This window comes from Acinetobacter sp. YH12155 (assembly GCF_013418255.1).
Lineage (GTDB): Bacteria > Pseudomonadota > Gammaproteobacteria > Pseudomonadales > Moraxellaceae > Acinetobacter > Acinetobacter indicus.
Map to the genome: position 1 here is coordinate 1 of NZ_VPCK01000004.1, position 185,839 is coordinate 185,839.

The window sequence follows — 185,839 nt, forward strand, 5'->3', positions numbered from 1 at the left end:
GTCGACTGTTTGGGGTTGTATAGTCAAGTAATTAAGTGCATGTGGTGGATGCCTTGGCAGTCAGAGGCGAAGAAAGACGTGATAGCCTGCGAAAAGCTCCGGGGAGGCGGCAAATATCCTTTGATCCGGAGATGTCTGAATGGGGAAACCCACTTACCATAAGGTAGGTATCAATACATGAATACATAGTGTATTGAGGCGAACGAGGGGAAGTGAAACATCTCAGTACCCTTAGGAAAAGAAATCAATTGAGATTCCCTCAGTAGCGGCGAGCGAAAGGGGAACAGCCCATTAAGTTATGTGTGTTTTAGTGGAATGCTCTGGGAAGTGCAACCATAGTGGGTGATAGTCCTGTACACGAAAGGGCACACATAATGATGACGAGTAGGGCGAGGCACGTGAAACCTTGTCTGAATATGGGGGGACCATCCTCCAAGGCTAAATACTCCTGACTGACCGATAGTGAACCAGTACCGTGAGGGAAAGGCGAAAAGAACCCCTGTGAGGGGAGTGAAATAGATCCTGAAACCGCATGCATACAAGCAGTGGGAGCCGACTTGTTCGGTGACTGCGTACCTTTTGTATAATGGGTCAGCGACTTACATTCAGTAGCAAGGTTAACCGCATAGGGGAGCCGTAGGGAAACCGAGTCTTAATAGGGCGTATAGTTGCTGGGTGTAGACCCGAAACCAGGCGATCTATCCATGAGCAGGTTGAAGGTTGGGTAACACTAACTGGAGGACCGAACCCACTGTCGTTGAAAAGCCAGGGGATGACTTGTGGATAGGGGTGAAAGGCTAATCAAGCCTGGTGATAGCTGGTTCTCCCCGAAAGCTATTTAGGTAGCGCCTCGGACGAATACCATTGGGGGTAGAGCACTGTTTCGGCTAGGGGGTCATCCCGACTTACCAAACCGATGCAAACTCCGAATACCGATGAGTACTATCCGGGAGACAGACTGCGGGTGCTAACGTCCGTAGTCAAGAGGAAAACAATCCAGACCGCCAGCTAAGGCCCCAAAATCATAGTTAAGTGGGAAACGATGTGGGAAGGCATAGACAGCTAGGAGGTTGGCTTAGAAGCAGCCACCCTTTAAAGAAAGCGTAATAGCTCACTAGTCGAGTCGGCCTGCGCGGAAGATGTAACGGGGCTAAAACTATGTGCCGAAGCTGCGGATGTATACATTGTATACGTGGTAGGGGAGCGTTCTGTAAGCCGATGAAGGTGGATTGAGAAGTCTGCTGGAGGTATCAGAAGTGCGAATGCTGACGTGAGTAACGACAAAACGGGTGAAAAACCCGTTCGCTGAAAGACCAAGGGTTCCAGTCCAACGTTAATCGGGGCTGGGTGAGTCGACCCCTAAGGCGAGGCCGAGAGGCGTAGTCGATGGGAAATTGGTTAATATTCCAATACTTCAGTGTAATGCGATGAGAGGACGGAGAAGGTTAAGTCAGCCTGGCGTTGGTTGTCCAGGTGGAAGGCTGTAGGCATGCATCTTAGGCAAATCCGGGGTGCTCTATGCTGAGAGCTGATAGCAAGCTAGTTTACTAGCGAAGTGGCTGATACCATGCTTCCAGGAAAAGTCTCTAAGCTTCAGTTACACTGGAATCGTACCCGAAACCGACACAGGTGGTCAGGTCGAGTAGACCAAAGCGCTTGAGAGAACTCTGCTGAAGGAACTAGGCAAAATGGTACCGTAACTTCGGGAGAAGGTACGCTGTTGACGGTGATGGGACTTGCTCCCTGAGCGGTTGACAGCCGCAGAAACCAGGCCGCTGCAACTGTTTATTAAAAACATAGCACTCTGCAAACACGAAAGTGGACGTATAGGGTGTGATGCCTGCCCGGTGCTGGAAGGTTAATTGATGGGGTTAGCGTAAGCGAAGCTCTTGATCGAAGCCCCAGTAAACGGCGGCCGTAACTATAACGGTCCTAAGGTAGCGAAATTCCTTGTCGGGTAAGTTCCGACCTGCACGAATGGCATAATGATGGCGGCGCTGTCTCCAGCAGAGGCTCAGTGAAATCGAAATCGCTGTGAAGATGCAGTGTACCCGCGGCTAGACGGAAAGACCCCGTGAACCTTTACTGCAGCTTGACATTGAACTTTGACCTTACTTGTGTAGGATAGGTGGGAGGCTTTGAAGTTGGAACGCCAGTTCCAATGGAGCCGTCCTTGAAATACCACCCTGGTAATGTTGAGGTTCTAACTCTGTCCCGTGATCCGGGACGAGGACCATGTCTGGTGGGTAGTTTGACTGGGGCGGTCTCCTCCTAAAGAGTAACGGAGGAGTACGAAGGTGCGCTCAGCGTGGTCGGAAATCACGCGTAGAGTATAAAGGCAAAAGCGCGCTTAACTGCGAGACCCACAAGTCGAGCAGGTACGAAAGTAGGTCTTAGTGATCCGGTGGTTCTGTATGGAAGGGCCATCGCTCAACGGATAAAAGGTACTCTGGGGATAACAGGCTGATACCGCCCAAGAGTTCATATCGACGGCGGTGTTTGGCACCTCGATGTCGGCTCATCTCATCCTGGGGCTGAAGCAGGTCCCAAGGGTATGGCTGTTCGCCATTTAAAGAGGTACGCGAGCTGGGTTTAGAACGTCGTGAGACAGTTCGGTCCCTATCTACCGTGGGCGCTGGAAATTTGAGAGGATCTGCTCCTAGTACGAGAGGACCAGAGTGGACGAACCTCTGGTGTACCGGTTGTGACGCCAGTCGCATCGCCGGGTAGCTATGTTCGGAAGGGATAACCGCTGAAAGCATCTAAGCGGGAAGCCTACCTCAAGATAAGATTTCCCTAGGAATTTATTCCTCTAAAGAGCCGTTCGAGACTAGGACGTTGATAGGTTGGGTGTGGAAGCATAGCGATATGTGAAGCTGACCAATACTAATTGCTCGTGAGGCTTGACTATACAACACCCAAACAGTTGTTGTATCAAGCTAGATTCTAAACTAATCCTTGATTTAGTTAATGCGACACAATAAAATTCAGACCCAATGGCCAATCCGTTAATAACTCATTTGGAACAAAGTAAGGCATTACATGCAAAAGCATCAAGCTTAAGCAAAGTAACTAAGACCCGAACAAGTCCATAACAGTTGTGCTGGCGACAATAGCAAGAGTGAACCACCTGATCCCTTCCCGAACTCAGAAGTGAAACCTCTTAGCGCTGATGGTAGTGTGGGGTTACCCATGTGAGAGTAAGTCATCGCCAGCTCATTATTCAAAATCCCCCAAGCAAAAGCTAGGGGGATTTTTTTTATGCAGAAAATTTGTGTGCTTAATAAAGCAAAATAAAACTTATGTCTAATGAGAATAATATATAAAACTTTAATTATTAATAGGATTTTAGACTAATGTTCAATTCTTATTTTCTGTAAATTGTGTGAAAGTTGCACCATCTACTCCACTAGCAAAGTGTGGATGAAGAAGGCTCGAAATGAGGGTCTTCATTATGGGTTGCTATGGAAGTTCACTGAAACACAGACTCACAGGAGGTGAGGAATGACACATCAAACTATTAACGTAAATGATGTCATTGATCACGCAAAATTTAAACCATTTCATTTTAATGTAGTGGCATGGTGTCTACTGATCATTTTATTTGATGGTTATGATTTAGCCATTAATGGTGTGGTATTGCCTTTATTAATGGACGAGTGGGGCTTAAGTGCGGTGCAAGCCGGTATGCTGGCCAGTACTGCATTGGCAGGGATGATGTTCGGTGCCATGATTTTCGGCTCGCTGGCCGACAAAATTGGCCGTAAAAAAGTCATCATGATCTGTATTGTGTTATTCAGTGGTCTAACCTTCGCAGGTGGCTTTGCTTCTAATCCGACAGAATTCGGTATTTTGCGCTTCCTGGCCGGTTTAGGGATTGGTGGGGTGATGCCTAACCTGGTGGCTTTAACCTCTGAATACGCGCCAAAGAACATGCGTAGTACGCTGGTGACCACCATGTTTAGTGGTTATGCAGTGGGTGGTGTGATGGCAGCATTATTGGGTGCCTGGTTAACCCCAAGCTTTGGCTGGGAAATCATGTTCTTTATTGCCGGTATTCCACTGTTGCTGTTGCCAATTATCTGGAAATTCCTGCCTGAATCGCTGATGTTTATTGTGAAAGAGAATAAGCAGGAACAGGCGCGTCCAATCATGGCCCGCTTGGCCCCAGAAGTGCAGATTAGCAATGAAACCAAATTTGAACTGCATCAGGTCGATGTGCCGGAAGCAGCCAACGTGGTAAGCCTGTTCAAACGTGGCCGTGCGTTAAACACCTTATTGTTCTGGTTAGCGTTCTTTACCTGCTTGCTGACCATGTACGCCTTAAGCAGCTGGTTGCCTAAACTGATGATGGCGGCAGGCTATTCAATGGACAATAGTCTGATGTTCATGATGGTGATGAACGTGGGTGCCGTGGTTGGTATTGTCGGCGGTGGTATTCTGGCTGACCGTTTCCATCTGAAACCGGTGTTGATGTTCCTGGGGATTATGGGCGCGATTGTGATGAGTCTGATGGGCTTCCAGTCAAACCAGTTCTTGCTGTACATCCTGGTATTCCTGGCGGGTGCGGCGTCAATCGGTTCACAAATGTTGCTGTATAGTTATGTGGCGCAATACTATCCACTGGCAGTACGTTCAACCGGAATTGGCTGGTCATCTGCAATTGGCCGTATGGGTGCGATTGTTGGACCAATCCTGATTGGTGGCTTACTCGGTATGAACCTGCCAGCACACTTCAACTTTATTGCTGTCGGTTTACCGGTATTGATTACCGCAATTGCCGTGGCGCTGATCATGAGTGAAGATGAAGCAGAACAGATTAAAGCAGGCAAAGCGGCGATTGCCAAAGCCTAATTGGTATTAAATGAAAAAAGCCTCCATAGATTGGGGGCTTTTTTTATGGCATTAAGAAAACAAAAATCACAGATAAAAAGAAACCCCATCATCCTGACGGGGTTTCTTCGTATTTCGTGCTTTAGGTATAACTCCTGTCGTACCTCACGATCCTGGTGCGCAAACTAATTATTGTTGTTTTCCGTTTGGGAAACGTCCTGTTTCCTGATGAATTTAGAATACGAAAATTCTGGGTTTGCTCCTAGCCTCAATTGTCTTCATTCGGTGTAAGCCAAAACGGACAAAGTCCGGCAGGTTACGCAAGTGTTCTTGGTCAAAACTGGCTTTGGGCTACAATCAAAGTATTGTCTGTTCTGTTTTAGGAAATGTCATGGCAAAACTACAACAATATTTGACCTGGCCTGCGGCATTGCTCATCGCAGGATTAACCACCGGATGTAATGCCCAGACCGAGCCTGCCAATTCAGCGAAAGCCGCCCAAAGCAGTGAAACTAGCAAGACCAGCCAGTCTTATCAGCTGGAACGGGTGGCGCGCTTACAGGAACCGTGGGCGATGGCTGAGCTGCCCGATGGCCGCTTGTTAATTACTGAAAAGCGTGGACGACTCAAATTGTTTAACCCGAGCAATAAACTGCTGCTTGAGGTTAAAGGTGTCCCCAAAGTTGCCTATGGCGGGCAGGGCGGTTTGGGTGATGTCGCGCTGCATCCACAGTTTGCCCAGAATCGCTGGGTCTATTTAAGTTATGTGGAAGCCGGCACAGGCGGTTATGGCGCGGTGGTGGCGCGTGCCGAGCTGGATTTAAAAGATGCGGCTCAGCCACAATTGAAAAATGTACAGCAGATCTGGGTCCAAGTGCCGAAAGTTCCAGGGCAGGGGCATTATGCCCACCGGCTGTTATTTGATCAGGCCGGCTATTTGTGGGTCAGTTCGGGAGAGCGACAAAAGTTTGACCCGGCACAGGACCTGAATTCCAATTTAGGGAAAATCTTACGTTTAAATGCAGATGGTAGCGCTGCGCCAGATAATCCGTTCCGTGCTCAGGGCCAGATTGCGGCACAGGTATGGAGCCTGGGGCATCGGAATCCCTTAGGTATGGCATTTGACCCGGCGGGGCAGCTGTGGGTAATTGAGATGGGACCCAAAGGCGGAGATGAGCTGAACCGGATTGAAAAAGGCGCCAATTATGGCTATCCGATCGTGTCCAATGGCGATCATTATAGTGGTCAGCCAATTCCGGATCATGCGACCCGGCCAGAATTTAAAGCGCCAGAACTGGACTGGACCCCGGTTATTTCACCTTCGAGTTTAATCTTTTACCGTGGCGATCAGTTTCCACAGTGGAAAAATAAGGCCATTGCCGGAGGATTGTCGTCGCAGGCGATTATTGTGATTGATACCCAGGCTCAACCGGTACGTGAAGTACAACGGCTGGACATGAAACAGCGTATTCGCGGGGTGATTGAAGCGCGTGACGGTCATTTATGGGTCATTGAAGATGGCAAAGGCGCCAGCTTGCTGAAAATGACAGCCAAATAATGAATTCGTAGATAATAAAAAGCCCCGACGTCCTGTCGGGGCTTTTTAGATTCAGTTCTCAGATATCACTCCTGTTATATCTGTGCGTGCATCCTGCATGCGGCTTATGATTATTGTTTTATGCAACGAGACCTCCTGTCCCGGTATGGTTTTAATATACGTCAGGCGATCAGAACCAACCAGCCGCAAAACCCGACAAGTACTGTACGCTCAGGCGTACAACAGCGATTGATTTAAAATAGCGCATCATCTACAAGAACCAGAACATAAAGGACTGAAATAAAAGAAGCCCGAACATCCTGTCCGGGCTTCTCTGGATTCATTATTCCGGTATAACTCCTGTCGTACCGATCAGCATCCTGCTGTTGTTGCTTTTATTGTTATTGTTTTGATTTAAGAGACCTCCTGTCTCTGTATGTGGGTACTATAAAATGAAAGCGCTCTGCGCCCTAGTCGCAGTTCACCACAGCTGCTGTAAGAAAATGCTTACAGGGCTGCTGGCATTATGAGCTGACATATTGAATCAGCTTGTCGACTACCTGTTTCAGGGTCTTGTCATCAAATTCATTCGGTTCAAAGCTTTCGCTACGGTTACGGCTAAAAATATCGCGGATTTCCACCACTGCATTGCTGTCAATCAGTCCCAGCTGGGTGCCGACCTGACGGATCTGGTCAATCGAGCGTGATCCATTGGTGGCACCATAGCCGATATAAGCCGCCGGTTTGCCTTGCCACTCTTTGCCCAGATAATCCAGCGCATTTTTCAAGGCCGGGCTATAGCCATGGTTATATTCGGGGCTGATAAAAATAAAGGCATCGCCCTGGGCAATTTTGTCGGCCCATTCCTGTTGACGCGGCTGGTCATAAATACCGCTTAGCGGCGGATTCGGACCGGCAAACAGGGGTAAATTCCATTCTTTTAAATCGACCAGCTCGGTCTGCACGGTACTAAAGTTATAGCTTTTAATGGCCTGCTGTACCCAGTGTGCGACTTTAATGGCGGTACGTCCCTCGCGTACACTGCCAACAATAATCTGAATATTCATGTTTTATCCTGTGTTGTTTTTGCTGTAGGGATCAAATTAACGTGAATTGCGTTAGCCTGAATAGAGTCAGTTTGTATCTGCCTCATGAAAATGGCATAAAAAAAAGCTCCCGAAGGAGCTTTTCAAAAATGTGGAACTTTTATTTCAGTTGAATGCCTTGCTGGCCCGCTGGGGTGACTTTAAAGATTTCCACTTCAAAGGTAATGTCTTTACCGGCCAGTGGATGGTTAAAGTCGACTTCGGTGATGTCATCATTGACCGATTTGACCACGCCATACAGGCTTTGTTTGGCCTTATCTTCAAACTCGATCATGTGGCCTTCAACCGGACGCTGTTCAAACTTGACGGTGTCAAAGGTTTGGACATTTTCCGGGTTCCATGGACCAAAAGCCTCTTCTGGTGGCAGGCTCACGGTACGACGGTCACCAGCACGCAAGCCAAACAGGGCTTTTTCAAAACCCGGTAACAGGCTGCCATCGCCCATCACCAGACTGACCGGTTCGGCACGGCTACGGGTATTGTCAATTTCCGGGCCGCTTTCAATGGCCACAGAAAAATGAAGTTCAACTTTAGAACCCGCTTCAATACGGGTGTCTTCGTTCGGATTGATAAATTCAGTCATGTTGCGCCTGCGCACGTTGAATACGGTGTTTTTCCAGGAAAAACGTATCAATAAGAAGCAAGATGGTGCCTAAGGTAATGGCACTATCTGCAATATTAAAGGCAGGGAAGTGGCTGTTGTTGTAGTAAACATGAATAAAGTCGACCACATAGCCCAAAGCGACCCGATCAATCAGGTTGCCAATGGCCCCGCCCAGAATCAGGGCAATGGCCAGCGGTAATACCAGCATGTTCTTTGGCATACGCATCAGCCAGAACACAAAGATCACGGACACCAAACCTGCCAGTGAGGAGAAGAAATAGCGTTGCCAGCCACCCGCATCGGACAAGAAACTAAAGGCTGCGCCATAGTTATGCAGTAATGTCCAATTTAAAAAGGGCAGCACAGGCACCGGATCTGCATAATTCAGATGGGTGACTGCAATCCATTTGGTCCATTGATCCAGAATAATCGCCACAATAGACAGTCCGATCCACCACAAATTGTGCGGATAGAACTGGAATAAGCCCTTTTTCGGTTGTGGATTAGGCATATTTTCTCTCTTCGCCTTGGCCTGTCGGGAGGTTAATAATACAACGACCACATAAACCTGGATGTGCAGGATGTGTATTCACATCTGGCAGGACGTGCCAGCAGCGTACACATTTCTCGCCATCTGCCGCAGACACTTTCACGTTCAGACCGTCAAGATCAGAAGCTTCGCCTTGTGCGGCATCAAACTCATTCACAATCACCTGAGAGGTAATCAGGACAAAACGCAGTTCATCGCCCAGTTTATCCAGCACTGCTTTCAGCTCGGCATTGGCCCACAGCTCCACTTTGGCAGACAGGTTCGAACCGACGGTTTTTGCAGTACGCGCCGCTTCAATAAACTTGTTCACGGCAGATTTTACTGCAATTAAAGTCTGCCATTCGCTTTCAGCCAGCACGTTGGCTTCAGAGGCCACCGGCAGCTCATACCATTCAGCGGTGAATACATATTTTTCTGACTGCTCAGGAATCAGTGGCCACGCTTCTTGTGCAGTGAAGCTCAGGATTGGCGCCATCCAGCGTACAAAGGCCTGTACCAGGTGATACAACGCAGTTTGCGCGGAATGACGCGCTTGCGAGTCTGCTTTGGTGGTGTACTGACGGTCTTTGATGATGTCGAGATAGAAACCACCTAAGTCATTAATACAGAAGTTGGTCAAGGCGCTGGTGACGATATGGAAGTTCATATCTTCATAGGCTTTCTTGATGGTTTCTTGTACTTCAGACGCACGTTGCAGGATGTATTGATCCAGCGCAATCAGCTGATCCACCGGCAGGGCATCAGTCGATGGTTTAAAGCCGTTTAAGTTGGCCAGCAAGAAACGCAGCGTGTTACGAATACGGCGGTAACCGTCTGAGGCACGGCTAAAGATTTCTTTACCGGCGGTCATTTCATAACGGTAATCCGCAGAGGCAATCCAGAAACGTAAGCCGTCTGCACCCATGTCTTTAATGATGTCTTGCGGGGTAATGATATTCCCGAGTGACTTCGACATTTTGCGGCCTTTTTCATCGACCACGAAACCATGCGTTAACAAGCCTTTGTATGGCGCACGTTCATTGATCGCAATCGAGGTCAGCAGTGAAGACTGGAACCAGCCACGGTGCTGATCCGAACCTTCAAGGTACAGATCGGCCGGATCTTGCAGCTCTTCACGTTCACGCAGCACGGCATAGTGGGTTGTACCCGAGTCAAACCAGACGTCTAAGGTGTCACGTACGGCGTTGTAGTGTTCAGCATCATCACCAATGAAGTCTTTGGCTTCACGGTTATACCAGCCATCAATACCTTCCTGTTCGATCAGTTTAGCCACTTCTTCGATCAGTTCAGGGGTACGTGGATGCAGTTCGTTGGTGTCTTTATGCACGAAGAACGGGATTGGTACGCCCCAGGTACGCTGACGCGAAATACACCAGTCCGGACGGCCTTCGATCATTGCCTGAATCCGGTTTTTACCCCAATCTGGCACGAAGCTGATCTCGTTTTCAATTGCATTCAGGGCGCCTTGGCGTAAACCTTTGGCATCCATGCTGATAAACCATTGTGGTGTGGCACGGAAGATAATCGGGGTTTTATGACGCCAGCAGTGCGGATAGCTATGCTTGATTGGATGATGTGCCCACAATTTGTTGGCTTCGCCCAGCGCGGCAATAATTTGCGGATTGGCTTTATAAATATGTTCACCAGCAAAAATTGGCGCAGTCGGTAAATAGACACCGTTGCCGCCCACCGGGTTGTCGACTTTCAGGTTATATTGCAGGCCGACTTTATAGTCGTCTACACCGTGGCCTGGTGCAGTATGCACGGCACCTGTACCGCTGGCATCGGTGACGTGTTCACCCAGAATCACCGGCACTTGACGCTCAGTAATTAACGGATGTTGCAGCACCAGATTTTCCAGTTTGCTACCGGCAAACTCGGCCAGCACTTCAACCGAGCTGAAGCCATAACGCTGGGTCGCAGATTCTACCAGTGTTTTTGCCAGAATAAAGTTTTGCTCGGCCTGTTCTTCACCACGCGCCTTGACCAGTTGATATTCAAGTTCGGCATGTAATGCCACGGCTTGGTTGGCTGGCAGGGTCCATGGGGTGGTGGTCCAGATCACGATATCGGTTGAGTCTTTAACGTCAACACCCAAACGTGCAGACAAATCAGCTAAGTCAACCACTGTAAAACCGACGTCAATTGCATCGGATTTTTTATCTTCATATTCAACTTCAGCTTCTGCCAGCGCTGAACCACAGTCCAGACACCAGTTCACTGGCTTCAGGCCTGGCTCGATATGACCGGCTTTGGCAATGGCACCCAGAGAACGGACAATATCTGCTTCCTGCTTGAAGTTCATGGTCAGGTATGGGTTGTTCCAGTCGCCGAACACGCCCATACGGATAAAGTCTTTCTTTTGTAGTTCGACCTGGGTGTAGGCATATTCACGGCAGGCTTTACGGAAGGTCGAAGCATCAACTTTGACGCCGACTTTGCCAACTTTTTCTTCAACTTTCAGTTCAATTGGAAGACCGTGACAGTCCCAGCCTGGCACATATGGCGCGTCAAAACCGTCCATGACACGACTTTTAATGATGATGTCTTTCAGGACCTTGTTGACCGCGTGACCAAGGTGGATTTGACCATTGGCATACGGAGGGCCGTCATGAAGCACATATTTTTTCTTGCCGATACGCGATGCACGAATCTGCTGATAAATGTCATCGGCATACCACTCTTCTAACCATTTCGCTTCACGTACTGCGAGGTTTGCTTTCATTGCAAAGTCAGTACCTGGGAGGTTCAGTGTGGCTTTATAGTCCACTGCATTTTCAGGAGTTTGCTTATCGCTCATGCAAGTTGTCTTCCAATTTAATCAGCCATTTGACTGACACGTTTTACAGTAAAAATGTGAGTTATTCAAAAGGGAATTTTGGGGTGCTGCGGCGAAACTCAAGCAGTTTCTCCACATCATCATCAATTCCAGCTTTTAAGGCTTCAAGCGAAGGATAGTCCTTTTCGCCATGTAAATAGTTTAAGAACGTCACCCGCATTAACAGGCCATACAGATTAGCAGAAACCTCGGGGAAATGTACTTCTAATCGCCATTCCGGATGGTCCTGTTTGATGGCTGGTCGGGTGCCGACATGACCGGCGCCAAACAGCGCGGTCGGGTCATAGCCGGCAATTCCCGGCTGGTTCGGATTCTCTGCCTGAACTTTGGCTTGTAAGGATTCAGTTTCACAGAGCACTTCCACGCCATAAATCCCGTTCAGGCAGGGTTTATGCCGGTTCAGACGGACATTAATGGTTGGAAAATCAATGGTCCGGCCAATCTGGTCGCCGTATTGTACCCGGCCAGTAATGCTATACGGGCGCCCCAGCAATTTGGCTGCCAGCGCTAAATTGCCGGCCTGCAAGGTCTGACGGATCCGGGTCGAGCTGACCCGTTCACCATCGGCCAGAATAGTGTTTAAGTTGGTGACCTGAAAGCCGTATTGCTGCAAAAACTCGCTATTGCCCTGACGGTTTTTGCCAAAATGGAAGTCATCACCCAGCACCAGACTGTGGGCATTGAGTTTATATTTGAGTATGTCGGCAAAGGCTTCGGCGCTTAAGCTGCGGAAATAATTATCAAATTTGGCGACTGCAATATAGTCTACACCCAGCTCGGTTAAGTATTCGACTTTTTCTCTTAAGGAGCTGATGCGTGGCGGCGCTTCATAGCCTTTAAAAAATTCCAGCGGCTGTGGCTCGAAAATCATCACCAGGGTTTTCAGCTGCTGGGCTGCTGCCAGCTGTTTTAGCTGGGCAATCATGGCCTGATGTCCCAAATGCACGCCGTCAAAATTACCAATGGTAACGGCAGTTTTTTCCAGTTGAAAATCAGGCGCTAAAGCATTCAGACGGAGGAGCTGCATGGGCAAAGAATGACGTTATACATTAAGAAAGGCTATATATTGCCATATTCTCACACATTCGTCTTGTTGTTCTGTTTTTATGCAAAATTTTTCTTGCTCATTTTTGACCGGTGCCACAGCACTGGCGGGTTTTTATCAAATGGAGCGTAAAACTCTGTCTTTCAGGTCAGAGATATAAGCGACACGACATGAAATGTCGTTTAATTACTAAAAACCAATATTTTAAGCCTGATATGAGCTAATATAAGCCCATGAAAACACTTAAATTACGCATAAAAGACAGTCACACAAAGGTGCTAGACCAATTGGCATCTGAAGTTAATTTTGTCTGGAACTATGTCAATGATTTGTGTTTCAAACACCTACAGCGCAAACAACAATTCTTTTCAGCATACGATATTGCTAAATACACGAAAGGCGCATCAAAGGAATGTAATCTTCATAGCCAAACCATTCAGGCTGTAACAGAAGAATTGGTCACTCGCAGAAAACAGTTCAAAAAATCAAAATTGAGATGGCGTGTCAGTAATAAGAAATCAGCAAGAAGATCACTAGGTTGGATACCCTTTAAAAAGGTCGCTATTAAATATGCCGATGGATACGTTCAGTATGGCAAGCATCAATTCAAGCTATGGGATAGTTACGGACTATCGAAATACAGCATTAAAACAGGCTCATTTGTAGAGGATAGTCGTGGACGTTGGTATGTCTGCTTAGTGGTTGATTCACCCAAACAAGACAAACCTACCGCCACAAAAGCCGTGGGCATTGATCTAGGCTTAAAAGATATTGCTACTTGTTCAGATGGTACGATCATTTCCAATCCCAAGTTCTACCATCAATATGAAGAGAAATTAGGGATTGCTCAGAGAGCGAGAAATAAAAAGCGTGTCCGTGCATTACACGCCAAGATTGCAAACTGTCGTAAAGACCATTTGCACAAGGCTAGCACCCAGCTGGTGAAAGACAATGCACTGATTGTCGTTGGTGATCTAAGTGCGAACAAACTTGTAAAAACTAAAATGGCGAAATCTGTTTTAGATACAGGCTTTTCAGCACTCAAAACCATGCTCAAGTATAAATGCGAGAACGCAGGGGTCATGTTTGAGGAAGTCAACGAGAGATTCACAACCCAAACCTGTTCGAGCTGCGGTGCAATCACCGCAAGCAGTCCGAGAGGTAGAGCAGATTTGCGAATAAGAGTATGGGAATGTGAATGCGGAAGTGTAAATCAACGCGATTTAAACTCCGCCAAGAACATACTTGCGCTTGGGCATAAGCGTCTAGCAGTAGGAATCTCCCTCCTTTCAGGTGGGTGAGGATGTCAACAGGAGCGAATGAAAATTGAAACGCGCGGCCAGCACTGAAAAGCTGCATAGATATGAAAAAAGTGGAGTCGTTGGAAGACCTGTCATTTCAGGGATGGCTTTTATTTTTCTGTCTTTTGCTTTCTAATGTGGCTCCCTGCAACTGTGGTAGAGAAGCAATAATGTCGGATCTGGCCTTAATTATGGCATTGCCGAGTGAATCCAAAGGTCTGTTTGAGCAGGCCGGCATCGAGGTGCATTACAGTGGTATTGGCAAGATTAATGCTGCCTTTAAAGCCTTTGAGGTAATTCAGAAAACTGGCTGTAAAACCCTGTTAAATTTAGGTACGGCCGGCAGCTCCTATTTTAATGCACATGAGCTGGTAGAAGTGACCCAGTTTGTGCAGCGTGATATGGATGTATCACCGTTGGGTTTTCAGGTCGGAGTGACGCCCATGGATGACGATCATCCGGCGGAAATTCATTTGCCGCAGCATTTTTCCCATTTACCGGCTGGTATTTGTGGCACCGGTGACAGCTTTGAAACTGGTACACCGAAAGTGGCCTGTAATCTGGTGGATATGGAAGGCTATGCGCTGGCCAAAGTCTGTAAAAAACTGGATGTACGGCTGATTTCCGTCAAATATATTACCGATGGCGCCAACGATACGGCACATCTGGACTGGGAAGAAAATCTGTTGCTGGGGGCGAAAAAATTATTGTCGTTATATCAGCAGAGTGGTTTTTAGTTCGGCGACCATAGCAAACTATGGTCGTATGCCAAAATCATGCTCAATCGTCGATTGATTCTGAGGGAGGTGCAGTATTCAGTTCTGGACGCGGCACAATACCATAAAGCATCAGATGCACGGTATGTTGGATAATGCGCTGCTGCATGCTGCGGTTGCGCAGGGTTTTGCCGGTGACCATTTCCATTTGCGTCGCGAAGTCTGCATAGTTCTGGGTCAGGGCCCAAATATTCAGAATCAGCAGTTCAGGGTCAATATCTTTGGAGATTTTGCCTTGTTCCTGCCAGTTGCTGATGACTTTGGCTTTACGCTTGACCAGTTTTTTCAGCGGACCTTTCAGGATGTCCAGAATATGCGGGGCACCCTGAATCACTTCCAGCGCAAACAGGCGTGAAGCTTTTGGCTGGGTGCGAGACACTTCAATCTTTTGCAATAAGTAGTTGGTGATCGCTTCTTCAGGTTCAAGCTCGGCTTCCAGCATTTGCAGTGGCGCCAGCCATTTCTGTAATACAGTGGTCAGCACTTCTACATATAACGCTTCTTTATTTTCATAGTAATAGAAAATATTCGACTTATGCATTTCTGCAATCTGAGCGATTTCATCTAAGCTCGCCCCATTAAAACCGTATAAGGAAAATACGTCGAGTGCTGCGTTCAGCAACTGATGTCGTTTTTGAGTACTCTTTTTTTGTTCCATTAGCAATTAAAAAACAATGAAAAGGGGGAATCACGAATTGTACGTCAAATCATCAGTTTTGTGCATCCTCGTCTATTGCAAATTATGATAAATGCAGCAGAATTTTGTAGATTAACTAATAATTTCCCCAGGATTGTTAAATTTAAGCCCTATAAAGCACACTTTTTGAGTCTGTTAAAAAATATAACTGAAGGCTTGATTTCAAAGATTTTTTATTCTTTTATTTTAAATCAAAATATAAGACATAGTTTATAGAAATAATCCTGCATCTATTCGGGCCTATGTCACAAAAGTTTCATAAACCGAGATGAAGTTTTACCCTTAAATTGAGCCGGAATTTAAGGGTAAAGCTGCGGGGGCAGGCTCAGACCAAAATTAATCCTCATGTGGCCAAGACTGCATCTAGCACCTGCTGCTCCAGTTCGGCAAAGGCAATACTTTTTTGCCGCGGGCGCGGTAAATTGACCTGAAAGGTTTTGGCAATATGACCACGATCGAGCAGAATAATCCGGTCGGCCAGCTGTACCGCTTCACTGACATCATGGGTGACTAAAATGGCAGTAAAGCCCTGTTCGGTCCAGAGCCGTTCAATCAGCTTCTGCATTTCCAGACGGGTCAGGGCATCCAGTGCGCCCAAGGGTTCATCCAGCAATAAAATCCGCGGTTGATGCGACAGGGCACGTACCAACGCGGTACGTTGTCGCTGACCGCCAGACAGTTGCGAGGGCCACAGTCCGGCTTTGTCTTTCAGGCCAACTTTTTCCAGCAATGCACTGGTATGTGCGTACTGGTCTTTGCCCAGACCGAGCTGCACATTCTGCTCGATGCTGCGCCACGGCAGCAGACGTGGGTCCTGAAACATCACCCGGATATCATCCGAGGTAATGCCTTCGCGGATATGCCGTGCCGACTTAAATTTGATTTCGCCGTAGCTTGGTTTTTCCAGATCGGCAATTAAACGCAGCAGGGTGCTTTTGCCACAGCCACTGCGTCCGACAATGGCCAGAAATTCGCCCGGCTGAATATGCAGATCCAGGTCTTGCAGCACCTTCACCGAACCATAAAACTTGTGTAACTGTTCAATCAGGATTTCCGCACCTGCCACCGCCTGCGGCTGAATATCCGGATTGCTGCGCAGTTTCGGGCTGCTGTGCTCGGCATGCAAGCCAGCAATTAAATTACTCATCTTCGCTCACTCCTTATTTCTGGTAGCCGGCATGCCAGCGCAGTAAATAGCGTTCCAAAGCCACGGCCAGTACGTCGGCCAGTTTACCCAGCAGGGCATACAGCAGGATGCCAACCAGCACGATATCGGTCTGTAAAAACTCACGCGCGTTCATAGTCATATAGCCAATCCCGGACTGGGCGGAGATGGTTTCGGCCACAATCAGCAGTACCCAGACCAGACCTAAAGAAAAGCGCAGTCCAACCAGAATTGAAGGCATTGCACCCGGCAAGATAATTTCCTTATACAGTTGCCAGCGGCTCAGGCCGTAGCTTTTGCCCATTTCAATCAGCTGTGGATCGACCGAGCGAATGCCATGATAGGTATTAATGTAAATGGGAAAGAACACGCCAATCGCAACCAGAAATAATTTGGCTGTTTCATCAATCCCGAACCAGAGAATCACCAGCGGAATCAGCGCCAAAGCCGGAATATTACGAATCATCTGCAAGGTGGTATCCAGCAGGGTCGAGGCGGTTTTGGAGGAGCCATTTAACAGGCCAAGCAGCAGGCCCAAACCACCGCCAATCAACAAGCCGAGGAGGGCACGTCCGGCACTGACCTGAACGTGCTGCCACAGCTCGCCACTGACCAGTAAGCCCCAGAAGGCACTAACCACTGCCGTTGGTGCCGGTAAAATCCGGCTTTCCAGCAGGCCGGTACTTGAGGCCAGTTGCCAGAAAGCAATCAGTAATAATGGCACCAGCCAGGGCAGCATCCGCTGCCCAAATGATGTTCCACGTGAAACTTTGGCCTCTGCCAGCTGCTCCAGGGAAATGGTTTTACTCATCAGGCCGGCTCCTTCAGCTGTTTGCTCGCCTGGCTGTCTGCGGCGACATAGTTATTCGCAACAATTTCCCCAAAAGGACCGGTCAAATTCGGTTGTGCCAGTTTCTTGCGGGTTTCCAGCGGCAACAGCGGGAACACCAGTTCGGCAAAACGGATGGATTCTTCCAGATGCGGATAGCCGGAGAAAATAAAGGTGCTAATACCCAGGTCGGCATATTCCTGAATACGGGCCGCCACTGTTTCAGGGTCACCGACCAGTGCCGTACCGGCTCCACCACGTACCAGGCCTACGCCTGCCCAAAGATTTGGGGAGACTTCCAGTTTGCTGCGATCGCCATTGTGCAGTTCAGCCATACGGCGCTGACCGACGGAATCCATCGCTTTAAACTTGGCCTGTGCTGCGGCAATGGTGGCATCATCGACATACTGGATCAGCGCGTTGGCTGCTTGCCAGGCTTCTTTATTGGTTTCACGTACAATCACATGCAGACGGATGCCATAGTTTAGACTGCGGCCTTTGGCCGCGGCTTTGGCACGTACCGTTTCAATTTTTTCTTTTACTGCTGCCGGCGGTTCGCCCCAGGTTAAATAGGTGTCGACCTGATCGGTGGCCAGCTCAATGGCTGCATCGGAAGAGCCACCAAACCAGAGCGGTGGATATGGTTGCTGGACTGGTGGATAGAGCAGCTTGGCTTCATCGACCTGTAAGCGTTCGCCGTGGAAGCTGAACGATTCACCTGTATGCGAGCGGGTTAAAATTTCACGCCAGATGGTGGTGTATTCCGCAGCCGTTTGATAACGCGTGGCATGATCTTCATAGACACCATCACCTTTCAGTTCCTGTTCATCACCGCCCGTGACCAGATTCAGTAACACCCGGCCGCCAGATAAACGGTCAAACGTCGCCGCCATACGCGCTGCTAAGGCTGGTGTGGTCACGCCTGGACGCAAGGCCACCAGAAATTTCAGGTTCTGGGTCGCATCAATTAAACTGGCTGCAGTAATCCACGGATCTTCGCAAGAACGGCCGGTTGGAATCAGCACACCTTCATAACCTAAATTGTCCACTGCCACTGCAATCTGTTTCATATAGGCATGATCGACCTGACGGCCACCTTTGCTGGTACCTAAATAGCGGCTGTCACCATGGGTGGGAATAAACCAGAAAATTTTCATATTATCGTCCTTTATTTCAATGGGATTACTCGGTCATCAATCTGCAGTTGGAGCCGTCCAGACAATGGGCTGGACCTCAATCGGTTTTGGAATCAGCTTGAGCTGATAGAACTGGTCAGCAATTTTCTGCTGAGCCTGAATGACCGTCGGATTTAAGCTTTGAATCGGTGATGGTTTCAGGCGGCGGTCAAAGGCGTTTTTGGCGACCGCCGGGTCCAGGCCGGTATTTTTCTGATAAATTTCTAGGGCCTGAGACTGGTGTTTAACAATCCACTGATCCGCGGCATTCAGGGCCGTCAGAAAGCCGGTGGTGGCCTGTGGATGTGCGGCAATAAATTTGGGATTGGCCACATAAAACGAATAGGTCTGGTCAAACTCACCGGTCTTGATCAGCGGGCGGGCCTGTCCATGCAGTTCAGCCGCAGACAGGAACGGGTCCCAGATGGCCCAGGCATCAATCGACTGCTTGTCAAAGGCAGCACGTGCATCGGCCGGTGGCAGCCAGATTGGCTGAATATCTGACCAGTTCAAGTTGGCTTTGGCCAGCACTTTGGCCAGAAATTCATGGGCATTGGAGCCTTTTTGCAGGGCAATACGTTTGCCTTTTAAATCCTGCAGGGTCTGTATGGCACTTTGCTGCGGCACCACTAAGGCCAGCGAATGGTCGGCATAGACTTCATAGCCGACATAGTTCAGCTCCTTGCCAGCCGCCTGGGCAAAAATGGGCGGGGTATTCCCCACTGAACCATAATCGACTGCGCCAACGGCCAGGGCTTCCAGCATTTGGGGTCCGGCCGGAAATTCTTTCCATTCAATTTTGGCTCGTGGGAACTGCTGTTCCAGCAGTTTTTCATCACGTGCCACCAGTAAATTTAAGGAAGATTTCTGGTAGCCAATAGAAATGGTTTTCACCGCCTGTTCAGTTGAGTTGTTGTCTGTTACCGCCTTGTGGGCTTCCGGTTTCTGGCAGCCGCTGAGACCCAGTCCCAGCGTGGAAATGCCCAGCAGCGCCCAGGTTGTTAATTTACGCATCTTTTATTCCTCATTCTTGTTGTGTCGACTGCGTATTCAGCAGGGCCGCCTGAATCTGAATTTGCTGTGGAATCAGCTTTTGCTGATAAAAGGCATCAGCTACATATTGCTGTTCTTTGGCCACGTCACTAGAGATGGCCTGTACGCCAAAGCCCATACGGGAAATTGAAGTTTTTAAGACCTCGACATCCAGGCCGGTCGGTTTTTGCAGCAGTTGAGCCGCTTCATCCTGATGCTGGGCCACCCATTGCGTGGTGCTGTTCAAGCTTTGCACCACGGTGTCTAGAACCTGCGGATGCTGTTCGGCAAACTGACGATCCGCCAGATAGAACTGATGGTTGCTGACCAGATTTTCGCCGGTGGCAATGACCCGTGCGCCAATCTGGTGTTCGGCTGCGGCAAAGAACGGATCCCAGATCACCCAGGCATCCACCGAACCACGTTCAAAGGCTGCGCGGGCATCGGATGGGGGTAAATACACCACTTGAATATCGTGCAGGCTAAGCTGGTTGGCTGCTAACAGCTTCAGCAGCAGATAATGCACATTGGAGCCTTTGTTCAGAGCAATGCGTTTGCCTTTTAGATCCTGCACCGACTGAATGGCCGAATCTTTAGGCACAATTAAGGCCTCAGCTAGCGGCGCTTTAGGCTGGTTGGCCACATAGACCAGTTTGGAATTGGCTGCCTGCGCAAAAATGGGCGGTGCTTCGCCGGCTTCACCAAAGGCCACACTGCCGACATTTAAACCTTCCAATAATTGCGGACCGGCTGGAAATTCTACCCATTTCACCTGTACACCCTGGGCTTTTAGGGCCTGCTCCAGTTCACCGCGCTCTTTGACAATCGGTAAAATGCCGTATTTCTGGAAGCCGATATTCAGGGTAATATTCTCGGCGTCTTTGGGGCTGCTACAGGCGGTCATGAACATGGCACCCGCCACCACGGCAGATAAAATAGCGCTTTGGGTTGAAAAAATACGGCGTAGGCTGCTCATGAAAATACCTGCTCTCGGAAATTAAAAAATTCAAAAGTGGAGAATGAGAGCTACCTTAAAGATTTTTCTTTTTCGAAAAAAATAACAAATCAGGAATTTCTAATCAGGAAAAAAGATAAATAAAGATGTGCAAATCTTATACATAAATCTGATTTATAAAATGGATAATCTATTAAAATCTTAAGTGTTAAATTGTTGTATTTAAAATATTTTTATGGAATTGAAGGCGCAGGAATAAGCTTATGCCCATTCCTGCTAATGTAAGATGCAGCAGAATTGGGCCGGCTGCAGATAAGCATATGTCAAATTGAGCTAAAGCCGGCCTTGAACAGACTAGGTGAGTGACTTTTTACAGACCAGTGAATTACGCTGGTAGTTGTATAAGGCTTGGCGGGCATTGGGTAAGTCATCGACACTGGCCGGCTCAAAGCCCTGTTCCAGAAACCAGTGCGCAGTACGGGTGGTCAGAATAAACAGCTGCTGAATACCAAGGCTACGGGCTTTATCTTCCAGATAATGCAGAATCTGGCTGCCACGATTGGATTTACGATAGGCCGGATGTACCGCCACGCAGGCAATTTCCGCCGAGCGCAGTTCATTGTCGCTGACCGGTAGCGGATACAGCGCCGCACAGGCCAGAATGGTGCCATCACGTTCAATCACCGCAAACTGTTCAATTTCATTTTCCAGCCGTTCCCGCGAACGGTAGACCAGCACACCTTCTTCTTCCAGCGGGCGCAGCAGGCTGATGAGACCGCCGACATCCTGAATATTGGCGGTGCGCACTTCTTCATAATGGGCATCGGTAATCATGGTACCGGCACCATCGCGGGTAAACAGCTCTTCCAGTAGTGCGCCATCAGAGGCATAGGAAATCAGATGTACGCGATTGACGCCCTGAGTGGCAGCATCCTGTGCACCGCGTAAATGCAGGGCCATTTCCGGCTGGCTGGCCTGATACCGACCAATATAATGATTGAGCTGGGATGGGCGGATTTCACGTTGCAGCTGACCCTGTTCATTCAGTAAACCCTGCTGTTTGCCCAAGAAAATCAGCTTGTCGGCTTGCAGGCGAATCGCGGTTTTGGTGGCGACTTCTTCAGCCAGTAAATTAAACACTTCGCCCGTCGTGGAATAGCCGGTCGGGCCGAGTACGACAATATTATGATTGTCCAGATGACGCTGAATGGCATCGGTATCGACACTGCGCACTTCGCCGGTCAGCTGGAAATCAACCCCATCACGAATACCATAGGGTTTGGCGGTAATAAAATTACCCGAGACCACATCAATGCGGGCGCCGTACATAGGCGAGTTGGCCAGTCCCATCGACAGCAGGGCTTCAATCTGCAGGCGAATTGAACCGACCGCATTCATGACACAGCTTAACGATTCGCGGGTGGTAATGCGGCGCTGCTGATGAAACGGGGTGTCGATCTGGCTGGCCTGTAAATTCTGGTTAATCTGCGGGCGGGCACCATGCACCAGCACCAGCCGGATACCCAGTGAATGCAGCAGGGCAATATCGTGAATAATATGCTGGAAATTGTCATGCAGGACCGCTTCACCATCAAACATCAGCACAAAGGTTTTGTTGCGATGGGCATTGATATAAGGCGCAGAATGTCGAAACCAGTGCACATATTGCAAAGTTGTGCTGTGTGATGTTTCGGTAGAATTCAGGTGCATGCCGGTCTCAATCAAGCAAAAGTCTTATAGCGGATTCTAATCAAAAAATACCGGGGCGTAAGCTGAAAAAATAAAAAAACACCTGAACGGGGTGGTTCAGGTGTAAAGAGGGAAGGGAAAATGAGACGAAACCCTTAGCCCATAATGCGAATAATCCGGTTGGTACGTTCGTTGATCATCACGTAATCGCCATTAATTTTGTACCACTGCTGATAACGGCCGGTGTTTGGTAAACGACGCGCTTCGCGGTCACTGACTTTATAACGGGACTGGTCATAGGCACGCGGTAAGGTCTGGCCCACACGCCAGTCACGGCTCGGATTTACGCGCACAACCGGACGTTTATGATCACGGTCCCAACGGCTATCCTGATGTTTGTAGTGGGTTGCCGCACGACGGTCATGATCACGATGATCAGGCGCAGCCATGGCTGTAGTAGCCATAAACGCACTTAAAGACAGGGCAATGGTGGTTAATACTTTTTTCATGACGCTCACCTTTGAGTCAAACTGTATATCTCTGGAATACGTCCAAATTAACCAGAAAGTTGAGATAAAGGATGAGAGCAATTGAGATGAATTGTGAAAATCATGAAGAAAAAGCGGAGAGCCTGAAAGCCGGCTAGCATCTGCCCTACAGCCAAAATAGCAGCTTAAAGAATTGCCGATATAAAAAAGCCCAAACCGATGTTTGGGCAACCGAGGAGTGGGACTGAAACTGTCGGAGTGCAGCTTAGAAAGACAGGATTTTAAGAATACTGTGGGTATCGGCATTGACCAGAATATAGTCATTATTGACCTTATACCATTGCTGCTTACGGTCCGGTTTAGGCAGGTTATGCTCTTTATATTCGACTTTGTAGCCATTGCCACGATAATGCTGCGGCATCACATAACCGGTTTGCCATTTATGCTGCTGTAAACGCTGATAGCCACGTTCTTCACGCTGGCGGCGTTTTTCATAAACCTCTTTCGATTCACGATATTCACGATGTTTTTTGCCCTGACCGTGCTGACGTGACTGTTCATAGCCGCGTCCCGGATTGTCAAACTGAGGTGCAGCCGCAGTGATCCCGCTGGCCAGCAACGCACTGAAAGAGATCGCCATAACTGTCACTATCTTTTTCATGTGAAAAAACCTCGTTTATCGTCTTTTATTTCACTGTGTCTTACTGTACGAAAAAAATGCAGAGAAACTGTGAAGAAAGATCGTTAATTCTTTATCGAAAGCAGAGATATTTTGGATATTATGCTGGAAAAGTAACAGATGATGAAAGACTTGTCTGTTGTCACGTGAACTGGTTATACAACATTGGGCGCAAAAAGCCTAGCCCGTATTTCCGGGATTCTGCCCGCAGTCAGTTCCATTGCTGGCTTAAGTCCTGCAAGGAGTCGATGGCATGGGCCAGACATTCGGCCTGCTGGCCATCTTCAAGTACGGCCAATAAGCTGGCGGGCAGTTGTAAGTGTTCAATGGAACGGATAATGTCATTTTTACGTTGCTGGTCGGCCATGTGCTGCTCCTTTCATTGATTCATTGCGGTTGAGTAGCAGTATAGGCCGGATGTTTTAATTTGAAAAACCGAATAATTTTATAAAAATGATTTAAAAATACGATTTATGGTCTGGTAGTGTATAAAATTTAGCAGCGCATAAAAAAGGACCCGCAGGTCCTGGATTCAAGCATGTGCTTAGTAGGCATATTTCAGGTCGGTATAGTCGGTCAGTGACTTCTGGATATGCGCCTGAATAAATTCGCGTACATCTTCGGCGCTCATTGGCTGGCCCTGTTTGGTAATCACATGCTCGACCGGGGCTTGGCCATCGACCAGAATCCGGTAGACAAAGTTTTTATAGACGGCATAGTCCTCGGCCTGTTTATAAATACCGGTGACATAGCTGTAGTGATGTTCAAAGTTCAGATCGGTATGCGAAAAGATAAACTGGTCAAACAGTTTCAGGTTTTGCCCGGCCTCGAGTGCCTGCAGTTCATCGAGAATACTGGCTTCAAATTTCATGCCGTATTTTTCAGAAATGGCTTGACCATTAATCAATAAAGACACCATGCCATCTTCATGGGTCGTTACTGTGATATTGCTAAAGTCAGACATGGGTATCTCGGGATAATCAGAAACAGGGCTTTAGTATCGGCAAATTTTGCTGAAATTCAAGCCGACTTAAGCCCAAACCGATATATTTACGTAAAGGGGAGCAATTACAGCTTTATGGACGCGCATAAAAAAGGAAGCACAGGGCTTCCTTCATGGATACAGCAAGGGCATTAGTCCTGCGCATCAATACTCTGGCCGTTCATGTGCAGGCTGTCATCGCCCATTAAATATAAATAGGCCGGCATGATTAATTCTGGTGTCGGCAAGGTTTTCGGATCTTCATCCGGATAGGCCTTGGCACGCATGGCGGTGCGGGTCGCGCCCGGATTAATACAGTTATAACGGATATTCGGATGCACATTTTCCTGGGCAAACAGTTTGCTGACCGCTTCAATGGCAATTTTAGACACCGAATAAGCGCCCCAGCGCTTACGCACTTCACGACCGACGCCCGAGCTGGCAAACACCACCGAAGCATGTGCCGATTTTTCCAGTAAAGGCAGCAGTTCCTGGGTCATAACAAAGGGCGCACGCAGGTTGACGGCCATCACATCATCCCAGACATCGGCCGGATAATGCACCAGTTCGGTCCGCTCACCCAGAATGCCGGCATTGTGCAAAATGCCATCCAGACGGCCAAACTGCTTGTCGAGCGTATCGACCAGCAATTCATAATCACGCGATGACGCACTGGACAGCTGTAGCGGAAGAATGGCTGGCTGCGGTGCGCCTAAACCTTCAATTTCATCATAGATGACTTCCAGTTTATTCAGGGTGCGACCATGCAGGACAACGGTTGCGCCGTGCAGTGCAAAGCTGATCGCGGCTGCACGTCCAATACCGTCGCCCGCACCTGTAATCAGGATCACGCGATCTTTGAGCAGATCAGGGCGAGGTTGATATTCTGAATATTTCATGATCGACCTCCGTTTTTTTGCTGTAATTATGAAGTGATTGAATGTTGTTGTTGCTGTGACAGCATCTGGTGTAAGACCTGATGTAATTCTGTGACATTATTCACTATACAGTCTGCCTGCCAGGCTGTTAAGTCATCTTTGTGTTGTAAGGGTAAATAGCCATAGGCGGCTAAAATGGTGTACATGCTGGCATTGCGTCCGGCATCAATATCACGTGGATGATCGCCGACATAAATACACTGCTGTGGTTCCAGTCCCAGCTGTGCTGCGGCCAGATACATCGGTTCCGGATCGGGCTTGGTCTTGCTGACATCTTCCGGGCAGACCAGTACCGCACAGCGTTCGGTCAGGTTCAGGGCTTTTAACAGCGCTTCACTGAGCCAGCGTGGCTTGTTGGTGACAATGCCCCAAGGAATCTGCTGCTGTTCCAGCTGTTCCAGCAGCGGATACATGCCTTCAAACAGGTCGGTTTCTACCGCAATATCGGCGCCGTAAAGGTCTAAAAAGCGCTGGCGATGGCCTAAAAAGACCGGGTCTTCCACTTCCAGTTCCGGATACACCAGCTTGACCATGGCGCGTGCGCCTTCAGAGACCTGGGTGCGAATCTGCTCGGCAGCGACAATGTCACAGCCTTTATCGCGGCACATGTCCTGAATAATGCGGATAAAGTCAGCCGCGGTATCAATTAAGGTGCCGTCGAGGTCAAATAAAACCGCTTTCATTGGCCACCTTCATTCAGGGTATGCACCATATAGTTAACATCAACATTGGGCGCCAGCCAGTAGCGTTTGGTCAGTGGGTTATAGTGCAAACCGGTCATATCTTTCAGTTTCAGGCCGGCATTGCGAATATCGTGTGCCAGTTCGGACGGCTTGATAAATTTATGATAGTCATGCGTGCCTTTGGCCAGCATGCGCAGCACATATTCCGCGCCAATAATTGCAAATAAATAGGCTTTCGGATTACGGTTAATGGTCGAGAAGAACACATGGCCGCCCGGTTTGACCAGCTTCTGGCAGGCCTGAATAATTGAGGCTGGATCGGGTACATGCTCCAGCATTTCCATACAGGTCACCACATCGTACTGGCCAGCCTGTTCTTCTGCCAGTTGCTCGACCGGAATCTGGCGATATTCAATATTTTCGACGCCTTCCTGCTGGGCATGTAAACGCGCGACATTTAGTGGCGCCTCACCCATATCAATCCCGAGTACATCGGCACCACGGCGCGCCATGCTTTCCGAAAGAATGCCGCCGCCACAACCGACATCCAGCACTTTTTTGCCAGCCAGTCCGCCTGAATGTTCATCAATCCAGTTTAAACGGAGCGGGTTAATTTGATGCAAAGGGCGGAACTCAGAATGCTGATCCCACCATATAGCTGCGAATGCTTCAAATTTGGCAATTTCTTGCGGATCAACATTCAGTTGCGACATTGGTGTCACCTCAATCAAGTTATTATGATTTCAAAAAGTCTATGCTGTTTAGTGTAGCGTTTATTCTGGAAAAAGCGATAAAAGCCGTAAAAAAGTTCACAGAAGCAAAACGAAAACGGCATAATTGATTTATAGTGTTCGCATAAGCTAATCATAACGATTTATGAGGACAATAAGTTCAATGAAAAAGTTTCTTTTGGGTAGCCTTGCAACCGCAATGTTTGCAATTTCAGGTGGCGCATGGGCGGCCAATTTTGTTGAAGGCCAAGACTATCGCGTACTGGCCAATCCGGGCAAAGTCGATGTGCCGGGTAAAATTGAAGTCCGTGAATTCTTCTGGTATGGCTGTGGCCACTGCTTTACCTTGGAGCCGCATATGCAAGCCTGGCTGCGTAAGCTGCCAAAAGATGTGAACTTCGTGCGTACTCCGGCTGCCATGAACCAGGTCTGGGAAATGAATGCGCGCGGCTATTATGTGTCGGAAGCACTGGGCGTCCGTAAACGTACCCACTTGCCGTTATTCCATGCCATTCATGACAAAGGCCAGCAGATTTTTGACCAGAAATCCCAGGCCAAATTCTTTGTCAAATACGGTATTCCTGAAGCCAAGTTCAACAGCATGTTTAACTCTTTTGCGATTACCTCTAAAGTGGCACAGGCCAATAAACTGGCGCGCCAATACCAGCTGACCGGTGTGCCGGCAGTGGTGGTTAATGGTAAATATGTGGTGTCGGGCGATAACGGCAAAGTGATTCAGGTGGTGAACTACCTGGTCGATAAAGAACGTAAAGCCAAATAAAAGCCCAACATGATGTTAAAAACCCGCTGTTTAAAGCGGGTTTTTTAGTGCTGCGGTTTCATGCATTGTGATGTTTGGTCGCTCCCAATGGCTGATACCACGAAACAGCAATTGCACCTGGATAATGGTCTGCTCGGTAAACTGGTGCTGCTGCTGACTTAAAGCCTCGCCTTCAAACTGGCGACTGAGGCCGATCCAGCTCATGGCCCAGTTAAAGGACAGGTTAATTAAAATATTGGCCAGTACTTTAAAATCTTCCGGATGTTCAAAATGCTGCACGCTTTCTACCCGTTTCAGATCATTGGCAAAATCATCAATTAAAAACTCGATTTCCCGGGCAATGGCCTGACGCACCGTGGCCGAGCCGCCCCAACGCTCGGCAATTAAAAAAATCCATTGCTGCGGATGCTGATCCACCGCCTGAAAAAACAGTTCAACGCTGGTGCGGGTTTTGGCATTGGGCAGATATAAATAGGCCTGACCCAGCTGATGCAGAATACTTTTTAAATGCAGCGCCACCTGATCGACCAGTTCTGCGCCGAGTTCATCCATATCCTGAAAATGCCGGTAGAACGCCGTCGGCACCAGCCCGACATGGCGGGAAATTTCCCTTAAGCTGATGCTGCTAAAAGAGCGCTCGGCAGTACTTAAGGTCAGGGCCGCATCTAAAATGGCCTGACGACTTTGCTGCTTACGTTCTTCCCGAATCGACATGTCACATCCCTGATACTGTTTAAAAATTCATCTGTATAGCTATTATAGAGCAGAATCGGTCCGGGCAGCAGCCATGCTGCCGTATTGACTGTGCAGGGCCCGCTTTTCTGTGGCAAGATTGTGTAAAGCCGACCCGGGGACAAAACCTGTGCGCTTGCATCTGCTATACTGGCCGACAATTTATTTGAGTCAAAATAAGGACAACTTATGCGTATCGACCAACGTACCCTAGATCAATTGCGTGATGTCAAAATTACCCGTAATTACACACGTTATGCGGAAGGTTCTGTCTTGGTTGAATTTGGTCATACCAAAGTGCTGTGTACTGCCAGTATTGATAACTCGGTACCGCGCTTTTTAAAAGGCAAAGGCCAAGGCTGGGTAACTGCAGAATATGGCATGTTGCCACGTTCTACCCATACGCGTAGTGACCGTGAAGCGGCACGGGGTAAACAGAGCGGCCGTACTCAGGAAATCCAGCGTTTAATTGGCCGCAGCCTGCGTGCCATGGTCGATCTGAAAAAACTTGGTGAAAATACCATTACCATTGACTGTGATGTAATTCAGGCCGATGGTGGTACCCGTACTGCCGCGATCACCGGTGCAGCGGTGGCGCTGGTCGATGCCATGAATGTGCTGCTAGAAAGCAAAAAAATTAAACAGGACCCGTTAAAAGGTCTGGTCGCTGCTATTTCTGTCGGTATGTATCAGGACGAAGTATTGCTGGACCTGTGCTATGAAGAAGATTCAAACTGCCAGACCGACCTGAATGTGGTCATGACCCAGGCTGGTGAATTTATTGAAATTCAGGGCACTGCTGAAGATAAACCGTTTACCCGTTTGCAATGTAATGCCATGCTGGAAATGGCCGAGCAGGGCATTCAGGAACTGATCAAAAAGCAGCAACAGGCCTTAGGCTGGTAAGCACTGCAAGATCAGAACCATATATTTATAAAACGCATCTCCGGATGCGTTTTTTGTGATTAAAGCAAACGTAACCAGCGCCTGTGCGCAGATTCATCTTCATAACAAAAACCAACATGCTGAAACCGAGCTTCATGGCTTACTAAAACTCGCAGTGATTTTTTTAAAACAGCAAAAAAGAGGGATGTACCATGAAATACTTGATGATCTTACTGGCGATGGGCGCCTTTGGTTTAAGCGCGTGTGATACGGCCAATGACCGTGATGGTGATGGCACCATGCTGAATCAGGACCGTGATGGCGACGGCCGTGCAGATGATTAAAGTCTTGCGGCCATCGACTCACCCTAAATGAATAAAAAAGGTGCCTCATGAGGCACCTTTTTTCGTTATCGACAAATATCGAATTGCGATTAAGCATTAAAACGCATGGATAAATCGACCGCTTTGACATCTTTGGTCAGAGCGCCCATAGAAATATAATCGACACCAGTGCTGGCCACTTCACGCAGGTTGGCAATGGTGATATTGCCCGATGCTTCCAGTTTGCAGCGACCGGCAACATGCTTGACTGCATCAATCATCTGTTGCTGGCTAAAGTTATCCAGCATCACGATATCGGCCTGAGCGTCCAGAGCCTGATTCAGCTCATCCCAGGTTTCAACTTCTACTTCCACCGGTTTGCCCGGTGCAATTTGATGGGCTTTGGCAATGGCCTGGGCAATACCGCCAGCAGCCATAATATGGTTTTCTTTAATCAGGAAGGCATCAAACAGCCCCAGACGATGGTTTTGACCGCCGCCTACAGTGACCGCATATTTTTGTGCAATCCGCAGACCCGGCAAGGTTTTACGGGTATCCAGCAGTTTGGTGTGCAGGCCCTCGAGCTGTTTCACATATTCGGCGGTTTTGGTGGCCACGGCCGATAGGGTCTGGACAAAGTTAAGGGCAGGGCGCTCCACGGTCAATAAACTGCGCGCAGAACCGGCCAGCTTTAAAAAGGCTTCATTGGCCGCCACGCGATCACCATCCTGTTTCAGCCATTCAATCTGAACGCTTGGATCGTACTGCTGGATTAAGGCATTCACCCAAGGCTGACCGGCCAGCACCATGTCTTCACGGCTGATAATGGTGGCGGTGGCCTGTTCATCTTCCGGGGTAAGTAAAGCGGTAATATCTGCCTCGCCAATATCTTCCTGCAGGGCCTGCTGAATATTGATCTGGATAGATTGCTCCAATAAAGATTGTGGTATGCTCATTGCCTGTCCTTATCTCTTTACCCATGAAAATTGCGCGATATATTAGCACTGTTCGGCTGGCCCGATGCGCTTTTTCGCGGCTTTTTTGTCTGATTTGAGATTTTCAGCTGAAAGTTTTAGGATGGGCTAAATTTTTATACTGAAAAAAATATCAGGATCATTCTATGCAGCAGGCGGCTTCTTTTCAGGTCATCCAGGGACAGTTAAAAGGTGCGCGGCAGGTGCCTTCACCGAATTTTAACCAGCGTCCGCAGCAGACCGAAATTCAGCTGGTGGTGATTCACAATATCAGTTTGCCGCCATCACAGTTTGGCGGCGGTTATATCGAACAGTTTTTTCAAAACCGGCTGGACTGGTCGGCGCATCCTTACTTTCAGACCATTGAAGGGATGCAGGTCTCGGCGCATCTGCTGATTTTGCGTAGCGGCGAAGTGCTGCAATGTGTCAATTTCAATGACCGCGCCTGGCATGCCGGACGTTCCAGTTATCTGGCCAAGCCGGAATGTAATGATTATTCCATTGGCATTGAACTGGAAGGCAGTGATGATCTGCCCTTTGAAGCGATCCAGTATCAGGTACTGGCGGAAGTGGTGTCGGCCTTGCAGCAGGCCTATCCGAAAATCCAGCGTCATCTGGCTGGACATTCCGATATTGCCCCGGGGCGCAAGACCGATCCGGGACCTTATTTTGACTGGAGCCGGTTCCGGTCTTTACTGCGTGACTGCAACAGCAGGATAGAAGCAGCATCTTCATCAATTCATAACGAAACTTGTGCTTAGGTTTCTTTACAATAGCGGCTAAATTTTTATTTGGGTGGTTCCGATGGCGCTTTGGCGATCGACCTTTATTGTCAGTGCGATGACCATGCTGTCCCGGGTGTTGGGACTGGTGCGGGATATTGTGTTATTAAATGTGTTTGGTGCGGGAAAGGATTTCGATACCTTTGTGGTGGCCTTTCGTATCCCGAACTTTTTCAGGCGACTGTTTGCTGAAGGGGCATTTTCCCAGGCCTTTATTCCGGTTCTGACCGAATATAAAACCAGCCGCACCCATGCCGAAGTGCAGATTCTGATTAGCCGGGTGTTTGGCTGTCTGGCCTCGGTGATGAGCCTGCTGACACTGGCTGCTATGGTGGCGGCGCCGGCGGTGATGTACGTTTATGCGCCGGGTTTCCATAGTGATCCGGAAAAATTTGCGCTGGCCACGGACATGTTCCGCCTGACCATTCCCTATTTGCTGTTTATGTCGCTGACCGCTTTTGCCAGCAGCATCTTAAACAGTTATGGCTCCTTTACCACGCCGGCCTTTGCACCGGTGTTGCTGAATCTGGCCATGATTGCCGGAGCCCTGTGGCTAACGCCGTATATGGCCGAGCCGATTATGGCCTTGGGCTGGGCGGTGATTATTGCCGGAGCCTTGCAGCTGGCGATCCAGATTCCGGAATTGTGGCGTAAAAAGCTGCTGATTCCGCCAAAAATCGACTTCAAGCATGAAGGCGTTGAGCGCATCATGAAGCTGATGCTGCCGGCCCTGTTTGGGGTGTCGGTGACCCAGATTAACCTGTTGCTGAACACCATCTGGGCGTCATTTATGCAGGATGGTTCGGTATCGTGGCTGTACAGTGCCGAACGGATGACCGAGTTGCCGCTGGGCCTGATTGGGGTGGCAATTGGTACGGTGATTTTACCATCCTTGTCGGCGCGCCATGCCGAGCAGAATCAGGAAAAATTCCGTGGCATGATGGACTGGGCGGCGAAAATTATTGTGCTGGCTGGTGTGCCTGCCAGTATTGCACTGTTTATGCTGTCGACCCCAATTATTCAGGCCCTGTTCCAGCGCGGCCAGTTCACCTGGGAAGATACCCAGATGACGGCCTTGGCCCTGCAATGTATGAGTGCCGGGGTCATTGCCTTTATGCTGATTAAAGTTTTTGCTCCGGGCTTTTATGCCCAGCAGGATACCCGCACCCCGGTTCGGGTCGGTTTAATGGCGGTGGCAGCCAATGCCATTTTAAACGTGGTGTTTATTGGGCTGTTTAAACTGATTGACTGGGAAGCCGAGCACATGGCGCTGGCACTGGCATCTTCAGGTTCCGCGCTGGTCAATGCCGGTATGCTGTATTTCTATTTGCATAAACGCGATATTTTCCGTTTTGGCGGGCACTGGAAAAAACTGCTGTTCCAGTTTGGCACGGCCAATGCGGTGATGGTGGCTGCCTTATGGTACGCCTTGAGCTGGTATAACGGTGATGTATCGCAATGGATGCGTGTGCTGGAAGTACTACTGCTGTGTGTGGTGGGTGTGGCAGCTTATGCTCTTGGTCTGCTGGCCACTGGTTTTAGACCGCGTCATTTAAAACCTTAATTACTGAGAGCTGAACGCGAAAGATGTTCAGCTCCTATAAAAGAACCCTTTGAGCCGTTGAGTCTCAAAGGGTTTTTTTATGGGCTTTTATTGAACAAAACTAAGAGCGCATTCTCGCTCTTTTAAGGGCGAGTTAGCTCTTTTTTAATGACATGGACTTTTTAGCATTTTTTTCTGACGTTGGTATTCTTTGTTCTTCAATGTATTTTTTCACTACATCCAAACTTGCGCCACCACAGGATACAACGCAATAACTAGGCGACCAAAAGTGATTGCCCCATAGTTTTTCCTTAACTTCATCCCAAAATGAACGCCTTAAAACATAAGAACTTTTCCCTTTCAGTTTTCCAACTAGGTTGGAAACTGAGTGCTTTGGATGAACACTTACAAGCAGGTGGATGTGATCATCTTCACCATTAAACTCAATAAGCTCACAATCCATTTGCAAACAGGTTTCTTCCATAATCTCTTTTAGGGAGGAAAGCATGTCTTTTGTTAATACATCTCTTCTGTATTTTGTAACAAATACTAAATGAACAATATTTTTATAAATGCATGATCTACCTGTTCTCCACTCGTACATCTTATCCTCATACTAGATTTACTTTAACCTTATTTTAAGCTAAAATAACCTCAACACCTAGAGGTTTTTCAATTGCTAACAGGCATCCAATTAAGAGCATACACAACACAACATCAAAAGCTGATTTTAAGTCAGTGGATGGGTTGTGCTCGTTTCGTTTGGAATGCCAAATGCGATGAGGATAAATACTTTCGAGGATTTGCCCGTAAGTTTGCAACTTTTGATAGATGAGGCTGCATGAGCAGCACAAGCATCTTTATTTATTGATCACTTCCAGCAGTTCGACATCAAAAATCAGGATGCTGTTCGGTTCAATCGCATCGCCAGAACCAATCTGGCCATAGCCCAGATTCGCTGGAATAAAGAAGCGGTATTTGGCTCCTTCACGCATCAGTTGCAGCCCTTCGGTCCAGCCCTGAATGACTTGTGTGACCTGAAATTCAGCCGGTTGCTGACGCGCCATCGAGCTATCAAACACGGTGCCATCAATCAGGCGGCCTTCATAATGCACGCGTACTTTGGAGCTGGCCTTCGGTTTTTTTCCGGAACCGGATTGCAAGACCAGATATTGCAGCCCCGATGAAGTGACTTTCACCCCATCCTTACGCGAGTTTTCTGCCAGAAAGGCCTTGCCAATCATGTCATTGGCTTCAGCGCGCTGTTTCAGCTCAATCAGCTGTTTGGCTTCGGCCTGCTTTTTGAACTGGGTCAGAATACGGGCCATGTCTTCATCGCTTAGGCTGGCTTGCTGGCCCAGTGAGGCGGCTTTTAAACCCGCCACAAAGGCATCCAGATCCATACCTTTTAAGGTGTCGACATTGCTGCGCCCCATTAAATAACCAAAGCTGTAGCCCACCTGCTGTTCAGTGGAGCTTTTGGTGGTCACCGGTTGAGCCAGTGTGGCCGCGCTACACAGGGCGAGGCCGAGCAGGGTGATCGTTTTTTTCATATTATGCGTCCCTAAACAACGAAGGAGAGCCAGGCTCTCCTTGTTTTTTATTTTACTTCAATCAGCTCAACATCAAAGATCAAGGTGCTGTTTGGTGGAATCATGCCCGGCACGCCCTGTTCGCCATAACCCAGTTGTGACGGGATATACAGCGTGGCTTTCGAGCCTTCTTTCATCAGTTGCAGACCTTCGGTCCAGCCTGGAATCACCTGGTTTAACGGGAACTCGATTGGTTCACCACGCTCAACCGAGCTGTCAAATACTTTGCCATCGACCAGTTTACCGGTGTAGTGTACTTTTACCACAGAGCTGGCCGTTGGCTGTTTGCCATTGCCTTGCTGGGTAATTTTATATTGCAGACCTGACGCGGTGGTTTGTACCCCTGCCTGTTTGGCATTTTCAGTCAGGAAGGCATCGCTGGCCGTTTGTGCCTGCTGGGCCTGATCAGCCTGTTTTTGTTGCAGTTCCTGCTGGAACTGTTCATAGGCCTTTTGTAATTCTTCTTCAGTATAGGCTGGCTGCTGACGCGCATGACCTTCACGGACACCAGTCACAAAGCTGTTAATGTCCAGCTCTGGTGGAGTTTGATGGGCAACTTCATAGCCTAATGCATAGCTGATTTTTTCAACCGCAGACGCATTTGCAGATGCTTTTGAGGATACAGTGGCAGGGTGTTGAGTTGCATAATAAACAGGAACAAGTGCAGCACCGCCTAAAATTACAGCAACAGCAATGGGTAAGGCTTTACTCATAGGTTTTCTCAAATCATTTTATCGTGTCAAAGCTGCTTTCATGTTAGCAGACTTTTTGAATCAAACCGCTGACATCAATCATTCGGTTTGGCTAATTAATATATGCGCATCGTTAAGCATATGCCATAACAGACTGAATATCTAACACATTTTTTATACAATCGAGGCCAGCCGCAGAGGCGGCCCAATTTATTCGTGAGTAATTGTATCTATTATAGATTTGGCTTCAAAGCAGATTAAAAATCTGCTTTCAGCACCACCCGGTAACGCGCCCGGCCCGCATGTAAATGTTCAATTGCCTCGTTAATCTGCGACATCGGGAACACTTCAACCTGCGGCGCCAGCTGTTTGCGGGCGGCAAATCTCAGTAACTGGCGCAAGGTCGATGGTGAACCGGTCGATGAACCTGTCACCGCTTTGCCACCACCAATTAACGCACCAGCCGAGACCTGTAACGGCTCTAAGGTCAGGCCCAGCATATGCAGCGTACCATTTGGTGCCAGGGCAGACAGATATACCGGCCAGTCCAGGCTGACATTCACCGTACTTAAAATCAGGTCAAACTTGCCGCGCTGGGCTTTCAGGGCAGCGCTGTCACGGCTATTCACCACATGATCGGCGCCCATGGCTTTTAACTCTGCGGTTTTCTCCAGGTTGGAACTGAAGGCCGTAATTTCACAGCCCCAAGCTTTGAGCAGTTTAATGGCAATATGCCCAAGGCCGCCAATTCCAATCACCCCGACATGATGCACCGCCTGAATCTGGTGCTTAATGATCGGATCAAATACGGTAATACCACCACAGAGCAGCGGGCCGGCACTTTCCGCATCCAGATCATCCGGTAAGGGAATGACCCATTGCCAGCCGGCGCGGACCTTATCGGCAAAACCGCCGGCATGTCCGACAATGGTGGCGACACTATCGCCGGTACATTGCACCTGCCGGCCGGACAGGCATGGATCGCAGTGCTGGCAGCTTTCTGCCGTCCAGCCAATGCCGACACGCTGGCCCACAGATAATCCTTTGGCTTCACTTCCTAACTGGACAATGGTGCCAATAATTTCATGCCCGGCCACCACCGGATAGACCGAAGAGCGCCAGTCATTGTTAATCACCGACAAATCGGAATGGCACAGGCCACAATATTCCACCTGAACTTCGACCTGATGCGGCAACAGTTCGCCAGCATCAAACTGATATGGCACCAGCGCTTCGCCGGGTTGCATGGCGGCATAGGCACGAATGGTAGTGTTGCTCATGATGAGTGCTCCTCGGCTAAAGGGGGAAGAGATTTAAAGGCGCAGTGATCTTCATGGTCGTTGACCATGCCGACGGCCTGCATAAAGGCATAACAGATGGTGGGGCCAACAAATTGAAAGCCCTGCTTTTTTAAAGCTTTAGACAGTGCCACACTGGCTGCAGTATAGGTCGGGGCGCTGCGATAATCGGGCACGGTATGCTGCTCGGGCTGATGATCGACAAATTGCCACAGCCAGTCGACCAGATTGATACCTTGCTGCTGCAGCTGGAGCCAGGCCTGAGCATTGGTGCGGATGGCTGCGAGTTTGGCCGGATGCCGGATTAATCCGCGATCCTGTAATTTGTCCTGCAAGGCCTGATCAGACAACGCGGCAATATCGGCAATGGAATATTGAAAAAAATGCTGACGGTAACATTCGCGTTTTTTGAGCACGGTAATCCAGGCCAGACCGGCCTGCTGGCCTTCCAGACATAGCATTTCAAACAGCTGCGCTTCATCGTGAAGCGGGCGGCCCCATTCCTGGTCGTGGTAGGCGATATAGAGCGGATCTTCGGAGCACCAGCCGCAGCGTGTTCGATCCATAGATGATGCTCCTGTACGGGTTTAAAGCTGGAAATGAACCCATTGATCCTGACGGTTATCCCAGTAAGACAATTCCGCCTGAGGCAGATCGGCAAAGGCAATCCAGACATCCTTGCCGGATTTATCGGCATAGCCGGTGCTGATCAGAAGTGCATCTTCAGTAATTTCCATGATCCAGCCCTGATGACTCTGGCCGTTCAACATAATTTTCTGTTGATTCCCGGATTCGGCAAATTCGACCAGTCGATTGATCAATGCTTCTGACATGTACACTTCCTAAAGCAAACTAACGTAAATAGGGATAGGGATTGACTGCACCGCGACCTTTGCCATTTAAATACAGGCCATAATGCAGATGCGGCGCGGTATGGCGGGCGTTGCCGCTATTGCCGACATAGCCAATGAGATCGCCTTTCTTGACATAATCTCCGACCTTCAGGCCACGTTTATGCCGGTCCAGATGGGCATAATAATGCCAGCTGCCGCCCGGTCCCAGAATCCATACCACTTTACCACCCAAATTGTTATTGCGTAAGTCGGCAATGAGGCCTTCGGTGGCGCTGTACACCTTGCTGCCGCGTGGTGCCAGAATATCAATGCCTTCATGCAGGCGGCCGCGACTGCGTGACGCGCCCCAGGTATCTTGCAAGTGCTGACGTTTGACGCCCTGTACCGGCACTGGCAAGCGGGTTTTAAGCGGCATGTGCTGCAGTTTTTTGACCATGGCCGGCGGTAGGGGGGCCGCAGGTTTTTTCGGTGCCGAGGTACAGGCTGCTAGCAGAATCAGACTGAAGAAAACACAGCAGAGTGAAATCGAGCGAAGCACAGCATCTCCCTGATGATTATTATGTCGATGGTATTCGAATTCCAGTCTTTGACTATGTCATAAATCGGCGGCCGAGATCAATTTTTTCATGGCGGTCGGCAGTCCACGTGCAGTAGCCTGTGCCGGCGTCATCCATTCGGCGTCCAGCTCAATCGCCAGATGTTCCTGCTGGTCCGGCTCGACCGGAATTACACTGGCATCCAGCAGCCAGGTAAAGTGGGTAAAGCTGTGTGAAATCTGCAGCTGCTGTTGTTGCTGTTTCAGACCCAGACGCTGACAGAGCGCCTGAAACTGCGCTGGATCATCAATAATCGGCAGGCACCATAATCCGCCCCAGAGGCCGCTATTCGGCCGCTGCTGCCACAGCCACTGGCCATCACTGTGTAAGAGCAATACCTGGGCCTGTCTTACGGGTACGGCTTTTTTCGGTTTTTTAAATGGTAATTCGGCTTCTAGGCCCTGCTGATGGGCCTTGCAGTGCTGTTGCATTGGGCAGTACAGACATAAGGGTTTTTTCGGGGTACAGATGGTGGCACCGAGGTCCATAATCGCCTGGGTGTAGTCATGATTACGCTCGGTCGGACACAGCTGTTCTGCCAGCTGCCACAAGGCCCGTTCATGTACCGGTTTGGACAGATCATCTTCAATGGCAAAAAAGCGCGCCAGCACCCGTTTGACGTTGCCATCCATAATTACGCCGTATTGTCTGAGACCCAAAGACATCAGTGCGCCTGCGGTCGAGCGGCCAATGCCGGGCAGGGCCATCCACTGTTCCAGATTTTCCGGAAAATGTCCTTGCTGGGCCACTATGCCAGCTGCTTTATGCAGATTGCGTGCCCGCGCATAGTAACCGAGTCCGGCCCAGTATGGCGCTACCTCATCCCAGGAGGCACGGCCTAAGCTTTCCACATCGGGAAAACGCTGAATAAAACGTTCGAAATATTGCAGCACGGTTTTGACCTGGGTCTGCTGCAGCATGATTTCCGATACCCAGACTTTATACGGATCATCGGCCACCTGCCAGGGCAGGTCATGGCGACCGTGTACATCAAACCAGGAAAGCAGGGCGTGGGAAAAAGAAAAGGCAGACATGAGAACCGGAACTGTTAAGCAGGCGCCTAGTATACCCAAATCTTGCCGGTGCAGCAGGCAATAAAAAAGGTGATGCCGCGGCATCACCTTCTGTTTTGGTCGCGGCAAGGCTTAGATGCTGCCGCTCATCCCCCAGCGTTGGTCCAGTTTGAGGATTTGACCTTCATAGCGTGGAATAATATGGATATGCAAATGCTGCGATGGGCTGCCAAACACATCGCCATCGTTAAAGCCGACATGAAAGCCCGCCGGTTGATGGCGCAGCTGTAATTCATTCCGCGCCAGTTCCAGCAGCGACATCAGGCTTTTACGTTCTTTGTCGGTGACATCAAAAAAAGAACTGACATGACGTAGAGGGATAATGACACAGTGGCCTTTAGACAATGCGTTCGGTTCGGGTAGAATCACGCCATAATCATTTTTGGCAATGACATCATATTCATCAAAGTTGCAATATGGGCAGTCTTGTTCGGTCATTCTTCTATCCTCTATTCAAATTCATTAATCTTTTTCAATATATATGGCCTCATGCCAGAATCAGGCCAAACGGCGTTGTAATAATTGGTACATGGCATCCAGGCTTTGCTGTTCTGCTACCGGGCTATAGCCGAGGTCGACGCCATTGGCTTTGGCACGTTCATCGGCCAGCGGGTTACTAAAGCCGTGCTTGGCATCTTCAAACACAATCACGTCATGTTCTACCTGGGCAGCGTGCATTTCTTCACGGAAGCTGGCCACATCATCCAGCGTTACCATGCTGTCCAGTTCACCATGCAGCACCAGAATTTCTGCCTGTACCTTGCCTTCCTGCGCTGGTTCTCTGGCCGCCAGAATGGCATGGAAAGTCGCAACAGCTTGTAGGTTGGCGCCTGAACGGGCCAAATCCAGCACCACTTTGCCGCCATAACAGAAGCCAATGGCTGCCAGTTTAGCCTGATTTACTTCCGGTTGGGCAGCTAAAGTGTCCAAAGCCGCAGACGCACGAGTCACAATGGTATTCGGGTCTTCAAAGGTCTGGCTCATCCACGCATTGGCCTGGGCAGCCGTAGTGGTATTTTTCTTGTCGCCATACATATCAATGGCCAAGGCGGCATAACCGTGTTCTGCCAGTTCGCGGGTACGCTGTTCAATATATTCATTTCGGCCCCACCATTCCGGTGCCACAATCACACCCGCGACTGGTGCATCGGTTTCGGGTGCAGCAAAATAACCAACCAACTGGCTACCATCTGCCGCCGTATACTGAATTTCGCGAGTTTTGATTGCTAAAGTCATGCGTCCAATCCTTGTGTTTTTTGAAATAATTCGATTAAAACATAAAAATGAGACAGCGGTTTGAAAAACATTTCAATGGGCCTAAACAAATGTGAGAAAATATTTTTAAGTTATTTTTCAAAGAATAATCTGTCTGTATCTGCTGTCGGTCTAAACACAGGCATAAAAAAGAAGGATTTGCATCCTTCTTTTTTGTGAGGGTCAGGGTATAAGAAACTATACCTTGCCGCGGGACAGGAAGCCGACAATTGCCAGAATAACAGCAATAACCAGCAGAATGACCGCGAAATCTTTAGATAAACCAGCGACACCACCGAAACCGAGTAGACTGGCAATAAGTGCGATTACAGCGAAGATAATGGCCCAACGAAACATAATTTTTCTCCATGTGTTTTTATACTTCTTGATCAAGTATAGGGGCAAGTCGCTGATTTGATTGTTTTGCTTTTGTTTATTAAGTGTTCAACTATTTATTTAAGTCTATGATTCTATTGTATCTATGACATAGCACATGCTTTTGTAGAAGACTGTTATAATAGACCGGTTATTTTGTAGTGTTGTGCATCATGTCTGATCAGCTTCGTCCCCAATTCTGGAAAAACTATCCGTTAACAGCCTTAACCCAGGCAGAATGGGAAGCGCTGTGTGATGGCTGCGGCTTATGTTGCCTGGTCAAGCTGGAAGATGAAGACAGTCATGAAGTCGCTTACACCAAAGTGGCCTGCAAGCTGCTGGATTGTACGACTGCCCGCTGTTCGGACTATCCGAACCGGCAGCAACAGGTACCGGACTGTATTCAGCTGACGCCGGAAAAGCTGGACAGTATTCACTGGCTACCGCCAAGCTGTGCCTATCGCCGTTTAAAAGAAGGTAAAAACCTGCCGTCCTGGCATTATTTAAATACCGGTTCACGTCAGAGCGTGATTCGCGCCAAAAAATCGGCCGCTGGCCGCTGTATTTCTGAAACGGAAGTCAATGAAGAAGAAATAGAAGACTATATTGTGCGCTGGGTACGTTAAGTTTTTAGGCCGTCTGTATCTTTAAGAGCAAAATTGGCGATTTAAACCTGATAAAACAACTGCCTACATTTAGACTCAGTTTGCCGCAGCAAGCGCTAAAAAATCGGCTATTGAAATACTGCATTTTGCCATAACATAGTACACTCAGCCGCAGCTTTGTACAGAAAACCTTCTATGTCAGACAGCCATATTCCACTTCCTGAACGTTTGCGCCCGCGCGATCTGTCGCAGATTATCGGTCAAGATCATCTTCTGGGGGAGCAGGCCCCGTTACGTCAAATGATTGATCAGGGCCATTTGCCTTCGATTATTTTCTGGGGACCACCAGGCGTTGGAAAAACCACCATTGCCTTGTTGCTGGCGCAGGCGGTTGATCGTCCTTTTGTCAGTCTGTCTGCGCTCAATACCGGGGTCAAGGAGTTACGTGAAGTGATTGCCGATGGCGGCGATTTACTAACGCCGGTGGTGTTTATTGACGAGATTCACCGCTTTAATAAATCCCAGCAGGATGCCTTATTAAATGCAGTCGAGAAGGGCAAAATTACCCTGATTGGTGCCACCACGGAAAACCCGTCTTTTGAGGTGAACAGTGCCTTGCTGTCGCGCTGCCAGGTCTATACCTTAAATGCACTGAGTGCCGAGGCCATCCAGCAGCTGCTGACCCAGGCCGTCCAAAGCGATAGCTTCTTAAAAGAACGTTATATCCAGATTGAGGAATTTGAAGCGCTGGTGCAGTTTGCGGCGGGTGATGCACGTAAGGCGCTGAATTTACTCGAGCTGATTGCCGGCACCTTTGAGCCGGACACAGAAAACAGTATTAACAATGCCCTGGTCGTGAAAGTGGCGCAGCAGAATATTGCCCGTTACGACAAATCTGGCGAGCAGCATTATGATCTGGTCTCGGCCTTTATTAAGTCGATTCGCGGCAGTGACCCGGATGCGACTCTGTACTGGATGGCGCGCATGCTCAAGGGTGGAGAAGACCCGCTGTTTATTGCGCGGCGTATGCTAATTGCTGCCTCGGAAGATATTGGCAATTCCAACCCAAATGCCTTGTTGCTGGCCGGTGAATGTTTCCGCGCAGTGCAGGTGATTGGTATGCCGGAAGCGCGGATTATTCTGGGCCAATGTGCAGTCTATCTGGCCACCAGTGCCAAAAGTAACAGTACCTATCTGGCCATTAACAAGGCGCTGGACTTGGCGGAAAAAACCGCCAATTTGCCGGTACCGTTACATTTGCGTAATGCGCCGACCAAGCTGATGAAAGAGCAGGGCTACGGGGTGGATTATCTGTATCCGCACAATTATCCGGAGCATTTTGTATTGCAGGATTATTTGCCGCCAGAATTAAAAGGCACCAAGCTGTATGAATCGGCGCGCAATAAACGCGAAGTTGAAGCCGAGCGTTTACAGCAGCGGCGCTGGATGCAGCAGCAACAGTAGCAATAAAAAAAAGCCCAATTCAGAGGGATGAATTGGGCCAAACTGGATGTTAGATTGGGAGAGAACATCCGCGAGGATTAACGAAACTGATCGGCAGTCACTGTAAAATTTACCGTGTCTTGCCTATGTGCTTAAGCATAGGTCAAAACTAAAAATATGTAAAAACGATCATTTTTATAAGTTGAATTTGTTTTTTCGATTGAGAGTGAGAAAACTCAGCCAATAAAAAAACCGGATCAGCTGATCCGGTTTTTTTATCGTTCATCTTGGAGATGATCAGATATTGTCGAGGTTGATGCCTAAACGTGCCGCAACTTCTTCATAGGCTTCAACCACGCCGCCTAAACCTTGACGGAAACGGTCTTTGTCGAGTTTTTTCTTGGTGTCTTTGTCCCATAGACGGCAGCCGTCTGGAGAGAATTCATCACCCAGCACGATACGGTCGTGGAACACACCAAATTCAAGTTTGAAATCGACCAGAATCATGTTGCCGGCATCAAACAGGGCTTTTAGTACATCGTTAACTTTGTAAGTCAGTTCTTTCATTTGTGCCAGCTGCTCAGCAGTCGCCCAACCCAGCGCAATCGCTTGAGATTCATTGACCATTGGATCGCCTAAGGCATCATCTTTAAAGAACAGTTCAAATGTTGGCGGGGTCAGTTCCTTGCCTTCTTCGACACCGAGGCGACGGCAAAGAGAACCAGCTGCATAGTTACGGATTACGCATTCAACCGGAATCATGCTCAGCTTTTTCACTAGCACTTCATTTGGGGTTAGCAGTTTTTCAAAATGCGTTTCAATACCGGCTTCAGCCAGTTTTTCCATAATAAAGGCGTTAAAACGGTTGTTCACCTTACCTTTACGATCTAGTTGTTCGATCTTTTCGCCATTGAACGCAGAGGCATCGTCACGAAAGACTAAAATCAGGTGGTCTTCACTATCTGTGGTATAAACAGATTTCGCTTTACCAGTATAGAGCAAGGTTTGTTTTAACATGAGGGAACCTTTTTCAGAAAAAAATGCCTAGTAATGTCTAGGCTGGCCAATTTTGGTAAATCTGGGCCAACAGGTCTGCAGCTTTTTCTTTGTCTGCAAAACTGTTGTCGGCGTTGAACACAGCCAGGTTGTTACTTGTACCGACAGAGGTGAGTCTTAAGACGTAGGTCTGTTGATCGACCGAGATGGTGACTTCGTAACGGTTTTTGCTCTGACCAATAATGCTATGGTTCAGGCTGCTGAGTGTGGCAAGCGTATACTGCCAAATTGTAGCAGAATTTCCATCTATTTTGAGCAGTGGATTTTGATTTCCATCTACAACCGGTTGTGGACGACCTGGCGCGGTGTTGTCCTGTACAGCAGCGGCCTGAGTCGGCTCTACGGCTGGAGGACGAGGAAGTGCGAAACGGTTGCCACGGCTGTTTTCCAGCTTCGGTGCATGTTCAATGGCCAGTGGGTCAACCGTTGGTGCAGGATACAATGGCGTTGCTGGTCGGGCCACAGCACCTTCAGGATATTGTAAGGGCGCAAGGGTGGTGGTGTCTTTATAATCCAGAGAGCCATTGCTGATGGCTAAAGAACTACAACCTGCCAAACTTACCACTGAAAGTGCAGCGATTAAACCAAAACGTAATTGCATAATATTGTGCTCTTATTAAATGACACCCGAAGCCTGTAAAGCTTCACGTAACGGTGCGCGATATTGTTCTGCAAGTGGCGTTAATGGCAGGCGGATGCCGGTACCAATTAAGCCCATTTCATGAAGTGCCCATTTCACCGGAATTGGGTTTGATTCACAAAATAGAATATTGTGTAAATTTGCAACTGTATTGTTACGTGCTTCAGCGCTGTCATTGTCGCCGGCAATGGCTGCGGCACAAACTTCGCTCATGACTTTTGGTGCCACATTGGCCGTAACCGAGATATTGCCTTTGGCACCAGCCAGCATTAACTGATAGGCAGTCGCATCATCACCTGAATAGACAGTCATGTCTTTACCGGCCAGACCAGCCAGTAATTCACGGCCACGTGGTACATCGCCAGTGGCATCTTTAATGCCCACAATTTGTGGAATGTCGGCCAGACGAATCACTGTTTCATTGGACATGTCGACGCCAGTACGGCCCGGAACGTTATACAGGATTTGTGGCAGATCCACTGCTTCGGCAATAGTCTTATAATGCTGATATAACCCTTCCTGGGTTGGCTTGTTATAATATGGCGTGACGAGAAGTGCGGCATCGGCGCCGAGTTCTTTGGCTTCTCTGGTCAGTTCGATCGCTTCATGCGTTGAGTTTGCACCAGTACCAGCAATCACCGGGATACGTTTGTTGGCCACGCGAATGATTTCTTTAATCACACGTGTATGTTCAGCCATGCTTAATGTAGAGGCTTCACCTGTCGTGCCCACGGCCACAATACTGTTTGTGCCTTGTTCTATGTGCCACTCAACCAGCTTCTCGAGACCTTTCCAATCTACGCTGCCATCTTCTAACATTGGGGTGACGATTGCGACAATTGAGCCTTGAATGGTCTGTGCTTGCTGAGTCATTTTGAAAAAATATCCTATTTTTCCATCCACAAAAGTTCGTAGAAACAGAAAACGTGGATGGTTGCAGTATTTTGATTTGAGTCAGAATTCAATAAGTCATGATTGAATAATGCTTATGCAAATTATGACTGATTCAGTGTGTCAGAACAATATCCGTAAGTCAAAGCCAATATCAACTTTATCCGCTGCTCAAAACAGTCCGGTATAAGGCATAAGTTGGTGCTTTTACAGCAGTTCCGGTTCATCTTCGACTTTAGAATGAACTGGTGAGTAAGCACAGGCCTATAGAAGCTGTCCGGACAGCAATTTTGCCTGGAAAATGCAGTAAAAAGCCACGAAAACCAGGTAAAAGGGTCGGAATTAAGATAAAAAAACACTTAAACTAGACCTGAAAATTATTTGAATAGCCTTTTTTTTAATGCCATTTCCTGCTTAAACCAGCTCGGAATGATTTTTTTCAGATCTAAATAAAAATAATAGTTTTGACTGTCTGTTTATTTATATCCTTTGATATTTATATGAATTTTATTGTTTTGTTAAATTGTTGCACTTCAATTAAGTCTTTCTAAAACTATATGTTTGCGCGTCTTAAAATAAGAAATGTCTATTAATTTTTTGCCAGACCGGGGCTTTATTCCACTTATTGGTAGTTAATTCAGAGGACATCCTCATAGATGATGGCGGCCTTAACCTTTTATAAACACTGATTGAAACAAGGATTCTCCAATGGAAAGATCAGATAATCGACATGCGATTGTGACAGTAGCCATCTGTTTCTTGATTGCGGTCATTGAAGGCTTGGATATCCAGGCAGCAGGTATTGCCGCAGCTGGTATCCGTGAGCATTTTGGCCTCGATAGCTCGCAATTGGGGGTGTTTTTTAGTGCAGGGATTCTGGGCTTATTGCCTGGTGCACTGGTTGGTGGACGCGTGGCAGACCGTATTGGCCGTAAACAGGTGCTAATCTGGTCGACTGCCGTGTTTGCGGTCTTTACTTTATGTACCGTATGGGTCAACAGCTTTAACTCATTGCTGGCGGTACGTTTCCTGGCCGGTGCCGGTCTGGGTGCAGCCATGCCAATTCTGATTACGCTGGCCTCTGAAGCGGTATCACCACAAAACCGTGGCCGTGCCGTAGGTCTGATGTACTGTGGTATGCCAGTCGGTGCTGCGATTTTATCGTTAATTGCCAGTACCGATTTCGGTTCTAACTGGAAAAACATTTTCTACCTAGGCGGTTTATTACCGATTATCGTCATTCCAGTGATGATGTGGTTATTGCCAGAATCAAAGGAATATTTAAAAGCCAAAGATCAGGCTGCGAATACGACAGCAGAAGCTACGCCACAAGGTTCGTTTAAAGATCTGTTTAACTCGAACAACCTGCTCCGTACCATGTTCATCTGGGTCAGCTATTTCTTCACCCTGATGGTGGTGTACATCATGCTGAGCTGGTTACCGTCGCTGTTCCAGGAACTGGGCTTCTCGCGTAAAGAAGGCGCAACTGCACAGTTCTACTTTATGGTCAGCGCGACGATTGGTACCGTTATTTTGGGTATGCTGACCGATCGCTGGAAAAAATCCTATGTCATTCTGTTGATGTACGGCGGTATTCTGGCCGGTCTGCTGGCACTGAACGCTGCAGGTTCATTAACTCAAATGTATCTGGCCTCTGCGCTGGTGGGTGCATTCGTCATTGGCTGTCAGGGTGTACTGTATGCCTTCGGTGGTATTGTGTATCCAACTGAAGTGCGTGGTACCGGTATTGGTGTGGCGTCTGCCGTGGGCCGTGTCGGTGCGATGCTCGGGCCTGCGATTGCCGGTTCACTGTTAACGGCTGGCTTTGGTGCAGCAGGGGTGATCTCTGCCGCGATTCCATGTATCGTGATCTCTGCCATCTTTATGTTACTGCTGGTGCGTCGTATTCAAAACTAAACACGCATTGTAACGACCCCTTCAGACAGCCCGCATATGCGGGCTGTTTTGTTTTCACCGTGCAGTCCAATGATTCCACTGCAACAAAACCATCCATTTGGTATATGCTAGGACGCTGACAATAAGCGAAACATGGATAGGTGTTATGCAAGCGCAGACGGCATTGATCGTAGTAGATGTACAAAATGGATTTACACCGGGCGGTAATTTGGCCGTCGCTGATGCCGATCAGATTATTCCGATCATTAACCAGCTGGGGCAGGTCTTCGACAATATTGTCCTGACCCAGGACTGGCATCCGCAGAATCATATTTCTTTTGCCGACAATCATCCGGGCAAACAGCCGTATGAAGTGGTGATGCTGGAATATGGCGAGCAGGTGCTGTGGCCGGCACATTGCGTCCAGGGCACAGCCGATGCCGAACTGCATCCGGCACTGGACTTGCCGCAGGCGCAGCTGATTATCCGTAAAGGTTTTCATGCACAAATTGACAGCTATTCGGCCTTTATGGAAGCGGATCAGAAAACCACCACCGGTCTCGCTGGCTATTTAAAAGCGCGTGGTATCGACACGGTGTTTATTACCGGCATTGCCACCGATTTTTGCGTGGCTTGGACCGCCATAGATGCCTGCAAGCTGGGCTTTAATACCTTTGTCATTGCCGATGCCAGCAAAGGCATAGACCTGAAAGGTTCATTGCAACATGCCTGGCAGGAGATGCTGGCGCATGGGGTGAAACGGGTCTATAGCAAAGATGTGCTGAGCCTGTTACAGCCTGCTGCACAGCCAAGCCTGGCCTGATTGGCCCGAATCATTCATTCAGAACGTGCTGAGGTCTATGGTGTTAGGTTTTAGCCAGTTTGTACAGAAAACTTTTGCCCTGTGGGTGCTGCTGTTTGCAGTGATTGCCATGTATCAGCCAGAGGCTTTTGTCTGGTTAAAAGCCTATATTACCTGGATGCTTGGCATCATCATGTTTGGTATGGGCATGACCATGTCACTGCAGGATTTTAAAGGCGTGCTGCAAAGCCCCAAAGCAGTCGCGATTGGCGTGGCCGCGCAGTTTATGGTGATGCCGCTGTTGGCCTATCTGTTATGTGCCTTATTCCGGTTACCGGCTGAAATTGCCATTGGGGTGATTCTGGTTGGCTGCTGTCCGGGTGGTACGGCTTCCAATGTAATTACCTATATGGCCAAAGGCAATACCGCCTTATCGGTGGCCTGTACTTCGGTGTCGACCTTGCTGGCGCCGCTGCTGACCCCAGCAATTTTCTTTGTGCTGGCCAGCCAGTGGATTAAAATTGATGCCTGGTCCATGCTGAGCTCGATTTTACAGGTGGTACTGTTCCCGATTGTACTGGGCCTGCTGCTGCGCGCGCTGTTTAAAACCCAGGTGGAGCGTTCCATTACCCTGATGCCGCTGGTTTCGGTGGTGGCGATTGTTGCCATTGTCGCGGCAATTATCGCCGGCAGCCGGGCACAGATTCTGGAAAGCGGCTTGCTGATTTTAGCAGTGGTAATACTGCACAATAGCCTGGGCTATTTACTTGGTTTCTGGGCAGCGCGTTTATTTAAATTGCCCTATGCCGACAGTAAAGCGGTGTCGATTGAAGTCGGAATGCAGAATTCTGGCTTGGGCGTGGCCTTGGCGGCGGTGCATTTTGCCGCGTCTCCGGTGACCGCCGTGCCGAGCGCCATCTTCAGTTTATGGCACAATATTTCTGGACCGGCACTGGCCACCTATTGGGCCAGCCAGCAGCGCCAATAAAGGACAGCTGTCATCCGGCTGTCATCAAGGCAAGGATGCCTTAGTATATTGAATATGCTGTCTTTTTACTTAGATAAAAAAACAAAAAAATGATAAAAAACAGATTTTTATTTTGAACAAATTTGGGCTAATTTTCATCATTTGGTCATTTTTGTAACACAACTGTCATATTCAATTTCTAAGATGCCCTCACAGAGGCGGCACAAACAGACTGTTGTAAGACAGCATAGAGTGAGATATGAGCGATTTTCAGCATTCATCCATGACCTATTTCAATCGGGAACTGGCATTATTCGAGTTCCATCAACGGGTATTGGCCCAAGCGCTGGATGAGCGTCTGCCGCTGCTGGAACGCTTAAACTTTCTGATTATTTTTTCCCGAAATCTGGATGAGTTTTTTGAAATCCGCGTGGCGGGTTTAATGAAACAGCTGGATTTAAATGCCCTGACCCGCACTCCGGATGCAATTCCGACCGAACTGGTGCTGGCACAGTTATCTGAAGAAATTCATGCGGCGGTCGAGCTGCAATATCGCACCTTAAATCAGGACATTCTGCCGCAGTTGCAGCAGGCCGGGATTCGTTTTATTCAATATCCGCAAATTCAGGACAAGCATAAACCCTGGATTGCCCAGTATTTTGCCAAACAGGTCCAGCCGGTACTGACCCCAATCAGTCTGGACCCATCACATCCGTTTCCGCGACTGGTCAATAAAAGCCTGAACTTTATTGTCAGTCTGGAAGGTAAGGATGCCTTTGGCCGTGAAATTGAAATGGCGATTGTGCCAGCCCCACGTTCCTTGCCGCGCTTAATTGCCTTGCCGCCTGAAGTGGCCGGGGAAGGGGAGGAACAGATTTTCCTGACGGCAATTATCCAGCAGCATATCAATGACCTGTTCCCGGGCATGAAAGCCACCGGCTGCTATGCTTTTCGTGTGACCCGAAATGCCGACCTGATTCTGTCGGAAGATGTCGATGATCTGGCGGTGGCCTTAAAAGATGAGCTGTCATCACGCCGTTTCGGCCGTGCGGTGCGTCTGGAAATTGAAGATGACTGCCCGCAGAGTATTATTGACTACTTGCTAGATGAGTTTGATCTGGATCAGCAGCAGCTGTATCAGACCAGTGGCCCGATTAACCTGTCGCGTCTCACCACCAGTTTTGACCGTCCGGAACTGAAATATCCGATTTTTAGTCCGGTGATTCCGCCGGTATTTCGCAAGCAGAAACCAATTTTTGAGGTGCTGAAAAAGCAGGATGTATTGCTGCATCATCCGTTTGATTCTTTTCAGCCGGTGATCAGCCTGCTCAAAGAAGCGGCCAAAGATCCGCATGTGCTGGCAATTAAACAGACCCTGTATCGCAGTGGTCCGGACTCGGAAATTGTGCAGGTACTGGCTGAAGCGGCGCGTAATGGCAAGGAAGTCACTGCGGTCATTGAACTGCGTGCCCGCTTCGACGAAGAATCCAATATCATGGTTGCCAACGTGCTGCAGGAAGCCGGTGCGGTAGTGGTGTATGGCATTGTCGGCTATAAAACCCATGCCAAAATGATTCTGGTGGTACGCCGCGAGCAGGACCAGCTGGTGCGTTATGTGCACTTGGGCACCGGTAACTACCATGCCGGCAATGCGCGCATGTACACCGACTACGGCCTGATGACCACCCAGCCGGATATCTGTGAAGATGTGCACCGCATGTTCCAGGAACTGACCGGCATGGGCAAAATGGCCAAACTGAAAAACCTGCTGCATGCGCCGTTCACCCTGCACACTGAACTGCTGAAACTGATTGAACAGGAAATTGAATTTGCCCAGGCCGGCAAAGCCGCGCAGATCATGATTAAAGTCAATGCCCTGACCGAGCCACAACTGATTGCGGCGCTATACCGTGCCTCGCAGGCCGGGGTGCAGGTTGATCTGATTATCCGTTCGATTTGCTGCCTGATTCCCCAAGTGCCGGGCATGTCAGACAATATCCGGGTGCGTTCGATTGTCGGTCGTTTCCTGGAACATACCCGCGTCTATTATTTTGAACATGGCGGCGAGAAAAAACTGTTCTGTGCCAGCGCTGACTGGATGGGACGTAACCTGTTCTCACGGGTTGAAACCTGTTTCCCGATTCTGGACAGCAAGATCAAGAAATGTATTGTCGAAGATGGTTTACGCAGCTATTTAAATGACAACCAGAATGCCTGGGAATTGCAGTCCGATGGCCACTGGCAGAAAGTGCAGCCGGAACCGGAACAGCCCCTGCACAGTGCACAGGCCTATTTACTGCAAAAAAAGCTCCTCAAACTCTAAGCCTCTATCAAAAAATCCTGACACGGGTCAGGATTTTGATCAGACGACAGCGGCTGCTGCATCTTAAGACGCTTTAGAGTGCTTGCCACGTAAAATTTCAGTTCTTAACTGCTGGGCCAGTTCGGCCGCTTCACTGTCCATGCCATTGACCATATAGGCATGCCGGGTCAGCACATTGGTCGGGTTTGGCATACTGACCAGTTCATAATGATCGGACAGGGTTTTCAGTAATTCATGCGGTAAATGCACCGCATTTTCCTTAGCTGACAGCTGGCTGACCAAGCGTTCTGCCGCCTGCACCGAAGACAGCTGCATGGCATCGACCGGGCTGGACAGTGCACTGCGGGTTTGCAGCACAAAGCGTTTTTCTTCACGGTAGCGTTTATACAGCACTTCAGACAGCAGCTGGAACACGGTGCCAATCATCGCCAGACACGGTGCCGCATTCGGTTTATCGGCCGACATGCTTAAGGTGGCGCCATCTTCATGGAATGGTTGTACCGTGGTGATATCCTGCTGGCTAAGTTTATAGTGCTGCACACACAGCTCGATGCTCTTGTTCAGGAAAATCTGGCATAGATTAAAATACGGCACCGAAACGGTTTTGTTGACCGTATCCATCAACTGTTTCGGATCATAGAACTGAATGTTTAAAGAAATTGTATGCGGATCAACCGGGGCCGGTTTGCTTTCTTTCGGTTTTGGTGCGGCTTTGGCCTGTTGCTGCGCCTGTGCAATCGCCAATGCGGTATTGTGTTTTTCCTGCTCCAGTGCCTGGGTCAGATTCTGGATTTCGTGTTTCAGACGCGATTCATTGTTGATACGCGCCAGATATTCTGAACGGCTTGGACGGGCAATCGCACGATAGGCCAGCCACAGCAGCGCATGAATAAACAGTGAGCTGAGAATCGCCATCCACTGGGTACGCAGAATTTCGCCAATACTTGGTTTGACCAGGGTCACTTCAATGGTGCCGACTTTCTTTTCGTTTTGCAGCGCATCGCGTACAAAGACTTCACCCTGACGGGTTTTGGCCAGGCCACCGGTGGCCAGCACCTGATTGTTGGTATTCAGAATGCGAATTGAGGCAATACTCGGGTTGGTGGCATAACGATCGGCCAGAAGCGCCAGTGAAACGGTATTGGCCGGTTCCAGCTCGGACAGGCTGTCTGTGACCAGCTGGCTGGTGATCAGCTGGCCTTGACTGGCCCGATTTTCATTGAGCTGGTGAGTCGTTGCCAGTACCAGTAAAAAGGTATGCAAGGCAAAACTTATGGTCAGTAGGCTAGCAAATAGCCCTTGTCTAGGCGCATTCAACGTAAACTTCCAAAGTAATTCTACTTAATTTCGATTATGATTCTAACAATAGTTGTAGCTCAGACCCGAGTCAATTCATGCGAGAAATCATTCTTATATCATTTTTAGGACCTGACCAACCGAATCAGTTTACTCGATTAATGCAGGTTCTGTCCGCTCATTCCTTACAAATCTTAGATGTCGGTCAGGCGGTCATTCATAACCAGTTGACTTTAGGTATTGTCGTCTCATCAGATGACCAGACGGCTACCGCATTAGCCATGAAAGAGATCCTGATTTTAGCACATGATATTGGCTTAACTGTGCGCTTTAAACCGATCTCTGCAACAGAGTATGAACAATGGGTCAATGAAGGTGGCCGTACTCGTTACATCGTGACGGCTTTGGCGCCAGAACTCAATGCCTCTCATCTGCAGGCAGTAACACAAATTGTATCCAGCCAGGGTTTCAATATTGAGACCGTGACCCGTCTGTCTGGCCGTCCGGCAGCAGATGGTTCCAGCCAGGGGCCAAAACGTGCCTGTGTGCAGTTTGGTTTAAGCGGTCAGATGCTCGATGCCGCAGCCATGCGTGCCGCCTGTTTAAGCCTGTCCAACGCGCTAAGCGTCGATGTCGCGGTGCAGGAAGACAATGCTTATCGCCGTAACCGTCGTTTGGTCTGCTTTGACATGGACTCAACCTTAATTGAGCAGGAAGTGATTGACGAACTGGCGATTGAAGCCGGTGTCGGTGCACAAGTGGCTGAAATTACCGAGCGTGCCATGCAGGGTGAGCTGGATTTCCAGCAAAGTTTCCGTGCCCGTGTGGCCTTGCTAAAAGGTCTGGATGCGTCGGTTCTGCCAAAAATCGCCGAGCGTTTAACCGTGACTGAAGGCGCCGAGCGTCTGATTTCGACCTTAAAAGCCCTGGGCTATCGCACTGCGATTCTATCGGGCGGATTCCAGTACTTTGCCGAATATCTGCAGGACAAGCTGGGGATTGATGAAGTACATGCCAATATTCTGGATGTCGAGCATGGCGTGGTAACCGGGGAAGTGAAAGGCCATATTGTGGATGGTGCGCGTAAAGCCCTGTTGCTGCGTGAACTGGCCGAGAAAATGGGTATTTCTCTGGAGCAGGCCATTGCGGTAGGTGATGGTGCCAATGACCTGCCAATGCTATCCATTGCCGGTTTGGGGGTTGCTTTCCGTGCCAAACCGCTGGTACGTGAAAATGCCAATCAGGCGATTTCCAGCGTTGGCTTGGATGGTGTTTTGTATCTATTAGGTGTCCATGATAAAGACCTGAACCGGGCTTAAGCACATCACAGGTTGAATCAAGCGCAGCATAAGGGCTGCGCTTTTTTTATGCAAAATCAGTGAACAAGGGCAAATGTTCATTTTTTGACTGAATCGAAATCTGCTTTAAAAACATCGAAAAAAATATTTTTCAGGGCAGTTTTGCAGGTTGTTTTTTTGTAATGACACGCGAAAGAAGGAGTAGCCTTATCTTCAGAAATCTTTAAAATTAAAAAAGTGTAATGACAATATAATATTGCGACAATGTGTGTCGCGTGGTCAAAATTTAAGTCTTTTTTTATCCAGAAAACTACTCATAATGCTTCCATAGATTTGAAATTGGCCTTGCCATTCATTTACAAGTATTGAAGATGGCATGGGGACTCGACAAGATCCACATCCATTTTTGGACGGAGGTTTTTATGTTAACAGCGAATTTAGCAACTATAGTCGGCTTGAGCTTGGTAGCGGCTGCTTTGATTGCTGTTTTCTTTTCGCCTTATCGTCGTTGGTTAAGCTTCATGTTGGCCGGTATGGCATTTTGGGGCATTTTAGAAACGGTCCGTTTTAGCGTACAAACTGTTTTTGAACTGCCTGTGACCTACAGCTATCTGTCTGCATTAACCCTGGCGATGATTGTTGTGACATTGCTTCTGCTACGCGAAGACCGTCGTGCAGAGCGTGCATTGGCCAAAAGACGTTATATCGAACATACCCCAGTGTATGAAGATGACCAGCAGCAGTATTCCAGCCGTTAAGTCTATACAGATAAAACGTCCAAAAAATGTACAGTCATGTACATTTTTTTTTACTTTCGATAATGATTGTTATACAAAGCCTTGCTGAAAAATCAGCTGTTTATGGTAGGATGAAAAGCAATCTAACCCAACAATTACAATAGGCCCGGACGTCATGAAACTTTCCTCAATTCCTGTCGTGAAACTCCCTCTGGTTGATGTCAGCACGGATCCGCTTGATTTACTCGTGACAGGTTTGGCTTTGCGTATGAAGCAGCTTGCCCGTACCAGCCCTAAATTTATTGAGTTGGTTCATGAGCGTCAGTTCCGCATCCAAATTGGTACCGATACCGGTTTTTCCCGTCAGATTATTGTCAATAATGGCGACATTGATACCGTGTCGGGTGATGCTGAAAAAGCCGATTTTATTTTGCAGTTCGCCGACAGCGAGCAGGGCGTGAAAACCCTGATGAAAGGCGATCCGACTGCCTTTATGACCGGCATGCAAAATGGCACCATTAAAATGGAAGGTGATTTTGGTCTGCTGGTCTGGTTTAACCAGGTGGCGAAACTGGTACCACCAAAGCTGCCGAAACCGGTCAAAGAAAAAATTAAAATGGCGCGTCAGTTTATTAAGCAGAAAACTGGTAAATCAATCTGATTGCTGCGTCGAAACGCCCAAGAAAAAGGTCTTCCAGTGGAAGACCTTTTTTATGCACCAAGCATTGGCTTATTCAATTTCCAGCTGAAAGGTCACCGGCCCGTCATTGACCAGATGCACTTTCATATCGGCGGCAAAAATACCGGTTTCTACCTGTGCAAACTGGCTTTTGGCATAGTCCACCAGCTGATCATACAGTTCTTTGGCTTGCGCAGGCGGCATCGCCGGGCCAAAGTCAGGGCGTAAACCTTTCTGGGTCTGGGCCATCAGGGTAAACTGCGATACCAGTAAAATACCGCCGCCGGCCTGGCTGACATTCCAGCCCATCTTGCCCTGTTCATCATCAAAAAAGCGATATTTCAGGATTTTATCAATCAGCTTTTTGCCTTTGTCCAGATTATCGTCTTTGCCCAAACCTAAAAAAACCAGAATACCGTGCTGGATCTGGCCGGTGACTTCTCCCTCTACCACCACTTTGGCTTCAAGAACCCGTTGTAATAATGCGCGCATACGAATGAACTGTCTGACTGTGTTGATGGGGAGAGATTGTAGCAAATTGTGATCCAAAACAGAGAACGTCGGCTTTTTGTTGAATAAATCTCTTAAAACCAATATGGGATTGATGTTTTATCTAATAAAACGATTCTGGTTATAAAGATATTCCGTTTTCACAATTTTGTCATGATTGCTATTTTTTGCCTGCAGGAAAGGGAAAGCATAAACAAGAGGTGATGGAATGGTGAAACATTCATTATGGGTTGCGATGCTGGCAACCATGACATTGAGCACACAAGCAGCAGTACTCACCAAAGACAATGGCGCAGCCGTAGGCGATAACCAGAACTCGATCACTGCCGGTGAAAACGGTGCCGTGTTACTGCAAGATGTACAACTGGTGCAGAAACTGCAGCGTTTTGGGCGGGAGCGTATTCCTGAGCGTGTGGTACATGCGCGTGGTACGGGTGCCTATGGTGAATTCGTTGCAACCAAAGACCTATCTGATCTGACCCTTGCTTCATTGTTCAAAGCCGGTACTAAAACTCCAGTTTTCCTACGTTTCTCTACCGTAATTCATGGTAAAGGCTCACCAGAGACCCTACGTGACCCACATGGTTTCGCAGTGAAGTTCTACACACAAGAAGGTAACTGGGACTTGGTCGGTAACCAGACACCGGTCTTCTTTATCCGTGATGCGATCAAATTCCCAGACTTCATTCATGCCATGAAGCCAAGCCCGGTGACTAACGTACAAGATGCCAACCGTGTGTTTGATTTCTTGTCGAGCCAGCCATGGGCAACCAACATGCTGACCTATGTATACGGCAAGCAAGGTGTTCCAACCAGCTACCGCGAACAGGACGGTTTTGGGGTTCACGCTTACAAACTGTATAACGACAAAGGCGAATACAAGTACGTGAAATTCAACTTCCGTTCTAAACAAGGCGTGAAGGGCTTGAACGTGAAAGAAGCGGCTGAGCAGCAAGGTAAAGATTTCAACCATTTGACCAATGATCTTTATAACAACATCTATGCAGGTAACTTCCCGAAATGGGATCTGTATATTCAGGTGCTTGATCCTAAAGACCTGGGCAAGTTTGATTTCGATCCGCTAGATCCAACTAAAATCTGGCCAACTGAGCTGGTTCCAGAAACTAAAGTCGGTACCTTGACCCTGAACCGTATGCCGAAGAACTTCTTCAATGAAACTGAACAGTCAGCATTTGCGCCAGGTAACCTGGTTCCAGGTATCGAGCCATCAGAAGACCGTCTGTTACAAGGCCGTATCTTCTCTTATTCAGATACACAAATGTACCGTCTGGGTGCAAATCATCAGCAGATTCCAGTCAACCGTCCAGTGGTAAATGTGAACAACAATAACCAGGATGGCTACATGAATGTATCTGAGCGTGACTCAGATGTGAACTATGAGCCAAGCCGTAAAGAGCCAAAAGCTGCCACTGAAAAAGCACGTGCGGTACAAACACCATTATCTGGTCATGTACAGCAAATTGGCGTGAAAGAGCAGAACTTCAAGCAGGCAGGTGAGCTGTACCGTTCATACACAGCTAAAGAGAAAGATGACCTGATCATGAACCTGGCTGCTGACTTAGGTGCAGTGAAAGATTCAGAAACCAAGCACATCATGTTGTCTTATTTCTACAAGGCAGATGCAGACTACGGTACCCGTATGACCAAAGCGGTGAACGGTAACCTGGCGACGGTTAAAGCTAAAGCTGCAAAATTAAAAGACTAATCTCGATTGGTCTTGAGGAACTGGTGACTAGGGTATAGCGCATCACCTCCGAAAAGTCCTGTAAAACTCCAAACCTTTCCTGCACCCTAGGGGGAGTTTTACAGGCACTCTGTTTCTATCTTATCTCAGGTGAATTGAATCCTGAGTGACTGAAATTTTCTTTTCGATTTCTGTTGGAGTTCATCATGAAAGTTATGCCAGAAGCATTTTTAGCCAGTATTCTTGCCTTCAGTTGCGCATTCGCAACTGCTGCTGAAGTGAAGAATGTCTCCCCTGCGAAAACTGTGGCAAGCGTTCAGATGACTTCACAACAGGAATTGGTCGACCTGTTCTTCGCTGCGGCCAAAATTGGTAATAGCGAAGTTATCAACGAATTTTTAAAGCATGGCTTTCCGGTCGATGTACGCAATAAAGACGGTTATACCCCGCTGATGATGGCGACCTATTATGGTCACCAGAGTATTGTTACGACCTTGTTGAAACATGGTGCAGACCGCTGTGCCCGAGACAACCGCGGCAATACCGCTTTAATGGGGGCCTTGTTCAAAATGGAATTTGCCATTGCCAAGCAGCTGCGTCAGGTGGATTGTGATGCCCAAGCCAAAAAGGCCGGACAAAAAACCACGGCTGAATTTGCTAAAGTGATTGGCCAGGAAAAACAGCTACAGAAAATCATCCAAGAAACAGAAAAACCTAAAACAAAAGCAGATAAATAGGCTGTTATTTACAGCAGTACTTTGGTCTATATTTCTCTTGGCTGTATGTAATTGCTGCAATATTGCAGGGCTTTTTATGCTTTAATGCAAAGATAAGCACAGCGATATTTCCTAAGTTATGGCACCAATCATCCACTCTTTGCTTGATACCGACTTGTACAAATTTACCATGCTACAGGTGGTCTTACATAAATTCCCGCAAACCCACAGTGTCTATCATTTCCGCTGCCGTAATCTGGAAGATACGGTCTATCCACTGGCGGATATTCTGGATGATTTAAATGCACAGCTGGATCATTTGTGCCGCCTGAAATTTAGCGAAGATGAACTGCAGTATTTGCGCAGTTTACGCTTTATCAAAAGCGACTTTGTCGATTATCTGGAACTGTTCCAGCTCAAGCGCCGTTTTATTCGTGCCGGCATCGACAGTGAAGGGCGTCTGGATATTGTGGTAGAAGGCCCGATGGTTCAGGCCATGATGTTCGAGATTTTTGTGCTGGCCATTGTCAATGAGCTGTATTTCAGCCGTATTCGCAGTGACGAGGTGCTGGCCGAAGGTGAACGCCGTCTACAGGCCAAAGTGGCCTTGGTGCAGCAATATGCCGCCGAGCAGAATCCGGAAGATCCGCCATTTCTGGTTTCGGATTTTGGTACACGCCGCCGTTACAGCTTTGCCTGGCAAAAGCATGTGGTGCAGCAGATTAATGCCGCCGCGCCGGGTGTATTCCGCGGCACCAGCAATGTGCTGCTGGCCAAACAGCTTGGCATTACTCCCATTGGCACCATGGCGCATGAATTTTTACAGGCCTTTCAGGCGCTGGATGTGCGTTTGCGCGACTTCCAGAAAGCGGCACTGGAAACCTGGGTACAGGAATATCGGGGTGACTTGGGGATTGCCCTGACCGATGTGGTCGGGATGGATGCCTTCTTGCGTGATTTTGACCTGTATTTTGCCAAACTGTTTGATGGCCTGCGCCATGACAGTGGCGATCCGTATAGCTGGGGCGACAAAGCCTATGCCCATTATAAAAAGCTGAAAATTGACAGCAAAACCAAGATGCTGACCTTTAGTGATGGCCTGACCCTGGAAAAAGCCTGGGCGCTACACAACTACTTTAAAGACCGCTTTCAGGTCAGTTTCGGGATTGGCACCAACCTAACCAATGATATGGGACAAACTCCGCTGAATATTGTGTTAAAGCTGGTGGAATGTAACCGTCAGTCGGTGGCCAAAATTTCCGACAGTCCGGGCAAAACCATGACCGACAACGACACCTTCCTCGCTTATTTGCGTCAGGTGTTTGATATTCAGGAATAAGCAAAAATACAGGCCAGGTCCAGTGCAAAGGCTGGACCTCGTCCTCTCCCTGCTGGCGGGTTGACCTCTATCCATTTTTCTGCGCAAGGAATGCAGAAATTCAGGATAATCCTAAAAATGACTTGTGCTAACATCAGGGACAAGGATAGTGATAAAACATACAACCACGATGAATGATGCCACGATCAATTTCGGTCTGTTGATTGAAGCCGAAGACCTGGTGCCCTATTTAGGCAGTGAAAAATTACGTATTGTCGATTTAAGCCGCAACTCGGTCTATGAACAGCTGCATATTCCACATGCGCTACATGTAAAGCCAAAACTATTGCTGCGTCAGGAAGAGTATGCTTCGGGCTTATTGCCGGAGCAGGACGGCCTGGAAGAACTGATCCGCTATTTAAATATTTCCCCTGAGCATCATGTGGTGGCCTATGACGATGAAGGCGGAGCCTGGGCCGGGCGTTTGCTGTGGAATTTACATTGTTTAGGTTTTGAAAACACTAGCCTGCTCAATGGCGGGATTCATGCCTGGCTGGCGGCCGGTCTGCCGACCTCGTCGGAGCTGCCGAGCTTTGCGCCGGTTGAGCATTTGGTGCCGGTACAGCTGAATGATCAGTATCAAATTCAATATGATGCGTTATTAGAGCAGGTACAAAGTGCTGAACTGCAACTCTGGGATTGCCGCACTGCAGAAGAATATAGCGGACAGCGACTGGCGGCGCGACGCGGCGGTCACATGCCGGGCGCCCGACATTTCGAGTGGAGTACTGCCCTTGACCGCGAAAATCATTTAAAATTGCATCCGCTAGAACGCACGCAGCAACGTCTGGAACAACTTGGCTTTGATTTAAGCCAACCGGTGGTGGTGTACTGCCAGTCTCATCATCGTTCCGGTCTGGCCTATATTCTGGGCCGTTTACTGGGTTGGCCAATCCGGGCGTATGCAGGTGCGTGGAGTGAATGGGGCAATCGCCTCGACAGTCCTATCATTACCGGAGAGTTGCCGTCTTGAGCCTCACATCTCGTTTAAAAAAACAATTATTTATTCAGGCCCAGCGCGTGGTACCCCAGCACCAGTTGTCTCGTGTGGTGGGTAAAATTGCTGCCAGTGAACACCCGATGGTGAAAAACGCAGTAATTCAGGCATTTAAAATGCAGTACGGAATTGATATGTCGATTGCCGAGCAAGGCAATGCCCTGAAATTCAAATCCTTTAATGAATTCTTTACCCGTGCCTTAAAAGATGGGGTGCGTGTGGTCGATGCCGATCCGAACAGCATTGTTTCTCCGGCTGATGGTGCGATTTCCCAGCTGGGTAAAATTGAAGATGGTGCAATTTTTCAGGCCAAAGGCCAGAACTTTACGGTTGAAAACCTGATTGCCGATCCACAGCTGGCCGAGCCGTTTAAAAATGGCCAGTTTGCCACTGTGTATTTATCACCGCGGGATTATCACCGGGTGCATATGCCATTTGCCGGTACCTTAACTGAAACTCTGTATGTACCGGGCGAGCTGTTTTCAGTGAACCAGACCACGGCAGAACATATTCCGGGACTGTTTGCCCGTAATGAACGCATGGTCTGCCTGTTTGATACCGAGATGGGCCGGATGGCGGTGGTGCTGGTGGGTGCCATGATTGTGGCCGGTATTGAAACGGTTGCCACCGGCAAGGTCAAACCATCGGGCCGTTTGGAGCTGAACCAGCATGACCTGTTCCTGGAAAAAGGCGCCGAATTAGGCCGTTTCTATCTCGGTTCTACCGCAGTGATTTTATTTGAACAGGATAAAATGCAGTGGGATGCGCAGTATCAGGCCAATTCTCTGGTGGAAATGGGCAAAGCCATGGGTCATCGCCTCTAAGCTATTTGTATTGAAATGAGAAATGCCCGGATTAATCCGGGCATTTTTATGGGTATTCGGTTTAAAGGCTATACAGCCGTTCTTTGGGAAAGACGGCCTTAAAGGTCGAGCCGCTATTTTCTTTGGACTCGACTTCTAAATGGGCATTGTGCTGCATCAAGACATGCTTGACGATGGCCAGCCCTAAACCGGTACCGCCGGTCTGACGGCTACGCGCGCTATCTACCCGATAAAAACGTTCGGTCAGACGCGGCAGGTGTTTCGGATCAATGCCGATGCCGGTGTCCTGCACACTAAAATAGCCATGCTCGCCATCATCATGCCAGCCAATGGTAATGGTGCCGCCTTTCGGGGTGTATTTGATGGCGTTGGTAATTAAATTGCTAAAGGCACTGGCCAGTTCCATATCGGAGCCAATCAGGTCGCAATGACTGTCGATATCCAGATTCAGGGTATGGCCATAATCAATATTGTAGGCATGCGCATCATCAAACAGCTGGTTCATCAGACTTGGCATGTCAATAATCTGGTTTTTAGCAATGGTCTTTTCATTTTCCAGACGCGATAGCAGCAGCAGGTCATTGACCAGCGCATTCATACGCCGGGTTTGCGACTGCATCTGTTCAAAGGCACGTTTCCAGCGCGGATTCATGTCTTCTTGGTCGGTAAAGGTTTCAATATAGCCACTCAGTACGGTCAGCGGGGTGCGTAATTCGTGCGAGATATTGTCGACAAAGTCTTTGCGCATCTGTTCCAGATTGTGCATCCGGGTCATGTCATGTGCCACCAGCAGGCGGCTTTCGCCACCAAAGCGGGTCATTTTGACCTGCACATAGTGTTCATCCAGCACGGTCGATTTGATTTTCAAGCCATCTGGTGCCTGATCAATATGATGAAAATATTCAATAAATGCCGGTTGGCGCAAAATGGTTAAAATATTGCGACCACGATCCAGTGGCTGAATGCCGAGCAGGCGCTCTGCTGCCGGGTTCCACCATTCGATCTGATGGTTATCATCAATCAGCACTACCGCTTCGGCCAGGGCCACTAGTGACGACTGAGCGCGGTCAATCAGCCCGACCATTTCGGCCTGGACAATACGTTCCTGACGCTGCGAGCGGTAGACATTAAATAATAAAGCCCCCCAAATGCCATGCAAATTGGGGGGAACATCATAGGGACGGTTGGCAATCCAGTCATTGACCAGATAGAGGGAGCGCATTTGGGTGGCGAAAAACGCCAGAAAGCCAATAAAAATACAGATCCAGAACTGTTCGATCCCGAGACCAATAAAACCTGCAATTACTAAAAAAAAGATCAGTAAACGGAGATCTTGTTTGGCAAAAGTCCACAAACTGCTGTAACGGACATTCTTGTGGTCACGGGCCAGTTCGGGGACAGGGTATGGTTCATACATAAAAAGCGATTAACCTAAGGCGACATCCGCACGGGTTGAGAAACGGTATCCAGTGCCACGAACCGTTTGTACAAAGCGGTCTGCGCCAAATGGCTCCAGCACCTTGCGTAAACGACGAATATGCACATCAATGGTACGATCCTCAATATATACGTTGCCACCCCAGACCTGGTCAAGTAGTTGTGCACGGGTATAGGCACGTTCCGGATGCGTCATAAAGAAGGCCAAAAGACGATATTCGGTTGGACCCATGTCCAGAATGTTGTCGCCAAAGCTGACGCGCTGGCTGACCGGATCTAGAATCAGGCCGTTGGCATCAATGGTTTTTTCACCATTCAGGGCATTGGCACGGCGCAGTACGGCTTTGATGCGTGATACCAGCTCACGGGTAGAAAACGGTTTGGTCATGTAGTCGTCGGCACCGGCATCCAGACCCTGAACCTTGTGGTCTTCTTCACCGCGTGCAGTCAGCATGATCACCGGAATTTCCGCCAGGTTTTCATCACGTTTTAAACGACGACATAAATCAACACCGCTGACACCGCCAGGCATCATCCAGTCCAGCAAAATCAGTGCCGGGCGTTGATCGACGATCATCTGATGCGCCTGTTTGGCATCTTCGGCCTGTAAGCAATGAAAGCCGGCCATATCCAATGAGGTATGGATCATCTCTCGGATTGGAAGTTCATCATCGACAATTAAAATGTAGTCATCTTTCACAACGCAATACCCTATAAGTGAACGGTGAACCGTTTATATTTATGACAGGCTTATTACAAAGATTAATTATGACAGTATCATTGCAGAAAGGGCAGACAGCGCTATTTTCGCAATGTTTTGTGACAATTTTTTGTACAGAATGGGCTGAATCCGGAATTCATTTAAAAAAATTTAAATAAAAGATTCAAATATTTAATTTTTCTTGCAGTTTGATGACAGGGATTCAGGCTTTTTTGCTACTTTCTGGCTCCGCTTCGGAAAAATGTTCGAGCAGGGAAATGAACACCACGCTACAGGCGCTGAGCACTTCATCCATTGACTGCTTAAAGCCGCTCATGACCCAGCGGATGGCAATTTGGGTGACATAACCGTTCAGGCCGCTGGCAATTAATGACAGTTCGCGTTCTGAATGCTGCAGGTTTGGCATCATTAGCATGACAAAGGCCTGAATCATGCGGTCAAAGCGCGCCATGCTTTCCTGAATGGTGGCCTGGTTGTGCAGTTCCTGTACCAGCATGGCATCAATATAAATAATCCGAGCCATCTGCGGGTTGTCTTTGAGCGTAGTCAGCAGGGCAGTTAAACCGGCTTCAATCATTTTTTGCGGATTGGTCGAGGCCTGCATGATGGCCTGCATCACATTGTGTTGCAGTGCATCAATCAGCTGTAAAAAAATGGTCTGGAACAGGTCTTCACTTTTTTTGAAGGATTCGTAGAAATAGCGCTCGGTGAGTTTGGCCTCGGTACAAATATCTTTCACCGTGACCGCAAAAAAACCATGCGTGCCATAGGCGTGCAGGCCGGCTTCAATCAGTTTTTCCCGGCGTAGCTGTTTGCGCTCGCTCAGCGATAATCCTTTAAATTGGCGCTCTTTATTTTGGGTATTCTGCACATTTGGGGGAGCGGGGTGTTGTGCTTCGGTCATAGTAAAAAGGCCAGTTCACATCCTATATTGCTATAGATTAACAAGATTTTGCGCTAAGTGCGAAGTTTGGCATTCAGATTTGAACGCAGCAGACAGAAATCTGCGGGCTTTTGCGTTGACAATGATTATTGTCAAAATTATATTTGAGTGGTGAAATTGAAGTGCGCTGCCGTGCCTGAGGGACGCAGCCAGACCATCCATAAAAAGGAAGCGGAATGAAAAATTTTAAAAATAAAGTCGCGGCGATTACCGGAGCAGGTTCAGGCATTGGCCAGCAGCTGGCCGTCTTATTGGCCCAGCAGGGCTGTCATTTGTCTTTAAGTGATGTCAATGAAGAAGGCCTGGCTAAAACCAAAGCCTTGCTGAGTGATTATAACGTGCGAGTGACCACGGCGCAGGTGGATGTGGCAGATCGGGCGGCTATGAAGCACTGGGCTGAACAGACCGTGCAGGATCATGGCTCAGTCAATATGATTTTTAACAATGCCGGGGTGGCCTTAGGATCGACCGTTGAAGGCGCCTCTTACGAAGACCTGGAGTGGATTGTCGGGATTAATTTCTGGGGCGTGGTGCATGGCACCAAAGAATTTTTGCCGTATATCAAACAGACTGGTGATGGCCATATTGTCAATATTTCCAGCCTGTTCGGGATTACTGCGCAGCCGACCCAATCGGCCTATAACGCGACCAAATTTGCGGTACGTGGTTATACCGAGTCGTTACGTCAGGAACTGGATATCCAGAACTGTGGCGTGAGTGCGCTGTGTGTGCATCCGGGCGGGATTCGGACCAATATTGCCAACGCCGCGAAAATGAATGACAGTCTGAGCAGTCTGGGCATGAATTCAGAAAAGTCGATACGCTCTTTTAATAAATTATTGCGTTATCCGGCAGAGCATGCGGCACGCGATATTCTGGATGCGGTTTTAAAAGATAAACGCCGTTTGTTGATTGGTAATGATGCCAAAGCCATTGATTTAATTCAGCGGATTGTCCCTAGTGGCTATCAGCGGGTGATGGCGGTGGCGACCCAGCTGGGCAAAGGCCGTAAATGAATTGTATTTGAAAGAAGCCTGCGCTAAGCGGGCTTTTTTGTGGCTGTTCAGCACATTTCATTTTTTATTTATCTGAAATTCAGAATAAAACTGTCAAGTTTTTGACAGATTTGAATAAGTCGTTTTGACATCATCAGCTCATCCCGAGTGGAAACCTTTAAAAACATCAAAAGAGAAATGAAGGAAATTTAACATGAGCTATGACTATCAACATATTCAGGTCAAACCGATTAATGGCCGTATTGGCGCTGAGATTCAGGGTATTCAATTATCTTCGCAATTGGCACAAGCGGTGATTCAGGAAATTAATCAGGCGCTATCTCCTGCCCTCAAATCAACACCTCAATGGTCTTTTTCTTCCAGACAAACTGATAATACAGGCCTTGTAAAATACACAGACTGACAAAGGCCAGCGCATAGGCATACCAGATGCCTTGTAATCCCCACCACTGACTGAACAGATAAGCACACGGCACTTCAATCAGCAAAATTGCCAGCACATTAATAATCATTGGCACCGTGACAGTCCCGCTGGCGCGCATAATCGAAGCGAAAATGGCACTGGCCCCAAAGAACAAAATTGACCACAGCACAATAAACAGCAGCTGCTGGCCCAACTCGACCACCTGCGGGTCGGTAATAAACAGCGCCATTAAATATTTCGAGAATAAATAGGCCAGTACCACCAGCATCCCGGTAATCATCAGGTTCATACCCAAAGCAGTACGTGTGACTTTGGCCAGTAAATCGGATTTGCCGGCCCCAATCGCCTGTGCACCAAAAATAGAGGCGGCAATGGCAATCGACAGCGCCGGAAACTGAATATAGTTCAGCACCTGATTCACCGCACCATAAGCCGCTGTGGCTTCAGCGCCATAACGGTTGACCAGCCCGACAATCACCAGCCCCGCCACCGACGTGGTGACCATCTGAATGCCGGTCGGAATGCCCAGACGTAAAATAATCTTGCTCAAGATCGGTTGATGGCGAATATTTTTCAGCAATTGCCAATCCGGTCGTAGCGGATGGTTTTTCTTGTTCAGATACACCGCCAGAAAAATCAGCACCGCCAGATAACCAATAATGGTGGCAATGGCCGGAGCAATAATCCCCAGACGTGGAAAACCAAAATAGCCGGCAATTAGCACCGGGGTAATAAACAGCCCGATCAGGCTGGTCATGCCTAAGGCAATTAGGGGGGTAATACTGTCGCCCACGCCGCGTAAAATAGAGGTGTAAATAATATAGACAAACAGCAGCGGACTGCCGGCCAGCATCCATTGCACATAGGGCAACGACAGATGCATCACCTGCGGATCGGTACCTAAGGCTAGCAGAATGGATTTGGCGAAAATCACGCCTAAAATTGCAATGATGGTACCGCCAATCAGGGTCATAAACAGGGTCGAGCCGACCACACAACGCACTTTTTCAATATTCTGCGCGCCCCAGGCTTGGCCAACCAGCACGGTTGAACCCGCGGAAAGCCCGATCACAAAGGCCATCAAACAGAACAGAATCGGGAAAAATACCGCCACTGCTGCAATGGCATCGACACCCATCATCTGGCCAACAAAGACGGTGTTGATGGTGCCAGACAGGTTTTGCAGAATATTGGTGGCAATCAGCGGCAGCAGGAAAATCAGGAAGGTTTTCCAGAGCTTGTGTTGATTCACCAAAGGTTGATGCTGCGGCATGAGCAATCCTGTAACCGGTTTATGATCGTGTGCATGAATGGCTTTACCCTAGCATGAGCCTGTAGCAAAAAGCCTTAGCAATTGCGTAACTTAGCTGATCTTACGTACTCATGTTAACAGGCCGAGAAAATCTCTGCGGCCCGATCCAGCGTCTCATCTTTTTTGGCAAAACAGACCCGAATCAGGCGTAAATCATCCGGCGGGGTCTGATAAAAAGCAGAAATCGGAATCGCCACAATCTTGTGCTGCTCGGCCAGATACTGGCACATCTGCAGATCGTTTAAATCCGGGCGGATGGCGCGATAGTCCAGATTCTGGAAATAGGTGCCTTGCGCGGGAATCCACTGAAAACGGGAGTGCTGGATACCGGCCTGAAAGCGGTCGCGTTTGGCCTGATAGAACGCGGCCAGTTCAGCAATATGTTCCGGATGCTGTTGCAAAAATTGTGCCAGCGCGACTTGCACCGGGGTCACACCACAGAAATTGGCAAACTGATAAACCTGCCGGAACAACTGCATCAAAGCCGGTGAAGCCATGCAATAACCGGTTTTCCAGCCGGTGACATGAAAAGTTTTACCAAAAGAACCAATCACAAAACTGCGCTCGTGCAGGGCTGGAAAATCAAGCGCTGAATAATGCTGCTGGCCGTCATAGACCAGATGTTCATAGACTTCATCGGACAGTACGACAATATTGCGATCCTGAATCAGCTCAATCAGGGTCTGCCAGTCCGCGGCTGACCACAGCGTACCGCTCGGGTTATGCGGGGTATTGACGATGATCATGCGGGTACGATCATGAATGGCATCTTTGACCTGATTCCAGTCGACCTGAAAATGGGGCGGCTGCAAGGCCAGATGGATAGCTTTCCCGCCGGCCAGTTGCACGGTGGGTGCATAACTGTCATAGCTGGGATCAAAAATAATCACTTCATCCCCGGCCTGCACTACTGCCTGAATGGCACAGAAAATGGCAATGGTCGCGCCGGCGGTAATGCTGATTTCGGTGTGAGGATCAAACGAACGGCCGGTCTGTTGCTGCTTTTGCGTGGCCAGCTGTTCTCTGAGCAATAACAGCCCATCGCCGGGTGGATACTGGTTCTGGCCCTCTCGTGTCGCCTGACACAGGGCCTCCAGCAGGGCCGGTGGCGCTGGAAAATCGGGGAAACCCTGTGACACATTCAGGGCATTCAGGCGCTGAGCCAGGGTGGTCATGACACTAAAAATGGTCACGCCAAGCGCAGGAAGTTTAGATTGAAGTTCAAGCATGACCATTGACTACCGTTATTGTGTATGCACATCGCATGATAAGCCGCCATCCGCCAGCAATTGAAGCAGTGGGCGAAAAAACTGAATTAAATCAATTCGACCAGCGCCCGGATAATCCCCAGTGCCAGACCAATAAAGGCCCCCACCACCACGCCATTGACCCGGATCATATGCAGGTCGCCGCCGACTTCGTTTTCAATTTTGCCAATCATCTCGCGTGAATCCCATTCATGAATCCGCTCGCTAATAAAACGGATCACTTTTTCACTGTACTGGTCAGAGAGATTGACGGCGATGCCGCTCATTTTGTCATTCAGCAACTGGCGTACGGCGCCGTTACTGATAATGTTCTCACCGACCTGCTGAATGGCCACGCGCAGGTTTTCCGCAATACCGGAATCGGGTTTTTCCAGATCTGCCCGGATTGCATCACACAGAATCACCACCGCACCACTAATAAAATTCAGCACTTGCGGACTGTCCAGCAGGGCATTTTTGGTCTGGTTTAAACGCTGACTGGCGGCACTGTCCTGATCGGCCAGCTGTTGCATCAGCTGATGTGCCATATCTTCCACTTTTTGTCGCCACGGATGATCGGGATCGGCCAGCATTGAATCGACCCGTTCCAGTAAAGAGTCGATGGTGCGCTGCTGTACGTCAATACCAATCCAGCTGGCACCTCTGGCCAGACGCCACACGCCCAGTTCTTTAAACAGGGTGCGGGTCAGCTCGCGGGTTTCTTCCGGATGTTGCAGCATCCAGTCATGTGCCAGATCCAGCCCGCGTTGCAGCACATCCTGATGGAAATCATTTTCCAGCACCGCGCGCAGCATTTCACTGGCCAGATAATTAATGTCAGTATTTTTGACCCATTGCACGCTGTTGTTCTGGATAAAGCGGCCAATCTGTTCCTGCCCGACAAATTCAAAAATCTTCGGTACGGTCTGTTGAATCAGCTGGCTGACCTGCTGGTTGTTCTGTGGATTGGCCAGCCATTTACCCACGGCCAGCGATACATCGGTATTGTGCAGGCTGCGCTGTACAATTTGCGGTGACAGGAAATTTTCCTGAACAAAACGTCCCATCGATTCGGCAATACGGTCTTTGTTGCGCGGAATAATTTCAGTATGGTCCCGCAGAAACTTGGGAATGGGCAGCCGGCCAAAGGGATTACGAAACAGCACGGTAATCGCATACCAGTCAGCCAGCCCCCCGACCACGCCAGCTTCGGCTGACAGCATCAGAATATGAATCAGCCAGATATAGTCAGGCAGCAGTTTGGCCAGCACCATTAAACAGATCCAGGCCAGCACGGCCGTGATCAGGGCCATGGTAGCAAAACGCTTGCTGCGTTGCAGGTTTGGAGAAGTCGGTGCTGGCGCTGTCTGCATGCATGTTTCCCTAGTTTGAAGTGGCTACCGGTGGCTGTAACACCTGACCGCCTGGACTGAGCCCGTATTTTCCACCCAGTGACTGCAAGATCAGGCGAGCATCAAAGGCATCACTTGGGGCACTTTTTTGATCTTTATAACATTGAATCGTATAGGAAACCTGAATCGGGTCAACATTAATGACCTGCGGGTAGTCATAAAATGGGTCAGGCCAGAAAGCCGGATGGCGACGGTAATAGCCATACGGATAAAAGCTCGGTGCCGGATAGACCACAGCCTGACGCGGTGGCTGCTGGCTGCGGTTACTTGGATCATCCAGCACTTTAAAGAAGGTATGGCCCTGTTGCAGCGTGGTTTGCGCAGCTTTGACCAGGGTAATTTCTTCGGCGGTGCCAAAGCTCATGTTGGGACGGGCCTGAAAACTGATGCGATAGGTCTGGCTGTTCAGCGGCGTCACCGAATATTGACCCAGCTGGTCAAAGGTCAGCGGCTTGGATGGTGTGGTGGCACAGCCGCCCAGCAGCAGACTGAGCCCGAGGCCTAAACCAAGAATTAGATGTTTCATGCTGTTCTCCTGTGAAGATACTGCAAGGGGAGAATGAACCGCGTTTTAATTAAAAACTGCTATTGGGTTGGGTCAGGAACTCCAATTCTTCTGCGCTTGATTGGCGTCCCAATATTTGATTGCGATGTGGATAACGTCCAAAACGGTCAATAATCACTTTATGTTTCAGTTCATAGCCCAACACGGTGGGGTCATTCAAACTTTCAAACAACGTTAATGCGACTTCGTGAATACGTTTGGATTCACTGTGCATAAACGGCATATATAGAAAACGACGTTCGGTTGGGTTTAAGTCCTGATCCAATTTTAAGTGAATCATTTCTTGTGCCAACACCAAGGCCATTCCATCTTGGGCAAAGGCACGCGGGTCATTACGGTATAAATTACGTGATAATTGATCTAAAACAATGATTTCAGCCAAACGACCTGCGGGTGTTTCGCGCCATGTCCATAGTTCTCCTTGTGCCGCTTGTTGCAGTACATCGGTAAATTTTTCTGCAAGCACGGCATCAAACTCTGCGCTTTTGACAAACCAGTTCGGTTCCGCAGCAGGAGAAAACCAAAAATCTAAAAAATCCTGATAATTCATACGCTTTATTATTTACCTCTGTTCTTTTGATTATAAAATCACAAATTTCACATGTCTTATAGAGCAACTTTGTGATAAAAAATTGCCAAAAATAAAGTTGTGGGTTTGTTTGAAAACTATACAGGATGTAATGTGCCGGCACTAAATCGCGTTATACTGATATAAACCGATGATTTTCTTTAGTAGTTTTTTGCGATAAGCGAGATTGTAATGAGTCAACCCGAATCGACCTCTCAAGATACTTTAACGACTTGGGTGGATTCTTCGCTACTGCGCGGCATGTTGCGCGGTATTGAGCGTGAAAGCCTGCGTATGCAAAGCAATGGATTTCTCTCTCAGGCAGCCCATCCGAAGGGCTTGGGTTCGGCACTGACTCATCCGCATATCACCACCGATTATTCCGAAGCATTAATGGAGTTTATTACTCCGCCGCAGGACAGTATTCCGGGTGCACTGAATTATTTAAGCGATATTCATGCCGTGGTGTATCGTCAGCTGGAACATGAAGAAAAACTCTGGCCGCTGTCAATGCCCTGTATGCTGGATGATGCCGAAGAACGTATTCCGCTGGCGCAATATGGCAGCTCCAATATTGGCCGTTTCAAGACCTTATACCGTCATGGTTTAGGGGTACGCTATGGACGCCGGATGCAGACCATTTCCGGGGTGCATTATAATCTGTCTTTCCCGGATGCCTTATTTGAAGCGCTGCAACAACAAGAAAGCGATAAGGCACTCAAAAATCTGAGCCTGCAGGATTATCGCAGCCATCGCTATTTCGGTTTAATCCGTAATTTTATTCGCCTGACTCCACTGGTGATGCTGGTGGTCGGTGCCAGTCCATCGGTGTGTCAGTGTTTTATGACCGGCCGTGAACATCATTTGCTGCCACTGGTACGCGGCACGCTGTTCCTGCCGTATGCCACCGCCTTGCGCATGGGCCGTTTTGGTTATCAGAATTCGGCGCAAAAACAGCTCGGGATTCACTATAACAACCTGAGTGGTTATTTAGAGGGTCTGCAAAAAGCCGTCAAAACCCCGTATCAGCCATTTAGCCGTTTGGGCCTGAATGATGCACAGGGTGAGCCGATCCAGATCAATGATCACGTGCTGCAAATTGAAAACGAATACTACAGTCTGGTGCGTCCAAAACAGGTGCCGCAGGCGGGTGAAACGCCATCGCAGGCGCTGGCCAATCGTGGGGTCGGCTATGTCGAATTACGCGCGGTCGATGTCAATCCGTATAGCCCGATCGGGATTGATGAACACACCGCCGGCTTCCTGGAAGTGCTGGCGCTGTACTGTCTGCTGAAAGACAGCCCGGCGTTATTGGATGCTGAACAGGACATTATTGAGCGCAATCAGGCCGAAGTCGTGAATCGTGGCCGTGCGCCAAATGCCACCATTTTGGCAGATGGCCAGTCCTATCTGATTGAAGACTGGAGCCGTAGTCATGTTCAGGCCATGCAGCCTTTGGCTGAACTGCTGGATCAGGCCTATGCCACAACGCTATATAGTCAGGGTCTGGCGACCATGCTCGGCCGGATTGATGAAGTCGATGCGACGCTATCCGCGCAGGTGATTGAAGATACCTTACATCAGGGCGGCACTTGGAATTTTGGCAGCCATATGGCGCAGCAACATGCTGACGTCTATCAGGCGCATGTATTAAGCCCGGAAACGCTGGCCTATTTTGAAGAAATGGCCCAGCAATCATTGCAACAACAACAGCAACTTGAGCAGGAACAGACCTTGAGTTTTGAGCAGTTTCTGACTCAGTACCGATAAAAACAGAAAGAGGATTGACCATGCAATGGAGTTATCGCTTCGTGAGTGGTGTTTTGTTTTGTGCCAGTGTGGTGGGGATGGCCTTCGCCCTGTATCTTGAGCATGTGCAAGGTCTGGCGCCGTGTCCATTATGTGTTTTCCAGCGTGTCGGCCTGATTGGTCTGGGGATCATTTCCCTGATCGCGCTGCTCCATAACCCGCTTTCGGGGGCGTTTAAACGGCTGTATGCCTTTTTGGGCAGCTTAAGCATTTTATGGTCGGCCGGTGTTGCCGCGCGGCATGTCTGGCTGCAAAACCTGCCGCCAGATCAGGTGCCAAGCTGTGGCCCGGGACTGGATTATCTGGTCGATGCCTTGCCAATGAAAGCGGTGCTGCAACAGGTGCTGTCTGGGTCTGGCGAATGTGCAGTGATTGACTGGACTTTTCTGGGCCAATCCTTGCCGGTCTGGTCGTTAGTGTTCTTTATTGTGCTAACGATTATTAGTATCTGGCAGTTAATCCGTACCTATCCCTATACTGCGGCCAAAACCAAGCCGGTAAAAAAGAAATAATATTGTCTCCAGATCAATAACCAACAGGAGGGCCATGGCCCTCCTGTTTTAATTGTAGCGCATCAATTTTTAAGTCAGGGCAATGCCTTCAATACTTTCTAAATTGACAATATATTCACGTACCCGTTCATTGACCCGGTCATCATTTTCCGGATAAAACCATTTCACAATCTGCTCGGCCACGCTGGAATGGTACTGAATTTCCATATGGTTCAGGCCATAAAACACCGCCTTATGCGATTCCGGCAGTTTGAGCTGAAAACGCGGGTTCGGATGTTCACCCAGCGCACTTTTGACACTGACCAGATAATCGCCAATTACTTGGCGGGTGCGGTTGCGCTTGTTTTCATATTCAATAGTGCCGGCCACCAAAAAGGCATTAATATGGGACGGGAAGGGCGCCGGTTTGCGGTTATCATCAATTTCACCAATTCGCGCTTCATTGTGTTCCCAGTCATCATCCCGCACGCTGCCATAGCGTAAATCCAGAATACCGTTACTGCGGATATTCACCACATGCCCGACAATTTTCATAAACGGGAAACGCCCCAGTTTATCCTGTAAGTGAAAGCCGAAACGCTCCAGCGCTGCACCATGATGCGGCGAACCCAGACAGACCAGGTTATCGACCATATGAATCCATTCATGCAAATCCTGCTTGCCATAAAACAGGGCACTGCGTGACACCAGTCCACCCATGCTATGTCCAATCAGGCTAATACTGGTGATATTCGGATTGCGCTGAATCAGATCTTCCAGCGTATTGGCCAGACTGTGACCATTGGCAGAAATACGCCGTCCGGTGTTGTAATTTAAATACAGCATGGTGTTGCGCTGGCGCTGTGCCAGCAGTTTTTCGCCAATGCCACCATATTGCTGATGTGACCAGTCCAGATGGTTCATACACAGGCCATGCACAAACAGAATCACCTGTCCGGTCAGCTCGCCTTTTTGCACACTGCCGTAGTGGTCATAAATAGTCATTGGCAATGCCAGCGGATTTTGCTGATTCAGCAAATAATCACCCAGTACGCCATTTAAAATACCGACCAGCACATGCATATACGGTGTCAGCGGCTTGTCATGCAGGCGCGGAAAACGATCAATTACCTGACGCAGACTGGGCGCCAGCAGGTAGTTGCTATAGTTTTGCAAGGTATCAAAGGACAGGCTGTACAGCTTGCGAATGGGCGACATATTCTGGAATTTTCGGGAGTGCTGTTCACTCATGCCAAACAGGCTCAGCAAGACCTCACGCTGAATGGTCTGCACCAGCTCTTTGACCACCTGATGCACCGGCATACTTAACAGCTGCGCCAGACCTTCCAGTAAATCGGCCTGGCTGGGCGGTGTGGTGTCCCATTTACAATAAGTTTCATGCAATGGCGTTAAACTTGGCATGTGCTACTGCCCCCTAACAATAGTGTCGCGGCTACTTTCTTTTTCGTTGGCTTCACGGTATAAATTTCTAAGCTTAATTTTATATCATTCATCCCGAACAACTTTTACAATAGCCAGGATGACGCCCCAGTTTTAATTTTTTTGTCTAACAATTATTTGTGACATACAAATTAAAACATGAATGTGATAAAAGTCTCAAAAAAGTAAATACAACAATGAACATGGATAACATCCGATTAGCACAATGAATTTAATTTATTTGCATGGTTTCAGGAGCAATCCCTTTTCTGCCAAAGGCCAGCTGTTGCGGCAAGCGCTGGCACAGCGGAGTGACATTCAGGTGCATCTGCCCGATCTGAATGCGCCGCCACGCGAGGTAATGCAGCACTTATCTGCACTGATTGAGCAGCTGGATCAGGTAGCGCTGGTCGGCAGCAGTCTGGGTGGCTTCTATGCGACACAACTGGTCGCACGCTATGCGGTTCCGGCTGTGCTGATTAATCCGGCTATGCGACCATGGCAGTTGTTTCAGGAGCTGTTCGGCGATGCACAGATTCCGCTAAAAGTGCATGAACACTGGACGCTGGAGCGGCTACATTTACAGCAACTGGAACAGATGGCTGTGCCTTTTGTTGAAAAGGCAGACAAAATTTTAGTGTTATTGCAGCAAGGCGATGAAGTTTTGGATTATCGTGACGCACAGCGTTATTATAGCCAGGCCCAGCATAGCTCTCTGATCATGACCGAAACCCGCGGCAATCATGGGATGGACAACTTTGCGCTAAAAATACCTATGCTGCTGCAGTTTTTATCGGATTCCCTAAAATAAGGAAACAGTACAACGTGTCTCAATATACGGCTCAATCTCTTGAAGTTTTATCTGGTCTCGATCCGGTCCGTCGCCGTCCGGGTATGTATACCGACACCTCGCGTCCGAACCATTTGGCGCAGGAAGTGATTGATAATGCTGTCGATGAGGCACTGGCCGGACACGCCACCAAAGTTAGCGTGACCGTGTATAAAGATGGCTCGCTGGCAGTAGAAGACAATGGCCGCGGGATGCCGGTGGATATTCACCCGGAATATGGCCAGAGCGGAATTGAAATTATTCTGACCAAGCTGCATGCTGGCGGCAAGTTCAGTACCGATAACTACCAGTTTTCCGGTGGTCTGCACGGGGTCGGGATTTCTGTGGTGAATGCCTTGTCGACCCGGGTAGAAGTCGATGTACAGCGTCAGGGCAATCTCTACAAAATGGCTTTTGAGCAGGGCGAAGCCACTGGACCACTAGAAGTGCTGGAAGGTAAAGCGCCAAAACGTGCGTCAGGCACCTTGGTGCGTTTCTGGCCGGAAGCCAAATATTTCGATTCACCAAAATTTGCCTTAAAAGCCTTAAAACATAATTTAAAAGCCAAAGCGGTTTTGGCGGCTGGCCTGCAAATCAATTATATCGACCAGATTAATGATGAAAAAATCACCTGGCAGTTTGAAAATGGCCTGGTCGATTATTTAATGGATGAACTGGAAGACCGCGAGATTATTCCGGCGCCGGCCTTTGTCTCTTCAGGCAATGCAGAACGCGCCAGCGCAGAATTTGCGATTTGCTGGAATGTTGAAGGCGGTGAAAGCATTCAGGAATCTTACGTCAACCTGATTCCGACCGCGCAGGGCGGTACCCATGTCAATGGTTTGCGTTCCGGTATCACCGATGCCATGCGCGAGTTCTGTGAGCTGCGTAACCTGTTGCCGCGTAACTTGAAACTCTCGGCCGAAGATGTCTGGGATGGAGTGAACTATATCCTGTCGCTAAAATTCCAGGAGCCACAATTCTCCGGTCAGACCAAAGAGCGTCTGTCGAGCCGTGAAGCGTCCGGAATTGTGCAGAATATTGCCAAAGATGCCTTTGCCTTATGGCTGCATCAGAATTCAGATATAGCGCTGCAACTGGCAGAAATGGCCATCTCCAAGGCCGGTCGCCGTTTAAAAGCAGCCAAAAAAGTCGAGCGTAAAAAGATTGTGTCGGGTCCGGCTCTGCCAGGCAAGCTGGCCGACTGTGTCGGTCTGACCCGTGAAGAATCGGAACTGTTTATTGTCGAAGGGGATTCTGCGGGCGGTTCGGCCAAGCAGGCACGTGACAAGAATTTCCAGGCCATCATGCCGATTCGCGGTAAAATTTTAAATACCTGGGAAGTGTCTTCTGATGAGGTGCTGGGCTCTCAGGAAGTGCATGATATTGCCATTGCGATTGGGGTTGATCCGGGTTCAGATGACTTGTCTGAACTGCGTTATGGCAAAATCTGTATTCTGGCCGATGCCGACTCCGATGGTCTGCATATTGCCACCTTGCTCTGTGCGCTTTTTGTCAAACATTTCCCGGCTTTGGTAGAAGAAGGGCATTTATTTGTGGCCATGCCGCCATTATTCCGGATTGATGACAATAAAGATGTACATTACGCACTGGATGAAGATGAGCTCAACGGCATTTTAAATAAATGCAAAAGCAAAAATCCGCAAATCACCCGCTTTAAAGGCTTGGGTGAAATGAACGCCAGCCAGCTGCGTGAAACCACCATGGACCCGGATACACGCCGTCTGGTGCAACTGGATCTGGATGATATTCATGTCACTGCCGGTTTGCTGGATAAACTGCTGGCCAAAAAACGCTCCGCAGACCGGAAGCAGTGGCTAGAGCAAAAAGGCAATCTGGCTGATCTGGTGGTTTAAAACCTTAAAACTTTCATCATTTTAGAAAACCTGCCCGTCTTGGTGCAGGTTTTTTTATATCGCTGATTTTTTCTCCAAAATGAGGCAATCCGGCTGGATAGGGTTGCACTTTTTTTGTTCACTTTTGCGCCTCCTTAGCCTTCAATATCTCTAAAAACTCTAGAGCGCACTCTGCTTGGGTGTATGTGGTGCTGATCAGTGCAGCGTAGCTGAAGGGCTATGCTTCATTTTTTATATTAATATAAGTAACTAATTTTTATGATTTAAATCTTACTTGTCCCGTCTAGATCTGCCTGTCAGTTTTGCGTTTGGCATAGAAATTGAATTATCCGCTGCAGTCATAGAACAACAGGCACCATGTTCAGGTGCTGCATAAGTGTGGAGAAATTCATGAAGTTCCAGCGCAATCTGTTTTCAAAAAGTATGTTAGTGGCCAGCATGGCCGGGGTTGTGGCGCTCAGCGGCTGCTCAAAATCGACCGAAAGTAGCGACAGTGCCAGCACAGCCCAGCCAGCGGCCAGCACCGGTGAGACCATTAAAGTCGGCATCCTGCATTCCTTGTCCGGCACCATGGCCATTTCAGAAACCTCGCTAAAAGATACCGCGCTAATGGCAATCAATGAAATTAATGCCAATGGCGGGGTGCTGGGCAAAAAGCTGGAACCGGTGGTGGTTGATCCGGCCTCTGACTGGCCACTGTTTGCAGAGCAGGCGCGCCAGCTGATTACTCAGGATAAGGTTGCGGTCATTTTTGGTGCGTGGACTTCAGTATCACGTAAATCGGTACTGCCGGTGGTGGAAGAGCTGAATGGTCTGCTGTTCTATCCGGTGCAATATGAGGGTCAGGAACAGTCGAAAAATATTTTCTATACCGGCGCAGCACCTAACCAGCAAGCGATTCCAGCAGTGGAATATCTGATGAGTGAAGAGGGCGGTCAGGCCGAACGTTTTGTGCTGCTAGGAACGGATTATGTCTATCCACGGACCACTAACCAGATTCTGCGCGCTTTCCTGAAATCAAAAGGCATTGCCGATGCCGACATTATGGAAGAGTACACCCCGTTTGGGCACAGCAACTATCAGACCATTGTCAGCAATATTAAAAAATTCTCGGCTGGGAAAAAGACTGCGGTCATTTCCACCATCAATGGCGATTCCAATGTGCCGTTCTACCGTGAACTGGGCAATCAGGGCATCAAAGCTTCTGATATTCCGGTGATGGCGTTCTCGGTGGGTGAAGAAGAATTACGCGGTATTGATACCAAGCCACTGGTCGGCCACTTGGCATCGTGGAACTACTTTATGTCGGTAAAAAATCCGGTCAATACCGAGTTCACCAACAAAATGAAGCAGTACGCAGTCGATTATAAACTGCCAAATGCCAACAAGCTGGTGACCAATGACCCGATGGAAGCGACCTATGTCGGCATCAATATGTGGAAGCAGGCGGTAGAAAAAGCCGGCACTACCGAGGTGGATCAAGTCCGTGCAGCCATGGCTGGTCAGGAATTTAAAGCACCCTCTGGTTATACCTTAAAAATGGATGCGTCAAACCATCACTTGCATAAGCCGGTCATGATCGGGCAAATCCGTGCCGATGGCCAGTTTGATATTGTTTATAAAACCCCGCAAACCCTGCAGGCAGAACCTTGGAGTCCTTACCTTCTGAAGTAAGTTTGACATCACGCCTGCTGCTTCGGCAGCAGGTTTTTTTTCGATTTCTCTGCCTTCTTATAAAAAAGAGGACACACAATAGGGGGATATAAAATGAATATTCGCGTGAATATCGCCGCTATTTTTCTGATTTTTGCCCAAGTTTTATCGATACAGCTGGCTCAGGCCGAACAGCCGCAAACACAGACAGCCGTTGCTGTGACACAGGCCGATGCCATCCAGCAATTTGTGCAAGGTGATTTCGCCAGCCGCCGTGCCTTACTGAACCAGTGGCCCGGCAGCCTCGAACAGCTGGATCAGCTTGCACAATATGTTGAACAGCAGCAGCTCTATAGCGGCGCCAATGGTCAAACCTATATTCTGGAATCGGATGAGCGTTTACTGCATTATCCGGCACTGGAGCCGGTTAGCGACTGGCCAAGTGATCTGGCGCAGGTCACGCTGGTGAATACCTTGCAGAAAGCGCTGACCTTTGCGCTGGCGCATTCAAAAATGCAGTCAGAAGATGCGGCTGAGCGCCTTGAAGCTGTCGATATTTATGAAAGCAATCTGTCTGAATTACAGCTGGCGCAGATCAATCGCCTGTATTTACAGGAACGGAATAATAAGGTGAAGGCGCGTCTGGCCCAGCTCAAAGCACGGCTGGATTATCAGCAGCCAGATGTGCTGGTGAAAATTCAGGCCGCCCAGGTACTGGCCGATTCCAACCGTCCCGATGTACTGGCCATGGTGGAGCAGGAGCTGCAACAGCCGAATCTGAATCCGGAACTGAAAGCCGTGTTGCTGGAGGCCAAAAGCGCCATTCAGACCCGCTTACAGGCCAGTGAATGGGCCGGGCATCTATTTTCCGGGCTCAGTACCGCCAGTATTTTGCTGCTGGCGGCGTTAGGACTGGCCATCACCTATGGTCTGCTCGGAGTCATCAATATGGCGCATGGCGAGCTGATCATGATTGGCGCTTATACCACCTATGTGGTGCAAAGCCTGTTTAAAAGCCATTTTGGCGGTTATCTGGACTGGTACCTGATCGTGGCGATTCCGGCAGCCTTTCTGGTCAGCGCTTTAATTGGCATGCTGATTGAACGCACGGTAATTCGTCCGCTCTATGGCCGTCAGCTGGAAACCCTGCTGGCCACCTTTGGGGTGAGTCTGATTTTAATGCAATTGGTGCGGATGATCTTTGGCGCACAAAACGTGGAGGTGTCCAATATTGCCTGGCTGTCTGGCGGCATTTCCATTAGCCCAAGCCTGATGCTGCCGTATAACCGTATCGCAATTATTGTCTTTACCATCACCGTGCTGTTGTTACTGGTCTATTTACTCAATAAAACCCGTTTTGGTCTGTTTGTGCGGGCTGTAACCCAAAACCGTCAGATGGCACGTGCCGTCGGAATTCGTTCCAGCCGCATCGACATGATGGCTTTTGGTCTGGGTTCAGGACTGGCCGGACTGGCCGGTTGTGCCTTGGCGCAGGTCGGAAATGTCGGCCCGGATTTGGGGCAGAACTACATTATTGATGCCTTTTTGGTGGTGGTAGTTGGCGGGGTTGGTCAGGTCTGGGGTGCGGTACTGGCAGCACTGGGTCTGGGTATTAGCGGGACTGCGCTGGAAATTGGCATGGGCGCTGTACTGGCCAAAATTATTCTTCTGGTTCTTGTGATTTTGTTTATTCAAAAACGCCCACAAGGTCTGTTTGCCATCAAAGGCCGTTTTGTGGAGTAAGCGCATGAAGATCACACATTTACTTTCCGATAAACCCTATAGCGGGGCAGCCATTGCCGCCTGTTTTGCGATTTTACTGCTGTTGCCGTGGCTGCATCTGTTGCCGAGTGATTCGGCACTGCATCTGTCGGCTTATTGGGTCACCCTGATTGGCAAAATCATGTGTCTGGCACTGGTGGCTTTGGCCTTGGATCTGGTCTGGGGCTATGCCGGTATTTTAAGTTTGGGTCATGGCCTGTACTTTGCTCTGGGCGGTTATGCGTTTGGCATGTACCTGATGCGCCAATCCGCGGGTGATGGGCTGCCAGACTTTATGCGTTTCTTAAGCTGGACCGAGTTGCCGTGGTTCTGGGTTGGTACGGAACATTTCCTCTGGTCGCTTGCACTTGTTGTTTTAGTGCCGGGCATCATTGCCTTTGTGTTTGGCTTCTTTGCTTTTCGCTCCAAAATCAAGGGCGTGTATTTCTCGATTATCACCCAGGCCATGACCTTTGCTGCCGCACTACTGTTTTTCCGTAATGAAACCGGTTTCGGCGGCAACAATGGTTTTACCGGCTTTAAAACTATTTTGGGCATGGATATTACCTCGGCGCCGATGCGGGCCAGCCTGTGTTTTATCACCGCGCTGGTGCTTCTGCTGTGCTTTATCGGGTTGCGTCATCTGATGAATCAGCCTTATGGTCGTGTGCTGGGTGCAATTCGTGACAGTGAAAACCGTCTGCAATATCTGGGCTATCGCACGCTGTGGTACAAGCTGTCGGCCTGGGTACTGTCTGCGGTGATCGCGGGTATTGCCGGGGCGCTGTATGTGCCACAGGCCGGCATCATCAACCCGAGTGAAATGAACCCGGTCAACTCAATTGAAATGGCGGTCTGGGTCGCAGCGGGTGGTCGTGGCACCTTAATTGGGCCTTTGCTCGGCGCGGGTGTGATTAACGCGGCCAAAACCTATTTCACCGCTGCTTCCCCAGAGGCGTGGTTACTGATTTTAGGGGCGCTGTTTATTGTGGTGACCATCTTCCTGCCGAAAGGGATTATTGGTCTGTTTGACCGTTTTAAAAAGGAGCGGAGCGAATGAGTGAACTGTTGCAAGCTCATGGCGGCCATGCTGCTGAAGGTTATGGCCGTCCCAAGGAACAGGGCGCAGATTTTAGCCACGGTATCGCACTGTATTTGGAAAAAGTCAGTGTCTGGTTTGATGCCTTTCGTGCCTTAAATGATTTATCGCTCTACATTGCAGAAGGGGAATTACGTTGCATCATTGGACCCAATGGTGCCGGTAAGACCACTTTGATGGATGTGATTACCGGTAAAACCCGTCCAACGGAAGGCTCTGCCTTTTTTGGCCAGACCTATGATCTAGCCAAGATGAGCACCGAACAGATTGCCGAGGCCGGAATTGGACGCAAGTTCCAGAAACCCACGGTATTTGAAAATTTTACCGTGATGGAAAACCTACTGCTGGCCGCACCAAAAGATAAACGGGTGAAAAAAAGCCTGTTTAGCAAGCTCGATCCCGATGCCCAACAGGCGCTGGAAGAATCGCTGGCGCAAATCCGTTTGCAGGAATTTGTACATAAACCAGCCGGATTGCTGTCGCATGGTCAGAAGCAGTGGCTGGAAATTGGCATGTTGCTGATGCAGCGCCCGAAGCTGATTTTGCTGGATGAACCAGTGGCAGGTATGACCGATGCCGAAACTGAACGCACCGCAGAGCTATGTCTGGAGCTGAAGAAAAATCATACCTTGATTGTGGTCGAGCATGACATGAGTTTTATTGACACCATCAGTGAAAAAGTCACGGTGCTGGCACAGGGTGCCATTCTGGCAGAGGGTACATTGGCCGAAGTTCAGGCCAATGAAGATGTGATTGAAAAATATTTGGGACGTTAAGGAGACCGCGATGCTAGAAGTCAAAGACGTCAATCAGTTTTATGGGGGCAGTCATATCCTGCGCGATGTATCGTTTCAGGCTCCGGTCGGCGCATGTTCAGTGGTGCTGGGGCGTAATGGCGTGGGCAAAACCACCTTGCTGAAATGCTTGATGGGCATTTTGCCGATTAAGTCCGGGCAGATTCTGCTGGATGGCAAAGATATTTCCAGGCTCAGTCCGGAGCAGCGCGTGCGTGAAGGTTTGGCCTATGTGCCACAAGGCCGCGATATTTTTTCGACCTTAACAGTTGAGGAAAATATCCTGATTGGGATGGCGAAATTTAAAGGCGCAAAAACCCGAAAAGTACCGGAACATCTGTACGAGATTTTTCCGGTTCTGGATGAAATGAAGCAGCGCCGCGGTGGAGATTTATCCGGTGGTCAGCAGCAGCAACTGGCAATTGCTCGCGCGCTGGCTTCTGAACCGAAGGTATTAATTCTGGATGAGCCAACCGAGGGTATTCAGCCCTCGATTATTAAAGATATTGGCCGGGTGATTCGTAAACTGGCTGATAGTGGCGAAATGGCAATTGTGCTGGTCGAACAGTTCTATGATTTTGCCGAAGAGCTGGCCGATGGCTATACCGTGATGGCGCGTGGCCAGGTGATTGCACAAGGTGCCGGCAGGGAAATGCCGGAGAAAGGGATTCGGGAGTTAGTAGCGATTTAATTTCCCTCTCTCAAAGGGAGGTTTGGTGGGATTTAACAATTCAAAGCCTCCCTGAGCAAGAGATCAGTATGGCTTGATCTTGCAGCGCAAGAAGGGAGGTGTGGAGGCTTCAATTTCACCTCTCCCTGACTCTCCGAAAAGGAGAGGGAAATTTTCATTCCATAAAAAATACCCGCCATACTGGCTGGATCTGAACTCACCCCCACTACTTTTAATGTGTATAGGTAAAAATTAAACAAAAAAAAGAGCACTGAAATCAGTGCTCTTTTAGATGGATGCTGAGCGTTTAGCTAAAGAACCAGTATACGAACAGCGCAATAATGAAGGTACACAGGATGTTTAATACTATCCCGACACTCATCATTTCACGCTGTCTGATATGACCGGTACCAAACACAATTGCATTTGGCGGTGTCGCTACAGGCAGCATAAAGGCACACGATGCACCAATACCAATAATAATCACCAGAATTTCTTTTGGCATACCCATCTGGTCGGCAATGGCAGCAAAGACCGGTACCAGCAGTGCAGCAGAAGCGGTGTTACTGGTAAATTCAGTCAGGAAAATAATGAAAATGGTCACCACAAAAATAATCACCAGCGGTGATGCCGTACCAAATACATCCGCAACGGTTTGACCCAGCACCAGCGATGCACCTGAATCTTTTAACATCGCACTTAAGGTTAAACCACCACCAAACAGCAGTAATACACCCCAGTCGGTATTTTCAGAAACCTGTTTCCAAGTGGCTGTACCTAAAATCACCACCAGACAGGCGGCGACCAGCGCGGTCCAGGTATCCGGAGATGAAATACCAAAGTTCTCGCTGAGTTTTTTGCCAAAAATCCAGGCAATCGCGGTACAGATAAACAGAATCATGGTCGCGATACGGGTTCGGTTCCATGGAATTACTTCTGTTTCAAAATGAATTTTCTGGTTCAGTTTCGGACGCAACACCAGATATAAACTGACCAACATGGCTGGCAGTAAAATCAGCATCATCGGCAAACCGATTTTCATCCAGTCGGCGAAGTCATAGTCCAGTGCTTTGGCAGCAATCGCATTCGGTGGTGAACCGACCAGCGTTCCCAGGCCGCCAATACTGGCCGAATAGGCAATCCCGAGAAGAATAAAGACGAAGGTAGAGCGCTCTTTGGTTGAATCCAGGTGCGACAGCAGACCCAAAGCCAGCGGGAGCATCATCGCTGCGGTGGCGGTATTGGAAATCCACATCGACAGTGCAGCTGTGACGGCAAAAATGGCCAGCACTGAAATCCCCAAATGCCCGCCAGACATGGAAATAATCCACATCGCAATTTTACGGTCCAGTTTCTGGATATGTAGGGCAGTGGCCAAGGCAAAACCACCAAAGAACAGGAAAATGACCGGGTCAGCAAAAGTCCGCAGCGCCTGCGTGGTGGTCATCGGTACCAGTTCTTTGCTGGCATTTTCAATCGGCATGCCAAGCGCTACGGCCAGCACCGGCACCAGCAGCGCGGTAATGGTGATATGCACCGCTTCAGTCAGCCATAAAATCCCGATAAACAGCAGCAGGCTCAGGCCTTTATTGGCATAATCATCATAGGGCAAAATATGGTAAAAGCCCCAAGAAAGCAGGGCGGCAATGACAATAATAATCCAGCCTTTGACAATGCCTTTCGGCGCGGCCTCGACCGGTGGTTTTAACGTATCTGTATTCATATACGATCCTTTTATAGATTTATAGGAATTAGAGTAATCGGCCTATTATTTAATATTTTTCAAGCAGGGGGGCAAAGTATAAATTGATTATTTTGCAGCTAAGAGAAGATTAAACCACAAAAAAATGCGGGTTCTGACTGAGGAGTTGCACAGCTTGCCACAGGGCTGAGCCGCCGAGCACGGCCAGTAAGCTGAGAATCAGCCAGCGAAATTTCTGCTGGGAAATATGGGCACGTAACTGGCCGCCAGCCCAGACCCCGAGCAGCGACACCACGGTTAATAAGCCCAGTAAGGACCATTGTTCAGATTTAAATTGCAGCATCACCGGGTAAAGCAGCAGCAGCTGAATCAGTTTACTGACCGCAAAATTCAAGTTGCTGATCAGCACAATTTCGGTTTTGCTGTGTTCGGTACTCAGCAGGTACATCATCAGAAAGGGTGCCATGGCATTGGTGGCTCCGCCGATCACACCGGCCAGCAGACCAAACAGCAGCATGTTTTTCAGACTGGCCTGAATGCGCAGGGGCTGGCTGCGAAACTGATCCAGCACATACCATAAAATAAACAGCCCCATCAGCAGTTTGAGATAGCCATCATTTAGATGTAGCAGTAACTGCACACCGAATACACTTCCGATCAGACTGCTGATAATCAGGCCCCAATATTGACCGGAATAATAGCGCAGCGCCTGAAGAAAGCTGCGTTCGGGGTCGCTATTGAGTAAAAACAGATTCAGGATCAGGCAGGGTAATAGTACAAAGGCTACCGTGGTCGACAGCGGGTACAAGGTGGAGATGGCCGCGGTACTGACCATAGGAAAGCCGAAGCCGCTGATCCCGTGTAACAGGGCAGCAATGACACAAAAGATCAGAACCATCAGGTCGGCTTTAGACATGCGTATTTCAACGGACTGGCAGAGTACTGACTAAAACATGCACATACTGGGCTTGTAAAGGGCAAGCTGGCTTATTTTTTATACCAAATGGAGAATTAAATCTGGGTAGAAACAATCTGGATGGGTGAGTTGAATTCATACACATCGCAGTTGGGACCAGAGCCAATCCGGTCAATCACGGCAAAATCGCTGGGTGCCTCCAGCGTCAGCAGGGGATGATGCCAGGTCCCGGCGCGGTAATTCACGCCTTGTGAACCATCGCTAATAAATGCTTGAAGCTGGCTGATGTCCGGCTCATCTGTATTTAAACCCGGTGCCACCACCACCAAAAACGCTTGCCCCTGCATCGGAATAAAAGCCTGCGAGCCTTGAGGATGGCGCTCCAGCATTGCTACCTGAAACGGTATTTGGGTACTCTGGATATTGCGGAAAATACTAATGCCTGCTTGTGCTTCACCAAGAATTTCCGTCATGGCCAGCGCATGATAACGCTCGGTTTGGGCATGGTTAATATGAAAATAGTCATGTCCCTGACAGCTAATCACTTCACCAAAAGGGGCAAAATTGTCCAGGGTCAATGCTTGAATCTGAATGGTATTTTTCATGTTGTTTGAGAGTTCCAGGGCGGGTATTTTTATGGTCATCATCAACTGGTAGAGATGGAGGTCGCTGTCAGCCTGTGGAGTGGGCCAACAGCGACGCTGGTGCGTTAGTCCACCAGTGTGCCCCAGAGGCGAATCCGGCTGATACCGCCGTCGGGAATCATATTGACCCGGATATGCGAGATTTTATCGTGCTTTAAAATCTGCTCGATAAAGGAATGCACATGGTCCATCTGCATGGGCTGCGCCTCCAGTAAAAATGGCCAGAACATGCTTTGTGGAATCAGTTGTAGATCGGTGGCATCTTCAATATAGACGGCCTGAATCGACACTTCTGCCGGGTAGTTGCCCTTGAAATGGGCGGTGTCGATATCAATTTTTTCAATCTGGCCGGCCTGTCCCAAAGCCAGAATACACCAGTCAAAGCCGGGCGTGCGGCGGCGTTTGGTTTCCCAGCCATCGCCCATATTGATGCTACGACCTGGATTAATCAGATTGCGTGGATGGCCAAAGTGGGCATCGCTATAGGCAATTACCCGGCCGCCGTTTTCAAGCGCCAGTAAATCCAGTGTACCCTGATGATCTGTGGTCTGAATTTTCACCTCGCCATATACGCGAAAACGTGCCACACCGCCATCGGGGAAAATATTCAGACGCACATGGGTATAGACCGCATCAGAGCTGACTTCAAACAGATGATGCTGGCTGGGTCCCAAAATACTGTTGGCTAAAAGCGGCTGCCATTCGGCCTGCTCCAGATTACCTTGCGGCGCATAGCAGGCTTCGACACTGGCTGAAGCGGGATAGTTACCGCTAAAAAAGGTGGTATCAATATCCAGCGCCTGAATTTTGCCAGCCACACCTAACTGGACAATGGCCCAGTCATAACCGGCATGGCGCTTGCGGCGGGTTTCCCAGCCGTCCATCCATTTGCCATGATCATCAAATTTATCTTCCACAAATACTGGTGCTGCAAATTGCAGCATACGCTGCGCATCGGCAAAAAAATCATCTGAACATTCAATAACTTTTGCACCAATACGGGTATCTGCCAGGTTGGTTAGTGTTTGAAGCTGGGGCGGTAGGTCAAATGTTGGTGCAATTAAAGTGGCCATGATTCTCTTCCATTTATTGTTCATTCACAGCAGGCACGGCCGTGCATCGAAATCAGGCAGTGGCGCCAGATTTGGCTTGTACAGCAGGCCTATTGCTACGGGTAGAAGCACAGCCTGTGCCAACTTCTGGCCATGCGACCCAGGCTAAGCATGAAATGGCACGTTTTTCGCTTCAGCTGTTCAGTTTTGACAGGCAAGCCTTGGGAGGAAAAATGAAAATTACAATTATTGGTGCAGGTATTGGCGGATTAACCACAGGGATTGCACTAAAAAAGTTTGGCCATGAAGTGCGTATTTATGAACAGGCTGAGCAGATTCTTCCGGTGGGCGCGGCCATTTCCCTGTGGTCCAATGGGGTGAAATGCCTGAATTACCTCGGGCTGACCGAGCAGGTGGCCGAACTGGGCGGGCAGATGGATCATCTGGCCTATGTCGATGGCCTGAGCGGTGATGTGATGACTCAGTTCAGTCTGACACCGTTAATTGAAGAAGTCGGGCAGCGTCCGTATCCGGTGTCACGCGCGGAACTGCAAAATATGCTGATGGATGCATTTGGTCGCGAGCACATCTATTTAGGCAAGAAAATGGTGGCGTTACAGGAAGATGGCTCGCAGGTGACGGTCAGCTTTGCCGATGGCACACAGCTACAAACCGAACTGCTGGTCGGGGCCGATGGTACCCACTCTTTAACCCGCGCCTATGTACTGGATGAAACTGTCGCACGCCGTTATGCCGGTTATGTCAACTGGAATGGTCTGGTGGAGGTGTCCGAACAGCTGGCCCCGGCCGATCAGTGGACCACCTTTGTCGGGGAAGGCAAGCGCGCTTCCCTGATGCCGGTGGCCGATCAGCGTTTTTATTTCTTCTTTGATGTGCCGCTAGCGGCCGGACTGGAGAATGACCGCAGCCAGTATAAAACACTGTTAAAACAGTATTTTCAGGGCTGGTGTCCGCAGGTGCAGCAGCTGATTGACTCAATTGACGAACAGCGCACCAATCGTGTGGAAATTCATGATATTGAACCGTTTGCCAATTTTTATAAAGGCCGGGTGGTGCTGGTGGGAGATGCCGCACATAGCACCACGCCAGATATTGGGCAGGGTGGTTGTCAGGCCATGGAAGATGCTATTTATCTGGCGCGTGCCTTACAAATTAATACCCTGGGTATGCAGGATGCCTTAAGCCGCTACCAGAATAAACGTAATGAGCGCGCCAATGAGCTGGTGCTGCGCGCGCGTAAACGCTGTGATGTTACGCATATGAAAGACCAGCAGGTGACGGAAGCCTGGTATGCCGAACTGCGCCAAGAGCAGGGGCCACATATCATGAAAGGCATTATCAGCAATATAGTCGGTAATCCGCTGGATTAAACTTTCTGTGCAGGATGCTTTTCAAGAAATACAGGTCAATCGACTGGTGTTGAGGCTGGCTGCTCTGATGCTGGATCCAGAATGAGTTGCATCAGCACCAGATCACGCCATTGTCCGAATTTTCTTCCAACTTGGGGCATATAGCCGCAATGCTGAAAACCTAATTGCTGATGCAAGGCAATTGAACCGCTATTGTCATGGTCAATGGCGGCCACCATCACATGAACCTGATGTGCCTGTGCATGCTGGATTAAGGCCTGCATCAACTGTTTGCCCAAACCCTGCCGGCTGAATTGACGGTCAATAAACACCGAATGTTCGACTGTATGTTTAAAACCGCTGATGCTGCGGAAGGTGGAATAATCGGCATAGCCGACAATTTGTCCGGTGTCCAGATGTTCGGCTACCAGCAGCGGAAAATTCTGTTTTTGTAATTGCTGGAACCAGTGCTGGAAATGTGCCAGATCAAAGGGCTGTTCATTCCAGGTGTTTACATGCTGTAGCACTTCCGGGTTATAAATCGCCTGAATGGCAGCAAGATCGTGTTCGGTGGCAGGACGAAGATGAAAGCGCATAAGCAGCACATCAGGATAGGAATGAGCGCATTATCATGCCGCTGCGGGCATAAAAAAAGCAAGACCGGAGTCCTGCTTTTTTAGGTTATGTATACGACTTAGAAATGGTATTTTACCAACGCGCTGACATCATTCTGGTCTGCGCCTTTCTGGCCATATTTGTTGTTCCATACTGAATGTTCAACACCCACATATAAACGTGTTTCTGGCGAAATGTGTTTACCCACATTCCATTTGTACTGAGAGGTCCAGTTTAATTCGCTTGCATGAGTATCTTCAGCTGTTGACCAGTCCAGGAAAGCATCAACCAGGAAGTCTTCATTGCCTAGTTTAAATGGTACAGCATAGGTGATGGTCATTTGATAATCATCATCTGTCGTATCATTATCAGCACGATAGAAGTTGATGTTCGCATATTGGGTATATGGAATATCTAAAGCAAAGCCAACGCCATATAAGAAGTTGTTGAACTCAGGGTTACCACCGTGCCCTGCATTGTGCTCCCAAGTTGTTGCGACTAACACGTCTTTCACCGGACCAAATGCCAGATTTTGACCAGTCACTTCGCCTAGGCTTAAACGTGGTGCCAATTCAAAGTAAGTTGAATCGTCATTGTTGCCATCCCATTGCTGGTCAACAAAGAAGAATACATCTGCATATTTCAGTTTAGCTGCGTATTCAGCAGTTAAGGTGGTACGGTCTTCAGTGCCTCCTAACTCGTAGTTTTCACCATAAAGACCAGTCAAGCTAAAGTCTTGCCATACAATAGGACTCGCCTGAGTGAAGGCAGCAGCGGTTGAGAATGCACAAAGTGCAGCAAGTTGCGTAAGTTTCATAACGGTGTCTTCGTCTTCCCCAAAAAGCGTGTCAAGGATACAGGTTATTAAGCAAAAATAAAGCCAAATTTAACTTTTTATTGGCAATTTTCCGACCAAATTTAGCTGCCGCGATAGGTCGAATAGGCAAAAGGACTGATCAATAACGGGATGTGATAATGCTGTGTCGCCTCCTTAATCTGGAAGTAAATCAACACTTTAGGAAAGAAGCTGTCCAGGCCTTTTTGCTCAAAATAGGCCGCAGTATAAAACTCCAGACTATATGAGCCTTCCGGACAGTCGGCCAAAGCAAAATCGGCGGCTGTGACCCGGCCATCGGCATTGGTTTCGGCTTCGGCCAGCAACTGTTGTTGCTGATTAAATAGCCGGATTTTCACGCCGGTAGCCGGTTGACCCAAATGGGTATCTAAAATATGGGTGCTGATCATGACTGAAGCTCCTGGCTTAAACGCAGTAAGGCAATGTCTGAGAGTTGCTGCTGCACAATGCGCTGTTCAGTGTCGGCATCATTCAGCAGACGATACTGTAAGGCTTGCAGAATATCTTCACTGCTCAAGCCAAAGGCTTTAATCAGGAAAATAAACCCGAATTTTTTTTCATAGGCCAGATTACCCTGTAAAAGTGCCTGCTGGGTGTCGCTATTGAGCTGGACGGCAGCCTGTTCCCGGGCTGAAAATACCTGCTCCTGTACCGTGAGTTGCTGCTGCGCCTGTTTTTCGCCAATTCGAGGATGGTTTGCGAGTGCGGCCTGAATCTCAGGCCAGCTCCAGTGGCTGGCCAGCTGCCGTGAAAACTCTAAAAGTTGCTCGATACTCTCAAAAGGACGCTGTTGGGCAATGACAGTTGCCCATGCCGGAATGTGTACACATTGCTGCAAGAATTGGTGAATCTCAGCTTCAGGGGCCTGATTAAATTGATCCAGTTGCACAGTAAGGGTCTCATCATTACGTTCAATTTTGTCATTAAAAGTGCAATATCAGTGCCAAACTTCAGTGAAAAGCCAATTTTTTACTGAGACGGCTAAAGCTGCACAAGGCTGGTGCGAGTTTTCTTTATTTGATGAGTTCTGGTGCGTGATGGCGATACCAATGCGCAGCAATATCACCGCGGCGGCAAATCCAGACCTGTGGATGCAATTGAATGTAGTCTAAAAAGCATTGCAGGGCTTTAAAGCGTCCCGGGCGCCCCAAAAGACGGCAGTGCATACCAATCGAGAGCATTTTGGGTGCAGTTTCCCCTTCGGCATAGAGCACATCAAAAGCATCTTTCAGGTATTGATAAAACTGCTCGCCGCTATTAAAGCCGCTTGCAGCGGCAAATTTCATATCATTGCTGTCGAGGGTGTAGGGAATAATTAAATGCGGCCGTGACTGGCCCTGGGCATTGGTCAGCGTCTGCCAGAACGGTAAATCATCGCCATAATAATCACAGTCATACTGAATTTGCGGGAATTCGGCCAGTAACTGGCGGGTATTGGGGCTGTCGCGGCCGGTATACCAGCCAATGGGTGCATGACCAAACAGGGTTTCCAAGACACTGATCGCCTGATCCATATGCTGGCGTTCAGTGGCCATGTCCATGCTCTGATAATGTAGCCAGCGTTGCCCATGCGACACCACATCATAGTCGGCCTGCTGAATGGCCTCGACCACATACGGGTTCCGCGCCAGCGCCATACCGACCCCAAAAATAGTCATCGGTAACTGGCGTCGCTGAAATTCCTGATGAATGCGCCAGAAACCGGCCCGCGAGCCATATTCATACATCGAATCCATCGACATATGTCTGGCCGGAAAGCTGGCCGCACCGACAATTTCGGATAAAAACTGCTCGGAACCGGCATCACCATGTTCAATATGATTTTCGCCGCCTTCCTCATAATTCAGCACAAATTGCACCGCAATACGTGCCTGATTCGGCCACTGCGGATGCGGCGGCTGGCCATGATAGCCAATTAAATCACGTGAATAAGGGGCAGAGCGGATTGAGTCAATCAGTGCCTGGCCACGCAAGTAAGCAGTTGTCACAACAGGTTATCCTTTTGCTAATTTTTATCAAATATTGCTTGCATATTTTTGAGTTAGGCCCGATATTCAAAGTATAAGGACACGGTTCTGCAGACTCAAAAGTGTTCATCGTTCAATGTGGAGGGTAGCGTCCAAATTAGGTTGAAGATGTTCAATATGCTGGAAAACAGCAAGCGACAAACGTGCCAAGATAAAATAGTTTTGCACAAAAAAGATTCAGAAAACGAAAGAAAGAGAGGATGAGATTATGAATATTGAAATCCGTACAGATAAGAACATCCAAGGTAGCGAACGATTAATTAGTTACGTACGTGCAGAGCTAAGTGATGAATTTAAACGCCATAGTGAGCGTATTACCCATTTTTCCGTACATTTAAGTGATGAAAACGGGGACAAAGGCGGAGATGATGACATCAAATGTATGATTGAAGCACGCCCGGCCGGCTTGAAGCCTGTGGTGGTCAATCATCGTGGTCATAATGTCGATACCGCAATTCATGGCGCCATTGACCGTTTAAAACGTAGTCTGGAGCATGTCTTTGAGAAAAAAGAACATCCGCGTGGTGGACAGCCGGGTCGGGTTGACCTAGATACCGATGTCGACGAATAAGACAGGTATTGGCTGAAAAGCAGAAAAGCCCCAGTATCGGGGCTTTTTTTATAGCAAATTCATGCGACAAGATTACATTTCGCTTAAACAATTTTCACTGAATTGGGCATAATAGAACGAAATTGATTTGATTGAAGAGAGCTCTCTGCATGTTAACGGCACAACAACAACGCTTGGTGCAAGCCATAGAAGAACTAGATCAGGCCCAAGTGCAACAGCTTCTGGCCGCGGGGCTTGATCCGAATTTTATTGATCCTGAAAAAGGCCCGGTAATTTCAGTCTGGTCTGATGGCCTGTTTCAGTGGTGGGAAGCCATTTGCGAGGCCTATGAGGCGGGCCAGCCGCACAATGAAGCACAAAAACAGCAGGATTTGGCCGTCCATATGGAAATTCTGGACGCGTTAATTCAGGCCAAGGTCAATTTGCATTTGTGGGATGCGGAAGAAGTCTATGGCCCGTTATGGGACGCCGCCAGTGCCGCCTGTGCACCTGCGGTAAAGCGCCTGCTTGAAGAAAACGTCGATCCAAACCGTAAAGATGAAGATGGCCTGACCATTTTGTCATCCATCAGTGATTTATTCTTTGATTGCGACTTTGATGAAATTAACTGGGCTGAAGCCTTGCCTGAAGAACAGCAAACCTTAGAACTGCTCCGTGCCCATGGCGCGAAAATGACCAAAGAATTGGCTTAAAATTGAGATAAACACTATGTCAGCATTGAAATTATTGGGTGTGATGGTGGCGACTGCAGTCAGCAGTCAGGTCTTTGCCGCCGAGTTTGCATTTGACCGTCCGGGTGTGGGCATGAGCACCGGAATTACGCCGGTCGGTCAGTTGGCCTGGGAGCAGGCGCTGGCCAATGCGCACTATCAGAAAACCAAAGATGACAATGGTCTGACGCAGGAAATTACTCAGCTGCACGCCGATACCTTACTGCGTACCGGTCTGGTGGATAATCTAGAATTACAGCTGGGCTGGCAGGGTCCGGGCTGGAGCCGGGTAAAAAGTGCTGGCCAGTCGGTTGAAGAAGATGGTCTGGGGGATGTCAGCATTGGTCTGAAACATGCCATTGATCTGGATGATGAAAAACTGTCGATGGCGGTGCTGGCCGAAGCGCAGATTGCCACCGGGAATGATGGTTTTAGTGCCGAAGAGGATATTTACAGCCTTAGCTCGGCAGTGGCCTATGCCTATAATGATTTACTCACCACCTCAATTAGCATGCGTTATGAGTGGCAGGACAGCAATTGGGCTTTGCAGGCAGTGCCGGGGATTCAATATCAGCTCAGTGATAAATGGGCCGGGTTCTCCGAGTTTATTTACCACAAAGCAGAAAGCCAGAAGGTGGAATATGCCTTGGGTTCAGGCCTGATTTATGCCTTAAATGCGCGTACCCAGCTGGATGCCAGTGTCGGTGTTGATTTAAATGGCGCTGATAAAAGTTATCATGCCGGTTTAGGTGTGGCCTTCCTGTTCTAAGTGCGCTCTGGTTATGGCGCTGTAGAAAGCGGGGGAGTAGAGTCTCTCGCTGACTGCTAGAGAGCTGCAACTTATTCTGCTTATGGTCTGTTCACAGGCCGTTTTTATATCTGGTTTAGCAGCAGAATTGCTACAGATCTTGACACAGGCGCTGGTAGATCACGCTATCATGATGGTGATGATCACAGCGGATAAGCGCGAGGCCTGTCCGCCCATTAAACTTTAGCTTTTAAGTCGCTTTGTATAGGCTTTGGCGCCATATCCCTTGATCTCATCAGGTGGCACTGCCCAGCGATCGTGAATATTAAAAACAACAACAGGAGGATGAGTCATGATGGAACTGTACATTGCCAACAAGAATTACTCCAGCTGGTCCATGCGGCCGTGGCTGGTCCTTACTGCTTTTGAACTGCCGTTTCGTGAAGTGCTGTTACCTTTTCCTAAAGAACGCGGCACGGGCCATTTTAAACAGGATGTACTGGCAATTAACCCGAATGGCAAGGTACCGGTCTTGGTACATGACGGGCTAATGGTCTGGGATTCACTGGCGATTTGTGAATATTTGGCCGAACAGTTTCCGGAGCGCCAGCTATGGCCGGCTGGTCGGGCACAGCGGGCTCGGGCACGCGCTTTGGCTGCTGAAATGCATAGCGGTTTTCAGGCACTGCGTAACCATTGCGGCATGAATATTCGCGCTGATCTGGCAGAAGTCGGACAGACGTTATGGGCTGAGCAACCTGATTTACGTGACGATGTAGCCCGTGTCTGTCAGATCTGGTCTGAGCGTCCGGACCCAGGCGGTTTTCTCTGTGGTGATTTCTCGATTGCTGATGCCTTTTATGCACCGGTGGTCTGGCGTTTGAAAAGCTATGCGCTGCCCGTGAATGAAGACAGCCAGTATTATATGCAGACCATGCTGCAACATCCGGCAATGCAGGCCTGGGAACAGGCCGCGAAACAGGAACAAGACTGGGTCAATTATCTGGAGCCTTATCAGTCTGAACCATCCTCTAGCTAAGTCTTAAGAGGCTGCTGGTTCCAGCGGCTGATACAGCACCACCTGATTACGGCCATAGGCTTTGGCCTGATACAGGGCCTGATCGGCCTGACTGAGCAGCTTTTCATAAGGGGTATTATGGTGCGATAAGGCAATCCCGAAGCTGGCGGTAAAATGGATGGGCTGGTTATGTTCATCATACAGTTCAATCTGGGTGATGGCCTGCCGGCAGCGCTCGGCCACCTGTTTAGCCTGGTGCGCAGTGGCCTGTTTCAGGACCAGAATAAATTCTTCGCCACCAAAACGGCCCAGCACATCCTGCTCGCGGATATGGCCGGCCAGCACATGACAGACTTGGACCAAGGCTTCATCGCCTTTATGATGGCCATGCTCATCATTAATCTGCTTAAAATGATCCAGATCGACCAGAATCACTGCATAACTGGGTGCCTGTTTGTGGTTCAGTTGTTCCAGACACTGGTTGATACTGCGCCGATTAAAGGTATTGGTGAGCGGATCGACCTGACTTAAATGTGCAATCAGCGCCTCCCGATAGCGCCACTGACTCAGCAGAATTTCAAACAGCACCAGGCAGGTCAGCAGAATCGGCACAATAAAAAACAGCATCGACAGCACCCAGAAGCCATTTTTATAAGGAAAGTCGGTTAATAAAAATAAAGGCGCATAGGTTAACTGGCCGAAAAAGCTTAAATAACCGCAGCTGACCAGATACAGTGTGGCCGGAATTAAGGCCGAATAGACAATTCTGCGTTCAAACAGCACCAGACCGACTGTGAGCAGGCTAACATAAGTCACCATGGTGGCCGGACTCAGTACCCCGACCAGATAACCATCGCGGCACAGACTGACCACAAAGGTGGCCACCGCAATATAGGGCATATAACGCCGGGTCCAGTCCTGTTTGCGAAAGTAGTGACAGATGCCAATCATGCCAATAAACACAAATAGCCCGAATAAATTAATGACCAGCTGCTGTTTTAACAAGGCCAGATTGACCCAGCGCCACAGTTCCGGGGTGAGCAATACCACACTTTTCCAGATGGCCCAGATCACATGTATCAGGCTGCCCAAAAACAGCATCAGAATACATTTGTTTAACGTGCTCCAGTTCATCACCACTTCTTTTTCGAGTAAATAACGGGTGACTTTGTATTTAAATGTGGGCACAGCACTGTGCGCAATGCGACTTTTCATGCGTGAATCACGACCCCAAAAATGAGCGTCTAAAGTCTCATTTTTATACAATTATTTTAATAAAACCTAACATATCATGATTTTAGAGAATTGGTAATGGCTATTTTTTGTACTTTTCGGGAAAAAATATCGTTGCATGGGTGCAACAGTGTGTGTTGTTTAAATCACTTATTTCTATTTTAAACTGCAGTAAAATGGCGCTATTGAAAAAATCACAGTTTAGGATTCTCTCCCATGAAAATTTTGCATATCGACTCGAGTATTTTAGGCGACGCTTCTGTATCACGTCAGTTGTCTAAAGCTATTGTGAACCAGCTACAGGCGAAAAATACAGCGGCCCAAGTTGACTATCTGGATCTGGCTGAACAGACCATTCCGCATTTAACCGCTGAAATTTTAATGGGACAAAATGCCGAGCAAAGCGCTTTAGGCGAACAGATTCTGCAACAATATCTAGATGCAGATGTGGTGGTGGTGGGCGCAGCCATGTATAACTTCGGTCTGCCATCGACTTTAAAAGCCTGGATTGACCGGATTAGCGTGGCAGGTCGTACCTTTAAATACACCGAAAATGGCCCGGTCGGTCTGGCAGGTGACAAGAAAGTGTATATCGCCAGCAGCCGCGGTGGTGTCTATGGCGAACAAAGCCCGGTTGATTTCCAGGAAGCATTCCTGAAAACCGTGTTTAACTTTACCGGTGTCAGTGATATTGAAGTAGTACGTGCTGAAGGGGTTAGCATGAGCGATATTAAAGATCAGGCGATTACTACGGCATTAGACCAGATTGCCAAAATCTAAGCTTTACGGCGCTGCATTAATCACAAAAAAGGTCAGTTTCTACTGACCTTTTTTTATGGCGTTTTAATCTTGGTCCTGCTGATGGGCAAATTCGGCTAAATCGGCCAGCGCCATTTTGGCTTCATCAAACCACGGTGAGAACATAATAAAGTTATGCCACATACCGGTATACAGTTTAAAACTGACCTTCACGCCCGCCTGTTCGGCCTTGTCACGAAAACGCTGCGCATCATCCAGCAGCAGTTCTTTAGAACCCACCTGCACCAAGGTTGGTGGTAAATCGGTTAAATCATCAAATAGCGGCGAAACACGCGGATCACCACGATCGACCGACGGTGGCACATAGTATTGAATCCCGGTTTCCAGAGTTTCAATCGACAATAAGGCATCGTGTTTGCGGTTATAACGAATTGATTCACTGGTCAGGGTTAAATCCAAAAATGGTGAAAGCAGCATGAGGCCGCTGACTTGCGGTAACTGTTCATCACGGATTTTTAAGGCTAAGGCCAGCGCCAGATTGGCGCCGCAGGAATCTCCTGCCAGCAAAATATCTTTGGCCTGTACGCCCTGATCCAGCAGGGTCTGATAGACATCAAAAATTGCTTCTAAGGCTTCCGGGAATGGATTTTCAGGCGCCAGCGGATAATCGATATGAATCACCTGCATCTGGGTGCGGGCGGCCAGTTCAGTCAGAAATGGGCGATGGGTATTTAAAGACCCTAAATAAAAGGCGCCACCGTGAATATAGAAAATCAGCTGGGTGGCTTCATCTTGTGGCTTGATTTCTTCGGCTTTCAGGCCAGCCAGACGTAAAGCGCGGACTTCGACAGTTTTATTGGTCGGAAACAGCCGGCACATCTGTTCGAGGGCGAAACGCAGCGGATTATGCGGTAAATTATATTGGCTTGGCAGGCGGATGGTGGTTTTTAAAAAGCCTTCTGTGAAAATTTGTTTCAATAACGGGTTGATCTTCATTGTTCTTCCATCTTGTTCTTGATTTTGGCCTGTGCTTGCGTATTTACCAACACAATTTACAAGGTTACACTAAATGGTCACATTCAAAAATTGCAAATTTGTAGTGACTTTTTAATACTAAGGCTGTCTAACACTAGACTAGGGAATCAAAAAAAATGAAAAAAATTGCACTGGCATTAGGATTAATGGGTTTAACAGCTTTGGCGAATGCTGCTGATCCGCTAAATGGTACTGTCTGGAAAACAATTGATGACAAAACCAAGCAAGCAAAAGCAACCGTCAAATTTACCGAGCAGAAAAATGGCACGTTAACTGCAACAATTCAGTCCATTTTAACGCCGGGTGAAGAAAATGCCTGTACAAAATGTGAAGGACCTTACAAAAACAAATCCTTGAAAGGTTTAACCATTGTACGTGGTTTAAAGAATTCGGGTGGTACCAACTATGACAGCGGTTCAATTCTGGATCCGCAATCAGGTAAAACCTACAAGTTAAAAGGTCAACTGGCTGATGGCGGGCAGAAATTACAATTGCGTGGCTATATTGGCGTAGCAGCGCTGGGTCGTAACCAGACCTGGGTTCGTGTGAAATAAGCCAGCCAATAGAAACGGATTAAACCAGAAAGCCTGAGGTAGATGCATCAGGCTTTTTGATTTTTAACGGATAAGTAAAAGGTAGATAAAAAGAATTTATCCGTTTAAGGCGCGATAGGCGGTTTCATCAAAACCAACAATAAAGCCGTCTGCGGTGGCCAGCACAGGACGTTTGATCAGGCTGTTGTGAGTGCGTAAGGCTTCAATTAAATCTGCTTCGCTAGACAGGGCTTGTGCCTGTTCCGCTTCCGACAGTTTGCGCCAGGTGGTGCCTTTTTTATTCAGAATTTTGTCCTGACCTTCAGCATCCAGCCAATGTTTTAGCGTTTCTGCATCAATACCCTGTTTTTTATAATCATGAAATTCATAAGCCAGGCCCAGTTCATTGAGCAGATCAAAGGCTTTTTTCATGGAGTTGCAGTTTTTAATACCATAAATTTTAAGCATAAAGCGGATTCCAGCAAGAAACACAATGCTCAAGAGATTAACCAAAAAATTGGTTTTGCACTATAGCGGGTATAAATATTGAGTTCATGGTTCTGAAATTAAACCGTCATTAAAATGCAACGCTACCGCGCCATAATAGTGGCAGAAAAACAAGACATCACTTGATAAGAATTATTCGTGCTAAGAAAAAAACGAAAAGCAAATAGCCAATATAAAAAATAAAAGCCCAGATGTAGAAAACCCGCATTTAATCATCCTGATTATGCGGGTCTCACTACAACGTCCGATGTCACATCCTTGAAACAAAGACCATCATGGCTTTGTTTATTTGCATCCTACGGCTTCCTGTCCCTTTGCTGTCATCCTGACACTGTCCCTTTGCCGTGCTGCAATAATGCGCCGATTTAAAAAGCAGATAAAGGTCTGAATGACGACAAAATATGTCGGAAATAAACCTCTATTGAGTGAACATTTGTTCACTCAATAGGATGATTTTTAGTTGAGTTTGTAATCAATAATCACCGGGGCATGGTCGCTATACCATTCGTCTTTATAGACCCAGGCATTGACGGTACGTGCTTTCCAGTCCGGTGAACAGGCATGATAGTCAATCCGCCAGCCAACGTTCTTGGCACGGGCTTGACCGCGATTCGACCACCAGGAATACAGTTCGGCTTCTTTACGCACTTCACGGAAGGTATCGACATAGCCCAAATCATCATAGATATGATCGAGCCAGGCACGCTCATGCGGTAAACAGCCAGAAGATTTCTGGTTGCCTGACCAGTTTTTAATATCAATACGTTTATGCACGATATTGTAGTCACCGCAGACGATGATCGATTTATTTTCATCGCGCCATTGTTTCAGGATTTTTGTATATTCTTCGAGGAAGTGGTCTTTACGGGCTTGTGCTTCTTCACCCGATGAACCCGATGGCAGATACAGCGAGCAGATATGCACCGGATAACCCAGCCCTAAATCAAATTCTGCCGTGACAAAACGGCCTTGGGAGTCGGCCAGTTCAAAGCCTAAACCATCCTGAATAGACACAAATGGCAGGCGGCTGTAAATGGCGGTGCCGGCATAGCCCGGACGTTCAGCTGCGAACAGATGGGTATACCAGCCTTCCGGTTTGAATTTATCAGTCCACTGCGCATGGGTCAGACGGCTTTCCTGAATGCAGATGACATCAGCCTCTGATTTTTCCATCCACTCCAGCAGGCCTTTACTGACCGAAGAACGCAGGCCATTGACGTTAATTGAAACCACACGAAGAATTTTTTGATCACTCGGATAGCTACTCTTTGGTATCATGCGCAGGTCTTACCTCAATTTATGAATTTTGGAGCACCTCATGTCAACGCAAGCGACATTTAACCCTCAAGCTTTTATCGAACTCGCATTATCACGTGGTGTGCTTAAATTTGGTGAGTTTACTTTAAAATCGGGTCGCGTGAGTCCTTATTTTTTTAATGCCGGTTTATTAAATGATGGCGAAGCCTTGTCATTACTGGCGTCAGGCTATGCAGCCAAGTTAACAGAATGTGAAAATGTTGATGTGATTTTTGGCCCAGCCTATAAAGGCATTCCATTTGTGGCGGCTACAGCAGTGGCGCTGTCTCAAAATCATGGCGTAAGCGTGCCATGGGGCTTTAACCGTAAAGAAGCCAAAGATCACGGTGAAGGTGGCGTATTGGTCGGTGCATCGGTTGAAGGTAAAAAAGTCTGGATTATTGATGATGTGATTACCGCAGGTACAGCAATTCGTGAAGTGGTGACCATTTTAAAAAATGCAGGTGCCACAATTGCCGGTGTACTGGTCGCGCTAGATCGTCAGGAAAAAGGGCAGGGTGATTTGTCTGCGATTCAGGAAGTTCAAAAAGAGCTAGAAATTCCGGTACATGCCTTAATTACCATGAAAGATTTAATGAATTATCTGGATGCCAAAGGTGAAAAAGAGGCTTTGGCGAAGATGGAAGCGTATCGTGTGAAGTATGGGATCTAATAATTAATACAACGTATTGATTTTTAATAAAGCTCTATCCATGATAGGGCTTTATTTTTATAAAAAACAAAAATGAATCTAGATTGGAATTTAATGATCGCAAGTTTTTCAGCTATTGCTGCAAGTGTGCAGCATCGATAGCGACTTTTTTGGGTTGGAAAGAAAATAGGGAACTTAGAAAAGTTCAAACCGAACCATTGATAGACATTAAGTTAGAACCTGTTGAGTACAGAATCCATTTTTTACGTTTAAAAATTACAAATGTAGGAAAAGGAGGAGCTCATAACGTAAAAATAAAATTATTTCCTGAACCTTCACTCGATGCTTCTTTTTTAGTTACTGCTCAAAAAGCTATTAAAGTTTTTATGCAAAGAGATTTTATGATTAAGTGAGTCAATTATTTAGCGCCGAATGATTCTAAATATACGGACTATCTAAGTTTTACTGGTTTAAATCCTAAAGAGTTAGATAGTGAATACTTCTTTAATCTTATTTTTAATGCTGAGATCAGATATGAGGATTTAAAGGGAAAGAAATATAAGAATACATATAAAATTGATACTTCAGAACTAAAAATTTATAAATTAGGAGAGAGTTTTGAAGAAGCTCTTCCCAAAGCATTAGCAGGAATTCAAAAGTCTTTAGAAAGTATGAGTAAAAATATTAATAGGCAAACTGCATTTTTAGATAAAAAATCAAAAGCAGAAGAAACTCATTGGAATGAATAGGAGCTAAAACAAAAGTTGAATTATATGAGCTATGTAAAACGTCGCAATAAAGAGTTAGATATCGATCAGGATGCATATCTTTTTAAAAAAATAGAACGTAGATTGTCTATTCATGAAGTAAGAAGGAAAAATAAATAACAAAATCATCCTTCCTCACACTTCTTACACTCCAGCATCACCCCTAATTTTTCTTTGCGTCCTTGCTCCGTCATCACCCAGGGCCGGTTCTGCCACGGTGGATTATGCCGCACATGCTGGCCATGACCACAGGCCAGCTCTGCGACCCAATGATTTTCTTCATCTAAATGATATCCCACAATTGGCTGTTGCATGGGCAGCTTCCTGAAATCAGCAAATATAGCGCTGCAAAGCTTTACTCAAATTCAGAAAAACAGGCAGCGAATCTCCGTTATACTCCACATTATAGCAATTTTAAAAGAGCAGTCATTATGCGCGTACTTGTGGTGATGGACCCGATTGAAACGGTGAACCTGAAAAAAGATTCCACCATGGCCATGCTGTGGGCCGCGGCACGTCGGGGTCATGAACTCGGTTATGCACTACAACAAGATTTATATATTGATCAGGGCAAGGCTTTCGGTCTAATCAGCCCGTTAAAAGTCTTTGAAGATTACAACCATTATTATGAGCTGGGCGAAAAACAAAAAGAATCCATCGCAGCCTATGATGTGGTGCTGATGCGTAAAGACCCGCCATTTGATATGAACTTTGTCTATAGCACCTATATTCTGGAACAGGCAGAGCGCGAAGGAGCGTGGATTATTAACAAGCCGCAAAGCCTGCGTGACTGTAATGAAAAACTGTTTGCCACCCAGTTCCCGGAGCTGCAGGTGCCGACTTTGGTGACCTCTCAGCAAAGCCTGATTCGTGAATTTATTCAGCAACATGGCGATGTGATTGTGAAACCGCTCGATGGGATGGGCGGCATGGGCATTTTCCGTCTGTATCAGAATGGTGTGAATATTGGCTCTACCATTGAAATTCTGACCAATAACGGCACCCAGCCAATTATGGCGCAGCGTTATATTCCGGAAATTGTAGAAGGGGATAAACGCATTTTAATGGTCAATGGCGAGCCAATTCCGTATTGTCTGGCACGTATTCCGCAAAACGGCGAAGTGCGTGGCAACCTGGCCGCTGGTGGTCTGGGTGAAGCACGTCCATTGACCGACAATGACAAGGCAATTGCTGCCAAAGTCGGGCCATTTTTACGTGAAAAAGGTCTGGTATTTGTCGGTCTGGATGTGATTGGTAACTATGTCACTGAAATTAACGTGACCAGTCCAACCTGTATCCGTGAAATTGATGCCCAGTTCGGCACCTCAATTGCCGATACCCTGTTTGATGTACTGGAAGCCGGTCGTTAATCTATCTTTCAAAAGAGTCACCTTGGGTGGCTCTTTTTGTATTCTTAAGCGAGATTTGAGCTTGAAAAACTGCGTTGAGCAAGAAAATTATAGCGATTTTGTAAATCAAAACCAGTCGACATAATTCAGTGAAAAATGCAGGAAACTTAACAATTTCGGTGAATTAATAATAAAACTAGTTTAAACTTTCAAAACTGTTGAAAAAAACAATGAGCCGCTTGGTGAAAAAAAGTAAATAAACTTTCAAGCTCATACGATTGTGATTACAATTGAGCGCTTATAAAGAACTTTCATTAGCCATATTTGGATTGAAGAATTAGACCGTGACTGATGCAGCGCAAACCAAGCCTAAACATGTGATGATGATGGCCGCAGGCACTGGTGGCCATGTGTTCCCAGCCCTAGCCGTGGCAAAAGAACTCCAGCAGCAGGGAATCCATGTGTCCTGGTTAGCAACGCCTACAGGCATGGAAAACCGTTTATTACAAAACCAGAATATTCCGATTTATCAGATTGATATTCAAGGCGTGCGCGGTAACGGGCTGGCACGCAAACTGATGGCGCCTTTTAAAATTCTAAAAGCCACCTTAAGCGCCATGCAGTTAATGAAAAAACACAAAGTAGAGGCTGTCGCCGGCTTTGGTGGCTATGTGGCTGGACCGGGTGGTCTGGCCGCACGTCTGCTTGGTATTCCGGTCATTATTCATGAGCAGAATGCAATTGCCGGCTTTACCAATACCCAGCTGTCGCGTATTGCCAACACTGTTTGTCAGGCGTTCCCGGATACGTTTCCGGCCAGCACTAAAATTGTCACCACTGGCAACCCGGTGCGTAAAGAAATTAGCGCGACTCTAACCCCATCCTGGCGTTATCAGGAACGTGAAAAAGCAGGTTTGCCGCTGCGTATTTTAATTGTTGGCGGCTCTTTGGGCGCGCAGGCACTGAATGAACGTGTCCCTGAAGCCTTAAAACAGCTGAATGTACCTTTAAATGTGTATCATCAGTGTGGGCAAAATCATGCAGACAGCACCCGAGCGCGTTATGCCAACAAGCCGGACAGCTTAACGGTTGAAGTGCAACCCTTTATTGAAGATATGGCACAGGCCTATAGCGATGCCGATCTGATTATCTGCCGGGCCGGCGCACTGACGGTTACGGAAATTGCAACCGCGGGTGTGGCTGCGGTATTTGTGCCCTTGCCAAGTGCTGTGGATGACCATCAGACGGCCAATGCACAATTCCTGGCCAAGACGGGCGCGGCAAAAATCTGTCCGCAAGCCAGCATGACCCCGGACAGCTTAAAAGAACTGTTAATGCCGTTGATGAACCGCCAACTGCTCTCTGAAATGGCCAGCAAGGCGCGTCAACAGGCACAACCTAATGCAACCCAACATGTGGTTGCTTTAATTCAAGATTTGTAAACCGAGTAAACTATGTCTCCATCTATCCCTGCTGATCAAGTAAAAGAACTGATTAAAGTGCCTGAAATGCGTCGTATCAAACATATCCACTTTGTCGGGATTGGCGGCGCCGGGATGTGTGGCATTGCCGAGGTATTAAAAAACCAGGGCTATGATGTTTCCGGTTCAGATATTAAAGCCTCAAAAACTACAGCCCAGCTGGAAGAAAATGGCATTCGGGTGTTTATTGGTCATAGCGCAGATAATATTCAGGGCGCCAATGTACTGGTAGTCTCTACTGCAATTGATCCGGAAAACCCGGAAGTTAAAGCCGCTATTGAGAGCCGTATTCCGGTGGTGCGCCGTGCTGAAATGCTGGGTGAGCTGATGCGTTATCGTCACGGGATTGCCGTGGCCGGAACACATGGTAAAACCACCACCACCAGCCTGGTTACCTGTATGCTGGCAGAAGAAAATCTGGACCCGACTTACGTGATAGGCGGTTTGCTGAACCGTACCGGGGTTAATGCTGCACTGGGTGCGAGCCGTTATATTGTGGCTGAAGCCGATGAATCAGATGCATCTTTCCTGCATCTGGAGCCAATGGCAGCGATTGTCACCAATATTGATGCCGACCACATGGATACTTATGGCGGCAGCTTTGACAAGCTAAAAGATACCTTTATTGAATTCCTGCACAAACTGCCATTCTATGGTTTGGCAGTGGTTTGTGGTGATGATGCCAACATCCGTGAAATTATGCCGCGCATTGCCCGTCCGGTGCTAACCTACGGCTTTAATGAAGACAATGATATTCGCGCAGTCGATGTTGATCAGGACGGTATGCGTACCCACTTTACCGTATTGCGTAAAGACCGCGAGCCACTGCGTGTTATCGTGAATCAGCCAGGTCTGCACAATGTACTGAATGCCTTGGCCGCCATTGGTGTGGCGACGGATGAAGGTGTTTCGGATGGTGCGATTTGCCGTGCACTGGAAGGCTTTAGTGGTGTAGGTCGCCGTTTCCAGGTGCAAGGTGAATTTGAACTGGACGGTGGCAGCATCAAACTGGTCGATGACTATGGTCACCATCCTAAAGAAGTGGAAGCCACCATTAAAGCAGCGCGTCAGAGCCATCCGGACCGCCGTCTGGTGATGTTGTTCCAGCCGCACCGTTTTAGCCGTACCCGTGACTGTTTTGATGACTTTGTTGAAGTGTTATCGCAGGTCGATCAACTGCTGTTGCTGGAAGTGTATCCTGCCGGTGAAAAAGCTATTGTGGGTGCCGACAGTCGCAGTCTGGCACGCAGTATCCGTCTGCGTGGTCAGGTTGAACCGATCCTGATTGATCCGGTTGAAGGCAATCTGGAAACACTGGTACAAAAAGTGTTACAACCGAATGATTTATTATTGACCCAAGGTGCGGGTAATGTAGGAGCAATCTCCATCGAGCTTGCTCAAAATAAATTGTATTTAAAATAATCACCCAAAGTGATATTTGAATTTGGTCGCTCAGTGTAAAGTTTAAGGATATAAACGTGTCAAATGCTTCAAAGTTCGGCAAAGTTGCCGTGTTATTTGGTGGAAAATCTGCCGAGCGTGGGGTGTCTCTGGATAGTGGACAGGCAGTGCTCGATGCGCTGCTGCGCGAAGGCGTTCAGGCAGAAGCGTTTGACCCGAAAGATCGTAGTGTGACCGAACTGGTCAACTATGATCGTGCCTTTATTGTCCTGCACGGCCGCGGCGGTGAAGATGGCCAGATTCAGGGTGTACTGGAATGGCTGAATGTGCCGTATACCGGTACTGGCGTACAGGGTTCAGCCATTGGCATGGACAAGGTCAAAACCAAACAGGTCTGGCAAGGTTCCGAGCTGCCAACAGCGCCGTATCGTATTGTCACCAAAGATTCAAACCCGGCTGATATTGTCGCTGCATTGGGTTTACCACTGATTATCAAGCCGGTACATGAAGGTTCCAGTATTGGCATGAGCAAAGTCGAACGTATTGAAGACTTTGCTGAAGCGATTGCCAAAGCCACCGAGCATGATGCAGTGGTAATGGCCGAAAAATGGATTACCGGTCGCGAATTCACGATTGTATTACTGAATGGTCAGGCCTTGCCGGTGATTCGTCTGGAACCGCCTAAAGATGTGGCGTTCTATGACTATGAAGCCAAATACAACCGTAATGATGTGCAATATGGCATTCCATGTGGCTTAACCGAGTCGGAAGAGCAGCAGTTACAGGTCTTGGCCCTGCGTGCGTTCCAGGCGGTAGGTGCCAGCGGCTGGGGCCGTATTGATGCAATGCAGGATGAACAAGGCAATTTCTGGCTGCTTGAAGTCAACACTGTACCGGGCATGACCAGTCACTCACTGGTGCCAAAAGCCGCGCAGGCGGTGGGCTACAGTTTTGATGCCTTGTGCGTGGCAATTCTTGAACAAACCTTAACGGATGCGACCCACTAAGCCATGGCTCAACTTCCTGCTTCCATGCGCCGTAAACGCGCAGCGATTACCTCGATTCACGATAAGCCACCGACGCGTAAAGAAAAGCTGACGAACCTGGGTGGATGGGTATTGCTGTGCGTGGCGATTGTGGTATTGGCAGCAGGAATCTATGGTCTATATAAAGTCATGACCGATGCACGCGTGGCTGAACTGGACGTGGTCGGTACTCGTTCCAATGCCGAACTGCGCCAGGTCATGACCCATGTTTCGCCAGTGGTCACAGATAACTATTTTACTTCCGATCTGGAACAGATTCGTGATACCGCACTGGAACTGTCCTGGGTCGATCGGGTGGTGGTGTCACGCGCCTGGCCGAATGCCATCCGTTTACGGGTCATGCCACGCCATGCGATTGCGCGCTGGGGCACCGGACGTTTACTCAGTGACAGCGGTGATGTGTTTTCGGAAGTGACACCCAAGAATAATCAGCATCTGCCGTTATTACATGGCCCGATGCATCAGTCCAAAATGATGATGCGTCGCTATAATGAAATTAACCAGTTATTTTTACCGGTGAATCTGCGTTTAAAAGAGTTATATCTCACTGACCGGATGACCTGGTTTATGCAGTTTGATTCTGGCCTGCGGGTGATTGTGGATCAGGATCAGACCATGAGTAAATTGCAGCGTCTGAGTCATCTGGCGCAAAGTGACTTCAAGCCGGTATGGTCCAGGATTTCTGCAATTGACCTGCGTTACCGCAATGGTCTGGCGATCCAGTGGAAAAACTCGGTGGCACCAAAAATTGCCAATGGTCATTTTGTTGTAACGATTGATGACACAAGCATTGCGAATGCAATAGCAGCAAAGCCATAATACTTGGCTTTAAAAATAGAGGCATTAAGCCATTAATTAAACAAACATGTGATGGTAGTAAATAAATGAGTGAAGCTGTTCCCTCGGTTGTTGCGATTGACATTGGGACACACAAAGTTTCAGTTTTGATTGGTAAGGTACACGCGCCAGACAATATCCAAGTGATTGGTATGGCTACCGCTCGTAACCGAGGCATGAATAAAGGAAAAATTGTAAGTCTCGATAAAGTCATTACAGCCATTAAAAATGCCGTTCAAGAAGCAGAAGATATGGCGGAATGCCGGGTGCATTCAGCCTGGATTTCTATTCCAAGTGCAGAATTAAAAAGTTTTTATGCTGCGGGGCGTACCCCGATTGAAAATAGTGACCACACAATTACAACAAGTGAAGTGGTTCGTGCCTTAGATCTGGCCAAAGCCAGCCATTTAACTTCAGATCATTATCTGGTCAGCGCGGTGCCGTTGGGCTTTGATCTGGATGATTCCGGTGAATGGGTACAAAACCCGATCCGTATGTCGGCGCATAGCATGACCGGTCATTATCAGCTGATGATGCTGCCGATTAGCACCATGCAGAATCTGGACCGTGCCTTAAAAGGGGCCAATATTGGTGTAGAAAAAATGGTGGTGTCGCATCTGGCCACCGCTGAAGCCAGTTTACTGAAAGATGAAAAAGAATATGGCGTGTGCCTGGTTGATATTGGCGCCGGTACCACCAATATTGCGGTCTATCTGGATGGTCGTCTGGCGCTGTCACAAACCCTGCAGCGTGGCGGTGAGCATGTGACCCGTGATATCGCGGCGGTATTGCAGACCACCACCGAAGAAGCCGAGCGGATTAAACTGCTTTACGGTTGCGTCGATTTAAAAGTGGTCAAACCTGATCACATGATTCAGATTCAGGGCATTGATGGTCCGCAAACCATCAGCCGGATTGAACTGTCGGAAATTATTATTGCGCGTTATGAAGAAATTTTTGCGCAAATCCGTCAGGAACTGGAAAACAGTGGCGCCATTCATGGCTTATATCATGGTGTGGTGCTGGCTGGTGATGCCTGTCAGATTGAAGGCATGGTCAGTCTGGTACGCCGCACCCTGGGTGTGTCTGCGCATTTGGGCAATCCGCCGGTACAGGTTTATGCCGATGAACCGCATCAGGCTGCCTTGCGCCGTTCGCAGTATGCAACCGCAGCGGGCGTGCTGATGTATAGCCAGAGCTACAGTCAGGACACCATTGTCGAAACCGAAGACCCGGAGACCTTATCGGTCTGGGCGCGTGTAGGTCGTGCCTGGTCAGGACTCAACGAAAAACTGAAATCAATTTTTTAGTTGATTTTTTAGGGAATATTGTTAGGAAGTTGTACGGATTATCGCTTGTACTTGACAAGGCAGCCGTTGGACAGCATTCTTAAAAACAATTTTTTATTAAGATCAAGGCAGTATACGGGCTGAAGTGACTGCCAATTATGAATTAGGAAAGCTAAAGGTCATGGCCTCATTTGAATTTTTTGAAGATGATCAAACCGATAACAACGGTCAAGCCCGTTTCACTGTATTTGGTGTAGGTGGTGCAGGCGGTAACGCCGTACAGCATATGCTGGAATCAGATATCCAGGGTGTGAAATTTGTCTGTGCCAATACCGATAAACAGGCACTGGACCGCATGAATGCACAGTGCAAAATCCAGCTGGGTGAGCAAAGTACCCGTGGTCTGGGCGCAGGGGCTAATCCGCAAGTGGGTCAAACCGCTGCTGAAGAAAGCCGCGAGCTGATTCGCCAGCAGTTAGAAGGCACCGATATGGTGTTTGTGACTGCCGGTATGGGCGGCGGTACCGGTACCGGTGCTGCACCTGTTGTCGCTGAAATTGCCAAAGAAATGGGCATTTTAACTGTCGGTGTCGTAACCACACCGTTTAACTTTGAAGGTAAACGCCGTCTGCAATCTGCAGAAAAAGGTATTGAAGCTTTAGAGCAGCATGTTGATTCCCTGATCATCATTCCAAACCAGCGCTTGTTAAAAGTGTTCCGTGACATTTCCATGAAAGATGCTTATAAAAAGGCAGATGACGTGCTGTTAAATGCCGTGCGCAGTATCTTTGATTTAGTGGTACGTCCGGGTCACATCAACCTTGACTTTGCCGATTTGAAAACGGCCATGAGTACCCGTGGCTATGCCATGATGGGTGTCGGTCTGGGGCGTGGTGAAAACCGTGCCCGTCAGGCAGCAGAGCAGGCGATTCGCAGTCCGTTACTGGATAACGTGACCATCATGAATGCCAAAGGTATTCTGATTAACGTGACCGGTGGTGATGACGTGACCTTTGGTGAAATTGAAGAAATTACCGATGTTGTCAACCAGATTGTCGATCTGGATGAAGGCCAGGTATTCTACGGTACCGTATTTGATCCGGATGCGCGTGATGAAATCAGCGTGACCGTAATTGCCACCGGTTTGACCCGTAATTCAGCCGATGCGGTTGAGCCAGTCAAGCGTTCTTCAGTGGTGCAGTCTGCACAGGCAACGGCTCAACAGCCGGTTGAAGAAGATGATGTTCCGGCCATTCAGCGTCAGGCAGAGGCAGCGCCAGCCATCAATGCGACTGCAGGCAGCAGCAATAATTCACGTCCAACGCCAATGAGTATTCAGGAATATCTTAAAAATCAACAACGTAAATAATTTTTACGATATAGATTTTTATTCCAGAACTTGTAAAAGGTAGCCAAATGGCTACCTTTTTGTTTTTTATCAATGGCTAAATATGCTAACGTATAGCGGTTTTATATACAGATGAATTGAGAGCATGTTGAAACAACGTACCCTAGAACGTGTCGTGAAAGCGAGTGGTATAGGTCTGCATAGTGGACAGAAAGTCATGATTAACTTTGTGCCGCACCATGCTGACGGGGGAATCGTGTTTCGCCGTATTGACCTGAATCCACCGGTCGATATTCCGGCCGATGCCATGCTGATTCAGGAAGCCTTTATGTGCTCGAATCTGGTTCAGGACAATGCCAAAGTCGGCACCATTGAACACATTATGAGTGCGCTGGCGGGTCTGGGAATTGATAACCTGATTATCGAGGTATCCGCCTCTGAAGTGCCAATTATGGACGGCAGTGCCGGTCCCTTCATCTATTTATTAATGCAGGGTGGTTTAAAAGAGCAGGATGCGCCAAAAAAATTCATCAAGATTTTAAAACCGGTTGAAGCGCTAATTGATGATAAACGTGCCATCTTCACCCCGCATGACGGTTTCCAGCTCAATTTCACCATCGATTTCGATCATCCCGCCTTTAAAAAAGAATATCAGTCTGCCACTATCGATTTTTCTACCGAAACCTTTGTCTATGAAGTCAGTGAAGCACGCACCTTTGGCTTTATGAAAGATCTGGATTATTTAAAAGCCAACAATCTGGCCTTGGGTGCCAGCCTGGAAAATGCCATTGGGGTCGATGACACTGGTGTGGTCAATGAAGAGGGCCTGCGTTTCTCGGATGAATTTGTTCGTCACAAAATATTAGATGCGGTAGGTGACCTGTATTTGCTCGGTCATCAAATTATTGCGAAATTTGATGGATATAAATCGGGTCATGCACTGAATAACCAGCTCTTGCGGAATGTGCAAAAAGATCCAAGCAGCTATGAAATTGTAACATTTGATGACATTAATCAATGTCCAATTCCGTATGTGAGTGTGACATAAGTCATTGTCTTTCCTTGGTGATGTTATAATGTAACATCTAAAAAAGTGAACTAATTCTCGTTTTTATCGGTTTTGTATTTTTTAGATTGGCGCAATGTTACTTTTTATTGCTTGCCAAACGTAACAAAGCTTGGCTAAGCTTAGGGTCGCTCACAAAGTCAGCAGCACCGCGAAGCATTTCCTGGGTTTCTGTACTGAGTGTTCTTGAAGATTTTTCCTGTTTTGGGGGCGTTTGCAACTGCGGTTTTAACCGGACCTGAATCTTGTGTAAATCTTGAAGTTCTGCCAATTGTGATAGCTGAGCAACATACTGTTTTTGCAAATAGGCCAGTTGACTCACCATCGCCTGATTGGTGCCAGTAATGGTAAGAATCCCTTGCTGATAACAAACAACCTGCCAAAGTTCGGGTTGGGGCAACAAGGGTTGAATAATTTGAGTAAGTTTCTGCCAGGCAGCAACTTGCGTTGAGAGAAACGTTAGGTTTCCTGTTTTTATGTGTTTTCTTGTTTGGCGAAAGACGTTACAAGGCTCGGACATACATATTTCCTTCATGTTTATGTCTTAATCTTATGCGCTCCTTTCAGTGAAGATCAAGGAAGAGATCACCAAGGAACTCTGAGTAAGAACAGTTTTTATGAGGTTTTTATGCATACGCGACGTATTTTATTAGCGTTTTCTTTGGCGGCTTCTGCGGCGTCAGTGGCTTTTGCTGATCTGGTTGACTTAAACAGCCAAAATTCATCGACAGACCGTATTGAAGAATTGACCCGCACCCTGGCACAAGGGACCTATAGCGAGTCACAAGACATCAATATTCCGGCGCAAACTGAAATTAATGTCAAACTGCGTGAAAAAACGGTTGAATTAAACAACGAATCTTTAGCGAAAAAATACGGTTCAGCGTCTTCTGCGAAATCTTATAGCGCTAATCCATATAGCTGGTTAGTGGCGCATCCTTTACCCAATGCCCGCGTGAGCTCAAACTATGGCGGTCGTACCATGAATGGTCGTGCTGAACGTCATTCAGGTTTAGATTTAGCAGCGCCAAGCGGCACACCAATTTATGCCACTGGCCCGGGTATCGTAACTAAATCAGGTTGGGGTACAGGTTATGGTCAATATGTTGAAATTAACCATGGCAATGGCTATTTAACCCGTTACGCTCATGCATCACGCTTAATTGCACGTGTCGGCGACCGTGTTGCTGCAGGTGAGCATATTGCAAACGTGGGTTGTACAGGTCGTTGTACCGGTCCTCATTTACATTATGAAGTAGTAAAAGACGGCGTTCGTAAAAACCCATCGACTTACCTGGCAATGCTGCCTTAACAGCTTGCGGCTTTTGCTCAAAAGGCCTAATTTTTGAGCACGTCATGCATTAAGACCTTATAACGATTATATTATCACTCAAAAGAATATTGTCTGTATATTAAACCGCCGCTATTGGCGGTTTTTTGTTATTTTGGGTAATAAAACGTCAATAGATATTTTTTCTCGAAATACTAGTCTAAAGTCGTATTCACCGATAGCCATACCTTTAGAAAGCAGAAATATGGTACATATAAACCATATAATTAGGATTCAGGAATGACCGACTATGGCGTATTATGGTGATACCGACGCGCAGGAAACCCAAGAGTGGCAGGACGCGTTTGATTCAGTTTTGCAGCACATGGGAACCGAGCGTGCGGCATTTTTATTAGAAAAACTTTATCAACGGGCAATCGCGAAACACGTTCCCATTCAGCGTCTAAATACGCCTTATTTAAATACCATTTCAGTTGAAGAGCAACCACCAATGCCGGGTGATCAGGATATGGAGCGTCGTATCCGCGCCCTGATTCGCTGGAATGCACTGGCGATGGTGCTGCGTGCTAACAAAACGGGCGATGATCTTGGTGGTCACCTGGCCAGTTTTGCTTCTTCTGCCACCCTTTATGATGTTGGCTTTAACCATTTCTTCCGTGCCAATAGTGATAACTTTGGCGGCGACATGATCTATTATCAAGGTCACTGTGCTCCGGGTATCTATGCACGTTCTTTCCTTGAAGGTCGTCTGACTGAAGAACATTTAAATAACTTCCGCCGTGAAGTGGGTGGTAAAGGTTTGCCATCTTACCCACACCCATACCTGATGCCAGACTACTGGCAGTTCCCGACCGTATCCATGGGTCTGGGTCCGATCATGTCAATCTATCAGGCGCATATTCAAAAATACCTGATGAACCGTGGCCTGATCAAAGAAGAAGACCGTAAAGTCTGGGCTTATCTGGGCGATGGCGAAATGGATGAGCCGGAAAGCCTGGGTGCGATTTCACTGGCGGGTCGTGAGAAGCTGGATAACCTGATCTGGGTGGTGAACTGTAACTTGCAGCGTTTAGATGGTCCGGTACGTGGTAATGGCAAGATCATTCAGGAACTTGAGTCATTATTCCGTGGTGCTGGCTGGCGCGTGATTAAAGTTGTCTGGGGTCGTCATTGGGATCCGCTACTGGATAAAGACAAATCTGGTGCACTCAAAGCGATTATGGAAGAAGCAGTAGATGGTGATTACCAGCGCTATCAGGTGAAAGGTGGTGCTTATGCACGCGCACATTTCTTTGGTAAATATCCAGAAGCAGAAGCTTTGGTTAAAGACCTGAGCGATGAAGATATTGATAATCTGAACCGTGGTGGTCATGATCCGTACAAAGTTTTTGCTGCCTATGCAGAAGCGACCAAGGCCAAAGGTCAGCCAACGGTCATTCTGGCAAAAACCGTAAAAGGTTATGGTCTGTCTGATGAAATTGAAGCGGTGAACAAGACGCACCAAATCAAGAAAATGCAGCTGGAATCATTGAAGTACGTACGTAACCGTTTCAACCTGCCATTTACCGATGAGCAGCTGGAAGAAGTGCCATTCTATCGTCCAAGTGAAAACTCGCCTGAAATTAAATATATGAAGGCGCGTCGTGAAGCACTGGGCGGCTACTTGCCGGCACGTCGTAAAGACAGCGAGTCTCTCGCGATTCCTGAGCTGTCGGTGTTTGATGCAGTGCTAAAAGGTTCAAACGGTAAAGAACAATCGACCACCATGGTGATGGTGCGCCTGATCTCTGCGCTGTTAAAAGAAAAAGCCATTAAAGACCGCGTGGTGCCAATTGTTCCAGATGAAGCGCGTACCTTCGGTCTGGAAGGCATGTTCCGTCAACTGGGTATTTATGCCGCACATGGCCAGAAATACACTCCGGAAGACCAGGAACAGTTGATGCATTACCGTGAAGCCAAAGACGGTCACATGCTGCAGGAAGGGATTAATGAAGCCGGTGCAATGAGTGCCTGGGCGGCGTTGGCGACCAGTTATTCGACCAATAACCTGCCAATGATTCCGATGTACATGTACTACTCGATGTTTGGTTTCCAGCGGATTGGCGACATTGCCTGGGCAGCCGGTGATGCACAGGCGCAAGGTTTCTTGCTCGGTGCAACCGCAGGCCGTACTACCCTGAACGGTGAAGGTTTACAGCACCAGGACGGTCACTCGCACATTCTGGCCAATACCATTCCAAACTGTGTCTCTTATGACCCATGTTTCGGTTATGAACTGGCGGTTATCGTCCATGACGGTTTACAACGCATGTATGTCAATCAGGAACGTGTATTCTATTACCTGACGGTTATGAACGAGAACTACGAGCATCCTGAAATGCCGCAGGGCGTTGAAGAAGGCATCAAGCGCGGTATGTATCTGCTTGAAGAAGATGAGAAAGCCACGGTTCAGCTTCTTGGTTCCGGCGTGATTCTGCGTGAAGTGATTAAAGCCGCGAAAATCCTGCGTGAGGAATACCAGATTCACTCCAATGTCTACAGCGTGACCAGCTTCAACGAACTGGCGCGTGATGGTATGGCATGTGAAGAATACAACCGTCTGCATCCGCTAGCGGAAGAAGCCAAAGAGCCGTGGGTATCGAAACAGCTGCGTGGTACGGATGGTATTGTGGTATCTGCAACTGACCATATGCGTGCTTATAGCGAACAAATCCGTGCTTATTTGCCAGACAGCCGTCCGTTTGTGGCGCTGGGTACAGATGGTTATGGCCGTTCGGATACACGTGCCAACCTGCGTAGCTACTTTGGTGTCGATGCCGCGCACATTGTGGTGGCGACCTTGAAGAAACTGGCCGATGAAGGCGAAGTTGATGCGCGTCTGGTCAAAGATGCCATTTCAAGCTTTGAGCTGGATACCGACCGTCCGGTCGCGTGGGCACCACAGGCTACGCCTGAGCTGCACGCTGTGGCTGACTACAAAGAGGAGAACTAATCATGCACATTACGACTCCTGATATTGGTGTAGATAAAGCCACCGTGGCTGAAATTCTGGTCAAAGTCGGCGATAGCATCGCGGTCGATGACAGTATTGTGTTGCTGGAATCCGACAAAGCCTCTGTTGAAGTGCCAAGCACTTCAGCCGGGGTGGTGAAAAGCATTCTGGTCAATCAGGGTGATGAAGTCGCAGAAGGCGCGGTGCTGATTGAACTGGAAGCCGAAGATGGAACGTCACAAGCCGTTGAACCACAACTGGCTGATGCACCGCAAAAAACGTCTGAAAATACCCCGACCTCATTGTCTGATCAGGACATTATTGCGGAAGTGAGCAGCCATCAACCTGCGGCAGCCTCGCAAAACCAGACAGCAGCGGCTGGCAGCGCTGTAACCGTTGAAGTGAAAGTGCCGGATATTGGTGTAGAAAAAGCGCTGGTTGGTGAAATTCTGGTTCAGGTCGGCGATCAGATTGATGTCGATCAGAGCATTGTGGTGGTGGAATCGGACAAAGCCACGGTGGAAGTGCCAAGTACGGTATCGGGTACGGTGGCCTCTATTGAGATTCAGGCTGGCGATAGCGTCAAAGAAGGTGTGGTGATTCTGACCGTGGCCACGGCAGAGGCAGCACCAGCAGCTGAACAGTCGCAAGCTCAAGCCGAACAGCAACCCGCTGCTCAGGCGGCGCCTGAACCCAAAGCTGAACCAGCAGCGCCAGCTTCTGCAGCACCGGCGGGTGATGTCGAAGTGAAGGTCCCGGATTTAGGGGTTGATAAAGCCGCGGTTGCAGAAATTCTGGTTCAGGTCGGTGATACGGTCGAAAAAGATCAAAGTATTATTGTGGTGGAATCGGACAAGGCCACGGTTGAAGTGCCAAGTACCGCCGCGGGTGTAATCAAGGCGATTCATGTCGAGCTGGGCCAGAATGTGTCAGAAGGCATTGCCTTGGTGACTATTGAGGCGGAAGGTCAGACAGCGCCTGCACCGCAAGCAGCAAAAGCTGAAGCGCCAGCACAAAAAGCCGCACCTGCTGCGCCAGCCGCACAGGCCTCAAGCGCTGTACCGAGTACACATACTGCAGACAAGCTCACCAAAGAGCAAAATGCAGCGAACTCGAAAGTATATGCTGGTCCTGCAGTGCGTAAACTGGCACGTGAACTGGGTGTCATCTTGGCCGATGTCAAAGCTTCCGGTCCACATGCACGGGTCATGAAAGAAGACTTGGTGGCCTATGTGAAGTCGCGTCTGACAGCACCGCAAACTGCTCCGGCGGCCGCAGCGGTGGCAGCAGCACCATCGGGCTTGACGAAATTGCCAAGTTTCGATGCGTTTGGTGGTGTGGAAGAGAAAGCTTTAACCCGCTTGCAGCAAGTGTCCATTCCGCAGCTGTCTTTAAACAACTACATTCCGCAAGTAACCCAGTTTGATGCAGCAGACATCACCGAACTGGAAGCATGGCGTAATGAGCTGAAAGGCAACTTCAAGAAAGAGGGCATCAGCCTGACCATTATGGCCTTTATCATTAAGGCAGTGGCGTACTTGCTGAAAGAAGAGCGCGAGTTTGCCGGTCACTTGTCTGATGATGGTAAGTCCGTGCTGCTCCGTAATGAAATCCATATGGGGATTGCGGTAGCGACACCAGATGGCCTGACGGTACCGGTACTGCGTAATCCGGATCAAAAATCAATTAGGCAGATTGCAGTTGAATTGGGCGAGCTGGGCCAAAAAGCGCGTGACAAGAAACTGTCGCCGAAAGACCTGCAAGGCGCCAACTTTACCATTTCCAGCCTTGGCGCAATTGGCGGCACCGCCTTTACGCCGCTGGTGAACTGGCCGCAAGTGGCAATTCTGGGGATTTCTCCTGCCACCATGCAACCGGTTTGGAATGGCGAAGGCTTTGATCCACGCTTAATGCTGCCGTTGTCGCTGTCTTATGATCACCGTGTGATTAATGGCGCAGATGCAGCCCGATTTACCAACAAGCTGACCAAGCTGCTCAAAGATATCCGGACTTTGTTAATCTAAAACTCCGCTTGGTGTTTCTCTGTGACGGAGAACGTGCAAAGTTGAAAAACCCTGCTTCGGCAGGGTTTTTGCTTTTGGTACTTGAGTTTTTTCTGTGGCCGATTACAATAACAGCACTTCATTGGGGAGTAGCCGCTTTTTACGCAAAGTAAAAAGGTGATGGTCAACATATTTGCTCAACAGGGCATGGTCATCATAGCAAAGAACCAAAATGCTTTTCTCAAGCTTTCTTTTGTTGGCAAGACCTTTGATTTATCACTCTGCAGATTTGGCTAGCAGGAGGGATAGGTCATTGGTATGTGTGCTAGCCAGAGAAATCCATCATGTATGAATTCCTGATCTCAACTGCAATTGTCGCTTTGGCTGAAATGGGTGATAAAACCCAGCTGTTGGCCTTGTTACTGGCGGCCCGCTTCCGTAAACCGCTGCCAATTTTACTGGCGATTCTGGCCGCCACCCTGATCAATCACGGTTTATCTGCAGCCTTGGGACAATGGATTACCACCATTTTAAGTCCTGAAATTCTGCGCTGGATTCTGGCGCTCGGTTTTATTGGGATGGCCATCTGGATGCTGATTCCCGATCAGCTGGATGATGAAAATGAAAGCATCAACAAATGGCAGAAATACGGGGTGTTTGGTGCTACCTTTATTCTGTTCTTCCTGGCAGAAATTGGTGATAAAACCCAGATTGCAACCGTGGCGCTGGCTGCGCGTTTCGACAGTATTTTCTGGGTGATGATTGGTACCACCTTGGGGATGATGATTGCCAATGCGCCGGCAGTATTTATCGGCAATAAAATGGCAGAGAAATTACCGGTATCCTTGATTCATAAAATTGGCGCACTGATTTTCCTGATCATCGGGGTCAGCACCTTGCTGCAATATTATTTCTTTTAAAGGCTGCTACTGATTTTGGCCCAATCTTCCTGGTTGGGCTTTTTTATGGGCTGAACCTGACCCGTGCTTCTACAAAATAGTTGAAAGTTAAATTGTATATTGATTGTAAGTTGGCGGAATACCCTTTATTTTATAGGGAATTAAAAATTTAATGTAAAGATAAGATTTTTTGGGGACAAGGTATGGCGTTCGATCGCACCACATCACAAGTATTATTTGATAATGGCACGCATAAATGTATCAGTTTCACCAGTCTGGTCAAAGGTGAGGGCGTACAGGCCAACCAGTTTCTGATTCTGGACAATGACCGTGCCGCAGTTCTGGACCCGGGCGGCGATTTGACCTATGTACCGCTAACCATGGAACTGAATAAATATACCCGCCTGACCAATCTGGACTATGTGATGGCATCACATCAGGACCCGGATATTATTACCTCAATGCCGCGCTGGCTGGTGTATACCGATGCCAAAGTGGTGGCTTCGAAATTGTGGGCGCGTTTCTTGCCGCACTTGAACTCGGCCTTTATGAGTGACCGGATGAAAGGCAACTGGCTGGAGCGTCTGATTGAACTGCCAGATCATGGCCAGGTGATTCCATTGGGACAGGCATCCATTGTCGCCATTCCTGCGCATTTTCTGCATTCGGTCGGTAATTTCCAGTTTTATGATCCGGTGGCCAAAATCCTGTTTTCCGGCGATATGGGCGCTTCAATGGTCGAAGATGCGTCCAAGCCGTTAGAAAACTTTGCCGCGCATATTCCAAAAATGAAAGCTTTCCATCAGCGTTATATGTGTGCCAATAAAGTCATCCGTTTATGGGTGAATATGGTGCGTCAAATGGATGTCGAAATGATTGTACCGCAGCATGGTACCGCGTTTGTGGGCAAGGAGCAGATCAACCAGTTCCTGGACTGGATTGAAACGCTGGAATGCGGTGTCGACCTGATGGATGAGTCGGTATTTACCTGTCCGACTTAAGCCAAAAAAATCGCGTAAAAAAACTGAAAAAATAACTTGAGTGTAAAAACAACATTTTTTATATTTTCTTCCCCAAAAAAACTCTTTTTTGATGACGAGAATTTTAACAATGTTGTCTCAAGTTGCTTCCTCAGATGCGTGTCTTAGCTGCGGCGCATGCTGCACCTATTTTAGAGTTTCATTTTACTGGGCAGAAGGCATTCCCATGCCTGAGCATTATACCGAACCGGTAAATGCCCTCTATTCATGCATGAAAGGAACCAATCAGGCCAATCCGCGTTGTATTGCGCTGGAAGGAACGGTCGGACAACAGGTCAGCTGCTCCATGTACGAGCAGCGCAGTTCTAGCTGCAAAGAGGTACAGATTGCCGATGAGCAGTGCAATAAGGCACGCCGTGCACATAATCTGATTCCTTTAGTGCTGGTCGAAGCGGCCAATGATGGCCAGGACCCGGATTTTGACCGGGTCAGTTAAAGACTTCAGCATCCAGATGCTGTTATCGTAGAAAAGCAGGCCACGGCCTGCTTTTTTCATCAGCAAACTCATCCGAATTGTCAGGATGCGCGGAATAAATAATTATTTATGCAATAACAAATGAAATTTATAGCAAGATTTGTTTATAATAGCGCACGGAAATTACCAGTGAGACTGTTATGTTGACCATCGTTCAAGAAGCGCTAACCTTCGATGATGTCTTATTACTCCCTGCCTACTCAACTGTCCTCCCAAAAGATGTCTCTCTAAAGACACGTTTAACTCGCGGCATTAATCTGAATATTCCTCTTGTGTCTGCAGCTATGGATACGGTGACTGAATCCCGTATGGCCATTGCAATGGCGCAAAATGGCGGTATTGGTATCCTGCATAAAAACATGGATATCGCAGCGCAGGCGGCTGAAGTACGTCGTGTGAAAAAATTTGAAGCCGGTATGGTCAAAGACCCGATCACTGTGACCCCAGAAACCACAGTACGTGAACTGATTGCCTTAACTCAAGCCAACAACATCAGCGGTGTTCCTGTGGTGAAAGATGGTAAAGTGGTGGGCATCGTCACCGGTCGTGATACACGCTTTGAAACCAATCTGGAGCAGCCGGTCAGCAACATCATGACCGGTCAGGACCGTCTGGTGACGGTGCGTGAAGGCGAATCAAAAGAAAATATCCAGGCACTATTGCAACAGCACCGTATTGAGAAAGTACTGGTGGTGGGTGAGAACAATGAACTGCGTGGTTTAATTACGGTCACTGATTTCCGTAAAGCAGAACTTTATCCAAACAGCTGTAAAGATGACCTCGGTCGTTTACGCGTAGGTGCTGCAGTCGGTACCGGTGTAGAAACCCCAAGCCGTGTAGAAGCGCTGGTTGAAGCTGGTGTGGACGTGATTGTAGTCGATACTGCACACGGTCACTCTGCCGGTGTAATTGAACGCGTACGCTGGGTAAAACAGAACTATCCGCAAGTGCAGGTCATTGGTGGTAACATCGCAACGGGTGATGCTGCGCTTGCGTTATTAGATGCTGGTGCAGATGCAGTGAAAGTCGGTATTGGTCCGGGTTCTATCTGTACCACCCGTATTGTGGCCGGTATTGGTATGCCGCAAATCTCGGCGATTGACTCTGTAGCAAATGCATTAAAAGAACAGATTCCATTGATCGCGGATGGTGGTATCCGTTTCTCTGGCGATATGGCCAAAGCGATTGGCGCAGGTGCCAGCACGATTATGGTCGGTTCACTGCTGGCTGGTACTGAAGAAGCACCGGGCGAAGTTGAATTCTTCCAGGGCCGTTATTACAAGGCTTATCGTGGTATGGGTTCATTGGGTGCCATGGCGGGTGCAACCGGTTCTGCAGACCGTTACTTCCAGGACTCTAAAGCCGGTGCTGAAAAACTGGTGCCAGAAGGTATTGAAGGTCGCGTACCGTACAAAGGCCCAATGGGTAATATCGTGCATCAGATGATGGGTGGTTTACGTTCATCAATGGGTTATACCGGTTCTTCAACCATTGAAGACCTGCGTCAGAATGCCAAATTCGTGAAGATTACTGCAGCCGGTATGTCTGAATCTCACGTGCATGATGTGACCATTACCAAAGAAGCACCGAACTATCGCGTTGGTTGATTTTTGGTAATTCGCCTTATAGAAAAGCCGTCATAAATGTGACGGCTTTTTTAATTTTGGTGTAAAGTAAGCGTGTTGAAACAGGATGATGAAAATCACCATAACCCTATAAGAAGTGAGTAAGACATGAGTTATTTTGGAACCGATGGTATACGTGGCAAGTTTGGGGAGCTTCCAATTACACCAGAGTTTGCATTGAAACTAGGTTTCGCGGCAGGTAAAGTTTTAAAAAAATACAGCAAGAAAAATAAACCGATTGTGGTACTGGGCAAAGATACCCGTCTGTCAGGTTATATTCTGGAATCGGCGCTACAGGCTGGTCTGAACGCTGCCGGTATTTATGTACATTTACTGGGGCCATTGCCGACCCCCGCGATTGCACATTTAACCCGTGCCTTACATGCCAGTCTGGGCATTGTCATTTCTGCATCGCATAACCCGTATTTTGATAACGGGATTAAATTCTTCTCCAGCGAAGGCAAAAAACTGCCGGATGAACTGCAGGAAGCGATTAATCAAGAACTCGAAAATGAAATTCAGATTGAAGATAACGCCAATCTGGGTAAAAGCTTCCGCGTTAAAGACTCTGCTGGACGTTATATCGAATTCTGTAAATCGACCTTTCCTTATCACTTTGATCTGAACCATTTAAAAATTGTGGTCGATTGTGCCAATGGTGCAGCCTATAACGTCGGTCCGGCGGTATTTAAAGAACTGGGTGCCAAGGTCATTCCGCTATATAACACCCCAGATGGTCTGAATATTAATGAAGATTGTGGTTCGACCCATCCGGAACAGTTACAGCAGGCGGTGGTAGAACATCAGGCGGATTTGGGCATTGCCTTTGATGGCGATGCTGACCGGGTAATTATGGTCGACAAAAATGGTGAGCAGATCACCGGCGATCATATTCTGTATATTCTGGCGACACAGGCTAAAAACAAACCGGCAGGTATTGCCGGAACCGTCATGAGCAATATGGCACTGGAACTGGCGTTAGAAAAAGCCGGAGTCGAGTTTGTTCGCGCCAAAGTTGGTGACCGCTATGTATTGCAGGCGCTTGAGGAAAATGGCTGGAATATCGGCGGTGAGCCATCGGGCCATGTCCTGACTCTGGATAAAAGCACCACTGGTGATGCGATTATTGCCGCATTACAGGTCTTAACCGTCATGGTAGAGCAGGGCAAAGCCCTGCATGAACTGGTTGCCGATTTTAAACTGTTCCCGCAAGTGCTGGTGAATGTACGTTTAGAGGCCATGTTTGACCCGTATGCCGTGCCCGCTTTAGTGGAAGAATTTGGTAAAGCAGAAGCGCAGCTGCAAGGCCGTGGCCGTATCCTGATTCGTAAGTCAGGCACTGAACCGGTGATTCGTGTAATGGTCGAAGGGGATGACCAGCAGGAAGTGACCGTACTGGCCAACCATCTGGCCGATGCCGTGCGTCATCATGCGATTGCTGCCTAAGGGGAGTATAGATGTCTGATTTAATTAAAGACTTAAGTGAATTACGTTTAAGCTATCAAAAAGGCGAGCTGCATGAGTCAGCCGCTTTGGCTGATCCGCATCAGCAGTTCTTAAACTGGTTTAATCATGCGCTGGAAATTAAACTGCATGAACCTTATGCCATGTCTTTGGCTACAGCCAATGCGCAGGGCCGTCCGCATGTGCGTACCGTGCTACTGCGCGGTGCAACCGAACTTGGTTATGACTTTTATACCAACTATGACAGCCAGAAAGGCACCGACTTACTGGAAAATCCTTATGCGGAATTGCTGTTTTACTGGCCGGAACTGGAACGCCAGATTCGGGTTGGCGGCCGGGTGAGTAAAATTCCGGAGGAAGAGTCGCATCTGTACTATAACAAGCGTCCACGTGACAGCCAGATTGCGGCGCATATCAGTACCCCGCAAAGTGGTGTGATTGCCAGCCGTGAAGCGTTGCAACAGCGTTTTGCACAGCTTGCTGCCCAGGTGGGTGAGCAGGATGTACTGAGCAAGCCGGAATTCTGGGGCGGTTATCGTCTGGAACCGGATTATTATGAATTTTGGCAGGGGCGCCCGAATCGTTTACATGACCGTTTAAGTTATGAAAAAACCGATGGGGCATGGACACTGCAACGATTGATGCCTTAAATGTCGAATATACAGATTAAACAACGACCTTTTCTGACACGCCCTGAAAGTTTTCAGGGCGTGACGCCGTTGATTGCCCAGATTTTGGCGCGACGTGGTGTGCAATCCGAGCAGGAACTGGAACTGAAGCTGAAACACTTGCTGGCGCCGACTATGAAAGGGCTGGATCAGGCCATTCAGCTTCTGGATCAGGCCATTGACGAGCACAAAGAGATTGTCATTGTCGGTGATTATGATGCCGATGGTGCCACTAGTACCGCCTTAATGGTACTGGCCTTGCGTGAATTGGGTGCCAAGGTGCAGTATCTGGTGCCGGACCGGTTTAAATATGGGTATGGCCTGACCCCGGCAATTGCCGATCTGGCCTTTACCCGTTTTCAGCCTGATTTATTAATTACCGTTGATAATGGTATTTCCAGTCATGCCGGCGTGGAACAGGCGCAAGCACATGGTATGCAGGTTATTATTACCGACCATCACCTGACCACCAAAGCCACACCAGCGGCGGATGCCGTCGTCAATCCGAACCAGCTCGGCTGCGAATTTCCGAGTAAAGCGCTGGCTGGCGTCGGGGTGGCATTTTATGTCTTGGCCAACCTGTCCAGCTATCGTAAAAAACAAGGCAAATCCAGTTCCAATCTGACCCAATATCTGGATCTGGTGGCCTTGGGCACCTATGCCGATGTGGCCAGTCTGGACTATAACAACCGTATTCTGGTGGATGCCGGACTGAAAAAAATCCAGCAACATCTGTGTCGGCCGGGAATTTCAGCACTGCTGGATATAGCCGGACGAGAGGCAGCCAGCCTAAAAGCCCAGGATTTAGGTTTTGTGTTGGGACCACGGATTAATGCCGCGGGCCGAATGGAAACCATGGATATTGGTATTGAATGTCTGCTGGCCAATGATGCACAAACTGCTTATCGCTTCGCTGAACAGTTAAACCAGTTAAATGTAGAGCGTCGTCAGGTTGAAGGGCAGATCAAGCAGGAAGCATTGCAGGAACTGGAAAAAATCCAGCTCGATGCTAGCGAACTGCCTGCGGCCTTAATCATGTTTGAGCCGCACTGGCATCAAGGGGTGATTGGTATTGTCGCAGGTCGGCTGAAAGAACAGTTCCATCGCCCGAGTATTGTGTTTGCGGCTGATGAAGATGGTATTCATATTAAAGGGTCGGCACGTTCCATAGATGGCATTCATATCCGTGATGCGATTGAACAGGTAGCCGAGCAGTATCCGCATCTGGTCAGCCATTTTGGTGGACATGCAGCTGCGGCCGGACTGACCATTCAAAAAGCTCATTTTCAGGAATTTAGGCAGATTTTTGAACAGCTGATTGCCAGCATGGACCCTGAGCTGTTTCAGGCCACCTTATGGACCGATGGCGAATTGCCGGTAGAAGATTTTCATCTAGACACTGTGCATACCTTGCAGCACTTGGCGCCGTGGGGGCAGAAATTTCCACCGCCAATTTTTGAGGGGCAATTTCAGATTGTGGATTATCGTTGGCTCAAAGATGTACATCTTAAATTACGCGTGGCTTTGGAAAATGGGCAGGTGATTGATGCGATCGCCTTCAATGCAGCCGATAAATATGAATTTGATCCGATGAAAGATACGCGCTTGGTGTATGAGCTGGATAAAAATGTCTTTAATGGCAATGTCAGCCTGCAAATGCGGATTATCCATTTAGAACAATAGGCCATAAAAAACCGCTCAAGTGAGCGGTTTTTTTGCTTTTCATCGGAGCGATTAGAAGCGGTATGCACCACGTACACCAAAGGTATCAGTATTGTCACCAAAATCAATTGAGCCTTCTAGGCTAACTTGTTGGTTAAAGAATTTCTTCGCACGGATTGTGAATACATCATTTGCTGCATGATCAGAATCAGAGAAACCAAGACCGACACTGAAAGTTTTATCGAGGTATAGGTCTGCACCTAAATTATATGCATCGATATCACCGAAGCTTGCACCACCTTCAAAGTTCATGTCATATTGACCCACTTGCGTTACATATTTAGCACGTAAAGTTGGATCAATTTCATCGTCTGCATTGTCTTCAGAAATACCTACAAGACCAAGTGCTACTAATAAGCCAGGAACAGGTAAATAACCAACTTCAGCGGTATAACCTGTTTGATCCCCGAAATCGTTATCAGAATGAGATATATCAGCACTTAGGTAGAAATCGGAATTTGGAACAAAGTATTCAATACCTGCATCAATGCCAAACGTGTCTGAATCATCTTGATAGCTTAATGCACCATTTACATTGCTGGCACGGTTTAAGAATGCAGCTTCATTTAGAGGCGAATTTTTGACTTGGACCGAGTTGAAGTAGTAAGTCCCATCGATAGCAAAACCTACATCTGAACCACCTTGGTCACGATCAATAATATCAATTGAGGCTCCAACTTCAGTTTGGTAAGCATGTGCAGTTCCTAGGCCAGCAAGAAGTGCTGTAGCAAGCGCAAGTTTTTTAAGCATTTAGATTTCTCTCTTTGTTATAAGAATATGACTGTTTGATGAACAGTTGTAACAAATTGTACAGTTTATATTCGCTCAGTCAATGTGCAAAAACTACCTAAATGCTGGTTAAGAGTGCAATAAAAAAACCCATCCGAGGATGGGTTTTTTATAAATGACTAATCTGTGGTTTTAGATTAGAAGCGGTATTTCGCTGCTACACCAAAAGTATTATAGTCATTGTTGAACTGTTCACCAAAGCCGACACGGCCTTCCAGGCTCACTTGCTGGTTAATGAACTTACGTGCATTGATACCGAATTCGCTGCGATCCGTAATATCATTGTTGTGATAATCAGCACCGACACTGAAGGTTTTGTCAATGAAATAATCTGCTGCCAGATTGTATTCGTCTAGATCACCAAAAGCTGCACCTGCTTCCAGGTTGATATCTTTACCATTACTAAGTGTAGTCACGTATTTGGCGCGAAGTGTTGGATCTACACCATCATCATTGTCGTTATCCCAACCTTTTACACCCGCCGCAATCAATAGACCTGGAGCTGGTAAATAACCAACTTCTACACCGTAAGTAGTTAAATCGTTATCAATCTTATCATTATCTTGCAGATCATGACCATTCACGTTACCGCTCAGGTAAAAGTCAGAATTCGGTACGAAATACTCTGCACCTACGCCATAACGATGCGCTTCACTGTCACCAATCTCATTATATTGATAGTGAGCATTTACGTTACTGGCACGATCAAGGAAAGCTGCCTCTGCTAATGGTGCATTACGTGTTTGAACTGGATTGAAGTAATATGTACCATCAACACCGAAAGAGCCACTGGTTCCACCGTTATCAGGATCAAATACGCCTGCTGATGCACCAATTTCAGCTTGGTATGCGTTCGCAGTACCAGTGATAGCCAAAGCTGAAAGTAGGGCTGATGCGATTGCTAATTTTTTCATGGAAATTACCCCTCTGAAATCTGGTTAACAGTTAAACTTTTTGTTACAACTTTTAGTCTAGGCTAAAAAATTTCAGCGTCAATCATCAGAAAGTTACCGCATTGTTTCAGTCGTAAGTTTGTGTAATGATTCGATCTTAAGTTATTGAAATAAAAATGAAATAATTAAATGTTTTGTTTTATTAAAACTATGTAGATTTTGTGAATTTTCTAAATATTGACTATAAAATCATCAAATATGTGTCAGTTCTCCTTCAACGCTAGAGCAAATGGAAATTGCAGATCTAAATATTTCAGGCAAATTTAAGCTGAATATGCGTAGGCAATGGCCGTCTAAGTTTATATCCATCATTTTAGCTGAGCGGATGCAGGCGCCTCTTACTCCTGATTGGCTCTATGCTACAATACACGGGTTTTATCGATATTTTTTTGAGAGCATTCACGTGGAAATTAATCCTTATCTAAACCAGCTAAAAGACTTGAACGAACGTGGTCAAACACTACGGGGGTATCTTTGACTACGATCTTAAAAAAGAGCGTTTAGAAGAAGTTCTCCGTGAATTGGAAGATCCGGCCATCTGGAATGACCAGAACCGCGCCCAAGCCATGGCCAAAGAAAAAGGCGAGCTTGAGAACGTTCTGAATGTATTAGACGGTCTGGCAACACAGCTCGAAGATGCGCAGGCAATGCTGGATCTGGCGGTGGAAGCCGATGAAGAAGCCATGCTGGAAGATGTGCAGGCCGAATTGAACGCCGCTGAAGAAGAGCTGGCAAAACTTGAATTCCGCCGGATGTTTAACAATCCAATGGACCCGAATCCGTGCTATGTCGAAATTCAGGCCGGTTCTGGCGGTACCGAAGCACAAGACTGGGCTTCAATGCTACTGCGTATGTATATGCGCTGGATTGAGCGTCATGGCTTTAAGGCCGAGCTGATGGAAGAATCAGACGGTGATGTGGCCGGGATTAAATCTGCGACTATTCGTGTAGAAGGCGAGTATGCTTATGGCTGGTTGCGGACTGAATCGGGTGTCCATCGTTTGGTACGTAAGTCACCATTTGACTCGGGTAACCGCCGTCATACGTCATTCTCTGCAGTGTTCGTTTCACCTGAAGTAGATGACAATATTGAAATTGAAATCAATCCGTCAGATGTCCGTACCGATACCTATCGTGCATCGGGTGCTGGTGGTCAGCACATTAACAAAACTGACTCTGCCGTGCGTTTAACCCACATTCCAACCGGTATTGTGGTGGCCTGTCAGAACCAGCGTTCACAACATGCCAACCGTGACCATGCCTGGAAGCAATTACGTGCCAAGCTGTATGAGTTGGAAATGAACAAGCGTAATGAAGCTGCACAGGCATTGGAAGATTCCAAGTCTGATATCGGCTGGGGTAGCCAGATCCGTTCTTATGTACTGGATGACTCGCGGATTAAAGACCTGCGTACCGGTGTCGAAAACTCCAACACAGGTGCAGTGCTGGACGGTGATCTGGACAAATTTATTGAAGCGAGCTTAAAGCAGGGGCTTTAAGCCGCTGGCAATAAGAAAGTATCAACAACAAGGCACTAGCAGTGTAAAACTAATATATCTAAAAAAATCGATATATAAATCGAAAAAATACGATATATTGGATAAGAACACTGAATAGTGCTTTGTTGCGTTCCTTGAACACAGCCTGATGCGACGTGCCTGAATTATGGATATTGATTTAATTTTTAAAGCCTTAGCCAATCCGACGCGCCGACAAATCTTGCTCTGGTTAAAACATCCGGAACAGTTTTTGTCAGAAGAGCAGTGCGGCGGCTTTCAACGTGGCGTCTGTGCCGGCAATATCGAAAAACTCGGTAAGGTGTCGCAGTCAACCATGTCCAATCATTTATCTGTGTTACAGCAGGCCGGTTTAATTCAGGCTGAAAAACATGGTCAATGGTCCTATTTCTCCCGCAACGAAGCCCTGATTCAGCAATATATTGAATTTTTAGAAAGCTCACTCTAAGACAAAACAGCATCTGTTTGGTCGCGTGCAGCTACAGAGGCATCTATGGCAGAACTGAATACTCCCTTAACCCTGGGTCAACTCCAGTTAAAAAATCGTGTGGTGATGGCACCCTTAACCCGTAGTCGGGCTACAGATGATCGCGTTCCGACGGCATTAATGGCGGAATATTATGCCCAGCGTGCCAGCGCCGGTCTGATTATTTCTGAAGCCACAGTCATTTCTGAAGAAGCCAATGGCTATTTAAATACTCCGGGCCTGTTTAGCGATGCTCAGGTTGAAGGCTGGAAGCGGGTCACCCATGCAGTGCATGAGCGCGGCAGTTTAATTGTGGCGCAGTTATGGCATGTGGGCCGGGTGTCGCATCCCGATTTACTTCAAGGCGAAACGCCGGTGTCTGCCAGCGCTGTGCAACAGGCTGGTCATGTCAGCTTGCTGCGTCCAAAACGTCCTTATGTGCTGCCACGTCCGCTAGAAATTGCTGAAATTCACGTGATTACGGAGCAATATAAACAGGCAGCGATACGTGCCAAAGACGCCGGTTTTGACGGGGTAGAACTGCACGCGGCCAATGGCTATTTAATTGACCAGTTCCTGCAAAGCAAGACCAACCAGCGTGAAGATCAGTATGGCGGTTCAGTTGAAAACCGTGCCCGTTTCTTGCTGGAAGTGGTGGATGCCTTGATTGAGGTCTGGGGTGCCGGTCGTGTGGGTGTACACCTTGCACCGCGCGGTGATGAGCATGATATGGGAGATGATGATCCACGTGAAACATTTGGCTATGTGATGCAGGAATTGGGTAAACGTCAGATCGCGTTTTTCTTTACCCGTGAATATTTGGCAGAAGACAGTATTTCCGAGTATATGAAACAGCGTTCAGGTGGTGTTCCCTACATTGCCAATATGCGTTTAAGCCGTACCGATGCGATTGAACTGCTGGCTTCGGGCAAAGCCGATGCCGTGTCTTTTGGTAAGGCTTATATTGCCAACCCGGATTTATATGAACGTCTGCTGGATGATGCACCGCTAAATGATTTGCAGCTGGAAACCATGATTGGGGTGCAGGGTGCAGCAGGCTATACCGATTATCCAACTCTGGCTGAAAGCGTGGTGAATGCCGACTAAAGCAGCCGCGTTATTGCTTTGCTTTTTTATTTGGAGCCATATCCATTAACATGCGGATAGGGCTCTGTTATATTCTCAGGGCAAAAAATCAGTTTGAGGCATCTCTTTGGCTACTCCGTTTTGGTATAACGCAGCGTTATCTGTTCTAAAACCGTTGTATCGGTCGCGTATTAAAAAGCGGGCCGAGAGTGAAGCGCAGTATCAGCAGGAAATTGTAGAGCGTTTCGGGCCATTTCAGCCGCCGAAAAATCTGCAGGCGATCTGGTTTCATGTGGTCTCGGTGGGGGAAACCAATGCGGCCCAGCCTTTAATTGAGCATTATTTAAAAGCCGGTCATCCGGTACTGGTCACCAACACTACCAAAACCGGACAGGCACGTGCTAAAGCTCTTTTTCTTAAAGAACCCTATTTAAATTTATTTCAGGCCGTTTATTTACCAGCCGATCAAAAACATCTGATTCGGGATTTTTATCAGAAATATCAGCCCAAATTATTGCTGTTAATGGAAACCGAGCTGTGGCCGAACCTGATTGATCAGGCCCAAAACTTCCATGTGCCGTGCCTGTTGCTGAATGCGCGTCTGTCCGAAAAATCGGCCAAAGGCTATGCCAAAGTCTCCGGCCTGACCCGGGCGATGTTGCAGGGTTTGACGCAGCTGTTGGTGCAAGATCAGGCCTCACATAGCCGCTTTGTAGCACTGGGTGCAGGTGCTGAACAGACTCAGGTGGTGGGTAGTATCAAGTTTGATATTAGTGCACCGCCGGCCTTTATTGAACAGGCCAACATGTTGCAGCAGGACTGGCAGCTGGCAGGCCGTAAAGTGATCACACTGGCCAGCACCCATGCACCGGAAGAAAAAGACGTACTGGCCGTGTTAAAACCAGCCTTGATAGCAGATCCGGCGCTGGTTTGTATTGTGGTACCGCGCCATCCGGAACGTTTTGATGAGGTCTTTCACGCCGCACAGGCTTTGGGTTTGCGCACCCAACGCCGTAGCCTGGGACAGAAAATTGAAGCGGATACCCAGGTCTATCTGGCCGATTCAATGGGCGAAATGTGGCTCTGGTACGGTCTGAGTCAGGCCTGTTATGTTGGCGGTTCTTTAAATGAACCGGGTGGTGGGCATAATATTCTGGAGCCGATAGCGCTGCATGTGCCGACTATTCTGGGTAAGAATTATTTTAACTTCCAGACCATTGTCGATGAGTTTGTCGACGCTCAAGCGGTGGTGGTGGTAGAGAATGCTGAACAAGCGGCACAGACCATGCTGGAGATCTTATCGGATTCCTCCAAAGCACTGACTTTAAATACTGCAGCACAAAAGATTATGCAGCAGAATCAGGGTTCACTGGCAAAGCATATTCAGGTAATTGATCAATATCTTTGATGATATTCTGATGGGTAAAGAAGCTGATTTTCATGGATTTACGAGATCAGATTCAAACCGGGCCTTCTCTTTATCGATTTAATACCAGGAACTCTTCTTCTTTTACTTTAGTTTGGAAAAAGGAGTCCTGCCTCGGACCGTTGTGGATGACGTTTCCGCCTATCCAGTGATGGATTTGTTGAGTTATTTTTTTATGAATATTGTCCTTCTTGATCCTCGCCAAACTGAATCTGAACTGTGGTCGATTAGTTCAACGCGGCAGTTAGCGCATTTGCAACAGCATCTGGATATTCAGGTTGGTGATACCCTGAAAGTTGGGATTCGTGAAGGCAAACGGTATCTCACGGAAATTATCGAAATTACAGACAAAACAGTTCGTCTAAAACCGTTAAAAGAAGAAGCTGTGCCAGCAAAATTGCCAGTGACGTTAATTGTGGCTTTACCACGTCCGAAAGTGCTGCGCCGTTTAATTATGGATGCAGTCACGGTCGGGGTGGAAAAAATTATCCTGATGCATAGCTATCGGGTCGATAAAAGCTACTGGCAGACGCCATTTTTACAGCAGCTGGAGCATTATATTGAACTGGGGCTGGAGCAGGCTGGCGATACCATTGCACCAAAAGTTGAACTGTACAAACGCTTTAAACCCTTTGTTGAAGATGTTTTACCGGGTCTGATTAGCGCCGATTGTCCTGCCTATGTGGCACATCCCTATGCAGAGATGCGCATGCCTGCCGCGATTCAGCATCCCTGTAGCATTGTGATTGGGCCGGAAGGTGGTTTTATTCCTTATGAGGTCGATCTTTTGATACACAACGGCTGCCAGGCGGTGAGTCTGGGCAACCGGATTATCCGCACGGAAACCGTGATTCCGTATGTGCTGGGACGTTTATTTAGCCTCTGAGCTGTCTGCCACCGATGGATCACCGCGATAGACTTTCACTTCCTGCACCGGGTAAGGAATGGAAATGCCCTGTTCGGCAAAGCTTTGAATGACTTCTTCCTGAATTTTACTGATAGATGCCGCGCTATTGGTTTCGCTGGTATTAATCCACCATTGCACGCGTAAATTGACCGAGAAATTGGCCAGCGCATCGACATTAACGCTAAATTCCGGCTGGGTCAGAATGGTCGGGTCACGTTTCAGAATGCACATCACCAGATCTTTGGCTTTCTGAATGTCATCTTCATAGCCAATGCCGACCACAAATTCGCAGCGGCGGCGTGGAAAGGCAGTATTGACGGTAATGGCGCTGGTATAGACCGTGGCATTGGGAATCACAATGCGGCGACCATCGGCCGAGCGTAAAAAGGTGGCGCGAATCTGGATATCTTCGACCGTACCTTCCAGTCCATTCACCAGAATGCTGTCGCCAATCTTAAAGGGCTCACCCAGTAAAATCAGCACGCCGGAAAGCAGGTTCTGGAAAATATCCTTAAAGGCAAAGCCAATGGCAACCGAACCAATCCCGAGGGCGCTCATCAGCTGGCCCGGGGTAAAGCCGGGAATGGCAATCACCAGACCAATTAAGAACCCGAAGAAGATAATCACCGAACTGCCAACCCGGTTCAGTACCAGCACCAGATTTTGCCGGGTATAACTGCGGTTGGATAAGGTTTTTTTCACAAAAAATTTAAACAGCTGGGCAATCAGCCAGAAAATCAGAATCACGCCAAGCGCGATCAGGAAATAGGGCACACGCTCCCAGAAGCCTTCCATGATTTTATCAATAGCAGAATAGGCATCATTGTATTTATGGGTATGTTCAATGACTTTCTGGGTGGTTTTTTCCGTGGCCTGTTGAATCAGCTCGGAAGTTTCTTGGGTGACTTCGCCCAGTTGGGTTTTTTCTTCGGCCACGAATCTGCCAGTCCTCAGCAATAAAATCGTATTTTGCCTGAAATCCGGCCGGATTTTAATAAACATTCTGCAAGCGCGCTGCCTATTTTTGCAAAGTACACTGCGGTTTTGACTGCAAGCGGGTTGTTTTTATAGATAAAGCTACTGCTTTTATACTGAAAAGTACGGCAAAGACATTGAATCTGCTGGTGTATCTGTGCTTAAAATTAAATCAATCGCTACGACCAAAGCATGATTGTGGTGGAGAAAAAATAAGCGTCATACTGCTGATATGCAGAAATAAAAAATCAAGAATGTGGCATACATCTCGTGATGAGATGAGAGAAGATCAAGGAAGTATAATATGAATGAGATCTATCCTGTACCCGAAGAATTTAAGAAAACTGCGCGTACCAACGAGGCAGAATATTTCGAACGTTATCAGCAATCCATTGAACAACCCGACGAGTTCTGGGCCGAGCAGGCCAAGCGTCTGGACTGGATTAAGCCGTTTACCCAGGTCAAAAATACCAATTTTGATCCGGACAATTTCAAGATTGAATGGTTTGCCGATGGCCAGCTCAATGTCAGTGCCAACTGTCTGGACCGGCATTTAAAAGAACATCCTTATAAACCGGCAATTATCTGGGAAGGCGACCACCCTTCACGGCATAAAATTATTTCCTACCGTGAGCTGTACGATGAAACCTGCCGCTTTGCCAATGTGCTGAAAAAAAATGGCGTCACCAAAGGCGACCGCGTAGTGCTGTATATGCCAATGGTGTCCGAGGCTGCCATTGCCATGCTGGCCTGTGCCCGGATTGGCGCGGTGCATTGTGTGGTGTTTGGTGGATTCTCTCCAGATTCGCTGGCCAGCCGGATTGAAGACAGTCAGGCCAAACTGGTGATTACCGCAGATTCGGCCATGCGCGGCGGCAAGCCGATTTATTTAAAGGCCAATGTCGATCAGGCCCTTACTGTGGCCGGTACCGAGTCGGTGCAAAACGTGATTGTGGTCCACCGGACCGGTAACCCGATTGAAATGAAAGCCGGGCGTGACCTGTGGTATCACATGGAAATCATGACGGTCAATGAAATTTGCCCGCCTGAGCCAATGAATGCCGAAGACCCGTTATTTATTTTATATACTTCCGGCTCGACCGGTAAGCCGAAAGGGGTGCTGCACACCACCGGCGGTTATCTGACTTATGTCAACAGTACCTTCCGTGAAGTGTTTGATATTAAACAGGATGATGTGTTCTGGTGTACCGCCGATGTCGGCTGGGTGACCGGGCACTCCTATGTAATTTACGGGCCATTATCGAATGGCACCACCACAGTGATGTTTGAAGGGGTGCCGCAATATCCGACCTGGGCGCGCACCGGGCATTTGATTGATAAACACAACGTCACGATTTTATATACCGCACCCACTGCGATTCGCGCCATGATGCGTGAAGGCGACAGCTTTGTACGGGAAAGTGACCGCAGCAGTCTACGTCTGCTTGGTTCGGTTGGTGAACCGATTAACCCGGAAGCCTGGAACTGGTACTACACCGTGGTTGGTGAAAGCCGCTGCCCAATTGTGGATACCTGGTGGCAAACCGAAACCGGCGGGATTCTGATGTCGCCGCTGCCGGGCGCAACGCCACTGAAACCGGGCTCGGCCACGCGTCCGCTGTTTGGGGTACAACCGGCCCTGGTCGATGCTGAAGGTAATGAGCTGGAAGGTGAAGCCGAAGGTAACCTGATTATCAAGGATTCCTGGCCAGGGCAAATGCGCACCATCTGGGGCGATCCGGCTCGCTTTATTGAAGCCTATTTTGCCACCTATCCGGGCAGTTACTTTACCGGAGATGGCGCGCGCCGCGATAAAGATGGCTATTACTGGATTACCGGCCGGGTCGATGATGTCCTGAATATTTCCGGACACCGCCTAGGCACGGCTGAAATTGAAAGTGCGCTGGTGGCACATGATGCGGTGGCCGAAGCCGCGGTGGTGGGCATGCCGCATGATATTAAAGGTCAGGGCATTTGTACCTTTGTTACCTTGCAAGCCGGCGTGACAGAAAGTGATGAGCTGCGTACCGAACTGGTCAACTGGGTCCGGAAAAATCTGGGACCGGTGGCCACTCCAGATGCGCTGCATTGGGCACCGGCCTTACCAAAAACCCGTTCCGGTAAAATCATGCGCCGGATCTTGAGAAAAATTGCCGCCAATGAGCTGGATAGTCTGGGCGATACCTCAACCCTGGCAGAACCACAAGTGGTAGATCAGCTGATTGCCACGGTGCAAGCCAGCCGTTAAAAATAAATATTAAGATACCGCCTCTCGTAGGCGGTATTTTTATACTGAAAACCGTGTAGCATAGCTGGACACGATGCGAGCACAACAGCCCGCTCCATCCACAGTATTACGATTGATCAAGGATATGATTTTTAGATGAACCCGACTACGGCCACTGTTTTAGACCCGCGTGAAATTGCCCGACAACTGGCCCGCCAGTTTGCCCAGACCGCCGCTGAACGTGACCGGCAGGGCGGTAATCCCAAAGCAGAGCGTGATCTGATTCGCCGTAGCGGTTTGCTGAGTTTATCAATTCCGACAGAATATGGCGGGCAGGGTGCCGCCTGGTCGACTATATTTAAAACGGTCCAGATTTTGGCACAAGCGGACAGCTCCTTGGCGCATGTCTATGCATTTCATCATTTACTGATTGCCACCGTGCAGCTGTTCGCCCAGCCCGCACAATATCAGCACTGGTTGCAACAGACAGTTCAGCAGCAGCTGTTTTGGGGCAATGCCCTGAATCCGCTGGATCGGCGTACCACGGTCACACCGGTCGCAGATTCTGAATATCTGTTTCAGGGCGATAAAAGCTTCTGCTCCGGTTCGGTCGATTCAGACCTGTTGCTCTGTTCCGGTTATGATGCGACCGGCAGGCTTTTGATTGCGGTGATTCCGAGTACCCGGAGTGGTGTCCATTTTCTGGGTGACTGGCACAATATGGGACAGCGCCAGACCGATAGCGGCACGACCCATTTTGAACAGGTGCGTGTTCATCAACATGAATTGCTGCTGAATCCCGGACCGCTAAGTACGCCTTATGCCAGTTTGCGGCCGCTAATTGCACAACTGATTTTTGTGCATCTGTTTTTGGGTGTGGCCGAAGGGGCATTTGAAACAGCGATTCAGAGCGTGCAAGGTCAAAAAGCCTGGTCCAAATCTCGGGTCGAGCAGGCGGTGGATGACCCGTTTATTCAACGGCATTGCGCCGAGTTTTATCTGCAGCTAGAAAGTGTCCGGCTTTTGGCAGATAAAGCCGTGCAGAGTGTGCAGCAGGCTTGGCGCATCGGACCGGAACTCACGGCTGAACAGCGCGGTGAAGTAGCGGTGGCCATTGCTACGGCCAAAATTGCCTCGACCAATACCTCTTTATATATTACCGAGCAGATGTTTCAGGTAATGGGCGCACGGGCCACCACCGCCCAGCTGAATCTGGATCGTTTCTGGCGCAATGTGCGTACCCAGACCCTGCATGATCCGGTGGATTATAAATATCAGGAACTGGGCGAATGGGTGCTGACTGGCAAAGTGCCAGATCCCAGTTTTTATTCTTAAGACTTAAACCGCTTCATCCTGATTTCAGTGAGTCAGAGCTTAAAATGAAAAAATCCCTCAAGCCGAGTCTTGAGGGAAAAATAAGGGGCCTGTTGTTGTGTTTATTTGATCCGGCATTGCAGCGATGTTTCGCTGCAAGCTTGCGGACCCAGACTGCTGCAAGCCTGAATCCGCAGGATCAATGGCCAAGACTACACTCGGAAGAAGGGGATGCCAGCGGGTCAGCAGGTTAAGCCACTTGCGGTTTGACCTTGTTCTGATGCAGACGCGATTCTGCTGCATCTAGACTAGGTACTGCAGCAGAAGGTAGTACTTCATCCTGCTCAATCTGTTTATTAATGCCCAGGTTCTGGTTGGCCTGCTGGGTTTTACTTTTCACCACTTCGGCGCGCTGGCCTTTGGCCGGTGCCCATTCCAGAATGGGCAGGGCGCGTGCCACAGCCAACGTAATCCGGTCACGCAGGGCCTCGCTATGGATGGTGTATTCCGGGGTAAAGTCACGATCTGTGGCATAGACACCAATAGGCAAGGTTTGCGCCTGGAAAAAGCTGAATAACGGACGCAGCTGATGCTCCAGTACCAAGGCATGGCGGTCACTACCCCCCGATGCCGCCAGTAATACCGGTACATCTACCAGCGCAGTCTGTTCGACAAAATCAAAGAAATGTTTGAATAGACCGGTAAAGGAGGCGCGATATACCGGTGTACCGACAATTAACGCATCCGCCGCTTCAACGGCAGCCAGATCATCCTGCACGTGCTGTGGCAACTGCTTGCGGTAAATGGCGCCGCCCAGCAAAGGGGCAATTTCACTGAATTTAATAAAATGCACCTGAATCGGGGTGGCTTCGCCCAGTTCATCAATAATGGCTTGTACCAAAGCTTCGGTTTTAGACGGATGATTTAAGCCGCCCGATACTGCGACAATATTGAGTGGTTTGGTTGAATTGAAAACAGACATAGGCTTACCTGAATTGTGGTTGATCTCGGAATGTCTGTTATTAATCAATAGTTGAATTACCCTGTAAAATAAGCAAATACAGAAAAGTTATCTGTTTTTCAGATAACTTTAAAATGAGCAATTAATAACTAAATTTAATGAAATAAATAATTGAAATTTATACTTATATGCGACTCAGATAAGCATCTGAATCAGGCTGATAAATATTATATCAAAATCAGATTTCCTATCTCAGATTTAAGAAAATGTAAGAAAATATGAATAATCGGACAAAAAATCTCGTTTAAGCCAAAAATAGTTCACTCTTGCATATCCTTAACTGCATTTGTATGGGTAGAATAGGAGCCATTGTGCACAAGATCTCTCACGTCACTTATGAATATTTTAATCGTTGATGATCATCCGCTGTTTCGTCATGCTTTAATTCAGGCTGTACGCTATAGCTTACCGCAAGCTCAAATTCATGAAACTGCTGCAGTCAATGAATTCTATGAACGTTTAGAAAAAGGACCTGAACCTGATCTTGTTCTCCTCGATTTAAATTTGCCAGGCGCTTCGGGTTTCTCGGCGCTGGTGCATGTGCGTGCACAATATCCTTCAATTCCGATTATTGTGGTGTCGGCACATGAAGAAGTGTCGATTATCCAGCGTGCCATTGCGCATGGTGCCATGGGTTATATTCCAAAATCTGCCCACCCAAGCCATATTGGCGAAGCGATTCGTCAGGTGCTGGAAGGCGAAATCTGGTTACCGCCAAACCTGCCGGCCAATGTCAATTTTGACCCGCGTGCTGCCGATGAAACTGCACTGGCAGAGCGGATTCAGTCCTTAACGCCGCAGCAGTTCCGTGTGTTGATGATGGTGGCTGAAGGTTTGCTGAATAAACAGATTGCCTATGAACTGGATGTTTCTGAAGCGACCATTAAGGCACACGTGACGGCGATTTTCCGTAAACTGGGCGTACAAAACCGTACCCAGGCGGTATTGGCGATTAATGCGCTGAATATTGAAGAAAAGAAAATCTAAATATTGAAAAATATATAAAAAGGACATCAAATGATGTCCTTTTTGTTTTGCAGATCGGCTAAGGCTTAAGCCAGACAATCCTGTTTCGGTGTGGCATCGGTACAGAACAGCGGATTCAAAGCGCATTGCAATTCATCAATCTGTTCCTGAGTCACATAGTCCTGAGATTTTAAGTAGTCGGCAATACGGTCATCGCGCAGGCTTAAAAATGCCGGATCATAGACGCCTAAATCGACAAATAGCGCGGCAGTTTCCAGACTGTTAAAACGGTCCAAATAGACATCATTGCCATACATCAGGAAGATATGATCTTCATGGGAATGAATATCTACACCTAAACGCTGTGCCAGTTCATGCGGCGGGGTTTTGATAAACAGTAAATCGGACAGTTCATCAAACTGGCTGGTATCGAGTTCGGTTTTATCGGTTTTGACTTTGCCGAGCCAGGCTTTAAATACCAGGACCGCACCACCGCGCAGCAGCATGCTCCAGATCTGGTGACGGGTGGTGGCACCAAGACAGTCACATTCAGTTTCCAGCGAACGCAGCAGTTTCTGTTCCTGTTCAGACAGTTTTTCAAACAGGCCCAGTCCTTGTGGTTTATAGGCTGCCGGACTAAATACATCAAAATGCAGTTCATCAAAGACCTGTAAGGCCAGCGGTACAGCGGTTTGATAAATGGTATTCAGGGCTTCAATATGCGCATGTTCTAATTTGCTGTGCTGAAACAGGGTTTTCCAGTCGATGGCCGGCAACAGGGCATTGGCGCCATACTGACGGTGAAACTGTTGGTTCTGCTCATGACCTTGCTGTACTGCGCTTGAAAGACTCATCAAAAAACTCCTCTAGGCTGGATGATGATCAGCTCCGGACAGGACGTTCAGGGGCTCATCTCCAGACTAAACACTGATCTTTTCTTTTTAATGTCTTTTTTATGCGCGTATTGCTACATATCAGATATGCGACTAAAGTCTAATGCATATTTTTTAATCAAAAAATAATTTTAAAAATCATAAGATTAAAATTTTGTAACCAGGTATACAGCTGTACACTGAGATTTTTGGTAGCCTTTGCCATAGTAAATAATTCAATGGAATTTTCTGCCAATGGCTGTCAGGCAGATAGTGCCTGTTTTGAGCAGTTTTGCCTAGCGGGCTGCAATAAATCGCCATTTTCAGGCCCAAAATACAAAACCTCTTTGTTACCGAAGCCGCAAAGAGGTTTCAAAATATGTCAGCCTAAGCTGAAATTTTCAGACCGGATAACCAGGCTCGCAAGGAGGCCGGTTTCAGCGGTTTTTTCAGCAACACGATATTCAGCTCTTTTAGACGCTGCGGTAATTCCGGATCCGAATCGGCGGTAATTAATGCCACTGGTACATTTTCCTGACGGTTGGCCAGAATAAAGTCCAGACCGACTTTATTGTTATTTAAATGCTGATCGACCAGCCAGACCTGAATATTTTCCTGCTGGATAATCTCCAGGGCCTGTTCCGGTTCGGTGGCTTTAAAGACCTGATAGCCCCATTTGCCCAATAAGGTCGCCATGCCTTCTAAAATGGTTTCATCATTATCCAGACACAGAATTTTATAGGCCTTGGTTTTCAGCGGTACGGCCTGAACCGGTGCAGCCACGGCTTTAGGTGCAGCCACCACCGGTACTTCAATCATGAAGCAGGAGCCCTGTCCGAGAGTGGAATAGACATAGACCGGATAATCCAGCAGGCTGGTCATACGCTGCACAATGGCCAGACCGAGGCCCAGACCCTGTTCACCCCACGGCGAGGTATGGCCGCAACGTTCAAATTCCTGGAACAGTTTAATGCGCTGTTCTTCGGCAATGCCGGGACCGGTATCCCAGACCCCGATGCGGATATGCTGCGGACGCTGTGCAGAACGTAATACCCCGACCACGACTTTGCCTTTGGCGGTATAACGCAGTGCATTGCTGACAAAGTTTTGGATAATCCGGCGAATCCATTGCGGATCGGTGTCAATCCAGAACTGGGCATCATGCACGACAAACTGGATGCCACGCTGTGCAGCAATGGATTTAAATTGCAGTTCCAGATCACTGAGCAGGTCATGCAGTGGATAAGGCTGACGTTTTGGCTGAATAGTGCCGCCTTCTAAACGGGCAATATCCAGCAGTGCAGACAGCATGCTTTCAGCCCCATGCAGCGCACGATCCAGCTGCTGCAAGGTTTTACGGTCATCATCTGACTGGATGCTTTGCTCCAGCGCGGTACTGAACAGACGGGCTGCGTGCATCGGCTGTAATAGGTCATGACTGGCCGCGGCAATAAAGCGGCTCTTGGACATATTGGCTTTATCGGCCTGTTCGCGCGCCAGCTGCTGTTCGGCCAGGGCATCGGCCAATTGCTGGGTACGGTCTTGTACACGTGCTTCAAGGACCGCTTCATTTTCACGGAAGGCGGTAATATCGGCAAAGGTGGTCACGAAGCCACCGCCTTCAATCGGATTACCGCGCATTTGAATCACGCGGCCATCTTTACGGATACGTTCAAACTCATGCGCACTGCCGACTTTCATCCAGTGAATCCGTTTACGCACGTGTTCTTCCACCGAGCCCGGGCCACATTCGCCGCGCTCGGCGTTATAGCGGATCAGGTCGGCAATTGGACAGCCGACATAGACAATATCTTTTGGATAATCAAACAGTTTCAGATATTGATTGTTCCAGGCCACCAGACACATGTTTTCATCGACCACGCTCACCCCCTGGGTCATGTGGTCGATCATGGTCATGATCAGGTTCTGGTTAAAGCGCTGCCATTGGGAGGCCTGGTCAAGAATATTGGCGACCTGACCTAGCGCCAGACCATTGTTGACCATCGCCGTGGTGAGCAGGGTTCGCGCCGATGCCGCGCCAATGGTGCCGGCCAGGTACTGTTCGGTAAAACGCCACCACATGCCGTTGGCATTGCTGTTTTCATTCAGCACCACATTATTCTGTTCACTGAACTGCCGGAAGGCCTGCATGGTTGGCTCATCGCCGGTAATGCGTTTGGCCAGCGTAATCAGGTCACCGACTTTTAAACGCGCCACATCCTGATGCGAATAGCTGACTTCATTGCTGGTGGTGTGTGATGGCAGCGGCTTGGTTTCATAGTAGAAGAAACTTTCAGCCTGAATCTGTTCAGCCACACTCGGGCGGAACATGCGCGATACCCAGACATACAGCAATAGGTTCAGACCAAGTGACCAGACCACACCATGTGTCAGCGGCGCAAATGATTCAAAACCTAACAGCGCTTCCGGACGTAAGCCATTAATACCAAATGGCCCCACAGTTAAATAATACTGGGTAATCGCTGAGAACTGCTCTGGCAGACTGCGTAAAACCGTTGGCCAGAGCAGGGTATAGGCCCACATGATAAAACCGACAATCAGGCCGGCATAGACGCCCTGTTTACTGCCGCCGCGCCAGTACAGCCCGCCAATCAGGGCAGGGGAGAACTGCGCTACCGCACTAAAGGCCAGTAAACCGAAGACCGAAAGCTGGTCAATATCATTAAAGAAATGGAAGAACAGGAAGCCAAGCAGCATCACCGCCAGAATACAGATGCGGCGGGTGAATTTCAGCACCAGTGGCAACCGTTTGTCATGACGCGAAATCAGGCCCGAGCGCCACAGCGCCGGCATGATCAGGTCATTACTGAGCATGATCGACAGCGCCACTGAAGACACCAGCAACATCCCGGTTGAAGCCGAAAAACCACCCAGGAAGGCCAGTAAGGTCAGCCATTCCTGATTATAGCTGAGCGGTAAGGACAGCACCGCGACATCCGGAATCATCAGATATTGCGGCGCGGCATGTAAGGCCCAGCTGGCAATTGGAATAATCGCGATGGTGGTTAAAATCAGATAAACGGCAAACCAGCGCCGTGCCCCGCGAATATGTTTTTCATCGCGTAATTCGACCACCGCCACGTGGAACTGGCGTGGCAAGCAGATAATCGCCAGTGCGGCCAGCAGGGTTTGCACCCAGAAAGTTTCCGGTACGCCCAACAGCTGCACTTCATGGAAGGTCTGGGCCACATCATTGCTGATCTGCTTCAGGTTATCGGCCGATTCAAAGACAAAGAAACCGGCCACACAGAGCAGGGCAAACAGCTTGACGAAAGATTCAAAGGCCACCGCCAGCATTAAACCGCCGTGCTGTTCGGTGTTGGCAATTTGCCGGGTGCCAAACAGCATTGCCAGAATCGCCAGCAGCGCGGTTAAAAACAGCACGCCATTGGTGGTACTTTCGACATGGGTGGTCTGATCCAGAATTACGGCAGCACTTAAGGCAATTGCGCGTAACTGCAGGGCCAGATAGGGAATAATCGCAATGACTGCCAGAATGGTCACCAGCGAGGCCAGGGCACCACTTTTGCCATATCGCGCTGCCACGAAGTCGGCAATCGAGGAAATGGCATGATGTTGCCGGACCCGACCCAAACGGCGCCAGATGTCATAGCCAACCGCCACGAACAAGAGCGGCCCTAAATAGATCGGCAGGAAGATAATGCCTTCACGCACCGCTGCACCAGTGGCCCCGTAAAAGGTCCAGGATGAACAGTAGACGCCCAAGGTCAGACTGAACAGCAGCATACGACCGCGCGTACTGAGGCGGCTCGCATGTTTTTCACCAAAAAATGCACAAATAAAAAGTAATGCAATATAAAGGGCTAACACCCCGATAATCAGCCAGCTGTTCATAATACCCGCGGTGTATTTATCTCGCGTTATAATACTCTATTCGTGAACGCATCAGTTTGAATTGCTCAAAATTTAACGACCAAAGTCTAAATTACAAGCACCCTACAAACTTGTTAGTTTTCATCATGAATATAATTCGAATTAAAAATTACGCCTAAGGCTGGGCGTTTCAAGGAGTAAAACTATGGATGAGGCTCAAGTAGATCGAATTCTACACAATCCAAAATTCAAAGAAATGGTTGCAAAAAAGCGTAATCTTAGCTGGACGCTTACCGCAATCATGTTAATCGTTTATGTCGGCTTCATGTTGTTAGTTGGCTATAACAAAGAGTTTCTATTATCTTCCATTTCTGGTGGCGTGACGACCTGGGGTATTCCACTGGGTCTGGGCATCATCGTGTTATCTTTCATTTTGTGTGCAGTGTATTCCTATATTGCGAATAACAAGCTGGATCAACTGAATGAAGAAGCAATGCGTGAAGTAGAAGCAATTGCACAACAAAAAGGACAAGACTAAGATGAAATGGACTTCATTGAAGGCGCAAGCTGCTGCAGCTTCTGCGTTGATGATGTCAGGTATGGCTTTTGCCGCACCTGATCTGGGCGCAGCAGAACAACAAGCCACCAACTGGCCTGCAATTATCATGTTCCTGATCTTTGTGGGTGCGACCCTGTTCATTACCAAATGGGCGGCGAAACAAACCACCAATACCAAAGACTTCTATACTGCCGGTGGTGGTATTTCAGGTTTCCAAAACGGTCTGGCTATTGCCGGTGACTATATGTCGGCTGCGTCTTTCCTGGGTATTTCCGCCATGGTGTTTATGTCAGGCTTCGACGGCTTGCTGTATTCACTGGGCTTCATGGTGGGCTGGCCAATCGTATTGTTCCTGATTGCAGAACGTTTACGTAACCTGGGTAAATACAACCTGTCTGACGTAGTTTCCTTCCGTTTATCAGAAAAACCGGTACGTACCCTGGCGGCATTCAGCTCGCTAGTCGTCGTCGCGTTCTATCTGATTGCACAGATGGTGGGTGCAGGTCAGCTGATCAAACTGCTGTTCGGTCTGAACTATAACATTGCAGTTGTGCTGGTTGGCTTATTGATGATGGCTTACGTTATGTTCGGCGGCATGCTGGCAACGACCTGGGTACAGATCATTAAAGCGGTACTGTTACTGTCTGGTGCAACGTTCATGGCCTTCATGGTAATGAAAGGCGTGGGCTTCAGCTTCACCAATATGTTTGAACAATCAATTCAGGTGTTCTCGAAGGTACATGACTTGAGCCTGGCTGATGCAGCCAATATCATGGGTCCAGGTAGCCTGGCATCTAACCCGATTGATGCGATCTCACTGGGTCTGGCATTAATGTTCGGTACTGCAGGTCTGCCACACATCCTGATGCGTTTCTTCACGGTAAAAGATGCCAAAGAAGCACGTAAATCTGTTGTGGTTGCAACCGGCTTTATTGGTTACTTCTACCTGTTAACCTTCATCATTGGTTTCGGTGCGATCCTGTATGTGGCCAACAACCCGCAATTCCTGGATATCGCAAAAATGGCAGTCACTGGCAAGCTTGAGCTGGTGGGTGGTAACAACATGGCGGCGGTACACCTGTCTGACGCAGTCGGTGGCGACCTGTTCATGGGCTTCATTTCAGCAGTTGCATTCGCCACAATTCTTGCGGTGGTTGCCGGTCTGACCCTGTCAGGTGCTTCAGCAATCTCTCACGACTTGTATGCCAACGTATTCAAGAAAGGCCAAACTACACCTGAATCTGAACTGCGCATGTCTAAAATCGCAACTTTAGGTTTAGCGATCTTCGCGATGATTCTGGGTATTCTGTTCGAGAAACAAAACGTTGCCTTCATGGTGGGTCTGGCATTCTCGGTAGCGGCATGTGCGAACTTCCCGGTACTGGTTCTGTCGATGTTCTGGAAAGGTTTAACTACACGTGGTGCAGTGATTGGTGGTGTTGCTGGTCTGGTGTCTGCTGTCGTGCTGATCGTATTGTCGAAAGCAGTTTGGGTCGATACGCTGGCAATTTCTGATACACCAGTGGTGCCATTTAACGGTCCTGCAATCTTCGCAATGCCATTGTCATTCTTCTGCTGCTGGTTGTTCTCGATTACCGATAACTCTGCACAAGCACAAGCGGAACGTAAAGCATTCGATGCACAGTTTGTCCGCTCACAAACCGGTATTGGTATCTCAGGTGCATCTGATCACTAAGATGAGCAGGTATGCCTAGAAAAAGCCCCGCAAGGGGCTTTTTTATGGCTGCGGTTTTTGCTTGCTGGCCCAGTAGGCCTGTAGTTTGCGATATAGCGCTGATTCTTTTTCAAACCAGGTGGCTTTGGCATTCAGTAACAGCTTGGCGACCAGGTAGGCACCCGTGACCTGACCGACCACCGGTAGACCCAACAGCAGACCAATAAAGGCAATTTTACTGACCTTGATGCCAGATACTTTGGCCGCCATCCATTTAAATTCTGACCAGCTGATTTCCTGCTGCTGATAGCGCCGGAACAGTTCATAAATCGCCAGTGAAACACTGGCCACGGAGATGGCCGGAAAGTAGTCCCAGAAATGTTCATCATTCGGGTCTTTGGCGGTGACAATCACATCAATCGCATCTTCCACGCTCTGGGTCAGCTCTTTGGTGCTGAGACCAGAACTTTCCAGACCCAACTGTGCCGCGATTTCTTCAGTGGCAAGCAACATTTCTTCAGGAGGGGCAGCAATCCAGTCTTTGCCGGTGCCAGTACCTTCGATGGCTTTTAGTTGCAGTTGCCAGCTTTCGCCGCTGTGCTGATCGGCCAGAAGCACATCAAAATCGGTATGGTCGTGCTGGTCCAGATACGCGGCATACAGACTGTCGCCATCTTCATGGTCCAGCCGTACAAACTCCATATCATGCAACATGCCTTTAACCGTCGATACCAGCCCGACAATCTGCTGCTCATCAAAACCCTGTAAATAAGCCTGAATATCTTCCAGAGGGGCGTTTGCCAGTTCAGCATGGCTGCGTCTTAATGCAGCCAGTACCGCCTGATCCGCTTCAGTCAGTTGCGGCGTGCGCGCGTTCCAGGCCAGTTTGGCCAATACGGTGGTGATGGCCAGCGCATCAAAATTTTTACGGAGATAGTGAATCGGTGAGGGTGAGGACGATCGGGTCATGGCTTAATCCTCTGGCTGTTGCAGCTGCTCTGCCTGAGCCTGTCCCTGTTTTTTACCTTGCTGGAACGCCTGTTTCCATACCGCTTTAATGCGTTCCTCACTGAGTTTTTCATTACGGGCTTTATGGGAAAAATACAGATCAGCCACTTTCATAATCGCAAAAGTCAGGCCGTAGACCAGTGGAATGGTCAGCAGGCCGCCAAAGCCAAAGGTCACGGTTTTCCAGACCCCCAGTGCAATCTGCTGCGCGGCGATGCCCAAACCCACCAGCCCGATCAGCTCCTTGACCCAGTCCAGCGCTTCATTGTCGGTCAGTTTAATGCCGTGAATGGCAGCAATCCGGCTGGCAAAGTAGCCTTGTAAGGGTGTCAGAATCAGAATATCGGCAAAAGGCAGGGGCTGAATGGCGACACCGGCACAGGTGGCACAGGCCAGATGGGTGATTTTGGCAATTTTTTTATCCTGAGAAAGGTCATCCCGGAATTCAATCTGGGTGATTTCTTGACGTACTTTTTCTGTAATTTTCATACAAAGGAGTGATCTGTCTGCGCTTTTAAGCATGCTATGGTAATCAGAACAAAAAAGAAAGTGATGTCCGCATTACACCAAGATACCCAGGATGTACCCATGCAAGCATTCATTGATTTATGGAAAGGATTCCGGCTGTTGCCTTCGGCCTGGCTGCTGTTAATGCAGTTTTTTATTCTCGTGTTGTCGCTGCTCAGTCATCATGCCACCTATCGCGTGCTGATCTGGATGCTGGGTGTGGTGGTATTGCTGTTAATTGCCAAAGTCATTCGCCAGACCCCGATGTTTACTTTTTTAGGGCTGAGCTTTGTCACGGGCGCCTTGTTCTTTTCTCTGCTGATTGTGCTGGGGGTTAATAACCCGACCGTGCTGGTGATTAGTCATGCCTTTGAAGCCGCGGCCTATTTAAGTGCGGCCTATGGTTTGCTGCGTTATATGTTTGAAGACCGTTACCTGACTCGCGATGAACTGTTTGCCGCCGGCGCAGTATTCACCTTAATTGCCTGGGCGTTTGCCTTTGTTTACAATATTTGCCAGATACTGGATCCTTCCAGTTTTTATCATCCGACCCAACCGGATTTACAAAGCTGGCTGGATCTGCTGTTTCTGAGTTTCAGTTTGCAGTCTGCCACCGGCCTGTCTGACCTGATGCCGATTGGTCCGGCAGTACGGGTGATTGCCATGCTGCAAATGTTTTGCGGGGTGATGTATCTGGCCTTAATTGTTTCCCGGCTGATTGCCCTGCAATACATTCGTCATTTGCCCAGAAATAAAGATTAATCATCGGCTTGGGCTATTGTGTTACAGCAGTTCAATAGTGTTTCTGCTGCGAGAGGACTAAGCTGTGCGCGAGTTTAAGCTCACGACACTCATCTTTTGTTCACCTTTGCGGTGAATGCTGCCCGGACCTAAAGCGTCTGTCTATCATCTTTAAAAATAAAATGGGGGAGTTATGCCTTCCGAAAAATTGCCCTGGTGGGGCAATATCAATCCGAATGTATTTATCAGTACGGTCGCGGTTATTGCGATTTTTCTGGCGGTGGTGCTGCTGGCGCCCAATAGTTTTGAACTGCTGACCCAGCGCATGAACCAGTGGATTACCGATTCTTTTAGCTGGTTCTATGTGCTGTCGGTGGCGGTGTTTCTGATTCTGCTGATTTATATTGCACTGTCCGATATGGGCAAAATCAAGCTCGGTCCGGACCATAGCCAGCCGGAATATCATCAGGGTTCCTGGTTTGCGATGCTGTTTACCGCCGGCATGGGCATTGGCCTGATGTTCTTTGGCGTGGCTGAACCGGTGATGCACTATGTTTCGCCACCGGTCGGTGAGCCGGCCACCATCCAGGCAGCGCAGCAGGCGATGCGTATTTCTTTTTTCCACTGGGGCATTCATGCCTGGGCCATTTATGCGCTGGTCGGGCTGGCGCTGGCTTATTTTGCTTACCGGCACAATCTACCACTAAAAGTCCGTTCGGCCCTGTATCCGCTGATTGGCTCAAAAATTTACGGCCCGCTCGGAGATGGGATTGATACCTTTGCCACGCTCGGCACTGTCTTCGGGATTGCCACCACTTTAGGTTTTGGTGTGACCCAGATCAATTCCGGCTTAAATTATTTATTCGGGATTGAGCAAAGCGCCAGTACCCAGATGATCCTGATTATTGTGGTCAGCAGCATGGCGTCTTTATCGGTGTTTTTTGGTCTGGACAAAGGTATTAAACGGCTGTCAGAGCTGAATCTGGTGCTGGCGGTGGTGCTGCTGTTATTTGTATTTATAACGGGGCCGAGTATCTATTTACTACAAACCACCATTCAGAATATTGGTCAGTATGCCTCGAATCTGTTTCATATGACCTTCAATTTATATGCCTATCAACCGAGTGGCTGGATTGGGGGCTGGACCATCATGTACTGGGCCTGGTGGATCTCCTGGTCGCCATTTGTGGGACTGTTTATTGCCCGGGTATCCAAAGGACGCAGTATCCGTGAATTTATTGTGGGGGTAATGCTGATTCCGACTGGTTTTACCCTGGTCTGGATGGGTTTTATGGGCAATGCCGCGCTGTATAGCATTTTGCATGAGGCGAATCTGCAACTGATGACCGCGGTACAGCAGGATTCCTCGGTAGCCCTGTTTGAGTTTTTAAGTAATCTGCCTTTTGCTTCCATCATGAGTCTGCTGGCGACCCTACTGGTGATGCTGTTTTTTGTTACTTCGGCAGATTCAGGCGCGCTGGTCACAGATTTTCTCACTGCAAAAACAGAACATTCTCCGGTCTGGCAACGCCTGTTCTGGACGGTGTTGATGGCGGTGCTGGCGATTATCCTGCTATTGGCTGGTGGCCTGAGTGCGCTCCAGTCGGCCACCATTATGAGCGCCTTGCCCTTTACCTTCATTCTGTTACTGATGTGCTGGGGCCTGCTCAAAGCCCTACGGCTAGATGTCACCAAAATGAACGCCTTGCAGGAAGCGCGGATTACGCCGCGCGCCATTCATAATCCACGCAGCTGGCAACAGCGTCTGGGGCTGATCATGCATTATCCACATAGCCAGGCCGAGGTAGAACAGTATATTCAGACCCAGGTACAGCAGGCTTTTGAGAATATTCAGAAGGAGTTTCAAAAGCGGCATCTGACTGTGTCGATTGATTCGCTGGAAGATGGCCTGCGTTTAAAGGTCGATCATCAGCATGAGATTAACTTTATCTATCAGGTAGTGTCCCGTGAAACTGTGCCGCCGAGCTTTATGCCAGAAGTCATGGCCGATGAACCGTTTTATCAGGCCGAGGTATTTTTAAGAGAGGGCGGGCAGAACTACGATGTGATGGACTGGACCCAGGAAGATTTACTACAGGATATTCTGGATCAATATGAACGGCATTTATATTTCCTGAGTATTGTGCGTAGTCCGGAATAATCATTTCTTTCAAACAAAAAAAGACGCTCATAGAGCGTCTTTTTTACATCAGTTTCTAAATCAGATTAGAAACGGAATTTAGCATTTAAGCCAACAGTTTGAGTATCAAGTACTGTTGCATCTTCTTCGCCAGCTTGAGCAGCTTCGAAGTTAGCATTTACATAGCTTGCACCTACAGAAACAGCAGGAGTGATGAAGTAATTTACGTTTGCACCCCAAGCTTTGTCTGGAGAGTTGTTGTAGCTAGACTCCATGTAAGATGCACCAACGCTAAGAGCAGGCGTTAAGTAAAGATCAGTTTTCAGGTTGTACGCTGTGCTTTCACCGTAAACAAGGCCAGTTTCAAAACCGATTGCCATGTTTGTACCATCAATTGCACCCACGTATTTAGTACGTGCAGTAATAGCATCTTGATCGTCTGCGATTGTTGCAGATTCTAGACCTGCTTTAGCAACACCGTTAGCAACAATGTTGAAAGCATCTAAAGACGCTTGGTCTGCAACGCTGGTATAACCTACAGCAACCAGGAAGTTTGGCGCTACTAATGCACCAAGTTCTAAGGCATAACGGTCGCCATTGTCATCAGCAGAACCAGTTTTGTTATCTACGATGGTGTGGTTATAAGACGCGCTTGCATAGGCTGGAACAAATTTTGTCGGAACATATGCTTCAGCTTTAGCACCATAAGCATGAACAACATCACGCTCGCCATCTTCTTGAAGTTCGCCATAGCTATAAGCTAAAGAAACATTTGATGCTTGGTTTAAAAACGCAGCTTCAGCTAAAGGACCTTTAGTTGAATCAACATTTTTGAAGTAGTAAGTACCTTGAATTGCACCAGAGAAGTCATTGTTGTTTGCAGTATTGTCGATGAATTCTGATTGACCTTGAACTTCGAATTGGTACGCTTGAGCACCGGTCATGGCTAATAATAAAGCTGTGGCTAAACCGAGTTTTTTCATGATAGTTACCAGTTTTGTTAAAAATGGATTAAACAATAGGCATTGTATTGTAACAATTTATTAAGTCAATGAAGACAAAGGAGATTATTTAGTTGAGTAATTGCTCTAAAATATGTATAGGCGAAAAAGTAGTCAATTGATAAATCTGTTGTCAACCTAAAAAGTGTATAAAGAACAAGCGGCTAAATCTCATTTGCGAAAGAAAAGTGTTTGCTGCCTCACTTTTCTTGATAGTTAATATGAATTGATTCAATATAAATTATCTATAAAAACAATCTAATAAAAATGTGAAAAGCAGCGCATAAAGCTTAAAAAATGAAACTTAAGACCAGGATTATGTAGCTGAAATTGATAACGCTTTACTTTTTTTCTACGTTTTCTGGTTTTTATAGGTCTAAATTCGCTGACTATTAATACTGGTTAAACTAAAAGCAGACTATTTTAATAGGCTTTACAAAAAGTGTGATAAGTATCATAATGGCTAGGTAAAGTTATACCGTTTGGTCAGCTTTATCGAAATTGTGATTTCGGTCATGATTTTTCTTGATGCAGGACTAGAGGTTAGAGGAACTGCACTGAGATTCTCCACAAAGTTTTACTTTTTATATGCCCAGCTTTCCCCAAGGCTGGGTTTTTTTATGCCTGAATCCTGTAGTCAGGATTAAAAACCGCTTAAGTATAAATTTATTGTGCACTATGTTGGTGCAATATTTCTTGAATTAAAAAGCGCTATTGAATATATGACCATAAAAAAATCCCGGTTTTCAACGAAAACCGGGATTTTTTAGCCAAAATTTGCGGGAAAATTTAAAATTCTGCTGAGGAATATCTAAAGTCGCCCCAATGCGGTGCATTATGCACTTATTTGATGCAGCTGTAAAATGTTTTCTTTAATTTTTTATACAATTTTTAAAACCTTATTTTTATTATATAAATCATTGGCTTATATTTAATTTTTAAGAGAATGCAATCTCGGTTGCCGTTCAAAAAAATAGAAGCTTACTCTAATTTCGTCGGTTTTTATTCAACTTAATCAATAAATTTGTTAACCTTGTCACAATTTTTTAGTTATCTTGTTGATTTATTCGACTTATAGTTGAATGAACGCTACCGCTGTCCTGTTATTTTTTCCTCAGCAGTGTGGTCATCCGCTTCAGGTCGTTGCTCTGCCTTTGTTGATTCAATACGTTCAGTTCATGCTCATGGTCGTGAGGTTATAAACATGTCCCATCGCTTGCATTCAGAGAATACTAAGCAGCGTCTGTTTATTTCTATGCTCATTATCATCCTGTCGATTCTGTTTATTTCGGTTCCGGTGACGCTGAAGAGTTATCGCTCTTATCAGCAGTCCGATGTGGTGCTGACCGAAATTTCAGTCTTACGTCATGTGGCCGATCTGGCCAATGAGATTTCACGCGAACGTGGTCCGGCCAATAAGGTCATGTCCAGTACTCCAGATGAACTCAGTGCCAACCTGAAAGAGCTGACCCTGTTTCGAGAGCGGGTCGATCTGCAGATTGAACACACCATGCAATTGTTAAATAGCGCCGGTTTTGCTGCACAGGCCAATGCCTTGACCACCGATTTAAAACCGGCTTTGGCAAAAGGACGTGCTGCGGTGGATGCCTATGCAGCACAACCCTATGCCCAGCGCAGTTCAGCACAGCTGGATCAGGCCATTCAGGCCATGTTTCGTGCCTGGGATGAAGTCTATGAGGTGCTGAAGCATGTCATGATGCAGTCGGAAGGCAAAAAGACCATGCTGTCGGAGTCCTATAGTCTGATTCTGGTACTGGCCGATTTACGTGATCAGGCCGGACGTCTGGCCTCGACGATTATGGCGGCCGTGACTTTTAAAGAACCAATTCCTGAACAGAACCTGGCTTATTCCTTACAGAGCCAGCGGCAATCTTATTATTTATGGGATCTGGTCAACTCGATTCAGCCTGAACAGCACAAAACGCCTGAATACCTGGGACTGCATCAACAGGTTAAACAAAAATATCTGGATCAGGGGGTTCCTATTGTCAGCCAGCTGATTGAAGAAAGTCTGCATGCGCGCCCGTATTCATTAAGCGGAATTGAATTGACTCTGAAGATTGTCGATAAATTTACGACAGTGGTGAATCTGCAGAAATATCTGCTGGATTATAGTGTCTGGCTGGCCCAGCAGGAGCGCCATGCTGCCTGGCAGCAGTTTATCCTGACGCTGTCGGTGTCGATTATTTCCTTGCTGGCAGCGCTGTTTACCATGGTCTATGCGCGTTTTAAGGTATTTAAACCTTTAATTGAAGCGCGAGATCTGATTTTAGAGTTATCTGAAGCCCAGCCGCAGACGGCCACAGCTCCAGATTCCTCACCCACCTCTTTATTTGCTGCACTCAAGCAGTTGCAGGCACGCTTGGCTGAACGGGATTTGCTGGAATTCCAGCTACGTAATATGGCCAATACCGATACCCTGACCGGGGTTTCCAATCGTCTGGCGCTAGAAGAATATATTCAATATCTGAATCAGAATCCGGACAAGCTCCATCAAACCGGTTTAATTATTATTGATATTGATGACTTTAAAGAGGTCAATGATCAGTATGGGCATATTGTCGGTGACCGGGTGATTCAGGGAATTGCCGAAGTGTTAAAACACAGTGTGCGTTCATCTGACCTGATTGTGCGTTATGGGGGCGATGAATTCCTGATTCTGATTGAGCAGATTGATCTGGACGGGGCCTTGAGTATTGCCGAGAAATTACGTCAGGAAATTAGCCAGAATGTTCTGACCCTGCCGGGACTGGACACGCCATTAAATATTTCTGTCAGTGCCGGGGTCGCCGCAGATGCAGGCAGCTGGATGGAGCTGTTTGGCCGGGCAGACCAGTCCTTATTTAAGGCCAAAGAGAAGGGGCGGAATAGGGTGGAAAGTATGCTCTAAACCGTAAATTAAAATAGAAAAATATTTTAAATATATATCTTGATATTTTTCAGGTGAATCTAATAACAAAGAAAAGGGCTCCTCAGAGCCCTTTCATTTTATTTTAACATCGGTTTCAGGAATTTTCCGGTATGGGAGGCTTTCACTTTCACCACCTCTTCCGGGGTACCTTCGGCAATAATCATCCCGCCGCCGGCACCGCCTTCCGGGCCTAAATCCACAATCCAGTCTGCGGTTTTAATCACATCCAGATTGTGTTCAATCACCACAATGGTATTTCCCTTGTTGCGCAGCTCATGCAGGATGTCCAGTAGTTTGGCAATGTCATGGAAATGCAGACCGGTGGTTGGTTCATCCAGCACGTACAGGGTTTTACCGGTATCCCGTTTTGCCAGTTCGCGTGCCAGTTTGACCCGCTGCGCTTCACCACCAGATAAGGTGGTGGCTGACTGACCCAGACGGATATAACCTAAACCGACTTGATTCAAGGTTTCCAGACGGCGGTGAATCACCGGAATGGCATCAAAGAAATGCATGGCATCTTCGACCGTCATTTCCAGCACATCGGAAATATTTTTGCCTTTGTAATGCACTTCCAGGGTTTCGCGGTTATAGCGTTTGCCATGGCAGGCATCACAGGGGACATACATATCCGGCAGGAAGTGCATGGCGACTTTAATCATGCCATCACCTTCACAGGCCTCGCAGCGTCCGCCTTTGACGTTAAAGGAGAAACGGCCTGCCGCATAACCACGGCCTTTGGCTTCAGGTGTCTGGGCAAACAGTTCACGAATCGGGGTAAACAGACCGGTATAGGTGGCCGGATTGGAACGCGGGGTACGGCCAATCGGACTCTGGTCAATATCTACCACTTTATCCAGGAATTGCAGTCCTTCAATGGTGTCAAACTTTTCCGCACTGAGCGTGGTGGCGCCATTCAGCTGGGTTGCGGCCAATGGCAGCAGGGTACGGTTAATCAGGGTTGATTTGCCCGAACCGGATACCCCGGTAACACAGGTCATCACGCCTAAAGGCAGGGTCAGATCGACATTTTTCAGGTTATGGCCACAGGCACCCATCAGCTTGATCTGTTCATCCGGTTTAGGTGGCTGAGTGCGCTGTTTTGGTACTTCAATCTTGAGCTTGCCCGACAGGTATTGACCGGTCAGAGAGTTGGCATTGGCCGCCAGTTCCTGATAGGTCCCTTCGGCAATCACATTCCCGCCATGTACGCCGGCGCCTGGCCCGATATCAATAATATGGTCTGCGGCGCGAATCGCATCTTCATCATGTTCGACCACCAGTACAGTGTTGCCCAGATCACGCAGGCGAATCAGGGTTTCCAGCAGGCGGTCATTATCACGCTGATGCAGACCAATAGACGGTTCATCCAGCACATACATTACGCCCATTAACCCGGCACCAATCTGCGATGCCAGACGAATACGCTGGGCTTCACCACCCGAGAGGGTTTCGGCAGAGCGCGACAGACTTAAATAGTTCAGACCGACTGAGACCAGAAAGTGCAGACGTTCACGGATTTCCTTAAAAATTTTATCGGCAATTTCGCCTTTGGCGCCTTCCAGATTCAGATTCTGGTAGTAATGCTCGGCATCGCCAATCGACATTTTGGTAATCTGGCTGATGGTTTTGTCTTTGACTCGCACATGGCGCGAAATTTCATTCAGACGTGAACCATCACAGGCATCACAGGCGGCATTGGAGAGATACTGCGCCAGATCATCGCGGACATAATTACTTTCTGTTTCACGATAGCGGCGTTCCAGATGCGGCAAAATCCCTTCAAACGGTTGTACCCGGTTATGGCGACGACCACGTTCATCGACATAGCTCAGGTCAATTTTTTCCCGGCCACTGCCGTAGAGGAATTTTTTCTGGGTGTCTTTGTCCAGTTCATTCCACGGTGTATCCAGCGAAAAATCATAATGATCGGCAACTTTTTGCAGCATGCCATAATAATAAGGACGCTGACGGTCCCAGCCACGAATTGCACCCTGGCTTAAAGAAAGTTCCGGATTGGGAATGAGTTTGTCGGCACTAAAATGGCTGCGTGTGCCCAGGCCATCACAGACCGGACAGGCACCAAACGGGTTGTTAAATGAAAACAGGCGCGGTTCCAGTTCAGCCACGGCACGGTCACATTCTGGGCAGGAGTGTTTGGCCGAGAACACCCGGTCCGGATGTTCGCCTTTCATCCACGATAAAATCGCAATATCCCCGCCTAAACGTAAAGCGGTTTCAAAACTTTCGGCAATACGGTTGCCCAAATCATCCCGGACTTTAAAACGGTCGACCACCACTTCAATACTGTGTTTTTTCTTTTTGTCCAGTTCTGGTGGCGGATCAATCTCCATGATTTCGCCATCTACCCGGGCACGGACAAAACCCTGGCTTTGCAGCTGTTCAAACAGATGGGTATATTCGCCTTTACGTTCACGTACCACCGGTGCCAATAGCAATAGGGCGGTACCTTCTTCCAGACCTTTGACCACATCGACCATTTCAGATACGGTTTGCGCCACCATTGGTAAGTCATGTTCCGGACAGTAGGGCGTACCCACGCGTGCATAGAGCAGACGTAAATAGTCATAAATTTCGGTAATAGTGCCGACGGTAGAACGCGGGTTGTGGCTGGTCGATTTCTGTTCAATGGCAATGGCCGGACTTAAGCCTTCAATCGAGTCGACTTCCGGTTTTTCCATTTGTGACAGGAATTGGCGCGCATAGGCCGAGAGCGATTCGACATAACGGCGCTGACCTTCGGCATATAGGGTATCGAAAGCCAGGGAAGATTTACCTGAACCGGAAAGTCCCGTAATCACCACAAACTTGTCGCGTGGAATATCAAGGTTCACATTCTTCAGGTTATGGGTACGTGCGCCTCGAATACGGATATGACTTTGGCTCATGCAATGATCCTAGAAAATTCATTTAAAACCTCTATATGATAGCGCATGAAAAATGTTCAAGTGCAGGCTTAAGGTATTTCTACGTCAAATTATGTCGGTTGATTGCAAATAAAGGCCAAGATCTGAAAACGTATAAGGATAAAAAATTGTCAGGAGAAAAAGTACGGGGATCAAAGCACGCAAGAATGAAAGAGAGCTGTCGGCCCTTGTGCAAGTCTGCTGATCTTGCACCAGGGCGAGTAATCAAAGATTAGTTGCTGCTGTCCAGTCCCGGCCAGTTACGCTGTGCATAGGCACTGTCCCAGAACAGCCATTCCAGTTCAGCAGCACGGGTATAGGCCTGACGCATTTTCGCCAGTGTGTCTTCATCACAGCGCTCGGCCACGCGGTCAACCGTGGCAATCACATTGCGCACCGCAGTATGGAACTCTTCGCCGGCATAGGTATCGACCCAGGCCTGATACGGGTTGTTGGCGACCGAGTTGCCGACAATATCTTTACCGACTTCGGCATAAATCCAGAAACATGGCAATAACGAGGCCAGCACCACCGGATAACTCTCCGACCAGGCAGTGGCAACCAGATAACTGGTGTAATGATGGCAGGCCAGGGTCAGCGGCGTATTTTCAAACTGTTCCTTGCTAATGCCAAAATCCTGCATAAAGCCGTTATGGAGTGAACGTTCTACCACAATCGCTACCTTGGCGGCTTCGGCAAACTGGATCACATCATCGGCATCAAAGGCTTTGGCAGCACACACCGCCAGCGCGCGGCCATAGGCCAGTAAATAATGCGCATCCTGAATCACATAGTGGCTAAAGGCCTCACGACTTAGGCTGCCTTGCGCCAGTTCCTGGTTAAAGGGTAGGGCCAGGGTGTTTTGATACAGTTCTAAATTCTGTTGCCACAATTGTTCAGAAAAACGCATGTCCGGTTCCTGTAAAGCATCAAGATCAATGCCCAAAGACTAGCATACTTGCGCTGCAAAGATGAGCCGCTTTGATTTGTATCAGAATCAACAAAAAAGCATACGAAGTGTTTTGGCATCGTCATGAAAAAGCGTCATAATAGCGGCCATATCTCTATCGCCGAGGTCCTGCATGTCTTCAGCAGGATGCACGCGGCGCATTCGGTGTAATTCAAGTTTAATATTTACCGAATTTCTTTATCTAATAATGTCATAGGTCGATTTGTCATGATGAAACATTTTGGTTTCTCTATTGCATTTACGATCGTGTGTCTCGGTTTGTCTGCTTATTGGGGCTATACCCACGGCCCGGAAGCAGGCCTGAAAACCATGTTCACAGCACTGACCATTACGGCCATTCTCGCCATTATGGAAGTGTCGTTATCGTTTGATAACGCGGTTGTTAACGCATCAGTCCTGCGCGGTTGGGACCATTTCTGGAAAATGCTGTTCCTGACGGTCGGGATTCTGATTGCCGTATTCGGTATGCGTTTAATTTTCCCGGTGGTGATTGTTGCCGTCACAGCCGATATGGGCATGATGGAAGTAGTGCAGCTGGCACTGAATAATCCGAAAGAATATTCGGCCAAATTAATGGCACATCATCCTGAAATTGCAGCATTTGGTGGTGCCTTCCTGTTAATGGTGTTCCTGAACTTTTTCCTCGATGATGAAAAAGACACCCACTGGTTCCGCTGGATTGAGCGCCGTTTATCCAATCTGGCCAGTGTACCGGCCATGTCGGTCTTTATTGCGCTGGTGGCCTTGCTGATCATGGCGGCCAATGTGGTCGAAGATAAACGTCTGGTGGTGACCATGGCCGGCATCTGGGGCATCGTGATCTATATTGGCGTACAGGTATTGAGTCATTTATTGGGTGGCGAACCTGAAGTCGATGAAAATGGCAATGCGATCCGTCATGATGAAAATGGCGTGCCGACCGGTGTGGTGAAAGCCGGTATTGGTGGCTTCTTGTATCTGGAAGTGCTGGATGCCTCGTTCAGTTTTGACGGTGTGATTGGTGCCTTTGCGATTACTTCGGATGTGGTAATTATCATGCTGGGTCTGGCGATTGGCGCGATTTTCGTGCGTTCGATGACCATTTATCTGGTAGAAAAAGGCACCCTGGATGCTTATATTTACCTGGAACATGGTGCGCATTATGCGATTGGTGCGCTGGCCTTTATCATGATTGCCAGCGGAACCGGTTTACATGTCCCGGAAGTGGTCACCGGCCTGATTGGTGTGGCCTTTATTGTCTGGGCGGTATTTGCCTCAATTCAATATAAAAAACGTCAGGCACTGCACTAAGTTGCAGTCTGATCTGAAGAAGGTGCAAACAATTGCACCTTTTTTTATGACTGGTAGTTCAGATGCAGAATATTGTGCTGAATATCGCAGCATCTGCAGCATGAATGATGTAGGATATTCGCATACAAAATTGTTGCACTTAGCCTATTGATATGATGAATGCCTTAGAACGCCGTTCAACTTTTGCCTTAAGCAGTATTTTTGCCTTACGCATGTTGGGTCTGTTCATGATTATTCCGGTTTTCTCGGTGGCAGGGCAATCCTATCAATATGCAACCCCGACCTTAATTGGTCTGGCGGTTGGGGTGTATGGTTTGACCCAGGCCATCTTACAGATTCCATTTAGCCTGATTGCTGATCGCTATAGCCGTAAACCGCTGGTGGTGCTTGGACTGTTACTGTTTGCTTTAGGCGGTGCCATTGCTGCAATGTCAGAGACCATTTATGGGGTCATCATTGGCCGGGCCATTGCCGGTGGCGGCGCAGTCTCTGCCGTGGTGATGGCTTTACTGGCCGATGTCACCCGTGAAGAACAGCGCACCAAAGCCATGGCCATGATGGGCATGAGTATTGGTTTATCCTTCGTGATTGCCTTTAGTGCCGGGCCGTGGCTGACTGGACTGGTTGGTATTTCCGGGCTGTTCTGGGTGACCACCATTATGGGACTGGCGGCCATTGCCATGTTGCTGCTGGTGCCTAAAGTCACGCGCCATCATCGTAATTTCCAGCAGGGCTATTTGCCGCAGCTCAAACAGGTGCTAAAAATGGGCGATTTAAACCGCCTGCATCTGTCAGTGTTTACCCTGCATTTACTGCTAACGGCGATGTTTATTTATGCACCACCGCAGCTGATTGAATATGCCGGTTTGCCATTGTCCAGTCACGGCTGGGTGTATTTGCCGCTGCTGGTGCTGAGTCTGTTTTTTGCCTTCCCCAGTATTATTCTGGCGGAAAAATATCGCAAAATGCGCGGTATTTTCCTGACCGCGATTGGCGGGATTATTCTTGGCCTGATCGTGATGATTTTTGGTTTTGAATCTAAATATATCCTGCTGATTGGACTGGGCCTGTTTTTTATTGCCTTTAACGTGATGGAAGCGCTGTTACCGTCCTGGTTATCGAAGGCGGCACCGATTCAATCCAAAGCCACTGCAATGGGCGTCAATGCCAGCAGCCAGTTCCTCGGTGCCTTCTTTGGCGGCATGATTGGCGGGCAACTGTTACTGCTGAATAACACGGCGATGGGTTGGAGTATTCTGACCGCAGTTGCTATAATTTGGCTGCTGATGAGTTTTGGTCTGGCCCAGCCGCGTTATCTGTCGTCGATGGTATTTCGCCTGCCTGAGGCCAAACAAACGGATGAGTGGACTTCTCAACTTTTGGCCATTCATGGTATTGAAGAAGTCGTGGTGATGTCTGAACAGCAAGTTGCCTATATAAAAGTCGATAAACAGCAAATTGATGATGCTGCGCGACAACAATTAACGCACTTGTTGGGTAAAGAGGTAGCCATTTAAGCATAACTCTTATAAAGTAAATAATAGAAACAAATAGGAAGAATACAGCTGATGCGTGGTGTAAATAAGGTCATTTTAGTTGGTACTTTAGGTCGAGATCCAGAAACAAAAACTTTCCCGAATGGTGGCTCGCTTACTCAATTTTCTATTGCCACCAGTGATGCGTGGACCGATAAAACCACCGGTGAGCGTAAAGAGCAAACCGAATGGCACCGTATTGTGCTGCATAACCGTTTAGGTGAAATCGCGCAGCAATACTTACGCAAAGGTTCAAAAGTCTATATTGAAGGTTCGCTGCGTACCCGTCAGTGGACCGATCAGAATGGTCAGGAACGCTACACCACAGAAATTCGTGGCGAGCAAATGCAGATGCTGGACTCGGGTCGTCAGCAAGGTGAGCAGGGCGATAACGGTTTTAATCAGCCACGTTTTAACAATAACCAGGGCGGTGGTTATAGCAATAACAACCAGGGTGGCTATGCGCCGCAGGCTCAAGGCGGTTTTAACAACAATAATGCCGGTGGTGGTTATGGCAACCAGGGTGGTTATCAGCAACCGAAACCAGCTCCTGCTGCAACGCCTGCACCTGCAGATTTAGATGATGATTTACCGTTCTAATCTTAGAAAGGCAGATCATCAACAAAACCCGCCTCACAATGGCGGGTTTTTTAATCGCTGCTCTTTTCTTTCTTATTTTTTTACTTCTTTGGTGAGACCCACATCGTAATCACGGCACGAAAAACGACTTCCTGTGCGGTATTTTTGACTTCGATATTGACCAAATAATCACTGCCTTCATTCCAAAGAAAATTTGGCTCAGCGGGTGTAGCGATCGCAATTAAATCTGTGGTGGCTTTTTTGATATATTCGACTTGCATGCCTTTTGGAATCCAGCGATGGGTATGCGGCACAGTGGCATCTGTCATGGTTCCACCCGCAAGTTCTGCCATATTACACATGGCAATTGCATGTACAGTGCTTAAATGGTTCAGCACAGCACGATGTTTCTTTATGCTCACTTGGCAGAAATTCGGCTGAAGGGTTTCAAAAACAGGAGAAATACTGCTGAAGTAGGGTGCTTTTAAACAGAGCAGTTTTGAAAAAATACGTTTTCCAGCAGGTTTATTTTGCAGTTTTTGCCATATGTTTAGGGATTGGCTCATGGTGTCGTCCTGATCATGTCATTCTTATCAAAGTCAGAATGATCTTCTCATACAGAATAATATTCTGTATTGGCTGTGCCGCCAAATGGACTACACAAAAGTGTAAATCTTGCTTTATGATGCCCAACAAGAACAGAAATGATACTGTAAAACATGGATTTGCTACAAAGAATATATGTGGGACGACGTGCTGAATTGAAACGTCAGATTTTGCAATCGGCTTTGGATTGCTTTATTGAATATGGATTAGAAGCCACCACGATTGAGATGATTCGTGAACGTGCCAATGCCAGTGTCGGAGCGATTTATCATCATTTTAAGCATAAAGAAGGCATGATTACTGCGTTGTATTTGGCTGCACTGACAGATCAAGCCAATCAGCGTCTAGAAGCTTTAGCGCAGAGTCAAAGTATTGAGCAGGGCATTCATGCGGTAATTTTGAGTTATCTTACATGGGTGGAACAGTATCCGAATTTTTCCCGTTTTCTCTATGCTTCGCATTTCAGCATACAGCAAAAAGCAGAACTAAAAACTGCCAATCAGCAGCGGAATTTACAGTTGTTGCAATGGCTGGAACAGCAACCTGATCAAGCGAAAATTGCCATCATTCCATCCGAGTTATTGTTATCTTTAGTGATTGGACCAACTGAAAGTTATTGTCGTGCTTGGCTATCCGGTCGCGTCAAAAGTTCACCTCGGCACTATGCAACAGCACTTGCCCAATCAGCATGGGATTCTTTGCAGCACTTCCAAGCTTAGAATTTAAAGTTAAAGCAATGACTAAAAGACATCTTTGGATGGATTTTTAAATCTAAAAAAACGATTATTTTTATAAAAAAGTACTGTTTTACCGATTTATCTCAGTTTTGTATTCTAGCTTCACAAGATAAGCAATCCCCACAACGCACTGAGGAATACAGAATGAGTTTAATCAATACCCAAGTGAAAGCCTTTAACGCTACTGCTTACCAGAATGGTCAATTCATTGAAGTGTCTGAGCAGGACATGATGGGTAAATGGTCGGTGGTGTTTTTCTATCCTGCAGACTTTACCTTTGTCTGTCCAACCGAATTAGGCGATCTGGCTGATCATTATGCTGAATTCCAGAAAATGGGTGTTGAAATTTATGGTGTATCAACCGATACCCACTTCACCCATAAAGCCTGGCACGATACTTCAGACGTGATTGGCAAAATCCAGTATCCACTGATTGGTGATCCGACCTGGACTCTGGCAAAAAACTTTGAAGTGTTAATTGAAGCTGAAGGTCTGGCTGACCGTGGGACCTTCGTAATTGACCCAGAAGGTACCATCCAGATTGTTGAAATTAACGCTGGCGGTATCGGCCGTGATGCCCAGGAACTGCTACGTAAAGTCAAAGCAGCGCAATATGTCCATGCACACCCAGGTGAAGTTTGCCCGGCAAAATGGAAAGAAGGTGAAGCAACGCTTGCACCGTCAATCGACCTGGTCGGTAAAATCTAATCCAGTTGCATTTATCTTCTGATGAAAATCCAGAACTCCGGTTCTGGATTTTTTTTGTCTGTTGAAAGAGAAACCAAGCAGAATCCGGATGCGCCTGGATGATTCTATTATTGCAATGCAGTATGCCAGATTTGCGCTAGCTGGCCGCACCGCAAAGGCTTAACATGAAACGATCAATTCTCCTTGCAGGCGCAGGACAGTATGAAAAAAATAATTGGTTTATATCGAAATAAAAACATGCACTGGGTCGGTGATGGTTTTCCGGTACAGAACCTGTTTGCTTATGACCGTTTAGGTCAGGCCATCAGCCCGTTTTTAATGCTCGACTATGCTGCGCCTTATCCGTTTGAGGCGACGAAAGCGCAGCGTGGTGTGGGTTCACATCCGCATCGTGGCTTTGAAACTGTGACTCTGGCCTATCAGGGCGCCGTCACCCATCAAGATTCGGCCGGTGGCGGGGGCACCATTCAGACGGGTGATGTGCAGTGGATGACAGCCGGTGCCGGCGTGGTGCATGAAGAGTTTCATTCTGCCGATTTTGCCGAAGCCGGTGGACTGTTTGAAATGGTCCAGCTCTGGGTCAATTTGCCAGCCAAAGACAAAATGACCACGCCGCGTTATCAGGCCATTGCCGCTGCCGATATTCCCCGAATTGAACTGGACGATGCCGCCGGGCACCTCCGGGTGATTGCCGGGAACTATTTAGGTCACACCGGGCCGGCACAGACCTTTAGCCCGGTCAATGTCTGGGATGGCAGCTTGCACAAAGATGCACAAACCTTTGTGCATGTCCCGGTGACTCACAATGTCCTGCTGGTGGTGCTAAAAGGCGAGCTGCTGGTGAATGGCAATCAACAGGTGCAGGACAGTTCTATCGTGATGTTTGCCCGCGATGCCGAGCCGACCATTCAGTTGCAGGCGCAGCAGGAAACACAGTTTTTAATTCTGACCGGTGAGCCATTAAATGAGCCAATTCAAGGCCATGGTCCTTTTGTGATGAACAGCAAACAGGAAATTATTCAGGCCTTTGAGGACTTTCATTCTGGTAAGTTTGGCCAAATTCCGCTGCAAAGCTAAGCATTCAGCGATCCTGCTGCGAAAAGAAAAAAGCCTCTGATAAAAATCAGAGGCTTTCTTGTTATTGCGCTGTTAAGTTTCTTGTTTTATCTCATTTGTATCATTATCTGTAATGATTTTATGTGATGTGGTTGTCATTCTTGTGTGGAGCGTATACTAGCGGAAAGCACGCACTTTGTAAAACAACTATTCTAAAACTGGTTAATTTATACCTATTGTTTTTAAATGATTTTTAAAAATTAATAAATAAAATTTCAGGTATTTCTTATATTTACACGGGGCTTGAAAATACGTTAAAAAATGTAACAGAAGTGGCATTTTAGAACTTTATTACACTTTGTAAAAAGGGTGAATCTGGTAGTTTTTAATAGCTCATTTTGGCAAGGCATGGTTCATAATTTCGGTCAATGTTTTCATTAACGGATAAGACGTTTTGGATATTGCAGTCATCGGTAGTGGCATGGCTGGGCTAGCTACCGCAAGAATTCTTAAAGATGCAGGGCATAACATTACAATTTTTGAAGCTCTGCCTGGACGTGGAATGGACAGCCACAGTACTGAGTTTGAAGGCGGTTTAATTGACGCACCGCTGCGGGTCATGAATCCGCATTTGTGGAAAAACACACTCAGTTTAGCCACCTATCTGGGTATTCCGACCTTCCCGGTACGGACCTATATGGCCTGTAGCTGGTTATTTGAAGACCGGACCGAAACCTGGTTAACCACCTCGCGTACGCGTATCGGGAATTTCCCGATTATCAATAACCGTAAAGGCTTGCAGCAATACGGCTGGCGTCTGGTTAAAGGCATGTTGCAGTTAAAAACGGCAATTGCCAAATTCTTCCGGTCGAAGAATCAGGACATTACCCTGGCTGAGTTCATCAACCAGAATGAAATTGAAGAAGTGTTCTGGCATGGCGCGGTAATGCCGGTGTTGTACACCATCTGTACCTGTAACCCGAAAACCATTGGCGAATGGCCAGCGAAGCCGCTGTTGACCTTCTTGCGTCAATTGACCGATGGTGATGCGCTGTTGCGTATTCAGGGTGGCACTCCGGCGCTGGTGAATAAGCTGATTGAAGGTATTCATATCAAGAGTGGTTCACCCATCACCCATATTAGCCAGCAAGATGATCAGGTCTATGTCAAAAATGCCGAAGGCGAAACTGCGGTATTTGACCGTGTGGTGGTGGCCACCCCAACTACCAATATCGAGAACTTCCTCGATCGTGAACAGTTTGCCGAAGATATTGCCTTGTTAAAGCAGTTCAAGTTTGAACAGGGCGAACTGGTGATTCATACCGATAGCACAGTGATGCCGCCAAAACGCAAAGACTGGTCGGTACTGAGCTATATGATGGACCGCAAGTTTACCCGTCAGCAATTTACTGTCTGGCTAAACTCGATTGAGCCATCGCTGGTCGGTAAAACGCCGGTGTTCCAGACCTGGCGTCCGGTCACGCCTATTGATCCGAAGAAAGTCATTTCTTCTGTCACCCTGACCCGTGCGGTGGTGGATTCAAAAACTGTGGCACTGAACAAAGAATTGCAACAGCGTCATAAAGTCGCTGATCGCAAGGTGTTCTTCTGTGGTTCATGGTCATGTGACGGCTTGCCAATTTTAGAATCAGCCGTGACTTCGGCCATGCATATTGCAGAAATTTTTGGTGCACCGTTGCCGTTTGTGGGCTTAAAACCTAAAGTAGAGGTTGCTCCCCAACTCGGCTACTAATTTATGCGCTGGCTTCAGGCAATTTTTCGACAGGCTCCTTCCCATAAATATGCAATCAATGCAGCGCTTTTGGGAGATCCTGCCGAGTTGCCCTGGAGCAATCTGGGCTACTGGCACTCATCTGCACAGGACTATCCGGCGGCGTGCCAGCAGCTGGCCGATCATTTGGCCGAAGCCGTTCAGTTGCAATCCACAGATCGGCTGCTCGATTTAGGCTGTGGACAGGGCGCCAGCCTGTTGCACTGGCAACAGCATTATCAACTCTCAAATATTACCGCCGTTGAACTGCAAACGACCTGTGTCGAGCAGATTCAAGCGCGCTGGCCAGAGCTGCCCATCTATGCGCAGTCTTTTTTAAATTTAAAAAATCTCATACCTCTGGCGCCATTTGATGTGGTGCTGTGTATTGATGCGGCCTATCATCATGCTTTGAATTCATTTCTGGATGCCGTGCAACCGGTTTTAAATTCAAAAGGCCGTCTGGGTTTTCACACCCTGATATTGTCACCGCAGTTTTTAAAATCAAATACATTACAACAGCATTCTTATCGCGCTTTATTAAAGGCGGCGGATGTGTCGTTGCCGGAACTGAAAACCGCAGTACAACTGGAGCAGTGTTTGCAGGAACGCGGTTTTACCCAGATTCAGATTGAAGATTTATCTGCACCAGTGTTAAACAGATTTGCCGAATATATCCAGCAGCTGCACTGGCCGCAGCACAGTCCAGGTCTGGACCGGATCAAGATTGCCATGACCGCAAAGCTGTGCCGACGTTTATATAAAGATGGCTTGGTGAGATATGTGCAAGTGACCGCACACACGCAATAAAGCAGAAAAAATAGCGCCATAAAAACAACAAAGGCCCACTAAAATAGCGAGCCTAAGAAAATGGTGCCGGCACACGGATTCGAACTGTGGACCTACTGATTACAAGTCAGTTGCTCTACCAACTGAGCTATGCCGGCATTGTGGAGTTGCATTTTACAGATTTTTAATTCGGGCGCAAGCGAAAAAATAAGCAATTAAAAGTAGGCGACAGGCGCTGTTTTATTTTTATCCAGCTCTTGTTTTCGCGCTTAAACATCGTGGAAGAGGCAAGTTTCTGCTCAAGACAACAATAGCTCACGTTCAGGGCGAGCTATTGTTTTGAATTTAAAATAAAGGGGGGTTAAGTGCCGCAGAGGCGTGCTACTTGCTCCTTAAAATACGGTCTAAATCTTGTGCACATTCTTCAAGGGTAAAAGCCATATCGAGTTGCATTTGTGGTTTGAGTTCGTTGGCGAGAGATCTCCACTGCTCAATAAGTTTAAGGGCTTTTTGAATTTTATGTCGATTGAGGTCTTTGGCGATGGTGGGGGTATAACCACCACGTTTGGCATTTTTAATTTGTTTGACATAATTTGCGCTGTTATTCATGCTCGCTCCCGAATAGCAGTTTTTTGACTGATTGGCTTTAAACATCTTTTTTGGCACGATTAAATGAAGAATATTTTTTAAGTTAATAGTTTTAAACAGTTGTTTATTTTGCCTATTGTTCTCCTTGTTCTGTTTAGGTCTGTGTTTAACATAGCACAATGCTTGCTGCTGTAAAGCTTGCGAATTCTATGCCACTTTTTACTGTTGTAGCATGAGATGATGACTTTTTGTTGACATCTGTGGTTTAAAAACAGGTTGGAACTGTGGCAGGCTGTAACTTTCACATATATGCGGCAGGATGGCATAACCCGAAGATCATGCTTAACAACCCAAGAGATGAACGGGGAGTCAGAAAAATTGATGCTATTTTCAGCAAAGCCTGAGATGGTGCTGGAAAAATAAGCGCTTCAAGTCAATGAATTTATCAATATAGTTTTGAATTTGATAGAAAAAGTCTATCTCAGGTTTCCTGTTTTATCTGTGTTAAAAACTTGACCATCCATTTAAATTTTAGGGAAGCAGATGCGATAGATGCTCTGCTTTTTCAACTATAAATTTAAATTCAAAAGCTGATGAATTTAAAACTTAGCGGATGTATTCAGGCTCAAGTTTTTAAATTCAAAAAAATAAAAGTACTGTTGTTATTTTAAAATCTAATCCAGAAACAAGCAGATAATTTCACTGTCTGGAACTGAATAATTTTGAAAAAGCAGAAAAGTCGAAGCATAAAAAAAGACCCAAATTTTACAATTTGAGTCTTTTTAAACATTCTGGCGGTGAGAGAGGGATTCGAACCCTCGATACGCGTCAACGTATACACACTTTCCAGGCGTGCTCCTTCAGCCACTCGGACACCTCACCATAGGCCGTGGATAATACCCAAAAAAAGTCACTCTGCCAAGCTGAAACAATTGATTTGCGGAAAAACTTTTGGGCTGGTGCTATTATGCGCAAAAATACGGTCTATCCATGAAGACATTCTATGCAAAGTACTGCAAAAAAAGCCGCCCTGCCTGTGATTACCCTCGCGGCACTGGGCGTAGTTTTTGGTGACATTGGAACGAGTCCACTCTATGCCTTGCGTCAATGTTTCCTGACCGCACATCTGGCCATTTCTGAAGGCAGTGTTCTGGGGATTTTATCGCTGATCTTCTGGTGCATGATGCTGACCATCAGCTTTAAATACGTCACCATCATCATGCGCGCAGACAACAACGGTGAAGGCGGAATCATGTCGCTGCTGGCCTTAAACCTGCGTACCACCCGTATTTCTGAACAGAAGAAAATCTACCTGATTGCACTGGGCTTTATTGGCGCATCATTGTTCTTTGGTGATGGGATTATTACCCCGGCTATTTCGGTGCTATCCGCGATTGAGGGTCTGAGTATTGCCACCCCGATGTTTAACCAGTGGCTGATTCCCTTATCTATCGGGATTCTGGCTGGACTGTTTCTGGTGCAGCGTCATGGTACCGGCATCATGGGCACCTTCTTTGGGCCGTTGACCCTGCTCTGGTTCCTGTCGATTGGTGGGGTGGGGCTGTGGAGTATTATCCAGACGCCGTATGTGCTGGCGATGATCAGCCCGCACTGGGCCATTAACTTTGTGCTGGAACAGCCTTATGTGGCCTTTTTAACCATGGGCGCAGTCATTTTGACCATGACCGGTGGTGAAGCGATTTATGCCGATATGGGGCATTTTGGCCGCTTGCCGATCCGGATGGCCTGGTTTGTGATTGTGCTGCCATGTCTGTTATTGAATTACGCCGGACAGGGCGCCTTGTTGCTGCGTGATCCGGACGCGATTACCAATCCTTTCTATCTGCTGGTGCCGGACTGGGGTCTGTATCCGATGATTGCGCTGGCCACGGCTGCGGCGGTGATTGCCTCACAGGCGGTGATTACTGGCGTATTTTCGATGGTCAATCAGGCTATTCAGCTGCGTTATTTGCCACGTTTATCGGTCAAACATACCTCAGAAGTGGAACAGGGCCAGATTTATTTGCCGTTCATTAACTGGGTACTGTTTGTATCGGTGGTGATTCTGATTCTGCTGTTTGAAAACAGTGCCAATCTGGCCAGTGCCTATGGCGTAGCGGTGACCATGACCATGCTCTGCGGCACCATTTTAATTTCCATTCTGGCCTATGGTTTCTGGCGCTGGCCGGTGTGGAAAGTGCTGCTGTTTGCACTGCCTTTTTTAATTCTGGATCTGATTTTTGTCGGTTCAACCTCACTGAAAATTGTCGCCGGTGGCTGGGTACCAATTTTAATTGGTGCCATTGTATTTACCCTCCTGATGACCTGGAAAGATGGCCGTGCCTTGCTGATTCATCATCTGGAAAAAGATGCCTTGCCGATTGAGCTGTTTATTAAAAGTATCAGCATGGGCAATGACACCAAATTTGTGCCGGGCGAAGCGGTATTCTTGACTGGTACGCCGAATATCGTGCCACATGCGATGCTGCATAACATCAAGCACAATAAGGTGTTGCATGAGCGCAATATTATGGTGACGGTGGTGACGCGCGATATTCCGTATGTGCCGCAAGAAGAGCGGGTGCAGATTGAACGGCTAGATGAACGTTTTTACCGGATTTTTATCTATTACGGTTTTAAAGATCAGCCGAATATTCCGCGCGCGTTAAAGCAGGCCTATGATGAATTGGGCTTTGAATTCGACATGATGCAAATGAGCTTCTTTATTTCACGTGAACGCATTATCAGCACAGTCGGCGAAGGCATGGCACCGTGGCGGGAAAAGCTGTTTATTTCGATGCAGCGCAATACCAGTCCGGTCAGTGACTTCTACCAGATTCCGACCAACCGGGTTGTGGAGCTGGGCAGTCAAATCCAGATCTGATGCAACGGCGTGGTCTCAACGCAACTGCAATAAAAAAACCAGAGCATAGCTCTGGTTTTTTTGGAGGATAAAAGCCTAAAACAGGTCTTTAATTGGCTTCATTCAGGCTTGGGGCTTCAGGTAAGGCTTGAACAGGCGCTTGCATTTGCTCGGCGCCAGCTTCAGGTGCGGCCTGAATAGCAGGGTCTGCCATTGGTGCTGCTTCTGGTGCAGCGGCTAAGGCTTCCTGGGTAACATCGGTTTCGGCTTCTATACCATTCACCGGCGCTTCAGCTGAGGAGTCCATCATGGGCGCTGCATTCTGGGCGGCTTCCGCTGCAGGTGCAGTCAACTCTGCTGCGGGTGGTTCAGTAATAGGCTGTGCGCCCTGGGCCAACGGATCAGTTGACTGGCCAGCCGGTACCGGTTGTGAGGTCAGCGCTGATGCATCGGGTGCAACCGCTTGTGCCGGAGCATCATGGCCTGGTACCTGGGCGGGTGCATCTGCCGGAATCACATCCAGCTGCGGATTGGTCGGCATCGGCTGAACCACTTGCGGATTGGCTTCAGAGACAATGCGCACCTGACCGCTGGCCACGATATCCTGCAATGAACCCGGCTGACCATTAACCGTGGTCACCACTTTGGCTTTCGATAAGCTTTCCAGGGTATCACCCGGTTGAATGGGAGGTTCGGCAAAGGCAGTTGCACTCATTAAACCGGTAATCAGGCCGGCACCCAGTAATTTGGAATACATAGATTCCTCCATCAAATTTTTATCACACGATTTTTTCGTGAACTACCTTGGCATATAACACTGGCCTGACGCAACGCAGCACACTGAAAGCCATCCAGACTTATCATAAACTGTGTTAAAACTCTGACAGACTGTTACACAGTCACCGCCTGTACAGCGGTTTATTGTCTAATTGTTAAGCGAACAACAGCCAGAACATATACAAGCTGCAGACCCCTTGTTAAGCTCGGCCAATATGTGATTCTTATAGTTTTTAGCAGTGTAATGGCCAGAAAAAAGCGCAGTACAAATCCGCCTCTCTTTCCCTTTTTTCATCAAGGAAGTTTAAAAGTTGTTTTAGGTGTGGTGGCCGCTGGCAGTTTCGCGATTGCCTTTGGACAGGAAAAAATCAGCCAGTGGATGTCCTTGACACCAAGCACTTCGAATAGTGCCTGTCTGGAACAATTTTACCGTGATGTGCCGCCGTATTTAATTAAAGACAGCCTGCGCAAAGACAGTTATCCGCTGTGCTTTAATGGTTTTAACGTGATGTATTCCGGCGTGTCCAAAACCCCGCTGTGGGTGGCTGAAAGTCTGACCCCGGCGCGTTTAAGCCAGAAAATTCCCCGTGAAGACAGTTTCCATGAAGAAGAGCGGGTGAAAGAGCAGCACCGCGCGACCTTGGCGGATTATCGTGGTTCAGGTTATGACCGCGGACATATGGCCCCAAATGCGGATATGTCCAATAAAGCGGCGCAATACGACAGTTTCTCGCTGGCCAATATGGTGCCGCAAGCGCCGAAGAATAATCAGCAGGTCTGGCGTGAACTGGAAGAAGCCACCCGTGCGCTGGTGACCAAGCATAAACAGGATGTGTATGTCATTACCGGGCCGACTTTTAGTGGCAAAAAACTGAAAGCGATTGGTAATGGGGTGATTGTTCCAACCTCGGTGTATAAAGCCATTTACTTACCTAAAACCGGCGCAATTGGCGCCTACTATGCACCGAATGACAATTCCCTGCAGGTCAAGGTGGTCAGCGTCTGTTATTTAGAAGAACAGTTGGGCATTAACCTGTTTCCGCAGCTGACCGAAGAGCAAAAACGCAATACCTATAAATTGCCGCTGACCGCCAACGCAGTAAAAGCCAATAAACCACTGGAATATTCGCATTGGGATGCAGAAAGTCAGTGTGCTGAAGATGTTGCCCCGGAGCAGCTACAGGCCTTACAGCGTCAGTTTAAATCTGGCGGTAGCACGGCCACTGCCAGTGGTACAACCTTGGATGCCGAAACCCAGGATGCCATCATTAAGCAGTTGATTGAGGCCTTGTTGCACTATATCTTACAGTTAATGAATAAAAGCTGATCAGCACATATAAACGGCAGGATGAGCAATTGATCCTGCCACAACAACCAGCATTACGGCCGAGGTGGGTATGTTTAAACCGTTTCAACATGGGACAGAATCTCATGCCATTCATGATCTGACTGTCGAGAATGATCTGGACTGCGTGAATGTCTATGGCAATTTACAGCTCACCAAGGACCAGGCGGGTCTGGCTGCGGCTAAAGCCTTGCAGGCACTGCTGAATGAGGTGGTTGCGGCTCTGGAAAAAGAGCCAAATCTGCCTGAAAAAGTCCAGCGTACCGAAGTACGGGAAATCGAAAATCCTTTTCTTTGACATTCTTCCTGTCTTAGAGGACAGGGTTTTTACGCTCTAACTAATAAACTGTTCATTTAAAATATAAAAAAGCCCACCGAAGTGAGCTTGTAGGACGTGCAGCAAGATTAGTCCTTCTTGCCAACCACTTTATAAATCACCGCGCCAATTACCGCACCAATCATTGGTGCAACCCAGAATAACCAGAGCTGGCTTAAGGCTGCAGTTTCTGCAAAGAACGCTACACCGGTACTACGGGCCGGGTTGACTGAGGTGTTGGTGACCGGAATACTGATTAAGTGAATCAGGGTTAAGGCCAGACCAATTGCAATTGGCGCAAAACCGGCCGGCGCACGCTGATCGGTAGCGCCTAAAATAATAATCAGGAAAAAGGCGGTTAAGACAATTTCAATGATCAGTGCTGAAACGAGTGAATATTGCCCCGGGGATAATTCACCAAAACCATTGCTGGCAAAACCACCGGTGCCGCTAAAACCGGCCTGACCCTGGACAATCAGGTATAAAATCCAGGCCGCGACGACAGCACCCAATACCTGGGCAACGATATACGGGAGCAGTTCTTTGGCTTCAAAACGGCCGCCGACCCATAAGCCCAGACTCACCGCCGGGTTAAAGTGACCGCCTGAAATATGCCCCAGGGCATAGGCCGCGGTTAAAACGGTTAAACCAAAGGCAATCGATACGCCAACAAAGCCAATGCCCAGTTCAGGGGAAGGCTGCAGCCAGCACGGCACTACCACAGCCGCCGAATACCAGCCAGAAGGTCCCCAGAAATTCTGAACAATATTTATTCATTTTCATGTCTCCAGAATTTTATTTATGTGATGAAAATTATAAAGTGTGAAATATATCACACTATTTTTGTAAAATACTCTTTTTTTATACGCTTCAAATTAAACTAAAAAGATGAAAGATTGATTAAGTTGTTCTGACGCCATTGCTGTGGCGTGTGCTGGGTCCATTGTTTAAAGGCACGCTGAAAGGCACTCTGTTCCGAATAGCCGAGCAGCAGGGCAATTTCCTGTAGGCTTAAATGTGGATCTTTTAAATATTGTTCGGCCAGTAAGCAGCGCACTTCCTGAATCCGTTGCTGATAGGTGGTGCCTTGCTGCTGTAAATGCCGTTGTAGCTGCCGTACTGACAAATTCAGCTGTTGGGCAATATGCTCAATCTGGTACATATTGCGTTGTAAACCGGTCAGAATCGCTTGCTGTAAACGGTGATCAATCTGGGTGGAGTTTGGCAGTTTTTCCAGCAGTGCCTTGGCCTGTTGAAGCAATAAATGCTGTAAGGTCTGATCTCCCTGATAAAAGGGTTTCGACAGTTCCTGCAATGGCATCAGCACCTGGGTTTTTTCCTGGGAAAAACGTACCTTGCAATGAAAATACTGCTCATACAGCGCCACATGCCGTGGCGCCGGATTCTGGAAATGTACTTCATGCAGGCAAATATCCTGAAACTCCATAAAATGTTTCAGGAACTCCACCATCAGCGCAATGGCAATTTCATTGGTCAGTTGCGTGGTCATGGTTGGCGGCAGGTCAGCCCAGCGAATGGAGAGATAATTACCTTGCACTTCCACCTGTAACGGACTGCCGTCGTAGACCAGCCGGTGAAAGTCATGATAGCGTTGCAACGCTTCGCCCAGATTGTCACAGGACAGGGCAACATAGGCAATAATGCCCAGATGTTTGGGCTGCACCAGCGCGGCAATTTCTAGTCCCAACGCCGGACGCTGTAGCTGCTGTTCCAGTTCGGTCAGCAAGTCGCGCCAGAGAATATAATCAAAACGTTCCTGATGTTGAACCTGCTGTAATTTTTCTGGAACCGGCAGCTGTTGTGCTTGATAAAAGTCGTACAGCAACTGGGCCAAGCCGCCATAAATCGAGCCGGTATAATCCTTTATCCGTTGCATAGCTTGTCATTTTATTCTTGTCGTGATTTGTCAATCATATTCAATTTTTCCGTCAATATCTAGCCTGTGCCGACGCTTATAGTGAAGGAAAAGCACAGGAGGACTGGAGCATGTTAAAAGGATTTATAGCAGGTTTATTGGTGGCCAATGCCTTTGAATGGGTGGCACATAAATATGTATTACATGGTACCCATCGGCCGGGGCAGCCGCGTCACAGTCCGGTGCCACGCAGTATGCGTTCGCATTGGGAGCATCATCGTGAGGTGCGGAAAAATCAGTTTAATGATGAAAGCTATGTGATTGGCTGGTCGCACTGGCGCAATAAAAACGAGATTATTTCGCTGGCCGCCGCCGCGGGTGTGTTTGGGCTGGTCTTTTTCCCGATTTCCAAAGGCATGATGGCCGGCAGCATGTATAGCGCCCTGAATTATTACTATATTCACCGCCGTGCCCATTTGGAGCCAGAGTGGGCCAGAACAAAAATTCCCTGGCACTATGACCATCATATGAACAGCAATCAGGATGCCAATTGGTGTGTGACCAAGCCCTGGTTTGACTATATTCTGGGCACCCGGGTTATATCTTCACCCGATTTGCAGGAGCAGAATCCGCTCGGGATTGCCTTGCCACGGCCGCTGTCGGCGCTATTAAACCGCGGCGCGGAAAAATTCTTCCCGGCCAAATGGGTCGACCGGAATGAAAAGCCATCCCCAGATCTTGAGTCGCTACCTAAAGCCAGTTAATGAGAGGGTTGTTTATCTGCTGAGCAAATTCATCGTTGATTGGCCCAAAGTCAGTATATTCGCGGAACAATAATACTGGATCAATTATGTGATAGAGATCAAATAAAACTGATTGAAAACAACTGCTTTGTAAGCTGTTGTCGTGAATTGTCAATAAAATTGGCGTTGATGGTCAATATCTGTTCAGGGAAGTTTTCTATAGTAAAGAAGCTGAAGATAGCGGCAGAACTTCTGCCTACATCGAAGGTGATTCTGTTGAAATATGTACGTTTTAATGCCAAGCGCTGTAGCAATTCTTGGTTTATAGGGAGTCTTCAGGACTCCTTTTTTTTATCTTCATTTTTTATTTGTTTTGCTTTGCCGCATAAAAAAAGAGTGTATGACTACACTCTTTTTCAGTTCTGAAATTTTTGAGCCAGCGGGCTTAAAGGCGCATTTCAATACCTTGTGCCGCCAAGTATTGCTTGGCTTCCGGAATGGTGTGCTGACCAAAGTGGAAAATTGAGGCCGCCAGAACTGCATCGGCGCCGCCTTGTAAAATTCCGTCTGCCAGATGCTGTAAATTGCCAACACCGCCAGAAGCAATGGTTGGAATATTGACGTGGTCATTAATGGTTCGCATTAGTGCCAGGTCATAACCGGCTTTGGTACCATCGGCATCCATAGAGGTAATTAGCAGTTCACCCGCGCCGTAATCAGCCATTTTCACGGCCCATTCAATTGCATCAATCCCGGTCGGTTTGCGGCCACCGTGGGTGAAAATTTCCCATTTGTTGTCGCCGGTTTTTTTGGCATCAATCGCCACCACAATACATTGTGCGCCAAAACGTTGTGAGGCTTCCTGCACAAATTCCGGATTAAACACCGCAGCCGAGTTAATGCTGACCTTGTCGGCACCGGCATTCAGTAATAAACGGATATCTTCGACCTTACGCACGCCGCCGCCCACAGTCAGTGGAACAAACACGGTTTCTGCCATACGCTCAACGGTACGGTAGGTGGTGTCACGGCCATGATGGGTAGCGGTAATATCTAAAAAGGTGATTTCATCAGCGCCCTGTTCGTTATAACGACGCGCCACTTCAACCGGATCACCTGCATCACGAATATCCAGAAATTGCACACCTTTCACCACGCGGCCGTTATCTACGTCTAGGCAAGGAATAATACGTTTAGCAAGCATAATTTTTTCCAGTCATTTCAGCTGATTATGAAACTCACCCACACAAGCGCTACACCTTGGCAGATGGACACGCTATTCTATCAAACTTATGTAAGATTTTTCGCAGGTTTTCTATGTCGGTTTATACGCCTTTGACTTTAAAGGAAGTTCAGGATTTTGCAGCCCCTTATGGACTTGAGGTGGTCGATCTGATTCCGATTCAAGGCGGTATTCAAAATACCAATTACTTTTTGGTGGCTCAGGACGGTACACACTATGTGTTGACCGTGTTTGAAGACATGGATGAACAGGCAGCCGGTGAACTGGTGCCGGTACTGGAACATTTGGGTCAGGCAGGTCTGGCTGTGGCGGTGCCGCTCAGTTATGCTGGCAAGGCCATCCACTCGATTAAACAGAAACCGGCCCAGATTGCGCCGCGTTTAATCGGCGAGCATCCAATGCCGGCCAGCATCGCTCAGGTGGAAGCCATTGCCGTGGCACAGGCCAAAATGCATGTGGCCTTAAAAGATTTTCCTTTAAAACGCGCTTTTGTCCGCGATCATGCGTACTGGCTGGCGGTATCCCAGGAAATTAAACCCAGCTTGAGCGAGGCAGATAAAGTCCTGCTCAGCAAATTGCTGGGACTGTATGAAGCGCTTACCGCGATTTATCCGGACCGTCCAAAAGGGTTTATCCATTCTGATTTATTCCGCGATAATACCCTGTTTGAAGGCGATCAGCTGCAGGGCATTCTGGATTTTTACGAGCTGAATCAGGATGAATGGCTGTTTGATATTGCCATTACCTTAAATGACTTCTGTACTGAGTATCCGCAGGTCAGCCTGAATGAAGACAAAGCCATGGCCTTTTTAAAAGCCTATGACCGCATTCGTCCTTTAACCGAAGATGAAAAAGCCTGTCTGGAGCTGTATCTGGCAATGGCTGCTGGCCGTTTCTGGATGATGCGTTTACAGGTGGCACAAAAAAATGCTTTGCAAGGACGCAGCGGTGACGCAATTTTGCAGAAAAATCCGCTCGAGATGCGTAATATGTTGATTGAACGCTTAAAGTTCGTCACAGCTTAAACATAAAGGGTAGGGAAATGCGCGATCAGGGCCGGTTAATTGAATGGTTTGATGACAAGGGCTATGGCTTTATTCAGCCCAATGATCCGGACAAAGACCGCGTATTTTTGCATATCAAGGATTTTGCCCGTCCGGGGCCGCGCCCGATTGTCGGTTGTGCACTGGATTATCAGGTCATTCTAGATGAACGCGGCCGCTATCGGGCCCAGCAGGTGGTGTATTTAAAAGCCTCGCAGGTCAAGCCGCGTGCTGATGTGGTGAGCAAGCCGCGGCAGCGTCCTGCGGCCAAACGTCCGGCCATGCAAATCCTGTGTGTGGCCTATATTCTCGTGCTGGCGGTACTGACCCTGACCGGTTTATTGCACGGCCTGCTGCTGTTATTGATCAGCCTGATGAATGCACTCAGCTATTGGCTGTATGCACAAGACAAGGAAGCGGCCCAACTCGGTCACCGGCGGATTCCGGAACAGAGCCTGCATCTGGTTTCGGCTCTGGGGGGCTGGCCGGCGGCCTGGCTGGCACAGGAAAAAATGCGACATAAAACACAAAAACAACCTTTTCGTAAAATTTATTTTTGTACAATCGGCTTAAACATTCTTTTGATTTTATGGTTTATTTCTCCTTTTAATCTGTTGACGCTCTGAGCATAGCGGGGCGGGGAGTGCAGGACAACAATATGAATACTTCCATTGACCGTGACCCGAATCGTAGTCTGACTTTTATTCTGTATCTTCTGTATATCGTGGCGATTTTTAGTGCCGGCTTGCTGGCAATCGTCGCGCTAATCATCAATTATGTAAAACGCGGCGCGGTACGCGGTTCGATTTTTGAAAGCCACTTTACTTGGCAAATTCGCAGCTTCTGGTGGTATCTATTCTGGAATATTGTGGCCTTTGTGCCGTTCTTTTTTATTTTCTTTATTGATGAAGACCCGAACCGCTTTGCCCAGGTGATTTTTGGTGCTTCGGCCTTCTGTCTGGCGGTGATTGGCCTGTCTTGGCTGTGGATTGTCTATCGGGCTATTCGCGGTATTATGCGCCTGAATGATAATGAGCCGATGTATTCTTAAATATCTGAATCATCAGACCGATCTTCCCAAAATTTAGTCCGGAAGATCGATCGCTGATGGCGTGTGCTGCTGTTTCTGACGCAGAAATTTTGGTTTCCATTCACTGATAATCACGCCCAGCACCACCAGAAAACCACCGACCAAAGCCATAAACGGTAAACGCTCGCCGGCCAGACGGCCAAACAGCGACGCCCATACCGGTTCGCCAGCATAAATAATTGCCGCCTGTGCCGGGCTGACTGCACGCTGCGCCCAGTTCATCACCAGCTGAACCAGTGCACTGGCCAGACCTAAACCGCCCGCCAAGAGCAGCAGCATCCAGGGAAATTGTGGTAGTTGCTGCTCACCGACCAGTGGCATGGCAAGAAAGGCAAACAGGGAGGCGAACAGCAGTTGAATCACCGTGACCCGTTGCAGATTGACCCGTCCGGCAAAATGGCTGATCAGGATAATTTCCAGTGCAATCGCAATGGCGCCGAGCAGGGTAATCAGCTGACCAAAACTCAGCTGTAGCTGCCCCAAACCATTGCCGGTCAGTAAAACCAGCCCGATAAAGGCACAGCTAGCGCCCAGCCAGATCATGATATGCAGCCGTTTCCGGAACAGCAGCCACAGTAAGATCGGCACCAGCGGCACATATAATGCGGTTAAAAATGCCGATTCGCTACTGCTGATGGTCTGCAGCCCTACGGTTTGCGTACCATAACCGACGGTCAGGCTGGCCCCAATTAATGCACCGGCCCAGAGTTCTTTGACTTGCACAGCGCGTAAATGCGGCAGTGAAATCAGCGCGACCGCCAGTGCAGCGGCGGCAAAGCGGCAGCCGACAAAAAACATCGGGCTGGCATAATTCAGCGCCAGCTTGACTGCCACAAAAGTACCGCCCCATAGCATGGTAATCATGATCAGGGCCAGTTGCGGCGCTTTGCTGTTAAGTGTAGTTTTAAGGTTCACAGGGGCATCAGACATGGCAGATCAGCGAGTATTCAAAAAAAGACATCAACCCGGTGAGGGCATAAAAAAAGAGGCCCGAAGACCTCTTTCTGATAGCAGCACTTAGAGGGCTTGCTCATCCAGCAGCAATTGCGCTTCACGCAAATTCAGGCTGCCTTCATAAATGGCACGACCGGTAATCGCGCCTAAAATGCCTGGCTGGCCTTTTAAATTACGGACATCATCCAGATTGGTTACGCCGCCTGAAGCAATCACTGGTAAACCGGAATATTGCGCCAGATTGACAGTCTGCTCGACGTTTACGCCTTGCATCATGCCGTCACGGGCAATGTCGGTATACACAATGCTGGAGACACCGGCATCGGCAAAACGTTTGGCCAGATCGGTGGCTTTCACTTCAGTCACGTTGGCCCAGCCATCGGTCGCGACCATGCCATTCATGGCATCAATGCCGACAATGATATGCCCGGCGAATTTTTTGCAGGCTTGTTCGACAAATTCTGGCTCTTGAACGGCTTTGGTGCCAATAATCACAAAAGATACGCCTGCATCGAGGTAGTGTTCAATGGTTTCAAATGAGCGAATACCGCCACCAATCTGAATTGGCAGGTCTGGCTGTGCCTTGGCAATGGCCTCGACCACCGGTTTATGGATTGGGGTACCTGCAAAAGCGCCATTTAAGTCGACCAGATGCAAGCGACGCGCACCTTCATTGACCCAATGCTGTGCAGTGGCCACCGGATCATCAGAAAATACGGTATCGTCTTCCATACGACCTTGTTTTAAACGGACACATTTTCCATCTTTCAGGTCAATTGCAGGGATGATCAGCATGCTTTCGCTCCTTGCTTCATCGGTTGAATTTCTTGCCGCCCATCTTAGCAATAAACGAAAATTTTCTAAATGCCATATTTGCATGTAAAAACAAAAACAGCCTGTGCTGTGTCAGGCGGTAAATAGGGAGATCAGGAAAATCGGGCGGCCTGTGTAGCTTGATCTTCAGAGCGGTTTAGGGCGGGGTTTTAGATGGCCGGATTCTGAGTTTGAGCGAGGTATTGGGAATCTGTTTCGGCAACAGGCCCAAACGCAACAATTCTTCAAAGACCAGAACCGGGGCATAGGCATCGGCGGCGGCATATTCTATTTGTGCTGTGCTTAATACCGGATTGGCCCAGTTCGAGGTGCTGAGCCGTTTGCTTTTGGGAAAATAGACCTGAAACAGCAGCGCCATGGCATGTTTTAATCCGACCGGGTTTTTAAAGCCAAAGCTGTGAAAGCATTTGGACAGTTCCAGCACACTGTTCAGTTCTACGCCTTTTTTGCGAAATAGATGGGCATCATTTTTCAGGCCAAAGCCGACTTTAATCTGGTCACGGTTGGCGAAGATTGGCTTAAGAAAGTTCCAGATTTCCTCATTCATCTGAAATAGATAGGCCTGATCTAGTGTGGCCAGCTGAATCAGGTGCGGGCCATCCGACACTTCGCCACTTTTAAAAATCGGTTTGGATTCCGAATCAAAGCCGAGTACCGCTGCAATATTCAGTTCATGCGCATAGTGCTGACATTCGGCCAGCGTTTGAATCAGATGAATTTTAGAGGGTGGCAGACTTTGAAAGCGCGGCAGCTGTTCCAGCTGGCTGGAAGAGGGCATATGGGGTGATGTTGAAGATAAGCTCATGCCATCTTTTCCTTGGGCTGGCGATAAAAATAAGGCCTGAATTGTCAGGCCTTATTTTAAGCAAGCGGGACCTTTTAGGCCAGTACTGCACCAAAAATGGCAAAAGCAAATAGCAGTACCAACAGAATAATATAAATCCAGGCCAGCGCCGCTTCCCAGCCAGCCGTAGCACGTGGTGGACCATAGCTGTTAACACGTTGATCACCCGGGGCGAAAAACAGATACAGCATCAGCAACAGGTTGGCCACTGGAACCAGCATCAGTAACGATAGCCAGCCGGTATGGTTACGGTCATGCAGACGGCGGATGGTGAAAATAAACATCAGATATAACACCCCCAGATAAATCAGTGCGCCCAGCACCAGTGGGGTGAGCGGAATACCGCCAGCAGGGTCAATATTCATCAGCCCGGGAAAGAGCAGGGTCAAAACCAGAAAAACCGGAATCATTAACAGTGCAATCAGGCAGTTCCAGGCCAGATAGGAGAAACGTCCAAAACGCCCCGCCGCGCTGAGTGCCGAATCTTGTGTCGTGATGTGTTGGGTATGAGTGGTGCTATGCATTTTTGAATTACCTGTTTTATTTTTATTGAGTTGTATAAAAAGCAGTCAAATATTACTAAAAATTGCTTAAAAAAGAAAGAAATAAAAAATAGCTAAAAACAAAGCCGGGACGAACCCGGCTCTATACATCTTGCGCAACAGAAGAAGTGATTTAAATCTTCCAGTCGACAAAGTTCTTTAACAGTTGCAGACCAGCAGTATGGCTTTTTTCCGGGTGGAACTGGGTCGCGAACAGGTTGTCTTTGTGCAGGGCGGTACAGAATTGCAGCCCATAGTCACAGGTCGCTGCCACAATCGCGCTGTCTTTCGGCTCGACATAGAAACTGTGCACAAAATAGAAACGTGCATCCTGTTCAATGTTGTTCCACATTGGATGGCTCGGGTCAACCTGATGCACCTGGTTCCAGCCCATGTGTGGCACTTTTAGACCTTCAACCTCCGGGAAGCGTTTTACCACCCCTTCAAAAATACCCAGTGCATCGGCACCGCCATTTTCTTCGGAATGTTGCATCAGCGCCTGCATACCCACACAAATGGCCAGTACCGGTTTATTAAACACCGCCTGACGCACGACCTCATCGATCCCGGCTTCATGCATGCCTTGCATACAGTCGCGCATGGCACCGACACCCGGAAACACGATTTTATCGGCCTGGGCAATCAGTTTCGGGTCATTGGTGACATCCACCGTAGCACCGACGTGTTCCAAAGCTTTGGCGGCAGAGTGCAAATTCCCCATGCCATAATCAAGAAGGGCAATACGGGTCATTACAGGGTACCTTTGGTCGATGCCACAGTATTTGCAGCACGTGGATCAATTTCACAGGCCATACGCAGTGCGCGCGCAAATGCTTTAAACACACTTTCAATCTGGTGGTGGCTGTTTTTGCCTTTCAGGTTGTCGATGTGTACGGTCATTAGCGAGTGGTTCACAAAGCCCTGGAAGAATTCAGAGAATAAATCGACATCAAAACGGCCAATGGTGGCGCGGGTAAATGGTACATCCATAAACAGGCCCGGACGACCAGATAAATCCACCACGGCACGGCTTAAAGATTCATCGAGTGGGGCATAGAAGTGACCATAACGCTTTAAGCCTTTTTTATCGCCCAGTGCCTGTGCAAAGGCCTGACCCAGGGTAATACCACAGTCTTCTACGGTATGGTGGTCATCAATTTCCAGATCGCCATCACAATGAATATCAATATCAAACAAACCGTGTCGCTTGATTTGATCAATCATATGGTCTAAAAATGGAATACCAGTGTTGAGTGTGCCTTGACCGGTACCGTCGAGGTTTAAACGAACTCGAATTTTGGTTTCGTTAGTGTTTCTTACCACTTCACTGATACGCTCTGTCATGGACACGTTCCTCAAAAAACGTTAAAAATGATGGATGTAAAAATGTTTCGCTGCGACGAAGTCCCAGCATATTAGATTGCTCAGGAGGGTTAATCAATGCCTATTACCGTACATGCTTATACTTCACTGGAAAATGATGAAGTGCGCAGCCAGCTTGAGCGACTGTATGACACCAGTCCAGAGTTTGGTGATGGCCAGGATGCGGTAGAGCAACTCGAGCAACATCTGAACCAGTATACCCTACTTTATACCGCAGAATTTAATACAAAATTAATTGGTGCAATTTGGTGTACCGGGCAGGGCGAAAGCAGGACCCTGGAATATATTGTGGTGCATCCGGCCAATCGTGGTCGTGGTGTGGCCGAGCGTCTGGTCAGTGAAGTCTGCCGCATGGAAGAAGCCAAAGGCGTGAATCAGTTTGAACCGGGCTGTGGCGCGATTCACCGCTGTCTGGCACATCTGGACAAACTCTAAGCGATTTAAAATGAAATTCAAGAGAGGCCAAGCGCCTCTCTTTTTTGTCTGCTGACCTGTAAATGGCTGGAATCGCGGGCATTTCACTTAAAAAATAAGCAGACAGTGTACAAAATGCTGTAAAAGTAAACAAATACTTGAATTTATGCAAAAGCTGCTTGACGGCACCGGGCGGAGATTGTTTAATACGCGTCATCGGCGTGATAGCTCAGTTGGTAGAGCAACGGATTGAAAATCCGTGTGTCCCCAGTTCGATCCTGGGTCTCGCCACCATATTCAAACGTTTAAACGTTTTCAATCCCTGATCCCATCAGGGATTTTTTTTGGGTAAAAAATACTCGATTAAATAAAAATGTCATGATTTATATTGACTAATTTCCCCAGATGCGGCTTAATACACGGCATCGGCGTGATAGCTCAGTTGGTAGAGCAACGGATTGAAAATCCGTGTGTCCCCAGTTCGATCCTGGGTCTCGCCACCATATTCAAAAAAGCCCCTGCATTGCAGGTAATGCCAGTCAGTTAAGCAAATTTTAGTAAAATGTAGTAAAAATGAGTGTATGTAAATACGCTCATTTTTTTATGTCTTTATCTGAACATTTAGAATCCACTCTTGAACATGCTCTCCCATCACTCAACCATTTTTGTGAACTTATTGATTTAAATTGGATTGAAACATCTCTGCATCAAACAGGTAAGGCATCAATCAGAAGGAGAAAATTACCTGCTGAGCACGTGGTTTGGCTTGTTCTTGGGCTTGCCTTGTTTCGCAATCAACCCATCAGCTATGTGGTAGAACAATTAAAACTCGTGTTTGGTACAACAGATTATT

174 protein-coding genes, 4 tRNA genes, 2 rRNA genes, 1 pseudogene and 1 riboswitch are annotated in these 185,839 nt (G+C 48.0%); of the genes and pseudogenes, 95 read left to right on the forward strand and 86 right to left on the reverse strand.

Annotated elements, in window-relative coordinates; all coding sequences use genetic code 11:
- Positions 1–21: 21 nt before the first annotated feature.
- The 4 genes from FTU86_RS03245 to FTU86_RS03260 all read left to right on the forward strand — a co-directional run bounded on the left by FTU86_RS03245 (position 22) and on the right by FTU86_RS03260 (position 6,391).
- Positions 22–2,911, forward strand: a 23S ribosomal RNA gene (locus tag FTU86_RS03245).
- 191 nt (positions 2,912–3,102) lie between these two features.
- Positions 3,103–3,217: ribosomal RNA gene (gene rrf / locus FTU86_RS03250) — 5S ribosomal RNA — on the forward strand.
- Positions 3,218–3,504: 287 nt separating this feature from the next.
- Positions 3,505–4,854, forward strand: a complete 1,350-nt coding sequence (locus FTU86_RS03255) for an aromatic acid/H+ symport family MFS transporter (protein ID WP_016658670.1) — start codon at positions 3,505–3,507, stop codon at positions 4,852–4,854.
- A 370-nt stretch (positions 4,855–5,224) separates the two neighbouring features.
- On the forward strand, positions 5,225–6,391 hold the full coding sequence (locus tag FTU86_RS03260) for a PQQ-dependent sugar dehydrogenase (RefSeq protein WP_005181040.1): 1,167 nt from the start codon (positions 5,225–5,227) through the stop codon (positions 6,389–6,391).
- Positions 6,392–6,894: 503 nt separating this feature from the next.
- Here the strand turns inward: FTU86_RS03260 and FTU86_RS03265 are convergent.
- The 5 genes from FTU86_RS03265 to ribF form a co-directional block, all read right to left on the reverse strand.
- Entirely contained in the window at positions 6,895–7,437 is a 543-nt protein-coding gene (locus FTU86_RS03265; protein WP_005181039.1) for an NADPH-dependent FMN reductase, read from the reverse strand.
- 139 nt (positions 7,438–7,576) lie between these two features.
- Positions 7,577–8,059 carry a peptidylprolyl isomerase gene (locus FTU86_RS03270; protein WP_005181033.1) on the reverse strand — a complete coding sequence of 161 codons (483 nt, stop codon included), beginning with the start codon at positions 8,057–8,059 and terminating at the stop codon, positions 7,577–7,579.
- Positions 8,052–8,591, reverse strand: a complete 540-nt coding sequence (lspA, locus tag FTU86_RS03275; protein ID WP_180048306.1) for a signal peptidase II — start codon at positions 8,589–8,591, stop codon at positions 8,052–8,054. The genes FTU86_RS03270 and lspA overlap by 8 nt, the downstream gene beginning before the upstream one ends.
- Positions 8,584–11,430: an isoleucine--tRNA ligase gene (gene ileS / locus FTU86_RS03280; RefSeq protein ID WP_104472324.1), complete on the reverse strand. Its 2,847-nt coding sequence runs from the start codon at positions 11,428–11,430 to the stop codon at positions 8,584–8,586. The genes lspA and ileS overlap by 8 nt, the downstream gene beginning before the upstream one ends.
- A gap of 61 nt (positions 11,431–11,491) precedes the next feature.
- Positions 11,492–12,496 (reverse strand): riboflavin biosynthesis protein RibF, encoded by a 1,005-nt coding sequence (ribF, locus tag FTU86_RS03285; RefSeq protein WP_016658673.1) that lies wholly within the window; start codon positions 12,494–12,496, stop codon positions 11,492–11,494.
- A gap of 251 nt (positions 12,497–12,747) precedes the next feature.
- Here ribF and FTU86_RS03290 point away from each other — a divergent pair, with 251 nt between their 5' ends.
- Positions 12,748–13,815, forward strand: coding sequence for an RNA-guided endonuclease TnpB family protein (locus tag FTU86_RS03290; protein ID WP_180048307.1), 1,068 nt, complete (start codon positions 12,748–12,750; stop codon positions 13,813–13,815).
- A gap of 170 nt (positions 13,816–13,985) precedes the next feature.
- Positions 13,986–14,552 carry a hypothetical protein gene (locus FTU86_RS03295; protein WP_005181021.1) on the forward strand — a complete coding sequence of 189 codons (567 nt, stop codon included), beginning with the start codon at positions 13,986–13,988 and terminating at the stop codon, positions 14,550–14,552.
- Between the two features lie 43 nt (positions 14,553–14,595).
- On the opposite strand, the gene FTU86_RS03300 is transcribed toward FTU86_RS03295, so the two are convergent.
- From FTU86_RS03300 to ubiG, 14 genes are all read right to left on the reverse strand, one after another.
- Positions 14,596–15,249, reverse strand: a complete 654-nt coding sequence (locus tag FTU86_RS03300) for a TetR family transcriptional regulator C-terminal domain-containing protein (RefSeq protein ID WP_160240808.1) — start codon at positions 15,247–15,249, stop codon at positions 14,596–14,598.
- Between the two features lie 382 nt (positions 15,250–15,631).
- Entirely contained in the window at positions 15,632–16,435 is an 804-nt protein-coding gene (locus tag FTU86_RS03305; RefSeq protein ID WP_171431526.1) for an ABC transporter ATP-binding protein, read from the reverse strand.
- 13 nt (positions 16,436–16,448) lie between these two features.
- The gene (ssuC, locus tag FTU86_RS03310; RefSeq protein ID WP_005181008.1) at positions 16,449–17,264 is read right to left on the reverse strand and encodes an aliphatic sulfonate ABC transporter permease SsuC; all 816 of its coding nucleotides are present in this window, start codon (positions 17,262–17,264) and stop codon (positions 16,449–16,451) included.
- Entirely contained in the window at positions 17,264–18,439 is a 1,176-nt protein-coding gene (ssuD, locus tag FTU86_RS03315; RefSeq protein WP_016658677.1) for an FMNH2-dependent alkanesulfonate monooxygenase, read from the reverse strand. The genes ssuC and ssuD overlap by 1 nt, the downstream gene beginning before the upstream one ends.
- 36 nt (positions 18,440–18,475) lie before the next feature.
- On the reverse strand, positions 18,476–19,471 hold the full coding sequence (locus FTU86_RS03320) for an aliphatic sulfonate ABC transporter substrate-binding protein (protein ID WP_160240812.1): 996 nt from the start codon (positions 19,469–19,471) through the stop codon (positions 18,476–18,478).
- A gap of 10 nt (positions 19,472–19,481) precedes the next feature.
- Positions 19,482–20,465: a sulfonate ABC transporter substrate-binding protein gene (locus FTU86_RS03325; RefSeq protein WP_180048308.1), complete on the reverse strand. Its 984-nt coding sequence runs from the start codon at positions 20,463–20,465 to the stop codon at positions 19,482–19,484.
- Positions 20,466–20,798: 333 nt separating this feature from the next.
- Positions 20,799–22,154, reverse strand: coding sequence for an amino-acid N-acetyltransferase (argA, locus tag FTU86_RS03330; RefSeq protein WP_075175028.1), 1,356 nt, complete (start codon positions 22,152–22,154; stop codon positions 20,799–20,801).
- A 134-nt stretch (positions 22,155–22,288) separates the two neighbouring features.
- On the reverse strand, positions 22,289–22,642 hold the full coding sequence (locus FTU86_RS03335; RefSeq protein WP_005180985.1) for an RcnB family protein: 354 nt from the start codon (positions 22,640–22,642) through the stop codon (positions 22,289–22,291).
- Between the two features lie 244 nt (positions 22,643–22,886).
- Complete coding sequence (locus FTU86_RS03340; RefSeq protein ID WP_005180983.1) at positions 22,887–23,282, reverse strand: RcnB family protein; 396 nt, start codon at positions 23,280–23,282, stop codon at positions 22,887–22,889.
- Positions 23,283–23,511: 229 nt separating this feature from the next.
- Positions 23,512–23,667, reverse strand: a complete 156-nt coding sequence (locus FTU86_RS03345) for a hypothetical protein (RefSeq protein ID WP_005180980.1) — start codon at positions 23,665–23,667, stop codon at positions 23,512–23,514.
- A gap of 177 nt (positions 23,668–23,844) precedes the next feature.
- Positions 23,845–24,264 (reverse strand): hypothetical protein, encoded by a 420-nt coding sequence (locus FTU86_RS03350; protein WP_075167942.1) that lies wholly within the window; start codon positions 24,262–24,264, stop codon positions 23,845–23,847.
- Positions 24,265–24,434: 170 nt separating this feature from the next.
- Complete coding sequence (locus FTU86_RS03355) at positions 24,435–25,181, reverse strand: YciK family oxidoreductase (RefSeq protein ID WP_180048309.1); 747 nt, start codon at positions 25,179–25,181, stop codon at positions 24,435–24,437.
- Positions 25,182–25,207: 26 nt separating this feature from the next.
- Positions 25,208–25,903, reverse strand: a complete 696-nt coding sequence (locus FTU86_RS03360; protein WP_075167943.1) for an HAD family hydrolase — start codon at positions 25,901–25,903, stop codon at positions 25,208–25,210.
- On the reverse strand, positions 25,900–26,616 hold the full coding sequence (gene ubiG, locus FTU86_RS03365) for a bifunctional 2-polyprenyl-6-hydroxyphenol methylase/3-demethylubiquinol 3-O-methyltransferase UbiG (RefSeq protein ID WP_005180969.1): 717 nt from the start codon (positions 26,614–26,616) through the stop codon (positions 25,900–25,902). Before ubiG ends, FTU86_RS03360 begins: the two co-directional genes overlap by 4 nt.
- A gap of 181 nt (positions 26,617–26,797) precedes the next feature.
- Between ubiG and FTU86_RS03370 the strand changes: the two genes are divergently transcribed.
- The gene (locus FTU86_RS03370; RefSeq protein ID WP_016658685.1) at positions 26,798–27,415 is read left to right on the forward strand and encodes a thiol:disulfide interchange protein DsbA/DsbL; all 618 of its coding nucleotides are present in this window, start codon (positions 26,798–26,800) and stop codon (positions 27,413–27,415) included.
- 30 nt (positions 27,416–27,445) lie between these two features.
- Here the strand turns inward: FTU86_RS03370 and FTU86_RS03375 are convergent, their stop codons facing one another.
- Positions 27,446–28,129, reverse strand: a complete 684-nt coding sequence (locus FTU86_RS03375) for a TetR family transcriptional regulator (protein WP_075175030.1) — start codon at positions 28,127–28,129, stop codon at positions 27,446–27,448.
- Between the two features lie 207 nt (positions 28,130–28,336).
- Between FTU86_RS03375 and rph the strand changes: the two genes are divergently transcribed.
- Together rph and FTU86_RS13795 are read left to right on the forward strand one after the other, a co-directional pair.
- The gene (gene rph, locus FTU86_RS03380) at positions 28,337–29,053 is read left to right on the forward strand and encodes a ribonuclease PH (protein WP_005180961.1); all 717 of its coding nucleotides are present in this window, start codon (positions 28,337–28,339) and stop codon (positions 29,051–29,053) included.
- A 191-nt stretch (positions 29,054–29,244) separates the two neighbouring features.
- Complete coding sequence (locus tag FTU86_RS13795) at positions 29,245–29,376, forward strand: hypothetical protein (RefSeq protein ID WP_005180959.1); 132 nt, start codon at positions 29,245–29,247, stop codon at positions 29,374–29,376.
- Positions 29,377–29,465: 89 nt separating this feature from the next.
- Here the strand turns inward: FTU86_RS13795 and nadC are convergent, their stop codons facing one another.
- Positions 29,466–30,311 carry a carboxylating nicotinate-nucleotide diphosphorylase gene (gene nadC, locus FTU86_RS03385; protein WP_104489818.1) on the reverse strand — a complete coding sequence of 282 codons (846 nt, stop codon included), beginning with the start codon at positions 30,309–30,311 and terminating at the stop codon, positions 29,466–29,468.
- Positions 30,312–30,475: 164 nt separating this feature from the next.
- Between nadC and ampD the strand changes: the two genes are divergently transcribed.
- Complete coding sequence (gene ampD / locus FTU86_RS03390; RefSeq protein ID WP_016658689.1) at positions 30,476–31,090, forward strand: 1,6-anhydro-N-acetylmuramyl-L-alanine amidase AmpD; 615 nt, start codon at positions 30,476–30,478, stop codon at positions 31,088–31,090.
- A gap of 43 nt (positions 31,091–31,133) precedes the next feature.
- Positions 31,134–32,675 (forward strand): murein biosynthesis integral membrane protein MurJ, encoded by a 1,542-nt coding sequence (gene murJ, locus FTU86_RS03395; protein ID WP_016658690.1) that lies wholly within the window; start codon positions 31,134–31,136, stop codon positions 32,673–32,675.
- Between the two features lie 133 nt (positions 32,676–32,808).
- Here the strand turns inward: murJ and tnpA are convergent, their stop codons facing one another.
- Positions 32,809–33,258, reverse strand: a complete 450-nt coding sequence (gene tnpA / locus FTU86_RS03400; protein ID WP_180048310.1) for an IS200/IS605 family transposase — start codon at positions 33,256–33,258, stop codon at positions 32,809–32,811.
- A 72-nt stretch (positions 33,259–33,330) separates the two neighbouring features.
- On the opposite strand from tnpA, the gene FTU86_RS03405 reads away from it, so the two are divergent.
- Positions 33,331–33,489, forward strand: coding sequence for a helix-turn-helix domain-containing protein (locus tag FTU86_RS03405; protein WP_257222136.1), 159 nt, complete (start codon positions 33,331–33,333; stop codon positions 33,487–33,489).
- Between the two features lie 25 nt (positions 33,490–33,514).
- Here FTU86_RS03405 and FTU86_RS03410 read toward each other — a convergent pair whose 3' ends face one another.
- From FTU86_RS03410 to FTU86_RS03455, 10 genes are all read right to left on the reverse strand, one after another.
- The gene (locus FTU86_RS03410) at positions 33,515–34,207 is read right to left on the reverse strand and encodes an FKBP-type peptidyl-prolyl cis-trans isomerase (protein WP_180048311.1); all 693 of its coding nucleotides are present in this window, start codon (positions 34,205–34,207) and stop codon (positions 33,515–33,517) included.
- Positions 34,208–34,254: 47 nt separating this feature from the next.
- Positions 34,255–34,959: an FKBP-type peptidyl-prolyl cis-trans isomerase gene (locus tag FTU86_RS03415; RefSeq protein WP_005180950.1), complete on the reverse strand. Its 705-nt coding sequence runs from the start codon at positions 34,957–34,959 to the stop codon at positions 34,255–34,257.
- A 236-nt stretch (positions 34,960–35,195) separates the two neighbouring features.
- Positions 35,196–36,218 carry an NAD(P)-dependent alcohol dehydrogenase gene (locus FTU86_RS03420; protein WP_180048312.1) on the reverse strand — a complete coding sequence of 341 codons (1,023 nt, stop codon included), beginning with the start codon at positions 36,216–36,218 and terminating at the stop codon, positions 35,196–35,198.
- Positions 36,215–36,802: a DNA-3-methyladenine glycosylase I gene (locus FTU86_RS03425; RefSeq protein WP_016658692.1), complete on the reverse strand. Its 588-nt coding sequence runs from the start codon at positions 36,800–36,802 to the stop codon at positions 36,215–36,217. The genes FTU86_RS03420 and FTU86_RS03425 overlap by 4 nt, the downstream gene beginning before the upstream one ends.
- A 21-nt stretch (positions 36,803–36,823) precedes the next feature.
- On the reverse strand, positions 36,824–37,069 hold the full coding sequence (locus FTU86_RS03430) for a hypothetical protein (protein WP_005180946.1): 246 nt from the start codon (positions 37,067–37,069) through the stop codon (positions 36,824–36,826).
- 19 nt (positions 37,070–37,088) lie between these two features.
- A complete protein-coding gene (locus tag FTU86_RS03435; protein WP_005180945.1) occupies positions 37,089–37,628 on the reverse strand; it encodes a M23 family metallopeptidase in 540 nt (179 codons plus the stop codon).
- A gap of 57 nt (positions 37,629–37,685) precedes the next feature.
- Complete coding sequence (gene mutY, locus FTU86_RS03440) at positions 37,686–38,720, reverse strand: A/G-specific adenine glycosylase (RefSeq protein ID WP_160242685.1); 1,035 nt, start codon at positions 38,718–38,720, stop codon at positions 37,686–37,688.
- Between the two features lie 111 nt (positions 38,721–38,831).
- Positions 38,832–39,197, reverse strand: a complete 366-nt coding sequence (locus tag FTU86_RS03445) for an HIT family protein (RefSeq protein ID WP_005180943.1) — start codon at positions 39,195–39,197, stop codon at positions 38,832–38,834.
- A gap of 60 nt (positions 39,198–39,257) precedes the next feature.
- Positions 39,258–39,995, reverse strand: coding sequence for a dienelactone hydrolase family protein (locus FTU86_RS03450; protein WP_075167949.1), 738 nt, complete (start codon positions 39,993–39,995; stop codon positions 39,258–39,260).
- Positions 39,996–40,211: 216 nt separating this feature from the next.
- Positions 40,212–40,370, reverse strand: a complete 159-nt coding sequence (locus FTU86_RS03455; RefSeq protein ID WP_005006601.1) for a DUF1328 domain-containing protein — start codon at positions 40,368–40,370, stop codon at positions 40,212–40,214.
- Between the two features lie 191 nt (positions 40,371–40,561).
- Here FTU86_RS03455 and FTU86_RS03460 point away from each other — a divergent pair, with 191 nt between their 5' ends.
- Together FTU86_RS03460 and FTU86_RS03465 are read left to right on the forward strand one after the other, a co-directional pair.
- Entirely contained in the window at positions 40,562–41,014 is a 453-nt protein-coding gene (locus FTU86_RS03460) for a YcgN family cysteine cluster protein (protein WP_016658695.1), read from the forward strand.
- A 174-nt stretch (positions 41,015–41,188) separates the two neighbouring features.
- Positions 41,189–42,457, forward strand: a complete 1,269-nt coding sequence (locus tag FTU86_RS03465) for a replication-associated recombination protein A (protein ID WP_104473406.1) — start codon at positions 41,189–41,191, stop codon at positions 42,455–42,457.
- Between the two features lie 276 nt (positions 42,458–42,733).
- Here the strand turns inward: FTU86_RS03465 and purC are convergent, their stop codons facing one another.
- From purC to dapA, 3 genes are read right to left on the reverse strand one after another with little or no spacing between them, the layout of a single operon-like run.
- Positions 42,734–43,453, reverse strand: a complete 720-nt coding sequence (gene purC, locus FTU86_RS03470) for a phosphoribosylaminoimidazolesuccinocarboxamide synthase (RefSeq protein ID WP_005180935.1) — start codon at positions 43,451–43,453, stop codon at positions 42,734–42,736.
- Positions 43,454–43,490: 37 nt separating this feature from the next.
- Positions 43,491–44,093 carry a hypothetical protein gene (locus FTU86_RS03475; protein WP_005180933.1) on the reverse strand — a complete coding sequence of 201 codons (603 nt, stop codon included), beginning with the start codon at positions 44,091–44,093 and terminating at the stop codon, positions 43,491–43,493.
- 15 nt (positions 44,094–44,108) lie between these two features.
- A complete protein-coding gene (gene dapA, locus FTU86_RS03480) occupies positions 44,109–45,005 on the reverse strand; it encodes a 4-hydroxy-tetrahydrodipicolinate synthase (protein ID WP_005180931.1) in 897 nt (298 codons plus the stop codon).
- Between the two features lie 726 nt (positions 45,006–45,731).
- Between dapA and mhpT the strand changes: the two genes are divergently transcribed.
- The 4 genes from mhpT to ppk1 all read left to right on the forward strand — a co-directional run bounded on the left by mhpT (position 45,732) and on the right by ppk1 (position 51,011).
- Positions 45,732–46,940, forward strand: coding sequence for a 3-(3-hydroxy-phenyl)propionate transporter MhpT (gene mhpT / locus FTU86_RS03485; RefSeq protein ID WP_168414821.1), 1,209 nt, complete (start codon positions 45,732–45,734; stop codon positions 46,938–46,940).
- 145 nt (positions 46,941–47,085) lie between these two features.
- Entirely contained in the window at positions 47,086–47,742 is a 657-nt protein-coding gene (gene pncA / locus FTU86_RS03490) for a bifunctional nicotinamidase/pyrazinamidase (RefSeq protein WP_045796561.1), read from the forward strand.
- A 37-nt stretch (positions 47,743–47,779) separates the two neighbouring features.
- Entirely contained in the window at positions 47,780–48,709 is a 930-nt protein-coding gene (locus FTU86_RS03495) for a bile acid:sodium symporter family protein (RefSeq protein ID WP_180048313.1), read from the forward strand.
- A gap of 238 nt (positions 48,710–48,947) precedes the next feature.
- On the forward strand, positions 48,948–51,011 hold the full coding sequence (gene ppk1, locus FTU86_RS03500; RefSeq protein WP_075175034.1) for a polyphosphate kinase 1: 2,064 nt from the start codon (positions 48,948–48,950) through the stop codon (positions 51,009–51,011).
- Between the two features lie 63 nt (positions 51,012–51,074).
- Here ppk1 and FTU86_RS03505 read toward each other — a convergent pair whose 3' ends face one another.
- The gene (locus FTU86_RS03505) at positions 51,075–52,328 is read right to left on the reverse strand and encodes a hypothetical protein (protein WP_104490443.1); all 1,254 of its coding nucleotides are present in this window, start codon (positions 52,326–52,328) and stop codon (positions 51,075–51,077) included.
- Between the two features lie 77 nt (positions 52,329–52,405).
- On the opposite strand from FTU86_RS03505, the gene serB reads away from it, so the two are divergent.
- The 3 genes from serB (at position 52,406) to FTU86_RS03520 (ending at position 55,003) form a co-directional block, all read left to right on the forward strand.
- Positions 52,406–53,626 (forward strand): phosphoserine phosphatase SerB, encoded by a 1,221-nt coding sequence (serB, locus tag FTU86_RS03510; RefSeq protein ID WP_005180917.1) that lies wholly within the window; start codon positions 52,406–52,408, stop codon positions 53,624–53,626.
- A 401-nt stretch (positions 53,627–54,027) separates the two neighbouring features.
- Positions 54,028–54,363 (forward strand): ciprofloxacin tolerance protein AciT, encoded by a 336-nt coding sequence (aciT, locus tag FTU86_RS03515; protein ID WP_005180916.1) that lies wholly within the window; start codon positions 54,028–54,030, stop codon positions 54,361–54,363.
- Between the two features lie 154 nt (positions 54,364–54,517).
- On the forward strand, positions 54,518–55,003 hold the full coding sequence (locus FTU86_RS03520) for an SCP2 sterol-binding domain-containing protein (protein ID WP_180048314.1): 486 nt from the start codon (positions 54,518–54,520) through the stop codon (positions 55,001–55,003).
- 69 nt (positions 55,004–55,072) lie between these two features.
- Here FTU86_RS03520 and dtd read toward each other — a convergent pair whose 3' ends face one another.
- Positions 55,073–55,513 (reverse strand): D-aminoacyl-tRNA deacylase, encoded by a 441-nt coding sequence (gene dtd / locus FTU86_RS03525; protein WP_035363358.1) that lies wholly within the window; start codon positions 55,511–55,513, stop codon positions 55,073–55,075.
- A gap of 226 nt (positions 55,514–55,739) precedes the next feature.
- On the opposite strand from dtd, the gene FTU86_RS03530 reads away from it, so the two are divergent.
- From FTU86_RS03530 to asd, 5 genes are all read left to right on the forward strand, one after another.
- The gene (locus FTU86_RS03530; RefSeq protein ID WP_180048315.1) at positions 55,740–57,257 is read left to right on the forward strand and encodes a catalase; all 1,518 of its coding nucleotides are present in this window, start codon (positions 55,740–55,742) and stop codon (positions 57,255–57,257) included.
- A gap of 185 nt (positions 57,258–57,442) precedes the next feature.
- Positions 57,443–57,973, forward strand: a complete 531-nt coding sequence (locus FTU86_RS03535; protein ID WP_005180904.1) for an ankyrin repeat domain-containing protein — start codon at positions 57,443–57,445, stop codon at positions 57,971–57,973.
- 118 nt (positions 57,974–58,091) lie between these two features.
- The gene (gene pncB / locus FTU86_RS03540) at positions 58,092–59,291 is read left to right on the forward strand and encodes a nicotinate phosphoribosyltransferase (protein WP_087662325.1); all 1,200 of its coding nucleotides are present in this window, start codon (positions 58,092–58,094) and stop codon (positions 59,289–59,291) included.
- A 169-nt stretch (positions 59,292–59,460) separates the two neighbouring features.
- Positions 59,461–60,303 carry a sulfurtransferase gene (locus tag FTU86_RS03545; RefSeq protein ID WP_005180899.1) on the forward strand — a complete coding sequence of 281 codons (843 nt, stop codon included), beginning with the start codon at positions 59,461–59,463 and terminating at the stop codon, positions 60,301–60,303.
- Positions 60,300–61,151, forward strand: a complete 852-nt coding sequence (asd, locus tag FTU86_RS03550; protein WP_005180897.1) for an archaetidylserine decarboxylase — start codon at positions 60,300–60,302, stop codon at positions 61,149–61,151. The genes FTU86_RS03545 and asd overlap by 4 nt, the downstream gene beginning before the upstream one ends.
- Positions 61,152–61,212: 61 nt before the next feature.
- Here asd and phoR read toward each other — a convergent pair whose 3' ends face one another.
- The 3 genes from phoR to FTU86_RS03565 all read right to left on the reverse strand — a co-directional run bounded on the left by phoR (position 61,213) and on the right by FTU86_RS03565 (position 64,213).
- Complete coding sequence (gene phoR, locus FTU86_RS03555) at positions 61,213–62,568, reverse strand: phosphate regulon sensor histidine kinase PhoR (protein WP_016658705.1); 1,356 nt, start codon at positions 62,566–62,568, stop codon at positions 61,213–61,215.
- Between the two features lie 9 nt (positions 62,569–62,577).
- Positions 62,578–63,288, reverse strand: coding sequence for a phosphate regulon transcriptional regulator PhoB (gene phoB, locus FTU86_RS03560; protein WP_005180894.1), 711 nt, complete (start codon positions 63,286–63,288; stop codon positions 62,578–62,580).
- A gap of 223 nt (positions 63,289–63,511) precedes the next feature.
- A complete protein-coding gene (locus FTU86_RS03565) occupies positions 63,512–64,213 on the reverse strand; it encodes a TetR/AcrR family transcriptional regulator (protein ID WP_180048316.1) in 702 nt (233 codons plus the stop codon).
- Positions 64,214–64,428: 215 nt separating this feature from the next.
- Between FTU86_RS03565 and FTU86_RS03570 the strand changes: the two genes are divergently transcribed.
- Positions 64,429–65,268 carry an SDR family oxidoreductase gene (locus FTU86_RS03570; protein ID WP_016658706.1) on the forward strand — a complete coding sequence of 280 codons (840 nt, stop codon included), beginning with the start codon at positions 64,429–64,431 and terminating at the stop codon, positions 65,266–65,268.
- A 329-nt stretch (positions 65,269–65,597) separates the two neighbouring features.
- On the opposite strand, the gene FTU86_RS03575 is transcribed toward FTU86_RS03570, so the two are convergent.
- From FTU86_RS03575 to FTU86_RS03595, 5 genes are all read right to left on the reverse strand, one after another.
- Positions 65,598–66,965 carry an MATE family efflux transporter gene (locus tag FTU86_RS03575; protein ID WP_005180888.1) on the reverse strand — a complete coding sequence of 456 codons (1,368 nt, stop codon included), beginning with the start codon at positions 66,963–66,965 and terminating at the stop codon, positions 65,598–65,600.
- Between the two features lie 113 nt (positions 66,966–67,078).
- On the reverse strand, positions 67,079–68,233 hold the full coding sequence (locus tag FTU86_RS03580) for a methionine aminotransferase (RefSeq protein WP_180048317.1): 1,155 nt from the start codon (positions 68,231–68,233) through the stop codon (positions 67,079–67,081).
- A gap of 86 nt (positions 68,234–68,319) precedes the next feature.
- Positions 68,320–69,624, reverse strand: coding sequence for a DUF445 domain-containing protein (locus tag FTU86_RS03585; protein ID WP_016658710.1), 1,305 nt, complete (start codon positions 69,622–69,624; stop codon positions 68,320–68,322).
- A gap of 10 nt (positions 69,625–69,634) precedes the next feature.
- Positions 69,635–70,189: a hypothetical protein gene (locus tag FTU86_RS03590; RefSeq protein WP_005180882.1), complete on the reverse strand. Its 555-nt coding sequence runs from the start codon at positions 70,187–70,189 to the stop codon at positions 69,635–69,637.
- A gap of 49 nt (positions 70,190–70,238) precedes the next feature.
- On the reverse strand, positions 70,239–70,778 hold the full coding sequence (locus FTU86_RS03595) for a DUF924 family protein (protein WP_104513168.1): 540 nt from the start codon (positions 70,776–70,778) through the stop codon (positions 70,239–70,241).
- Between the two features lie 210 nt (positions 70,779–70,988).
- Here FTU86_RS03595 and gshA point away from each other — a divergent pair, with 210 nt between their 5' ends.
- On the forward strand, positions 70,989–72,566 hold the full coding sequence (gene gshA / locus FTU86_RS03600) for a glutamate--cysteine ligase (protein ID WP_180048318.1): 1,578 nt from the start codon (positions 70,989–70,991) through the stop codon (positions 72,564–72,566).
- A gap of 20 nt (positions 72,567–72,586) precedes the next feature.
- Complete coding sequence (locus FTU86_RS03605; protein ID WP_016658712.1) at positions 72,587–73,117, forward strand: disulfide bond formation protein B; 531 nt, start codon at positions 72,587–72,589, stop codon at positions 73,115–73,117.
- Positions 73,118–73,186: 69 nt separating this feature from the next.
- On the opposite strand, the gene FTU86_RS03610 is transcribed toward FTU86_RS03605, so the two are convergent.
- Positions 73,187–74,518 (reverse strand): hypothetical protein, encoded by a 1,332-nt coding sequence (locus tag FTU86_RS03610; RefSeq protein ID WP_168369899.1) that lies wholly within the window; start codon positions 74,516–74,518, stop codon positions 73,187–73,189.
- A gap of 244 nt (positions 74,519–74,762) precedes the next feature.
- Here FTU86_RS03610 and FTU86_RS03615 point away from each other — a divergent pair, with 244 nt between their 5' ends.
- The 7 genes from FTU86_RS03615 to urtE all read left to right on the forward strand — a co-directional run bounded on the left by FTU86_RS03615 (position 74,763) and on the right by urtE (position 83,240).
- Positions 74,763–75,347 carry a YqiA/YcfP family alpha/beta fold hydrolase gene (locus tag FTU86_RS03615; protein WP_005180877.1) on the forward strand — a complete coding sequence of 195 codons (585 nt, stop codon included), beginning with the start codon at positions 74,763–74,765 and terminating at the stop codon, positions 75,345–75,347.
- Between the two features lie 14 nt (positions 75,348–75,361).
- Positions 75,362–77,242 carry a DNA topoisomerase IV subunit B gene (gene parE, locus FTU86_RS03620; RefSeq protein WP_005180875.1) on the forward strand — a complete coding sequence of 627 codons (1,881 nt, stop codon included), beginning with the start codon at positions 75,362–75,364 and terminating at the stop codon, positions 77,240–77,242.
- Positions 77,243–77,632: 390 nt separating this feature from the next.
- Positions 77,633–78,916: an urea ABC transporter substrate-binding protein gene (gene urtA / locus FTU86_RS03625; protein ID WP_180048319.1), complete on the forward strand. Its 1,284-nt coding sequence runs from the start codon at positions 77,633–77,635 to the stop codon at positions 78,914–78,916.
- A 93-nt stretch (positions 78,917–79,009) separates the two neighbouring features.
- Positions 79,010–80,638: an urea ABC transporter permease subunit UrtB gene (gene urtB, locus FTU86_RS03630; RefSeq protein WP_180048320.1), complete on the forward strand. Its 1,629-nt coding sequence runs from the start codon at positions 79,010–79,012 to the stop codon at positions 80,636–80,638.
- A gap of 4 nt (positions 80,639–80,642) precedes the next feature.
- Positions 80,643–81,716, forward strand: coding sequence for an urea ABC transporter permease subunit UrtC (urtC, locus tag FTU86_RS03635; RefSeq protein WP_016658716.1), 1,074 nt, complete (start codon positions 80,643–80,645; stop codon positions 81,714–81,716).
- Positions 81,713–82,531: an urea ABC transporter ATP-binding protein UrtD gene (urtD, locus tag FTU86_RS03640; protein ID WP_104473394.1), complete on the forward strand. Its 819-nt coding sequence runs from the start codon at positions 81,713–81,715 to the stop codon at positions 82,529–82,531. The genes urtC and urtD overlap by 4 nt, the downstream gene beginning before the upstream one ends.
- Positions 82,532–82,541: 10 nt before the next feature.
- Positions 82,542–83,240, forward strand: coding sequence for an urea ABC transporter ATP-binding subunit UrtE (gene urtE / locus FTU86_RS03645; protein WP_075168209.1), 699 nt, complete (start codon positions 82,542–82,544; stop codon positions 83,238–83,240).
- A 286-nt stretch (positions 83,241–83,526) separates the two neighbouring features.
- On the opposite strand, the gene FTU86_RS03650 is transcribed toward urtE, so the two are convergent.
- The 4 genes from FTU86_RS03650 to alc all read right to left on the reverse strand — a co-directional run bounded on the left by FTU86_RS03650 (position 83,527) and on the right by alc (position 87,554).
- Positions 83,527–84,942: a DASS family sodium-coupled anion symporter gene (locus tag FTU86_RS03650; protein WP_180048321.1), complete on the reverse strand. Its 1,416-nt coding sequence runs from the start codon at positions 84,940–84,942 to the stop codon at positions 83,527–83,529.
- Positions 84,943–85,051: 109 nt separating this feature from the next.
- Positions 85,052–85,837 (reverse strand): sulfite exporter TauE/SafE family protein, encoded by a 786-nt coding sequence (locus FTU86_RS03655; RefSeq protein ID WP_104491766.1) that lies wholly within the window; start codon positions 85,835–85,837, stop codon positions 85,052–85,054.
- 95 nt (positions 85,838–85,932) lie between these two features.
- A complete protein-coding gene (locus FTU86_RS03660) occupies positions 85,933–86,442 on the reverse strand; it encodes an ureidoglycolate lyase (protein WP_104491764.1) in 510 nt (169 codons plus the stop codon).
- A gap of 104 nt (positions 86,443–86,546) precedes the next feature.
- Positions 86,547–87,554, reverse strand: a complete 1,008-nt coding sequence (alc, locus tag FTU86_RS03665) for an allantoicase (RefSeq protein WP_180048322.1) — start codon at positions 87,552–87,554, stop codon at positions 86,547–86,549.
- Between the two features lie 212 nt (positions 87,555–87,766).
- Here alc and hpxO point away from each other — a divergent pair, with 212 nt between their 5' ends.
- Positions 87,767–88,924, forward strand: coding sequence for an FAD-dependent urate hydroxylase HpxO (gene hpxO / locus FTU86_RS03670; RefSeq protein WP_104513247.1), 1,158 nt, complete (start codon positions 87,767–87,769; stop codon positions 88,922–88,924).
- A gap of 35 nt (positions 88,925–88,959) precedes the next feature.
- Here the strand turns inward: hpxO and FTU86_RS03675 are convergent, their stop codons facing one another.
- From FTU86_RS03675 to puuE, 5 genes are all read right to left on the reverse strand, one after another.
- Positions 88,960–89,499: a GNAT family N-acetyltransferase gene (locus tag FTU86_RS03675; protein WP_152342576.1), complete on the reverse strand. Its 540-nt coding sequence runs from the start codon at positions 89,497–89,499 to the stop codon at positions 88,960–88,962.
- A gap of 98 nt (positions 89,500–89,597) precedes the next feature.
- Entirely contained in the window at positions 89,598–90,335 is a 738-nt protein-coding gene (locus FTU86_RS03680) for an outer membrane protein OmpK (RefSeq protein ID WP_180048323.1), read from the reverse strand.
- Between the two features lie 101 nt (positions 90,336–90,436).
- Positions 90,437–90,763, reverse strand: a complete 327-nt coding sequence (gene uraH, locus FTU86_RS03685; RefSeq protein ID WP_168394215.1) for a hydroxyisourate hydrolase — start codon at positions 90,761–90,763, stop codon at positions 90,437–90,439.
- Positions 90,760–91,263 carry a 2-oxo-4-hydroxy-4-carboxy-5-ureidoimidazoline decarboxylase gene (gene uraD / locus FTU86_RS03690; RefSeq protein ID WP_104513180.1) on the reverse strand — a complete coding sequence of 168 codons (504 nt, stop codon included), beginning with the start codon at positions 91,261–91,263 and terminating at the stop codon, positions 90,760–90,762. Before uraD ends, uraH begins: the two co-directional genes overlap by 4 nt.
- Positions 91,264–91,387: 124 nt before the next feature.
- Entirely contained in the window at positions 91,388–92,362 is a 975-nt protein-coding gene (puuE, locus tag FTU86_RS03695; protein ID WP_180048324.1) for an allantoinase PuuE, read from the reverse strand.
- 247 nt (positions 92,363–92,609) lie between these two features.
- On the opposite strand from puuE, the gene FTU86_RS03700 reads away from it, so the two are divergent.
- From FTU86_RS03700 to FTU86_RS03715, 4 genes are all read left to right on the forward strand, one after another.
- The gene (locus FTU86_RS03700; protein WP_005180845.1) at positions 92,610–92,972 is read left to right on the forward strand and encodes an HPF/RaiA family ribosome-associated protein; all 363 of its coding nucleotides are present in this window, start codon (positions 92,610–92,612) and stop codon (positions 92,970–92,972) included.
- A gap of 149 nt (positions 92,973–93,121) precedes the next feature.
- Positions 93,122–93,664: a hypothetical protein gene (locus tag FTU86_RS03705; RefSeq protein WP_005180844.1), complete on the forward strand. Its 543-nt coding sequence runs from the start codon at positions 93,122–93,124 to the stop codon at positions 93,662–93,664.
- Between the two features lie 16 nt (positions 93,665–93,680).
- Positions 93,681–94,451 carry a transporter gene (locus tag FTU86_RS03710; protein ID WP_180048325.1) on the forward strand — a complete coding sequence of 257 codons (771 nt, stop codon included), beginning with the start codon at positions 93,681–93,683 and terminating at the stop codon, positions 94,449–94,451.
- A gap of 331 nt (positions 94,452–94,782) precedes the next feature.
- Positions 94,783–95,469, forward strand: a complete 687-nt coding sequence (locus tag FTU86_RS03715) for a glutathione S-transferase family protein (protein ID WP_005180842.1) — start codon at positions 94,783–94,785, stop codon at positions 95,467–95,469.
- A gap of 3 nt (positions 95,470–95,472) precedes the next feature.
- On the opposite strand, the gene FTU86_RS03720 is transcribed toward FTU86_RS03715, so the two are convergent.
- Complete coding sequence (locus tag FTU86_RS03720) at positions 95,473–96,663, reverse strand: GGDEF domain-containing protein (RefSeq protein ID WP_104503908.1); 1,191 nt, start codon at positions 96,661–96,663, stop codon at positions 95,473–95,475.
- A 234-nt stretch (positions 96,664–96,897) separates the two neighbouring features.
- Between FTU86_RS03720 and FTU86_RS03725 the strand changes: the two genes are divergently transcribed.
- Positions 96,898–97,461, forward strand: coding sequence for an FMN-dependent NADH-azoreductase (locus FTU86_RS03725; RefSeq protein WP_005180838.1), 564 nt, complete (start codon positions 96,898–96,900; stop codon positions 97,459–97,461).
- A gap of 63 nt (positions 97,462–97,524) precedes the next feature.
- Here FTU86_RS03725 and FTU86_RS03730 read toward each other — a convergent pair whose 3' ends face one another.
- Positions 97,525–98,436 carry an alpha/beta hydrolase gene (locus tag FTU86_RS03730; protein ID WP_104513183.1) on the reverse strand — a complete coding sequence of 304 codons (912 nt, stop codon included), beginning with the start codon at positions 98,434–98,436 and terminating at the stop codon, positions 97,525–97,527.
- Between the two features lie 155 nt (positions 98,437–98,591).
- On the opposite strand from FTU86_RS03730, the gene FTU86_RS03735 reads away from it, so the two are divergent.
- Positions 98,592–99,029, forward strand: a complete 438-nt coding sequence (locus FTU86_RS03735) for a DUF2147 domain-containing protein (protein ID WP_005180835.1) — start codon at positions 98,592–98,594, stop codon at positions 99,027–99,029.
- Between the two features lie 96 nt (positions 99,030–99,125).
- On the opposite strand, the gene FTU86_RS03740 is transcribed toward FTU86_RS03735, so the two are convergent.
- Entirely contained in the window at positions 99,126–99,476 is a 351-nt protein-coding gene (locus FTU86_RS03740) for a Spx/MgsR family RNA polymerase-binding regulatory protein (RefSeq protein WP_016658732.1), read from the reverse strand.
- A gap of 495 nt (positions 99,477–99,971) precedes the next feature.
- On the reverse strand, positions 99,972–100,793 hold the full coding sequence (locus FTU86_RS03745) for an exodeoxyribonuclease III (protein WP_075167278.1): 822 nt from the start codon (positions 100,791–100,793) through the stop codon (positions 99,972–99,974).
- A gap of 40 nt (positions 100,794–100,833) precedes the next feature.
- On the opposite strand from FTU86_RS03745, the gene pyrE reads away from it, so the two are divergent.
- Complete coding sequence (pyrE, locus tag FTU86_RS03750) at positions 100,834–101,484, forward strand: orotate phosphoribosyltransferase (protein ID WP_075175540.1); 651 nt, start codon at positions 100,834–100,836, stop codon at positions 101,482–101,484.
- A gap of 83 nt (positions 101,485–101,567) precedes the next feature.
- Complete coding sequence (locus tag FTU86_RS03755; protein WP_180048326.1) at positions 101,568–101,876, forward strand: hypothetical protein; 309 nt, start codon at positions 101,568–101,570, stop codon at positions 101,874–101,876.
- A gap of 479 nt (positions 101,877–102,355) precedes the next feature.
- Here FTU86_RS03755 and FTU86_RS03760 read toward each other — a convergent pair whose 3' ends face one another.
- On the reverse strand, positions 102,356–102,544 hold the full coding sequence (locus tag FTU86_RS03760; protein ID WP_016658735.1) for a DUF3565 domain-containing protein: 189 nt from the start codon (positions 102,542–102,544) through the stop codon (positions 102,356–102,358).
- Between the two features lie 117 nt (positions 102,545–102,661).
- On the opposite strand from FTU86_RS03760, the gene gshB reads away from it, so the two are divergent.
- The 8 genes from gshB (at position 102,662) to lpxC (ending at position 112,029) form a co-directional block, all read left to right on the forward strand.
- Positions 102,662–103,600: a glutathione synthase gene (gshB, locus tag FTU86_RS03765; RefSeq protein ID WP_104513186.1), complete on the forward strand. Its 939-nt coding sequence runs from the start codon at positions 102,662–102,664 to the stop codon at positions 103,598–103,600.
- 323 nt (positions 103,601–103,923) lie between these two features.
- A complete protein-coding gene (gene murG, locus FTU86_RS03770; RefSeq protein ID WP_075167283.1) occupies positions 103,924–105,021 on the forward strand; it encodes an undecaprenyldiphospho-muramoylpentapeptide beta-N-acetylglucosaminyltransferase in 1,098 nt (365 codons plus the stop codon).
- 12 nt (positions 105,022–105,033) lie between these two features.
- Positions 105,034–106,482 carry a UDP-N-acetylmuramate--L-alanine ligase gene (gene murC, locus FTU86_RS03775; RefSeq protein ID WP_160240850.1) on the forward strand — a complete coding sequence of 483 codons (1,449 nt, stop codon included), beginning with the start codon at positions 105,034–105,036 and terminating at the stop codon, positions 106,480–106,482.
- 56 nt (positions 106,483–106,538) lie between these two features.
- Positions 106,539–107,468 carry a D-alanine--D-alanine ligase gene (locus tag FTU86_RS03780; protein WP_016658739.1) on the forward strand — a complete coding sequence of 310 codons (930 nt, stop codon included), beginning with the start codon at positions 106,539–106,541 and terminating at the stop codon, positions 107,466–107,468.
- A 3-nt stretch (positions 107,469–107,471) separates the two neighbouring features.
- Positions 107,472–108,326 carry a cell division protein FtsQ/DivIB gene (locus FTU86_RS03785; protein ID WP_005180814.1) on the forward strand — a complete coding sequence of 285 codons (855 nt, stop codon included), beginning with the start codon at positions 107,472–107,474 and terminating at the stop codon, positions 108,324–108,326.
- A 65-nt stretch (positions 108,327–108,391) separates the two neighbouring features.
- A complete protein-coding gene (ftsA, locus tag FTU86_RS03790) occupies positions 108,392–109,654 on the forward strand; it encodes a cell division protein FtsA (RefSeq protein ID WP_005180811.1) in 1,263 nt (420 codons plus the stop codon).
- Positions 109,655–109,814: 160 nt separating this feature from the next.
- Positions 109,815–111,002: a cell division protein FtsZ gene (ftsZ, locus tag FTU86_RS03795; protein WP_005180810.1), complete on the forward strand. Its 1,188-nt coding sequence runs from the start codon at positions 109,815–109,817 to the stop codon at positions 111,000–111,002.
- Between the two features lie 124 nt (positions 111,003–111,126).
- Complete coding sequence (gene lpxC, locus FTU86_RS03800) at positions 111,127–112,029, forward strand: UDP-3-O-acyl-N-acetylglucosamine deacetylase (RefSeq protein WP_005180809.1); 903 nt, start codon at positions 111,127–111,129, stop codon at positions 112,027–112,029.
- A gap of 97 nt (positions 112,030–112,126) precedes the next feature.
- Here lpxC and FTU86_RS03805 read toward each other — a convergent pair whose 3' ends face one another.
- Positions 112,127–112,567, reverse strand: coding sequence for a hypothetical protein (locus tag FTU86_RS03805; protein WP_016658741.1), 441 nt, complete (start codon positions 112,565–112,567; stop codon positions 112,127–112,129).
- 108 nt (positions 112,568–112,675) lie between these two features.
- Between FTU86_RS03805 and FTU86_RS03810 the strand changes: the two genes are divergently transcribed.
- From FTU86_RS03810 to recJ, 10 genes are all read left to right on the forward strand, one after another.
- Positions 112,676–113,359, forward strand: coding sequence for a M23 family metallopeptidase (locus FTU86_RS03810; RefSeq protein WP_005180807.1), 684 nt, complete (start codon positions 112,676–112,678; stop codon positions 113,357–113,359).
- Between the two features lie 268 nt (positions 113,360–113,627).
- Positions 113,628–116,330: a pyruvate dehydrogenase (acetyl-transferring), homodimeric type gene (aceE, locus tag FTU86_RS03815; RefSeq protein WP_104505658.1), complete on the forward strand. Its 2,703-nt coding sequence runs from the start codon at positions 113,628–113,630 to the stop codon at positions 116,328–116,330.
- A 2-nt stretch (positions 116,331–116,332) separates the two neighbouring features.
- Entirely contained in the window at positions 116,333–118,354 is a 2,022-nt protein-coding gene (locus FTU86_RS03820) for a 2-oxo acid dehydrogenase subunit E2 (protein ID WP_180048327.1), read from the forward strand.
- 111 nt (positions 118,355–118,465) lie between these two features.
- Positions 118,466–118,606, forward strand: a riboswitch (yybP-ykoY riboswitch).
- Between the two features lie 71 nt (positions 118,607–118,677).
- Positions 118,678–119,253 carry a TMEM165/GDT1 family protein gene (locus FTU86_RS03825; protein WP_016658743.1) on the forward strand — a complete coding sequence of 192 codons (576 nt, stop codon included), beginning with the start codon at positions 118,678–118,680 and terminating at the stop codon, positions 119,251–119,253.
- A gap of 182 nt (positions 119,254–119,435) precedes the next feature.
- Positions 119,436–120,233 (forward strand): MBL fold metallo-hydrolase, encoded by a 798-nt coding sequence (locus FTU86_RS03830; RefSeq protein WP_005180798.1) that lies wholly within the window; start codon positions 119,436–119,438, stop codon positions 120,231–120,233.
- A 109-nt stretch (positions 120,234–120,342) separates the two neighbouring features.
- Entirely contained in the window at positions 120,343–120,708 is a 366-nt protein-coding gene (locus FTU86_RS03835; protein WP_075167288.1) for a YkgJ family cysteine cluster protein, read from the forward strand.
- 179 nt (positions 120,709–120,887) lie between these two features.
- Positions 120,888–122,354, forward strand: a complete 1,467-nt coding sequence (gene guaB, locus FTU86_RS03840) for an IMP dehydrogenase (RefSeq protein WP_005180795.1) — start codon at positions 120,888–120,890, stop codon at positions 122,352–122,354.
- A 126-nt stretch (positions 122,355–122,480) separates the two neighbouring features.
- Positions 122,481–123,818, forward strand: a complete 1,338-nt coding sequence (glmM, locus tag FTU86_RS03845; RefSeq protein WP_005180793.1) for a phosphoglucosamine mutase — start codon at positions 122,481–122,483, stop codon at positions 123,816–123,818.
- Between the two features lie 11 nt (positions 123,819–123,829).
- Positions 123,830–124,486 carry a pyridoxamine 5'-phosphate oxidase gene (gene pdxH, locus FTU86_RS03850; RefSeq protein WP_180048328.1) on the forward strand — a complete coding sequence of 219 codons (657 nt, stop codon included), beginning with the start codon at positions 123,830–123,832 and terminating at the stop codon, positions 124,484–124,486.
- Positions 124,487–126,187 carry a single-stranded-DNA-specific exonuclease RecJ gene (gene recJ / locus FTU86_RS03855; RefSeq protein ID WP_163170469.1) on the forward strand — a complete coding sequence of 567 codons (1,701 nt, stop codon included), beginning with the start codon at positions 124,487–124,489 and terminating at the stop codon, positions 126,185–126,187. It abuts the gene before it with no gap.
- A gap of 51 nt (positions 126,188–126,238) precedes the next feature.
- Here the strand turns inward: recJ and FTU86_RS03860 are convergent, their stop codons facing one another.
- Complete coding sequence (locus FTU86_RS03860) at positions 126,239–126,976, reverse strand: putative porin (protein ID WP_180048329.1); 738 nt, start codon at positions 126,974–126,976, stop codon at positions 126,239–126,241.
- 176 nt (positions 126,977–127,152) lie between these two features.
- Positions 127,153–127,929 carry a putative porin gene (locus FTU86_RS03865; RefSeq protein WP_180048330.1) on the reverse strand — a complete coding sequence of 259 codons (777 nt, stop codon included), beginning with the start codon at positions 127,927–127,929 and terminating at the stop codon, positions 127,153–127,155.
- 442 nt (positions 127,930–128,371) lie between these two features.
- Here FTU86_RS03865 and prfB point away from each other — a divergent pair.
- The 5 genes from prfB to FTU86_RS03890 all read left to right on the forward strand — a co-directional run bounded on the left by prfB (position 128,372) and on the right by FTU86_RS03890 (position 133,349).
- A protein-coding gene (gene prfB / locus FTU86_RS03870) for a peptide chain release factor 2 (protein ID WP_206862934.1) occupies positions 128,372–129,467 on the forward strand; the annotation gives its coding sequence in 2 pieces (ribosomal slippage) (positions 128,372–128,443 and positions 128,445–129,467; 1,095 coding nt in all).
- A gap of 166 nt (positions 129,468–129,633) precedes the next feature.
- Complete coding sequence (locus tag FTU86_RS03875; protein ID WP_104489264.1) at positions 129,634–129,933, forward strand: helix-turn-helix transcriptional regulator; 300 nt, start codon at positions 129,634–129,636, stop codon at positions 129,931–129,933.
- A 45-nt stretch (positions 129,934–129,978) separates the two neighbouring features.
- Positions 129,979–131,058, forward strand: coding sequence for an alkene reductase (locus FTU86_RS03880; RefSeq protein WP_180048331.1), 1,080 nt, complete (start codon positions 129,979–129,981; stop codon positions 131,056–131,058).
- A 106-nt stretch (positions 131,059–131,164) separates the two neighbouring features.
- Positions 131,165–132,445 carry a 3-deoxy-D-manno-octulosonic acid transferase gene (locus FTU86_RS03885; protein WP_180048332.1) on the forward strand — a complete coding sequence of 427 codons (1,281 nt, stop codon included), beginning with the start codon at positions 131,165–131,167 and terminating at the stop codon, positions 132,443–132,445.
- A gap of 193 nt (positions 132,446–132,638) precedes the next feature.
- The gene (locus FTU86_RS03890) at positions 132,639–133,349 is read left to right on the forward strand and encodes a 16S rRNA (uracil(1498)-N(3))-methyltransferase (protein WP_005180773.1); all 711 of its coding nucleotides are present in this window, start codon (positions 132,639–132,641) and stop codon (positions 133,347–133,349) included.
- On the opposite strand, the gene FTU86_RS03895 is transcribed toward FTU86_RS03890, so the two are convergent.
- Positions 133,335–134,306 (reverse strand): mechanosensitive ion channel family protein, encoded by a 972-nt coding sequence (locus tag FTU86_RS03895; RefSeq protein ID WP_075167295.1) that lies wholly within the window; start codon positions 134,304–134,306, stop codon positions 133,335–133,337. The genes FTU86_RS03890 and FTU86_RS03895 overlap by 15 nt on opposite strands.
- A gap of 343 nt (positions 134,307–134,649) precedes the next feature.
- Here FTU86_RS03895 and acs point away from each other — a divergent pair, with 343 nt between their 5' ends.
- Positions 134,650–136,593 (forward strand): acetate--CoA ligase, encoded by a 1,944-nt coding sequence (gene acs, locus FTU86_RS03900; RefSeq protein ID WP_104483887.1) that lies wholly within the window; start codon positions 134,650–134,652, stop codon positions 136,591–136,593.
- A 135-nt stretch (positions 136,594–136,728) separates the two neighbouring features.
- Positions 136,729–137,907, forward strand: a complete 1,179-nt coding sequence (locus tag FTU86_RS03905; protein WP_180048333.1) for an acyl-CoA dehydrogenase family protein — start codon at positions 136,729–136,731, stop codon at positions 137,905–137,907.
- Positions 137,908–138,136: 229 nt separating this feature from the next.
- Here FTU86_RS03905 and msuE read toward each other — a convergent pair whose 3' ends face one another.
- Positions 138,137–138,868, reverse strand: coding sequence for an FMN reductase (gene msuE / locus FTU86_RS03910; RefSeq protein ID WP_180048335.1), 732 nt, complete (start codon positions 138,866–138,868; stop codon positions 138,137–138,139).
- A 375-nt stretch (positions 138,869–139,243) separates the two neighbouring features.
- Here msuE and FTU86_RS03915 point away from each other — a divergent pair, with 375 nt between their 5' ends.
- On the forward strand, positions 139,244–139,894 hold the full coding sequence (locus FTU86_RS03915) for a response regulator transcription factor (RefSeq protein WP_005180757.1): 651 nt from the start codon (positions 139,244–139,246) through the stop codon (positions 139,892–139,894).
- A 65-nt stretch (positions 139,895–139,959) separates the two neighbouring features.
- On the opposite strand, the gene FTU86_RS03920 is transcribed toward FTU86_RS03915, so the two are convergent.
- Together FTU86_RS03920 and FTU86_RS03925 are read right to left on the reverse strand one after the other, a co-directional pair.
- Positions 139,960–140,727, reverse strand: a complete 768-nt coding sequence (locus FTU86_RS03920; protein WP_005180752.1) for a hypothetical protein — start codon at positions 140,725–140,727, stop codon at positions 139,960–139,962.
- A gap of 405 nt (positions 140,728–141,132) precedes the next feature.
- A complete protein-coding gene (locus tag FTU86_RS03925) occupies positions 141,133–144,621 on the reverse strand; it encodes a PAS domain-containing hybrid sensor histidine kinase/response regulator (RefSeq protein ID WP_180048336.1) in 3,489 nt (1,162 codons plus the stop codon).
- 184 nt (positions 144,622–144,805) lie between these two features.
- Between FTU86_RS03925 and FTU86_RS03930 the strand changes: the two genes are divergently transcribed.
- Together FTU86_RS03930 and FTU86_RS03935 are read left to right on the forward strand one after the other, a co-directional pair.
- The gene (locus FTU86_RS03930) at positions 144,806–145,138 is read left to right on the forward strand and encodes a DUF485 domain-containing protein (protein ID WP_005180745.1); all 333 of its coding nucleotides are present in this window, start codon (positions 144,806–144,808) and stop codon (positions 145,136–145,138) included.
- Between the two features lies 1 nt (position 145,139).
- Positions 145,140–146,855, forward strand: a complete 1,716-nt coding sequence (locus FTU86_RS03935; RefSeq protein WP_104489272.1) for a cation acetate symporter — start codon at positions 145,140–145,142, stop codon at positions 146,853–146,855.
- A 42-nt stretch (positions 146,856–146,897) separates the two neighbouring features.
- Here FTU86_RS03935 and FTU86_RS03940 read toward each other — a convergent pair whose 3' ends face one another.
- Complete coding sequence (locus FTU86_RS03940) at positions 146,898–147,803, reverse strand: hypothetical protein (RefSeq protein WP_180048337.1); 906 nt, start codon at positions 147,801–147,803, stop codon at positions 146,898–146,900.
- A gap of 3 nt (positions 147,804–147,806) precedes the next feature.
- Positions 147,807–148,331 carry a DUF697 domain-containing protein gene (locus tag FTU86_RS03945; protein ID WP_005180740.1) on the reverse strand — a complete coding sequence of 175 codons (525 nt, stop codon included), beginning with the start codon at positions 148,329–148,331 and terminating at the stop codon, positions 147,807–147,809.
- A gap of 99 nt (positions 148,332–148,430) precedes the next feature.
- On the opposite strand from FTU86_RS03945, the gene FTU86_RS03950 reads away from it, so the two are divergent.
- Positions 148,431–149,111 (forward strand): ion channel, encoded by a 681-nt coding sequence (locus FTU86_RS03950; protein ID WP_005180739.1) that lies wholly within the window; start codon positions 148,431–148,433, stop codon positions 149,109–149,111.
- Between the two features lie 172 nt (positions 149,112–149,283).
- Positions 149,284–151,251 carry a choline BCCT transporter BetT gene (locus FTU86_RS03955; protein WP_075167302.1) on the forward strand — a complete coding sequence of 656 codons (1,968 nt, stop codon included), beginning with the start codon at positions 149,284–149,286 and terminating at the stop codon, positions 151,249–151,251.
- 65 nt (positions 151,252–151,316) lie between these two features.
- On the opposite strand, the gene omp33-36 is transcribed toward FTU86_RS03955, so the two are convergent.
- Complete coding sequence (omp33-36, locus tag FTU86_RS03960) at positions 151,317–152,216, reverse strand: porin Omp33-36 (RefSeq protein WP_265597165.1); 900 nt, start codon at positions 152,214–152,216, stop codon at positions 151,317–151,319.
- Between the two features lie 1,219 nt (positions 152,217–153,435).
- On the opposite strand from omp33-36, the gene FTU86_RS03965 reads away from it, so the two are divergent.
- Positions 153,436–155,142 (forward strand): GGDEF domain-containing protein, encoded by a 1,707-nt coding sequence (locus FTU86_RS03965; RefSeq protein WP_177156129.1) that lies wholly within the window; start codon positions 153,436–153,438, stop codon positions 155,140–155,142.
- 98 nt (positions 155,143–155,240) lie between these two features.
- Here the strand turns inward: FTU86_RS03965 and uvrA are convergent, their stop codons facing one another.
- Together uvrA and tenA are read right to left on the reverse strand one after the other, a co-directional pair.
- The gene (uvrA, locus tag FTU86_RS03970; protein ID WP_005180735.1) at positions 155,241–158,072 is read right to left on the reverse strand and encodes an excinuclease ABC subunit UvrA; all 2,832 of its coding nucleotides are present in this window, start codon (positions 158,070–158,072) and stop codon (positions 155,241–155,243) included.
- Positions 158,073–158,322: 250 nt separating this feature from the next.
- The gene (gene tenA, locus FTU86_RS03975) at positions 158,323–159,000 is read right to left on the reverse strand and encodes a thiaminase II (RefSeq protein WP_075167304.1); all 678 of its coding nucleotides are present in this window, start codon (positions 158,998–159,000) and stop codon (positions 158,323–158,325) included.
- A gap of 267 nt (positions 159,001–159,267) precedes the next feature.
- On the opposite strand from tenA, the gene FTU86_RS03980 reads away from it, so the two are divergent.
- The 3 genes from FTU86_RS03980 (at position 159,268) to ssb (ending at position 162,485) form a co-directional block, all read left to right on the forward strand.
- Positions 159,268–160,350: a DUF475 domain-containing protein gene (locus FTU86_RS03980; RefSeq protein ID WP_005180731.1), complete on the forward strand. Its 1,083-nt coding sequence runs from the start codon at positions 159,268–159,270 to the stop codon at positions 160,348–160,350.
- 152 nt (positions 160,351–160,502) lie between these two features.
- Positions 160,503–161,867: an MFS transporter gene (locus FTU86_RS03985; protein ID WP_104483896.1), complete on the forward strand. Its 1,365-nt coding sequence runs from the start codon at positions 160,503–160,505 to the stop codon at positions 161,865–161,867.
- 51 nt (positions 161,868–161,918) lie between these two features.
- Complete coding sequence (gene ssb / locus FTU86_RS03990) at positions 161,919–162,485, forward strand: single-stranded DNA-binding protein (protein WP_045795510.1); 567 nt, start codon at positions 161,919–161,921, stop codon at positions 162,483–162,485.
- 80 nt (positions 162,486–162,565) lie between these two features.
- Here the strand turns inward: ssb and FTU86_RS03995 are convergent, their stop codons facing one another.
- Entirely contained in the window at positions 162,566–163,030 is a 465-nt protein-coding gene (locus tag FTU86_RS03995; protein WP_168406594.1) for a hotdog fold domain-containing protein, read from the reverse strand.
- 153 nt (positions 163,031–163,183) lie between these two features.
- Between FTU86_RS03995 and FTU86_RS04000 the strand changes: the two genes are divergently transcribed.
- The 5 genes from FTU86_RS04000 to FTU86_RS04020 all read left to right on the forward strand — a co-directional run bounded on the left by FTU86_RS04000 (position 163,184) and on the right by FTU86_RS04020 (position 168,152).
- Entirely contained in the window at positions 163,184–163,789 is a 606-nt protein-coding gene (locus FTU86_RS04000; protein ID WP_168406593.1) for a TetR/AcrR family transcriptional regulator, read from the forward strand.
- 162 nt (positions 163,790–163,951) lie between these two features.
- Positions 163,952–164,515 (forward strand): alkyl hydroperoxide reductase subunit C, encoded by a 564-nt coding sequence (ahpC, locus tag FTU86_RS04005; RefSeq protein ID WP_016658414.1) that lies wholly within the window; start codon positions 163,952–163,954, stop codon positions 164,513–164,515.
- 201 nt (positions 164,516–164,716) lie between these two features.
- Positions 164,717–165,592 carry a pirin family protein gene (locus tag FTU86_RS04010; RefSeq protein WP_168369934.1) on the forward strand — a complete coding sequence of 292 codons (876 nt, stop codon included), beginning with the start codon at positions 164,717–164,719 and terminating at the stop codon, positions 165,590–165,592.
- Positions 165,593–166,025: 433 nt separating this feature from the next.
- Complete coding sequence (locus FTU86_RS04015) at positions 166,026–167,324, forward strand: FAD-dependent oxidoreductase (RefSeq protein ID WP_034598019.1); 1,299 nt, start codon at positions 166,026–166,028, stop codon at positions 167,322–167,324.
- A gap of 3 nt (positions 167,325–167,327) precedes the next feature.
- The gene (locus FTU86_RS04020) at positions 167,328–168,152 is read left to right on the forward strand and encodes a cyclopropane-fatty-acyl-phospholipid synthase family protein (RefSeq protein WP_005180656.1); all 825 of its coding nucleotides are present in this window, start codon (positions 167,328–167,330) and stop codon (positions 168,150–168,152) included.
- A 61-nt stretch (positions 168,153–168,213) separates the two neighbouring features.
- Here the strand turns inward: FTU86_RS04020 and FTU86_RS04025 are convergent.
- The 3 genes from FTU86_RS04025 to FTU86_RS04035 all read right to left on the reverse strand — a co-directional run bounded on the left by FTU86_RS04025 (position 168,214) and on the right by FTU86_RS04035 (position 169,601).
- Positions 168,214–168,289: transfer RNA gene (locus tag FTU86_RS04025), tRNA-Thr, on the reverse strand.
- Positions 168,290–168,512: 223 nt separating this feature from the next.
- Complete coding sequence (locus FTU86_RS04030) at positions 168,513–168,740, reverse strand: hypothetical protein (RefSeq protein WP_005180651.1); 228 nt, start codon at positions 168,738–168,740, stop codon at positions 168,513–168,515.
- A 771-nt stretch (positions 168,741–169,511) separates the two neighbouring features.
- Positions 169,512–169,601: transfer RNA gene (locus FTU86_RS04035), tRNA-Ser, on the reverse strand.
- Positions 169,602–169,722: 121 nt separating this feature from the next.
- On the opposite strand from FTU86_RS04035, the gene FTU86_RS04040 reads away from it, so the two are divergent.
- Positions 169,723–171,603 (forward strand): potassium transporter Kup, encoded by a 1,881-nt coding sequence (locus FTU86_RS04040; protein ID WP_104513218.1) that lies wholly within the window; start codon positions 169,723–169,725, stop codon positions 171,601–171,603.
- An 88-nt stretch (positions 171,604–171,691) separates the two neighbouring features.
- Here FTU86_RS04040 and FTU86_RS04045 read toward each other — a convergent pair whose 3' ends face one another.
- Positions 171,692–172,339 (reverse strand): hypothetical protein, encoded by a 648-nt coding sequence (locus FTU86_RS04045; RefSeq protein WP_180048338.1) that lies wholly within the window; start codon positions 172,337–172,339, stop codon positions 171,692–171,694.
- Between the two features lie 264 nt (positions 172,340–172,603).
- Between FTU86_RS04045 and FTU86_RS04050 the strand changes: the two genes are divergently transcribed.
- Together FTU86_RS04050 and FTU86_RS04055 are read left to right on the forward strand one after the other, a co-directional pair.
- Positions 172,604–173,686, forward strand: a complete 1,083-nt coding sequence (locus tag FTU86_RS04050) for a DNA/RNA non-specific endonuclease (protein ID WP_016658418.1) — start codon at positions 172,604–172,606, stop codon at positions 173,684–173,686.
- 70 nt (positions 173,687–173,756) lie between these two features.
- The gene (locus FTU86_RS04055) at positions 173,757–174,002 is read left to right on the forward strand and encodes a hypothetical protein (protein ID WP_005180612.1); all 246 of its coding nucleotides are present in this window, start codon (positions 173,757–173,759) and stop codon (positions 174,000–174,002) included.
- 107 nt (positions 174,003–174,109) lie between these two features.
- Here the strand turns inward: FTU86_RS04055 and aqpZ are convergent.
- A pseudogene (aqpZ, locus tag FTU86_RS04060) lies at positions 174,110–174,797 on the reverse strand (aquaporin Z).
- Positions 174,798–174,900: 103 nt separating this feature from the next.
- Positions 174,901–175,917, reverse strand: coding sequence for an AraC family transcriptional regulator (locus FTU86_RS04065; protein ID WP_180048339.1), 1,017 nt, complete (start codon positions 175,915–175,917; stop codon positions 174,901–174,903).
- A gap of 110 nt (positions 175,918–176,027) precedes the next feature.
- On the opposite strand from FTU86_RS04065, the gene FTU86_RS04070 reads away from it, so the two are divergent.
- Positions 176,028–176,660, forward strand: a complete 633-nt coding sequence (locus FTU86_RS04070; RefSeq protein ID WP_104472616.1) for a hypothetical protein — start codon at positions 176,028–176,030, stop codon at positions 176,658–176,660.
- A 424-nt stretch (positions 176,661–177,084) separates the two neighbouring features.
- Here FTU86_RS04070 and hisF read toward each other — a convergent pair whose 3' ends face one another.
- Positions 177,085–177,846: an imidazole glycerol phosphate synthase subunit HisF gene (hisF, locus tag FTU86_RS04075; RefSeq protein WP_303113667.1), complete on the reverse strand. Its 762-nt coding sequence runs from the start codon at positions 177,844–177,846 to the stop codon at positions 177,085–177,087.
- Positions 177,847–177,956: 110 nt separating this feature from the next.
- Between hisF and FTU86_RS04080 the strand changes: the two genes are divergently transcribed.
- From FTU86_RS04080 to FTU86_RS04090, 3 genes are read left to right on the forward strand one after another with little or no spacing between them, the layout of a single operon-like run.
- The gene (locus FTU86_RS04080; protein WP_005180603.1) at positions 177,957–178,907 is read left to right on the forward strand and encodes a homoserine kinase; all 951 of its coding nucleotides are present in this window, start codon (positions 177,957–177,959) and stop codon (positions 178,905–178,907) included.
- A gap of 17 nt (positions 178,908–178,924) precedes the next feature.
- Positions 178,925–179,551 (forward strand): DUF1294 domain-containing protein, encoded by a 627-nt coding sequence (locus tag FTU86_RS04085; protein ID WP_005180601.1) that lies wholly within the window; start codon positions 178,925–178,927, stop codon positions 179,549–179,551.
- A gap of 32 nt (positions 179,552–179,583) precedes the next feature.
- On the forward strand, positions 179,584–179,976 hold the full coding sequence (locus FTU86_RS04090; protein WP_005180599.1) for a hypothetical protein: 393 nt from the start codon (positions 179,584–179,586) through the stop codon (positions 179,974–179,976).
- A gap of 33 nt (positions 179,977–180,009) precedes the next feature.
- Here the strand turns inward: FTU86_RS04090 and FTU86_RS04095 are convergent, their stop codons facing one another.
- The 6 genes from FTU86_RS04095 to hisB all read right to left on the reverse strand — a co-directional run bounded on the left by FTU86_RS04095 (position 180,010) and on the right by hisB (position 184,533).
- Complete coding sequence (locus FTU86_RS04095) at positions 180,010–180,945, reverse strand: DMT family transporter (protein ID WP_180048340.1); 936 nt, start codon at positions 180,943–180,945, stop codon at positions 180,010–180,012.
- Between the two features lie 87 nt (positions 180,946–181,032).
- Complete coding sequence (gene hisA, locus FTU86_RS04100) at positions 181,033–181,764, reverse strand: 1-(5-phosphoribosyl)-5-[(5-phosphoribosylamino)methylideneamino]imidazole-4-carboxamide isomerase (protein ID WP_005180591.1); 732 nt, start codon at positions 181,762–181,764, stop codon at positions 181,033–181,035.
- A gap of 175 nt (positions 181,765–181,939) precedes the next feature.
- Positions 181,940–182,608, reverse strand: coding sequence for a 3'-5' exonuclease (locus tag FTU86_RS04105; RefSeq protein ID WP_180048341.1), 669 nt, complete (start codon positions 182,606–182,608; stop codon positions 181,940–181,942).
- Positions 182,609–182,682: 74 nt separating this feature from the next.
- Positions 182,683–183,171 carry a DUF805 domain-containing protein gene (locus tag FTU86_RS04110; RefSeq protein WP_016658424.1) on the reverse strand — a complete coding sequence of 163 codons (489 nt, stop codon included), beginning with the start codon at positions 183,169–183,171 and terminating at the stop codon, positions 182,683–182,685.
- Positions 183,172–183,322: 151 nt separating this feature from the next.
- Complete coding sequence (hisH, locus tag FTU86_RS04115; RefSeq protein WP_180048342.1) at positions 183,323–183,940, reverse strand: imidazole glycerol phosphate synthase subunit HisH; 618 nt, start codon at positions 183,938–183,940, stop codon at positions 183,323–183,325.
- Complete coding sequence (gene hisB, locus FTU86_RS04120; protein ID WP_005180581.1) at positions 183,940–184,533, reverse strand: imidazoleglycerol-phosphate dehydratase HisB; 594 nt, start codon at positions 184,531–184,533, stop codon at positions 183,940–183,942. Before hisB ends, hisH begins: the two co-directional genes overlap by 1 nt.
- 96 nt (positions 184,534–184,629) lie before the next feature.
- Here hisB and FTU86_RS04125 point away from each other — a divergent pair, with 96 nt between their 5' ends.
- The 4 genes from FTU86_RS04125 to FTU86_RS04140 all read left to right on the forward strand — a co-directional run.
- A complete protein-coding gene (locus FTU86_RS04125) occupies positions 184,630–185,007 on the forward strand; it encodes a GNAT family N-acetyltransferase (RefSeq protein ID WP_016658426.1) in 378 nt (125 codons plus the stop codon).
- A 197-nt stretch (positions 185,008–185,204) separates the two neighbouring features.
- Positions 185,205–185,280: transfer RNA gene (locus FTU86_RS04130), tRNA-Phe, on the forward strand.
- 133 nt (positions 185,281–185,413) lie between these two features.
- Positions 185,414–185,489, forward strand: a tRNA-Phe gene (locus FTU86_RS04135).
- 100 nt (positions 185,490–185,589) lie between these two features.
- A partial coding sequence (locus FTU86_RS04140) for a transposase domain-containing protein (protein WP_171261348.1) occupies positions 185,590–185,839 on the forward strand: 250 nt, incomplete at its 3' end.

What these genes read in the sequence shown, in the direction of transcription:
- hisH (WP_180048342.1), bottom strand. Translation starts at nt 183,940, where the DNA reads ATGACCCGTATTGCCCTTCTTGATTATGGCATGGGGAATTTGCACTCT.
- ampD (WP_016658689.1), top strand. Translation starts at nt 30,476, where the DNA reads ATGCAGCAGGCGGCTTCTTTTCAGGTCATCCAGGGACAGTTAAAAGGT.
- FTU86_RS03370 (WP_016658685.1), top strand. Translation starts at nt 26,798, where the DNA reads ATGAAAAAGTTTCTTTTGGGTAGCCTTGCAACCGCAATGTTTGCAATT.
- nadC (WP_104489818.1), bottom strand. Translation starts at nt 30,311, where the DNA reads ATGAGCATACCACAATCTTTATTGGAGCAATCTATCCAGATCAATATT.
- FTU86_RS03430 (WP_005180946.1), bottom strand. Translation starts at nt 37,069, where the DNA reads ATGTCAGAAGCATTGATCAATCGACTGGTCGAATTTGCCGAATCCGGG.
- FTU86_RS03295 (WP_005181021.1), top strand. Translation starts at nt 13,986, where the DNA reads ATGTCGGATCTGGCCTTAATTATGGCATTGCCGAGTGAATCCAAAGGT.
- gshB (WP_104513186.1), top strand. Translation starts at nt 102,662, where the DNA reads ATGCGCGTACTTGTGGTGATGGACCCGATTGAAACGGTGAACCTGAAA.
- FTU86_RS03425 (WP_016658692.1), bottom strand. Translation starts at nt 36,802, where the DNA reads ATGGATCGAACACGCTGCGGCTGGTGCTCCGAAGATCCGCTCTATATC.
- FTU86_RS04050 (WP_016658418.1), top strand. Translation starts at nt 172,604, where the DNA reads ATGGCCAGAAAAAAGCGCAGTACAAATCCGCCTCTCTTTCCCTTTTTT.
- FTU86_RS03575 (WP_005180888.1), bottom strand. Translation starts at nt 66,965, where the DNA reads ATGCCGCAGCATCAACCTTTGGTGAATCAACACAAGCTCTGGAAAACC.
- urtC (WP_016658716.1), top strand. Translation starts at nt 80,643, where the DNA reads ATGAAGATCACACATTTACTTTCCGATAAACCCTATAGCGGGGCAGCC.
- argA (WP_075175028.1), bottom strand. Translation starts at nt 22,154, where the DNA reads ATGCACCTGAATTCTACCGAAACATCACACAGCACAACTTTGCAATAT.
- phoR (WP_016658705.1), bottom strand. Translation starts at nt 62,568, where the DNA reads ATGTATGAACCATACCCTGTCCCCGAACTGGCCCGTGACCACAAGAAT.
- FTU86_RS04000 (WP_168406593.1), top strand. Translation starts at nt 163,184, where the DNA reads ATGGATTTGCTACAAAGAATATATGTGGGACGACGTGCTGAATTGAAA.
- mhpT (WP_168414821.1), top strand. Translation starts at nt 45,732, where the DNA reads ATGGAAAGATCAGATAATCGACATGCGATTGTGACAGTAGCCATCTGT.
- FTU86_RS03950 (WP_005180739.1), top strand. Translation starts at nt 148,431, where the DNA reads ATGCAAGCATTCATTGATTTATGGAAAGGATTCCGGCTGTTGCCTTCG.
- FTU86_RS03475 (WP_005180933.1), bottom strand. Translation starts at nt 44,093, where the DNA reads ATGCAATTACGTTTTGGTTTAATCGCTGCACTTTCAGTGGTAAGTTTG.
- FTU86_RS04110 (WP_016658424.1), bottom strand. Translation starts at nt 183,171, where the DNA reads ATGCATAGCACCACTCATACCCAACACATCACGACACAAGATTCGGCA.
- FTU86_RS03270 (WP_005181033.1), bottom strand. Translation starts at nt 8,059, where the DNA reads ATGACTGAATTTATCAATCCGAACGAAGACACCCGTATTGAAGCGGGT.
- recJ (WP_163170469.1), top strand. Translation starts at nt 124,487, where the DNA reads ATGTCGAATATACAGATTAAACAACGACCTTTTCTGACACGCCCTGAA.
- FTU86_RS03830 (WP_005180798.1), top strand. Translation starts at nt 119,436, where the DNA reads ATGGCGTTCGATCGCACCACATCACAAGTATTATTTGATAATGGCACG.
- FTU86_RS03350 (WP_075167942.1), bottom strand. Translation starts at nt 24,264, where the DNA reads ATGTCTGACTTTAGCAATATCACAGTAACGACCCATGAAGATGGCATG.
- FTU86_RS04055 (WP_005180612.1), top strand. Translation starts at nt 173,757, where the DNA reads ATGTTTAAACCGTTTCAACATGGGACAGAATCTCATGCCATTCATGAT.
- ppk1 (WP_075175034.1), top strand. Translation starts at nt 48,948, where the DNA reads ATGAGCGATTTTCAGCATTCATCCATGACCTATTTCAATCGGGAACTG.
- FTU86_RS03920 (WP_005180752.1), bottom strand. Translation starts at nt 140,727, where the DNA reads ATGAGTCTTTCAAGCGCAGTACAGCAAGGTCATGAGCAGAACCAACAG.
- ribF (WP_016658673.1), bottom strand. Translation starts at nt 12,496, where the DNA reads ATGCAGCTCCTCCGTCTGAATGCTTTAGCGCCTGATTTTCAACTGGAA.
- FTU86_RS03530 (WP_180048315.1), top strand. Translation starts at nt 55,740, where the DNA reads ATGGTGAAACATTCATTATGGGTTGCGATGCTGGCAACCATGACATTG.
- FTU86_RS04045 (WP_180048338.1), bottom strand. Translation starts at nt 172,339, where the DNA reads ATGTATTCCAAATTACTGGGTGCCGGCCTGATTACCGGTTTAATGAGT.
- FTU86_RS03715 (WP_005180842.1), top strand. Translation starts at nt 94,783, where the DNA reads ATGATGGAACTGTACATTGCCAACAAGAATTACTCCAGCTGGTCCATG.
- FTU86_RS03700 (WP_005180845.1), top strand. Translation starts at nt 92,610, where the DNA reads ATGAATATTGAAATCCGTACAGATAAGAACATCCAAGGTAGCGAACGA.
- aceE (WP_104505658.1), top strand. Translation starts at nt 113,628, where the DNA reads ATGGCGTATTATGGTGATACCGACGCGCAGGAAACCCAAGAGTGGCAG.
- FTU86_RS03865 (WP_180048330.1), bottom strand. Translation starts at nt 127,929, where the DNA reads ATGAAAAAATTAGCAATCGCATCAGCCCTACTTTCAGCTTTGGCTATC.
- FTU86_RS04125 (WP_016658426.1), top strand. Translation starts at nt 184,630, where the DNA reads ATGCCTATTACCGTACATGCTTATACTTCACTGGAAAATGATGAAGTG.
- urtD (WP_104473394.1), top strand. Translation starts at nt 81,713, where the DNA reads ATGAGTGAACTGTTGCAAGCTCATGGCGGCCATGCTGCTGAAGGTTAT.
- FTU86_RS03965 (WP_177156129.1), top strand. Translation starts at nt 153,436, where the DNA reads ATGTCCCATCGCTTGCATTCAGAGAATACTAAGCAGCGTCTGTTTATT.
- FTU86_RS03495 (WP_180048313.1), top strand. Translation starts at nt 47,780, where the DNA reads ATGGTGTTAGGTTTTAGCCAGTTTGTACAGAAAACTTTTGCCCTGTGG.
- FTU86_RS03355 (WP_180048309.1), bottom strand. Translation starts at nt 25,181, where the DNA reads ATGAAATATTCAGAATATCAACCTCGCCCTGATCTGCTCAAAGATCGC.
- FTU86_RS03735 (WP_005180835.1), top strand. Translation starts at nt 98,592, where the DNA reads ATGAAAAAAATTGCACTGGCATTAGGATTAATGGGTTTAACAGCTTTG.
- glmM (WP_005180793.1), top strand. Translation starts at nt 122,481, where the DNA reads ATGAGTTATTTTGGAACCGATGGTATACGTGGCAAGTTTGGGGAGCTT.
- FTU86_RS03915 (WP_005180757.1), top strand. Translation starts at nt 139,244, where the DNA reads ATGAATATTTTAATCGTTGATGATCATCCGCTGTTTCGTCATGCTTTA.
- ftsZ (WP_005180810.1), top strand. Translation starts at nt 109,815, where the DNA reads ATGGCCTCATTTGAATTTTTTGAAGATGATCAAACCGATAACAACGGT.
- urtA (WP_180048319.1), top strand. Translation starts at nt 77,633, where the DNA reads ATGAAGTTCCAGCGCAATCTGTTTTCAAAAAGTATGTTAGTGGCCAGC.
- FTU86_RS03465 (WP_104473406.1), top strand. Translation starts at nt 41,189, where the DNA reads ATGTCAGACAGCCATATTCCACTTCCTGAACGTTTGCGCCCGCGCGAT.
- FTU86_RS03880 (WP_180048331.1), top strand. Translation starts at nt 129,979, where the DNA reads ATGGCAGAACTGAATACTCCCTTAACCCTGGGTCAACTCCAGTTAAAA.
- FTU86_RS03825 (WP_016658743.1), top strand. Translation starts at nt 118,678, where the DNA reads ATGTATGAATTCCTGATCTCAACTGCAATTGTCGCTTTGGCTGAAATG.
- FTU86_RS03460 (WP_016658695.1), top strand. Translation starts at nt 40,562, where the DNA reads ATGTCTGATCAGCTTCGTCCCCAATTCTGGAAAAACTATCCGTTAACA.
- FTU86_RS03340 (WP_005180983.1), bottom strand. Translation starts at nt 23,282, where the DNA reads ATGAAAAAGATAGTGACAGTTATGGCGATCTCTTTCAGTGCGTTGCTG.
- uraH (WP_168394215.1), bottom strand. Translation starts at nt 90,763, where the DNA reads ATGATCAGCACCCATATTTTAGATACCCATTTGGGTCAACCGGCTACC.
- FTU86_RS03710 (WP_180048325.1), top strand. Translation starts at nt 93,681, where the DNA reads ATGTCAGCATTGAAATTATTGGGTGTGATGGTGGCGACTGCAGTCAGC.
- FTU86_RS03260 (WP_005181040.1), top strand. Translation starts at nt 5,225, where the DNA reads ATGGCAAAACTACAACAATATTTGACCTGGCCTGCGGCATTGCTCATC.
- FTU86_RS03345 (WP_005180980.1), bottom strand. Translation starts at nt 23,667, where the DNA reads ATGGCCGACCAGCAACGTAAAAATGACATTATCCGTTCCATTGAACAC.
- pncA (WP_045796561.1), top strand. Translation starts at nt 47,086, where the DNA reads ATGCAAGCGCAGACGGCATTGATCGTAGTAGATGTACAAAATGGATTT.
- FTU86_RS03415 (WP_005180950.1), bottom strand. Translation starts at nt 34,959, where the DNA reads ATGAGTAAAGCCTTACCCATTGCTGTTGCTGTAATTTTAGGCGGTGCT.
- FTU86_RS03375 (WP_075175030.1), bottom strand. Translation starts at nt 28,129, where the DNA reads ATGTCGATTCGGGAAGAACGTAAGCAGCAAAGTCGTCAGGCCATTTTA.
- gshA (WP_180048318.1), top strand. Translation starts at nt 70,989, where the DNA reads ATGAGTCAACCCGAATCGACCTCTCAAGATACTTTAACGACTTGGGTG.
- FTU86_RS03520 (WP_180048314.1), top strand. Translation starts at nt 54,518, where the DNA reads ATGAAACTTTCCTCAATTCCTGTCGTGAAACTCCCTCTGGTTGATGTC.
- FTU86_RS13795 (WP_005180959.1), top strand. Translation starts at nt 29,245, where the DNA reads ATGAAATACTTGATGATCTTACTGGCGATGGGCGCCTTTGGTTTAAGC.
- guaB (WP_005180795.1), top strand. Translation starts at nt 120,888, where the DNA reads ATGTTGACCATCGTTCAAGAAGCGCTAACCTTCGATGATGTCTTATTA.
- dtd (WP_035363358.1), bottom strand. Translation starts at nt 55,513, where the DNA reads ATGCGCGCATTATTACAACGGGTTCTTGAAGCCAAAGTGGTGGTAGAG.
- FTU86_RS03760 (WP_016658735.1), bottom strand. Translation starts at nt 102,544, where the DNA reads ATGCAACAGCCAATTGTGGGATATCATTTAGATGAAGAAAATCATTGG.
- serB (WP_005180917.1), top strand. Translation starts at nt 52,406, where the DNA reads ATGCGAGAAATCATTCTTATATCATTTTTAGGACCTGACCAACCGAAT.
- ileS (WP_104472324.1), bottom strand. Translation starts at nt 11,430, where the DNA reads ATGAGCGATAAGCAAACTCCTGAAAATGCAGTGGACTATAAAGCCACA.
- FTU86_RS03720 (WP_104503908.1), bottom strand. Translation starts at nt 96,663, where the DNA reads ATGAAAAGTCGCATTGCGCACAGTGCTGTGCCCACATTTAAATACAAA.
- FTU86_RS03890 (WP_005180773.1), top strand. Translation starts at nt 132,639, where the DNA reads ATGAATATTGTCCTTCTTGATCCTCGCCAAACTGAATCTGAACTGTGG.
- FTU86_RS03985 (WP_104483896.1), top strand. Translation starts at nt 160,503, where the DNA reads ATGATGAATGCCTTAGAACGCCGTTCAACTTTTGCCTTAAGCAGTATT.
- FTU86_RS03305 (WP_171431526.1), bottom strand. Translation starts at nt 16,435, where the DNA reads ATGAGTAATTTAATTGCTGGCTTGCATGCCGAGCACAGCAGCCCGAAA.
- FTU86_RS03610 (WP_168369899.1), bottom strand. Translation starts at nt 74,518, where the DNA reads ATGCCAAGTTTAACGCCATTGCATGAAACTTATTGTAAATGGGACACC.
- urtE (WP_075168209.1), top strand. Translation starts at nt 82,542, where the DNA reads ATGCTAGAAGTCAAAGACGTCAATCAGTTTTATGGGGGCAGTCATATC.
- hisB (WP_005180581.1), bottom strand. Translation starts at nt 184,533, where the DNA reads ATGACAGAGCGTATCAGTGAAGTGGTAAGAAACACTAACGAAACCAAA.
- FTU86_RS03655 (WP_104491766.1), bottom strand. Translation starts at nt 85,837, where the DNA reads ATGTCTAAAGCCGACCTGATGGTTCTGATCTTTTGTGTCATTGCTGCC.
- aciT (WP_005180916.1), top strand. Translation starts at nt 54,028, where the DNA reads ATGTTAACAGCGAATTTAGCAACTATAGTCGGCTTGAGCTTGGTAGCG.
- FTU86_RS03680 (WP_180048323.1), bottom strand. Translation starts at nt 90,335, where the DNA reads ATGAAACTTACGCAACTTGCTGCACTTTGTGCATTCTCAACCGCTGCT.
- lspA (WP_180048306.1), bottom strand. Translation starts at nt 8,591, where the DNA reads ATGCCTAATCCACAACCGAAAAAGGGCTTATTCCAGTTCTATCCGCAC.
- FTU86_RS04040 (WP_104513218.1), top strand. Translation starts at nt 169,723, where the DNA reads ATGCAAAGTACTGCAAAAAAAGCCGCCCTGCCTGTGATTACCCTCGCG.
- dapA (WP_005180931.1), bottom strand. Translation starts at nt 45,005, where the DNA reads ATGACTCAGCAAGCACAGACCATTCAAGGCTCAATTGTCGCAATCGTC.
- FTU86_RS03545 (WP_005180899.1), top strand. Translation starts at nt 59,461, where the DNA reads ATGAATGATGCCACGATCAATTTCGGTCTGTTGATTGAAGCCGAAGAC.
- FTU86_RS03930 (WP_005180745.1), top strand. Translation starts at nt 144,806, where the DNA reads ATGGATGAGGCTCAAGTAGATCGAATTCTACACAATCCAAAATTCAAA.
- FTU86_RS03725 (WP_005180838.1), top strand. Translation starts at nt 96,898, where the DNA reads ATGAAAATTTTGCATATCGACTCGAGTATTTTAGGCGACGCTTCTGTA.
- FTU86_RS03675 (WP_152342576.1), bottom strand. Translation starts at nt 89,499, where the DNA reads ATGCGCTTTCATCTTCGTCCTGCCACCGAACACGATCTTGCTGCCATT.
- FTU86_RS03820 (WP_180048327.1), top strand. Translation starts at nt 116,333, where the DNA reads ATGCACATTACGACTCCTGATATTGGTGTAGATAAAGCCACCGTGGCT.
- murJ (WP_016658690.1), top strand. Translation starts at nt 31,134, where the DNA reads ATGGCGCTTTGGCGATCGACCTTTATTGTCAGTGCGATGACCATGCTG.
- FTU86_RS03745 (WP_075167278.1), bottom strand. Translation starts at nt 100,793, where the DNA reads ATGATACCAAAGAGTAGCTATCCGAGTGATCAAAAAATTCTTCGTGTG.
- FTU86_RS03335 (WP_005180985.1), bottom strand. Translation starts at nt 22,642, where the DNA reads ATGAAAAAAGTATTAACCACCATTGCCCTGTCTTTAAGTGCGTTTATG.
- FTU86_RS03360 (WP_075167943.1), bottom strand. Translation starts at nt 25,903, where the DNA reads ATGAAAGCGGTTTTATTTGACCTCGACGGCACCTTAATTGATACCGCG.
- hisA (WP_005180591.1), bottom strand. Translation starts at nt 181,764, where the DNA reads ATGCTGATCATCCCTGCAATTGACCTGAAAGATGGAAAATGTGTCCGT.
- rph (WP_005180961.1), top strand. Translation starts at nt 28,337, where the DNA reads ATGCGTATCGACCAACGTACCCTAGATCAATTGCGTGATGTCAAAATT.
- purC (WP_005180935.1), bottom strand. Translation starts at nt 43,453, where the DNA reads ATGTTAAAACAAACCTTGCTCTATACTGGTAAAGCGAAATCTGTTTAT.
- FTU86_RS03595 (WP_104513168.1), bottom strand. Translation starts at nt 70,778, where the DNA reads ATGAATTATCAGGATTTTTTAGATTTTTGGTTTTCTCCTGCTGCGGAA.
- FTU86_RS03940 (WP_180048337.1), bottom strand. Translation starts at nt 147,803, where the DNA reads ATGACCCGATCGTCCTCACCCTCACCGATTCACTATCTCCGTAAAAAT.
- FTU86_RS03660 (WP_104491764.1), bottom strand. Translation starts at nt 86,442, where the DNA reads ATGAAAAATACCATTCAGATTCAAGCATTGACCCTGGACAATTTTGCC.
- uvrA (WP_005180735.1), bottom strand. Translation starts at nt 158,072, where the DNA reads ATGAGCCAAAGTCATATCCGTATTCGAGGCGCACGTACCCATAACCTG.
- FTU86_RS04095 (WP_180048340.1), bottom strand. Translation starts at nt 180,945, where the DNA reads ATGTCTGATGCCCCTGTGAACCTTAAAACTACACTTAACAGCAAAGCG.
- acs (WP_104483887.1), top strand. Translation starts at nt 134,650, where the DNA reads ATGAATGAGATCTATCCTGTACCCGAAGAATTTAAGAAAACTGCGCGT.
- FTU86_RS03785 (WP_005180814.1), top strand. Translation starts at nt 107,472, where the DNA reads ATGGCTCAACTTCCTGCTTCCATGCGCCGTAAACGCGCAGCGATTACC.
- lpxC (WP_005180809.1), top strand. Translation starts at nt 111,127, where the DNA reads ATGTTGAAACAACGTACCCTAGAACGTGTCGTGAAAGCGAGTGGTATA.
- FTU86_RS03925 (WP_180048336.1), bottom strand. Translation starts at nt 144,621, where the DNA reads ATGAACAGCTGGCTGATTATCGGGGTGTTAGCCCTTTATATTGCATTA.
- FTU86_RS03320 (WP_160240812.1), bottom strand. Translation starts at nt 19,471, where the DNA reads ATGCGTAAATTAACAACCTGGGCGCTGCTGGGCATTTCCACGCTGGGA.
- FTU86_RS03905 (WP_180048333.1), top strand. Translation starts at nt 136,729, where the DNA reads ATGAACCCGACTACGGCCACTGTTTTAGACCCGCGTGAAATTGCCCGA.
- tenA (WP_075167304.1), bottom strand. Translation starts at nt 159,000, where the DNA reads ATGCGTTTTTCTGAACAATTGTGGCAACAGAATTTAGAACTGTATCAA.
- ftsA (WP_005180811.1), top strand. Translation starts at nt 108,392, where the DNA reads ATGAGTGAAGCTGTTCCCTCGGTTGTTGCGATTGACATTGGGACACAC.
- FTU86_RS03590 (WP_005180882.1), bottom strand. Translation starts at nt 70,189, where the DNA reads ATGAAACATCTAATTCTTGGTTTAGGCCTCGGGCTCAGTCTGCTGCTG.
- FTU86_RS03580 (WP_180048317.1), bottom strand. Translation starts at nt 68,233, where the DNA reads ATGCTTGAACTTCAATCTAAACTTCCTGCGCTTGGCGTGACCATTTTT.
- FTU86_RS03300 (WP_160240808.1), bottom strand. Translation starts at nt 15,249, where the DNA reads ATGGAACAAAAAAAGAGTACTCAAAAACGACATCAGTTGCTGAACGCA.
- FTU86_RS03325 (WP_180048308.1), bottom strand. Translation starts at nt 20,465, where the DNA reads ATGAGCAGCCTACGCCGTATTTTTTCAACCCAAAGCGCTATTTTATCT.
- FTU86_RS03730 (WP_104513183.1), bottom strand. Translation starts at nt 98,436, where the DNA reads ATGAAGATCAACCCGTTATTGAAACAAATTTTCACAGAAGGCTTTTTA.
- FTU86_RS03995 (WP_168406594.1), bottom strand. Translation starts at nt 163,030, where the DNA reads ATGAGCCAATCCCTAAACATATGGCAAAAACTGCAAAATAAACCTGCT.
- pyrE (WP_075175540.1), top strand. Translation starts at nt 100,834, where the DNA reads ATGTCAACGCAAGCGACATTTAACCCTCAAGCTTTTATCGAACTCGCA.
- murC (WP_160240850.1), top strand. Translation starts at nt 105,034, where the DNA reads ATGTCTCCATCTATCCCTGCTGATCAAGTAAAAGAACTGATTAAAGTG.
- FTU86_RS03290 (WP_180048307.1), top strand. Translation starts at nt 12,748, where the DNA reads ATGAAAACACTTAAATTACGCATAAAAGACAGTCACACAAAGGTGCTA.
- FTU86_RS04105 (WP_180048341.1), bottom strand. Translation starts at nt 182,608, where the DNA reads ATGAGCTTATCTTCAACATCACCCCATATGCCCTCTTCCAGCCAGCTG.
- FTU86_RS03955 (WP_075167302.1), top strand. Translation starts at nt 149,284, where the DNA reads ATGCCTTCCGAAAAATTGCCCTGGTGGGGCAATATCAATCCGAATGTA.
- FTU86_RS04030 (WP_005180651.1), bottom strand. Translation starts at nt 168,740, where the DNA reads ATGAATAACAGCGCAAATTATGTCAAACAAATTAAAAATGCCAAACGT.
- FTU86_RS04070 (WP_104472616.1), top strand. Translation starts at nt 176,028, where the DNA reads ATGTTAAAAGGATTTATAGCAGGTTTATTGGTGGCCAATGCCTTTGAA.
- FTU86_RS03740 (WP_016658732.1), bottom strand. Translation starts at nt 99,476, where the DNA reads ATGCTTAAAATTTATGGTATTAAAAACTGCAACTCCATGAAAAAAGCC.
- FTU86_RS03835 (WP_075167288.1), top strand. Translation starts at nt 120,343, where the DNA reads ATGTTGTCTCAAGTTGCTTCCTCAGATGCGTGTCTTAGCTGCGGCGCA.
- ssuC (WP_005181008.1), bottom strand. Translation starts at nt 17,264, where the DNA reads ATGAGTAAAACCATTTCCCTGGAGCAGCTGGCAGAGGCCAAAGTTTCA.
- FTU86_RS03565 (WP_180048316.1), bottom strand. Translation starts at nt 64,213, where the DNA reads ATGACCGAAGCACAACACCCCGCTCCCCCAAATGTGCAGAATACCCAA.
- FTU86_RS03875 (WP_104489264.1), top strand. Translation starts at nt 129,634, where the DNA reads ATGGATATTGATTTAATTTTTAAAGCCTTAGCCAATCCGACGCGCCGA.
- FTU86_RS03455 (WP_005006601.1), bottom strand. Translation starts at nt 40,370, where the DNA reads ATGTTTCGTTGGGCCATTATCTTCGCTGTAATCGCACTTATTGCCAGT.
- hpxO (WP_104513247.1), top strand. Translation starts at nt 87,767, where the DNA reads ATGAAAATTACAATTATTGGTGCAGGTATTGGCGGATTAACCACAGGG.
- FTU86_RS03615 (WP_005180877.1), top strand. Translation starts at nt 74,763, where the DNA reads ATGAATTTAATTTATTTGCATGGTTTCAGGAGCAATCCCTTTTCTGCC.
- FTU86_RS03980 (WP_005180731.1), top strand. Translation starts at nt 159,268, where the DNA reads ATGATGAAACATTTTGGTTTCTCTATTGCATTTACGATCGTGTGTCTC.
- FTU86_RS03585 (WP_016658710.1), bottom strand. Translation starts at nt 69,624, where the DNA reads ATGCAGACAGCGCCAGCACCGACTTCTCCAAACCTGCAACGCAGCAAG.
- FTU86_RS03705 (WP_005180844.1), top strand. Translation starts at nt 93,122, where the DNA reads ATGTTAACGGCACAACAACAACGCTTGGTGCAAGCCATAGAAGAACTA.
- FTU86_RS04085 (WP_005180601.1), top strand. Translation starts at nt 178,925, where the DNA reads ATGCGCGATCAGGGCCGGTTAATTGAATGGTTTGATGACAAGGGCTAT.
- FTU86_RS04080 (WP_005180603.1), top strand. Translation starts at nt 177,957, where the DNA reads ATGTCGGTTTATACGCCTTTGACTTTAAAGGAAGTTCAGGATTTTGCA.
- FTU86_RS03935 (WP_104489272.1), top strand. Translation starts at nt 145,140, where the DNA reads ATGAAATGGACTTCATTGAAGGCGCAAGCTGCTGCAGCTTCTGCGTTG.
- FTU86_RS03570 (WP_016658706.1), top strand. Translation starts at nt 64,429, where the DNA reads ATGAAAAATTTTAAAAATAAAGTCGCGGCGATTACCGGAGCAGGTTCA.
- FTU86_RS04010 (WP_168369934.1), top strand. Translation starts at nt 164,717, where the DNA reads ATGAAAAAAATAATTGGTTTATATCGAAATAAAAACATGCACTGGGTC.
- FTU86_RS04090 (WP_005180599.1), top strand. Translation starts at nt 179,584, where the DNA reads ATGAATACTTCCATTGACCGTGACCCGAATCGTAGTCTGACTTTTATT.
- FTU86_RS03650 (WP_180048321.1), bottom strand. Translation starts at nt 84,942, where the DNA reads ATGAATACAGATACGTTAAAACCACCGGTCGAGGCCGCGCCGAAAGGC.
- FTU86_RS03445 (WP_005180943.1), bottom strand. Translation starts at nt 39,197, where the DNA reads ATGACCGAACAAGACTGCCCATATTGCAACTTTGATGAATATGATGTC.
- pncB (WP_087662325.1), top strand. Translation starts at nt 58,092, where the DNA reads ATGGCACCAATCATCCACTCTTTGCTTGATACCGACTTGTACAAATTT.
- urtB (WP_180048320.1), top strand. Translation starts at nt 79,010, where the DNA reads ATGAATATTCGCGTGAATATCGCCGCTATTTTTCTGATTTTTGCCCAA.
- ahpC (WP_016658414.1), top strand. Translation starts at nt 163,952, where the DNA reads ATGAGTTTAATCAATACCCAAGTGAAAGCCTTTAACGCTACTGCTTAC.
- ubiG (WP_005180969.1), bottom strand. Translation starts at nt 26,616, where the DNA reads ATGTCGCAACTGAATGTTGATCCGCAAGAAATTGCCAAATTTGAAGCA.
- msuE (WP_180048335.1), bottom strand. Translation starts at nt 138,868, where the DNA reads ATGTCTGTTTTCAATTCAACCAAACCACTCAATATTGTCGCAGTATCG.
- FTU86_RS03860 (WP_180048329.1), bottom strand. Translation starts at nt 126,976, where the DNA reads ATGCTTAAAAAACTTGCGCTTGCTACAGCACTTCTTGCTGGCCTAGGA.
- FTU86_RS03410 (WP_180048311.1), bottom strand. Translation starts at nt 34,207, where the DNA reads ATGAAAAAAACGATCACCCTGCTCGGCCTCGCCCTGTGTAGCGCGGCC.
- FTU86_RS03450 (WP_075167949.1), bottom strand. Translation starts at nt 39,995, where the DNA reads ATGACTTTAGCAATCAAAACTCGCGAAATTCAGTATACGGCGGCAGAT.
- FTU86_RS03945 (WP_005180740.1), bottom strand. Translation starts at nt 148,331, where the DNA reads ATGAAAATTACAGAAAAAGTACGTCAAGAAATCACCCAGATTGAATTC.
- FTU86_RS03420 (WP_180048312.1), bottom strand. Translation starts at nt 36,218, where the DNA reads ATGAGCAACACTACCATTCGTGCCTATGCCGCCATGCAACCCGGCGAA.
- FTU86_RS03810 (WP_005180807.1), top strand. Translation starts at nt 112,676, where the DNA reads ATGCATACGCGACGTATTTTATTAGCGTTTTCTTTGGCGGCTTCTGCG.
- FTU86_RS03255 (WP_016658670.1), top strand. Translation starts at nt 3,505, where the DNA reads ATGACACATCAAACTATTAACGTAAATGATGTCATTGATCACGCAAAA.
- FTU86_RS03535 (WP_005180904.1), top strand. Translation starts at nt 57,443, where the DNA reads ATGAAAGTTATGCCAGAAGCATTTTTAGCCAGTATTCTTGCCTTCAGT.
- tnpA (WP_180048310.1), bottom strand. Translation starts at nt 33,258, where the DNA reads ATGTACGAGTGGAGAACAGGTAGATCATGCATTTATAAAAATATTGTT.
- alc (WP_180048322.1), bottom strand. Translation starts at nt 87,554, where the DNA reads ATGGCCACTTTAATTGCACCAACATTTGACCTACCGCCCCAGCTTCAA.
- ssb (WP_045795510.1), top strand. Translation starts at nt 161,919, where the DNA reads ATGCGTGGTGTAAATAAGGTCATTTTAGTTGGTACTTTAGGTCGAGAT.
- mutY (WP_160242685.1), bottom strand. Translation starts at nt 38,720, where the DNA reads ATGTCTGCCTTTTCTTTTTCCCACGCCCTGCTTTCCTGGTTTGATGTA.
- pdxH (WP_180048328.1), top strand. Translation starts at nt 123,830, where the DNA reads ATGTCTGATTTAATTAAAGACTTAAGTGAATTACGTTTAAGCTATCAA.
- FTU86_RS03805 (WP_016658741.1), bottom strand. Translation starts at nt 112,567, where the DNA reads ATGTCCGAGCCTTGTAACGTCTTTCGCCAAACAAGAAAACACATAAAA.
- FTU86_RS03605 (WP_016658712.1), top strand. Translation starts at nt 72,587, where the DNA reads ATGCAATGGAGTTATCGCTTCGTGAGTGGTGTTTTGTTTTGTGCCAGT.
- FTU86_RS04020 (WP_005180656.1), top strand. Translation starts at nt 167,328, where the DNA reads ATGCGCTGGCTTCAGGCAATTTTTCGACAGGCTCCTTCCCATAAATAT.
- ssuD (WP_016658677.1), bottom strand. Translation starts at nt 18,439, where the DNA reads ATGAAAATTTTCTGGTTTATTCCCACCCATGGTGACAGCCGCTATTTA.
- FTU86_RS03265 (WP_005181039.1), bottom strand. Translation starts at nt 7,437, where the DNA reads ATGAATATTCAGATTATTGTTGGCAGTGTACGCGAGGGACGTACCGCC.
- FTU86_RS04065 (WP_180048339.1), bottom strand. Translation starts at nt 175,917, where the DNA reads ATGCAACGGATAAAGGATTATACCGGCTCGATTTATGGCGGCTTGGCC.